This window comes from Afipia broomeae ATCC 49717 (assembly GCF_000314675.2).
Lineage (GTDB): Bacteria > Pseudomonadota > Alphaproteobacteria > Rhizobiales > Xanthobacteraceae > Afipia > Afipia broomeae.
The window spans coordinates 328,142-555,564 of record NZ_KB375283.1 but is presented as its reverse complement, the minus strand read 5'-3'; the positions used below and the strand labels follow the sequence as shown (position 1 = coordinate 555,564).

At 62.1% G+C, this 227,423-nt stretch carries 204 protein-coding genes, 1 tRNA gene, 1 other RNA gene and 1 pseudogene (1 of these 207 cut by a window edge); 135 read left to right on the top strand and 72 right to left on the bottom strand.

Going from position 1 to position 227,423, the window contains the following annotated elements; all coding sequences use genetic code 11:
• The first annotated feature begins 458 nt into the window (after positions 1-458).
• From rsmH to murG, 9 genes are all read left to right on the top strand, one after another.
• Positions 459-1,460, top strand: coding sequence for a 16S rRNA (cytosine(1402)-N(4))-methyltransferase RsmH (gene rsmH / locus HMPREF9695_RS15045; protein ID WP_208856402.1), 1,002 nt, complete (start codon positions 459-461; stop codon positions 1,458-1,460).
• Position 1,461: 1 nt separating this feature from the next.
• Positions 1,462-1,872 (top strand): cell division protein FtsL, encoded by a 411-nt coding sequence (gene ftsL / locus HMPREF9695_RS15040; protein ID WP_006021723.1) that lies wholly within the window; start codon positions 1,462-1,464, stop codon positions 1,870-1,872.
• The gene (locus tag HMPREF9695_RS15035) at positions 1,869-3,608 is read left to right on the top strand and encodes a peptidoglycan D,D-transpeptidase FtsI family protein (RefSeq protein WP_006021722.1); all 1,740 of its coding nucleotides are present in this window, start codon (positions 1,869-1,871) and stop codon (positions 3,606-3,608) included. Before ftsL ends, HMPREF9695_RS15035 begins: the two co-directional genes overlap by 4 nt.
• A 91-nt stretch (positions 3,609-3,699) precedes the next feature.
• Entirely contained in the window at positions 3,700-5,148 is a 1,449-nt protein-coding gene (locus tag HMPREF9695_RS15030) for a UDP-N-acetylmuramoyl-L-alanyl-D-glutamate--2,6-diaminopimelate ligase (RefSeq protein ID WP_006021721.1), read from the top strand.
• Entirely contained in the window at positions 5,145-6,581 is a 1,437-nt protein-coding gene (locus HMPREF9695_RS15025) for a UDP-N-acetylmuramoylalanyl-D-glutamyl-2,6-diaminopimelate--D-alanyl-D-alanine ligase (RefSeq protein ID WP_006021720.1), read from the top strand. The genes HMPREF9695_RS15030 and HMPREF9695_RS15025 overlap by 4 nt, the downstream gene beginning before the upstream one ends.
• A 10-nt stretch (positions 6,582-6,591) precedes the next feature.
• Complete coding sequence (gene mraY, locus HMPREF9695_RS15020; protein ID WP_006021719.1) at positions 6,592-7,677, top strand: phospho-N-acetylmuramoyl-pentapeptide-transferase; 1,086 nt, start codon at positions 6,592-6,594, stop codon at positions 7,675-7,677.
• Positions 7,678-7,681: 4 nt separating this feature from the next.
• On the top strand, positions 7,682-9,079 hold the full coding sequence (gene murD, locus HMPREF9695_RS15015; RefSeq protein ID WP_006021718.1) for a UDP-N-acetylmuramoyl-L-alanine--D-glutamate ligase: 1,398 nt from the start codon (positions 7,682-7,684) through the stop codon (positions 9,077-9,079).
• A gap of 297 nt (positions 9,080-9,376) precedes the next feature.
• Entirely contained in the window at positions 9,377-10,528 is a 1,152-nt protein-coding gene (ftsW, locus tag HMPREF9695_RS15010; protein ID WP_006021717.1) for a putative lipid II flippase FtsW, read from the top strand.
• A gap of 10 nt (positions 10,529-10,538) precedes the next feature.
• Positions 10,539-11,639 (top strand): undecaprenyldiphospho-muramoylpentapeptide beta-N-acetylglucosaminyltransferase, encoded by a 1,101-nt coding sequence (gene murG, locus HMPREF9695_RS15005; protein WP_006021716.1) that lies wholly within the window; start codon positions 10,539-10,541, stop codon positions 11,637-11,639.
• On the opposite strand, the gene HMPREF9695_RS15000 is transcribed toward murG, so the two are convergent.
• Positions 11,640-12,545 (bottom strand): LysR family transcriptional regulator, encoded by a 906-nt coding sequence (locus tag HMPREF9695_RS15000; protein WP_006021715.1) that lies wholly within the window; start codon positions 12,543-12,545, stop codon positions 11,640-11,642.
• Between the two features lie 113 nt (positions 12,546-12,658).
• Here HMPREF9695_RS15000 and HMPREF9695_RS14995 point away from each other — a divergent pair, with 113 nt between their 5' ends.
• The 3 genes from HMPREF9695_RS14995 (at position 12,659) to murB (ending at position 16,324) form a co-directional block, all read left to right on the top strand.
• Positions 12,659-13,849 carry an MFS transporter gene (locus HMPREF9695_RS14995; RefSeq protein WP_006021714.1) on the top strand — a complete coding sequence of 397 codons (1,191 nt, stop codon included), beginning with the start codon at positions 12,659-12,661 and terminating at the stop codon, positions 13,847-13,849.
• A 143-nt stretch (positions 13,850-13,992) separates the two neighbouring features.
• Positions 13,993-15,399 (top strand): UDP-N-acetylmuramate--L-alanine ligase, encoded by a 1,407-nt coding sequence (gene murC, locus HMPREF9695_RS14990; protein WP_041712518.1) that lies wholly within the window; start codon positions 13,993-13,995, stop codon positions 15,397-15,399.
• Position 15,400: 1 nt separating this feature from the next.
• Positions 15,401-16,324 carry a UDP-N-acetylmuramate dehydrogenase gene (gene murB, locus HMPREF9695_RS14985; RefSeq protein ID WP_006021712.1) on the top strand — a complete coding sequence of 308 codons (924 nt, stop codon included), beginning with the start codon at positions 15,401-15,403 and terminating at the stop codon, positions 16,322-16,324.
• Positions 16,325-16,334: 10 nt separating this feature from the next.
• Here murB and HMPREF9695_RS14980 read toward each other — a convergent pair whose 3' ends face one another.
• Positions 16,335-17,132, bottom strand: a complete 798-nt coding sequence (locus HMPREF9695_RS14980; protein ID WP_006021711.1) for a bestrophin-like domain — start codon at positions 17,130-17,132, stop codon at positions 16,335-16,337.
• Positions 17,133-17,256: 124 nt separating this feature from the next.
• Between HMPREF9695_RS14980 and HMPREF9695_RS14975 the strand changes: the two genes are divergently transcribed.
• The 8 genes from HMPREF9695_RS14975 to ligA all read left to right on the top strand — a co-directional run bounded on the left by HMPREF9695_RS14975 (position 17,257) and on the right by ligA (position 28,657).
• On the top strand, positions 17,257-18,183 hold the full coding sequence (locus HMPREF9695_RS14975) for a D-alanine--D-alanine ligase (protein WP_006021710.1): 927 nt from the start codon (positions 17,257-17,259) through the stop codon (positions 18,181-18,183).
• Between the two features lie 137 nt (positions 18,184-18,320).
• Positions 18,321-19,136 (top strand): cell division protein FtsQ/DivIB, encoded by an 816-nt coding sequence (locus HMPREF9695_RS14970; RefSeq protein ID WP_006021709.1) that lies wholly within the window; start codon positions 18,321-18,323, stop codon positions 19,134-19,136.
• Positions 19,133-20,455 carry a cell division protein FtsA gene (ftsA, locus tag HMPREF9695_RS14965; RefSeq protein WP_006021708.1) on the top strand — a complete coding sequence of 441 codons (1,323 nt, stop codon included), beginning with the start codon at positions 19,133-19,135 and terminating at the stop codon, positions 20,453-20,455. Before HMPREF9695_RS14970 ends, ftsA begins: the two co-directional genes overlap by 4 nt.
• Before the next feature lie 87 nt (positions 20,456-20,542).
• Positions 20,543-22,300, top strand: a complete 1,758-nt coding sequence (gene ftsZ, locus HMPREF9695_RS14960) for a cell division protein FtsZ (RefSeq protein ID WP_006021707.1) — start codon at positions 20,543-20,545, stop codon at positions 22,298-22,300.
• Positions 22,301-22,662: 362 nt separating this feature from the next.
• Entirely contained in the window at positions 22,663-23,622 is a 960-nt protein-coding gene (gene lpxC, locus HMPREF9695_RS14955) for a UDP-3-O-acyl-N-acetylglucosamine deacetylase (protein ID WP_006021706.1), read from the top strand.
• A 273-nt stretch (positions 23,623-23,895) separates the two neighbouring features.
• Complete coding sequence (locus HMPREF9695_RS14950; RefSeq protein WP_006021705.1) at positions 23,896-24,789, top strand: outer membrane protein assembly factor BamD; 894 nt, start codon at positions 23,896-23,898, stop codon at positions 24,787-24,789.
• Positions 24,790-24,815: 26 nt separating this feature from the next.
• Complete coding sequence (gene recN, locus HMPREF9695_RS14945; RefSeq protein ID WP_006021704.1) at positions 24,816-26,489, top strand: DNA repair protein RecN; 1,674 nt, start codon at positions 24,816-24,818, stop codon at positions 26,487-26,489.
• 8 nt (positions 26,490-26,497) lie between these two features.
• Positions 26,498-28,657 (top strand): NAD-dependent DNA ligase LigA, encoded by a 2,160-nt coding sequence (gene ligA, locus HMPREF9695_RS14940; RefSeq protein WP_006021703.1) that lies wholly within the window; start codon positions 26,498-26,500, stop codon positions 28,655-28,657.
• Between the two features lie 168 nt (positions 28,658-28,825).
• On the opposite strand, the gene HMPREF9695_RS14935 is transcribed toward ligA, so the two are convergent.
• Together HMPREF9695_RS14935 and HMPREF9695_RS14930 are read right to left on the bottom strand one after the other, a co-directional pair.
• On the bottom strand, positions 28,826-30,100 hold the full coding sequence (locus HMPREF9695_RS14935) for a multidrug effflux MFS transporter (protein WP_006021702.1): 1,275 nt from the start codon (positions 30,098-30,100) through the stop codon (positions 28,826-28,828).
• A 40-nt stretch (positions 30,101-30,140) separates the two neighbouring features.
• Positions 30,141-31,979, bottom strand: a complete 1,839-nt coding sequence (locus HMPREF9695_RS14930) for an aminopeptidase P family protein (protein WP_006021701.1) — start codon at positions 31,977-31,979, stop codon at positions 30,141-30,143.
• Positions 31,980-32,200: 221 nt separating this feature from the next.
• Here HMPREF9695_RS14930 and HMPREF9695_RS26980 point away from each other — a divergent pair, with 221 nt between their 5' ends.
• Positions 32,201-32,404 carry a hypothetical protein gene (locus HMPREF9695_RS26980; RefSeq protein WP_006021700.1) on the top strand — a complete coding sequence of 68 codons (204 nt, stop codon included), beginning with the start codon at positions 32,201-32,203 and terminating at the stop codon, positions 32,402-32,404.
• Positions 32,405-32,427: 23 nt separating this feature from the next.
• Here the strand turns inward: HMPREF9695_RS26980 and HMPREF9695_RS14920 are convergent, their stop codons facing one another.
• Positions 32,428-33,318 (bottom strand): 50S ribosomal protein L11 methyltransferase, encoded by an 891-nt coding sequence (locus HMPREF9695_RS14920; protein WP_006021699.1) that lies wholly within the window; start codon positions 33,316-33,318, stop codon positions 32,428-32,430.
• Positions 33,319-33,523: 205 nt separating this feature from the next.
• Positions 33,524-35,125 carry a phytoene desaturase family protein gene (locus tag HMPREF9695_RS14915; protein ID WP_006021698.1) on the bottom strand — a complete coding sequence of 534 codons (1,602 nt, stop codon included), beginning with the start codon at positions 35,123-35,125 and terminating at the stop codon, positions 33,524-33,526.
• A 133-nt stretch (positions 35,126-35,258) separates the two neighbouring features.
• Here HMPREF9695_RS14915 and HMPREF9695_RS14910 point away from each other — a divergent pair, with 133 nt between their 5' ends.
• Positions 35,259-37,535, top strand: a complete 2,277-nt coding sequence (locus HMPREF9695_RS14910; protein ID WP_006021697.1) for a fused MFS/spermidine synthase — start codon at positions 35,259-35,261, stop codon at positions 37,533-37,535.
• Between the two features lie 5 nt (positions 37,536-37,540).
• On the opposite strand, the gene HMPREF9695_RS14905 is transcribed toward HMPREF9695_RS14910, so the two are convergent.
• A complete protein-coding gene (locus tag HMPREF9695_RS14905) occupies positions 37,541-38,329 on the bottom strand; it encodes a L,D-transpeptidase (RefSeq protein WP_006021696.1) in 789 nt (262 codons plus the stop codon).
• A gap of 212 nt (positions 38,330-38,541) precedes the next feature.
• Here HMPREF9695_RS14905 and HMPREF9695_RS14900 point away from each other — a divergent pair, with 212 nt between their 5' ends.
• A complete protein-coding gene (locus HMPREF9695_RS14900) occupies positions 38,542-38,865 on the top strand; it encodes a hypothetical protein (RefSeq protein ID WP_006021695.1) in 324 nt (107 codons plus the stop codon).
• 215 nt (positions 38,866-39,080) lie between these two features.
• The gene (locus HMPREF9695_RS14895; RefSeq protein ID WP_006021694.1) at positions 39,081-39,398 is read left to right on the top strand and encodes a hypothetical protein; all 318 of its coding nucleotides are present in this window, start codon (positions 39,081-39,083) and stop codon (positions 39,396-39,398) included.
• Positions 39,399-39,456: 58 nt separating this feature from the next.
• Here the strand turns inward: HMPREF9695_RS14895 and HMPREF9695_RS14890 are convergent, their stop codons facing one another.
• The 3 genes from HMPREF9695_RS14890 to HMPREF9695_RS14880 form a co-directional block, all read right to left on the bottom strand.
• Positions 39,457-40,218, bottom strand: coding sequence for an ABC transporter permease (locus HMPREF9695_RS14890; protein ID WP_006021693.1), 762 nt, complete (start codon positions 40,216-40,218; stop codon positions 39,457-39,459).
• Positions 40,218-41,138 (bottom strand): ABC transporter ATP-binding protein, encoded by a 921-nt coding sequence (locus tag HMPREF9695_RS14885; protein WP_006021692.1) that lies wholly within the window; start codon positions 41,136-41,138, stop codon positions 40,218-40,220. The genes HMPREF9695_RS14890 and HMPREF9695_RS14885 overlap by 1 nt, the downstream gene beginning before the upstream one ends.
• Positions 41,139-41,280: 142 nt before the next feature.
• Positions 41,281-43,818: an ATP-dependent helicase gene (locus HMPREF9695_RS14880; RefSeq protein WP_006021691.1), complete on the bottom strand. Its 2,538-nt coding sequence runs from the start codon at positions 43,816-43,818 to the stop codon at positions 41,281-41,283.
• Between the two features lie 279 nt (positions 43,819-44,097).
• Between HMPREF9695_RS14880 and HMPREF9695_RS25850 the strand changes: the two genes are divergently transcribed.
• Positions 44,098-44,271, top strand: a complete 174-nt coding sequence (locus HMPREF9695_RS25850) for a DUF1328 domain-containing protein (RefSeq protein ID WP_006021690.1) — start codon at positions 44,098-44,100, stop codon at positions 44,269-44,271.
• 28 nt (positions 44,272-44,299) lie between these two features.
• On the opposite strand, the gene HMPREF9695_RS14870 is transcribed toward HMPREF9695_RS25850, so the two are convergent.
• Entirely contained in the window at positions 44,300-44,818 is a 519-nt protein-coding gene (locus HMPREF9695_RS14870) for a thioesterase family protein (RefSeq protein WP_006021689.1), read from the bottom strand.
• A gap of 98 nt (positions 44,819-44,916) precedes the next feature.
• On the opposite strand from HMPREF9695_RS14870, the gene HMPREF9695_RS14865 reads away from it, so the two are divergent.
• Together HMPREF9695_RS14865 and HMPREF9695_RS14860 are read left to right on the top strand one after the other, a co-directional pair.
• Positions 44,917-46,329, top strand: a complete 1,413-nt coding sequence (locus HMPREF9695_RS14865; RefSeq protein ID WP_006021688.1) for an FAD-binding oxidoreductase — start codon at positions 44,917-44,919, stop codon at positions 46,327-46,329.
• The gene (locus tag HMPREF9695_RS14860; RefSeq protein ID WP_006021687.1) at positions 46,326-47,150 is read left to right on the top strand and encodes a 2-keto-4-pentenoate hydratase; all 825 of its coding nucleotides are present in this window, start codon (positions 46,326-46,328) and stop codon (positions 47,148-47,150) included. Before HMPREF9695_RS14865 ends, HMPREF9695_RS14860 begins: the two co-directional genes overlap by 4 nt.
• Positions 47,151-47,159: 9 nt before the next feature.
• Here HMPREF9695_RS14860 and HMPREF9695_RS14855 read toward each other — a convergent pair whose 3' ends face one another.
• Positions 47,160-47,963, bottom strand: coding sequence for an SAM-dependent methyltransferase (locus HMPREF9695_RS14855; protein ID WP_006021686.1), 804 nt, complete (start codon positions 47,961-47,963; stop codon positions 47,160-47,162).
• 170 nt (positions 47,964-48,133) lie between these two features.
• Here HMPREF9695_RS14855 and HMPREF9695_RS14850 point away from each other — a divergent pair, with 170 nt between their 5' ends.
• Positions 48,134-51,790 (top strand): AsmA family protein, encoded by a 3,657-nt coding sequence (locus tag HMPREF9695_RS14850; protein WP_006021685.1) that lies wholly within the window; start codon positions 48,134-48,136, stop codon positions 51,788-51,790.
• 8 nt (positions 51,791-51,798) lie between these two features.
• Here the strand turns inward: HMPREF9695_RS14850 and HMPREF9695_RS14845 are convergent, their stop codons facing one another.
• The 6 genes from HMPREF9695_RS14845 to ssrA all read right to left on the bottom strand — a co-directional run bounded on the left by HMPREF9695_RS14845 (position 51,799) and on the right by ssrA (position 55,732).
• Positions 51,799-52,137 carry a ribbon-helix-helix domain-containing protein gene (locus HMPREF9695_RS14845; protein ID WP_006021684.1) on the bottom strand — a complete coding sequence of 113 codons (339 nt, stop codon included), beginning with the start codon at positions 52,135-52,137 and terminating at the stop codon, positions 51,799-51,801.
• Between the two features lie 275 nt (positions 52,138-52,412).
• Positions 52,413-52,685, bottom strand: a complete 273-nt coding sequence (locus HMPREF9695_RS14840) for a ribbon-helix-helix domain-containing protein (protein WP_006021683.1) — start codon at positions 52,683-52,685, stop codon at positions 52,413-52,415.
• Positions 52,682-52,870: a DUF4169 family protein gene (locus HMPREF9695_RS14835; RefSeq protein ID WP_006021682.1), complete on the bottom strand. Its 189-nt coding sequence runs from the start codon at positions 52,868-52,870 to the stop codon at positions 52,682-52,684. The genes HMPREF9695_RS14840 and HMPREF9695_RS14835 overlap by 4 nt, the downstream gene beginning before the upstream one ends.
• 258 nt (positions 52,871-53,128) lie before the next feature.
• Positions 53,129-54,532 carry a class II fumarate hydratase gene (gene fumC, locus HMPREF9695_RS14830; protein ID WP_006021681.1) on the bottom strand — a complete coding sequence of 468 codons (1,404 nt, stop codon included), beginning with the start codon at positions 54,530-54,532 and terminating at the stop codon, positions 53,129-53,131.
• A gap of 146 nt (positions 54,533-54,678) precedes the next feature.
• Positions 54,679-55,182: an SspB family protein gene (locus HMPREF9695_RS14825; protein ID WP_006021680.1), complete on the bottom strand. Its 504-nt coding sequence runs from the start codon at positions 55,180-55,182 to the stop codon at positions 54,679-54,681.
• 185 nt (positions 55,183-55,367) lie between these two features.
• Positions 55,368-55,732, bottom strand: a transfer-messenger RNA (tmRNA) gene (gene ssrA / locus HMPREF9695_RS25845).
• A gap of 143 nt (positions 55,733-55,875) precedes the next feature.
• On the opposite strand from ssrA, the gene HMPREF9695_RS14820 reads away from it, so the two are divergent.
• From HMPREF9695_RS14820 to HMPREF9695_RS14770, 11 genes are all read left to right on the top strand, one after another.
• Positions 55,876-56,478, top strand: a complete 603-nt coding sequence (locus tag HMPREF9695_RS14820) for a chromate transporter (RefSeq protein WP_006021679.1) — start codon at positions 55,876-55,878, stop codon at positions 56,476-56,478.
• Between the two features lie 26 nt (positions 56,479-56,504).
• Entirely contained in the window at positions 56,505-57,008 is a 504-nt protein-coding gene (locus HMPREF9695_RS14815) for a chromate transporter (protein WP_051055015.1), read from the top strand.
• An 86-nt stretch (positions 57,009-57,094) separates the two neighbouring features.
• Positions 57,095-57,589: a tripartite tricarboxylate transporter TctB family protein gene (locus HMPREF9695_RS14810; RefSeq protein WP_006021677.1), complete on the top strand. Its 495-nt coding sequence runs from the start codon at positions 57,095-57,097 to the stop codon at positions 57,587-57,589.
• Positions 57,590-57,596: 7 nt separating this feature from the next.
• Positions 57,597-59,111 carry a tripartite tricarboxylate transporter permease gene (locus HMPREF9695_RS14805; protein WP_006021676.1) on the top strand — a complete coding sequence of 505 codons (1,515 nt, stop codon included), beginning with the start codon at positions 57,597-57,599 and terminating at the stop codon, positions 59,109-59,111.
• Positions 59,112-59,257: 146 nt separating this feature from the next.
• Positions 59,258-60,226, top strand: a complete 969-nt coding sequence (locus tag HMPREF9695_RS14800) for a tripartite tricarboxylate transporter substrate binding protein BugD (protein ID WP_085947402.1) — start codon at positions 59,258-59,260, stop codon at positions 60,224-60,226.
• Positions 60,227-60,424: 198 nt separating this feature from the next.
• Entirely contained in the window at positions 60,425-61,219 is a 795-nt protein-coding gene (locus tag HMPREF9695_RS14795; protein WP_006021674.1) for a thymidylate synthase, read from the top strand.
• Entirely contained in the window at positions 61,216-61,752 is a 537-nt protein-coding gene (locus HMPREF9695_RS14790) for a dihydrofolate reductase (RefSeq protein WP_006021673.1), read from the top strand. Before HMPREF9695_RS14795 ends, HMPREF9695_RS14790 begins: the two co-directional genes overlap by 4 nt.
• A 181-nt stretch (positions 61,753-61,933) precedes the next feature.
• Positions 61,934-63,076 carry an FtsH protease activity modulator HflK gene (gene hflK, locus HMPREF9695_RS14785; RefSeq protein ID WP_006021672.1) on the top strand — a complete coding sequence of 381 codons (1,143 nt, stop codon included), beginning with the start codon at positions 61,934-61,936 and terminating at the stop codon, positions 63,074-63,076.
• Entirely contained in the window at positions 63,073-63,972 is a 900-nt protein-coding gene (gene hflC, locus HMPREF9695_RS14780; RefSeq protein WP_006021671.1) for a protease modulator HflC, read from the top strand. The genes hflK and hflC overlap by 4 nt, the downstream gene beginning before the upstream one ends.
• 42 nt (positions 63,973-64,014) lie before the next feature.
• Positions 64,015-64,215: a DUF2065 domain-containing protein gene (locus tag HMPREF9695_RS14775; RefSeq protein ID WP_006021670.1), complete on the top strand. Its 201-nt coding sequence runs from the start codon at positions 64,015-64,017 to the stop codon at positions 64,213-64,215.
• A 155-nt stretch (positions 64,216-64,370) separates the two neighbouring features.
• Positions 64,371-65,885 (top strand): DegQ family serine endoprotease, encoded by a 1,515-nt coding sequence (locus tag HMPREF9695_RS14770; protein ID WP_006021669.1) that lies wholly within the window; start codon positions 64,371-64,373, stop codon positions 65,883-65,885.
• A 79-nt stretch (positions 65,886-65,964) separates the two neighbouring features.
• Here the strand turns inward: HMPREF9695_RS14770 and serB are convergent, their stop codons facing one another.
• Positions 65,965-66,858 (bottom strand): phosphoserine phosphatase SerB, encoded by an 894-nt coding sequence (gene serB / locus HMPREF9695_RS14765; RefSeq protein WP_006021668.1) that lies wholly within the window; start codon positions 66,856-66,858, stop codon positions 65,965-65,967.
• Positions 66,859-66,867: 9 nt separating this feature from the next.
• On the opposite strand from serB, the gene miaA reads away from it, so the two are divergent.
• A complete protein-coding gene (miaA, locus tag HMPREF9695_RS14760) occupies positions 66,868-67,809 on the top strand; it encodes a tRNA (adenosine(37)-N6)-dimethylallyltransferase MiaA (protein WP_006021667.1) in 942 nt (313 codons plus the stop codon).
• A 1-nt stretch (position 67,810) separates the two neighbouring features.
• Here the strand turns inward: miaA and HMPREF9695_RS14755 are convergent, their stop codons facing one another.
• A complete protein-coding gene (locus HMPREF9695_RS14755) occupies positions 67,811-68,239 on the bottom strand; it encodes a styrene oxide isomerase (protein ID WP_006021666.1) in 429 nt (142 codons plus the stop codon).
• Between the two features lie 398 nt (positions 68,240-68,637).
• Between HMPREF9695_RS14755 and HMPREF9695_RS14750 the strand changes: the two genes are divergently transcribed.
• From HMPREF9695_RS14750 to HMPREF9695_RS14725, 6 genes are all read left to right on the top strand, one after another.
• A complete protein-coding gene (locus HMPREF9695_RS14750) occupies positions 68,638-70,416 on the top strand; it encodes an acetolactate synthase 3 large subunit (RefSeq protein ID WP_006021664.1) in 1,779 nt (592 codons plus the stop codon).
• Between the two features lie 31 nt (positions 70,417-70,447).
• Positions 70,448-70,990 carry an acetolactate synthase small subunit gene (ilvN, locus tag HMPREF9695_RS14745; protein ID WP_006021663.1) on the top strand — a complete coding sequence of 181 codons (543 nt, stop codon included), beginning with the start codon at positions 70,448-70,450 and terminating at the stop codon, positions 70,988-70,990.
• A gap of 15 nt (positions 70,991-71,005) precedes the next feature.
• The gene (locus HMPREF9695_RS14740) at positions 71,006-71,878 is read left to right on the top strand and encodes an EamA family transporter (RefSeq protein WP_006021662.1); all 873 of its coding nucleotides are present in this window, start codon (positions 71,006-71,008) and stop codon (positions 71,876-71,878) included.
• Between the two features lie 3 nt (positions 71,879-71,881).
• Positions 71,882-72,487 carry a LysE family translocator gene (locus HMPREF9695_RS14735; RefSeq protein ID WP_006021661.1) on the top strand — a complete coding sequence of 202 codons (606 nt, stop codon included), beginning with the start codon at positions 71,882-71,884 and terminating at the stop codon, positions 72,485-72,487.
• A 151-nt stretch (positions 72,488-72,638) separates the two neighbouring features.
• Entirely contained in the window at positions 72,639-73,658 is a 1,020-nt protein-coding gene (gene ilvC, locus HMPREF9695_RS14730) for a ketol-acid reductoisomerase (RefSeq protein ID WP_006021660.1), read from the top strand.
• 332 nt (positions 73,659-73,990) lie between these two features.
• Positions 73,991-75,730, top strand: a complete 1,740-nt coding sequence (locus HMPREF9695_RS14725; RefSeq protein ID WP_006021659.1) for an LTA synthase family protein — start codon at positions 73,991-73,993, stop codon at positions 75,728-75,730.
• Here HMPREF9695_RS14725 and HMPREF9695_RS14720 read toward each other — a convergent pair.
• Together HMPREF9695_RS14720 and HMPREF9695_RS14715 are read right to left on the bottom strand one after the other, a co-directional pair.
• Positions 75,727-77,289, bottom strand: coding sequence for an ABC transporter permease/substrate-binding protein (locus HMPREF9695_RS14720; protein WP_006021658.1), 1,563 nt, complete (start codon positions 77,287-77,289; stop codon positions 75,727-75,729). The two genes, HMPREF9695_RS14725 and HMPREF9695_RS14720, sit on opposite strands and share 4 nt — an antisense overlap.
• Complete coding sequence (locus HMPREF9695_RS14715; protein ID WP_006021657.1) at positions 77,286-78,071, bottom strand: ATP-binding cassette domain-containing protein; 786 nt, start codon at positions 78,069-78,071, stop codon at positions 77,286-77,288. Before HMPREF9695_RS14715 ends, HMPREF9695_RS14720 begins: the two co-directional genes overlap by 4 nt.
• Before the next feature lie 86 nt (positions 78,072-78,157).
• Between HMPREF9695_RS14715 and HMPREF9695_RS14710 the strand changes: the two genes are divergently transcribed.
• The 9 genes from HMPREF9695_RS14710 (at position 78,158) to HMPREF9695_RS14675 (ending at position 86,016) form a co-directional block, all read left to right on the top strand.
• Positions 78,158-79,129: a polyphosphate kinase 2 family protein gene (locus HMPREF9695_RS14710; protein WP_006021656.1), complete on the top strand. Its 972-nt coding sequence runs from the start codon at positions 78,158-78,160 to the stop codon at positions 79,127-79,129.
• Positions 79,130-79,237: 108 nt separating this feature from the next.
• Positions 79,238-79,885, top strand: a complete 648-nt coding sequence (locus HMPREF9695_RS14705) for a hypothetical protein (RefSeq protein WP_006021655.1) — start codon at positions 79,238-79,240, stop codon at positions 79,883-79,885.
• A 149-nt stretch (positions 79,886-80,034) separates the two neighbouring features.
• The gene (locus tag HMPREF9695_RS27105; protein ID WP_006021654.1) at positions 80,035-80,157 is read left to right on the top strand and encodes a hypothetical protein; all 123 of its coding nucleotides are present in this window, start codon (positions 80,035-80,037) and stop codon (positions 80,155-80,157) included.
• Positions 80,158-80,256: 99 nt separating this feature from the next.
• Complete coding sequence (locus tag HMPREF9695_RS14700; protein ID WP_006021653.1) at positions 80,257-81,822, top strand: 2-isopropylmalate synthase; 1,566 nt, start codon at positions 80,257-80,259, stop codon at positions 81,820-81,822.
• Between the two features lie 195 nt (positions 81,823-82,017).
• On the top strand, positions 82,018-83,019 hold the full coding sequence (locus HMPREF9695_RS14695) for a TRAP transporter substrate-binding protein (RefSeq protein WP_006021652.1): 1,002 nt from the start codon (positions 82,018-82,020) through the stop codon (positions 83,017-83,019).
• A 138-nt stretch (positions 83,020-83,157) separates the two neighbouring features.
• Entirely contained in the window at positions 83,158-83,757 is a 600-nt protein-coding gene (locus HMPREF9695_RS14690) for a TRAP transporter small permease (RefSeq protein ID WP_006021651.1), read from the top strand.
• Positions 83,754-85,082 carry a TRAP transporter large permease gene (locus HMPREF9695_RS14685; protein WP_006021650.1) on the top strand — a complete coding sequence of 443 codons (1,329 nt, stop codon included), beginning with the start codon at positions 83,754-83,756 and terminating at the stop codon, positions 85,080-85,082. The genes HMPREF9695_RS14690 and HMPREF9695_RS14685 overlap by 4 nt, the downstream gene beginning before the upstream one ends.
• An 87-nt stretch (positions 85,083-85,169) precedes the next feature.
• A complete protein-coding gene (locus tag HMPREF9695_RS14680; protein WP_006021649.1) occupies positions 85,170-85,760 on the top strand; it encodes a Spy/CpxP family protein refolding chaperone in 591 nt (196 codons plus the stop codon).
• Positions 85,761-85,940: 180 nt separating this feature from the next.
• A tRNA-Lys gene (locus tag HMPREF9695_RS14675) sits at positions 85,941-86,016 on the top strand.
• A gap of 440 nt (positions 86,017-86,456) precedes the next feature.
• Here the strand turns inward: HMPREF9695_RS14675 and HMPREF9695_RS14670 are convergent.
• Positions 86,457-87,269, bottom strand: a complete 813-nt coding sequence (locus HMPREF9695_RS14670; RefSeq protein ID WP_006021648.1) for an IclR family transcriptional regulator domain-containing protein — start codon at positions 87,267-87,269, stop codon at positions 86,457-86,459.
• A gap of 85 nt (positions 87,270-87,354) precedes the next feature.
• On the opposite strand from HMPREF9695_RS14670, the gene HMPREF9695_RS14665 reads away from it, so the two are divergent.
• The 6 genes from HMPREF9695_RS14665 to HMPREF9695_RS14640 all read left to right on the top strand — a co-directional run bounded on the left by HMPREF9695_RS14665 (position 87,355) and on the right by HMPREF9695_RS14640 (position 92,014).
• Positions 87,355-88,332 (top strand): Bug family tripartite tricarboxylate transporter substrate binding protein, encoded by a 978-nt coding sequence (locus HMPREF9695_RS14665; protein WP_006021647.1) that lies wholly within the window; start codon positions 87,355-87,357, stop codon positions 88,330-88,332.
• A gap of 34 nt (positions 88,333-88,366) precedes the next feature.
• Complete coding sequence (locus HMPREF9695_RS14660) at positions 88,367-89,419, top strand: amidohydrolase family protein (protein ID WP_006021646.1); 1,053 nt, start codon at positions 88,367-88,369, stop codon at positions 89,417-89,419.
• A 1-nt stretch (position 89,420) separates the two neighbouring features.
• Positions 89,421-90,524 (top strand): amidohydrolase family protein, encoded by a 1,104-nt coding sequence (locus HMPREF9695_RS14655; RefSeq protein WP_006021645.1) that lies wholly within the window; start codon positions 89,421-89,423, stop codon positions 90,522-90,524.
• A gap of 2 nt (positions 90,525-90,526) precedes the next feature.
• Positions 90,527-90,940, top strand: a complete 414-nt coding sequence (locus HMPREF9695_RS14650) for a Rieske (2Fe-2S) protein (protein WP_006021644.1) — start codon at positions 90,527-90,529, stop codon at positions 90,938-90,940.
• 45 nt (positions 90,941-90,985) lie between these two features.
• Positions 90,986-91,306, top strand: a complete 321-nt coding sequence (locus tag HMPREF9695_RS14645; RefSeq protein ID WP_006021643.1) for a non-heme iron oxygenase ferredoxin subunit — start codon at positions 90,986-90,988, stop codon at positions 91,304-91,306.
• A 69-nt stretch (positions 91,307-91,375) separates the two neighbouring features.
• Complete coding sequence (locus tag HMPREF9695_RS14640; protein ID WP_006021642.1) at positions 91,376-92,014, top strand: alpha/beta hydrolase family protein; 639 nt, start codon at positions 91,376-91,378, stop codon at positions 92,012-92,014.
• A 37-nt stretch (positions 92,015-92,051) separates the two neighbouring features.
• Here HMPREF9695_RS14640 and HMPREF9695_RS14635 read toward each other — a convergent pair whose 3' ends face one another.
• Positions 92,052-92,966, bottom strand: a complete 915-nt coding sequence (locus HMPREF9695_RS14635) for a hypothetical protein (protein ID WP_006021641.1) — start codon at positions 92,964-92,966, stop codon at positions 92,052-92,054.
• 234 nt (positions 92,967-93,200) lie between these two features.
• Here HMPREF9695_RS14635 and HMPREF9695_RS14630 point away from each other — a divergent pair, with 234 nt between their 5' ends.
• On the top strand, positions 93,201-93,569 hold the full coding sequence (locus tag HMPREF9695_RS14630; protein ID WP_006021640.1) for a 5-carboxymethyl-2-hydroxymuconate Delta-isomerase: 369 nt from the start codon (positions 93,201-93,203) through the stop codon (positions 93,567-93,569).
• Here the strand turns inward: HMPREF9695_RS14630 and HMPREF9695_RS14625 are convergent.
• The 3 genes from HMPREF9695_RS14625 to HMPREF9695_RS14615 all read right to left on the bottom strand — a co-directional run bounded on the left by HMPREF9695_RS14625 (position 93,566) and on the right by HMPREF9695_RS14615 (position 95,985).
• The gene (locus tag HMPREF9695_RS14625; protein WP_041712809.1) at positions 93,566-94,363 is read right to left on the bottom strand and encodes an IclR family transcriptional regulator domain-containing protein; all 798 of its coding nucleotides are present in this window, start codon (positions 94,361-94,363) and stop codon (positions 93,566-93,568) included. The two genes, HMPREF9695_RS14630 and HMPREF9695_RS14625, sit on opposite strands and share 4 nt — an antisense overlap.
• Positions 94,364-94,426: 63 nt before the next feature.
• Positions 94,427-95,665: an NAD(P)/FAD-dependent oxidoreductase gene (locus HMPREF9695_RS14620; protein ID WP_006021638.1), complete on the bottom strand. Its 1,239-nt coding sequence runs from the start codon at positions 95,663-95,665 to the stop codon at positions 94,427-94,429.
• Positions 95,662-95,985, bottom strand: a complete 324-nt coding sequence (locus tag HMPREF9695_RS14615; protein ID WP_006021637.1) for a 2Fe-2S iron-sulfur cluster-binding protein — start codon at positions 95,983-95,985, stop codon at positions 95,662-95,664. Before HMPREF9695_RS14615 ends, HMPREF9695_RS14620 begins: the two co-directional genes overlap by 4 nt.
• 444 nt (positions 95,986-96,429) lie before the next feature.
• Here HMPREF9695_RS14615 and HMPREF9695_RS14610 point away from each other — a divergent pair, with 444 nt between their 5' ends.
• The 10 genes from HMPREF9695_RS14610 to pcaG all read left to right on the top strand — a co-directional run bounded on the left by HMPREF9695_RS14610 (position 96,430) and on the right by pcaG (position 106,849).
• On the top strand, positions 96,430-97,788 hold the full coding sequence (locus HMPREF9695_RS14610) for an aromatic ring-hydroxylating dioxygenase subunit alpha (protein ID WP_006021636.1): 1,359 nt from the start codon (positions 96,430-96,432) through the stop codon (positions 97,786-97,788).
• A 15-nt stretch (positions 97,789-97,803) separates the two neighbouring features.
• Entirely contained in the window at positions 97,804-99,261 is a 1,458-nt protein-coding gene (locus tag HMPREF9695_RS14605) for a glutamine synthetase family protein (RefSeq protein ID WP_006021635.1), read from the top strand.
• Between the two features lie 54 nt (positions 99,262-99,315).
• Positions 99,316-100,491 carry an ABC transporter substrate-binding protein gene (locus HMPREF9695_RS14600; RefSeq protein ID WP_006021634.1) on the top strand — a complete coding sequence of 392 codons (1,176 nt, stop codon included), beginning with the start codon at positions 99,316-99,318 and terminating at the stop codon, positions 100,489-100,491.
• A 77-nt stretch (positions 100,492-100,568) separates the two neighbouring features.
• Positions 100,569-102,194: an amidohydrolase gene (locus HMPREF9695_RS14595; RefSeq protein WP_006021633.1), complete on the top strand. Its 1,626-nt coding sequence runs from the start codon at positions 100,569-100,571 to the stop codon at positions 102,192-102,194.
• Positions 102,194-103,060 carry a branched-chain amino acid ABC transporter permease gene (locus HMPREF9695_RS14590; RefSeq protein ID WP_006021632.1) on the top strand — a complete coding sequence of 289 codons (867 nt, stop codon included), beginning with the start codon at positions 102,194-102,196 and terminating at the stop codon, positions 103,058-103,060. The genes HMPREF9695_RS14595 and HMPREF9695_RS14590 overlap by 1 nt, the downstream gene beginning before the upstream one ends.
• A 1-nt stretch (position 103,061) precedes the next feature.
• On the top strand, positions 103,062-104,063 hold the full coding sequence (locus tag HMPREF9695_RS14585) for a branched-chain amino acid ABC transporter permease (protein ID WP_006021631.1): 1,002 nt from the start codon (positions 103,062-103,064) through the stop codon (positions 104,061-104,063).
• Positions 104,060-104,824: an ABC transporter ATP-binding protein gene (locus tag HMPREF9695_RS14580; RefSeq protein WP_006021630.1), complete on the top strand. Its 765-nt coding sequence runs from the start codon at positions 104,060-104,062 to the stop codon at positions 104,822-104,824. The genes HMPREF9695_RS14585 and HMPREF9695_RS14580 overlap by 4 nt, the downstream gene beginning before the upstream one ends.
• Positions 104,805-105,518, top strand: a complete 714-nt coding sequence (locus HMPREF9695_RS14575) for an ABC transporter ATP-binding protein (protein WP_006021629.1) — start codon at positions 104,805-104,807, stop codon at positions 105,516-105,518. The genes HMPREF9695_RS14580 and HMPREF9695_RS14575 overlap by 20 nt, the downstream gene beginning before the upstream one ends.
• 42 nt (positions 105,519-105,560) lie before the next feature.
• Complete coding sequence (gene pcaH / locus HMPREF9695_RS14570) at positions 105,561-106,262, top strand: protocatechuate 3,4-dioxygenase subunit beta (RefSeq protein WP_006021628.1); 702 nt, start codon at positions 105,561-105,563, stop codon at positions 106,260-106,262.
• Entirely contained in the window at positions 106,262-106,849 is a 588-nt protein-coding gene (pcaG, locus tag HMPREF9695_RS14565) for a protocatechuate 3,4-dioxygenase subunit alpha (protein ID WP_006021627.1), read from the top strand. Before pcaH ends, pcaG begins: the two co-directional genes overlap by 1 nt.
• A gap of 9 nt (positions 106,850-106,858) precedes the next feature.
• Here the strand turns inward: pcaG and HMPREF9695_RS14560 are convergent, their stop codons facing one another.
• Positions 106,859-107,320: an Lrp/AsnC family transcriptional regulator gene (locus HMPREF9695_RS14560; protein WP_006021626.1), complete on the bottom strand. Its 462-nt coding sequence runs from the start codon at positions 107,318-107,320 to the stop codon at positions 106,859-106,861.
• Between the two features lie 133 nt (positions 107,321-107,453).
• Here HMPREF9695_RS14560 and HMPREF9695_RS14555 point away from each other — a divergent pair, with 133 nt between their 5' ends.
• The 17 genes and pseudogenes from HMPREF9695_RS14555 (at position 107,454) to HMPREF9695_RS14475 (ending at position 127,118) form a co-directional block, all read left to right on the top strand.
• Positions 107,454-109,817, top strand: coding sequence for a hypothetical protein (locus tag HMPREF9695_RS14555; protein ID WP_006021625.1), 2,364 nt, complete (start codon positions 107,454-107,456; stop codon positions 109,815-109,817).
• 119 nt (positions 109,818-109,936) lie between these two features.
• Positions 109,937-110,725: a DeoR/GlpR family DNA-binding transcription regulator gene (locus HMPREF9695_RS14550; protein WP_006021624.1), complete on the top strand. Its 789-nt coding sequence runs from the start codon at positions 109,937-109,939 to the stop codon at positions 110,723-110,725.
• 236 nt (positions 110,726-110,961) lie between these two features.
• The gene (glpD, locus tag HMPREF9695_RS14545) at positions 110,962-112,506 is read left to right on the top strand and encodes a glycerol-3-phosphate dehydrogenase (protein ID WP_006021623.1); all 1,545 of its coding nucleotides are present in this window, start codon (positions 110,962-110,964) and stop codon (positions 112,504-112,506) included.
• Positions 112,503-113,582, top strand: a complete 1,080-nt coding sequence (locus HMPREF9695_RS14540) for an ABC transporter ATP-binding protein (RefSeq protein WP_006021622.1) — start codon at positions 112,503-112,505, stop codon at positions 113,580-113,582. Before glpD ends, HMPREF9695_RS14540 begins: the two co-directional genes overlap by 4 nt.
• A gap of 4 nt (positions 113,583-113,586) precedes the next feature.
• Positions 113,587-114,672: an ABC transporter ATP-binding protein gene (locus tag HMPREF9695_RS14535; protein WP_006021621.1), complete on the top strand. Its 1,086-nt coding sequence runs from the start codon at positions 113,587-113,589 to the stop codon at positions 114,670-114,672.
• Positions 114,672-115,574: a carbohydrate ABC transporter permease gene (locus HMPREF9695_RS14530; protein ID WP_006021620.1), complete on the top strand. Its 903-nt coding sequence runs from the start codon at positions 114,672-114,674 to the stop codon at positions 115,572-115,574. Before HMPREF9695_RS14535 ends, HMPREF9695_RS14530 begins: the two co-directional genes overlap by 1 nt.
• Entirely contained in the window at positions 115,574-116,380 is an 807-nt protein-coding gene (locus HMPREF9695_RS14525) for a carbohydrate ABC transporter permease (RefSeq protein WP_006021619.1), read from the top strand. The genes HMPREF9695_RS14530 and HMPREF9695_RS14525 overlap by 1 nt, the downstream gene beginning before the upstream one ends.
• A gap of 2 nt (positions 116,381-116,382) precedes the next feature.
• Positions 116,383-116,709: a DUF2160 domain-containing protein gene (locus HMPREF9695_RS14520; protein ID WP_006021618.1), complete on the top strand. Its 327-nt coding sequence runs from the start codon at positions 116,383-116,385 to the stop codon at positions 116,707-116,709.
• Between the two features lie 103 nt (positions 116,710-116,812).
• Positions 116,813-118,555, top strand: coding sequence for an ABC transporter substrate-binding protein (locus HMPREF9695_RS14515; RefSeq protein ID WP_024920837.1), 1,743 nt, complete (start codon positions 116,813-116,815; stop codon positions 118,553-118,555).
• A gap of 253 nt (positions 118,556-118,808) precedes the next feature.
• Complete coding sequence (locus HMPREF9695_RS14510; RefSeq protein ID WP_006021616.1) at positions 118,809-119,684, top strand: branched-chain amino acid ABC transporter permease; 876 nt, start codon at positions 118,809-118,811, stop codon at positions 119,682-119,684.
• 11 nt (positions 119,685-119,695) lie between these two features.
• Positions 119,696-120,845, top strand: a pseudogene (locus HMPREF9695_RS27150) (branched-chain amino acid ABC transporter permease).
• The gene (locus tag HMPREF9695_RS14500; protein WP_041712475.1) at positions 120,842-121,600 is read left to right on the top strand and encodes an ABC transporter ATP-binding protein; all 759 of its coding nucleotides are present in this window, start codon (positions 120,842-120,844) and stop codon (positions 121,598-121,600) included. The pseudogene HMPREF9695_RS27150 and the gene HMPREF9695_RS14500 overlap by 4 nt, the downstream one beginning before the upstream one ends.
• Before the next feature lie 10 nt (positions 121,601-121,610).
• Positions 121,611-122,390, top strand: coding sequence for an ABC transporter ATP-binding protein (locus tag HMPREF9695_RS14495; RefSeq protein ID WP_006021614.1), 780 nt, complete (start codon positions 121,611-121,613; stop codon positions 122,388-122,390).
• Positions 122,391-122,482: 92 nt separating this feature from the next.
• Complete coding sequence (locus HMPREF9695_RS14490; protein WP_006021613.1) at positions 122,483-124,321, top strand: AMP-dependent synthetase/ligase; 1,839 nt, start codon at positions 122,483-122,485, stop codon at positions 124,319-124,321.
• A 117-nt stretch (positions 124,322-124,438) separates the two neighbouring features.
• Positions 124,439-125,638 (top strand): ABC transporter substrate-binding protein, encoded by a 1,200-nt coding sequence (locus tag HMPREF9695_RS14485; protein WP_006021612.1) that lies wholly within the window; start codon positions 124,439-124,441, stop codon positions 125,636-125,638.
• Positions 125,639-125,740: 102 nt separating this feature from the next.
• Positions 125,741-126,736, top strand: coding sequence for a phosphotransferase family protein (locus HMPREF9695_RS14480; protein WP_006021611.1), 996 nt, complete (start codon positions 125,741-125,743; stop codon positions 126,734-126,736).
• 1 nt (position 126,737) lies between these two features.
• Positions 126,738-127,118, top strand: a complete 381-nt coding sequence (locus HMPREF9695_RS14475; protein WP_006021610.1) for a DUF6285 domain-containing protein — start codon at positions 126,738-126,740, stop codon at positions 127,116-127,118.
• Positions 127,119-127,222: 104 nt separating this feature from the next.
• Here HMPREF9695_RS14475 and HMPREF9695_RS14470 read toward each other — a convergent pair whose 3' ends face one another.
• The gene (locus tag HMPREF9695_RS14470) at positions 127,223-128,002 is read right to left on the bottom strand and encodes an enoyl-CoA hydratase-related protein (RefSeq protein WP_006021609.1); all 780 of its coding nucleotides are present in this window, start codon (positions 128,000-128,002) and stop codon (positions 127,223-127,225) included.
• 210 nt (positions 128,003-128,212) lie between these two features.
• Between HMPREF9695_RS14470 and HMPREF9695_RS14465 the strand changes: the two genes are divergently transcribed.
• Entirely contained in the window at positions 128,213-129,508 is a 1,296-nt protein-coding gene (locus HMPREF9695_RS14465; RefSeq protein WP_006021608.1) for an acyl-CoA dehydrogenase family protein, read from the top strand.
• Positions 129,509-129,562: 54 nt separating this feature from the next.
• Positions 129,563-130,378 (top strand): helix-turn-helix domain-containing protein, encoded by an 816-nt coding sequence (locus HMPREF9695_RS14460; RefSeq protein ID WP_006021607.1) that lies wholly within the window; start codon positions 129,563-129,565, stop codon positions 130,376-130,378.
• Here HMPREF9695_RS14460 and HMPREF9695_RS14455 read toward each other — a convergent pair.
• The 3 genes from HMPREF9695_RS14455 to HMPREF9695_RS14445 all read right to left on the bottom strand — a co-directional run bounded on the left by HMPREF9695_RS14455 (position 130,375) and on the right by HMPREF9695_RS14445 (position 133,654).
• Positions 130,375-131,037 carry a glutathione S-transferase family protein gene (locus HMPREF9695_RS14455; protein WP_006021606.1) on the bottom strand — a complete coding sequence of 221 codons (663 nt, stop codon included), beginning with the start codon at positions 131,035-131,037 and terminating at the stop codon, positions 130,375-130,377. The genes HMPREF9695_RS14460 and HMPREF9695_RS14455 overlap by 4 nt on opposite strands.
• A gap of 62 nt (positions 131,038-131,099) precedes the next feature.
• Positions 131,100-132,251: an acyl-CoA dehydrogenase family protein gene (locus HMPREF9695_RS14450; RefSeq protein ID WP_006021605.1), complete on the bottom strand. Its 1,152-nt coding sequence runs from the start codon at positions 132,249-132,251 to the stop codon at positions 131,100-131,102.
• Between the two features lie 236 nt (positions 132,252-132,487).
• Entirely contained in the window at positions 132,488-133,654 is a 1,167-nt protein-coding gene (locus HMPREF9695_RS14445; RefSeq protein WP_006021604.1) for an acyl-CoA dehydrogenase family protein, read from the bottom strand.
• A gap of 183 nt (positions 133,655-133,837) precedes the next feature.
• Between HMPREF9695_RS14445 and HMPREF9695_RS14440 the strand changes: the two genes are divergently transcribed.
• The 6 genes from HMPREF9695_RS14440 (at position 133,838) to HMPREF9695_RS14415 (ending at position 141,788) form a co-directional block, all read left to right on the top strand.
• A complete protein-coding gene (locus tag HMPREF9695_RS14440; protein WP_006021603.1) occupies positions 133,838-134,701 on the top strand; it encodes a beta-keto acid cleavage family enzyme in 864 nt (287 codons plus the stop codon).
• A 49-nt stretch (positions 134,702-134,750) separates the two neighbouring features.
• On the top strand, positions 134,751-136,355 hold the full coding sequence (locus tag HMPREF9695_RS14435) for an AMP-binding protein (RefSeq protein ID WP_006021602.1): 1,605 nt from the start codon (positions 134,751-134,753) through the stop codon (positions 136,353-136,355).
• A gap of 13 nt (positions 136,356-136,368) precedes the next feature.
• Complete coding sequence (locus HMPREF9695_RS14430; protein ID WP_006021601.1) at positions 136,369-137,988, top strand: acyl-CoA carboxylase subunit beta; 1,620 nt, start codon at positions 136,369-136,371, stop codon at positions 137,986-137,988.
• Entirely contained in the window at positions 137,985-139,979 is a 1,995-nt protein-coding gene (locus tag HMPREF9695_RS14425) for an acetyl/propionyl/methylcrotonyl-CoA carboxylase subunit alpha (RefSeq protein ID WP_006021600.1), read from the top strand. The genes HMPREF9695_RS14430 and HMPREF9695_RS14425 overlap by 4 nt, the downstream gene beginning before the upstream one ends.
• Before the next feature lie 149 nt (positions 139,980-140,128).
• Entirely contained in the window at positions 140,129-140,905 is a 777-nt protein-coding gene (locus HMPREF9695_RS14420) for an enoyl-CoA hydratase/isomerase family protein (protein ID WP_006021599.1), read from the top strand.
• A gap of 4 nt (positions 140,906-140,909) precedes the next feature.
• On the top strand, positions 140,910-141,788 hold the full coding sequence (locus tag HMPREF9695_RS14415) for a beta-keto acid cleavage family enzyme (protein ID WP_006021598.1): 879 nt from the start codon (positions 140,910-140,912) through the stop codon (positions 141,786-141,788).
• Between the two features lie 131 nt (positions 141,789-141,919).
• Here the strand turns inward: HMPREF9695_RS14415 and HMPREF9695_RS14410 are convergent, their stop codons facing one another.
• The 6 genes from HMPREF9695_RS14410 to HMPREF9695_RS14385 all read right to left on the bottom strand — a co-directional run bounded on the left by HMPREF9695_RS14410 (position 141,920) and on the right by HMPREF9695_RS14385 (position 149,254).
• Complete coding sequence (locus HMPREF9695_RS14410) at positions 141,920-142,711, bottom strand: enoyl-CoA hydratase (RefSeq protein ID WP_006021597.1); 792 nt, start codon at positions 142,709-142,711, stop codon at positions 141,920-141,922.
• Positions 142,712-142,728: 17 nt separating this feature from the next.
• The gene (locus HMPREF9695_RS14405; protein WP_006021596.1) at positions 142,729-143,913 is read right to left on the bottom strand and encodes a CaiB/BaiF CoA transferase family protein; all 1,185 of its coding nucleotides are present in this window, start codon (positions 143,911-143,913) and stop codon (positions 142,729-142,731) included.
• Between the two features lie 17 nt (positions 143,914-143,930).
• Positions 143,931-144,362, bottom strand: coding sequence for a GlcG/HbpS family heme-binding protein (locus HMPREF9695_RS14400; RefSeq protein WP_006021595.1), 432 nt, complete (start codon positions 144,360-144,362; stop codon positions 143,931-143,933).
• 98 nt (positions 144,363-144,460) lie between these two features.
• Positions 144,461-145,261 carry a transporter substrate-binding domain-containing protein gene (locus HMPREF9695_RS14395; protein WP_006021594.1) on the bottom strand — a complete coding sequence of 267 codons (801 nt, stop codon included), beginning with the start codon at positions 145,259-145,261 and terminating at the stop codon, positions 144,461-144,463.
• A gap of 38 nt (positions 145,262-145,299) precedes the next feature.
• Positions 145,300-148,299 carry an FAD-binding and (Fe-S)-binding domain-containing protein gene (locus tag HMPREF9695_RS14390; protein WP_006021593.1) on the bottom strand — a complete coding sequence of 1,000 codons (3,000 nt, stop codon included), beginning with the start codon at positions 148,297-148,299 and terminating at the stop codon, positions 145,300-145,302.
• Positions 148,300-148,513: 214 nt separating this feature from the next.
• The gene (locus HMPREF9695_RS14385) at positions 148,514-149,254 is read right to left on the bottom strand and encodes a GntR family transcriptional regulator (protein WP_006021592.1); all 741 of its coding nucleotides are present in this window, start codon (positions 149,252-149,254) and stop codon (positions 148,514-148,516) included.
• A 206-nt stretch (positions 149,255-149,460) separates the two neighbouring features.
• Here HMPREF9695_RS14385 and HMPREF9695_RS14380 point away from each other — a divergent pair, with 206 nt between their 5' ends.
• From HMPREF9695_RS14380 to HMPREF9695_RS14365, 4 genes are all read left to right on the top strand, one after another.
• A complete protein-coding gene (locus tag HMPREF9695_RS14380) occupies positions 149,461-150,672 on the top strand; it encodes a pyridoxal-phosphate-dependent aminotransferase family protein (protein ID WP_006021591.1) in 1,212 nt (403 codons plus the stop codon).
• Positions 150,673-150,780: 108 nt separating this feature from the next.
• Positions 150,781-151,761, top strand: coding sequence for a tripartite tricarboxylate transporter substrate binding protein (locus tag HMPREF9695_RS14375; protein WP_006021590.1), 981 nt, complete (start codon positions 150,781-150,783; stop codon positions 151,759-151,761).
• Positions 151,762-151,892: 131 nt separating this feature from the next.
• Positions 151,893-152,432, top strand: coding sequence for a tripartite tricarboxylate transporter TctB family protein (locus tag HMPREF9695_RS14370; protein ID WP_006021589.1), 540 nt, complete (start codon positions 151,893-151,895; stop codon positions 152,430-152,432).
• Between the two features lie 21 nt (positions 152,433-152,453).
• The gene (locus HMPREF9695_RS14365; RefSeq protein ID WP_006021588.1) at positions 152,454-153,968 is read left to right on the top strand and encodes a tripartite tricarboxylate transporter permease; all 1,515 of its coding nucleotides are present in this window, start codon (positions 152,454-152,456) and stop codon (positions 153,966-153,968) included.
• A gap of 128 nt (positions 153,969-154,096) precedes the next feature.
• Here the strand turns inward: HMPREF9695_RS14365 and HMPREF9695_RS14360 are convergent, their stop codons facing one another.
• Positions 154,097-154,459: a hypothetical protein gene (locus HMPREF9695_RS14360; protein WP_006021587.1), complete on the bottom strand. Its 363-nt coding sequence runs from the start codon at positions 154,457-154,459 to the stop codon at positions 154,097-154,099.
• A gap of 158 nt (positions 154,460-154,617) precedes the next feature.
• On the opposite strand from HMPREF9695_RS14360, the gene HMPREF9695_RS14355 reads away from it, so the two are divergent.
• Positions 154,618-156,021, top strand: coding sequence for an amidase family protein (locus HMPREF9695_RS14355; protein WP_006021586.1), 1,404 nt, complete (start codon positions 154,618-154,620; stop codon positions 156,019-156,021).
• Here HMPREF9695_RS14355 and HMPREF9695_RS14350 read toward each other — a convergent pair.
• Positions 155,934-156,215 (bottom strand): hypothetical protein, encoded by a 282-nt coding sequence (locus tag HMPREF9695_RS14350; protein ID WP_006021585.1) that lies wholly within the window; start codon positions 156,213-156,215, stop codon positions 155,934-155,936. The two genes, HMPREF9695_RS14355 and HMPREF9695_RS14350, sit on opposite strands and share 88 nt — an antisense overlap.
• Positions 156,216-156,673: 458 nt before the next feature.
• Between HMPREF9695_RS14350 and HMPREF9695_RS14345 the strand changes: the two genes are divergently transcribed.
• Positions 156,674-158,116, top strand: coding sequence for a hypothetical protein (locus HMPREF9695_RS14345; protein ID WP_006021584.1), 1,443 nt, complete (start codon positions 156,674-156,676; stop codon positions 158,114-158,116).
• Between the two features lie 137 nt (positions 158,117-158,253).
• On the opposite strand, the gene HMPREF9695_RS14340 is transcribed toward HMPREF9695_RS14345, so the two are convergent.
• The 8 genes from HMPREF9695_RS14340 to HMPREF9695_RS14300 form a co-directional block, all read right to left on the bottom strand.
• Positions 158,254-159,453 carry a CaiB/BaiF CoA transferase family protein gene (locus HMPREF9695_RS14340; protein WP_006021583.1) on the bottom strand — a complete coding sequence of 400 codons (1,200 nt, stop codon included), beginning with the start codon at positions 159,451-159,453 and terminating at the stop codon, positions 158,254-158,256.
• A gap of 54 nt (positions 159,454-159,507) precedes the next feature.
• The gene (locus HMPREF9695_RS14335; protein ID WP_006021582.1) at positions 159,508-160,740 is read right to left on the bottom strand and encodes a phenylacetate--CoA ligase family protein; all 1,233 of its coding nucleotides are present in this window, start codon (positions 160,738-160,740) and stop codon (positions 159,508-159,510) included.
• Positions 160,741-160,851: 111 nt separating this feature from the next.
• Positions 160,852-161,691, bottom strand: coding sequence for an ABC transporter ATP-binding protein (locus HMPREF9695_RS14330; protein ID WP_006021581.1), 840 nt, complete (start codon positions 161,689-161,691; stop codon positions 160,852-160,854).
• Positions 161,692-161,847: 156 nt separating this feature from the next.
• Complete coding sequence (locus tag HMPREF9695_RS14325) at positions 161,848-163,128, bottom strand: ABC transporter substrate-binding protein (protein WP_006021580.1); 1,281 nt, start codon at positions 163,126-163,128, stop codon at positions 161,848-161,850.
• Between the two features lie 57 nt (positions 163,129-163,185).
• Positions 163,186-164,259, bottom strand: a complete 1,074-nt coding sequence (locus HMPREF9695_RS14320; RefSeq protein WP_006021579.1) for a branched-chain amino acid ABC transporter permease — start codon at positions 164,257-164,259, stop codon at positions 163,186-163,188.
• Positions 164,260-164,455: 196 nt separating this feature from the next.
• Positions 164,456-165,349 carry a branched-chain amino acid ABC transporter permease gene (locus HMPREF9695_RS14310; RefSeq protein ID WP_024920803.1) on the bottom strand — a complete coding sequence of 298 codons (894 nt, stop codon included), beginning with the start codon at positions 165,347-165,349 and terminating at the stop codon, positions 164,456-164,458.
• A gap of 130 nt (positions 165,350-165,479) precedes the next feature.
• A complete protein-coding gene (locus HMPREF9695_RS14305) occupies positions 165,480-167,411 on the bottom strand; it encodes a long-chain fatty acid--CoA ligase (RefSeq protein WP_006021576.1) in 1,932 nt (643 codons plus the stop codon).
• Positions 167,408-168,229 (bottom strand): ABC transporter ATP-binding protein, encoded by an 822-nt coding sequence (locus HMPREF9695_RS14300; protein ID WP_006021575.1) that lies wholly within the window; start codon positions 168,227-168,229, stop codon positions 167,408-167,410. The genes HMPREF9695_RS14305 and HMPREF9695_RS14300 overlap by 4 nt, the downstream gene beginning before the upstream one ends.
• A gap of 445 nt (positions 168,230-168,674) precedes the next feature.
• On the opposite strand from HMPREF9695_RS14300, the gene HMPREF9695_RS14295 reads away from it, so the two are divergent.
• Positions 168,675-169,349: a Crp/Fnr family transcriptional regulator gene (locus HMPREF9695_RS14295; protein WP_006021574.1), complete on the top strand. Its 675-nt coding sequence runs from the start codon at positions 168,675-168,677 to the stop codon at positions 169,347-169,349.
• Between the two features lie 8 nt (positions 169,350-169,357).
• Here HMPREF9695_RS14295 and HMPREF9695_RS14290 read toward each other — a convergent pair whose 3' ends face one another.
• The 6 genes from HMPREF9695_RS14290 to HMPREF9695_RS14265 all read right to left on the bottom strand — a co-directional run bounded on the left by HMPREF9695_RS14290 (position 169,358) and on the right by HMPREF9695_RS14265 (position 175,379).
• Positions 169,358-170,281, bottom strand: coding sequence for a cation diffusion facilitator family transporter (locus HMPREF9695_RS14290; protein ID WP_006021573.1), 924 nt, complete (start codon positions 170,279-170,281; stop codon positions 169,358-169,360).
• Positions 170,282-170,337: 56 nt separating this feature from the next.
• Positions 170,338-171,033, bottom strand: a complete 696-nt coding sequence (locus HMPREF9695_RS14285) for an ABC transporter ATP-binding protein (RefSeq protein WP_006021572.1) — start codon at positions 171,031-171,033, stop codon at positions 170,338-170,340.
• On the bottom strand, positions 171,033-171,797 hold the full coding sequence (locus tag HMPREF9695_RS14280; RefSeq protein ID WP_006021571.1) for an ABC transporter ATP-binding protein: 765 nt from the start codon (positions 171,795-171,797) through the stop codon (positions 171,033-171,035). Before HMPREF9695_RS14280 ends, HMPREF9695_RS14285 begins: the two co-directional genes overlap by 1 nt.
• Positions 171,794-173,095, bottom strand: a complete 1,302-nt coding sequence (locus HMPREF9695_RS14275; protein ID WP_006021570.1) for a branched-chain amino acid ABC transporter permease — start codon at positions 173,093-173,095, stop codon at positions 171,794-171,796. Before HMPREF9695_RS14275 ends, HMPREF9695_RS14280 begins: the two co-directional genes overlap by 4 nt.
• A complete protein-coding gene (locus HMPREF9695_RS14270; RefSeq protein WP_006021569.1) occupies positions 173,092-174,039 on the bottom strand; it encodes a branched-chain amino acid ABC transporter permease in 948 nt (315 codons plus the stop codon). Before HMPREF9695_RS14270 ends, HMPREF9695_RS14275 begins: the two co-directional genes overlap by 4 nt.
• A 104-nt stretch (positions 174,040-174,143) precedes the next feature.
• Positions 174,144-175,379: a branched-chain amino acid ABC transporter substrate-binding protein gene (locus HMPREF9695_RS14265; protein WP_006021568.1), complete on the bottom strand. Its 1,236-nt coding sequence runs from the start codon at positions 175,377-175,379 to the stop codon at positions 174,144-174,146.
• Between the two features lie 366 nt (positions 175,380-175,745).
• On the opposite strand from HMPREF9695_RS14265, the gene fcl reads away from it, so the two are divergent.
• A complete protein-coding gene (fcl, locus tag HMPREF9695_RS14260) occupies positions 175,746-176,690 on the top strand; it encodes a GDP-L-fucose synthase (protein ID WP_006021567.1) in 945 nt (314 codons plus the stop codon).
• Positions 176,691-176,717: 27 nt separating this feature from the next.
• Here fcl and HMPREF9695_RS25835 read toward each other — a convergent pair whose 3' ends face one another.
• Entirely contained in the window at positions 176,718-176,960 is a 243-nt protein-coding gene (locus HMPREF9695_RS25835) for a DUF3551 domain-containing protein (RefSeq protein ID WP_245258790.1), read from the bottom strand.
• Here HMPREF9695_RS25835 and HMPREF9695_RS26970 point away from each other — a divergent pair.
• The 3 genes from HMPREF9695_RS26970 to HMPREF9695_RS14250 are packed head-to-tail and all read left to right on the top strand — an operon-like array spanning position 176,896 to position 177,988.
• A complete protein-coding gene (locus HMPREF9695_RS26970) occupies positions 176,896-177,033 on the top strand; it encodes a hypothetical protein (RefSeq protein WP_245258796.1) in 138 nt (45 codons plus the stop codon). The genes HMPREF9695_RS25835 and HMPREF9695_RS26970 overlap by 65 nt on opposite strands.
• A 60-nt stretch (positions 177,034-177,093) precedes the next feature.
• Positions 177,094-177,522, top strand: coding sequence for a DUF1810 domain-containing protein (locus tag HMPREF9695_RS14255; protein ID WP_006021565.1), 429 nt, complete (start codon positions 177,094-177,096; stop codon positions 177,520-177,522).
• 16 nt (positions 177,523-177,538) lie between these two features.
• The gene (locus HMPREF9695_RS14250; protein ID WP_041712804.1) at positions 177,539-177,988 is read left to right on the top strand and encodes a secondary thiamine-phosphate synthase enzyme YjbQ; all 450 of its coding nucleotides are present in this window, start codon (positions 177,539-177,541) and stop codon (positions 177,986-177,988) included.
• A 135-nt stretch (positions 177,989-178,123) separates the two neighbouring features.
• Here the strand turns inward: HMPREF9695_RS14250 and HMPREF9695_RS14245 are convergent, their stop codons facing one another.
• Complete coding sequence (locus HMPREF9695_RS14245) at positions 178,124-180,589, bottom strand: CaiB/BaiF CoA-transferase family protein (RefSeq protein WP_006021563.1); 2,466 nt, start codon at positions 180,587-180,589, stop codon at positions 178,124-178,126.
• A 180-nt stretch (positions 180,590-180,769) separates the two neighbouring features.
• Positions 180,770-181,618: a uroporphyrinogen-III synthase gene (locus tag HMPREF9695_RS14240; protein ID WP_006021562.1), complete on the bottom strand. Its 849-nt coding sequence runs from the start codon at positions 181,616-181,618 to the stop codon at positions 180,770-180,772.
• Positions 181,619-182,042: 424 nt separating this feature from the next.
• Between HMPREF9695_RS14240 and purU the strand changes: the two genes are divergently transcribed.
• Positions 182,043-182,906: a formyltetrahydrofolate deformylase gene (gene purU / locus HMPREF9695_RS14235; protein ID WP_006021561.1), complete on the top strand. Its 864-nt coding sequence runs from the start codon at positions 182,043-182,045 to the stop codon at positions 182,904-182,906.
• A gap of 3 nt (positions 182,907-182,909) precedes the next feature.
• Here the strand turns inward: purU and HMPREF9695_RS14230 are convergent, their stop codons facing one another.
• On the bottom strand, positions 182,910-183,368 hold the full coding sequence (locus HMPREF9695_RS14230; RefSeq protein WP_006021560.1) for a baeRF12 domain-containing protein: 459 nt from the start codon (positions 183,366-183,368) through the stop codon (positions 182,910-182,912).
• Positions 183,369-183,552: 184 nt separating this feature from the next.
• Here HMPREF9695_RS14230 and HMPREF9695_RS14225 point away from each other — a divergent pair, with 184 nt between their 5' ends.
• Both HMPREF9695_RS14225 and HMPREF9695_RS14220 read left to right on the top strand, forming a co-directional pair.
• Entirely contained in the window at positions 183,553-184,671 is a 1,119-nt protein-coding gene (locus HMPREF9695_RS14225; protein WP_006021559.1) for a cobalamin-independent methionine synthase II family protein, read from the top strand.
• A gap of 173 nt (positions 184,672-184,844) precedes the next feature.
• On the top strand, positions 184,845-186,797 hold the full coding sequence (locus tag HMPREF9695_RS14220; RefSeq protein WP_157223969.1) for an AI-2E family transporter: 1,953 nt from the start codon (positions 184,845-184,847) through the stop codon (positions 186,795-186,797).
• 27 nt (positions 186,798-186,824) lie between these two features.
• On the opposite strand, the gene HMPREF9695_RS14215 is transcribed toward HMPREF9695_RS14220, so the two are convergent.
• The 3 genes from HMPREF9695_RS14215 to HMPREF9695_RS14205 form a co-directional block, all read right to left on the bottom strand.
• A complete protein-coding gene (locus HMPREF9695_RS14215) occupies positions 186,825-188,057 on the bottom strand; it encodes an HlyD family secretion protein (RefSeq protein WP_006021557.1) in 1,233 nt (410 codons plus the stop codon).
• Entirely contained in the window at positions 188,050-188,511 is a 462-nt protein-coding gene (locus tag HMPREF9695_RS14210; protein WP_006021556.1) for a hypothetical protein, read from the bottom strand. The genes HMPREF9695_RS14215 and HMPREF9695_RS14210 overlap by 8 nt, the downstream gene beginning before the upstream one ends.
• A gap of 183 nt (positions 188,512-188,694) precedes the next feature.
• Positions 188,695-189,102: an META domain-containing protein gene (locus HMPREF9695_RS14205; RefSeq protein ID WP_006021555.1), complete on the bottom strand. Its 408-nt coding sequence runs from the start codon at positions 189,100-189,102 to the stop codon at positions 188,695-188,697.
• Positions 189,103-189,302: 200 nt separating this feature from the next.
• On the opposite strand from HMPREF9695_RS14205, the gene HMPREF9695_RS14200 reads away from it, so the two are divergent.
• The 9 genes from HMPREF9695_RS14200 to HMPREF9695_RS14160 all read left to right on the top strand — a co-directional run bounded on the left by HMPREF9695_RS14200 (position 189,303) and on the right by HMPREF9695_RS14160 (position 200,110).
• On the top strand, positions 189,303-190,646 hold the full coding sequence (locus HMPREF9695_RS14200) for a hypothetical protein (RefSeq protein ID WP_006021554.1): 1,344 nt from the start codon (positions 189,303-189,305) through the stop codon (positions 190,644-190,646).
• 145 nt (positions 190,647-190,791) lie between these two features.
• Positions 190,792-191,988 carry a methionine adenosyltransferase gene (gene metK, locus HMPREF9695_RS14195; RefSeq protein WP_006021553.1) on the top strand — a complete coding sequence of 399 codons (1,197 nt, stop codon included), beginning with the start codon at positions 190,792-190,794 and terminating at the stop codon, positions 191,986-191,988.
• 189 nt (positions 191,989-192,177) lie between these two features.
• Complete coding sequence (gene ahcY, locus HMPREF9695_RS14190; protein ID WP_006021552.1) at positions 192,178-193,611, top strand: adenosylhomocysteinase; 1,434 nt, start codon at positions 192,178-192,180, stop codon at positions 193,609-193,611.
• 57 nt (positions 193,612-193,668) lie between these two features.
• Positions 193,669-194,061, top strand: a complete 393-nt coding sequence (locus HMPREF9695_RS26410; RefSeq protein WP_157223968.1) for a hypothetical protein — start codon at positions 193,669-193,671, stop codon at positions 194,059-194,061.
• Positions 194,058-195,020: an arginase gene (gene rocF / locus HMPREF9695_RS14180; RefSeq protein WP_006021550.1), complete on the top strand. Its 963-nt coding sequence runs from the start codon at positions 194,058-194,060 to the stop codon at positions 195,018-195,020. Before HMPREF9695_RS26410 ends, rocF begins: the two co-directional genes overlap by 4 nt.
• A 148-nt stretch (positions 195,021-195,168) precedes the next feature.
• Complete coding sequence (locus HMPREF9695_RS14175) at positions 195,169-196,623, top strand: ATP-binding protein (RefSeq protein ID WP_006021549.1); 1,455 nt, start codon at positions 195,169-195,171, stop codon at positions 196,621-196,623.
• A gap of 936 nt (positions 196,624-197,559) precedes the next feature.
• A complete protein-coding gene (locus HMPREF9695_RS14170; RefSeq protein ID WP_006021548.1) occupies positions 197,560-197,769 on the top strand; it encodes a cold-shock protein in 210 nt (69 codons plus the stop codon).
• Positions 197,770-198,047: 278 nt separating this feature from the next.
• Positions 198,048-199,517: a flavin-containing monooxygenase gene (locus HMPREF9695_RS14165; RefSeq protein ID WP_006021547.1), complete on the top strand. Its 1,470-nt coding sequence runs from the start codon at positions 198,048-198,050 to the stop codon at positions 199,515-199,517.
• Between the two features lie 167 nt (positions 199,518-199,684).
• Positions 199,685-200,110 (top strand): cupin domain-containing protein, encoded by a 426-nt coding sequence (locus HMPREF9695_RS14160; RefSeq protein WP_006021546.1) that lies wholly within the window; start codon positions 199,685-199,687, stop codon positions 200,108-200,110.
• 6 nt (positions 200,111-200,116) lie between these two features.
• On the opposite strand, the gene HMPREF9695_RS14155 is transcribed toward HMPREF9695_RS14160, so the two are convergent.
• On the bottom strand, positions 200,117-200,998 hold the full coding sequence (locus tag HMPREF9695_RS14155; protein WP_006021545.1) for an alpha/beta hydrolase: 882 nt from the start codon (positions 200,996-200,998) through the stop codon (positions 200,117-200,119).
• Between the two features lie 27 nt (positions 200,999-201,025).
• Positions 201,026-202,756, bottom strand: coding sequence for an adenylate/guanylate cyclase domain-containing protein (locus HMPREF9695_RS14150; protein WP_006021544.1), 1,731 nt, complete (start codon positions 202,754-202,756; stop codon positions 201,026-201,028).
• A gap of 150 nt (positions 202,757-202,906) precedes the next feature.
• On the opposite strand from HMPREF9695_RS14150, the gene HMPREF9695_RS14145 reads away from it, so the two are divergent.
• From HMPREF9695_RS14145 to HMPREF9695_RS14125, 5 genes are all read left to right on the top strand, one after another.
• Positions 202,907-203,254: an ArsR/SmtB family transcription factor gene (locus tag HMPREF9695_RS14145; protein ID WP_006021543.1), complete on the top strand. Its 348-nt coding sequence runs from the start codon at positions 202,907-202,909 to the stop codon at positions 203,252-203,254.
• A gap of 16 nt (positions 203,255-203,270) precedes the next feature.
• Entirely contained in the window at positions 203,271-203,741 is a 471-nt protein-coding gene (locus HMPREF9695_RS14140) for an ArsI/CadI family heavy metal resistance metalloenzyme (RefSeq protein WP_006021542.1), read from the top strand.
• An 8-nt stretch (positions 203,742-203,749) separates the two neighbouring features.
• Positions 203,750-204,274, top strand: a complete 525-nt coding sequence (locus HMPREF9695_RS14135) for an arsenate reductase ArsC (RefSeq protein WP_006021541.1) — start codon at positions 203,750-203,752, stop codon at positions 204,272-204,274.
• The gene (locus HMPREF9695_RS14130; protein ID WP_006021540.1) at positions 204,274-204,945 is read left to right on the top strand and encodes an aquaporin; all 672 of its coding nucleotides are present in this window, start codon (positions 204,274-204,276) and stop codon (positions 204,943-204,945) included. The genes HMPREF9695_RS14135 and HMPREF9695_RS14130 overlap by 1 nt, the downstream gene beginning before the upstream one ends.
• 864 nt (positions 204,946-205,809) lie before the next feature.
• A complete protein-coding gene (locus HMPREF9695_RS14125) occupies positions 205,810-207,105 on the top strand; it encodes an amidase (RefSeq protein ID WP_006021539.1) in 1,296 nt (431 codons plus the stop codon).
• Positions 207,106-207,229: 124 nt separating this feature from the next.
• Here the strand turns inward: HMPREF9695_RS14125 and HMPREF9695_RS14120 are convergent, their stop codons facing one another.
• From HMPREF9695_RS14120 to galE, 3 genes are all read right to left on the bottom strand, one after another.
• Positions 207,230-207,919: a fumarylacetoacetate hydrolase family protein gene (locus HMPREF9695_RS14120; protein WP_006021538.1), complete on the bottom strand. Its 690-nt coding sequence runs from the start codon at positions 207,917-207,919 to the stop codon at positions 207,230-207,232.
• A 44-nt stretch (positions 207,920-207,963) separates the two neighbouring features.
• Positions 207,964-209,766, bottom strand: a complete 1,803-nt coding sequence (locus HMPREF9695_RS14115) for an ABC transporter ATP-binding protein (RefSeq protein ID WP_006021537.1) — start codon at positions 209,764-209,766, stop codon at positions 207,964-207,966.
• Positions 209,767-209,885: 119 nt separating this feature from the next.
• Complete coding sequence (gene galE, locus HMPREF9695_RS14110; protein WP_006021536.1) at positions 209,886-210,899, bottom strand: UDP-glucose 4-epimerase GalE; 1,014 nt, start codon at positions 210,897-210,899, stop codon at positions 209,886-209,888.
• Between the two features lie 209 nt (positions 210,900-211,108).
• Here galE and waaC point away from each other — a divergent pair, with 209 nt between their 5' ends.
• On the top strand, positions 211,109-212,059 hold the full coding sequence (waaC, locus tag HMPREF9695_RS14105; protein ID WP_006021535.1) for a lipopolysaccharide heptosyltransferase I: 951 nt from the start codon (positions 211,109-211,111) through the stop codon (positions 212,057-212,059).
• Here the strand turns inward: waaC and HMPREF9695_RS14100 are convergent.
• From HMPREF9695_RS14100 to waaF, 3 genes are all read right to left on the bottom strand, one after another.
• Entirely contained in the window at positions 212,049-212,582 is a 534-nt protein-coding gene (locus HMPREF9695_RS14100) for a D-glycero-alpha-D-manno-heptose-1,7-bisphosphate 7-phosphatase (RefSeq protein ID WP_041712449.1), read from the bottom strand. The two genes, waaC and HMPREF9695_RS14100, sit on opposite strands and share 11 nt — an antisense overlap.
• Positions 212,582-213,175: a D-sedoheptulose 7-phosphate isomerase gene (locus tag HMPREF9695_RS14095; protein ID WP_006021533.1), complete on the bottom strand. Its 594-nt coding sequence runs from the start codon at positions 213,173-213,175 to the stop codon at positions 212,582-212,584. Before HMPREF9695_RS14095 ends, HMPREF9695_RS14100 begins: the two co-directional genes overlap by 1 nt.
• 78 nt (positions 213,176-213,253) lie before the next feature.
• Positions 213,254-214,315 (bottom strand): lipopolysaccharide heptosyltransferase II, encoded by a 1,062-nt coding sequence (waaF, locus tag HMPREF9695_RS14090; RefSeq protein WP_006021532.1) that lies wholly within the window; start codon positions 214,313-214,315, stop codon positions 213,254-213,256.
• A 362-nt stretch (positions 214,316-214,677) separates the two neighbouring features.
• Between waaF and rfaD the strand changes: the two genes are divergently transcribed.
• Genes rfaD through HMPREF9695_RS14070 form a run of 4 tightly spaced genes read left to right on the top strand, consistent with a single transcriptional unit; the run spans position 214,678 to position 220,378 of the window.
• Positions 214,678-215,658: an ADP-glyceromanno-heptose 6-epimerase gene (rfaD, locus tag HMPREF9695_RS14085; RefSeq protein WP_006021531.1), complete on the top strand. Its 981-nt coding sequence runs from the start codon at positions 214,678-214,680 to the stop codon at positions 215,656-215,658.
• Positions 215,659-215,703: 45 nt separating this feature from the next.
• On the top strand, positions 215,704-217,176 hold the full coding sequence (rfaE1, locus tag HMPREF9695_RS14080) for a D-glycero-beta-D-manno-heptose-7-phosphate kinase (protein WP_006021530.1): 1,473 nt from the start codon (positions 215,704-215,706) through the stop codon (positions 217,174-217,176).
• Complete coding sequence (locus tag HMPREF9695_RS14075; RefSeq protein WP_006021528.1) at positions 217,173-218,450, top strand: O-antigen ligase family protein; 1,278 nt, start codon at positions 217,173-217,175, stop codon at positions 218,448-218,450. The genes rfaE1 and HMPREF9695_RS14075 overlap by 4 nt, the downstream gene beginning before the upstream one ends.
• Positions 218,451-218,452: 2 nt before the next feature.
• On the top strand, positions 218,453-220,378 hold the full coding sequence (locus tag HMPREF9695_RS14070; RefSeq protein WP_006021527.1) for a nucleoside-diphosphate sugar epimerase/dehydratase: 1,926 nt from the start codon (positions 218,453-218,455) through the stop codon (positions 220,376-220,378).
• A 1-nt stretch (position 220,379) separates the two neighbouring features.
• Here the strand turns inward: HMPREF9695_RS14070 and HMPREF9695_RS14065 are convergent, their stop codons facing one another.
• Together HMPREF9695_RS14065 and HMPREF9695_RS14060 are read right to left on the bottom strand one after the other, a co-directional pair.
• A complete protein-coding gene (locus HMPREF9695_RS14065) occupies positions 220,380-221,393 on the bottom strand; it encodes an MraY family glycosyltransferase (protein WP_006021526.1) in 1,014 nt (337 codons plus the stop codon).
• 18 nt (positions 221,394-221,411) lie between these two features.
• Positions 221,412-222,260 carry a class I SAM-dependent methyltransferase gene (locus HMPREF9695_RS14060; protein ID WP_006021524.1) on the bottom strand — a complete coding sequence of 283 codons (849 nt, stop codon included), beginning with the start codon at positions 222,258-222,260 and terminating at the stop codon, positions 221,412-221,414.
• Between the two features lie 238 nt (positions 222,261-222,498).
• On the opposite strand from HMPREF9695_RS14060, the gene HMPREF9695_RS14055 reads away from it, so the two are divergent.
• Positions 222,499-222,870, top strand: coding sequence for a hypothetical protein (locus HMPREF9695_RS14055; protein ID WP_245258779.1), 372 nt, complete (start codon positions 222,499-222,501; stop codon positions 222,868-222,870).
• A gap of 27 nt (positions 222,871-222,897) precedes the next feature.
• Here the strand turns inward: HMPREF9695_RS14055 and HMPREF9695_RS14050 are convergent, their stop codons facing one another.
• Entirely contained in the window at positions 222,898-224,043 is a 1,146-nt protein-coding gene (locus HMPREF9695_RS14050; RefSeq protein WP_006021522.1) for a glycosyltransferase family 4 protein, read from the bottom strand.
• Positions 224,044-224,179: 136 nt separating this feature from the next.
• Between HMPREF9695_RS14050 and HMPREF9695_RS14045 the strand changes: the two genes are divergently transcribed.
• The 4 genes from HMPREF9695_RS14045 to HMPREF9695_RS14030 all read left to right on the top strand — a co-directional run.
• Positions 224,180-225,232 carry an acyltransferase family protein gene (locus tag HMPREF9695_RS14045; RefSeq protein ID WP_006021521.1) on the top strand — a complete coding sequence of 351 codons (1,053 nt, stop codon included), beginning with the start codon at positions 224,180-224,182 and terminating at the stop codon, positions 225,230-225,232.
• A gap of 172 nt (positions 225,233-225,404) precedes the next feature.
• On the top strand, positions 225,405-226,064 hold the full coding sequence (locus tag HMPREF9695_RS14040) for a winged helix-turn-helix transcriptional regulator (protein WP_006021520.1): 660 nt from the start codon (positions 225,405-225,407) through the stop codon (positions 226,062-226,064).
• Entirely contained in the window at positions 226,061-226,579 is a 519-nt protein-coding gene (gene nusG / locus HMPREF9695_RS14035; protein ID WP_006021519.1) for a transcription termination/antitermination protein NusG, read from the top strand. Before HMPREF9695_RS14040 ends, nusG begins: the two co-directional genes overlap by 4 nt.
• A 56-nt stretch (positions 226,580-226,635) precedes the next feature.
• Positions 226,636-227,423, top strand: the start of a protein-coding gene (locus HMPREF9695_RS14030; RefSeq protein WP_006021518.1) for an ABC transporter ATP-binding protein. The gene runs 946 nt beyond the window's last position; the window shows 788 of its 1,734 coding nt (coding positions 1-788); the start codon lies at positions 226,636-226,638; its stop codon lies off the right edge, out of view.

The following is a 227,423-nucleotide window of genomic DNA, read 5'->3' as shown; positions in this document are numbered from 1 at the left end:
CCGCCCGCTGGGCCGCGAATGTCAAATCCACACCACCCGTCCTACGGCAATGCTTTTCCGGTGCAATCGGCGCGGGTTCCATGGCCGGTTCTTGCCCCCACAACATTGCGCATGGCCGGGTTGCTCGCCGGCGCCGCGGAAGACACCTTCTTTAAAGGCAATTCTCCCCGTCAACCATTCCTTAACGATAACTGCCGCCAATGAAGGGTGGAGAGTCGCGCCGGAACGGTGCGGCTGTGGTCCTTAAATGCGCAAAAAGCCCTGCGAAAAGCTCGATGGCTGGCCAGAAAATCCCATGCGGAACCTCGAATTTAAGGCGCGTCATCGCCAGCGCTTCCGCGTTCAGGTCGATCTGGATGCCGGAAAGGGCCAATCTGGGGCTGTTCGGCCGCGATCTTGCGGACCGGCCCGGATATTCCGGCCGGCATGCGGCCGTCTTTCACCGGCAGGCGTTTGAAATGTCGCCCGACGATGCACCCGTACGTCATGTTCCGGTTCTCGGCCGCGAAGCGGTCGAGGCGCTCGCGCCCCGCGACGGCGGCATTTACGTGGACGGAACGTTCGGAGCGGGCGGCTACAGCCGCGCAATCCTGAAAGTTCCCGGCACCCGCGTGATCGGCATCGATCGCGACCGCACCGCAATTGCCGGCGGCTTCGATCTCGTGGACTCCTCGGGCGGGCGGCTGACGCTGGTCGAGGATCGTTTTTCCAATCTGGCGGACGTCTGCGCGGCGCAGGGCATTACGGCCGTCGATGGCGTCGTCATGGATGTCGGCGTTTCGTCGATGCAACTCGATCAGTCCGAGCGCGGCTTCTCGTTCCGCCTCAACGGCCCGCTCGACATGCGGATGGGCCAGGACGGGCCGACCGCCGCCGATGTGGTCGCGAAGGCGTCCGAAACCGACCTCGCCAATATCATTTATATCTTCGGCGAAGAGCGGCATTCCCGCGCCGTTGCGCGCGCCATCGTCGCGGCGCGGAAGGAAGCGCCGATTACAACGACACGCGCGCTGGCTGACATTGTCTCGCGCGTGGTGCGCTCCAAGCCGAATGAAATTCATCCCGCGACGCGGACGTTCCAGGCGCTGCGCATCTTCGTCAACGAGGAACTGGATGAGCTTCACGCGGCGCTGGTGGCGGCGGAGCAGATGCTGAAGCCGGGCGGCAGGCTGGCCGTGGTGTCGTTCCATTCGCTCGAAGACCGCATCGTCAAGAATTTTCTTAACGAGCGCGGCAAGCGCGGCGGCGGTTCACGGCATCTGCCCGAAGTCGATCAGGCGTTGCCGAGCTTTGAAATCCTCACCAAGCGCCCGATCGTGGCGGACGATGAGGAAGTCGCGGACAATCCGCGCGCGCGCTCCGCGAAGCTGCGCGCTGCTGCGCGCACCGATGCGCCTGCGCAATCGGAGACCGCATCATTCGACTGGCCGCAGCTTGCCGACGTGATGAGGGGAGGCTGACATGCGGTTTGTCCACCTCTTTGTCATCTGCGCACTGATCTTCGGCGCGGCCTATGTCTACCGCATCAAGATGGAATCGACGGTGCGGACCGAAAGCGTTCTCCGGCTGCGAGCCGACATCCGCAAGGAGCGTGATTCCATCGCCGCCCTCAAGGCAGAGTGGGCCAAACTGGAATCGCCGAAACGTTTGCAGGAACTGGCCTCGCGTCACTTGTCGCTGCGTTCGATCGAAGCCACACAATATGACTCGCTGAAGAACCTGCCGCCGCGTCCGCCGAGCTTCGTGAGGCCGGGCGATCCCGATCCGATCGGGACCATGATCGAAAGCGTCGATCTGGAAGCGCTTGCCAAGGCCGCGTCGGAAGATGAAACGCTCACCGGCTCGATACCCAAACCGGAGGGCGCGCAGTGACCGAGCAAATCACACCGCCTCCGGAACCCTGGCGGCAACGGCTGATCCGCACGCTGCTTTACGGAAAGAACGTGGACCGCTCGGCCAAGGCGCGTGCGCGCGTCGGCCTTGCGATCGTCGCTTTCGCTGCGGTTTACGCGATCATTGCCGGCCGCCTCGTCATGTTCGCGATCGGCGGCGATGGTCACGGCACGCGGCGCACGGCCTCGCAGGACGCCGTCGCCACGGCGCGGCCCGATATCCTTGATCGCAACGGGATGATCCTCGCCACCGACGTCAAGACGCCGTCCCTGTTCGGCGAGCCCCGCCGCATTATCGATAAGGACGAGGCGATCGAGCTTCTCACCGGAACGCTGCCGGACCTCGACGCGGGCGAAGTGCGGGATCGTCTTTCGTCGAAGAAGGGGTTTGTCTGGCTGAAGCGCGAAATTACGCCAACGCAGCAGAAGGAAATCTATCGTCTGGGTCTGCCCGGCGTCGGGTTCCTGCGCGAGAACAAGCGGGTGTATCCAAGCGGCCCCGTGGTGTCGCATCTGATCGGCCATGTGAACATCGACAACCAGGGCATTGCCGGCATCGAGAAGTGGCTGGACAGCAACGGTCTGGCCGACCTGCATCGGGCCGGCTTCGCCACGGACCGGCAGCAGGAGCCCGTGCGGCTCGCAGTCGATCTGCGCGTCGAACATGCGCTGCGCGATGAACTGCTCAAGGCCAAGGACAAGTTCAAGGCGAAGGCGGCCGCCGGTCTGGTTTCGAACGTCAATACCGGTGAGATCATCGCAATGGTCTCAGTGCCGGATTACGATCCCAACAATCCGCGCGAAGCCAACGACCCGACCCGCATCAACCGCCTGACCACCGGCGTGTTCGAGATGGGCTCGACGTTCAAGTCGCTTACGCTTGCGATGGCGCTGGATTCCGGCCGCGCCACCGTCAACACGCTCTACGATGCGCGTGCGCCGCTGACCTACGGCAAGTTCAAGATTCATGACACCCACAATCTGGGGCGTGCTGTCCCCATGTGGGAGGTCTTCACCGAATCCTCCAACGTCGGCGCGGCGCGTGTCGCGCTGTCGATGGGCGTTGAGGCGCACAAGGCGTTCCTGCGCAAACTCGGACAGCTCTCGCGGCTTCGCACCGAACTGCCCGAAAGCGCAGAGCCGCTGGTGCCGAAACGCTGGGGCGAGTTGAACACCATCACCATCGCGTTCGGACACGGCATGGCCGTGGCGCCGTTGCAGGCCGTGATGGGCATCAACGCGCTGGTCAATGGCGGCTATCTGATCCCGCCGACATTCCTGAAGCGATCGCGCGAGGATGCGATGCAACTCGCCAAGCAGGTCGTGAAGCCGGAGACCAGCGCCAGCATGCGCTACATGATGCGGCTGAATGCGGAGCGGGGTACGGCGCGCAAGGCCGACGTCAAAGGCTATTATGTCGGCGGTAAGACGGGCACCTCGGAAAAGGTCGTCAACGGCCGCTATTCCAAGAAGCAGGTGCTGAATTCGTTCACGGCCATCATGCCGGCGGACAATCCGCAATATCAGCTCCTGATCATGCTGGACGAGCCGCAGCCGCTGCCCGAAACCCACGGCTTTATCACCTCGGGCTGGAACACGGTCCCGACCGGCGGCAAGGTCATCGAGCGAATCGCCCCGCTGCTCGGGATGGTGCCGCGGTTCGATTTACCGCCGTCCGACCGCCTTATTCTTGCGGCATCGAAGGAAAGCCGGTAACCGCTCACGGAGTTTTGTGGACGTGCGTATCCCGCAGCGCGGGCGCCGGTTCTGCGGTTAGAATACGCTATGATTCCAAATCCGGGGTGAGATGAAGTTACGCGATCTTTTCAGCGGGGATGCCGTGGTCGGCGCGCAGCATGCCGATGTTGCGGTCGCGGGGATTGCCGTGGACAGCCGCGTGGTGAAGCCGGGCGATGTTTTCTTCGCGTTGGCCGGGACCAGGACCGACGGTGCGCGCTTTATCGATCAGGCGATTGCGTCCGGCGCTGTCGCTGTCGTGAGCGATCGTATTCCGGAGAGCGACGGTCGCGTTGCATTTATTGCCGTGCCGAATCCGCGCCGCGCGCTGGCGCTCGCCGCGGCAAAATTCTATCCCCGTCAGCCCGCGACCATCGCCGCCGTCACCGGCACCAGCGGCAAGACTTCGGTCGCGGTGTTCACCCGGCAGATCTGGCAGCGTCTCGGTTATGCAGCCGCGAGCATCGGGACCATTGGTCTCGTGTCGCCGAAGCGCACTGTCTACGGCTCGCTGACCACGCCCGATCCGATCGCGCTGCATCGGTCACTCGACGAGATCGCGGGCGAGGGCGTGACCCATCTGGCGTTCGAGGCGTCGTCGCATGGTCTCGACCAGCACCGCCTCGACGGGGTGAGCGTCAGCGCGGGTGGATTCACCAATCTGTCGCGTGACCACATGGATTATCATCCGACTGTCGAGCACTATCTCGCAGCGAAGCTGCGACTGTTCACGGATCTGGTCGTCGATGGCGGCGCGGCGATCATCGCCGCCGATCACGAACATTCGCAGGCGGTGATCGATGCCGCGCGCATCCGCAAGCTGCGGATCATCACGGTCGGACGCAAAGGCGAGGGCATCAGGCTTGTCGATGCGGCTGTCGATGGCTTTGCGCAGAAGCTGACGCTGGAGCATGACGGCAAGCGCACTCAGGTGCGGCTGCCGCTGGTCGGAGAATTCCAGATCGAGAACGCGCTGGTTGCGGCTGGACTTGTGATTGCCACCGGCGGCGATGCGGAGCGTGTCTTCGCGGCGCTTGAGCATCTTCAAGGAGCGCCGGGGCGTCTTGAACTGGTCGGCGAGCGCAACGGCGCGCCGGTGTTTGTCGACTACGCGCACAAGCCCGATGCGCTGGCGAAAGCGCTCGAAGCGCTGCGCCCCTATACAAAGCGCAAGCTCGTGGTGGTGTTCGGCGCGGGCGGCGACCGCGACGCCGGCAAGCGTCCGCTGATGGGGGCGATCGCCGCTGAGAACGCAGATACTGTCATCATTACCGATGATAATCCCCGATCGGAGAATCCCGCCTCGATCCGGGCCGCCATCATGGCGGCTGCGAAAGGCGCGAAGGATATCGCCGACCGCAATGAGGCGATCCGCGCCGCCGTCGCAGGCCTGCAACAGGGCGATGCGCTGCTGATCGCGGGCAAGGGTCACGAGACCGGACAGATTGTTGGAGATAAAGTGTTGCCGTTCAGCGATCACGACGCCGCCGCGGCGGCATTGGCGGAGCATGCTGCATGAGTGCGCCTTTGTGGACCAGCACGGCGATGGCGAAGGCGATGCAGGCCTCGACGCGCGGCGCGTTGCCCGATGCGATCACCGGCATCTCGATCGACAGCCGCACATTGACGCCGGGCGAGGCTTACTTCGCGATCAAGGGCGACGTGCACGACGGGCACGACTTCGTTGAGGCGGCGCTGAAGAACGGCGCGGGGCTCGCCGTGGTCTCGAAGGCGCATGCGGACAAGTTCGCCCCGGATGCGCGGTTGCTCGTGGTGGACGATGTGCTAGCCGGGCTGGTGGACCTCGGCCGCGCGGCACGGGCCCGGCTCGGCGGAAAAGTCATCGCGGTGACCGGATCGGTCGGCAAGACCTCGACCAAGGAAGCGTTGCGTGCGGTGCTCGGCGCGCAGGGCGAGACCCATGCATCGGTTGCGTCCTTCAACAATCACTGGGGCGTACCGCTGACGCTGGCGCGTTGCCCGGCGTCGTCCCGGTTTGCGATCTTCGAGATCGGCATGAACCATGCGGGAGAAATCGAGCCGCTGGTGAAGATGGTGCGCCCGCATGTGGCGATCATCACCACCGTTGAGCCGGTGCATCTGGAATTCTTTTCCGGGATCGAGGCGATTGCCGACGCAAAAGCTGAAATCTTCTTGGGCGTCGAACCGGGCGGAGCGGTGGTGCTCAATCGCGACAATCCGCAATTTGCGCGCCTGACCAAGAGCGCCAAGGCAGCGAAGATCGAACGTATCGTCTCGTTCGGCAGTGACGAAAAAGCCGATGCGCGGCTGATCGACGTCTCGCTACATCCCGCATGCTCGGCGGTGCACGCCAGCATTCTTGGCCAGGACATCACTTACAAGATCGGCATGCCGGGACGGCATATGGCGATGAATTCGCTCGCGGTGCTGGCCGCGGCGTCCCTCGCAGGTGCGGACCTTGCGCTGTCGGCGCTGGCGCTGGCGCAGCTCAAGCCCGCCGCGGGGCGCGGCGTGCGCGAGGTGCTGACCCTCACGGAAGGTACCGCCACGCTGATCGATGAAAGCTACAACGCCAATCCGGCTTCGATGAAGGCAGCGATCACCGTGCTCGGCCAGGCCAGTGTCGGTCCGCGCGGGCGGCGCATCGCGGTGCTCGGCGACATGCTGGAACTCGGCGCGACGGGCCCCGATCTGCACCGCGGTCTCAGCGAAGCCATCAAGGCGAATAATATCGATGCCGTATTTTGCTGTGGTCCGCTGATGCTCAATCTCTGGGAGGCCCTTCCTTCCGCCAAGAAGGGCGGCTATGCCGATCATTCCGCTGCTCTCGAACAGCAGGTTGTCGCCGCTGTTGGCGCCGGCGACGCGATTATGGTCAAGGGTTCGCTTGGTTCTCGTATGAAATTGATTGTGACTGCGTTGCAGAAGCGTTTTCCCGAAAAGGCCGCGCTCGACGGCGCCACACACTAAGGCAATTGGAATGTTTTATTGGCTCACTGAATTGGCCGGCACTATCCCCGGCATCAATGTGTTCCGTTACATCACCTTCCGCACCGGCGGCGCGATGGTCACCGGTGCGCTGTTCGTGTTCATGTTCGGGCCCTGGATTATCGACCAGCTTCGTCTGGCGCAGGGCAAGGGTCAGCCGATCCGTGCAGACGGTCCGCCGACGCACCTGGTGACCAAGAAGGGCACGCCCACCATGGGCGGGCTGATGATCCTGTCGGGACTGATCGTCTCGACACTGCTGTGGGCCAACCTGCGCAATGCGTATGTCTGGATCGTGCTGCTGGTCACGCTCGGCTTCGGCTTTGTCGGCTTCTATGACGACTACCTGAAAGTCTCCAAGCAGACCGACAAGGGATTCTCCGGGCGCTCGCGTCTCGCGGTCGAAGGATTGATCGCGCTGATCGCGTGCACCTGCATCGTCTGGTTCGGCCGCGACGCGTCCGTCACGGCTGTGTCGATCCCTTTCATCAAGGAATTCCTCCTCAACATTGGCTGGTTCTACGTGATGTTCGGCATGTTCATCATCGTCGGAGCCGGTAACGCGGTGAACCTCACCGACGGTCTCGATGGTCTCGCGATCGTGCCGGTGATGATCGCGGCCGCGAGCTTCGGCATGATCGCCTATCTGGTCGGCAACGCGGTGTTCGCGGAGTATCTGCAAATCCGTTACGTCCCCGGCACCGGCGAGCTCGCTGTGCTCTGCGGCGCCGTGCTCGGCGCGGGCCTCGGATTCCTCTGGTTCAATGCGCCGCCGGCGTCGATCTTCATGGGCGATACAGGATCGCTCGCGCTCGGCGGCATGCTCGGCGCGATCGCGGTCGCCACGAAGCATGAAATCGTGCTGGCGGTGATCGGCGGCCTGTTCGTGGTCGAGGCGCTGTCCGTCATCGTGCAGGTGGCGTCGTTCAAGCTGACCGGCAAGCGTTTCTTCCGTATGGCGCCGATCCATCATCACTACGAGCAGAAGGGCTGGACCGAACCGCAGATCGTGATCCGTTTCTGGATCGTCTCGGTGATGCTGGCGCTGGCCGGTCTTTCCACGCTGAAGCTGCGGTGAACGCGTGACGCCTGTCACTTCCTTCAAGGGCAAGACGGTTGCCGTGTTTGGCCTCGGCGGATCGGGGCTTGCGAGTTGTCATGCGTTGAAGGCGGGCGGCGCGGAAGTGATCGCCAGCGACGATACGCCGGCGAAACTTGCGGAAGCGGCGAGGGCCGGTTTCATCACCGCGGATCTGCGGACGGTCTCCTGGGCGAATTTCGCGGCGCTGGTTCTGACGCCGGGCGTGCCGCTGACCCATCCTCAGCCGCACTGGACGGTACTTGCTGCAAAGCAGGCGGGCGTCGAGGTGATCGGCGACATCGAACTGTTTTGCCGCGAACGTAAACGTCATGCGCCCGACGCGCCGTTCGTCGCCATCACCGGAACCAACGGCAAGTCCACCACCACCGCGCTTGTCGCGCATCTGATGCGCGAAGCCGGTTACGATACCCAGATGGGCGGTAACATCGGCACCGCGATCCTGTCGCTGGAGCCGCCGGCCAAGGGCCGCGTCCATGTGATCGAGATGTCATCATACCAGATCGACCTCACGCCGTCGCTCGATCCCAGCGTTGGCATCCTGCTCAATGTCACCGAAGATCATATCGACCGTCACGGCAGCATCGAACATTACGCCGCAGTGAAGGAGCGGCTGGTGGCGGGCGTGCAGCGGAACGGGACCGCGATCGTCGGTGTCGACGATCACTGGTGCGCGGCGATCGCCGACCGCGTCGCGCAGGCAGGCAGGAATGTCGTCCGCGTGTCGGTGAAGCATCCGGTAGCCGACGGCATCTGCCTCGAAGGCGACACCATTGTTCGCGTTGATAGCGGAGCCCGGTCGCGGATCGCGAGCATCAATGAGATCGGTTCGCTGCGCGGACTGCATAACGCGCAGAACGCGGCGTGTGCGTCGGCCGCGGTGCTGGCGCTCGGCGTCAGTCACGAGATGTTGCAGCAGGGACTGCGCAGCTTTCCGGGCCTTGCGCACCGCATGGAGCAGATCGGGCGCCAGGGCAATGTGCTGTTCGTCAACGACTCCAAGGGCACAAATGCCGACGCCGCGGCGCGCGCATTGTCGTCGTTCAGGGACATTTTCTGGATTGCCGGCGGCAAGCCGAAGACCGGCGGCATCGAGAGCTTGCGAGAATTCTTTCCGCGGATCCGCAAGGCCTATCTGATCGGCGAGGCGGCGCAGGAGTTTGCGGCGACGCTTGGCGATGTGCCGCACGAAATCAGCAAGACCCTTGAGGAAGCGGTGCCGCATGCTGCACGCGATGCGCAAGCGTCTGGTGTCGGAGAGCCGGTTGTCCTGCTGTCCCCGGCCTGCGCCTCTTTCGACCAGTTTCCGAATTTCGAGAAGCGGGGCGACCGTTTCCGCGAAGTCGCCAACGCGCTGCCGGGCGGCCTGACGCCTCCCTGAAGCGAGCCTCTTCCGTTATCCCGTTGCACTTTGACGAGATTTTTTCTCGTATTTGCCTATCCTTAACCCTCCGGAAACCATGATGCGGGAGTAATACCCCGTTAACCGCTCGTGTGGCGGTTCGCAGGTCCGCATCGCTGTGCAGCTAGCTCAATTTGCGGACCGGCGAACCAAGGCCACACGAGAAGTCATATTTATTCAGTGTCCTTCCGAATCCGAAGTTCGCTACGGAACGTGCAGCAGGACTGGCGAACTTCGGATTCGAAAGGACACTGGTACCAGGATGGCGGACGGCCCATGATCTCCCGCGAACAACGCACACCCTTGAGCGAATGGTGGTGGACGGTGGACCGGCTGCTGGTGGCCGCTTTCATCACGCTCATGCTCGGCGGCGTGATCCTGTCGCTGGCCGCGAGTCCGCCGGTGGCGGCGCGCATCGGCCTCGATCCGTTTCACTTCTTCAACCGGCATGTGCTCTTCCTGGTGCCGTCGCTGATCGTGATGCTCGGCGTGTCGTTCCTGTCGCCGCGTCAGGTGCGCCGTACCGCGCTGGTTGTGTTTACGGTCAGCATCCTGCTGGTCGTGGCGACACTGCTGTTCGGGCCGGAGGTGAAGGGCGCCAAGCGCTGGATCACCATTCTCGGCATCAACATTCAGGCCTCGGAATCCCTGAAGCCCGCTTTCGTCGTTCTCGTGGCGTGGCTGTTCGCCGAATCCGCCAAGCGGCCCGAAATGCCGGCGACGTCGATGGCGCTCGGCTTGCTGCTGATGACAGTCACGCTGCTGGTGCTGGAGCCGGACTTCGGCCAGACCATGCTGATCCTGATGGTGTGGGGCACGCTGTTCTTTATCGCCGGCATGCGGATGATCTGGGTGTTCGGGCTGATGGGCGCGGGCGCGGTCGGATTGTTCGGCGCCTACATGATGGTGCCGCACGTGGCAGGCCGCATCAAACGCTTCATGGACCCTGCGTCGGGTGACACGTTCCAGGTCGACACGGCGATGGAAGCTTTCACCCATGGCGGCTGGTTCGGACAGGGGCCGGGCGAGGGGACAGTGAAGCGCATCTTGCCGGACAGCCATACCGACTTCGTGTTCGCCGTGGCGGCCGAGGAATTCGGAATCATTCTGTGCCTCGCGCTGCTGGCGCTGTTCGCCTTCATCGTGATCCGCGCGTTGTCGCGGGCTTATGCCAGTGAGGATATGTTCGCGCGCTTTGCCGCTGCGGGCCTCGCGATCATGTTCGGTATCCAGGCGTCGATCAACATGGCGGTGAACCTGCACCTGATGCCGGCCAAGGGCATGACGCTGCCGTTCATTTCCTATGGCGGCTCGTCGATGATCTCGCTGGCCTACGGCGTCGGCATGTTGCTCGCGCTGACGCGGCAGCGTCCGCGCGTCGAAATGGAATCGATCGGCGCTGCCAACGCCGCACACGGCTTCGCCTGACGAGGCGGTTATGCCGGATACACCTCTCATCATGCTGGCAGCGGGCGGAACCGGCGGGCACCTGTTTCCCGCCGAGGCGCTCGGCGTGGCGCTGATGAAGCGCGGCGCGCGCGTGCGGCTGATGACGGACTCGCGCGCGGTGCGCTACGGCGGAATGTTCACGTCCGACATGATGGATGTGGTGCCGAGCGAAACCGTCCGTGGGCGCACGCCGTGGGCGCTCGCGCGCACCGGCGCGATGCTCGCGGCCGGCGGCGCGATGTCGCTCGCGCTGCTGTTACGGCAGAAGCCGAAAGCCGTGATCGGGTTCGGCGGCTATCCGACACTGCCACCTTTGATTGCGGCGAAACTCCTCGGCATCCCGACGATCATTCACGATTCCAACGCCGTGCTCGGCCGCGCCAATCGCTTGCTGTCGACGCGGGTCAGCGCGATCGCGACATCGCTGCCTGGTGTCCTTGACCGCGATCCGGCGCTGGCTGGAAAAGCGACGGTCACCGGCACGCCGATGCGGCCTGCGATCCTCGCTGCCGCTGCGGTGCCTTACGCTTCGCCGGATACAACGGGGCCGTTGCGTCTGCTCGTTGTCGGCGGCAGTCAGGGCGCGCGCATCATGGCGGACATCGTGCCGCCGGCGATTGAGAAACTTGACCCGGCGCTGTGGCGCAGATTGAGCCTGGTACAGCAGGTGCGCGAGGAAGACATGAGCCGCGTACGCGCGGTCTATGATCGTCTCAAGATCGAAGCCGAACTGGCGCCGTTCTTCGCCGATCTGCCGGCGCGGCTCGCAGCAACGCATCTGGTGATCTCGCGTTCGGGCGCTGGCACTGTCGCCGAACTTGGAGCGATAGGTCGTCCGTCAATTCTGGTGCCGCTCCCCGGCGCAATCGATCAGGATCAATTCGCCAATGCCGGCGTGCTGGAGAAAGCAGGCGGCGCGATCCGGATTCCGCAAAACGAATTCACGCCGGATCGTCTGGCGTCGGAAATCTCCACGCTCGGGGCCGATCCGGCGCGGCTGACCACGATGGCGACCAGCGCGCGTTCGGTCGGACGCCTCGATGCCGCGGAACGTCTCGCCGATCTCGCGGTAAAGGTTGCGGGAATTTAGCTAAAGCTTCACGTGCTCAACCAGGTAATCCAGAAACGCCCGTACCCGCGCCGGCAGTTGTCCGCCATGGCCGACGAACACCGCATGGATCGGCTCGAGATCGCCGGGGTTGAAGTCTTCGAGTACCGGCACAAGGCGGCCCGCCTTGATATCCGCATCGACATGAAAGCGGGCGAGCCGGGAGAGACCTGCGCCTGCAACGGTCAGCCGTTGCATGGCCTCGCCGTCGGAGACCAATGCGGTGCCGACCGGTGGCACCGAGACGATGCGGCCGCTGCTGTCACGAAACGGCCAGCCGTCCATCTGCTTTGAAAAGCAGAAGCCGAGCATATTGTGCTTGGCAAGATCGGCGGGCGTGCGCGGCGTTCCGTGGTCCGCGAGATAGGCGGGCGCCGCGACCACGACCATCCGACTCTCGCCGAGCTTGCGCGCGAGCAGACGGGACTCGCGCAGCGGTCCCACGCGGATGGCGATGTCCGCGCGCTCTTCCATCAGGTCCACCACCGTATCGGTCAGCGCCACGTCGACATTGACGCCGGGATGCAACTTGAGAAATCCGGGCAATAGCGGCAGCAGCCAGTGCAGCCCGAACGGCACGCTGGTATTGACCCGCACCCGGCCGCGCGGGGTTGCGCCGATTGCGGCTTCGCGCTCCGCCGTATTGATGTCGTCGAGAATGCGGATGCTGCGGTCGTAATAGGCCGTACCTTCCGGGGTCAGTTGCAGCTTGCGGGTCGACCGGTTGATAAGGCGCACGCCGAGCCGGGTTTCCAGCCGCGCCACCAGTTTGCTGACCGCGGACGGCGTCATCCGGAAGGCGCGCGCCGCGGCCGAAAAGCCGCCCAGTTCCACCACGCGGGCGAACACTTCCATTTCGCCGGATCGGTTGACGTCCTGACGTGCCATTGTGACTTTGTTTCACAAATATTGTTACTTATGGAAGTCTAGTTCACGAATGGCTTTGCGTCCACTTCTCCGGAGTTGCCGGCGGTTGGCCGGATTCGCCTGAGGGATGCTCCATGCCACTCGCACTTTATGCGCTCACCGCCGGCGCTTTCGGAATCGGCGTCACTGAATTCGTCATAATGGGTCTGCTGATCCAGGTCGGCGCCGATCTCGGCGTCTCCATTCCGGCTGCGGGCCTGCTGATCTCCGGCTACGCCCTCGGTGTCGTGGTCGGTGCGCCGATCATGACCATCGCCACCGCCCGGTGGCCGCGGAAAACGGCGCTGCTGGTGCTGATGTCGGTCTTCACCATCGGCAATCTGGCCTGCGCGCTTGCCCCGAACTACTGGACCCTGATGGCCGCGCGTGTGCTCACGGCCTTCGCCCATGGCACATTCTTCGGCGTTGGCTCGGTGGTGGCAACCTCGCTCGTGGCGTCCGACAAGAAGGCATCGGCCATCGCGATCATGTTCACGGGACTCACCGTCGCGACCATTCTCGGTGTGCCGTTCGGGACCTGGCTCGGCCAGCATTTCGGCTGGCGTGCAACATTCTGGGCCGTGACGCTGGTTGGTGTGGTTGCTTTCGCCATCATTGCGCTGCTGGTGCCGGCCAGCAAGGAAGCGCCTGAAGCCTTCAATCTCAGGGAAGATCTTGCGGTTCTCAAGCGCGGCCCCGTGCTCGCTGGCTTGCTCACAACGGTGCTGGGATGGGTCGGCGTATTCGCTGTCTTCACCTATCTCGCGCCGCTGCTGACCAAGGTCACGGGCTTCTCCGATGCTGCCGTGTCGCCGATCCTGCTGGTGGTCGGCATCGGATTGCTGATCGGAAACCTGCTCGGTGGACGGTTCGCCGACAAGCGGCTCATGCCTACCGTATTTGGCAGTCTGTTCGCACTCTCGGTTGTGCTCGCACTGATGACATTCGCGGTTCACAACAAGATTGCAGTGGTTGCCTTTGCCGCTCTGTTTGGTGTTGCAGCGTTCGCGACGGCTCCGCCGCTTCAGATGTGGGTACTGGACAAGGCGCATGGTGCCGGCCAGTCGCTGGCCTCGAGTTTCAACATCGCAGCATTCAATCTCGGCAATGCGATCGGTGCGTGGCTCGGCGGTGTTGTGATCGATCGCGGACCGGGCCTTGAGTCGGTGCCATGGATCGCGGCGCTGGTGCCGCTGGCTGGTCTCGTGCTGGCGATGGCGAGTTATCGGCTTGAGGTACGCGCGAAGCCGGTTCCGGCCCCTGTTTGTCCCGCTGCCGCCGAATAGCGGACGAAGTCGGGCCTTTCCGGCCTATTTGAAAAGAATCGTGTATTTTTCCAAGCTGGCCGGGCTTGTCCCGGCCAGCTTCGTCTGTTTGAAGGACGCCATGGATGCCCGAGACGGCGTCCCCCCATGACTGGAAGATATTGATGAGACTGCCGCGCGAGATCGGACCCATTCACTTCGTCGGAATCGGCGGCATCGGCATGAGCGGCATTGCCGAGGTGCTGTGCAATCTCGGCTACACCGTGCAGGGCTCGGACGCTTCCGAGAATGCCAACGTCACCCGGCTGCGCGACAAGGGCATCAAGATCAGCATTGGCCACAAGGCCGAGAACGTGAACGGCGCGGACGTGATGGTGGTTTCCACCGCCATCAAGCGCGACAATCCTGAATTGATGGCGGCGCGCGGATTGCGCATTCCGGTGGTGCGCCGCGCCGAAATGCTGGCCGAACTGATGCGGCTGAAAAGCTGCATCGCCATTGCCGGCACCCACGGCAAGACCACCACGACCTCGATGGTCGCGACCCTGCTCGATGCGGGCAATATGGACCCCACCGTCATCAATGGCGGCATCATCAATGCCTATGGCACCAACGCACGTCTCGGCGCAGGTGACTGGATGGTGGTGGAAGCCGACGAGAGCGACGGCACATTTCTCAAGCTCCCCGCCGACGTGGCCATCGTCACCAATGTCGATCCCGAGCATCTCGATCACTTCAAGACGTTCGAGGCCGTACAGGATGCGTTCAGGGCTTTCGTTGAGGGCGTGCCTTTCTACGGCTTTGCGGTGATGTGCATCGATCATCCGGTGGTGCAGGCGCTGGTCGGCAAGATCGAAGACCGCCGCATCATTACCTATGGCGAGAACCCGCAATCCGACGCGCGGCTTGTCGACCTGGTGCCGTTCAGCGGCGGTTCGAAGTTCAAGGTTGCGTTCCGTCATCGCAAGACGGATGCGGCTCACGAGATTTCCGATCTGGTGCTGCCGATGCCGGGCCGTCACAACGCGCTGAACGCGACGGCGGCCATCGCCGTCGCGCATGAGATCGGCATCTCGGACGATGCGATCCGCAAGGCGCTGGCAGGCTTCGGCGGCGTGAAGCGGCGCTTCACGCGGACCGGCGAGTGGAACGGCGTGACCATCATCGACGACTACGGCCATCATCCGGTGGAGATCGCCGCCGTGCTCAAGGCTGCGCGTGATTCCACCAAGGGCAAGGTGATCGCCGTGGTGCAGCCGCACCGCTACACGCGCCTGCAGTCGCTGTTCGAGGAATTCTGCACCTGCTTCAACGATGCGGATACGGTCATCGTTGCAGATATTTATGCAGCAGGCGAAGATCCGATCCCGGGCGTGGATCGCGATGCGTTCGTGCTCGGTTTGCGCGCGCACGGCCATCGTGAAGTGATTCCGCTGCCCGGCGTGGACAAGCTTGCGTCGGTGGTGCGCGATGTCGCCAGGCCCGGCGACTTTGTGGTTTGTCTCGGCGCGGGTAACATCACGCAGTGGGCCTACGCGTTGCCGGACGAGTTGAAGGCGCTGGACAAATAGAGTGGCCTTTCCCGACATCAGCGCCGATCTGAAGTCTGCGATGCCCGATCTGCGCGGGCGTCTGCTGGCGAATGAATCGCTCGCGCCTCTCACATGGTTTCGCGTCGGCGGCCCGGCGCAGATTCTGTTCACGCCCGCAGACGAGGACGATCTCGCTTACTTTCTTATGAGGCTGCCGCAGGAGATTCCGGTTTATACGGTCGGCGTCGGTTCGAATCTGATCGTACGCGATGGCGGCGTGAGCGGTGTGGTCATTCGCCTGTCGCCACGCGGCTTTGGGGAAGTGAAAGCCGAAGGCGATATGGTTCGCGCCGGCACGGCCGCGCTGGATAAGCGCGTGGCGGAGACTGCTGCCGCTGCCAACATCGGCGGGCTCGAATTCTATTTCGGGATTCCCGGCTCGATCGGCGGCGCGCTGCGCATGAACGCGGGCGCCAATGGTGGCGAGACCAAGCACGTCCTGGTCGAGGCGCGGGGCATCACGCGCGCGGGCGAGAAGGTCACATTCTCGAACGCCGATATGAAATTCGTCTATCGCAATTCAGGTGTCGACACGTCGGTGATTTTCACTTCCGCGCTTTATCGCGGGCGCGTCACCGATCCCGAGACGATCCGCACCCGCATGGCCGAGGTGCAGAACCACCGTGAAACCGCGCAGCCGATCCGCGAGAAGACCGGCGGATCGACCTTCAAGAATCCGCCGGGTCACAGTGCGTGGAAACTGATCGATGCGGCGGGGATGCGCGGCTTCCGCGTCGGCGGAGCCCAGGTCTCCGAGATGCACTGCAATTTTCTGATCAACACCGGCGACGCGACCGGGCACGACATCGAGACGCTGGGCGAAACCGTGCGCGCGCGGGTCATGGAGAATTCAGGTATCGATCTGCATTGGGAGATCAAGCGGATCGGCGTCGCGCTGCCCTAGCTCAGCTTCCCTAGTTCAGAGGGCGCGGCGTGATCGCTTCGGGCAGCGACAGAAGCTGCGCCAGAGGCGCCGGCGAAACCCTGAATGCGCCGTTGAACGGATATTCCTGCAGCGCGATGATTCCCAGTGTGACGATCACCGCGCTTGAAAACACGGTCATCGAAGCAGCGAATGCGCGCGGGCGTTCGAGGTGAACGAGGGCGATCGCCACCTGCGTGAACAGCGCCAGCAGGATCACGACGAGCCATTTCAGGTCGTTCGTGTGGTCCGACGAGATGGCCACGCGCTCGTTTCGCGTTGTGCCGATGCGCAGTGCGGAGCCAAGCATTGCGGATTGGACGGCAGAGCCCGACGCTTTTCCGATCGATGGGACGCTTACTTCGTGCAGCAGGTCGTCGTATGCGGCCCCCGTGATCGGCGACGTCTGGCCCCTGTCGAGCGTCGGCCACTCGTCGGTGACGACCGATGTGACATACACTTTGATGGCCCTGCGAATGGACTGCATGTCTGAGACCGACGCCACGCTCAGCGTATGAAGGTTATGGATTTCACCGGCTTCCGTTTCTACGGCGCGATGGGCGCGGCGGTTGCGTTCGCTGACATCGTTGGCGAGGAAGCCGGTCAGGAGCGCGAACAGGATTGCAACAGAACCGAAGAATGGCGCGACCACGCCGGTCAGCGATTGCACGTGCCGGGCCAAAGGGCTGCGAAAAGAGATCAGCGCCAGAAACAGCGAGAAGCCGAAATAAAGCACGATAAGGACGGCGAAAATTCCGATGGCGGACAGGTCGAGCCAGGCTCGGATCATGAAAATAGCCTTCTTGTTGAGCCTCGCTGCCGGCTCCGATTGCTGTGTCGCGGCGACAATACCTGAATTGCGGCGGCTTGGTCATCGGCTCAAATCAGCGTAGGTAGGCGTATCGGGAGAGATCATGAATCAATTCAAACACGTCGCAGTGCTGATGGGCGGATGGTCGTCGGAGCGGGAAGTCTCGCTGCGCTCTGGCAAGGCTTGCGCCGATGCGCTGGAGCGCAAGGGCTACCAGGTCACGCGCATCGACGTGAAGCGCAACATCGCGACCGTTCTCGAACAGTTGAAGCCGGATGCGGCGCTGGTGATGTTGCACGGCAAGCCCGGCGAGGACGGCACCATTCAGGGCGTGCTCGAAACGCTCGGGATTCCCTATTCGCACTCCGGCGTGCTGTCGTCGTCGCTGGCGATGCAGAAGGATCTCGCCAAGACGGTAATGGCGACAGCGGGGGTGCCGGTGCCGGAAGGGCTGACGCTGACCCGCGCCGAAGTGGCCAAGGGGCACGCCATGGCGCCGCCCTATGTCATCAAACCGGTGGCAGACGGCTCCAGCGTCGGGGTTTTCATCGTCACCGAGGCCCACGCCCACCCTCCGCAGGAGCTGTTCCGCGAGGACTGGCCCCATGGCGACCAGCTTCTGGTCGAGAAATACATCGCGGGTAAGGAACTCACCTGTGCCGTCATCAATGGCGAGCCGACGGGGGTGATCGAGATCGTACCTTTAATCAAATTCTACGATTACGAGGCAAAGTACTCTCCGGGCGCATCAAAACACATCCTGCCTGCACCTATTTTACCTTTTGTTTACCAGGAAGTCCGAAGGTTAACGCTGGCGGCGCATGTGGCGCTTGGCTGCCGGGGCGTAAGCCGTGCGGATTTCCGTTACGACGATCGCATCGAGGGAACAGGGGGATTGACCTGCCTCGAGGTAAACACCCAACCCGGCATGACCGAGACGTCACTTGTTCCAGAGCTTGCGGCTCACGCAGGCGTAACATTTGACGAGTTGGTGCAATGGATGGTGGAGGACGCCTCTCTCGATCGGTGAGATCGCAGAGGCCCCAATCTAATCCTCAGACGAGGGGCGCTTCCGCAGCCCAGCGTCCGCGCGCCCGCGCGCAAGGTGCGGCTCGCCGTGCGAACACCGCACACGTCACCCGATACGAAGAGCCGCAATGGATCGCCATGCTGGAGCGCCGGCGTCCGCGCGGCTTCGGACTGTTCGCGACCGCCGTGGTGCTGATCGGCGCCGCCGTGCTGGGCGTGGTCAAGGGCGGTCACACCGACGAAGTGCTCGGGGCGCTGAGCGACGCCCGCAACGCTGCGGCCAATTCCGTCGGCTTCCGAATCACCAGCGTCGCGATCACCGGCCGCAAACAGCTTACGCAGGACGAGATTCTCGCCGTCGGCGGCGTAACCGGCCGCTCGTCGCTGCTGTTTCTTGACGCCGCGACCGCGCGCGACAAGCTGAAGGCCGACCCGTGGATTTCCGACGCCACCGTGCAGAAGCTTTATCCGGGCCGCTTGCAGATCGACATTACCGAGCGCTCGCCCTTCGCGCTGTGGCAGGAAAACGGCCGGGTATCGGTGATTTCGTCCGACGGAACGGTGCTTGAGCCCTATGTGGCGCGGCGTTTCGTGTCGCTGCCGCTGGTGGTGGGCAAGGGTGCCGAAACCCGCGCCAAGGATTTCCTCGGACTGCTGGAGCAATACCCGCAAGTGCGCTCGCAGGTGAAGGCGATCGTGTTCGTCGGCGAGCGGCGCTGGAATCTGCGTCTGGCCGACGGCGTCGACGTTCGCCTGCCGGAATTCGAGGTCGAGAAGGCGCTGGCGACCCTGTCCAAGATGGACAAGGAGACCGGCCTGTTCTCGCGCGACATCACCGCCATCGACATGCGGCTGCCGGATCGCCTGACCGTGCGCCTGTCGGAGGACGCGGCCAAGGCGCGCAATGATCTGCTCAAGGACAAGAAAACCCCGAAGAAGGCTGGAAGCGCATGACCAGTCTTGATGGCGTTCAAACCCCGAAGACCCGGCAGATGCCGCCGAACAAGACGGCGCTCGTCGCCGCGCTCGACATCGGCACCAGCAAGATCGCCTGCCTGATCGCGCGGCTGAAGCCGTGCCCGCCGAGCGATGCGCTGCGCGGCCGGACCCATGCCGTCGAACTGATCGGGCTGAGCCATATCCAGTCGCGCGGCGTCAAGGCCGGCGCGGTGGTCGATCTCAATGAATGCGAGCAGGCTGTGCGTCAGGCCGTGGCGCTGGCTGAGCGGATGGCCAAGGTCCGTGTTGAATCGGTGCTGCTGTCGGTCTCCGCCGGCCGCCTGCAAGGCGCTATGGTCGAGGCCTCCTCGGAATTGCGCGGCGGCGCGGTGACGCCCGCCGATATGAGCCGCGTCATCAGCGCCGGCATGCATCATGCGACCCCGCGGGGACGCACGGTGCTTCACGTTCTGCCCGCCACTTACTCGCTGGACGGCGTCAAGGGCGTCCGCGATCCGAGCGGAATGGTCGCACGCCACTTCGGCATCGACATGAACGTCATTACGGCCGACGCGACGGCGGCAAAAAACCTGATGCTGGTGGTCGAGCGTTGTCATCTCAACGTCGAGGCCATGGCTTGCGCGCCTTACGCGTCCGGGCTTGCGGTTCTGACCGACGATGAAGCCGATCTGGGCGCCGCCGTCGTCGAGATGGGCGCGGGTACCACGACGATCGCGACCTATTCCGCCGGTCAGTGTGTTCACGCCAGCGGATTTGCCGTCGGCGGACAACACGTGACGATGGATTTGGCGCGCGGTTTAGGTGCGTGCATTGCGGATGCCGAGCGAATCAAGACGTTATATGGCACCGTGCTGACCGGCGGTTCTGACGCGCGCGAAGTCATGAGTGTGCCGACGGTAGGTGGTCACGACGGTGACGCGCCGCAGATTGTATCCCGCGCCACGATTGCAAACATCGTGAAGCAGCGGGTCGAGGAGATTTTTGAGATGGTCAGGGACCGGCTCGCGGATTCCCCCTTTGCGGCAGAGCCGCGGGCGCGAGTGGTATTGACCGGCGGCGCATCGCAGCTCACCGGCATTCCGGATCTCGCCAGCCGCATTCTCGGCCGCGAGGTTCGTATCGGGCGTCCGCTCGGCTTCGGCCGGCTGCCCAACGAGGCCAAGAGTGCATCGTTCGCGGTGCCGACCGGCCTGCTGGTCTATCCGCAATTCGCACACCTTGAACACGTCGAACCGCGGCACACGCGGCAGCTCATGACAGGGACTAACGGCTACTTCGGAAAGGTCGGCAGATGGCTTCGAGAGGGCTTCTGATGATCTCAACACCGGATCGGACCAATTCATCAACCGCTTTGGCGTGCAGCCCAAGCCCCCACGCGCGCGCATAATCGAGAGGCAACCATGACCATCAATCTCACACCCCCGGATGTTCGCGAGCTGAGGCCACGCATCACCGTGTTCGGCGTCGGCGGCGCGGGCGGTAACGCTGTCAACAACATGATCTCCGCCGGTTTGCAGGGGGTCGATTTCGTCGTCGCCAACACCGACGCGCAGGCCCTCACCATGTCGAAGGCCGAGCGCATCGTGCAGATGGGCACTCAGGTCACCCAGGGTCTCGGCGCGGGTTCGCAGCCGGACGTTGGCGCCGCGGCCGCCCAGGAAGTCATCGATGAGATCAAGGATCACCTCTCGGGCGCGAACATGGTGTTCGTCACCGCGGGCATGGGCGGCGGCACCGGCACCGGCGCAGGCCCCGTGATCGCCGCGACCGCGCGCGAGATGGGGATCCTCACCGTCGGCGTCGTCACCAAGCCGTTCCACTTCGAAGGCCAGCGCCGCATGCGCACGGCGGAGGCCGGCATCGCCGAGCTTCAGAAGGTGGTCGATACGCTGCTGATCATCCCGAACCAGAACCTGTTCCGCGTCGCCAACGAGAAGACCACGTTCGCCGACGCCTTCGCGATGGCCGATCAGGTGCTCTATTCGGGCGTCGCCTGCATCACCGACCTGATGGTCAAGGAAGGACTCATCAACCTCGACTTCGCCGACGTCCGCGCCGTGATGCGCGAAATGGGCAAGGCCATGATGGGCACCGGCGAAGCCACCGGCGAGAAGCGTGCGCTGACCGCGGCGGAAGCTGCGATCGCCAACCCGCTGATCGACGATTCGTCGATGCGCGGGGCGCGGGGCCTGCTGATCTCGATCACCGGCGGCAAGGATCTGACGCTGTTCGAAGTCGACGAAGCCGCCACCCGCATCCGCGAGGAAGTCGACAACGACGCCAACATCATCGTCGGCGCGACGTTCGATGAAACCCTTGAAGGCGTTATCCGCGTGTCGGTGGTTGCCACCGGCATCGACACGGTCGCTGCCAGCCGCGCCGCTCCGGCGCCGCAGGTCACTTCAGGTGCACCTGAAAGCCGCCTTGCCGAACTCACGGCGCGTCTGCGCGCCGACAACCAGCGTATGGCCGAACGCGCGCAGCAGCAGAAGACCGCTGCCGCACCTGCGCCGGTACGTGCCACCGCCGACCAGATCGACCGCGCGGCGCTTGCTGCCATCGCGGAAGCTGTCTCTCCGACCGAGCGTCCGGCTCCGGCGCCGATGCAGCCCGCCGCCTATGGCGACGTCAGCGTGCGTCCGATTCCGCCGAAGCCCTCGCTCTTCCCGGATCACGACGAGCCGATGAACCTCCAGGAAGCTGCCCCGCCTGCGTCGTTCATTCCACAGCCTGCCGAGCGCATGCCGCTCCGCGCGCCGCGGATGCCGCAGTTCGAGGAATTGCCGGTTCCGGCCCAGAACCAGATCCGGCAGGCACGCGGCGAAACCGCCGAGGAGCATCCGCCTCAGAAGCGCGCTTCGCTGCTGCAGCGTCTGGCCAATGTCGGCCTCGGCCGCCGCGACGAGGAAACCGAGCCGCCGATCGCCGCCCGTGCGTCCGGCCCGGCCATGCCGTCGATGCCGCCGTTGCCCGAGCGCAAGCCGCAGCGTCCGGTTCCCGCCGAGTTCGGTGGCTCTGGCGCTCCGGTATCTGAATACGCTCGCCGCCCGGCACCTCAGGGGCTTGATTCGCACGGACGTCCGGCTCCGGCCGCACCGCAGGGCGGTGGGGAGGACCATCTGGATATCCCCGCCTTCTTGCGGCGCCAGGCCAACTGACAATTGTTACAATCGCTGAATGCGGCAATGCCCCGGTCACAGGCCGGGGCATTTGCATGAGGCGCCCGCGCAGTTGCCGGGATGTAAATTAAATATTTGTTTTTCCTGATAAAATCTTTGCGTTACAGGCTGCCCCGGATCGGGTGAAAGCCGTCCCCCGGGATCGGGAAAATGGCCAGACCGGCGGCGTGATTGCGGCGAGTTTGGGGTAACAATCTGTAAACAAGCGTGAGTGGCGCTCTTTGTTGCAGAGGTTAAGGTTCTCGCACTTGGGGACGATCCACGGTCGCACCGCCGGCTCAACAGGCGAAACCAGTTCGGTTACAGCGACTTGGGATGACTAAAACTTTGGGCAATCGGGAATGAAATCGAGTCGGCAGACAACGCTCCGGTCGCAGGTCACCGTGACGGGCATCGGCGTTCATTCTGGATCTCCGGTCAGTGTGACGATCGGACCAGCCGAAATCAATTCAGGTTTCATCTTCACCCGCGCTGATCGTGAAGTTGCCGCCATCGCGGCCTCCGTCATCGCCACTGATTTCGCGACCGTGCTGGGCGACGACCAGGGTCCGCTCGTTTCCACCGCCGAACATGTTCTGGCCGCGCTGCGCGGCATGGGCGTCGATAACGCCACCATCGAAGTCGACGGGCCTGAAGTGCCGATCATGGACGGCAGCGCCGCTCCCTTCGTGGATGCGATTGATCAGGCCGGCATCGTTCAGCAGAACGCAGCTCGCCGGTTCATCGAAGTTTTGAAGCCCGTACAGGTCGAGATGGGCGAATCGTTCGGCGAACTCCGCCCCCATGCAGGCGGGTTCCGCGCCGAACTCGAAATTGACTTTGCCAATTCTTCAATCGGCCGACAGGCTTACGCCTTCGACCTCGACGCCGGCAGCTTCCGCCGCGATATCTGCCGCGCCCGGACCTTCGGCTGCGTCGGCGACGTCAACAAGCTCTGGAGCGCGGGCTACGCCCTCGGCGCTTCGCTTGAGAACTCCGTCGTGTTCGACGACACGCGCGTGCTGAACACCGAAGGCCTGCGCTATGCCGACGAATGCGTCCGTCACAAGGTTCTCGACGTGGTGGGCGATCTGGCGCTGGCCGGCCTGCCGCTGATCGGCCTCTATCGCTCGGTGCGTGGCGGTCACAAGCTCAACCATGCCGTGCTCACCGCGCTGATGGCTGATCGCCATGCCTGGCGGATCGTGGAAGCTGTCGAGCCGGTGCTCGAACGTCCGGCGGTTGCACGCCGCGCCGCGCGAGGCCACGCCGATGTCGCGGGCGGCATGGTCGCCGTAGCCTACGGCCCGAACGTCTCCTGAGCGTTTGCCGTTTGCGCGCTGACGGGTTTCGAAACTCCCGGTTTAACGAGTTCGTCGGTTGACCGGGGTAGCGTTTAACCAAGCCATTGTTGAACTGCCGAAATCCGCCTTAATCCCGGCGAATTGTCCACCTATCCGGTTGGTTAAGGCCCGTTTTTCAGTTACATAGGCGCGCTGAACGAGCCTTTGGGGATTGTTTGTGCCGCGATGGCGGCAGCAGGCTGGTCAGCGACCCAAACCACGTCGGATTCATATTCAGGTCGGCCCAAACGTATGACGCTCGAACTGCGCAATAGTCCCGACCCGTCCCTGATGAGCCGTATCGGCCGTCAGGCGCGCCTTGCGTTCGGCCTGATGGTTCTGGCCGTGCCGCTCAGCGGCTGCGGTACCGGCGCCCTGTGGGACAAGTATTTCGCCAAGGAAGAAACCTTCGTCGATGAACCGGCGGACAAGCTCTACAACGAGGGCTTGTACCTGATGAACAAGAAGGGTGACCGCAAGTCGGCGATGAAGAAGTTCGAAGAGGTCGACCGCCAGCATCCGTATTCGGAATGGGCGCGTAAATCTCTTTTGATGTCGGCCTACGCGGCCTACGAGAACGGCGACTACGACGAGTGCATTTCCTCCGCCAACCGGTACGTCGCGTTGCATCCTGGCAGCCCGGACGCCGCCTATGCGCAGTATCTGATCGCCGCCTCGAACTTCGACCAGATTCCGGACGTTTCGCGCGATCAGGGCCGCACCGAGAAGTCCATCGCCGCGCTTGAGGAAGTGATCCGCAAGTATCCGACCTCGGAATACGCGACCAGCGCCAAGCGGAAGATCGAAGCCGCCCGCGACCAGCTCGCCGGCAAGGAAATGACCGTCGGCCGCTACTACATGGACAAGAAGGACTACACGGCGGCGATCAACCGCTTCAAGGTCGTGGTGACTCAGTACCAGACCACCCGGCATGTCGAGGAAGCGCTGGCGCGTCTGACCGAGGCCTATATGGCGATCGGCATTGTCGGCGAGGCGCAGACCGCCGCCGCCGTGCTTGGCCACAACTTTCCTGACAGCCGCTGGTACAAAGACGCCTACAATCTTGTAAAGTCCGGCGGTGTCGAACCGGCCGCCAACAAGGATTCGTGGATGACCCGCGCATTCAAGAAGGTTGGCCTCGGCTGATCTTCTCGTTGCAGGACTAACTCCGCATGCTGGCCCGCCTTTCGATCCGCGACATCGTCCTGATCGAGCGGCTCGATATCGATTTCCTCAAAGGTCTGGCTGTCCTCACCGGTGAAACCGGCGCGGGCAAATCCATCCTGCTGGATGCGTTCGCGCTGGCGCTTGGCGGGCGTGGCGATGCGAGTCTGGTCCGCAACGGGGCTGAGCAGGGCCAGGTCACGGCCGTGTTCGATGTTCCGAAGAAGCATCCCGCCAGCGCCATCCTCCGCGAGAACGGCCTCGACGATACCGGCGAGATGATCCTGCGGCGGGTGCAGCTTGCCGACGGGCGAACCCGGGCTTTCCTCAACGATCAGGCGATCAGCGTGCAAACCCTGAAGGCGGTCGGCACCACACTGGTGGAAATTCACGGCCAGCATGACGAGCGCGCGCTGGTGGATACCGCCACGCATCGGCGGCTGCTCGACGCTTTCGCGGCCCTCGAGAAAGACGTGACCGCCGTCGAAGCGCTCTGGGATGCGCGCCGCACCGCCCGCACGGCGCTGGACGAGCATCGCGCCGGGATGGAACGCGCCGCCCGCGAGGCGGACTATCTGCGCCACGCCTCGGACGAATTGAAGAAACTCAATCCGCTGGAAGGCGAGGAGACCTCGCTGGCGGAACGCCGCACCGTGATGATGCAGGGCGAGAAAATTGCCGAGGATTTGCGCGAGGCGCAGGCCGCGGTCGGCGGTCCGCAATCGCCGGTCTCGTCACTGGCAGCGGCGGTGCGCCGGCTGGAGCGCCGTGCGGGCACTGCGCCGGCGCTGATCGAGCCCGCGGTGAAGGCGATGGACGCCGCGATCAATGCGCTGGAAGAAGCCGACCAGCATCTCAATGCGGCGCTGATCGCCGCGGACTTCGATCCGCTCGAACTGGAACGGATCGAGGAGCGGCTGTTTGCATTGCGCGGAGCTGCGCGAAAATACTCGACACCGGTCGACGGGCTGGCGGCGCTGGCGCAGCGTTATGCTTCGGACGTCGCGCTGATCGACGCCGGCGCGGACCAGTTGAAGGCTCTGGAAAAGGCGGCCACCGCCGCCGACAAGGCTTACGACGCGGCTGCGCAGAAGCTTTCCGCCGCGCGCAACAAGGCCGCCGAGAAACTTAACAAGGCCGTCAATTCAGAACTCGCGCCGCTCAAGCTGGACCGCGCGAAATTCTCGACGCAAATTGAATCCGATCCTGCGTCGCCGGGACCGCAGGGTTTCGATCGCGTCGAATTCTGGGTGCAGACCAATCCGGGCACCAAACCGGGACCGCTGATGAAAGTCGCGTCCGGCGGCGAGCTGTCACGCTTCCTGCTGGCGCTGAAAGTTGTGCTTTCGGACCGTGGTTCGGCGCCGACGCTGGTGTTCGACGAAATCGATACCGGTGTGGGCGGCGCCGTGGCCGACGCCATCGGCGCGCGGCTGGCGCGGCTGGCCGAAAAGGTTCAGGTCATGGCCGTGACCCACGCACCGCAGGTGGCGGCGCGCGCGGATCAGCATCTCTTGATCTCCAAGGATGCGCTCGACAAGGGCAAGCGTGTCGCGACGCGGGTAGCGACACTGGCCAAGGATCATCGCCGCGAGGAAATCGCGCGCATGCTGGCGGGTGCGGAGATTACCGCCGAGGCGCGCGCGGCGGCAGACCGGCTGCTCAAAGCCGCGACCGCGTGAGGCGCGTCATGGCAGTGAAACCGAAGAAAGCTCCCATCGCCGTCGACAAGCTCACCGAGACGCAGGCCAAGGTCGAGCTCGTTCGGCTGGCACTCGAGATCGAACGTCACAACGAGGCATATTACAACGAAGACGCGCCGAAGATTTCGGACGCGGCCTATGACGAACTGCGCAAGCGCAGCGACGCTATCGAGGCGCGGTTTCCCGGTCTCGTTACACGGGATTCGCCATCGCAGAAAGTCGGCGCTGTACCCACAGGCCGCTTCGCCAAGGTGCCGCACAGCGTGCCGATGCTGTCGCTCGGCAATGCGTTCAGTGACGAGGATGTCACCGATTTCGTTGATCGGGTGCGGCGATTTCTGAAACTTGGTGAGGATGAGATTCCGGCCATCGTTGCGGAGCCGAAGATCGACGGGCTGTCGCTGTCACTGCGTTACGAGGATGGCGTTCTGGTACGCGGCGCGACACGCGGCGACGGCTCGGTCGGTGAAGACGTCACAGCCAACGTGCGGACCATCGCCGATATTCCGCACAAGCTGAAAGGCCGCAACATTCCGGCGGTCTGCGAAATCCGCGGCGAAGTCTACATGCTGAAGAAGGACTTCCTTGCGCTGAACAAGCGGCAGGCGGAAGCCGAGGATACGGTGTTCGCCAATCCGCGCAACTCGGCGGCCGGATCGCTGCGCCAGAAGGATGTTTCGGTCACCGCATCGCGGCCGCTGAAATTCTTCGCCTATGCATGGGGCGAGATGAGCGAGATGCCGGCCAAGACCCAGTTCAAGATGATTGAATGGATGGAGAAGGCCGGTTTTGTCACCAATCCGCTCACCACGCTGTGCGACAGTGTCGAAGGTGTCCTGAAATTCTACCGCAAGATCGAAGCCCAGCGCGCCAAGCTTGGCTATGACATCGATGGTGTGGTCTACAAGGTCGATCGCCTCGACTGGCAGGAGCGGCTCGGCTTCATCACGCGCACGCCGCGCTGGGCGATTGCACACAAGTTCGCCGCCGAACAGGCGACCACGGTTCTCAACGATATCGAAATTCAGGTCGGGCGTACCGGGGCGCTGACGCCGGTGGCGAAACTCGCACCGGTGACTGTTGGCGGCGTGGTGGTGCAGAACGCGACGCTGCATAACGAGGATTACATCAAGGGCATCGGCAATGACGGCCAGCCGATCCGTGAAGGCGTCGATATCCGCGTCGGGGACACGGTGATCGTGCAGCGCGCGGGCGACGTAATCCCACAGATCGTCAGTGTCGTGCTCGACAAGCGGCCCGCGTCCGCGAAGCCGTACAAGTTTCCGACGGTGTGTCCCGCTTGCGGCAGTCATGCGGTGCGTGAGGAAGATCCCAAGACCGGCAGGCCTGACTCGGTGCGCCGCTGCACCAATTCTCTCGCCTGTCCCGCGCAGGCGAAGGAGCGGCTGAAGCACTTCGTCGCCCGCAATGCGTTCGATATCGATGGGCTTGGCGAAAAGCAGATCGAGGAGTTCTTCACCGACGGTCTGGTGATGTCGCCGGTCGATATTTTTACGCTCGAAAAACGCGATGCGCGGTCGCAGAAAAAGCTGGCCGACCGCGAAGGCTTCGGCGCGACGTCGGTGCGCAATCTGTTTGCTGCCATCGACGCGCGCCGGACCATCGCGCTGCATCGCTTTATCTTTGCGCTCGGCATCCGCCATGTCGGCGAGGGCAACGCCAAGCTGCTGGCCCGGCACTACGGCACGGTCGAGGCATTCCGCGCGGCGATGATCGCGGCGGGTGAGGGGCCGCAGTCCGAGGCCTATCAGGATCTCAATGCGATCGAAGGTGTCGGCGCGGTTGTCGCAAACGCGCTGGTCGAGTTCTTCAGGGAGCCGCACAGCGTCAAGGCAGTGGACGATCTGCTCGGTGAGATCGAGGTCCAGCCTGCGGAGAAGGCGAAGACCGACTCCCCGATCGCGGGCAAGACAGTGGTCTTCACCGGCTCACTGGAGAAATTCACCCGCGAAGAAGCCAAGGCCACCGCAGAACGTCTCGGCGCCAAGGCGTCCGGCTCGGTGTCGAAGAAGACCGACTATGTGGTCGCGGGGCCGGGCGCGGGCTCCAAGCTGGCCGAGGCGAACAAGCTCGGCGTCCAGGTGCTGACCGAAGACGAATGGCTGGCGCTGGTGGGTGGTGCTTAACCCCACCTCTCCCGTGGGGAGAGGTCGACTTCGCGGCAGCGAAGTCGGGTGAGGGCGTAGAATCTCTCGATAGATCCAGAGCCCCTCACCCCAACCCTCTCCCCGCCGGGGAGAGGGAGTAGCAGCATTGAGGCGGCGAAGCCTCGATCTAAAGGGAAAGTGGTTGCCCTAGATCAGCCCCGTCTCTTCGGCTTCCGCCTCGACAATCTTTTCCGTTGTCACCGCGACATGCGTGCGCGGCACCAGCAGAACGATCACGACCGCGCACGACGCCGAAATAATCAGGATCGCGATATTGAGCGGCAGCGGCGTTGTGAACTGGCCGCCGAGGAATGCGCCGAGCTGAGAGCAGAGGGAGCCGAAGCCCATTTGCAGGAAACCCATCGTACCGGCGGCCGTGCCTGCCGCTTGCGGACGAATGCTGATTGCGCCAGCGGAGGCGTTGGCCATCGCGAAAGCATTCCCGAACATCACGATCATATGCGTGCCGAACAGCCACAGCGGCATCTGGTTGAGTCCGGTGACGCCCCAGATGACATTGATAATCGATCCGCCGATCTGAAGCGCGATTCCGAGCCAGATCATACGGTCGATGCCATAGCGCGGAGACAGGCGCACCGACACCAGATTGCCGAGCAGGTAAGCCAAGCCCGACGTCGCGAACCACAGTCCGTACTCCGCTGTAGAGCGGCCCATCTGGTTGACGACGATGTAAGGACCGCCGCCCGCGAAGGTGAAGATGATTGCCGAGGCCAGCATTTGGCACAGCACATAGCCGAAGAACACGCGGCTGGCCGACAGCGCGCGCACATCCTTAAAGAATCCGCCGTCCTCCGCCGGTCCGCGTACGGGGCGGGTTTCCGGCAGACCAGCCGCAATTCCAGCCGCGACGGCGACCGACGTCGCCGCCATGAAATAGAAGATCGCGCGCCAGCCGAAGCTGGTTTCCAGCAAACCGCCGATCAGCGGGCTGAGCAACTGCGCGATCATCATCACCGCGATCACAAGGCTGATCATGCCGCCGACGCGCTCGCGCGGGTAGAGATCGCGGATGATGGCGCGGCTCATCACCATGCCGGTGGCGCCGCCCAGGGCCTGCAGGAAACGCCCGGCAATCAGTTGCGGCAGGGTCTGCGCGAACATGCAGATGACGGTCGCAATCACCGCAAGGCCGAGCCCCGCCAGCAGCACCGGCCGCCGCCCGAAGCGATCCGACAATGACCCGGTCACGAGTTGCGAGATCGCCAGCCCGACCATGAACAGCGAGACATTGAGCTGCACGGCGGAGACGTCGCTGTTCAGTGTCTTCGCTAGGATCGGCAGCGCGGGTACCAGAATGTAGAGCGAGACCGGCGCAAGGCCGTTCATCGCCACCAGCATCAGCAGCAGTTTCCACATGGCGGGCGGTGCAGCCTTCACGGCTGCGATCTTTGGGTCGGTCACGTTGTCCGGACTCTTGTTCGTTGTATTCAGCGCGCGGCTTTCACTGTCTCTCGTGTGTCATGGGTTCGGTCGCTGCGTCGAGCCACACTTTCGTCGCCTCGTCGACCAGCGGGCGGATCTCCTGGCGGACCCGTGCGTGATAATCGTTGAGCCAGCGCAGCTCCTGTTTGCTGATGCGGTTGGCGTCGATCAGCCGCCGGTCGATCGGCGCGAGCGTCAGGGTCTCGAACGCGTTCATCTGCTTTTCCGCACCCTCGATCCTGGCCTCGACCACCAGTTCGAGATTTTCGATGCGGATGCCGAAAGCGTCGGTCTTGTAGTAACCGGGCTCGTTGGACAGGATCATGCCGCGCTTGAGTGGCGTGGTGCCGAGTTTGGAAATGCGGGCCGGGCCTTCATGCACCGACAGATAGCTGCCGACGCCGTGACCGGTGCCGTGATCGAAGTCGATGCCGGCATGCCATAGGAATTGCCGCGCGAAGGCGTCGATCTGCGCGCCGGTGACCCCGTCGGGAAACACCGCGCGCGAAATGGCGATATGCCCACGCAGCACGCGGGTGAACCGGTCGCGCATCTCGTCTGTCGGCTCGCCGATGGCGATGGTGCGGGTGACGTCGGTGGTGCCGTCCTCATACTGCGCGCCGGAATCGATCAGCAGCAGGTCGCCCGGCGCGATGCGGCGATTGGACTTGCGGGTGACGCGGTAATGCACGATGGCGCCGTTCGGGCCGGTGCCGGAAATCGTCGGGAAAGACACGTCTTTCAGCACCCCGGTTTCGCGGCGGAAGGTTTCCAGGGCTTCGACGGCGTCGATCTCGGTGAGTTTACCGCGCGGTGCTTCCTTGTCGATCCACGCCAGAAACCGTACCAGCGCCGCGCCGTCGCGTTTATGCGCTGCGCGAGTGCCCGTCATCTCGGCGGCGTTCTTCACGGCCTTCAGCATGGCGACCGGATCGGTCACCCGCACCGGCTTGCCGCCTTCCGCCGCGATCATGCGGCTCAGCGCGTCGGCGGCGGTCGCTGAGTCGAGACCGATGGCGGCCTTGGTGCGCGCCAGTTCGGCGAGCTTCGGCATCAAGGCATCGGGCTCTTCGACGGTGGCGTTCTTCTCCAGATGATCGCGCGCGCTGTTCGACAGTTTGCGGTGATCGATGAAGATGGTCGGCCTGCCGTCTTTCGGGACCAGTGCGTAGGATAACGGCAGCGGAGTGTGCGCAACATCCGCGCCGCGGATGTTGAAGGTCCAAGCCACGGCGTGAGAATCCGACAGCACCAGTGCATCGATGTTGAGCTTCGCGATCTCCTTGCGGATACGCGCGAGCTTGTCGCTTTCGCTCTCACCGGCGAATTGTGCGGGATGAACTTTCACTGCCCCGAGCGGCGGGGCAGGCCGATCATTCCAGATCGAATCGACCGGATTGCTGTTCACCGCCACCAGTTCCGCACCGGCCTTTTCGCAGGCCTTGGCGAGGCGCTCCGCTGCTGCCGAAGTGTGCAGCCATGGGTCAAATCCGAGGCGGTCCCCCGCCGAAAGGTTCGCGGTCAGCCAGGTTTCCAGCGGGGGTTCGATCAGGGATTCGATGGTCCACGCGGTCGTATCGACCTGCTTGGCCGCCTGGATGGTGTAGCGCCCGTCGACGAAAACCGCGGCTTTTCCGGTCAGGACGGCGGCCAGTCCCGCCGAGCCGGTAAAGCCTGTCAGCCAAGCCAGCCGCTCGTCGGAGGGCGGCACATATTCGTTTTGCTGGCTGTCGGCGCGGGGAATTACGAATCCCGTCAGTTGCCGGCGCAGCAATTCCTCGCGAAATGCGGACAGCCGCGCGGTCAGCGCAACGCCGCCTTCGGGCTCTTCAAATGTCTGGAACTGGGCTTCGAACATCGCTCGACCTTAGGATTCCGGGGCGGGGGCGGCAATCGGCTGCCGACGTCCGCAAGGGTGGCATGACTTGTGCTTATACATACTCAACCCCGCTTCCAACGACGGCTGTGGGGATTAACAGGTGACGGGGAACGGTTTGGCGATTGCAATTGTTGAGGTTACTGCGCCGCCAGGAAATGCGGAGGGGTGTGTTTTCCAACTCAATGAAGAGGGGATAGGGCATGCCAGCTTTTATGTTTGAGAAGATTTCGGCTCCGGCTCGCGCAAGCACTCCGGCGGTGACAATCAAGGAGCCACGCGGGGTTATCGTTCAGATGCTCGACCGGCTGACGGAAAGCCGGTTGCAGCGTGAAGCCCGCAGGGCGCGATTTGAGGCTGGCTATACCGAGGCGGACATCACGCCCCACCGGATGAGACGGGAATAATCCAGACAATTGAGCGCAAGGTTTCAGCGCCGTTGCATCAAGAGGCTGCTCCAGCCTTCGATCTGAATTCGCTTGAGCAGCTTCAATCCTGCGCCGCGATAGGCGGCGACCACGCTGCTCGCCTGGTGCGGCAGCAATCCCGATAAGATCACGAATGCCTGCGGAGCCAGATGCGCCGCCAGCGACGGCGCAAGCTGCCGCAGCGGGTTGGCGAGAATGTTCGCCAGCACCAGTCCGAACGGACCGTTGGCCGCAAAATGCGGCGACTGAAATCCGGTGGCATGGATCGCCTCGACCCAATTACCGGCGCCGTTAAGCTGTGCATTTTCCCGCGCCACGGCCACCGAGCGGGGATCGATATCGCTGGCCAGCACGCGCCGCCGAAGCGCCTTGGCAGCCGCAATGGCCAGGACGCCGGTGCCGGAGCCGAGATCGAGCACGCGCTTCGGGGTGCGCCGGTTCAGGACCTGATCGAGCAGCAGCAGGCAGCCGCGGGTGGTGCCGTGATGGCCGGTGCCGAATGCGAGCGCGGCTTCGATCTCGATCCCGATCTTGTTGGGCGGGACGCGCTCGCGGTCGTGGCTGCCGTGGACGACGAACCGTCCGGCATTCACCGGCACCAGATCCGCGAGGCTGGCCTTGACCCAGTCCTTGGTCTCGACCGTGCTGAAGATGATCGACTGGGCCGCCGCGTCGCCGGCGGTCTCCGTCACCAGCGCCCGGATGAAGTCCTCATCCGGGGCTTCGGCGAAATGCATGGTGATGTCCCAGCGGCCGCCCGGCACCTCGAAGGCGGCAATGGCGAGGTCGTGGCTGGGGTAACGTTCAGTGATGGCATCCACAATGCGGCTGGCCGTGCGCTCATCGCCAATGGCGAAGGTGGCCTGCGTCGCGGGTGAGGAAGGAGATGACATCAGGGATGGGTCCAAATGGCTGAAATCACAGACTGCTTGGCCTATTTCCCCACAGTCTGTCCACAGGTTAGGGGCGTGCAGAGAGCAGGTTCTTCACAGGTTCTTAACCAGAGTTTTCCACACGTTAGTGAAGCTTTAACCATACGGAATTCCACAGGTTATCCACAGGCTTACCCACAGCTTTTCAACAGTCGGGCGGGCTACTTCAAGTGAATAATCCTTGATGATCTTTCAGAATCACCTGGGCGGCGTTGTGCCCCGGTGCACCGGTCACGCCGCCACCGGGATGGGCGCCCGAGCCGCAATGATAAAGCCCCTTGAGAGGTCCCCGATAGTCCGCATGGCCGAGCATCGGGCGGGCCGAGAACAACTGGTTGAGCGACAGCGCGCCATGGAAAATGTCGCCGCCGAGCAACCCGAATTCCCGTTCGAGATCGAGCGGCGACAGCACCTGCCGCTCGATGACGCTGCGGGCAAATCCCGGAGCGTAGCGATCCACGGTGGCGATCATCAGGTCGGCAACCTCGTCGCGATGATCGTCCCAGGACCGGCCGCCCGGAAGCTGAGGCGCGACATGCTGACAGAACAGACTGGCGACATGCTTGCCGGACGGGGCCAGCGAGTTATCGAGCGTGGAGGGGATCAGAACCTCGACCACCGGCTCGCGGCTCCAGCCATGCTGGCGGGCATCGAGCCAGGCGCGGTCCATGTAGCCGAGGCTCGGCGCGAGGATGATGCCGGCGGTGAGATGGTCGCCAGGGCCGGGCAGCGCCTTGAACGAGGGGAGCGCCGACAGCGCCACGTTCATCCGGAAGGTACCCGAGCCGTTCCGCCAGTTCGTGATGCGGTCGAGGAACGGCTTCGGCAATGCGTCCGCCGGGATCAGCCCGGTGTACAGCAGCTTCGGATTGACGCCGGACACGATATAGCTCGCGCGGACCGTTTCGCCGTTGTCCAGGATCACCCCAATGGCGCGGTCGTTCTCGACGACCACCTCGCGGACCCCGGCATCGGTCTCGATCTGCGCCCCATGGGCGCGCGCGGCCGCAGCCATCGCCTGCGTGATCGCCCCCATGCCGCCGATGGCGTGGCCCCACAGCCCCTTCCGGCCGTTCACCTCTCCGAACGCGTGATGCAGCATGACGTAGGCCGAACCCGCCGCGTAGGGGCTGGCATAGTTGCCGACGATGGCGTCGAAGCCGAACAGCGCCTTGACCAGATCGCTCTCGAAGCGGTCATCGAGCATGTCCCCCGCAGAGCGGGTGAACAGGTCGAGCAGGATGCGCTGGCTCTCCAGCGTCAACCTGCGCAGGATGTTGGCGGTGCCGGCCGCGTTGATAGCTTCGCGGATCGCGTGGAGGCCGAAACCTTCGACGATATTCGGGGGCGCGCGGAGCACAAACGCGCGCAGCACGTCGGCAATGGTTTCCAGTTCGCGATTGAATTCGTCGATTTGCAACGCATCCCGTTCGCTGAATTTTGCGATCGATTGATGCGTGCGGCCGTCTCCGGTCAGCAGATAGCGTCCGTCCGGCGCGGGCAGAAAGTTCTGCGCGCGGCGCTCAACGATCCGCAGGCCGTGCCGATGCAATTGCAGGTCGGCGATGACCTTCGGATTGAGCAGGCTGACCGTGTAGGCCGCCACCGAATTGCGGAAACCGGGATGGAATTCCTCGGTCACGGCTGCGCCGCCGACCACCTTGCGGCGATCCACCACCTTCACGCGCAGGCCATTCATCGCGAGATAGGCCGCGCAGGTCAGGCCGTTATGGCCCGCACCGATGATGAGTGCATCGTAATCCGACATGGCTCAGTCATAATCGCGGGGCGCGTCACGTGCGAGTGATTTCTGTCACGCGCATGTTATTGCCCGCTTGTGAAGGCTATGCTCCACTCCGCGCCGCGTCCGGTGATTTGCCGGAAACTGTCCCGGAGCTTCCATGATTTCAGTGTCGTCCGATACCGCGAGCCAGTCCACCGGCGCGAGGAATACGCTTGTCCTGGTGGTCTATACCGCCGCGATCTTCACCAGTGCCCTGCTGCTGTTTTCGGTGCAGCCGCTGTTCACGAAGATGGTGCTGCCCCGGCTCGGCGGATCGCCCGCGGTCTGGTCGGTGGCGATGGTGTTCTTCCAGTCGCTGCTGCTCGGCGGCTACGCCTACGCGCATTACCTGATGACGTTGAAAAGCCGCACCGCGCCGGTGGTTATTCACCTTGTGCTGCTGGCGGTCGCGCTGCTCACATTGCCGCTGTCGATCGCGGGCGGGTGGGGTGAGCCGCCGGCCAGCGGCTACGCGTTCTGGCTGCTGGGCTTGTTCGCGGTTTCGATCGGCCTGCCGTTTTTCGCGCTCGCCGCCAACAATCCGATGTTGCAGGCCTGGTTCGTCCGCACCGGGCATCCTGACGGTCCCGATCCGTACTTTCTCTACGCATCGTCGAACATCGGAAGCTTCCTCGCGCTGCTGTCCTATCCCGTGCTGCTGGAACCGATGTTCTCGCTGCGGACCCAGAACCTGATCTGGACCGGCGGCTATGCGCTGCTGATCGTGCTGATCGCGGCATGCGGTGTGCTGCTGCTTCGCTCCCCGCCGATGACGGTAGCCGCGGTCAGCGCCAGCGAAGGCGACGCGCCGGCCCCGACGTGGCCGATGCGGCTGCGCTGGATATTCCTTGCAGCGGTTCCGTCGGGTCTGCTGATCGCGGTCACGGCGCATATCTCCACTGACGTGGCCGCAGCCCCGCTATTGTGGGTGCTGCCGCTGTCGCTGTATCTGCTGACCTGGGTGCTGGTGTTCCAGTCGCGTCCGCTGCTGCCGCATGATCTGATGCTGTCGTTGCAGCCGTTCGCGATTGCCGGCGTCATGGTTCTGCTGGTGGTCGGCGGCGAGCAGAACCTGCTGGCGACACTCGGCGGCCATCTGCTTTGCTTCTTCATCATCGCCATGGCCTGCCATGGCGAACTGGCGCGCACGCGTCCGGCGGCTCAGTATCTCACCGGCTTCTACGTTGCATTGTCGTTCGGCGGCATGGTCGGTGGTTTGTTCGCCGGCCTGATCGCGCCCTACACGTTCTCGTGGATCGCGGAGTATCCGATCCTGCTGGCGCTGGCCGCGCTGGGCCGCCCCGCGGAGACGTCCACGGCCCGCGGCGGCTTCGCGCTGTGGGGTCTCGCGGCTGTTGCCGCGCTCGCCCTGATCGGACTGTCGTTCAGGGAAGGGGGCACGTCCGGGCTGTTCGAGACCAACAGGATCTGGCTGGTCGCCGGCGTGGCTTTCGTCATGGTGGTGCTTGCGGTGCTGTGGAAGATCAACCGCTGGCAAATCACCGCACTGGTGGTGCTGGGGCTGATCCTGATCCGGGTCTATCCCGCCGATGACGGACGCGTCGAGACGGTGCGCAGCTTCTTCGGCGTCCACAAGATCGTGGTGACCTCGAACGGCCAGTACCACGTGCTGATGCACGGCACGACGATTCACGGCGCTGAGAAATTCCTGGAAGACGACGGCTCGCCGGTGAAGGGCCGGCCGGAGCCGATCAGCTACTATCACAAGGACGGCGGCATGGGCCGCGCCATCGCCGCGATCCGCGAGCGTAAGGGCGGTCCGATCCGCGTCGCGGTGATCGGTCTCGGCGCGGGCACGCTCGCCTGCCACTCGCAGCCCGGCGAGGACTGGAAGTATTTCGAGATCGACCAGACCATGGTCGATACCGCGCGCGATCCGAAATATTTCAACTACGTGAACGCGTGCGATCCCAACATGAAACCGGTGATCGGCGACGCGCGGCTGACCTTCGCCAAGGAGAAGGACGGGACCTACGACCTCATCATCGTCGATGCCTATTCATCGGACGCGATTCCGATTCATCTGGCCACTGAAGAAGCAATGGCGATCTACAAGGCCAAGCTCGCGCCGCAGGGTGCGGTGGTGATGCATGTTTCCAACCGGCATCTCGAACTCGCGAGCGTTGTCGTCGGCATTGCCGAGGAAAATGATCTCAAGAGCTGGGTCTTCAATGAGGATTCCGGACGTGACGGCGAATACATCTTCACGACCAATGTCGTGATCTCGGCGCATGAAGAGGCGGACGTCGGCAAGATCGCGTCGGACGAGAAGTGGGTGCTGACGGAAGCCACCGAAGGCCAGCGGGTCTGGACCGACGACTATTCCAACGTACTTGGCGCGGTGTGGCGCAGGCTCAGGAATCCCGACGAGTAGCTCATTCAGTCCGCGTAGTAGTAATATCCGCCACGCGGATTGGGAGATCGCGGCTGCTGGTAACGTGCGTCCTGTTCGTAATAGCCCTGTTGTGCGTAACCCTGCGGATAGCCGCGCTGCTGGTAGATGCGGCGCTGCATCGGTCCCGCATCACTGGGGCCGTAGTAAGCCTGATCTTGCGGATAGGACGGATCGCGATAGGCGCGGTCGGGCGTGATCTGGCGTGCGCGTGTGTTGGCGTTGAGGTCTTCGCTGTAAGCCTCCTGCTGACCGGGCGCGATCTGCAACGGGCGGCCATACGCATCGACGTCGCCGCGCGTGGTCGCGACATTGGTGCGCGGCCTTGGATTGCGTGCGAGCGCGACCCGCGACGATCCCGTCAGAGTGACTGTGGTGGTGAGCAGCCCTTCGGCCTTGACCAGGTCCCAGAGCTTCAGCGCATTGGCGCGCGACAGCCGCACACAACCGTGTGACGCCGGGGTGCCGAGACGGCTCACCGCGTCGGTGCCGTGGATGGCGTGGCCCTGCTTGGTGAAGAAGATCGCATTCGGCATCGGCGCTTCGTCGAATTCCTTCGAATAATGATCTTCCTCCATGCGGAAGGTCTTGAAGCTGCCGTTGGGTGTTTCGTGCGAGGGATTTCCGCTGGAGACGGGCCAGGTGTACTTCGTCACGCCGTTGACCGAGACGGTCATCTGCTGCGCGTCTTTGTCGACGAGAATGGACACGGCAGCCTGCGCCGCGCTGCCGGAAAGCAGCATCAAACCAGTAAGTGAAATCAATACCGCACGCATGACTGTTGCCTCGTCTCTACCCCTCCCTCTCAATAAAGCATGGAAAGCGGCTTTTTTAACAGTGTCTTCGTCTTAAGGTTGATGGAAGCGGACATACAGTTTCGTGAACGGCGCACGTTTGTGGCGTCTTTTCGTCAAACTTGACGCAACTTTCCGGCGGTTAAGACGTTGCACGACTGGTCAGAATTCGGCCGCTCATGGAGACTTTCACGATGAAGACTGAGGCTTTGTTCATGTTTACCGCGGCGCATCGCCGCTTCACATTTATCGCAGCGGCTTTGGCGATCCTTGCATTGCCGATGGCGGCGCATGCGCAAGGCGTTTTCAGAGGCATGGAAGGCGGCGCAAATGAAGGTGTTTACCGGGGTAATCGCGCGGCAGGGCCTGTCGGCGGTGTTGTCGGCGGCGCGGTCGGGGCGGGCGTCGGCGGTGTCGTTGGAGGCGTGAACGGCGTGCTCGGCATCGACAACCGCCGCAGTTATCGCGGCCGTCACTATCGCAGCCGCCACTATCGCCATCACAGGCGATATCGCTAACCTGATGTAAGATCATTTCAAATGGCGCATTCAGAAATGGATGCGCCATTTTTATGTGCCGATGGCCTCGGGCCTTGGGGCCGAATCTGAGATGAGAAATGCTCCAGAGACACCACAGTCGCGCATTGTGTTTCTTCCAAACCTGACGCAACCTCAGCGCTGCTGATTTGCTTCAGGGCGGGCCGGGAGTCGGCCGGGCAGGGAGGATTCCTCACATGAGAATTGCAGCTTCGTTCATATCCATTTCGGTGCTGACGCTTCTGGCAGTGCCTGCTGCCGCTCAGCAGCAGGATCCCATCAATGGCGCCATCAGCGGCGCGGCGCAGGGCACGTATCAGGGAAAGACCGCGGCCGGACCGGTCGGCGGTCTCGTCGGCGGCGCGCTCGGTGCAGGTGTCGGCGCGGTGGCCGGCACGCTCAACGTGGTCGGCACCGGTGTGAGCAATGCCGTGCAGCCGGCGACGGTGCCTCCGCCTCCGGGCACAGGCCCGAGCGGCTATTACGACAGCAACGGAAACTGGCGCCCGAACTGAGCGGGCCGCACGACCGATTTCCAATACGCCCCGCTTGCGGGGCGTATTTCGTTTGGGATCAGGTCTTGAGCCGATAACCGGTGCGGAAAATCCACCACACCACGATCATGCACAGCGCGAGAAAGCCCAGGGTCATCCCGAGGCTGACAGCCACGCTGACGTCGGCTATCTCGAAGAAGCTCCAGCGGAAACCGCTGACCAGATAGACCACCGGGTTGAACAGCGTCACGGTCTGCCAGAACGGCGGGAGCATGTGGATCGAATAGAAACTGCCGCCGAGAAAGGTCAGCGGCGTGATCACCAGCAACGGGATCACCTGCAGTTTCTCGAAGCCGTCGGCCCAGATGCCGATGATGAACCCGAACAGGCTGAACGTCACCGACGTCAGCACCAGGAAGGTCAGCATCATGAATGGGTGCGCGATCTTCAGCGGCACGAACAGGCTTGCAGTCGCGAGAATGATGAGCCCGAGGATGATCGACTTGGTCGCCGCGGCGCCGACATAGCCGACCACGGCCTCGAACGATGAGACCGGCGCGGAGAGCAATTCGTAGACCGTACCGGTGAATTTCGGAAAGTAGATCGCGAACGACGCATTGGCGATGCTCTGGGTCAGCAGCGACAGCATGATGAGGCCCGGCACAATGAAAGTGCCGTAGCTGACTCCGTCGATCTCCGTGATGCGCGAACCGATCGCCGAGCCGAATACCACGAAGTACAGCGACGTCGAGATCACCGGCGAGACGACGCTCTGCAGCAGCGTGCGGAAGGTGCGCGCCATTTCGAATTTGTAGATCGCGCGAATGGCATACAGGTTCATTATTGGTGCACCAGACTAACGAAGATTTCTTCGAGCGAGCTTTGGGTGGTGTTGAGATCGTTGAAACGGACACCGGACGCATTGAGGTCGTTCAACAGCGCCGTGATGCCGGTGCGCTCGCCCTTGGTGTCGTAGGTGTAAATCAGTTCATCGCCGTCCGGTGACAGTTCGAGATGATGCGCGGCGAGGGCGGCAGGGATTGCGGCGAGCTTCTCCTGCAGATGCAGCTTGAGTTGCTTTCTGCCGAGCTTCTGCATCAGCTTGGCCTTCTCCTCGACCAGCACGATCTCACCCTTGTTGATGACGCCGACGCGGTCGGCCATCTCCTCGGCTTCCTCAATGTAGTGCGTGGTGAGAATGATGGTGACTCCGGCGTCGCGCAGTCCGCGCACGACCTCCCACATCGCCTTGCGCAGTTCGACATCGACGCCAGCCGTCGGCTCGTCGAGAAACAGAATCTGCGGCTCATGTGCCAGCGCCTTGGCAATCATCACGCGGCGTTTCATGCCGCCGGAGAGCGTGATGATCTGGCTCTTGCGCTTGTCCCAGAGCGAGAGCTCCTTGAGCACCTTCTCGATATGCGCGGGGTTGCTTGGCTTGCCGAACAGGCCGCGGCTGAACGAGGCGGTCGACCACGGCGATTCCCATGCGTCGGTATGCAGTTCCTGCGGGACCAGTCCGATCAGCGAGCGGGCAGCGCGGTAATCCTTGACGATGTCGTGCCCATCGACCGTCACCGTGCCTTCGGTCTGGACCGCGAGACCGCAGATCACGCTGATCAGCGTGGTCTTGCCGGCGCCGTTCGGGCCGAGCAGCGCGAAGATCTCGCCGCGGCGAATATCGAGATTGATATTCTTCAGCGCGGTGAATCCGGACGCATAGGTCTTCGAGACGTTGGCAACGGAGATGATGGGAGACATGGGGGCAATCTGTCGAGGCGGGAGCATGACATAGGCGCGCGGACGCGCCTGCGCAATGCACTATAACTATCGGGGGGCAGTTACGCGTATCAAAATTCTATTGCGACGAATTCAAATTTGTCATGCGCCTTGGGCGCAACGGCTATGCCTTTGTCACGAAACTGTCGACGACCTTCTTCTCACCGGCCTTTTCAAAGGCGATGGTGAGCTTATTGCCGTCCACCCTAGCGACGTTGCCGTAGCCGAACTTCTGGTGGAACACGCGGTCGCCGAGCGAGAATTCGGAATTGGTGCCGGTGGACTTGGCGATCAGTTCGCCTTCGATCACGGTCGCCTTGCGGCTGAAGCTGCCGCGCGAACCGGAGTCGTAGCGTGCTCCGGTCTCATCAAATCCCTTGCCGCCGCTGCGGGCGCGATTGGCCTGTGCGCGTTGCCAGCCAGGCGTTGTGTAAGTCGAGCCGAACGATTCCACGTTGTCGAAGCGCGATGCGCCGTAACCGCCAGAGCCGCCCCATCCGGAGCCGCCCTTGCTTTCGGTGATCTCGACATTGGCCGTCGGGAGTTCATCGAGGAAGCGCGATGGAATGGTGGTGGTCCATGAGCCATGGATGCGCCGGTTGGTAGCAAAGTAGAGCATGGCGCGCTTGCGTGCGCGCGTAATGCCGACATGGGCGAGGCGGCGTTCTTCTTCCAGCCCCGCGCGGCCCTGTTCATCGAGGGTGCGCTGGCTCGGAAACAGGCCCTCTTCCCAGCCCGGGAGGAACACGTTGTCGAACTCCAGTCCCTTGGCCGAGTGCAGTGTCATCAGGGACACGGCGTCGTCGTCGGCGCCGCCTTCGCGGTCCATTACCAGCGAGATGTGTTCGAGGAAACCTTGCAGGTTCTCGAACTCTTCCATCGAGCGCACGAGTTCTTTCAGGTTGTCGAGGCGGCCCGCGGCGTCGGCGGACCGGTCCTTCTGCCACATCTCGGTGTAGCCGCTCTCGTCGAGTACAATCTCGGCAAGCTGCGTGTGCGGGACGATGTCGCGTTGCGCGCGCCAGCGGTCGAAATTGGTCATGACGTCGCGCAGGCTGCCGCGCGCCTTCGGCTTCAACTCGTCGGTCTCGATCACCGCGCGGGCAGCTTCGGTCAGCGGGATACGGCGCTTGCGGGCGACATCGTGCAGCATCTGCACGGTGGCGTCGCCGAGGCCGCGTTTCGGCACGTTGACGATGCGCTCGAAGGCGAGATCGTCGGCGGGCGAATTGATCACGCGCAGATAGGCCAGCGCATCGCGGATTTCGGCGCGCTCGTAGAAGCGCGGGCCGCCGATCACGCGATAGGGCAGGCCAAGCGTGACGAAACGGTCTTCAAACTCGCGCATCTGAAACGAGGCGCGCACCAGAATCGCAATTTCATTCAGCTTCTGGCCGGCGCGCTGAAGCTGCTCGATCTCCTCGCCGATGCCGCGGGCTTCTTCTTCCGAATCCCATGCGCCGGTAACAGTGACCTTCTCGCCGTCCTCATCCTCGGTGCGGAGCGTTTTCCCGAGGCGGCCTTCGTTGTACGCGATCAGGTGCGAAGCGGCCGCGAGGATGTGACCGGTCGAGCGGTAGTTGCGCTCGAGGCGAATGACCTTCGCGCCAGGGAAATCGTGTTCGAAGCGCAGGATGTTGTCGACCTCCGCGCCGCGCCAGCCATAGATCGACTGATCGTCGTCGCCGACACAGCAGATGTTCTTCGGTGCGGCGAGGGGGGTAACTTTACCCGAGTTGTCATCACCGGGCCGACGCGAAGCGTCGAGACCCGGTGATCCATCTTGTGAAGATTCGATGGATTGCCGGGTCAAGCCCGGCAATGACGAAGCAGAGGACGGCGCCTGCGCCAGCAGCCGCAGCCACAGATACTGCGCGACGTTGGTGTCCTGATATTCGTCGACCAGGATATATTTGAAGCGCTGCTGATACTGCCGCAGCACGTCGGGGTGCTCGCGGAACAGGCGGATGTTCTCCAGCAGCAGATCGCCGAAGTCCGCGGCATTGAGAATCTTCAGCCGCTCCTGATAGCTCGCGTAAAGCTTGCCGCCCTTGCCGTTGCCGAACACGGCGGCTTCACCGGCTGGCACCTGCGATGGCGTCAGCCCGCGGTTTTTCCAGCCGTCGATCAGTCCGGCCAGCATGCGTGCGGGCCAGCGCTTGTCGTCGATGTTCTCGGCTTGCAGCAATTGCTTCAGCAGACGGATCTGGTCGTCGACATCGAGCACGGTGAAATTGGATTTCAACTGCACCAATTCGGCGTGATAGCGCAGGATGCGTCCGCCGATGGAATGGAACGTGCCGAGCCACGGCATGCCCTCCACCGCCTGGCCGAGCATCTGGCCGAGGCGGTGCTTCATCTCGCGCGCCGCCTTGTTGGTGAAGGTGACGGAGAGGATTTCGTGCGGCCGTGCGCGGCCGGTCGAGAGAATATGCGCAATACGCGACGTCAGGACCCGCGTTTTGCCGGTGCCCGCACCGGCCAGAACGAGGACTGGCCCGTCGAGCGTTTCCACGGCCTCCCGCTGCTCGGGATTGAGCGCGCTCAGATATTGCGGTGCAGCCGACGCGCGCGCCCGCGCAGCGATTCCGCCAGCGGCAGGCTGGTGGCTCGGCACGTCGCGGGACAGGTCTGACGGCGGCAGCTTGTTCGGTTCGGTCATGCGATTCGTCTTTGCCGTCACGATGGCATCGCGACGCCCGAAAGGGGAGGCTTCATATCAGGGTACGGGGACATATAGGCATGATTGGGCTCGCCTGACACCGTTGATTTCCCCGCAAACGGGCCGGCGCGGAGGCTGTCCCGCCCATTTTTGTTCCATTTCGGCTGGATTTTTTGACCTTCCAAGCAATGGCACCGGGCTGGAACCCGGGCGCGTCTGGCGGATTGGTTTTGCAGCAGGAGCGCTCGCCGCTCCCCGAACGAAACGCAGGAGCGTGTCATGATGAGTTGGGTGGTTACATTTCTGATTATCGCGCTGGTCGCGGCTCTTTTGGGCTTTGGCGGCATCGCGGGCGCGTCGATCGAGCTTGCCAAGATTGTTTTCTTCGTTGCCCTGATCCTGTTCGTGATCTCGGCGGTGGTGGGCCTTGCCCGCCGCAGCAGCGGTCCGTGATGTGACGACAGACAGCGGCGCGGTGGCGTCATTTGGCCGGCATGGTGATGCGCCGGCCAATGCCATCGGGCCGTGCGACAGTGCCATGCGCCGTGACGACGTCGCGGATGCGCGCAGCGATGTCAGCGGGAAATGGCGCGGTTTTGCGTGCGTTGATGTCCACATGAAGCGTCATGTTTTCGGACGTTGCCGAGAGCCAGCCTTCAGTCGCATGGCGTAGCTCCTCGAAGGTGTGGATACGCTTGTCGTCCGCTTCGATCAGATAAACCGACACCTGCACCGGATCGCCCAGATGCACCTCGCGCAGGTATCGTACATGCGCTTCGGCGGTGAAAGTCGATCCGTGACGTGTCTTCATGTAGTCGGGGCCGATACCGAGTTCGAGCCACATCTGATCGATGCCGCGGTCGAACAGCACATTGTAGTAAGCCATGTTGAGATGGCCGTTGTAATCGATCCATTGCGGCTCGACCTGCATCACCGTGGTCAGGAACGGCGCAGCGATATGTTGCGGCGCATTGTTTTTCTGAGGCATGCTTGAAGTCATCTCAATTCCCGGTTGGCGTCGGCCCTCTCTCTTGACCCGCTATATATCCTTTGCCACGGTCCGCGCCATAACCGGATCAAAAGAAGAAACGAGCGACCGTGGCCTTTTCCAACGCAGCCCTGACACGTCCCGCAGCATCCGCGCTCTCCGGCGCCATCGAAGCGCTTGCCGCGCGGTTCGGCAATAATCTGATCACGTCGCAGGCGGTGCGCGAGCAGCATGCCCATACCACCACCTGGTTGCCGATGCAGCCGCCGGATGCGGTGGTGATGGCGCGGACCACGGAAGACATCCAGGATGTGGTGCGGATCTGCGCGAAGCACCGCGTTCCGGTGATCCCGTTCGGCACCGGCACCTCGCTGGAAGGGCAGGTCAACGCGCCAGCCGGCGGCGTCTGCATCGATCTGCGGGAGATGAATCGCATTCTTGCGGTGCATGCTGACGATCTCGATTGCGTGATCGAGCCGGGTGTGACGCGCAAGGCGCTCAACGAACATCTGCGCGATCAGGGTCTGTTTTTCCCGATCGATCCCGGTGCCGACGCATCGATCGGCGGTATGGCATCGACCCGCGCGTCGGGCACCAACGCCGTGCGCTACGGCACCATGAAGGACAATATTCTGGCACTGAAGATCGTGCGTGCCGACGGCGAGATCATCACCACCGGCACGCGCGCCAAGAAATCTTCGGCGGGCTACGATCTCACTCACCTGTTTATCGGTGCGGAGGGCACGCTCGGCATCATTTCCGAGATTACACTCAAGCTGCGCGGCATTCCCCAAAGTATCGCCGCCGGTGCCTGCTCGTTCGAGACGGTCAAGGGCGCGTGCGACGCCACCATTCTCGCTATCCAGACCGGAATTCCTGTGGCGCGGATCGAACTGTTGAACGCCGCGCAGGTGAAGGCCTGCAACGCGTATTCAAAGCTAACCTTGCCTGAGACGCCGCTGCTGCTGCTGGAATTCCACGGCACCGAAGCCGACGTGGCCGAGCAGTCAGCAATGTTCGGTGAGATCGCGAAGGAATGCGGTGGCGGTGGATTCGAATGGGCGACACGCCCGGAGGACCGCACCCGGCTGTGGCAGGCGCGGCATGACGCCTACTGGGCCGTGCGCGGGCTTCGCCCCGGTGCGCAGGCGGTGGCGACGGATGTTTGCGTGCCGATCTCCCGGCTGGCCGAATGCGTGGTCGAAACAGAGAAGGATCTCGAAACGGTCGGCTTGATCTCGCCGATCGTCGGTCATGTCGGTGACGGCAATTTTCATTGCTCGATGCTGGTCGATGTCAGCGACCCCGACGAAATGCAGCGCGCGGATGGATTTCTGCATCGTCTGGTCGAGCGGGCTCTGGCCATGGGCGGCACCTGCACCGGCGAACATGGCATCGGGCAGGGCAAGCAGCAGTATCTGGAAACAGAACTCGGGCCCGAAGCCGTGCAGGCGATGCGCGCGCTCAAAGCCGCGCTCGATCCGCACAACATTCTGAACCCCGGCAAGATTCTGCCGTCATGACCGGGACCATAGCCCTGGATGCGAAGAGCGTCGCTGCCGAGGCGTTGTCGGTACTCGGTCAGGGTCGGCAGATTTCGCCGTTCTCGTCGCGCGATCCGGCCTTCAGTCTGGACGAGGCCTACAAGGTCACGCCGATCGTCCGGCAGATGCGCGAGGCGCGAGGCGAAAAGGTACTGGGCCGTAAGATCGGTTTCACCAACAGCACGATCTGGGCGCAGTACAATGTGAGCCGCCCGATCTGGGGCTACATGTACGACCGCACCATTCGCAACCTGAGCGACACCGGCGGGTTAGCCTCTCTTGCGGAACTGACCGACCCGCGGATCGAACCTGAAATCGTCTTCGGTTTGTCGGCTGTGCCTGATGCTGCGATGGACGAGCGCGGCCTGCTGTCCTGTATCGGCTGGGTGGCGCTCGGTTACGAGATCGTGCAATCGATCTATCCCGACTGGAAGTTTGCCGCGTCCGATACGGTAGCCGCCTTCGGCCTGCACGGCGCAATGCTCATCGGCGAGCGGCATCCGGTGTCCGGCAACGCCGAGGCATGGATGAAGCAGCTTTCGGATTTCGACGTCGAACTCGCCTGTAATGGCAATGTCGTGGATCGTGGCCATGCGCGTAATGTGCTTGGCGGCCCACTGTCGGCCTTGCGCCATTTCGTCGATGTGCTGTCAAAGGATGACGTGAACCCGGGCCTCGCGGCGGGAGAAATCGTCACAACGGGAACGCTGACGCGTGCGCTGCCCATCAAGCCGGGTGAGACGTGGACCACGACAGTCTCGGGTATTCCGCTCGGCAGTATCAGCGTCGCCTTCGGATGAAGCCGGCGATCAGTACTTCTTCCGGAAACTGTAACGCATCAGGCTGACCATCCCGGCCCGGAAGCCGCCGGCCGACATGCGCAGGTAGCGGCGGAATTCGTCGGTATGCGACTTGCCGACAAGCTCGACCGCTTTATCGTAGTTGGCGAGCAGGTTCTGTTCCCACAGTACCAGCGTCCGGTAATAGTGATCGGCGTCGTTGCGCGCGGCGATCAGACTGAACGTGCCTTCGGCGGCCGCGATCGGCTCCCATTCCAGCGGCAGATCGCTTTCCGGGAAGGTCTTGTCTAGCAGCGGCTGAACCTTGGTCCGTTCGGAATAGGCGATGGTTTGCAGCGACACTTTTCCGTTGATCGCCAGCACGCTGTCGCAGTACGCGAAAAATTCGCGATAGGATTTGAGCTTGGCTGCGGGGTCGAGTCCTTTCTGGACGAAATGCTCGAACGCACCGACCGAAATGATGGCGTCGTATCGGCGTTCAGGCTTGTGGTCGCGCCAGTCCTGCTCCAGCACTTCGATTTTTGGATTCTTGCCGTCGCGGATCCAGGCGGCCTGGGACGGGCTGAGCGTCAGCCCGACCGCATGGGCGACACCGGCATGGTCGACCAGCCGACGGAGCATCGCGCCCCATCCGCAGCCGATGTCGAGAACCCGCGCGGCGTTCGCTGCACCGGCGGCTTCGATATGGTGATCGAGTTTGCGGCGCTGTGCCGTGACTAGATCGTCGCCGTCCTCGAACAGCGCGCACGAGTAAATCATCTCCGGATCAAGCACGAGCCGGAAAAAGTCATTGCCCATGTCGTAATGCGACATGATCGCCTCGGGCGAAGCGCCTGTTCTTTCCGCGGGCCGCGCAATTTTTTCGGACATTTTCCCCACTGGGTTACAGGGTTGTGAACGGAGCCTGTTAAACTTAGTATTCTAACCCACACACAGGTTCAATATTCGTGCCATCCGGTGTCCGATCCCACTGAGGAAAGACCTTGCAGACCACGCTGCTCGGACTGGCCATCGCTTTCATCCTTGCGCTGATTGTGGCGCTGGTCGGCCCGTATTTCGTCGACTGGAACCAGTTCCGCTCGCAATTCGAGACGGAAGCATCCCGTATTGTGGGTGCGCCGGTGCGCGTCGGCGGCAAACTGGACGCCCTGCTGCTGCCGACGCCGACGCTGCGGCTGCGATCGGTCGCCATCGGCGGCGACAGCGATCCTGCCAGGGTCCGGGCCGGCAAGCTCGACGTCGAGTTCAGTTTGGGCGCACTGATGCGGGGCGAATGGCGGGCCAGCGAACTGTCGCTGGAGGATTTCGCGCTGGATCTCGGCCTCGATCGTCAAGGCCGCTTCGAATGGCCCGCCACCGCGGGCCGCTTCAATCTCGGCTCGCTCGCCATCGACCGGATGAACGTCGCCGGGCGGATCGCGCTGCACGATGCGTCCAGCGGCAAGACGCTGCGGATCGACGATCTCAAATTCAGCGGCGATGTGCGCGCACTGGCCAGCAGCCTGCGCGGAGATGGATCGTTCACGCTGCTCGGTGCGCGGACGCCGTTCCGCATCTCGTCGGGTCAGAGCAGTGACGGCAAGGGTACGCGTGTGCGCTTTGTCGCCGAGCCGGGTGAGCGGCCGCTACTGGCCGATCTCGATGGCGTGCTGACGTTCGACAATGCCGTGCCGAATTTCGAAGGTGGCCTGACACTGGCGCGGCCGTCCGATGCCAAATCCGCGGTGCCCGGACAGCCGTGGCGGATGACATCGCGGGTGAAAGCCAGTCCGTCGTCGGCAACGTTCGAGCGGGTCGAAGCGGCTTATGGCCAGGAAGACAATGCACTGCGGCTGACAGGCGGCGGGGAAATTCGCTTCGGGGCGTCGCCGTTGCTGCGTCTCGCGCTGTCGGCGCGGCAACTCGATGCAGACCGTCTGTTGATCCGAGGTGCAGCGAGCGCCGAGCCGCTGCGATTGCTTCCTGCGCTGCGGACGCTGGTCACGTCGCTGCCGGTGATGCCGCTTCCCGCGCAAATCGAAGCCAGTGCCGATCAGATCGCGCTCGGCGGGCGGCCACTCCAGAATATTGCCATCGAACTGCGTGGCGATGAGCAGGCGTGGACCGTCGGAAAGTTCGAGCTGCGCGCGCCGGGCGCGACCCGTGTCTCGGCAAACGGCACAGTTGCGCAGCCGGGAGCGTCGGCCCGGTTCACGGGGCCGATCAATATTGAATCGTCCGATCCCGATGTGCTGGCTGCGTGGTTACAGGGCCGCAGCGACACCACGTATCGCAATCAGAAGCCGCTGCGCCTGCGCGGCGATGCGACGCTTGCGGCGGATCGGGTCGCGCTGGACGGTATCAAGGCCGACGTCAATGGCGGCACGATGGAGGGCCGCGTCGCGCTGTTGAATGTCGCCAACGGCAAGACGCGGATCGAGGCTGCGCTGAATACGGCGAGCCTCGATCTCGACGCGATGTCGTCGCTTGCAGGTGCACTGGCCGGTCCGCAATCCGGATGGCCGGACGAAGGGCAAGTCGCGCTCAATGCCGAGAGCGCCGTGCTCGCGGGAGAGACGGTTCGCCCGGTCGCTGTCAGTCTGAGTTACAGTCCCACAAAATTCACGCTTGATCGTGTGGAGATCGGCAACACGAGCAGTGATTTCGCCGTCAGCGGGACTGGATCGTTCGATCGCACCGAGGGCGGCGGCAAGCTTGGCCTGTACGCATCGGCGTCATCGCTGGAGCGTGTCGGAAGCCTTCTCTCCCCGTTTGCCCCCGCGCTTGCGGAGCGACTGGCAGCGGTTCCGAAAGAGCCCGGATCCGCGGTGATGCTGGTGGCCGCCACACTTGGCAAGGCGAAGGACCGCTCCGGCCGCACCGATGCGGAAGCTGTGTTCAATCTGGAAGCGCCGCAGCTCAAGGGGACGATCACGCTAAAGGGATCTCCGAATATCGATCTCGCGCGCGGGCTTGATCTTGCGGCTTTGCGAGGCAACCCATTCAATCTGGAAACCAGCCTGACGGCGAACCAGACTTCAACCATCGTGGCATCGCTCGGCCTGGACCGGATCATTTCGCCGGGTGATGGCCCCGCGCAATTTGAATCGTCGGTCGCCGGCGTCTGGGGTTCGCCGCTGCAATTGAAAGCCAAGCTGACCGGGGCGGGCGTCGATGGCGACATTCAAGGCACCGGCAATCCATGGGCGGACCAATCGACGGCCGCGTTGACCGTCGCGGTGCGCCGCGCCGATCTCGCCGCGCTATTCGATCTGCAACGTGGGAGCATGCCAGCGCCAGGCGTTTCGCTGTCGTCGCGTCTTGGTGTCGCGGGTAACGTCTTCACCTTCGACGATCTCGACACCACCGTGGGCGGGTCGCGGATCCGCGGACGGCTCGTGTTGACGCGCGGTGACGAGATCGGCGTCGATGGTGAGCTTGGTCTCGACACGCTCGATCTTGCGGCGGTCACCGGCGTCGCATTCGGAGCTATGGGACGTGATGCCTCGGCGCCGCTCGGCCGGGGATGGTTGCGCGGCTGGCGCGGACGTCTCGCGTTTCAGGCCTTGAGCGGGGTGTTGCCCGGAGGCGGAGAGTTGCGTCCTGTCAGCGGCGCGATCAAGGGCGACGGACAATCCCTCGTGCTGGAGAATGTCAAAGCGAGCATCGGCGGCGGTGAAGCAGTGATCGATCTCGATGCGCGTCAGGCCGCGCAGGGAACCGGTCAGGGAACATCGTTCAATGCGCGGGTGCAGTTGACCGGCGTCGATGGCGCGGCGCTTCGCTACCGCGGCCTTGCGGTGCCGGACGGGAAGGTTGCGCTGCAAATGACACTGGCCGGGGCAGGGCGCAGCGCCGCCGGATTGACCGGTGCGCTCTCGGGCGCTGGCACTCTGACGCTGACCGATGCGCGAATCGCCGGACTCGATCCACGTGCGTTCGAGGTGGCCGTTCGCGCCAGCGACGGCGGGCAGGCCACCGACGATCTCAAGCTAAAGGAGATCGTCGAGCCTGTGTTGGCGGCGGGTGCGTTGAAGGTTCCGTCGGCGCAGATTCCCTTCACCATCAAGGATGGCCGCTTGCGGATCGAAGCGGCGACGCTGGGCGCTGCGCGCGCCCGCGTCGCAATTGCCGGTGGATACGACCTGCTGGCGGATCAGGCCGACATCCGCGCGGTGATGTCGCCAGTCACCACGCGCCCGATACAGGGCCGTCCCGAAATTCGCGTTGACCTGAATGGTTCGCCGGACCGGCTGGTGCGTGCCGTCGACGTTGCTGCGCTATCCTCCTGGCTCGGCATGCGTGCGATCGATCGCGAAACGCGGCGACTCGATCAACTCGAGCGTGGCGTCGGGCCGGGGCTTGAACCCGACGAACTGTGGGAGGAGGAGTTGCCGAAGGCGGAGCCGCTTCCACCGTCGGAAGTGAAGATTCCGACTCGCGATCCGCGGCGAAAGAATTCCGGCACAAAGGCCGCGTCTCCGCGGCCGCCTGCTGCGCCGCCTGTGGCTGTCCAGCCGGTCCCGCAACCTGCTCCCGCGCCGAGCGGAGGGCCGCTGGTGCAGCCATTGCCGCCGCCGATCGACATCAAACCTGCGCCGGGTGCCATGCGGCTGCCGAAGCAGCGGCCGGCGACTCAGGCGCCCGCCGGGACGTTCTGATTCGATTTCTAGCTTGTCGGCGCGATGCTCGGCGATGGTTGCCGTTCGCCGATGAAGACTGATGTGACGGCACGCGCGCGGAAGTGATCCAGCACGAACAATCGAATCGCGGACGACAGGTTGCTGGTCTTGCGGGTGCGATCGATGGCGTCGATCTGGGTCGATAGCGGCAGGCCGCGCCGTGTCGCAATGTCCTTCAGGCTGGTCCAGAATGCGTCTTCAAGGCTGACACTGGTCTTGTGGCCGCCAACCACGACGGATCGCTTGACCACCGCGAATTCTTTCACGCCCCGGGTCCGGATGTTGTCCGCAGCATCCGCATCCGGCATCGTCGTGTCGTCCTGCATCGAAGTTTCCTCCGCTTCGGCCAAGCGTCCGCACGCGGCGAGGCGCTGTCTCGCCGCAGAGGAACTCTGGCACATTGGGTCCGATGTTCGCTCGGGACTGCGCGGGGTCAGAATACAGATCGCTGCCGCGAAAACTGTAATGGCCGCCCCCGCAGCCGGTCTCGAAACGGTATGTGGTTCGAGACACGGGTACATAGTAACTGAAACCAGTTACCTGCGGTATTCGTGCGAAAACCTATGACGGAGTCAGGATCGTAGCTGGGCCGTGCGCAAAACTACGGATGCGAATCTTCCGCCTGCATCCGGCTGCTGCCGTTCCCCGCTGAAGGCATTGCCCGCGAGCGGAAGTAATCCAGCACGAACAGACGGATTGCGGAGGACAGGTTCCCCTGCTGCCGGCCGCCGTCGATCTCACCGACGAGTTCCGACAGCGTCAGGTTCCGCACCGATGCAATTTCCTTCATGCCATTCCAGAAGGCTTCTTCGAGGCTGACGCTGGTCTTGTGGCCGGCGACGACGATCGATCTTTTGACGACGGGGGATTTCATGCCGGCGTCCCATCATCGATGCGGTGGTGATCGAGGATGTCGCTGGCGCGCTGCGCCTGCTGTTCGTCGCGGCTGCGCTCGCCCTTGGTGCGGCCGAAGCGAATGCGATTGGTCTCCGCCTGCTTGTCTGCTTGTTCGCGCGCAATGCGCTTTTTGATTTGTTTCAGGTTGACCAGGTCGCCCATGACGCCTCCTTTATTTCAGGACAGGTTCAACAAAGGCGCGGCATGCAACGGCGCGGTTTGTTCTGTCCTGCGACTCATCCGAGCAGGCTGCTCACACGAGTCCGTTTAAAAGTTGTTCGTTTTGGTGCACGTGCAGTGCGGCAGCCCCCAAAAGTTAGCATGCGATAAGTAGGAGATGGTAGCCAATCGGCGTAGGACTTTAGAAGGTGCGACGAGATGTCCGAACGTTACAGCGAGTTAATGTAAGTGAAACGTGCTCTAACCGGGGTGCGTCATCTTGTCGGGCTTTACGAGCCGATCGAATTCTGCCTCCGAAACGAAGCCGAGACGCACTGCTTCTTCCTTTAGCGTCGTGCCGCGCGCGTGAGCAGTTTTCGCGACCTTTGCAGCATTGTCGTAGCCGATCTTCGGCGCCAGCGCCGTCACCAGCATCAGCGAGCGCCGCATCAACTCATCGATGCGCTTTTCGTCGGCGCGGATGCCGACGACGCAATGTTCGGTGAACGAACGCGTCACATCGGCCATCAACTGGATCGATTGCAGCATGCAATGCGCCAGCACGGGCTTGTAAACGTTGAGTTCGAAGTGGCCCTGGCTGCCGGCGACGGTGATCGCCGTTTGATTGCCGAAGATCTGGCAACACACCATGGTCATTGCCTCGCACTGAGTCGGGTTGACCTTGCCGGGCATGATCGATGATCCCGGTTCGTTTTCGGGCAGAATCAGTTCGCCGAGCCCGGAGCGCGGCCCAGAGCCGAGCAGCCGGATGTCGTTGGCGATCTTGAAGAGGCCGGTCGCCATGGAATTGATCGCGCCGTGCACGAATACATAAGCGTCGTTCGACGCCAGAGCCTCGAACTTGTTCTGCGCGCTGGTGAACGGCAGCTTGGTGAGCGAGGCGACCTGTTTGGCGAACAGTTTGGCAAACCGCGGCTTGGAGTTAAGGCCGGTCCCCACCGCCGTTCCGCCCTGCGCCAGCGGGTAGAGATCCTTCGCGGCGGCGCGGATGCGTGCGATGCCGCTCTCGACCTGCGCGGCGTAACCGGAGAATTCCTGGCCAAGCGTCAGTGGCGTCGCGTCCTGTGTATGGGTGCGGCCGATCTTGACGATCTTGGCGAAGGCTTTCTCTTTCTGGCGCAGCGCTTTCAGCAGGATAGTCAGTGCGGGGATGAGGTCGTGGGTTATGCGCTCGGCGGCGGCGATATGCATCGCGGTCGGAAACGAGTCGTTCGACGACTGGCTCATGTTGACGTGATCGTTCGGATGCACCGGCTTCTTGGTGCCGGGCTCGCCGCCGAGCAATTCGCTGGCGCGATTGGCGATCACCTCGTTGAGGTTCATGTTGGTCTGCGTGCCCGAGCCGGTTTGCCAGACCACCAGCGGGAAGTTGTCATCGAGCTTGCCGTCGATGACTTCCCGAGCCGCGCGGACGATGGCGCGTGCGCGGCGCTGGTCGAGCAGGCCAAGCTCAAGATTGGTCTGTGCCGATGCCAGTTTCACCATCGCCAGTGCGCGGACGATCGGCATCGGCATCCGCTCATTGCCGATCTTAAAGTTGTGCTTCGAGCGTTCGGTCTGTGCGCCCCAATAGTGGTCCGCCGGCACTTCGATCGGTCCGAACGTGTCGGTTTCGGTGCGCGTTGTCTTCTTCTGGGCGGCCATGATGCTTTTCCGGTGCGTTTTTGGGGATGCCGAAGTGTAGGACTTCGCAACCGATCGACGCAACCGCCGCGCGCCTCCGCATGTGCGGAAACGCGTGTCCGAATTTAGAAAAGCTTCAAGATGGCGTGAGGTGAGGGCGCGCCGGATTACTTCTTGCGGAAGCGATCGAGCCGCACGACCTCGGCGCCTTCGCCCTGCTTGACAGGCTCGCCGTCCGTTTCAGCAGGGGCTTCGGGTGCAGCCGCGACCGGCAGCGTCTCCACGGTGGGCGCGTCGGCCGCCGCGTCGGCCGCCTCAACGGGCTCGAACTGCAAGCCGAACTGCACCGACGGATCGAAGAAGCTCTTGATCGCGCTGAACGGAATGACCAGGCGCTCGGGAATTCCGTTGAACGACAGTCCAACCTCGAAGCGGTCATCGGTGACGACCAGATCCCAGAACTGGTGCTGAAGTATGACGGTCATTTCCTGCGGATACTGCGACAGCAGGCGCGGGGAAATCTTCACGCCTTCGGCCTTGGACAGGAACGTGATGTAGAAATGATGTTCGCCAGGCAGTCCATGCTCGGCAGCGTCCGCGAGCACATGCTTCAGCACGCCGCGCAAGGCGTCGCGCGCGAGAACGTCGTAACGAATATGATCGGTCGCCATCAATGTAGTCCTGTCGAAAGGTAGCTGGTCGAACTTCAGGTCGTCAGACGTGAACGTTCCGACTCGCAAATTCGATCCATGCTATCCGGTCATGGCCCGCAGGTCAGCACCTGCGCTTGGCAGATCGCAGATATTCTCATGCGCCGCAACGCATCCGCCTGACAAATTCAATGCAACAAGATGAAAGTGGAGGCTTCTGTTGCCAGGTGCCTCCGAACCCCGCCTAGAGGGGCTTAATCCCCTAGGACTTTAGACTTGGTTTTTCAAACTGCGTTACGCAGCCTGAGCAACCGGAGCATAGTTGTCGTTTGCAACTATTGCATAGCCCGATAACGGCGGAACCATACCGGGAAAAAGCGAGCCCTTTACGCCCTCGTCGATCCTGTTTCGCCCCCGCCGAAACCCGCCCTTTGGTCGGGAAATCCGGGCTTTGGTGGAGGCGCCGGGTGCTGCCCCCGGGTCCGAATGGTTTATTACGACGGCCATTTATTTCCATAGCCGGCGAACCGGCTCCCTCAATATAGGGGGCAAACCCTAACGACAAAAGGCCTTGTTTCCACTTTCGGGATGGCGCGCGCGGACGGTTTCAGGACGGAAGGCAAGGTTGCGCACTTCGCCTGATCCGCGTCCAGCGCATGCGCCCCGCACCGGAATATCGTTTGGCCGCCGCCTGCGGCCATTCTAAATCGGGCCATGTCTCAAGAGACCGCTCCCGCGATTCCCCAGACCCCTGATGCTTTCGCGCCGGAGCGGCCGGGACTGCTCGAACTGTTCGTGGCGTTCGCCAAGATGTCGCTTGCGGGCTTCGGCGGGGTACTGGTGTGGGCGCGCCGCGCCATCGTCGAGCAGCATCGCTGGATGACGCCTGAAGAATTCAACGAAGCGTTCGCGCTCTGTCATTTCCTGCCGGGTCCTAACATCGTCAATCTGTCCGTGGTGTTCGGCGCTCGCTTTCGCGGAATCCCGGGAAGCATTGCCGCTTTCTTTGGGCTGGTCGGACCGCCGGTGGTGATTGTGACGGTGCTGGCCGCAATCTACGCGCGCTATGGAGAGATTCCGGCGTTGCAGCGCACACTGGCGGGCGTGTCCTGCGCTGCGGTCGGACTCTTCCTTGCGGTTATCCTGCGCATGATGTTGCCGTTGCTGAAAAAGCGCGATCCCATCGCGCTTGCGCTGCTCGTCGCCGTTTTCATAGCGATCGGGGTATTGCGGTTGCCGCTGGTGGCGGTTCTGCTGACAGCGATCCCGCTCAGCGTTGTCGTGACGTTCCTGATGCGAAGGAGGGCGTCATCGTGAGTTCGCCTAGCGGTACGCTTCTGACGATGGCGTGGACGTTCGGTCTGATGTCGCTGCTCGCGATCGGCGGCGCCAATTCCACGATTCCGGAAATGCATCGGGTCGCTGTCGACGTGCAGCACTGGATGTCGAATGCGCAGTTCGCGGACATGTTTGCGATCTCGCAATTATCGCCGGGGCCGAATGTCCTGATCGTGACGTTGATTGGATACCATGTGGCCGGCATCGCGGGCGCACTGGTCGCCACATTCGCCATGTGCGGTCCGTCCGCGGTCTTTGCCTATTTCGTCAGCAACATGCTGACGCGGTCGAGCCAATCGATCTGGCCTGCGATCCTGCAGGCTGCGCTGGTTCCAATCTCGATCGGGCTGATGTGCGCCAGCGGCTTCATTCTCGCATTAACCACCGGCAGCACATGGGTCGGGGCCGCCCTTATTATCGGCGCCGGGGTGCTTGCATTGGCAACCCGGCTCAACCCACTGTGGATGCTGATTGTGGGTGGCATTCTCGGTTTTGCTGGCGTCGTCTGACGAAAATCGATAAGCAAAGTGCGCAGGGGACAGCCTGCCCGACAAGAATAGACCGGGCTCAAGCCCGTGACTTAAGGGGGATGACGATGAGTGAAGCGCCAGATAGCGCTGCGGGAAAACCCGCGCCGGGGCTTATCAAAGGACCACAGGACTTCTACGGCGGCCTGGCGCTGATGGCGATCGCGCTGTTCGCCCTGTGGGCATCGAGCGATCTGGCGGGGATGCGGGGATTTTCATTCGGTCCCGGCACCGCGCCGCGCATGTTCGCTTATCTCCTTCTGGCGCTCGGTGCTGGTGTTGCCCTTACCGGCTTTTTAGTCGAGGGCCCGCAGTTGCAACGCTACGGCATTCGCGGCCCTGTCTTCGTGACGTTATCGATCCTGGCTTTCGCTGTCGCAATTCGTCCGCTCGGTCTGATTGTTTCTGCATTCGTGAGCTTCCTGATCGCTGCGATGGGAAGCGACGAGACGCGGTGGAAGGAAGCCGTCATAGTCGGAATATGCCTGACGATCGGCTGTGCTCTGCTGTTCCCGTATGCACTCGGGCTTCCGCTCGATCTCTTCCCACGCATTCTGCGCTGAGGCCGTCATGGATGTTTTTGCAAATCTCGCGCTCGGCTTCGGCGTTGCGTTCTCACCCATCAATCTTGGTCTCTGTCTGATCGGCGCGCTGGTCGGTACGCTGGTCGGCGTGCTGCCCGGAATCGGCACCATTGCTACTGTGGCGATGCTGCTGCCGATCACGTTCGGATTGCCGCCGGTCGGCGCGCTCATCATGCTCGCCGGCATTTATTACGGTGCGCAGTACGGCGGTTCGACCACGTCGATCCTGGTCAACATTCCCGGCGAAGCCGGCTCGGTTGTGACGGCGCTCGACGGCTTCCAGATGGCCAAGCAAGGCCGCGCCGGCCCGGCGCTGGCGATCGCCGCGATCGGCTCGTTCTTCGCGGGCTGCATTGCAACCTTTCTGATCGCATTGCTGGGCGCGCCGCTGACCAAGCTCGCACTGGCATTCGGTCCTGCCGAGTATTTCTCGCTGATGGTGCTCGGCCTGATCTTCGCCGTCGTGCTGGCGAAGGGCTCAGTGCTCAAGGCCATCGCGATGATTGCCTTCGGCGTGCTGCTGTCGATGGTCGGCTCCGACATCGAGACCGGCGCGTCGCGCATGTCGTTCAACATTCCGGAACTTGCCGACGGTCTTGGTTTCGCGACCGTGGCGATGGGTCTGTTCGGTTTCGCCGAGATCATCCGCAATCTCGATCACGGCGCGTCGATGGACCGTGAACTGGTGCAGCAGAAGATCTCGGGTCTGATGCCGACCAAGAAGGATTTGAAGGATTCGGCGCCGGCCATCGTGCGCGGAACGATCCTCGGATCGATCCTCGGCATTCTGCCCGGCGGCGGCGCGGTGATCGCGTCGTTTGCGGCCTACACGTTCGAGAAGAAGATTTCGAAGCATCCTCAGCGCTTCGGCCGCGGTGCGATCGAAGGCGTCGCGGCGCCGGAAAGCGCAAATAATGCCGCGGCGCAGACCTCGTTCATTCCGCTGCTCACCCTCGGCATTCCGCCCAACGCGGTGATGGCGCTGATGGTCGGCGCGATGACCATTCATGGCATCGTTCCCGGTCCTCAGGTGATGCAGAAGCAGCCCGAACTGGTCTGGGGCATGATTGCCTCGATGTGGATCGGCAACCTGATGCTGCTGGTCATCAACCTGCCGCTGGTCGGCATCTGGGTGCGATTGCTGCGGGTGCCTTACCGGCTGCTGTTCCCGTGCATCGTCATCTTCTGCGCGATCGGCATCTACTCGGTGAACAACGCGCCGATGGACGTGGTTCTGACAGCCGCTTTCGGTCTCGTCGGCTACTGGCTGGTGAAGCATGACTTTGAACCCGCGCCGCTGCTGCTCGGCATGGTGCTTGGCCCGTTGATGGAAGAGAATCTTCGCCGTGCGCTGCTGATCTCGCGCGGTGACTGGTCGGTCTTCCTGACCCGGCCGCTGTCTGCGACCCTGATGGCGATCGCAGCGTTCCTGCTGATCCTCTCGCTGCTGCCCGCACTTCGCAAGAAGCGCGACGAGGTCTTCGTCGAGTCCGAGAACTAAGGGTAACGAGGTGCGGCGTTGCGCCGCGCCTCTTCCCTTTGTCTTGGCTGCAAGTTGAATAGACATATCCGGCCCGGTGGTGCTCAGACTGCCGGGCCGAATTTCATCAAAATACTCGGGAGAGCCCAATGAATTTGCTTAAGCGTATGCTCGCGACGTGCGGGTTTTCCGCGCTGGCCGCGGTCGGCGTTGCCGTCGGCGCAGCTCAGGCGCAGGATTATCCGACCCGCAACATCACGATGATCGTGCCGTTCGCGGCGGGCGGTCCGACCGATGTCATCGCGCGCATCGTGACCGGTCATATGCAGCAGACGCTCGGCCAGTCGATCATCATCGAAAACGTGGTCGGTGCCGGTGGCACCACGGCGTCCGCGCGCGCCGCCAAGGCCGCGCCGGATGGCTACACCCTCATCACCGGCCATATGGGCACGCACGCCGCTTCTGTGCCGCTCTATCCGAAGCTGGCCTATCATCCTTCGAAGGACTTCGAGCCCGTCGGACTGATCGCCGGCACGCCGATCCTGATCCTCGCGCGCAAGGATTTCCCGGCAAAGGACCTCAAGGAATTCGTGGCCTATCTGAAGGCCAACACCGACAAGCTCAATGAGGCTCATGCGGGTGTCGGTTCGGTGTCCTACTCCTCGTGCCAGCTTCTGGACGCGGTGCTGAAGATTTCCCCGACGGGCGTTCCGTTCAACGGCACCGGTCCGGCCATGAATGCGCTGGTTGGTGGCCAGGTCGATTACATGTGCGACCAGATCGTCAACGCCGTTCCGCAGGTCAAGGGCGGCACGATCAAGGCCTATGCCGTGGCGACCCCTGAGCGCAATCCCTCGCTGCCTGACGTTCCGACCACCGCGGAAGCTGGGCTGCCCGAATATCAGGCGCAGGCCTGGAACGCGATCTTCGCGCCGAAAGGCACGCCGGCGCCGATCGTTGCCAAGCTCAACGCCGCACTGGTCAAGGCACTGGATGACGAAGGCGTAAAGAAGCGTCTGCTCGACCTCGGCAGCGTCATTCCGAAGCCGGCAGAGCGCACCCCGGAATCGCTGAAGACCCTCGTCGACAGCGAAATCACCAAATGGTCGGGCGTGCTGAAGCCACTTTCGAACTGATATTGTTGAAAACGAACGGGTTTGGCAGGGGCGGGACGTGAGTTCCGCCCCTTGTCTTTTGTCATTTGGGGCATGATCTTCCGGAAAACCGGTTCCCGCTTTTCCAGATCATGCGCGTTCGCCGCGGGCGGCTACTTTTCAGGGTATAATTGCCCGGCCGAAATCGAATCGCGGCACGCGTCAGGCTAAATAGGTCCCATGAACCAGTATCACGACCTGCTCGAACGCATCCTCAGCGACGGCGCGGAAAAGACCGACCGCACCGGCACCGGGACGCTGTCGATCTTCGGCCATCAGATGCGGTTCAATCTGGCATCGGGTTTCCCGCTGCTGACAACCAAGAAGCTTCATCTGAAGTCGATCGTCCACGAACTGCTGTGGTTTCTTGCGGGTGACACCAACATCAAATACCTGAACGACAACGGCGTTCGCATTTGGGACGAGTGGGCTGACGAGAACGGCAATCTCGGCCCGGTTTATGGCTCGCAGTGGCGCTCATGGCCCGCGCCGGATGGCGGCACGATCGACCAGATTTCCAATGTGATCGAGATGATCCGGAAAAATCCGGACTCGCGCAGGCTGATCGTCAGCGCGTGGAATCCGGCCGAAGTCGACAAGATGGCGTTGCCGCCATGCCACTGCCTGTTCCAGTTCTATGTCGCGAACGGCAAGCTCTCGTGCCAGCTCTACCAGCGCTCAGCCGATGTGTTCCTCGGCGTGCCGTTCAATATCGCGTCCTACGCCCTGCTCACGATGATGGTGGCACAGGTGACCGGACTGAAGCCCGGAGACTTCGTGCATTCGTTCGGCGATACGCATCTATACCTCAATCATCTCGATCAGGCACGGCTGCAACTGACACGCCCGACGCGTCCGCTGCCGACCATGACAATCAATCCCGATGTGAAGGACATCTTCTCGTTCCGCTACGAGGACTTCAAACTCGAGAACTACGATCCGCATCCGCATATCAAGGCCGAGGTCGCGGTGTGACAGCGCCGCCGTCCGGGACGTCATCTCCGCAGATCGTCTTTGTCGTTGCCGTGGCGGAGAACGGCGTCATCGGCCTCGATAATGCAATGCCGTGGCATCTCAGGTCCGATCTTAAACGCCTGAAGGCGATCACGATGGGGCGGCCTGTCATCATGGGCCGCAAGACGTTCGCGTCGATCGGCCGGCCACTGCCGGGGCGGACCAACATTGTCGTGACCCGTGACAAGGACTTTCAGGCGCCGGGTGTTGTCGTTGCGACGTCTCTTGAGGCCGCGCATGACATCGCGCTCGGCGATGCGCTGCGGCGTTTGGTCACTGAGATCATGGTGATCGGCGGCGCCGACATCTTTGCGCAATGGCTGAGCAGGGCGGATCGTCTCGAAATCACCGAAGTTCATGACAAGCCTGAGGGCGACACCTTCCTTCCGCCGGTCGATCCGGCGAAATGGGAAGAAACCGCACGCGCACGTCATTCCAAAGCGGACGGCGATACGGTCGATTTCTCCTATGTCAGCTATCGGCGGCGCGGCTGAACACCGCATTTCACGCAACCGCTATCCTTGGCATTAACTGCAAACAGCATGTTTGCATTGACAAATTCGCCCTGCGCCATAGCTGTCGTGGGCGGGTGTCCTGCGTTGTAAGGACCGGGCGCGTCCCCTATAAGGCCCCAAGAGTTTGCGGAGCGTGAGCTTCGCGCGGAGGAGATCGACGATGCCGTGGAAGAATCAAGGCGGAGGCCCCTGGGGCTCCGGTCCGAAAGGTCCCTGGGGCTCCGGACCGCAATCACCCGGACCGAAGCCGCCCGATCTCGAGGATCTTCTGCGCCGCGGCCAGGACAAATTGCAGACGATGCTGCCCGGAGGAAACTTCAGCAGCATGGGCATCGCGCTGATCCTCGTCGCCGCACTGGCGATCTGGGGATTGTCCGGCTTCTTCCGCGTGCAGTCCGAAGAACTCGGCGTGGTGCTGCGCTTTGGCAAGCACGTGCGCACGGTTCAGCCCGGTCTGAACTATCATCTTCCTTATCCGATCGAGACCGTGCTGCTGCCGAAGGCGCTGCGTGTTTCGACCCTCAGCATCGGCATGCGCGTTGTCGATGACTCGCGCCGCGGCGGTGGCACCACCATCCGCGACGTTCCCGAGGAAAGCCTGATGCTGACCGGCGACGAAAACATCGTCGACGTGGATTTCACCGTGCTCTGGCGCATCAAGCCCGACGGCGTCGGCGACTTCCTGTTCAACATCCAGAATCCGGAAGGCACCGTGAAGGCTGTTGCCGAGAGTGCGATGCGCGATGTCATCGGCCGCTCGCAGATCCAGCCGATCCTGACCGGCGCGCGCACCCAGACCGAAGCTGCGGTGCTTGAGCTGATGCAGAAGACGCTGGACACCTACGGTTCCGGTATCCTGATTCAGCAGGTGCAGATGCAGAAGGTCGATCCGCCGTCGCAGGTGATCGACGCGTTCCGCGACGTTCAGGCGGCCCGCGCCGACTTCGAGCGTCTGCAGAACGAAGCCCAGACCTACGCCAACCGTGTTATTCCAGATGCGCGCGGCCGTGCTGCGCAGATCCTGCAAGTCGCGGAAGGCTACAAGGAGCAGGCGGTGGCCGAGGCCAAGGGCCAGAGCGCGCGCTTCCTGAAGGTCTATGAGGAATACAAGAAGGCGCCGGACGTCACGCGCCAGCGCCTCTATCTTGAAACCATGGAGCGCGTTCTGGGCAACTCCGACAAGCTCGTGCTCGATCAGGGCGCGAACGGATCGGCTCCGGGAGTTGTGCCTTATCTGCCATTGAACGAGATCGGACGCCGCACGACGCCGGCTGCGCCGCAACAGGGCGGGAGCAACCGATGAAAAACGGCATCGCAGGTATCGTTTCTCTTTTCATTCTGCTCGTCGCGGTCGTCGTCGGCTACAGCTCGCTGTTCACTGTGAGCGAGACGCAGCAGGTTCTGCTTGTGCGCCTCGGCGAGCCGGTGCGCGTGGTGACGACGCCGGGCCTGAACTTCAAGGTGCCGTTCATCGACACCGTGATCAGCATCGACAAGCGTATTCTCGATCTGGAGAATCCGGCGCAGGAAGTGATCGCCTCGGACCAGAAGCGTCTCGTGGTGGATGCCTTTGCGCGTTACCGTATCAAGGACGCGCTGCGCTTCTATCAGACCCTCGGCTCGATTCAGGCTGCCAACATCCAGCTCACCACATTGCTGAACGCGGCGATGCGCCGTGTGCTGGGCGAAGTGACCTTCATCACCGTTGTCCGGGATGATCGCGATGCGCTGATGAGCAAGATTCGCACCCAGCTCGACCGCGAAACCGCGAGCTACGGCATTTCAGTGGTGGACGTCCGTATTCGCCGCGCCGATCTGCCCGAGCAGAACAGCCAGGCGGTCTATCAGCGCATGCAGACCGAACGTCAGCGCGAAGCGGCCGAGTTCCGCGCGCAGGGTGGTCAGAAGGCCCAGGAAATTCGCTCCAGGGCTGACCGCGAGGCGACGGTCATCATCGCCGACGCCAACTCGCAGGCCGAGCAGGTCCGCGGTGAGGGCGACGGCGAGCGCAACCGGCTGTTCGCCGAAGCCTACGGCAAGGATGTTGACTTCTTCGCGTTCTATCGCTCGATGACGGCTTACGAGAACAGCATGAAGAGCAACGACACGCGCTTCCTGTTGCGGCCGGATTCGGAGTTCTTCCGCTACTTCGCCAACCCGGCGGGCAAGCCTCCCGCCGCTGCCGGTTCCGCGCGTTAGTATGCGGCGCGGGGTGCGGGATCAGGCAGGAGCCGTGTTCGGATGAAATCGATCGGATACGGCGACCTCCTTGTCGGGGTCGGAGTTATGCTGGTTCTGGAGGGCTTGCTGTTTACAGCGCTCCCCAACTGGATGCGTTCGGCGATGAAAAGCGCGCTCTCCTCGCCGGACAACATCCTGCGCGCCGTAGGACTGGTTTCCGCGGTGGTCGGCCTGCTCCTGATCTGGCTGGTGCGGCACTAGCACACATGAGCCAGACCCGGCCCAAAGCCGGGTTTTCGCCGTAATCGGCAGGTTGATCGCTTGAATTACGCTAAATGGTGGTGCTTGCGCACCCGTCGTGTTCAGGCGCAATCTAGATGCAAATGATCCGCCCCTTTTCAGGAGATTTTTCGACCATGTCCGATGCGTTTCAAGCATTGAGCCGCCGCCTGTTGCCGCTGGCCGCGGCTGTCGGCTTCGCCATCGTAGCGACGCCGGCGCTGGCCCGCGGACCGGAAGGCATCGCCGACGTCGCGGAGAAAGTGATTGACGCAGTCGTCAACATTTCCACTTCGCAGACCGTCGAAGCCAAGAACTCCGACAATGACAAGGGCAGCGACGAGCGCGGCAACAGGCGCGGCGCCAATCCGCAACTGCCGCCGGATTCGCCGTTCAGCGAGTTCTTCGACGAGTTCTTCAAGAACCGCCGCGGCGGTCCGGGTGGCGGCAACAATTCGCCGCGCAAGGTGAACTCGCTCGGCTCCGGCTTCATCATCGACACCGACGGCACCGTGGTGACCAACAATCACGTCATCGCCGATGCCGACGAGATCAACGTCATTCTCAACGACGGCACCAAGATCAAGGCCGAACTGATCGGCCGGGACAAGAAGAGCGACCTCGCGGTCCTGAAGTTCACGCCCGAGAAGAAAATTACCGCGGTGAAGTTCGGCAATTCCGACAGCCTGCGTCTCGGCGAGTGGGTGATAGCCATCGGCAACCCGTTCAGCCTCGGCGGCACGGTCACCGCTGGCATTGTCTCGGCGCGCAACCGCGACATCAACTCGGGGCCGTATGACAACTACATCCAGACCGACGCGGCGATCAATCGCGGCAACTCCGGCGGTCCGCTGTTCAATCTCGACGGCGAAGTCATCGGGGTGAACACCGCGATCATCTCGCCGTCGGGCGGTTCGATCGGCATCGGCTTCGCCGTGCCGTCGAAGACCGTGATGGCGGTGGTCGATCAGCTCCGCCAGTTCAAGGAAGTCCGCCGCGGCTGGCTCGGCGTCCGCATCCAGCAGGTCACCGACGAAATCGCGGAGAGCCTCAGCATCAAGCCTGCGCGCGGTGCGCTGATTGCCGGCGTTGACGACAAGGGGCCGGCGAAGCCCGCCGGCATTGAACCGGGTGACGTCGTCGTCAAGTTCGACGGCAAGGACATCAAGGAGATGAAGGATCTTCCGCGCGCTGTGGCCGACTCGCCGGTCGGCAAGGCCGTGGATGTCGTCATCATCCGGAAGGGCAAGGAAGAGACCAGGAAGGTGACCCTCGGCCGTCTCGACGATGGCGAGAAGCCGGTCGAGGCCTCGGCCAAGACCACCAGCCCGGTCGAAGCCGAAAAGCCGGTGACGCAGAAGGCGCTGGGCCTCGACCTCGCCGGTCTCAGCAAGGATCTGCGGACGCGCTACAAGATCAAGGACAGCGTCAAGGGCGTGATTGTCACCGGCGTTGACGATGGCTCCGATGCCGCCGAAAAGCGGCTCAGCGCCGGCGACGTGATCGTCGAGGTCGCGCAGGAGGCGGTGACGAATGCCGCCGACGTCAAGAAGCGAGTCGACCAGTTGAAGAAGGACGGCAAGAAGTCCGTGCTGCTTCTGGTGTCTAACGGCGCCGGCGAACTTCGCTTCGTGGCGCTGGCGGTGAAGTAACGCGCCAGATCAACAGAATAAAAAATGCCCGGCCAATGTGCCGGGCATTTTCGTTTCGGACAGCGATAGATATGCGGTTTCAGCCCGCAACGAACTCGCTGCGCTTGTAACCCTGCATGTAAAGCAGCGCGGTGAGATCGCCGTGATCGATCCGCGCGCCGGCGGCGGCCGCAACAGCGGGCTTGGCGTGATAGGCGACGCCCGCGCCGGCCTGTTCGATCATGGCAAGATCGTTGGCGCCGTCGCCGACCACCATGGTGTCCAGATTGTCGAGATCGAAGGACTCGCGCAGGTCCACCAGCGTCGCGAGCTTCGCTTCGCGTCCCAGAATTGGCTCGGCCACCTTGCCGGTCAGCTTGCCGTCCTCGACCAGCAGCACGTTGGCGCGGTTTTCCTGAAACCCGATCATTTCAGCAACAGCTTTCGTGAATAGCGTGAAGCCGCCCGAGACGAGGCAGGTATAGGCGCCGTGTGCGCGCATGGTGCGGACGAGGGCGACCGCGCCCGGTGTCAGCGTAATGCGGCTCTTGAGAACTTCATCGACCACGGTGACCGGCAGGCCTTTCAGCAGCGCAACGCGTTCGCGCAGCGCCGGCTCGAACTCGATCTCGCCGCGCATGGCGCGCTCGGTGATCGCGGCGACGTGCGTCTTGAGGCCCGCGAAGTCGGCGAGTTCGTCGATGCATTCCTGGCCGATCATGGTTGAATCCATGTCCGCCAGCAGCAGTTTCTTGCGCCGGTCGGCCAGCGGCTGCACCACCACATCGACGGGAAGCTCGCTCAGGGCCGCGCGCAGGCGATCCGAAATTGTGCGAATGTCCTCGGTGCTGCTAAAGCGAATGTCGGCGGCCACTTCGTTGAAAAGCCATTCCGCCTGAGACGGAGAGGGAAGCGCGGCGCTGGCCGCGTCAATCACGGTGGTGTCGAGTTGGGGATCGACGGGATTGCTGATCAGCGTGGCGACGAGAGACATGACGGCTCGATGTTGAAAGATGGCATAGACGGAAAGGGTGACACCAAGGCCGTGCTTATCGCAGGGCCGACGGCCAGCGGCAAGTCGGCGCTGGCGCTCGCTCTTGCGGAAGCGACCGGCGGCGTCGTCATCAATACCGATTCCATGCAGGTTTATCGGGACTTGCGGATCATCACGGCGCGGCCTTCACCGGAAGAAGAAGCGCGTGTTCCGCACCGGCTGTATGGATACTGCGATGCTGCGGTGAACTGCTCGGCCGGCACGTGGGTGGTGGATGCGGCGGCGGTGCTGGCGGAGGCAAGGGCAGCCAATCGCCTGCCGATCTTCATCGGCGGCACCGGGCTTTATTTCAAGGCACTGACGCGGGGACTGTCGGCGGTGCCGCCGATCCCTCAAGAAGTGCGTGACGATGTGCGGGCGCGGATGGAGCGCGAGGGCGTCGAAGTCCTGCATGCTGAGTTGGTGCGGCGCGATCCGATGTCCGGCGAAAAACTCAAGCCCCGCGACAGTGCACGCATCGCGCGTGCGCTCGAGGTGATCGAGGCGACAGGGCGCGCATTGCCGGACTGGCATAGCGAAGGTCTGCCGCCGCTGCTCGAACCGGGCGGCGTCAAAGCCATATTCCTCGCGCCGGACCGCAAGGAGCTTTATGCGCGGATCAATGCGCGCTTCGAAGGCATGCTTGAGAGGGGAGCGCTGGACGAGGTCGCGGCGCTGGCCGCGCGCAAGCTCGATCCGATCTTGCCGGCGATGAAGGCGCACGGGGTGCCGGCCCTGATCCGGCATCTTGCGGGTGAGATTACGCTGGAACAGGCGATCTATACCGGCCAGATCGACACCCGTCATTACGCCAAGCGGCAATACACCTGGTTCAGGCACCAGCTGCCGGAATTCGAATGGATCGTGCCCGGCGAAGCGGCCAGCCGCTTTCGGGAGTGGGGCTTGCACTAGGTCATTGCGTGGGAATGCGCCGCAGGCCCCAGAGTGCGAGGATCGCAGTTGCCAGCATCGCGACGCCCACTGACACAAATCCGGCGGTCACAACAGCTTCTTGCAACCACGAAGCGCCAAATCCCGCGCCCGCGAGCGGTGTCATGCTATTTGTGCCCGCCGCTGCGGCGAAGCAGGTCATTGCCCAATTGACGTAGGCGCCATACAGCGCGCTCCAGTACAGCCCTGCCGATAATCCCGTTGGAAGTCTGATGCAGTGCCAGATGGCACCGACGGCTATGAGGAAGGTCCCGTTCATCAGGCCTTCCATATGGGCGGCCAGTCCCATGCGCGGATTCGTGAACTGCATCTGCGCAAGGCCCGTCAGCAGGCCGAGCAGAAACAGAAACATCCCATGCCAGATGATGCTGCGCGCTGTATCTGCGGTCATCGAGCCTCCCGTCTTTCCGTTGGCGATTGGACGTAGCAGCGAGGCTCGCATGGTCGTCGGGCCTGATGCCAGTCCCCATGTCACTTTGGCTCTCGCCAAATGCGAGGAAACCGGTAAGCTCCGAAACCTGAGCGCGGGCTTGACTTTCCCCGACCGGGTCGTATAACCCCGCGCAACCTTTGGAAAATGACGGCGTAAGATGCGCAATAAAGTTACCGACCTTCTTATTATCGTCGTAGCCCGGCACACCGCTGGGGGTGGCTGACGGCTACCCACGACAAAGCGGTGTGCACAGGGTCCTTTCGGGGCCCTTTTTTGTTGGCGCGCATGACCCGGACCATCAGGGCAATGCGCAGAAGACGGATGCAGACAGCGCCTCGAGCGCCCCGGAGCGAACCATGAGCGACAGTAAGACACACGATCCCAACCAGATGACCGGTGCGGCGATGATCGTCCGCGCGCTCAAGGACCATGGGGTCAAGCACATCTTCGGTTATCCGGGCGGCGCGGTGCTTCCGATCTACGACGAGATTTTCCAGCAGAGCGATGTCGAGCACATCCTGGTGCGGCACGAGCAGGGCGCGGGCCATGCGGCGGAGGGCTACGCGCGCTCCACCGGTCTGCCGGGCGTTGCGCTGGTGACGTCCGGGCCGGGCGCCACCAACATGGTGACGCCGCTGACCGACGCACTGATGGACTCGATCCCGCTGGTCTGCATCACCGGACAGGTTCCGACGCATCTGATTGGTAATGATGCGTTCCAGGAATGCGACACCGTCGGCATCACCCGGCCCTGCACCAAGCACAACTGGCTGGTGCGGCGGATCGAGGATCTGCCGAAGGTGCTGCATGAGGCGTTCTATGTCGCAACCACGGGCCGTCCCGGCCCGGTGGTGGTGGACGTGCCGAAGGACGTGCAGTTCGCGACCGGCACCTATCATCCGCCGCGCAAATCCGACGTGCATGTTTCCTACGCTCCGCGCGTGAAGGGCGATGCCGCGCAGATCCGCAAGGCAGTGGCGCTGCTCGCGTCGGCCAAGCGGCCGGTGATCTATTCCGGCGGCGGCGTCATCAATTCCGGCCGGGAAGCCTCGAAGCTGTTGCGCGAACTGGTCGAGGTCACGGGCTTTCCGATCACCTCGACGCTGATGGGCCTCGGCGCCTATCCGGCGTCTGGCAAAAACTGGCTCGGCATGCTCGGCATGCACGGCACCTACGAAGCCAACATGGCGATGCACGACTGCGACGTCATGCTGTGCATCGGCGCACGCTTCGACGATCGCATCACCGGCCGCACCGACGCGTTCTCGCCGAACTCGAAGAAGATTCACATCGATATCGATCCGTCGTCGATCAACAAGAACATTCGCGTCGATGTGCCGATCATCGGCGATGTCGCCAATGTGCTCGGCGACATTCTGACGGTGTTCAAGGCCGAGGCGAAGAAACCGAAGATCGATCCGTGGTGGTTCGAGATCGGGCGCTGGCGCGCGCGCAATTCGCTGGCCTACAAGAAGAATGACGACATCATCCTGCCGCAGTACGCGATACAGCGGCTGTTCGAACTGACCAAGAAGCACGACACCTACATCACGACGGAAGTCGGCCAGCATCAGATGTGGGCGGCGCAGTTCTTCGGCTTCGAGGAGCCGCATCGCTGGATGACCTCCGGCGGTCTCGGCACCATGGGTTATGGATTGCCGGCCGCGCTCGGCGTGCAGGTCGCGCATCCGGACAGCCTCGTGATCGATATCGCGGGCGACGCCTCGGTGCAGATGACCATGCAGGAAATGTCGTCGGCGGTTCAGTATGAATTGCCGATCAAGATCTTCATCCTGAACAACCAGTACATGGGCATGGTGCGCCAATGGCAGCAACTGCTGCACGGCAACCGGCTGTCGCATTCGTATTCCGAGGCGCTGCCGGATTTCGTCAAGCTGGCCGATGCATTCGGCTGCGTCGGGCTCCAGGTGATGAAGCCCGGCGACCTCGACGGCGCGATCAACGAGATGATCAAGGTCAAACGGCCGGTGCTGTTCGATTGCCGCGTCGCCGCGCTGGAAAACTGCTTCCCGATGATTCCGTCGGGCAAGGCGCACAACGAAATGCTGCTTCCGGCGGAAGCAAATGAAGAAGCAACGACCGCGGCGTTCGCCGGCGGCAAGGCTCTGGTTTAAAGGCGCTGGTGTGACAATGAAAGCAGAGACAATGGAACAGCCCGCATCCGCGTACTTCATGGAGGAGCGTCACGATCCGAACGAGACGCACACCTTGTCCGTGCTCGTGCAGAACGAGCCGGGTGTGCTCGCGCGCGTCATCGGCCTGTTTTCCGGCCGCGGCTACAACATCGACAGTCTCACGGTGTCGGAGACCGAGCATGCCAAGCACATGTCGCTGATCACCATCGTCACCACCGGTACGCCGATGGTGATCCAGCAGATCAAGCATCAGCTCGACCGCATGATCCCGGTCTATCGCGTCGTCGACATGACGCTGACCGGCCGCGCCATCGAGCGCGAACTGGCGATGGTGAAGGTCAAGGGCACGGGCGATCTGCGGATGGAAGCGCTGCGGCTGTCGGAAGCGTTCCGCGCGCGCGTGATCGATGCCACCACCGAAAGCTTCGTGTTCGAGATCACCGGCGGCACCGCCAAGATCGATCAGTTCATCAACCTGATGGTTCCGCTCGGTCTTGTCGAAGTGTCGCGCACCGGCGTTGCAGCGATCTCCCGCGGCCCGGAAAAGATGTAATCTCGCGCGCATCCCATGAAACCGATCGACATCGTGCTGGCGGTGGTCGTCGCCGTCATCTGGGGCGTTGGCTTTGTCGCGACCCGGTTTGCGGTTGACGAGATGTCGGCGACACTGCTGACCACGCTGCGGTTTGCCATCACCGCGCTGCCGTGCCTGTTTTTGCCGCGCCCGAAATTGTCATGGGGACTGATCATTGCGATCAGCTGGCTGCTGGTCGCGCAGTTTCTGGCGCAGACCTATGGTCTGGCCCATGGCGTGCCGGCCGGTCTGACTGCGGTGATCGTGCAGAGCCAGGCGCTGTTCACGGTCGCCTTCGCGGCAATTTTCCTGCGGGAATTGCCGACGCGGATTCAGGTGCTTGGTATTGCGATCGCGATGTGCGGGTTGCTGCTGATCTGCTTCACGGTCGGCTACGACTTCAGCGTCTGGGCGTTTTCGGTGTCGATGACCGCGCCGGTCAGCTTTGCGGTTTCCAACCTGATGCTCCGCCGCGCTCAGGACGTGTCGATGCTCGACCTGTTCGCATGGATTGGCCTTCTGGCAATGGTGCCCTTGCTGATGGTGCTGTGGTTTGTCGATGGTCCCGCTGTGACATGGCAGGCATTGACTCATATGTCGCTGCTGGCGGCGCTGTGTGTGTTGGCGCTGGCGGTGCTCGGAACGACGCTGGGCTACTGGATCTGGGGCCGGCTGCTGCGGAGGTATTCCGCCGCGCAGGTGGTGCCGTTCGCGCTGCTGGTGCCGTTCTTCGGCGCGGGGGCGTCGAGCCTCGTTTTCGGAGAGACGTTCGGGACGCTGCGCCTGACCGGCATGATCGTCGTTGTGTTCGGGATTGCGGTGATGCTGCTGTCGCGCCGCCCGCCGCCTTTGGTGGAAGTGGCCTGAACCATGATCTCTCAGCAACTCGCCATCGCCTTCATCGCCTTCGCCGCTGCGGCGCTGTTCACGCCGGGGCCGAACAACATCATGCTGATGGCCTCTGGGCTGAACTACGGATTTCGGCGAACATTGCCGCATGTCGCCGGTGTCACCATCGGGTTCTCGTTTCTGGTCGCGGTGATCGGGCTCGGGCTTGGTGCGGTGTTCGCGGCCTATCCGGTGCTGCACACGATCCTGAAGTATGCGGGCGCGGCTTATCTCATTTACCTCGCCATCATGATCGCGCTGTCCGGGCCTGCGGATACCGGCGGAGCAGGCGAGGGCAAGCCGATGACCTTCCTCGGGGCCGCAATGTTCCAGTGGGTGAACGTCAAAGGCTGGGTGATCGCGGTGGGCGCCATTACCGCCTATGCCGCCATCGCAGCCTATCCGCTGAACATCGCGGCGCTCTCGATCCTGCTGTTCCTGATCGGGCTGGGCTCCTCGCTGACCTGGGTGCTGCTCGGCACCTCGCTGCAAGCGCTGGTAAAATCCCCGCGCGCCGTCAGGGTCTTCAATATCGTCATGGCCCTCCTTTTGCTGGCCTCGCTTTACCCCGTTCTGAAGGAGCCGTGAGCTTACTGCACCGCAGAAATCGGGGTTGCGGGCTTGTCTCGCACCACCAGCCGCCCTACACAACGGCGGCAATTCATCCGGGCCCTGGCCCGATCCACCCGAAAACGTTCGATAATTGGCCAATCGGGGCCGCCTGAGAAGGAAAATGAAAATGCGTGTTTATTACGATCGCGATGCCGACCTGAACCTGATCAAGGGCAAGAAGGTGGTCATCGTCGGTTACGGCAGCCAGGGCCACGCCCACGCGCTGAACCTGAAGGACTCCGGCGTGAAGGATGTCGCCATTGCGCTCCGCAAAGGCTCCGCCACCGTCAAGAAAGCCGAGAATGCCGGCTTCAAGGTGATGGAAGTTGCCGACGCCGCGAAGTGGGCCGACGTCGTGATGATGCTCACGCCTGACGAACTGCAGGGCGACATCTATCGTGAGCACCTGCACGACAACATGAAGCAGGGCGCTGCGCTGCTGTTCGCACACGGCCTCAACGTGCACTTCAACCTGATCGAGCCGCGTGCCGACCTCGACGTGCTGATGGTCGCGCCGAAGGGTCCGGGCCATACCGTCCGCTCCGAGTATCAGCGTGGCGGCGGCGTGCCAACCCTGATCGCGATCCACAAGGATTCGTCGGGCAACGCCCATGACCTCGGCCTGTCCTATGCTTCCGCCATCGGCGGCGGCCGCGCGGGCGTCATCGAAACCACCTTCAAGGAAGAGTGCGAAACCGACCTGTTCGGCGAGCAGGCCGTGCTCTGCGGCGGCACCGTCGAATTGATCCGCGCCGGCTTCGAGACGCTGGTGGAAGCGGGCTACGCGCCGGAGATGGCCTACTTCGAGTGCCTGCACGAGCTGAAGCTGATCGTGGACCTGATCTACGAAGGCGGCATCGCCAACATGAACTACTCGATCTCCAACACCGCTGAGTACGGCGAGTATGTCACCGGCCCGCGCATCATCACCCCGGAAACCAAGGCCGAGATGAAGCGCGTGCTCACCGACATCCAGTCGGGCAAGTTCACCCGCGACTGGATGCTCGAGAACAAGGTCAACCAGGCCTCGTTCAAGGCGACCCGCGGCCGCAACAACGCCCACCAGATCGAGGCCGTTGGCGAGAAGCTCCGCGCCATGATGCCTTGGATCAAGGAAAAGGCTCTGGTCGACAAGACCAAGAACTGATTTCTGCCCCTTCCTTCTTGAGAAAGGCCGGTTGCCTCAGGCAGCCGGCCTTTGCTTTTGGGGTAACTGAACGCCCGCTGAAAGCCAGCCTTAACCGAACGAAATATGTCGCAGGGCCAGTCCCTTGCGGCTACATGACGGTTACATTACGCTTTTGTGACACGCTGCGGTTTCCGGCCGCGCGGTTGGCTTCCTGGCCTTCGCCAGCCAAGGCCTCAGACAGTGCCGGGGTTAGTTCGCGTCGAGGCAATGTTGCCGCTGCCGACACCAGGTTCTCCAGCGATGAACCCGATGGCTGCCCGCCGTCGCTTTCCGTCGTAGCGGAGCGCGCAGTGTCCGTTATCACCACATCAGCTCCCGCCAGCAGCAAGGTTCAGCTTTGGCTGAAATGGCTCGGCGATACCGGATGGCTCTGGCGGCTACGCGTCGCGCTGATCGCCGCGATGCATCTCACGGCTGTCTACGTTCTCGCCTCGGTCGAGTACGGACCGTTCGCGATGACGCTGGCGTTGTTGACATGGGGGCTGCTGAACTTCCTCTGGCTGATCGCGTTTCGCCGTCCCGGCGTATCCGCGGCGTTGTCGCTGGCGCTGGTCGCTGCCCTGATCGTGCTGTCGCAGTTCAAGTACGGAATCATGCAGCTCACGCTGACGTTCCTGGATTTCCTGATCATCGACCGCGACACGGTTTCGTTCCTGCATTCGATCTTCCCGCAGCTCAAGACGCAGTCCATCGTGCTGGTGGCCATCGCCGTGCCTGTGATGTGGCTGGTCTGGCGAGCGGACCCGTTCCGGGTCCGCCGCGCGACCGCCGCTGCCGGTGCAGGTGTCTGCATGCTCGGCATCGTCGGGCTGTCGGTAGCTAATCCAGAACAGCCGTGGGAGCCATTCCAGGGCGTCAATCACATCTCCAATCTGGCGCGATCCGGCGTTGTCTCTGTGTCGCACCTGACGTCGACGACGGGCTGGATCGAGGCCGACTCGAAGAGTCTCGTCGGGTCCGCGCAGGCCACGCCGCTCACCACATGCACGCCGCGCGGCAAGCGTCCGAACATCATCATGGTGCTCGACGAATCCAGCTTCGACATCACGGCTGCCCCCGGCATCAAGGTGCCTGAGGATTATCGGAGCTATTTCAAATCCTCCGACGGGCAGAGGCGTTCGTTTGTCACCGAATCCAGCGGCGGGCCGACCTGGTACACCGAGTTCAACGTGCTGACCGGTCTGTCGGCGCGGTCATTCGGCAAGATGAAGTTCTATGTCACGCGGATCACGGCGGGAAAGATTTCGCGCGGGTTGCCGCAGGCATTGCAGCGGTGCGGGTACCGGACGTTCTCGCTGTATCCGACTTACGGAAATTTCCTCAGTGCGCGCAACTTCCAGACCTCGGCAGGGGTCGGCAAGTTCATCGACATGGCCGACATGGGCGTCAGCGAGGACATGCAGCCCGACAAGTTCTATTTCGATCAGGCGTTGCAACTGATCGCGCGTGAGCGCAAGGCCGAGCAGCCGATGTTCGTTTTCGTCTACCTCACTGCCAATCACTTTCCCTGGACGTCGACGTATCGTTCCGATCTGACGCCCGCCGGCTGGAAAGCGCCGGGCAACACCGGGGAAGTCGACGAATACATTCGCCGCCAAGCGATGACGGCGTCGGACTATGCGAGCTTCGTGGCACGGCTGAAGAGCGAACATCCCGATGAGCCGTTCCTGCTGGTGCGGTTCGGTGACCATCAGCCCGCGATCTCGCAGAAGCTGCTGGAGCCGAAGCTGCCCCAACCGCTGCTGGCCGATCGCATCATGACCCACGATCCGCGCTACTACAAAACCTACTATGCGATCGATGCGCTCAACTACAAGCCGGATATGTCGTCGGCTCTGGAGACGCTGGACGCGGCTTATCTGCCGCTCGCGATTCAGGATGCGGCGGGCATCCCGCTCGATCCGTCGTTCGTCGAGCAGAAGAAGATCATGCTCCGCTGCCGGGGGCTGTTCTATGCATGCAAGGATGGCGCGGAAGCGAAACGCTTCAACCGCCTTCTGATGGACGCGGGGTTCGTGAAGAACCTCTAGCGCTTTCCGATTTTCTCCCATAGCCACCGCGCCACCGCGTCCGGTGAACTGGCCCCATCGCCGCCGCTGGCGCGCAGGTTGGCCTCGCGCATCGCGGCGATGTCGATCCTGCCGAGCAGCGGCTGTAATGCCTCGCGCAGCTTCGTGTCACTGGTGCGTTTCGGTGCGATCAGCATTACGGCGTCGTAGGGCGGGATCGCTGCTTTCGGATCGCCCAGCACGACCAGATCGTATTTCGCGATCAGGCCGTCGCTGGTGTAGCCCGCAATCACATCCACCTCGCCGGATGCAACCGCCGCGTACATGAAATCGGGCTGCATCTGCCGCTGCTGGCGAAAGGCGAGATTGTAACTCCGGCGCAGCGCCGCCCATTCCGGACGAGAGAAGAACTCATAATCGCCCGCGATCGAGAGCGAGGATGCGCGCGGCGCAAGATCGGCAATGGTACGGATGCCGAGTTCTTCGGCGCGCTTGCGCGGCATCACCAGCGCATAGGCATTCTCAAATCCAAGTTCGCCGAGCAGTGAAATCCCGTATTTGTCCTTGAGCGTTGTTGCCAGGTCGCTCAGCAATTCCTTGCGTGGCCTGATGTCGGTGCGCTTGAGCTGGTTAGCCCACAGCGTGCCGGAATAATCGACATAGACGTCGATATCACCGGAGGCGAGTGCCTCGAAGATCACATTGGAGCCGAGGCCTTCGCGCGGCGAGGCCGACAGCCCCGCGGCCAGCAGGCGCTGCGCGATCAGCGATGAGAGGATGTACTGCTCGGTGAATGTCTTGGCGCCGACGATATAGTTCGTTCTGGCGCGGGCCATTGCAGGCATCAGTGTGGCGGCGATCAATGCGATCAGACCAAGGCACCCCGCGACGATGCGCGTGCGGCTGTTCAGTTTCACGCCGCCTTCGATCAGCGCCAGCAACTGATCGACTGCGAGGGCCAGCAAGGCCGCGGCGGCGCAGCCGAACAGCACGAATACCCAGTTCTGCGTCTGCAATCCGGCGAAGATGTAGTTGCCCAGGCTTGTCTGGCCGATCGGCGTCGACAGCGTCGCCGTGCCGATCACCCAGACGGCAGCAGTGCGGATACCGGCCATGATCACCGGCAGCGCCAGCGGAAGCTCAACCATCGTGAGCGATTGCCGCTGTGTCATGCCGACACCTTCCGCGGCTTCCATGATCGCAGGATCGATCCCCTGTAATCCGGTGATGGTGTTCCGCAGCACCGGCAGCATGCTGTAGAGCGCCAGCGCCAGAACCGATGGCAGGAACCCGAAGGCCGAAAAGCCATGGCCGAACCATTGCAGCGACAGTCCGGCCAGCGCCAGTAACAACGGATAGAACAGCGCGAGCAAGGCAAGGCCTGGGACGGTCTGCACGACGCTGGCGACACCGAGCGCGATGTCGCGGGGCAATGGCCGCCGCCGCACGATCAGCGCCAGCGGAAAGCTGATCACAAGGCCGAGCGCCAGCGCCGTCAGACTGACACGGACATGACTGCCGAGATAATCGGGCAGGCGCGTCAGGGCGTCGTTCCATCGCGGATCGGACAAGAAATTCATGCCCGATCCTTTGGCAATAATTCCTGCAATCGCTCGGCCTGACGGCGCGGCGTGTTCAGCAGTTCGCCGACATAGGCGTCGCTGCTGCTCGATAACTCCTGCGCCGCGCCTTGCGCGACCAGACGCCCGGCGCGCATCACAGCGACCCGATCTGCGAGCAGCAGGGCCTCCGCCATGTCATGAGTGATCATGATGGTCGTCAGCCCGAGGCTGCGATGGAGCGCACGATAGTCTTCGCCAAGCGCATCGCGGGTGAGGGGATCGAGCGCGCCGAACGGCTCGTCCATCAGCACGATCTTCGGATTTGCCGCCAGTGCGCGCGCGACGCCGACGCGCTGGCGCTGGCCGCCGGAGAGTTCGTGCGGAAACCGGTCTTTGTGCGCCCGCTCCAGTCGGACCAGATCGATCAATTCATCGACGCGCGCGGAGATCTTTTGAGCCGGGGTGCCCAGCAGCCGCGGTGTGATGCCGATATTTTCTGCGACGGTCATGTGCGGGAACAGTCCGCCGCTCTGGAATACGTATCCGATGCTTCGGCGAAGCGCGATGGGATCGAGGCCGCGCACATCGTCACCGTGAACGCGCACAGTGCCGCTGTCGGGGGCGATCAGGCGGTTGGCCAGCCGCAGCAGCGTGGTTTTGCCGGAGCCGGAGCCGCCGACGACGGCCAGAAATTCTCCGGCCGTCACATTAAGCGAGACGCCGTCGACGGCCTTGATACGGCCCCGCTCGAAGCTCTTGCCGACATTTTCGTAGGCGATGGACGGCGCGGCACTGGTCATGCCGCATGATGGACCATCGGTGCTAGGCTGTCGACGGGCCGTGCGCTGCCGTGTAGCGTGCCGCGATCAATCGGAGAGTTTTCGCTATGGCCAGGAACGGCAAGTCCGCGCAACCGAGCGCGAAACAGTTGAAGTCCTATGTGGACCCGTTCCGGGTCGATGGTTCGCAGGAATTTCACCTCAAATCACACAAGCCCGACGAGAAGGGCGGTCTCGACAAGGACGCGGCGCGCGCGCTCGTCGACGCCAATCGCGGAAGAATGCGCGAACTGCAGGAGAAGCTTTATGCGCAGGATCGCTGGTCGGTTCTGCTGATTTTTCAGGGCATGGACGCCGCCGGCAAGGACAGCGCAATTGAAAACGTGATGTCGGGCATTAATCCGCAGGGCTGTCAGGTCTATTCGTTCAAGCAGCCGTCCACGAAAGAACTCGATCACGATTTCATGTGGCGGACCTCCAAGTGCGCGCCCGAGCGCGGGCGGATCGGCATCTTCAATCGTTCCTATTACGAAGAGGTGCTGGTGGTTCGTGTGCACCCGGAGATTTTGGCGCAGCAGCGGATTCCGCCCGAACTGGTGACGAAGAATATCTGGCGCGAACGCTTCGAGGATATTGCGTCGTACGAGAGATATCTTGCGCGCAACGGCACGCTGATCCTGAAATTCTTTCTCAACATTTCCAAAGAGGAGCAGCGCCAGCGTTTTCTCGATCGGCTCGATCAGCCGGCGAAGAACTGGAAGTTCTCGCTCGGCGATGTGGCTGAGCGCAAATTATGGGACAAGTATCAGGCGGCCTATCAGGATCTGATCCATCATACGTCGGCAAAGCACGCGCCGTGGATTGTCGTGCCGGCGGACCACAAATGGTTCGCCCGCCTCGTGATCAGCTCAGCCATTGTGACCGCGATGGAAAAACTCAACCTGAAATTTCCTGAGGTGGACAAAAGCGACGCCGGTGAATTGAAAAAAGTGAAGGTCGCCCTCGAACGAGAGGGACGGAGCGCGGCCGTTCGTGCGCCGAAAGCAAAGTTTGCGCCCTCGAAAAAGGGAACTGATTGATAGGATTACGACCCGTATCGGTCTGCCCCCGCAATTCACAGTTCCCACATTGCGGGTTGCCGAGAGCGCCTGCCGAAAATATTATGCAGACGGGTGAGGATTCTTTCTGTGGCTAGTCTGCGAACGCTTGGTTTGTTGGTTGTCTTGATCGGCCTCGGCGCCGCATCGAGCCCGATGGCCTATGCCGAGTGGTGGAAGCTCTATGCGCCGAAAGATTTCGAGGAATGTTCCCAAGGCGCGGAACAGCCGGGTCTGTCGAAGGATGCCCAGGCAAAGATCATCTCGGAGTGCGATTCAAAATTCGCAGGCCGCCGCAAAGCTGGCGGCGGCTACACTTATTTCGATTTCATGCAAAATCGGCACTTCGACATCGCGGGCCCTAATCCCACGCCGCAAGAACTAAAGCGGATGGATCAGGACTATCTGGCCTATCTGGAAACAAACCCGGAAACTCCGACCGAGGTCATTGATACCGGTCAGGCACTCGCCGCGATCAGCAACCAGATGAAGCCGGTTATTGATCAGAAACCGGCGGTTCGGACCAAAGCCACGGCCGTGGCCGTGGAGACGCCGCCTGCTGCCTCACCGGCACGGGTTCGCAAGAAAGACGTCTGCAAAGACGACGCTCTGTCATGCGGGCTGGCGAAAATCACGGACACCGTGAAAAGCCTGAAGCACGCCGTGCTGGGCGCGGACGCCGGCGTGAAGCGGCCACCTGGCGACCTCTCGAGGTCGCGGCCCGCGGGCGGAGCCTGACGGCTCGTCCGCGTATAGGGCAGCCTTGCTGACCAATCTTTGGCGTTGCGGCACCGCGCTTTTCTCGTCTAGAACAGCCTGAGGGAACGCGTCGGCAACCATCCATCAACGGTTTTGGGCCGATTATGCGTTTTTCGGGGACTGAATCGATGATTCGCGGCGGCATTCAGGAACAGCAGGGAACGGTGGCATTCGCCGCCTGCCTCGACGCGATTCCTGCTGCGCCGATGTCGTCCCTTCTTGGCGGGCTTCTGCTTCTTATCTGCCCCTGAGGGCCGTCTGGGCATTTGCGCCTGGGCACTCAGGGGTTCGACGACAGCACCGAAACCCGAGCGCCCTGATGTGGCGCATCTGACCAAAGGATTTTCCCAATGACCACCGCGAACAAGTCCGACAAGGACCGCGTCGTTATCTTCGATACCACTCTGCGCGATGGCGAGCAGTGCCCGGGCGCCACCATGACGTTCGAGGAAAAGCTCGAAGTCGCGGATCTGCTCGACTCCATGGGTGTCGACATTATCGAGGCCGGTTTTCCGATCGCCTCGGACGGCGATTTTGAAGCCGTCCGCGAGATCGCCAAGCGCACCAAGAATGCAGTGGTGTGCGGTCTCTCCCGCGCGGCCCACAAGGACATCGACCGCTGCGCCGAAGCCATCCGCCCGGCGCGGCGCGGCCGCATCCACACGTTCCTGTCCACCTCGCCGGTGCACATGAAGTACAAGCTCCAGATGGAGCCGAAGGACGTGCATGAAATGGTGATCTCGCAGGTCACCCGTGCGCGCAACCACACCGACGACGTCGAGTGGTCGTCGGAAGACGGCACGCGCACCGAATTCGACTTCCTGTGCCGCTGCGTGGAATCGGCGATCAAGGCCGGTGCCACCACCATCAACATCCCGGACACCGTCGGCTACAGCGTGCCGGAGGAATATTACGACCTGTTCAAGCGCGTGCGCGAGACGGTGCCGAATTCCGACAAGGCGGTGTTCTCGGTTCATTGCCACAACGACCTCGGCATGGCGGTGGCGAATTCGCTGGCCGGTGTGCGCGCAGGTGCGCGGCAGATCGAGTGCACCATCAACGGCATCGGCGAACGTGCGGGCAATGCCGCGCTCGAGGAAGTCGTGATGGCGATGCGCGTGCGTAACGACAAGTTGCCGTACTGGAACAACATCGACACCACGATGCTGACGCGCGCGTCGAAGTCGGTGGCGGCGGCGACGTCGTTCCCTGTGCAGTACAACAAGGCCATCGTCGGGCGTAACGCCTTCGCGCACGAGAGTGGCATCCATCAGGACGGCATGCTCAAGAACGCGCAGACCTACGAGATCATGCTGCCGGAGACGGTCGGCGTGAAGCAGACCTCGCTGGTGATGGGCAAGCATTCGGGCCGCCATGCCTTCATCCACAAGCTGGAGGAGATGGGTTACAAGCTCGCCAGCAACCAGCTGGAAGACGCCTTCGTGCGCTTCAAGGCTTTGGCCGACCGCAAGAAGGACATCTACGACGAAGACATCGAGGCGCTGGTCGATCAGGAGATCGCGGAATCGCACGACCGGATTCATCTCGTGTCGCTGACCGTTATCGCGGGCACGCATGGTCCGCAACGCGCGACCATGAAGCTCGATATCGAAGGCCAGATCAAAATCGAGGAAGCCGAGGGCAACGGTCCGGTGGATGCAACGTTCAACTGCATCAAGTCACTGGTGCCGAACGAAGCGAAGCTGGAACTCTATCAGGTCCACGCCGTGACCGCTGGCACCGATGCGCAGGCTGAGGTCTCGGTACGGCTGTCGCAGGACGGACGTTCCGTCACGGCACGCGCTGCGGACCCTGACACTTTGGTGGCTTCGGCCAAGGCGTATCTCAGCGCCCTGAACAAAATCGTCATGAAGAAGCAGCGTGACATGCCTGCGGTGGCTGCCGCGGGACACTGATCGCCCTTTCATCTATGAACCAATGAAACGCGGTGCATCCTTGATGCACCGCGTTTTGCGTTGCAGCAATCGCGCGTTACGACCCCTGCTAACGGGCAATGGTCTTGACCACGCCGGTCTGCGATGATCCGGTCTGGTTCAGAAAAACTGGAGCTGCGGAACTGCCGTGGCCCAACCAAGCCTCCGGGAGGAAACATGAAAAAACTCATTCTGGCTGCGGCCTCAGTCGCAGTGCTCGCGCTCGTAGGCCCCGCCACGGCGCAATCGCCGATCGTCATCAAGTTCAGCCATGTCGTCGCGCCGAATACGCCGAAGGGGCAGGGTGCCGAGAGGTTCAAGCAACTCGCCGAGAAGTACACCAACGGCAAGGTGAAGGTTGAGGTCTACCCGAACTCGCAGCTCTACAAGGACAAGGAAGAGGTCGAGGCGCTTCAGCTCGGTGCAGTCCAAATGCTTGCGCCGTCGCTTGCCAAGTTCGGCCCGCTTGGCGTGAAGGAATTCGAGGTGTTCGATCTGCCCTACATCCTTCCGGACAAGGCGGCTCTCGGACGCATCACCAAGGGCCCGATCGGCAAAAGCCTTCTGGCGAAGCTCGAGCCGAAAGGCATCACTGGTCTCGCTTACTGGGACAACGGCTTCAAGATCATGACGGCCAACAAGCCGATGCATAAGGTCGCCGACTTCCAGGGCCTGAAGATGCGCATCCAGTCGTCGAAGGTTCTCGAAGCCGAAATGCGCGCGCTTGGCGCCATTCCGCAGGTGCTGGCGTTCTCGGAAGTCTATCAGGCGATGCAGACCGGCGTCGTTGACGGTAACGAGAACACACCGTCGAACGTCTACACCCAGAAGATGCACGAAGTGCAGAAGCACGCCACGCTCTCCAACCACGGCTACATCGGCTACGCGGTGATCGTGAACAAGAAGTTCTGGGATGGCCTTCCTGCCGACGTAAAGCCGCAGGTCGAGAAGGCGATGGCGGAGGCGACCGAATTCGCGAACGACATCTCGCAGAAGGAAAACGACGACGCCATCGCAGCGATGAAGAAGGCCGGAACCACGACCTTTTATGAACTGACACCCGCGGAGCGCGCCGAGTGGATGAAGGCCCTCGAGCCGGTGACTCAGGACATGGCTTCACGCGTCGGCAAGGATCTGATCGCGGCGTTCCAGAAGGAAGCCAACGCCAAGACCAACTAAGGCGGCTTTCACGACAGGATAAGTGGTCCGGGATTCGACCCGGGCCGCTTCCGTCTGATAGGGTGACGCGGGGCATCGGCTATATCGGAACGCGCGAAGACGCGGCCGCTGCGGGTGGGGACGAACTTGAAATCATTCATGCGCATCCTCGATCGTCTCGAGGAAACCCTGATTGCAACGCTGATCGCGGCCGCGACGGTGGTGATTTTTGTTGCCGTCGCCCATCGCTACACCACGGATTTCGTGGTCAACCATCGCAGCTGGCCCGGCGCGGTGCCCGCCTACGTGTTCCTCAGCAAGATTCATCTGTCCTGGGCGCAGGAGCTTTGCATCTACATGTTCGTGTGGATGGCGAAGTTCGGCGCGGCCTACGGCGTGCGCACTGGCATTCACGTCGGTGTCGACGTTCTGGTGCTGGCGCTCAGTCCGAAATGGCGTAAGTGGACGATCCTGTTTGGTCTGCTCTGTGGCGCGCTGTTCACCGGCATCATCGGCACCATGGGCGCCAGTTTCGTTTACGGCCTGTCGCACACCGACCAGACCTCGCCGGATCTCGAACTGCCGAGCTGGATCGTCTATCTCTGCATTCCGCTGGGTTCTTACCTGATGTGCTTCCGCTTCCTGCAGGTCGCCTACGCCTATTGGAAGACCGGAGATCTGCCGCATCACGATCATACGCACGTCGAAGGCATCGAGGTCGACACCGCGATTGGTCCGACGCCGGAGGGCGTCCGATGACCACGCTGTTTATCTTCGCACTTCTCATTGCCCTGATGCTGACCGGCATGCCGATCTCGATCGCACTCGGCCTGACGGTTCTGACGTTCCTGTTCTTCCTGACCAGCGTGCCGATCGAAGCGGTGGCGTTGAAACTGTTCACCGGCATCGAGAACTTCGAGATCATGGCGATCCCGTTCTTCATTCTCGCCGGTAACTTCCTGACCCACGGCGGCGTCGCCAAACGCATGATCAATTTTGCGACCTCCATGGTCGGGCATTGGTATGGCGGCCTTGGCCTCGCGGGCGTTATGGCTTGCGCACTGTTCGCTGCCATTTCAGGCTCGTCGCCTGCGACCGTGATCGCAATCGGTTCGATCCTGATGCCGGCAATGGTCGCGCAGGGCTTTCCCAAGCGCTTCGGTGCGGGTGTCATCACGACATCGGGCGCGCTCGGCATTCTGATTCCGCCGTCCATCGTGATGGTGATCTATGCGGTGGCGACTGGCGGCAGCGTTGCCTTTGGTCCCGGCGGCGAACGCGTGACATCGGCCTCGGTCGGGCAGTTGTTCATGGCGGGCGTGATCCCCGGACTGATGCTGGCCTCGCTGCTCGGCCTGACAACGGTCTACCGCGCATGGAAGTTCGATTATCCGCGGCTGCCCCGCGCGACGTGGGTCGAACGGTTCAAGGCATTCCGTGAATGCATCTGGGGTCTGCTGCTGATCGTGATCGTGCTCGGCGGCATTTACGCCGGCCTGTTCACGCCGACGGAAGCCGCGGCCATGAGCGCGGTTTATGCGTTCATCATCGCCGTGTTCGTCTACAAGGACCTAACGATCAGGGATGTGCCCCGCGTTCTGCTCGGTTCGGCCAGTATGAGTGCGATGATCCTCTACATCATTACCAACGCTGTGCTGTTCTCGTTCCTGATGACCAGCGAACAGATTCCGCAGCAGCTCACCGCGTGGATGCTGGAGAAGGGCGTCAACTGGGTCACCTTCCTGATCTTCGTCAACGTCCTGCTGCTGGTCGCAGGCAATGTAATGGAAGCCAGTTCCATCGTGCTGATCACCGCGCCGATCCTGTTCCCGATCGCGGTGAAACTCGGCATTCATCCGGTGCATCTCGGCATCCTGATGGTGGTCAACATGGAGGTCGGCATGTGCCACCCCCCGGTGGGCCTCAATCTCTATGTCGCCTCCGGCATCGCCAAAATGGGCATCACCGAGCTCACGATCGCGGTATGGCCGTGGCTGCTGACAATGTTGATGTTCCTGGTGGTCGTGACCTTCGTGCCGGAAATCTCGCTGTGGCTGCCGCGAACGTTGGGGATGCTGAATTAATGCGCGTTCACCTAGCTGTCTAAAGCTTAAGTTGAAAGCGCGGCACCGGCTGTCATCTTCGGGGGAGTTTCACCCGGAGATGCCCCCATGAAAAAAGCTATCCTCGCCGGCGTCGCGGCGGTTGCTATTATCGGATCGACCGCCGTCTACGCACAGCATCGCCATCATCATCAGCGCATGAGCACGGAAGACCGGGCGGCCTTCGTCGATGCGAAGATCGCGGCGGTGAAGGCCGGTCTTCAGCTCACGCCGGATCAGGAAAAGATGTGGCCGCCGGTCGAGGCGGCGGTACGCGATTTCGCCAAGCAGCGGATTGCGCTGGCCAATGCGCGCGCCAGCGAGCGTGATGCGCGCCGTGCGGAACGGGATCAGAAGGGGCCCGAAGACAGCAAGCCGTCAACCGCCGATCAGACCCGCGATCCGGTGGCCCGTTTACGCGACCGGGCCGACAGGATGGCCAAGACCGCTGCCGGCCTGAAGAAGATCGCTGATGCGGCTGACCCGCTCTACAAGAGCCTCAACGACGGCCAGAAGCGCCGGCTGGCGGTGCTGACCCGCATGGGCGGTCATCATGGCTGGCGCGGACGGGGCTTCGAGCGCGGGCTGGACGATGACCGATTCGACCGGGATCGCGGTCCTGACCGTGATCGCGGCACCGGCGGCTCCGAGCGCCTCTGAAGGATCGGCTGAAAGCCTGTCGCGCCAACAAAAACCGCCGGATTTCCGGCGGTTTTTCGCATCCGGAACTATCTGGTTTTCCATTGCCCCCGGGGCCGGGAAAACACTGCAACCTTGCTGGACATGGCCGTTTCGCTTTGCTAAACGACGCCGTCCTCAACGGACATCCGGATTGGATCCGGGCGCATAGCTCAGTTGGTAGAGCAGCTGACTCTTAATCAGCGGGTCCCAGGTTCGAGCCCTGGTGCGCCCACCAAACAAATCAGACATCTGGTTGTTTTGGATTGGTGGAAACGAGCCGTAATTTTCGGCTCGTCTTGCGATCTTGTCCTTGCTTCGAGTCGGGATGGCCGCTTCGCAATTCTATTACTTGGGGTAGGCCGCTCCGCTCTTTGCCCAGGCCTCGACGAAGGCTCCGGCTTCTGATGGGTGCCTGGAGCCGCAGAACGGCCAAAACCGGGCGGCCAGGCCCGACCCACCAACGTATCTTTTCCGATGTGGTCGATCAGGTCTTCGATCTTCCTGCCGCCGTTGCGCGCGGGATCTTCTATCTGCTCGCAGATCTCCGCAGCGCTCTTGCCTTCCCACGCCATCTCGCGCGGCGCGAGGTGCCATTCCCGATCTCCCGGCACGCGCCCGCAACGGGGACAGTTCGTCGATCGCACCAAGATGCGGGCATGAATCTTCCGGGCATGGCTACTGCTTATATGCGATCAGATGTTGCGAGATGTCGTCAGCCGCGGCTTTCAGATCCGGCATGAACTTCTTGAACAGCGCCTTCGGAGAATGGCGCGCGAGATTTGTGGACAGGTTGATGGCCGCGATGGTGCTGCCGTTAGCCCCGTAGATCGGAACGGCCATACCGAACGCGCCGAGTTCGAGCTCTTCGGTAACCACGCTCCAGCCCTGAACGCGCACCTTTTCGATTTCCTGCTCAAGCTTGTGGACATCGGTCACCGTCGTTCGGGTCCATTGACGCCGGTCCGAATTGGCGAGCACCGCGGAGCACTCGTCTCTTGGCAGTCCTGCGAGAAGCACGCGCCCCATCGATGTGCAGAACGCCGGAATGCGGCTCCCGGTGATCAGTCCTCGGCGCAGCACGCTCGTGACTTCGGCACGTGCGATATAGAGAACGTCTACGCCGTCCAGCACCGAGATGGCGACGACCTCGTCAACCTTGCGGGAGAGGGTCTCGATCACCGGCTGCGCCACCTCGCGCAGCGACAGCGACGACAGATATGCAAAACCCAACTGGAGAATGCGCGGCGTCAGCATGAAGTCGTCACCCTCCTGACGCGCCATCCCGAGTGTGACCAGCGTGTACAGCAGCCGGCGCGCGCCGGCCCGCGGCAAGTTCGTGTGCCGGGCGACATCGGTGAGGGTCAGCTTGCGGTGATCACCGAACGCCGAAATGACGGCGAGGCCTTTTGCGAAGGCTTCGACGAAGGTGTCGCTGCCGCCCGGCCATTTCGAGATGTCTGTCCATGGATCGCTGACGCGCATGGTCATTGTTGCCAAACCCCTCGGCTTGTGGCTAACGTTGTTCGATAGTCGACAATAAGTTCGACAGTCGAACAATGAAAGAGGGGAAATGATGCGACGATCATTTAATTTGCTGAAGGTTCTGGCTCTGGGCGCGTCCTGTCTGGCGGCTCCAACCGCGCAGGCCCAGGATTTTCCGAACCGGCCGATCAAGATCGTCGTCCCGGCCGCGGCGGGCGGTCCCACGCACATCACCGCGCAAATGCTTGCGGAGAAGATGCAGGCATCGCTCGGCCAGCCGGTGATCGTCGAGCCGAAGCCCGGGGCCGGGAACAATCTCGGCGCGGAGTTTGTCGCGAAGAGTGCGCCGGATGGTTACACGCTCCTGTTCGCGACAACGGGCACGCACGCGATCAACCAGACCTTGTTCAAGAAGCTGCCGTTCGATCCGATCAAGGATTTCGATCCGGTTTCGCTGGTGGTGCAATATCCCCTGATGCTGGTTGTTTCATCGGACCTGCCGGTTAAATCGGTCAAGGAACTGATCGAGTACGCCAGAAAGAATCCCGGCAAGCTCAATCGTGCATCCGGCGGAATGGGTACGTCGATGCATCTGTCGGGCGAATTGTTCGTCAAGCAGGCCAATATCGAGGCGCCTCACATTCCGTACAAGGGCAGTGCGCCTGCGCTCAACGACCTCATGGGCGGGCACGTCCAGTTGATGTTCGACTCCATGATTACGACGATGCCGCTCGTGGAGAGCGGTCAATTGCGTGCGCTGGCCGTCACAGGCAAGAAGCGCTCTCCGCTGCTTCCTAACGTGCCAACCATCGCCGAAAGCGGGCTGCCGGACTACGAAGCCACCGGCTGGACCGGCATCGTGGTGCCGGCGGGGACGCCGCGGGACGTCATCATGAAACTTAACGGCGCGATCGTCGAAGCGATCAAGTCGCCCCCGGTGCAGGAGGCGTTCAGGAAGCAGGCCGCGGAGCCGGTCGGCTCGTCGCCGGAAGAGTTTGCCGCGTTTATCCGCAAGGAAACCGACAAGTGGGGCGCGACCATCCGCGCTGCGGGCATCAGCGCTGACTGACCGCTACCTGTCATTTTGAACCGGAAGAACGCTCATGCTTCAGTCCCTGGTCTCCGAGAAGAAAATCGATTGTGACGTTCACGTCACTTTGCCGACAACGGCGAAACTGGCGCCGTACCTTGACGACTACTGGCGCGAGCAGGTGACGACGCGTGGAATCGATCGGCTGGAACTGACCAGCGATATCTCGAACATCAGTCCGGCCTTGCGGCCGGACTGGAAGACAGGCAGCGATGTGCAGACAATCCGCACATTGGCGCTGGAGCCGTTCGGCACTGACATAGCCATCTGCAACTGCCTTTATGGCGCGCAGGCGGTCTACAATGCCGACCTCGCCGTGGCGCTGTGCCGTGCGATGAATGATTGGCTGGCCGAGGAATTCCTGAGCAAGGACCAACGGCTGCGTGGATCGATCGTCTTGCCTTGGCAGAGTCCGGAGAAGGCCGCGCTGGAAATTGAGCGGCTCGCATCCGACCGGCGGTTTGTCCAGGTATCGATGATGGCCATGGGCGACATGCCGCTCGGCCGGCGCGCGATGTGGCCGATTTATGCCGCGGCGGAAGCCCACGGTTTCGCGGTCGGGATTCATGCGGGCACGGCTTACCGGTTCGCGCCCTGGACCAACGGATGGCCGTCCTACCACATCGAGGATCAGGTCGCGCAGAGTGTCGGTGTGCAGACGCAATTGCTCAGCCTGATTACCGAGGGTGTGTTTGAGGAATACCCGAAGCTGAAGGTTGTGCTGATTGATTCTGGCGTGACATGGCTTCCGCCGTTCCTGTGGCGCATCGACAAGCTCTGGCGCGGCCTGCGGATGGAAGTTCCGTGGCTGAAGAGGTCTCCGACAGAGATTGTATCCGAGCATGTGCGCCTGACGCTGCAGCCGTTCGACGGTCCCAAGGACGCGCAAGTGATTCAAGAACTGGCCGAACAGATCGGCGAGCACATGCTGCTGTTCTCGACCGATTATCCTCGCTGGAATTTCGACGGCACCGATGCCGTGCCGCTGCGAGGGCAGCCGGATCTGATGCGAAAGCTCCGCACGGAGAACCCATTTGAAACCTACGCACGGCTCCGGGAGGTCTGACATGACGGTGATGGAGAGTCCTCAAGCGGGAATCGCCAGGAAGGCGGATGCCGGCATCATCGACTGCGATATTCACCCGCTTCCGAAGAGCGCCAAGAGCCTCCACCCGTTTCTGCCCAAGAGATGGCAGGAGCACTCCGAACAGTTCGGCGGGCATCTGCGGCAACCCTTCATCAACACGACGCAGTATCCGCGTTCGGCGCCGCTGATTTGCCGCCGCGATGCGTGGCCGCCGTCCGGCGGTCCGCCTGGCTCCGATCTCGACTTCATGCGCGAGCAGCATCTCGATCCGTTCAACATCATCAACGGCATTCTCATCCCGTTGTTCGGGAACGTCGGAAGCGAGCGTAACCTCGGTTACGCAGCAGCCCTCGCCACGGCTCATAACGACTGGCAAGTGGCCGAATGGCTCGACAAGGAACCACGCCTGCGCGGCACACTTGTCGTTTCGCAGGACGATCCCGTTGCTGCGGTGAAAGAAATCGAACGCTGCGCGCGGGACCGGCGCTTTGTGCAGATCATGCTGGCGCCGCGCAGCAGCGAGCCCCTGGGGCGGCAGCGTTACTGGCCGATCTATGAAGCCGCCGAAGCGCACGACCTGCCGCTCGGCATCCACTCCTATGGCGTCGGCGGTCATGCCTCGACAGGCGGCGGCTGGCCGTCATTCTATATGGAGGAGCACTACGCGACCACCATGGGCGGACCGGCGACCATGAGCAGCCTCATTCTTGAGGGCGTGTTCGAGCGTTTTCCCAAGCTCAGGGTTGTGCTTGTGGAAATCGGCTTTGCGTGGGTGCCCAGCTTCATCTGGCGCATGGATCGCTTGTGGGAGCGGATGCGCGGCGAAGTCCCTCATCTGAACCATCCGCCGTCGTATTATGCGAAGCGCAATTTCTGGTACACAACCCAGCCGATGGAGGAGCCGGGCAGGCCGGACGACTTGCGCCGCACCTTCGATTGGGTGGGCTGGGACCGGTTGCTGTTCTCCACCGACTACCCGCATTGGGATCAGGACGATCCCGCTTACGCCTTCAACATCAAGCTGACGCCCGCGGAGCGGCGGCAAATCTGCCACGACAACGCCGAACAATTCTACCGGTTCTGAGCATGCCGAAACATCGTATTGCCTTCGTCAAGGAAATCCCGCCGGGGAGCAACAAGGTCGTGAACATCCGCGGCCGTGAAATCTGTGTCTTCAACGTCGGTGGCGACTTCTTTGCACTGCTGAATCGTTGCCCGCATGAAGGCGCGAAGCTCAGCCGTGGCGTTGTCGTCGGTTTGCCGGAATCTGAAACGCCCGGCTGTTATAAACTCTCGCGGCCCGGTGAAATCCTCCGTTGTCCCTGGCACGGATGGGAGTTCGATCTGAAGACAGGAAAATCGCATTGCGATCCGGAACGCATGTTCACGAAGCAATACAAGACGTGCGTCGAGAACGAGACGGCGGTTGCCGAGCGCGAGCTTCAGGCGGAGACATTTCCTGTCGTGGTGGAAGAAGCAACGGTCTTCGTCGAAATGTAACCCGCTGCCGCAGCATTCCCTTCAGAATAAGAAAATGAGCAGACGATGAGCGAAAACGGTTGGCATGCGATTTGTCAGAATACCGATATCGATGAAGGGGGGATGCTTCCCTTCGAGGTCGGCAATTTTCAGGTCGCGCTCTATAAGGTGAACGGCGAGATTTTCGCCACCGACAACGTGTGTACGCACGGCATGGCGCTGCTGACGGACGGTTTCCTGGATGACGATGTCGTTGAATGTCCGCTGCACGGCGGCATGTTCAACGTCAAGACGGGGAAGGCGCTGTGTGAGCCAGTCGACTGTGATGTGAAGGTGTACAAGACGCGTCAGGTCGACGACCGGATCGAGGTCCTGCTCAGCGAGTAGCCGGCGGCGTCTTGCGGGGCTCGATCGCGAAAGATACGTTCGAGTTTTCCAGTTCAGGGGTATGTTCGGATGACGGCGTTCCTGTTTGACGGGCCCGAAGCCGCTGACATCACCATTCTTCTCGCGCACGGCGCCGGCGCGGCGATGGATTCCGCTGCGATGACAGCGATCGCCAAAGCGCTCGCGCAATCCGGCTTTCGCGTCGTGCGCTTCGAGTTTGGCTATATGGCCGCTCGGCGGACGTCGAACACACGGAAGCCGCCGCCCCGCGCGGACCTGTTGAAAACGGAGTATCTCGCGGCTGTCGATGCCCTCGGCGCAACGGACAAACTTATTATCGGCGGAAAATCGATGGGTGGCCGCGTTGCCAGCATGGTCGGCGATGAGCTCTACGCGTCCGGAAAAATCGCCGGGCTACTGTGTCTCGGTTACCCATTTCATCCGCCAGAGAAACCCGAGCAGTTGCGCAACGCGCATCTTGCCGATCTCAAGGTGCCAACACTCATCGTGCAGGGCACGCGAGACCCGTTCGGAACAAGGGACGAGGTTTCCTCGTACTCTCTGTCAAAGAGGATCGAGATTCTCTGGCTTGAGGACGGCGACCACGATCTGAAGCCGCGAAAAAGCGTGTCAGGCCATTCCGCGGCGGATCATTTGAAGACTCTTGGCGAGGCAGCCGTATCCTGGGCTCGAAAAATCACGTCCTGAGCACGGTCAGTGCTCTGAGCCACGCGCATCTATCATTTTATCGCAGCGGCATCGGTGGCCGGGGAACGCTGGTATCGCCGGGTGGCGGCGGAAGTTGCTGCACGGGCGCAGGAGCGGGTGGCGGGATGTACGCTTCGCGTTGCGCGGCGGTTTGCGGATAGGCCGGGCTTGGCGAATAAGAATGTGATGGTGATGGTGCATAGGTCCGCGACACCGCAGGCGAGGGTGGTTGCCGCGGGGCTGGGGCCGGCTTCGCTGCCTGTGCGACAGGCTTGCGTTGCGCCGTTTGCTCTGTGGCTTTCGCGACATCGCGGCTCAGTTGCCGCTGGCCAGCCTGCAACTGCTCGACGGTTTCCTTGAGTGAAGCGATTTCGCGCGCCATGGTTTCAACCGACTTCGCGAGTTCGAGCGAAAGTTCAGCCTGCGCCGGCGAAGCTTCCGCCGCCCGTGTTGATGGCGGTGTCGCGGATTCGGCTGGCGCGGCCGGTGGCGCAGCGACAGTCTCCGGCGCTGATGCGGGTGCGGCAGCTTGCTGGGATTCCGGGATCGGGGAGGCAGCATCCTGCTGTTGGGCGGATTTGGTGTCTTGCGCGGGAGCCGGCGTGCTCACCAAGAGCTGCGGCACGAGGTCTGAGATTTTCTGCTTTGCGGCGTCGCCATAGGAATACCAGACCGCAGCCATCCCGCAGCCGGTGCATGCGATCAGCGCCAGGCGCCTCATACCGCGGCCGAAACCGGTGCGTGATACCGGATCGCGAATGTCGACGATGTTATCGTTCAGGGGAGTGTCGATAGCCGATGGCTCGCTGGCTGACTCCGTTACCTCGGTCGGTGTCGCATGAACCTCGGACTGATTGGGCGTCAGCCGCGGCGCAAGATCGCGAAGCTGGGCAGCGATGACATCATGCGGATCGTCGGTCTGCGAGTCAGCGTGTTGCAACTTGAATTGCATTGGCGCTCCGTGATTTTGAAAGGTGCGATGCGCGGGAGATTTCCGGCCGATCTGCAGGCGCAAGGGGGACATCGCGCTTTGACCGCAGCAAGGCAGCATCATGAAAACTGTGAGGCAGCGGAACCGTCGCGAATCTCGCACGATGCGGCAGGCGGCCGGCCGGGAAACCTGCATGGGCCAATTGACGACCGTGCAGACAGGTGCAAATTCAGGCAGCCAGCTGGAGGGAAATCCATGCCTCACATCGTCTGCCATTATTCCGCGTCGCCCGATATGCCGCCGATTCTCGATGTGATGCTGGGGCTTCATCATGCCGCGGCGTCGACTGGCGTCGTTCAGGCCGACGATCTGAAGATCCGGGCGCTGCCATTTTCGGATTATCTTGTCGCCGGAGAGGAGCGCTCGTTCTTTCACATCTCGCTATATCTGCTGGCTGGCAGAACTCCGGAGCAGAAGGAGCGGCTGAGCATCGCGCTGCGTCAGGAGCTTGCAGAGCTTCTGCCCGGCATCACCAGCATCAGCATCGACGTCCGCGATATGGACCCGCAGGCTTACAAGAAGCGGCTGCTCGATAGTCCGCCTCGTTCCGCGCGGCAGGCCTAAACCAGCAGCGGCTTGGCCGTGACGGCCATGTCCTTGAGCAGCGGGAGGAAGCGGTCGATCATTTCGCCGGTCGTGATGCGGTCGACATGTGCGCCGATATTCGCCGCCGCCACGACCGCGCCATCGTAGCGATGAATCGGCACCGAGATCGAGCGGAAGCCAGGCTCCGCTTCGCGGTCGACCAGCGAATAACCTTTGCTGCGGTCGCTGATGATGGTGGCGATGACGGTGGATTTGTCGGTGACGGTTTCCGGTGTCTGGGCCGTCAGCGTCATGGCCTCAACCGCGGATTTTAGCTCTTCGTTGGACAGGCGGCCGAGCAGCACGCGGCCCACCGACGTGCAATAGGCCGGCAGCCGGTAGCCGATATCGATGCCGGCGGAAAAAACCCGCGCCGGACTGGCCCTTGCGACGAAGACGGCTTCCTGCCCGTCCAGAACCGCGAGCGAGCAGACTTCCCTGGCCTTCGTGGAAATGTCGTCCATCAGCGGCTGCATGACGGCAACGATCTGATTTGACGACAGATAGGCCGAGGCCAGCGCCAGCACACGCGGCGTGAGCGAGAACAGCCGCTCGTCGCCGGCGACGAAGCCGGACTTCTGGAGGGTCAGCAGAATTCTGCGGGCGGTGGCGCGCGGCAGATTGGATGCCTTGGCGATGTCGCTCAGGGTCATCGGGCGATGCTCGGTGCCGAACGATTGCAGCACCCGAAGGCCGCGGTCGAGGCTCTCGATAAACTCGCCGCCGCCGCGTCTGGCTTCTTCTTCCTCTGCGGTGCGCTTCACGCGGGGCATGCTCGGTCGGCCGTTCTTTCCGGTCATGAGTCGATCCGCCAGACGAGACCATAATTCGCGGGATTATGCACCCACCGCTTTGATCGTTGTCAAAAGCGATTTGAAGTCGAACGAGAGGTCGGCGGCTTGCTCCGGCGTCGGTGAAACTCCGCCGCTGATCAGCCGTCGGGCCGCCATCTGATCGCCGGCGCGGTTGACGCTGTCGACGGCGCACAGTTTGTCCCGGCGATAGTAGAAAACCGAGAACTGCCCGTCTTTCAGCGATCCGCGTACCGCCTGCCGGTCGAAATTGCGCGATATCCCCACGGTCTGCAGTTTGGCGTCATACTGATCTGACCAGAAGCGCGGTACGCTGTCGTAAGGCCCGGTTTTTCCGGCGATAGCGAGTCCGGCGGCCTTGGCCTGATCCTGTGCATTCTGGACCGATTCCAGGCGAAGCCAGCCCTGCGCATGGGCGTTGTAGTGATTGGCGCAGTCGCCGGCCGCGTAAATAGCGGGATCGCTGGTCAGGCCGTGGTCGTCGACAACGATTCCGTCGGTGCAGTTCAACTGCGCGTCGCGCGCCAGTTCATCGTTGGGCACGCCCCCGATTCCCACAAGGACGAGATCGGCGCGCAACCGCGCACCGCTTCGCGTTCTCACTACGCCGGCGCGGCCGTTGTGGTCCTCGATTTCTGCAACACCTTCGTTGAGCCGGACGTCAACGCCGTGCCTTGTATGCAGATCGAGCAGGAACTGCGAGACGACCGGCGAGACTGCACGTTCGAGCAGCCGGGACGCGCTCTCGATGACGGTGACTTTCTTGCCGAGCTTGCTGGCGGATGCTGCGACCTCGAGGCCGATAAAGCCGCCGCCGACGATCACGATCTCGGCCGCAGTCCGCTGACGCTCCTTCAGGTCGATTGCGTCACGGATCGAGCGCAGATAGCACACGCCGTCGAGGTTCGAGCCGGGAATGGTCAGCCGCCGCGCGTGGGAGCCTGTGCCGATGAACAGCTTGTCGAAATCCAGTGTCATGCTGCCGTTGATCGAAAGCTGCCGCGCGCGCCGGTCGATCGCATGGACGCGCGTTTCGAGAATCAGATCGATCTGCTTGAGCTTGAAGAATGCGTCGTCGCGAAGAACCAGCCCATCCTGCTTGACCTTGTCGAGCAGGAAGTCCTTGGACAGCGGAGGGCGCTGATACGGCAGCACATGATCGTCGGCGACAACCGTGATGCGCTCCGCGTAACCGCTGTCGCGTGCCGACAATGCGGCCTGGATGCCGGCATACGATGCGCCCACGACGACAAGGCCGCTCATGATTGCGCTCCGGGAATATGGACGGTCAGGGCTGTGATCGAAGGCGGGAGTTTCAACTGGCAACTCAACCGGCTGGTGGGTTTGCGGATAGCGGCGACGGAGCTGAGCAGCTCGAGCTCTTCCGGCTGCGGTGGTGCCAGAACGCCTGAATGGCTTTCGTCTATGTAGACATGGCAGGTGGCGCAGTCGAGACAGCCGCCGCACTCTGCATCGATTCCAGAAATGCCATTACGGACAGCGGCGAGCATGACGCTCGTCCCGCTATCGATGTTCGCGACATTCTCTGAACCGTCGGGCTGAACGAATGTGATCCGGGCCATGACTGTGTCCACTGCTGATCGCCATATGCGAAGTTCATTTAACGAACATATGGGCGTTCAACGAACATATCAAGCCGGAGGGAGCCGCACAGGTCCGCTCGAAGCATTCATTTTCGCATTTGCAGCATAAATAGGCGCTCGCAGCCCTCAAATTGCACTTGCGTGTTTTCCAATTTGGAGACAGTCTAACAAATATCGCACATATGTTCGTTGATCGAACAAATATGAAGCGCGGAGCAGGAAACCTGAGAAGCAAAGCGGGGCTTCAAAGGTGGTGTCGAATGAGGAGTTGCCGCTTGCGGCAATTTTGTATCTGCGGGGCCTCGCGTGTTGCGGTGGAAAGGTTTTCAATCGTTGAAGCATCGCGGCTTCAACCTGGCCCAAGCGCGGGCCATCGACGTCTTCGGCAGGAAATCGTCTCGGGACCGGAAGGAAGAAACAGCCATGATGAGCCAAGAGCAGAATGATCTGATCACGCGCACCGGCCCGGCCGATCCCGCCGGCAAGCTGCTGCGAATGTACTGGCAGCCGGCGGCGCTGGTCGACGAACTTGAGGGCCCGCGGCCGATCAGGGCGGTCAAGTTGCTCGGCGAGAACTTCGTTCTGTTTCGCGACGAGCACGGCCGTTACGGACTGATGGATCGCGATTGTCCGCATCGCGGCGCGGACCTGGCCTTTGGCCGGCTTGAGAATGGCGGCCTGCGCTGTGCCTTCCATGGCTGGCTGTTCGACGTTCAGGGCAACTGCCTTGAGACACCGGCCGAACCTGTGGGTTCGGTGCTCTGCAAGAACATCAAGCAGCGCGCCTATCCCGTCGTGGAGAAGGGCGGCATCCTGTGGGCCTATCTCGGTGAGGGCGAGCCGCCCGCGTTTCCGGAGATCGACTGCTTCGTCGCGCCGGATGCCTATACGTTTGCGTTCAAAGGCCTGATCGAATGCAACTGGCTGCAGGCGCTGGAAGTCGGCATCGACCCGGCGCACGCCTCGTTCCTGCATCGCTTCTTCGAGGATGAGGACTTGGAGAAATCCTACGGCAAGCAATTTCGCGGCGCCTCCGCGGGCAGCGATCTGCCGATGACCAAGATCCTTCGTGAGTACGATCGCCCGATCATCAATGTCGAGAAGACTGAGTACGGCCTTCGTCTGGTGGCGCTGCGCCAGATCGATGACGAGCGCACCCATGTGCGCGTCACCAATCAGTTGTTCCCGCACGGCTTCGTTATTCCGATGAGCCAGGAAATGACGATCACGCAGTGGCATGTCCCGGTCGATGACACGCACTGTTACTGGTATGCGATCTTCACCAGCTACACGAAGCCGGTCGACAAGAAAAAGATGCGCGAGCAGCGTCTCGAGCTTTACGAGCTGCCTGACTACAAATCGCGCCGCAACAAGACGAATGATTACGGCTTCGATCCTCACGAGCAGGCGACCGAGACCTATACCGGCATGGGCCTCGACATTAACGTCCACGACCAGTGGGCGGTGGAGTCGATGGGTACGATCCAGAATCGGACCCGCGAACATCTCGGGCAGTCCGACAAGGCGATCATCCAGTATCGCCGCCTGCTGCGTCAGGAAATCGAGAAGGCCGTTGCCGGCGGCAAGCCGCTGATGTTCCTCGATGAAGCGCATGCGCGCAGCATCCAGGGGCCGGCCACAATGGACGGCATCGGGCCGACGCGCGGCTGGGAAATCTACTGGATGGAAGTCGACGTGAAGCGGCGGCGCGGTGCACCGTGGGCTGCACCGATCCCGACAGAGATCGCCGAGAAGGTGCCGCATCTCACCGCGGCCGAATAAGGATCTGCTGAGCCAATGTCAGGGAAAGCAACGTCATTGAGCTTTGTCGCGCGACATCGTCTTTGGTCTGAGGAGCAGAACGAAGCGGCGGTCCGCCTTCGCCGGATCGTCGAGGAGAAGGGACTCGACACCATCCGGCTGTCGTTCCCCGATCAGCACGGGATTCTGCGCGGCAAGACCCTGGTCGCGAGCGAAGCGCTGCGCATCCTTGAAAACGGCTGCACGATCACGACCACGATGCTGGCGAAGGATACGTCGCATCGCACGGTGTTTCCGGTGTTCACCGCAGGCGGCGGCTTTGGGATGAGCGAAATGCAGGGCGCCGCCGACGTTCTGATGATTCCCGACCCAACGACCTTCCGGGTGCTGCCCTGGGCGCCGACCACCGGCTGGATTCTGTGCGATGTTCATTTCGCCGACGGTCGCGCGGTGCCATTCGCAACGCGCGGTCTCTACAAGTCGGTGCTGAACAAGCTGTCCGCGCGCGGTTATGATTTCATGGCCGGGCTCGAAGTCGAGTTTCATGTCTTCAAGGTCAACGACCCGAAGATGCAGCCCGGGCATGCCGGGCAGCCCGGCGAACCGCCGGATGTCAGCCTGCTGTCGCACGGCTATCAATACCTGACCGAGCAGCGCTACGACCAGATGGAGCCGGTGCTCGAACTGATCCGGCGCGATGTGGTGGCGCTGGACCTGCCGCTGCGCTCGATCGAAGTCGAGTTCGGTCCCAGCCAGTGCGAGTTCACCTTCGCGCCGACCGTCGGGCTCGATCCGGCCGATACGATGGTGCTGTTCCGCAGTGCGGTGAAGCAGATCTGTCATCGCCACGGCTATCACGCGACCTTCATGTGCCGTCCGCGCATTCCCAATGTCGTGTCCTCGGGATGGCATCTGCATCAGTCGCTGGTATCCCGTGCCGATGGCCGCAATGCCTTCATGTCAGACGCCGACGGTGAGTTCCTGTCGGACTTCGGCAAGGGCTATCTCGGCGGGTTGCTCGAACACGCCCGCGCCGCGACCGTGTTCACGACGCCGACGATCAATGGCTACAAGCGCTACCGGTCGTATTCGCTGGCGCCGGATCGTGCGATCTGGGGACGTGACAACCGCGGCGTCATGATACGCGTCCTGGGCGGTCCAAAAGACCCCGCCACACGGTTCGAGAACCGGGTGGGCGAGCCGGCGGCAAACCCGTATCTTTATATGGCGTCGCAAATCCTGTCGGGACTGGATGGCGTGGACCGCGCCATTGACCCGGGCCCGTCAGCCGATACACCTTACGAGACCAAGGCCAGCCTGCTGCCGAAGTCGCTGCGCGAAGCGGTTTTCGCGTTGAACGACGATCCATTTTTCAGGAACGCAATGGGCGCGGAACTGGTAGATTACTACGTGCACATCAAGAACGCCGAAATCGAGCGCTTCCAGGCCGAAGTCACCGAATGGGAGCAGCGCGAATATTTCGAGATGTTTTGACGCGCGCGCCGAACGGGTTTGACGTAACAAAAACAAACAGGAGCAGGGGACCACATGAACAAGGCAGTTAATTACGCGTGCGCTCTGGCCGTCGCCGGGCTGATGTCTGGGGCGGCTCACGCCGACACCATCAAGGTCGGCGTCATCGGGACCATGTCAGGGCCGTATGCGTTGTTCGGCCAGAACTTCAAGGCGGGCATTGAGGCCTGGGTTGCCGAGAACGGCAACAAGGTTGCCGGTCACGACGTCGAGTTCATTTATCGCGACGAGGAATCGCCGAACCCCGCGAAGTCCAAGGCGCTCGCGCAGGAACTGATCGTCAAGGACAAGGTGCACTACATCGCCGGTCTCTATTTCACGCCTGACGCCATGGCGGTCGCGCCGCTGCTCGAAGAAGCCAAGACGCCGATGATCGTCTTTAATGCTGCGACGTCGGCGATCGTCGAGAAGAGCCCGTACATTGTCCGCACCTCGTTCACGATGTGGCAGAACACCGTTCCCGCTGCCAAGGTTGCGAAGGCAAAGGGCGCGAAGAAGGTCGCGATCGCCGTCACCGATTACGGTCCCGGCATTGACGCGGAAGCTGCGTTCAAGAAGACCTTCGAGGCCGACGGCGGCACGATCGTCGAAGCCATTCGCATGCCGATCGCCACCACCGATTTCAGCCCGATCATGCAGCGTATCAAGAGCTCGGGCGCTGACACCATCTTCACCTTCCTGCCGGCCGGCCCTCCGACGCTGGGCTTCGTGAAGGGTTACATCGACAACGGTTTGAAGGCGGCCGGCGTCAAGCTGATCTCGACCGGTGACGTGGTGACGGAGCCGGATCTGCCGAATATCGGCGACAACGGTCTCGGTATTCTGTCGACCTATCACTATGCGGTGTCGCACGCGTCGCCGGAGAACAAGGCGTTCCTTGAGCGGCTCGCCAAGGTGGGAACATCGGCCGACAACGTCACCATGACATCGGTCGCGGCCTATGACGGTGCGCGCGTGATCTACAAGATGATCGAGGCCACCCAGGGCCAGCGCGATCCGGAAAAGGCTGTAGCTGCGGTCAAGGGCATGAAGTGGGTCAGCCCGCGCGGCCCGGTGTCGATCGATCCGGCGACGCGCCACATCACGCAGAATGTCTATCTGCGCGAAGTCGCGAAAGAAAATGGCAAACTGATCAACAAGGAGCTTCAGACATTCGAAGCTCAGCCCGACTGGGCGCTGGTCAAGAACTAAACCACACACTCGCCACGCATGGATTGGCGCGAGTTCGCTCGCGCCAATCTTTTAGCTAACGGACAATTGGCCGAGCAATGCCGCACAGCCCGGACACCCTGCGATTCATCAATGCGCGGATCTATCGATCCGCCGATGACACGCGACCGGCCAGCGCGCTTGTCACCCGCAAAGGCGCCGTCCATTGGGTCGGCGAGAGGCAGGACGCGCCGGAGGCTGGCCGCACCATCGACATGCAGGGTGCGACGATCATCCCGGGCCTGACAGATGCGCATGTCCATCTGTTCGCCATCGCCAACGAGCGCCAACAGGTTCAATTGAATGGATCGGGCGTCCGCACGATCGCGGATGTTCTGCGCCACGTGTCCGCATCGGCAAAGACGACTCCACCGATGCAATGGATCAGGGCGGTGGGCTTCGACGAGAACAATCTCGCCGAGCATCGCTACCCCATGCGGGATGAAATCGACGCCGTTGCGCCCCATCATCCGGTTATCATTCGCCGCTTTTGCGGGCACACCGCGATCCTCAACAGCGCTGCGCTGAAGCTGCTTCAGATCGGCGAGGGCGTGTCCGATCCGCCGAGCGGATCGTTCGGGCGCAGTGCCGCCGGGCGTCTGGACGGCAGCGCCAAGGAAAGTGCCGCGGAAGCGGTGTTCCGCGCGATCCCGGCGGTCGATCCGGCCGCGATGGCTGCTTCGTTGCGCGAAACCATTGAAGACAGCATGCGGATGGGCCTGACTGCTGCTGTCGAAGCCGCCGTCGGTTTCAACTGCGGGTTCGACGATGAATTCGCGGTATGGAAGTTGCTTCGTCAGGAATCCTCGTTCTCACCGATCCGCCTTGGGTTCATGTATCAGCTCGATCCCAAAGACGCCGCTATGCGCGGTTTGACGCCGCGCCCCGATCCTGACTGGCAGGCGATGACGCTGAAGTTTTTCGCTGACGGCATTGTCGGCGCGCGCACGGCGGCGGTCAGCAAGCCGTTCGCAGATACGGGCTCAACAGGTTTCTTCATGCGCGATGAAGATGATCTTGAACGGGTGATTGTGGAGGCGCATCTCGATGGCTGGCAGACGGCGACTCATTGTGTGGGCGACCGCGCATCCGCACGCGTCATCGCGGCCTTCGAGGAAGCGGAGAGGGCGCTGCCTGGACAACGGCCGCGCCATCGGATCGAGCACTATTTCGTTCCGCCGGACGGTGGTCTTGCACGCATGAAGGCGCTCGGCGCCTTGATCGTGACGCAGCCGAGCTTCCTGACGCGGATGCGGCGCTCGATCCTGGAAGCATTCGGCCCGGATGCCCATAGCAAATATCCTGCACGATCGGTGATCGATGCCGGTGTCACCTATGTCGGAAGCTCCGACGCGCCGACCGGGCACGTCTCGCCATGGATTGGCATGGCGAATGCCGTGGACCGCGGAGCGTCGCTCGGGTCTCCGATTGGAGCGGATGAGGCTCTGACACGCCGGCAGGCCGTCGGCAGTTACATCCATGGGGGCGCCTTCGCCATGAAGCAGGAAGACTGGCGCGGGACGCTTGTGCTGGGCATGGCGGCTGATTTCGTCGCGCTTGATCGTGATCCTTTCGACGCTTCTACCGATCTCGCTGCGACTAAGGTGCTGATGACGGTGCTTCGCGGAGCGGTGCGTCATGACACGCTGTCGGCTGCTGCCGAGATGCAGGCGGGGGTGCACTGATGCTGACCGCGCTGAGCATCCTGCTGGACGCGATATCCTACGGAATGGTGCTGTTCACCATCTCCATCGGCCTGTCGATCATGATGGGCCTGATGCGCGTGGTAAACCTCGCCCATGGCGCGTTCGCGATGATTGGCGGCTATCTTGCGTCCTATGCGTTGAAGACGCTCGGTATCAGTTATCCGATCGCCATTGTCATTGCAGTGATCGGCACAATCCTGATCTCGATTCCCTTCGAAGTCCTGCTGTATCGCCGTATCTACCGTCATTCCGATGCGCTGACCCAGCTCCTGCTCACCATCGGCATCACCTTCGTCATCATCGGGTTGGCGAACTTCACCCTCGGGCCGACCTCGAAGCCCATCCCGCTTCCGGCGGCGCTCAGCGGTCCGTTCGATCTCGGCTTCCGCATGATCTCGACGCATCGCCTGCTGGTGATCGCGTGCGGGCTGACAACGGCGCTGGCGCTGTGGCTGTTGATCGACAAGACGGAGTTCGGCGTGCGGATGCGCGCCGCCGTCGACAACGGCGATATGGCCGAATCGCTCGGTATCCGCACGCAGTGGATCTATTCGGCGACATTTGCGCTCGCGGTGGGGCTTGCGGCATTCGGCGGCGTGCTGGGTGCTGAGATGCTGCCGATCGAGCCGTTCTACGCGCTGCGCTACATGGTCACGTTCCTTGTGGTCGTGTCGGTGGGCGGCGCGGGATCGATCCTTGGCGCGCTCGCGGCGTCGCTGTTTCTGGGACTCGCTGACACCACGGGAAAGTATCTGGCACCGGAGTTCGGCGAGTTCTTCTTCTATCTCGCGGTGATCCTGACGGTGTTCCTGTTCCCGCGCGGCCTTCTCGGACGGGCGCACTGACATGACCGAGCAGACCATCAAGTTCGATGTGCCGCGGCCGGGATTTCCGCTCCAGCAGGAAATCTTTGGTCTGCTGACGGTCGCGGTCGTGGGCGCGATCGGCTATTTCGCGTTTCCCGATGATCTCGCATTCCTGACGCGGGTGATCAGCATCACGTTTCTGGTGCTCTCGCTCGATCTCGTCACCGGCTATTGCGGTGTGGCAACGCTGGGGCAGGCGGCGTTGTTCGGCGTCAGCGCCTATGCGGTCGGCAATGCCTGTATCGCAGGGATTACCAATCCGCTAATCCTGCTCGCCATCGGGGCCTTCACCGGCGCGGTGATGGGATTGATCTCCGGCGCGCTGATCACGCGCTTTCACGGTCTGCCGCAACTCGTGCTGTCCATCGCGATCGGTCAGCTCGTCAGTTCGCTGGCGAACAAGCTGTCATCATGGACCGGCGGCAGCGACGGTCTGTCAGGCATTTCGCCGGGGAAAATTTTTGGCGTGTTCGCGTTCGATATGTACAGCCGGACATCGTACATCTTTTCGCTGGTCACGCTCGCGGTCGTCATGGTGCTGCTGCTGCGGTTCGTCCGTTCTCCGTTCGGCCTGCTGTGCCGCGGCATCAAGGATGACTCCCTGCGCGCGCTGATGATCGGAGCATCGGCCTATCCGCGGCTCGTGATGATGTATGGCGTCTCGGGAATCGTTGCGGGGCTTGGCGGCGCGCTGATGGCGATCAACACCGGCGTGGTCGGGCTCGACAGCGTGAGCTTCGAGCGGTCCGCCGAAGTGCTGGTGATGCTGGTGCTGGGAGGGGCCGGAAACCTGTGGGGCGCGCTGGCAGGCGCGGTGATCTTCCAGATCTTCGAGCACATTGTCTCGGCGGCCAATCCGTTCCACTGGATGACCCTGGTCGGGCTGTTGCTCATTATCATCGTTATCTTTGCGCCGCGCGGTCTCGGGCACAGCATCGCCTCGCTCTGGGCTTCGTTCTCGCAGCGGAGGCCGCGCCGATGAGTCCGCTACTGGAACTGCGAAACGTTTCGAAGTCGTTCGGCGGTCTGCATGTCAACCGCGACATTTCCTTCAGTCTCGGCAAGGGCGATCGCGTCGCGCTGATCGGCCCGAACGGGGCGGGAAAGACCACATTGGTCAACGTGATTTCCGGTGATCTCTCGCCGTCCGACGGCAACATTTTCTTCGAGGGCAATGACCTGACGTCGGTCCCGATTCCGGGTCGCGTCCGGCAGGGGCTGGCGCGGACATTCCAGATCACCCGGCTGTTCACCAGTCTCTCGGTCGCCGAAAACGTCGCGCTGGCCGTCATGCAGCGCAAGGGTCTCACGCGCCGGTTCTTCTCGGTGGAGACGTTCGCGCCGCAGGTACGCGACGAATGGATGCATATCCTGGGTATGCTTGGCATTGCACATCTGGCGCAGCTTCCCGTCGCGAAACTGGCCTATGGTCAGCAGCGTCTGCTCGATCTCGCCATCGGTCTCGCGTTGACGCCGAAGGTGCTGATGCTGGACGAGCCGGCGGCGGGCGTTCCGCACGACGAAGCGCCGAAGATTCTCGAAGCGATCAACCGCCTGCCGTCCGATATTGCCGTGCTCATGATCGAGCATGATATGGACCTCGTGTTCCGGTTTGCGAAGCGGGTGCTTGTGCTCGCCAACGGTTGCATGATTTTCGAAGGCAGTCCGCAGGACGTCACGAAGGATGATGAAGTCCGCCGCGCCTATCTGGGGAGCTACGCCGATGCCAGCCGCACGGCTTGAGGTCGAACGCCTGAGCGCGGGCTACGGCCCGACGCAGATCGTGTCGGAGATGTCGTTCGAGGTTCCGGCCGGCGGCCGCCTTGCGATCCTCGGGCGCAATGGCGTCGGCAAGACGACGCTGCTCGCGACTCTGATGGGGCTGTCGACGCGGCATCACGGCCGCATTCTTGCGGACGGACAGGACATCAGCGCGATGAAGACTTCGGCGCGGGCGCTGCGCGGCATGGGCTACGTGCCGCAGACCCGCGATATTTTCGGTTCGCTGACGGTGGAAGAGAACCTGTCGACCGGCTTCAAGACGCGCGAGCGGGACGGGCTCGCCGGAATTTACGAGATGTTTCCACGCCTCGCAGAGCGCCGACGGCATCTCGGGCTGCAATTGTCCGGCGGCGAGCAGCAGATGCTGTCGATGGCGCGGACGTTGCTCGGAAAACCGTCGATCCTGCTGCTGGATGAGCCACTGGAAGGGCTGGCGCCGGTGATCTGCGATCAGTTGATGGAAACCATCTCTCGCCTTGCCACCAGCGGCGATATGACGATCATCCTGGTCGAGCAGCAGATCGAGCGCGCGCTCAATTTCGCGGATCGCGTGATGGTGGTCGAGCGTGGCCGCGCGGTCTGGGAAGGCGTGTCGGACGAACTTAAGTCCGATCGATCTCTGGTGAACCGGCTGCTTGGTGTAGGCATTCACTGACCGGCTTGCTAAGCTGGCCGGAACAACGAAAAGAAGACGCCCATGACGTTGATCTATCCGCGAGACAGCAACGCCGCACATGCGCCGCGGTTGTCGCCGGCCTACAAGAGCACGGTGCTGCGCTCGCCGACCAAGCCGCTGGTGATGATTCCGCATACGCTGTCGGAATTGACCGGGCCGGTGTACGGACACGAGACGGTGCGCGAGAACGACAACGATCTCACCATCCAGCACAAGGGCGAACCGCTCGGCGAGCGGATTATCGTTCACGGCCATGTCCGCGACGAAGACGGCCGCGGCGTGCCGAACACCTTGCTTGAAGTCTGGCAGGCCAACGCCTGCGGCCGCTACATCCACGTCGTCGATCAGCATCCAGCGCCACTCGATCCGAACTTCACAGGCGCGGGCCGCGCACAAACGGACGCACAGGGTTACTACCGCTTCATCACCATCAAGCCGGGTGCGTATCCGTGGGGCAATCATCCCAATGCGTGGCGGCCCGCCCATATCCATTTCTCGGTGTTCGGGCACTCCTTCATCTCGCGCATCGTGACCCAGATGTATTTCCCCGGCGATCCGCTGTTCGCTTACGACCCGATCTTCAATTCGGTGACGGACCAGAAGGCGCGGATGCGGATGGTGTCGAGCTTCGACCTGGAAAACACCAAGCCCGACTGGGCGCTCTGCTACCGTTTCGACATTGTATTGCGCGGGCGCAACGCCACGCCGCTGGATAACGACTGATGAGCAACATCACGCCGTCGCAGACCGTCGGTCCTTACTTCAAATACGGCCTCACACCGGGCAATGACTACGCGTGGAACGACGCGTTCAGCCACGATCTGGTGACGCCTGACGTGTCGGGCGACCGCATACGCATCGTCGGGCAGGTGTTCGACGGCGAGGGCAAGGTCATTCCAGATTCCATGCTCGAAATCTGGCAGGCCGATGCGCAGGGACGCTTCGCCGATCCGCAGGACACGCGCGCCGCTCCGAACGCCGTGTTCAAGGGCTTTGGCCGCTGCGGCACCGACGCAAAGGGCGGGTTTGAATTCCGCACCATCAAGCCCGGTCCGGTGCCCGGTCCGGGCGGCAAGCCGCAGGCGCCTCATATTCTTCTCGCGGTGTTCGCACGAGGCATGACCCAGCAGGCGATCACGCGGATTTATTTCGAAGACGAGGCCGCCAACGCCGCCGATCCGATCCTTGCGCTTGTGCCGGCGGATCGCCGTGCGACGCTTTTTGCAAAGCGCGAGCAGGGTGATGCGGCAACCTACCGGTTCAACGTTCACCTGCAGGGCGACAGCGAAACCGTGTTCTTCGATCTTTAGCCGGACGGGCTAAACCGGCAGGGCGATCGAATACTTCACCTGACTGAGCGCGAAGCTGGACTCGATCGAGGCAATGCCGTCGAGCCGCGTCAGCTTGGTTTTCAGGAAAGCTTCATAGGACGGAAGGTCGGCGGTCACCACGCGCAGCAGATAGTCACGGTTGCCGGTCATCAGATAGCATTCCAGCACTTCGTCCCACTTCGAGATCGCCCTGGCGAAGCGGTTGAGGTCTTCTTCCTTCTGCCGCTCCAGCTTGATCGAGATGAACACACTGACCGGTAGTCCCACCGATTTCTGGTCTACCATTGCGATGTAGCGCGAGATCACGCCGCGCTCTTCGAGCAGTTTCACCCGGCGGTGGCACGGCGACACCGAAAGACCGACGCGATCGGCAAGGTCCTGCATGGTGACGCGGCTGTCGGACTGAAGAATCGCCAGGATTTTGCGGTCGATCGCATCAAGTTCTGTCATTGGAATGAAATCTCACAAATATCCTGCGTATTGGTATAGTATACTAATATTCTGGCGCCGATCGAGATGATTTGAGATTTTTCAGCGCCCGGCGAGGACTAGCATTGGCTCGGACCCTTATCCCGGTGAACGCATGCCCATCGAACCTTCTCGTCTGGAAATTCTGTCCGCGCTGACCCGCAAGGTGCTGTGGCTGTCGTCGTGGACCATCCACCATGCCAATCACATCCGGCCGGACTCCGATGGCCTCAAGGTCGGCGGCCATCAGGCCTCATCAGCGTCACTCGCGACGATCATGTCGGCGCTGTATTTCGGCGTGCTCAAGCCCGAGGATCGCGTGGCGGTGAAGCCGCATGCGAGCCCGGTGTTTCACGCGATCCAGTATCTGCTCGGGCAGCAGACGCGCGAGAAGCTGGAGAATTTCCGCGGTTTCAAGGGCGCGCAGTCCTATCCCTCGCGTACCAAGGACATCGACGACGTGGATTTCTCCACCGGTTCGGTCGGGCTTGGCGTGGCGCAGACGCTGTTTTCGTCACTGGTGCAGGACTACGTGAAGTCTCACGGCTGGATGAAGGATCGGCCCGAGGGGCGCATGATCGCGCTGGTCGGCGACGCCGAACTCGATGAAGGCAATATCTTCGAGGCGCTGCTGGAGGGCTGGAAGCAGGGCCTGCGCAACACCTGGTGGGTGATCGATTACAATCGCCAGAGTCTCGACGCGGTGATCCATGAAGGCCTGTGGGAAAAGCTCGAGACCATGTTCCGCAATTTCGGCTGGGACGTGGTGATCGTGAAGTACGGCAAGCTGATGCAGGCCGCCTTCGCGGAGCCTGGCGGCGAGGCCCTGCGGAAGTGGATCGATAACTGCCCGAACCAGATGTACGCGGCGCTGTGCTTCCAGGGCGGCGCGGCGTTTCGCAAGCATCTGCTCGACGACATCGGCGATCAGGGCGCGGTGACGAAACTGATCGAGAAGCGCAGTGATGACGAACTGCTGGCGCTGATGTCCAATCTCGGCGGCCACGACATGGCCAGCATGCTGGAAGCTTTCGAGGCGATCGATCACGATCGGCCGGTCTGCTTCATCGCCTACACCATCAAGGGCGTCGGCCTGCCGTTCCAGGGCCACAAGGACAATCATGCCGGGCTGATGACGGTTTCGCAGATGGAAACCTTCCGCAAGGCGCAGAACATCCGCCCCGGCCATGAATGGGATCGGCTGGAAGGGCTGCCGCTCGACCACACGCGCATCGAAAAATTCCTGAAGAATGTGACCTTCGCGCGCGATGGCGCGCGGCGATTCGATGCACCGAAGATCGAAGTGCCTGCGCAACTCAATGTGACGCTAACGCCGCGCATGGCGACGCAGCAGGGCTTTGGCCTGATCCTCAATGAACTGGCGCGGGGCGATACAAAACTCGCGGAGCGCATTGTCACCACGTCGCCAGACGTCACGGTCTCGACCAATCTCGGCCCGTGGGTGAACCGCCGCGGCCTGTTCGCGATGGCCGAGAACACCGACCTGTTCCGCAAGGAGAAGATTCCGTCGACTTTCGCATGGGATTACTCGCCAAAGGGCCAGCACATGGAACTTGGCATCGCGGAGATGAATCTCTTCATCATGCTGTCCGCGCTCGGCCTATCGCATTCTATCAATGGCGAACGGCTCCTGCCGGTCGGCACGCTGTACGATCCGTTCATTGAGCGCGGTCTCGATGCGCTGAACTATGCCTGTTATCAGGATGCGCGTTTCATGGTGGCGGCGACGCCGTCGGGAATTACGCTGGCGCCGGAAGGCGGGGCGCACCAGTCGATTGCGACGCCCTTGATCGGCATGGCGCAGGATGGGCTCTCGTCATTTGAGCCCGCTTTTGTGGACGAACTTGCAGTCATCATGCGCTGGGGCTTCGAGCACATGCAGCGCGATGAGGACGGAGGCTCGGTTTATCTTCGGCTGTCGACGCGCACGCTGGATCAGCCGCAGCGAACGATGACGCCGGAACTTGCGAGCGACATTGCCGCGGGTGCTTACTGGCTGCGCAAGCCGGGGCCGAATGCCGAACTGGTGATCGCTTACACCGGCGCCGTTGCGCCGGAAGCCATCGAGGCGACGGGATTGCTTGGCGAGTCACGCCGGGACATCGGCCTGCTCGCAATTACGTCTGCGGACCGGTTGCACTCCGGCTGGAGTGCGTCACGCAAGCTTCGCCGCAGCGGCGGGCCGCGCGAACCGAGTCATATCGAGCGGCTGCTTGCGCCGTTGCCGCGTGACTGCGGACTCATCACCGTGATTGACGGTCATCCGGCGACACTGGCCTGGCTCGGCAGCGTTCATGGTCACCGCGTCGAAGCGCTCGGCGTGGAAAAGTTCGGCCAGACCGGCACCATCGGCGATCTCTATGCCCACTACGGTCTCGATGCCAACACCATCATCGATGCGGCGGCAGGCCTGACATTCGGCGGCTCGCCGATCCGGCATCGCAAGATGGCGGTGTGAAAGGGCGCCCGGGCGCGGTTTTAACCACGCGGGGCATCCGCAGCCGGATCGATGAATTGCCGAGTTGACCGGACGCGGCAACCGCAGCACCATTGCCCCCATATGGGTTAAGGTGCTGAATGACCGAGCTTTCCAATCGCCAGTCCGACATCCTGAACATTGCGCGCGCCTCCGGGCGGGTGACGGTGGAGGATCTGGCGCGGCGCTTTGAAGTTTCGGCGCAGACCATCCGCAAGGACCTGAACGATCTGTGCGACCGCCGTTCGATGACGCGGGTTCATGGCGGCGCGATCATCGCCTCGGGCGTCGAAAACCTGGCCTACGAGGCGAGACGGTTCGTCGCGGCGGAGGAAAAGAAAGCCATCGGTGCGGCGGCGGCGGCGCAGATTCCCAATGGCTGCTCGCTGTTCATCAATATCGGCACCACGACGGAAGAGGTCGCAAGCGCGCTCACGGCGCATGAGGACCTGCTGGTCATCACCAACAATCTCAACGTGGCGATGCTGCTCTATCGCCTCCCGCGAATCGAGGTCATCGTCGCCGGCGGCACGGTGCGCCGCGCGGACGGCGCCGTGATCGGATCGACGGCGAACAACCTCATCACCCAGTTCAAGGTCGATTACGCCATCATCGGCGCATCGGCGATCGACGAGGAGGGCGCGTTGCTCGACTTCGACTATCGCGAGGTGCAGGCGGCGCAGGCCATCATCGCCAATGCGCGTAGCGTGATGCTGGTGGCCGACAGCACCAAGCTCAGCCGCAATGCGCCTGTTCGCATCGCGCATCTCAGCCAGATCCATACCTTCGTCACCGACCTGCCGTTGCCCGCCGGGCTTCAGGCGATTTGTAATAGCCGGGGCATCGAGGTCATCGCGGCGATGCCCGACAAGCCCGCTGACGTGGCCTGACGGCCTTCAGCCGATTCCGCCGCTTGCTGGTTCGGCTTGTGGACAGTTTGCACTCGCTTCTTGCTTGTCTGTCGACGCCGGAGCTGTAACTCCCTCATATATCTTCACTTTTCCCGAGTGATGACGCGTCTGCCTGCACATTCATCACGCCGCTTGCTTTCGTTTTAAGTTGTGATTTAATCCAATACGAAAGCGAAATCGCTATAAGTGAAAATAGCGAGCGCCGGGGAGAGACGTTGGACAAGGTTTTCGACCTCGCAATCATCGGCGGAGGCATTAACGGCTGCGGCATCGCCCGCGACGCCGCGGGCCGGGGCAATTCCGTGTTCCTGTGCGAGATGAACGATCTCGCCAGCGGCACGTCGTCGTGGTCGAGCAAGCTCATCCACGGCGGCCTTCGCTATCTCGAGTATTACGAATTCCGCCTGGTCCGCGAGGCGCTGCTCGAGCGCGAGGTGCTTTGGCAGATTGCCCCGCACATCATTCGCCCGCTGCGTTTCGTGTTGCCCCATCACGCGGGACTGCGTCCGGCGTGGCTGCTGCGGCTCGGCCTCTTCATGTACGACTATCTCGGCGGTCGGCGTCTGCTGCCGGCGACGCGCACCGTCAATCTGGCGCGCGATCCGGTCGGTCAGCCTCTCGCCCCCGGCCGCTTCACCAAGGGCTTCGAATATTCCGACTGCTTCGTCGATGACGCGCGCCTCGTGGTTCTGAACGCGCGCGACGCGGCCGATCGCGGCGCGGTCATCCGCACGCGAACCCGCGCGATCGAGGCGCAGCGGCTGGATGATTGCTGGCAGGTCGTGCTGGAAGACACGATCAGCGGTGCGCAGAGCAGCATCAAGGCGCGTGCGCTGGTCAATGCCGGCGGTCCATGGGTCGAGGATGTGCTGAGCCGCCGTGCGGGGATCAACGCCAAGGCCAAGGTGCGCCTGGTGCAGGGCTCGCACATTGTCGTGCCGCGCCTCTATGATCACGATCACGCCTACACGTTCCAGAACAGCGATGGCCGCGTGGTCTTCGTCATCCCGTTCCAGAACGACTTCACCCTGATCGGTACCACCGATCGCGATTACGACGGCGATCCGTCCAAGGTGAAGGCCTCGGCGGAAGAAATCGCCTATCTGTGCCAGTCGGTGAACGACTATCTCGCCAAGCAGGTGACCCCCGCGGATGTGGTGTGGGCTTATGCCGGCGTGCGTCCCCTCTATGACGACGGCGCCAGTGAGGCCAAGGCTGCCACGCGGGATTACGTCTTCGAATTCGATGCGCCGGGCGGGTTGCCATTACTGTCGATCTTCGGCGGCAAGATCACCACCTATCGCCGCCTGTCCGAAGAGGCTTTAGAGCGGCTGGAGCAGTATCTGCCGGGCAAGGCAAAGCCGGCGGGCTGGACCGGTACGGCGCCGCTGCCCGGCGGCGATCTTGATGTGTCCGCGATCCCGGCGCTGGCGGATGAACTGATCCGCGACAATTCGTTCCTGTCGCGCTCGCTCGCACTTCGTCTGGCGCACGCCTATGGTACGCGGGCCAGCAAGGTTCTCGATAAGGCGTCGTCGGCGGCGGATCTCGGACAGTTGTTCGGCGACACGCTGACCGAGCGTGAAGTCCGCTATCTTATCGCGCACGAGTTCGCGCGCACCGCCGAGGACATCGTCTGGCGACGGTCCAAGCTGGGTCTGCGTCTGTCAGCCGATGAAGTGAAGGCGCTCGACGACTGGATCGCCGCGCATCGCAGCGGCATCGACCGGCCGCTGAAGGAAGCGGGAGGCCGTGCATGAGCGTCACCCTCGACAAGGTTTCGCGCGAGGTCAACGGCGTTCCCTGGATTCGGGATGTCTCGCTGACACTTGAGCGCGGAACATTGAGCGTGCTGCTCGGCCCGACGCTGGCGGGCAAGACCTCGATCATGCGGCTGCTCGCCGGGCTCGACAAGCCGACCTCCGGCCGCGTGCTTGTCGACGGCAAGGACGTCACCGGTTTCGATGTGCGCAAACGCTCGGTGGCGATGGTCTACCAGCAGTTCATCAACTATCCGACGCTGACGGTTTACGAGAACATCGCGTCGCCGCTGCGCGTGCAGGGCGTCGCGCGCGACGAGATCGAGACCCGCGTCAGGAATGCCGCGAAGCTGCTGAAGCTCGAACCCTATCTCAACCGGACGCCGTTGCAGCTCTCGGGTGGCCAGCAGCAGCGCACCGCCATCGCCCGCGCGCTGGTGAAGGGCGCAGACCTCGTGCTGCTCGATGAGCCGCTCGCCAATCTCGACTACAAGCTGCGAGAGGAACTGCGCACCGAACTGCCCCGCATCTTCGAGGAGTCCGGCGCGATCTTCGTCTATGCGACGACTGAACCCTCGGAAGCCCTGTTGCTGGGCGGCCGGACCATCTGCATGGGGGAAGGGCGGGTGCTGCAGGCCGGTGCGACGCCGCAGGTTTACCGGCGTCCTGACACGGTAGAAGTGGCGGAGGTGTTTTCCGATCCGCCGCTCAACACCGTCGGCATCGAGAAGAAAAACGGCTCGATCTTCTATTCCGGCGGCGAACGCGCGTCGGTGGCCGGTCTTTACGAAGGTTTGAGCGACGGCGCCTACAAGGTCGGCTTCCGCGCGCATCAGCTTGAAGTGGCGGCCCCCTCCAACGGTCGCCATGGATTCGTCACCACCGTCAGCGTGACCGAGATCACCGGCTCCGAAAGCTTCGTGCATCTCAAACGCGAAGGTTACAACTGGGTCGCGGTGCTGTCCGGCATCCACGAGTTTTTGCCTGGGCAGGAGCTTGAAGCGGTGCTCGATCCGAATGACTTGTTCATCTTCGATCAATCCGGCCGGCTCGTCGCCGCGCCGGCGGCACGGTGAGATCATGGCTCGCATCGATCTTGTCGATCTTGCGCATTCCTACGGCGGCAACGCTGCGGACCGGGCGTCCTATGCGCTGAAGCCGATGACCATGACATGGCGGCAGGGCGGCGCTTACGCGCTGCTGGGACCGTCCGGCTGCGGCAAGACCACGCTCCTGAACATCATCTCGGGCATCGTCACGCCGTCGCACGGCAAGGTGCTGTTCGACGGCACCGATATCACGCACTCCACGACGCGCGAGCGCAACATCGCGCAGGTGTTTCAGTTTCCGGTGATCTACGACACCATGACGGTGGGCGAGAACCTCGCGTTTCCGCTCAAGAACCGGGGCCTGCCGCGAAAGGAGATCGACGCCCGGGTGACGGAAATCGCCAAGCTGCTCGATTTGACGCCCTACGTGAATCGCAAGGCGGTCCGGCTCAGCGCCGACGCCAAGCAGAAGATTTCACTTGGCCGCGGTCTCGTGCGGTCCGACGTTGCGGCGGTGTTGTTCGACGAGCCGCTGACGGTGATCGATCCGCACCTGAAATGGGAACTGCGCTCGAAGCTCAAGGCGCTGCACCAGGCGCTCGATCTGACGATGATCTACGTCACCCACGATCAGACCGAAGCGCTGACCTTTGCCGATACGGTGGTGGTGATGCACGACGGCAGTGTGGTGCAGAGCGGGACGCCGGAAGAACTGTTCGCGAAGCCGGCGCACACCTTCGTCGGATATTTCATCGGATCACCTGGCATGAATATCGTGCCCGCCGAGGTGAAGGGCAATGAGGCGAAAATCGACGGCCACACCATCAGGCTGAACCGGACCTATGACAGCCTTCCGCTGGGCGCGAAAATCGAAATCGGCGTGCGGCCTGAGTTCGTTCATGTTGCCGCGCCCGCACCGGGATTGCTGTGTGCGCAGATCGAGCGGATCGACGACCTCGGCCGCGTCCGCTTTGCGCGCGTACGGATCGGCGATGTGAAGTTCGCTGCCCGCGTGCCGAATGGGTTCTCTGTTCCGGACAACACCGCCGGGCTGGTGTTCGATCCGGCCCATGTTCACGTCTATGCCGACAGTCTTCTGGTTGAAGGGCGCGCGTAATGGACAAGACGATCAACAACAAGGCCTGGTTGCTGGTGCTGCCGGTGTTCCTGATCGTGGCGTTCTCGGCGGTGCTGCCGCTGATGACGGTGGTCAACTATTCGGTGCAGGACACGTTTGGAAACAATCAGTTCTTCTGGAACGGGGTCGGCTGGTTCAAGGAATTGCTCGATCCGTCGACGGACCTCGGCGACCGCTTCCTGGCGTCGCTTGGACGCAATCTGCTGTTCTCCGCCATCATCCTCGCTATCGAAGTGCCGCTCGGCATTCTGGTCGCGCTGTCGATGCCGCGCGAAGGCTGGCGCGTCGCGGCCTGTCTCGTCATTCTGGCGCTGCCACTGCTCATTCCATGGAATGTGGTCGGCACCATCTGGCAGATATTCGGACGTCCCGACATCGGCCTGATGGGCTACACGCTGAACAAGATGGGATTCGACTATAATTACGTGTCGAACAGCTTCGACGCATGGTGCACCATCATTGTCATGGACGTCTGGCACTGGACCAGTCTCGTCGCGTTGCTGTGCTACGCCGGTCTGAAATCCATTCCCGATGCGTACTATCAGGCCGCGCAGATCGACGGCGCGTCGCGCTGGGCGGTGTTCACCGCGATCCAGTTGCCGAAGATGAAGCGCGTGCTGCTGATCGCGGTGCTGTTGCGGTTCATGGACAGTTTCATGATCTATACCGAGCCGTTCGTCGTGACCGGCGGCGGCCCCGGCAACTCCACGACCTTCGTGTCGATCGAACTGGTCAAGATCGCGCTCGGACAGTTCGACCTTGGCAAGGCGGCGGCGCTGTCCATCGTCTACAATATCATCATATTGATCGTGTGCTGGGTGTTCTACACGGTGATGACGAACGCCGATAACGAACGCGCGCAACCGGCGGGAGGCGCATGATGCATACCATTCCCGGACGGCGCATCATTCTCGGACTGTTCCTGATCTTCCTGCTGTTGCCGATCTATTGGCTCGTCAACATGAGCTTCAAGACCAACACGGAAATCGTCACGACCATGACGTTGTGGCCGAACAATCCGACGCTGGTTCACTACAAGCGCATCTTCACGGATTCGAGCTGGTACTCCGGCTACATCAATTCGCTGAAGTACGTCCTCATCAACACGATTCTGTCGATCTCCTTCGCGCTGCCCGCGGCCTATGCCTTCTCGCGTTACCGCTTCCTCGGCGACAAGCATCTGTTCTTCTGGCTGCTGTCGAATCGCATGGCGCCGCCGGCGGTGTTCGCGCTGCCGTTCTTCAATCTGTACTCGGCGATCAATCTGTTCGATACGCCCTGGGCGGTCGCGCTGGCGCACTGCCTGTTCAATGTGCCGCTGGCGGTGTGGATTCTCGAAGGTTTCGTGTCGGGCGTTCCGAAAGAGATCGACGAAACCGCGTTCCTCGACGGCTATTCGTTTCCGCGCTTTTTCGTGAAGATCCTGATGCCGCTGATCGCGAGCGGCATCGGCGTCGCGGCGTTCTTCTGCTTCATGTTCTCGTGGGTCGAACTGCTGCTGGCGCGCACGCTCACATCGGTGAACGCCAAGCCGATCGCCGCGACCATGACGCGCACGATTTCAGCATCCGGCATGGACTGGGGGTTGCTGGCCGCCGCCGGCGTCCTGACCATCATCCCGGGTGCTCTGGTGATCTGGTTTGTCCGCAACTATATCGCGCGCGGCTTCGCGCTGGGACGGGTGTAACCATGGAACATATCGCATGGATGGCCTGGACGGCACCAACGGCGATCTTCTTCTGTCTGCTGGCGGGAACGCTTGGAGTCATGACCTGGCTCGCGGTGCGCTACCCCGAGGCCGAGCGCGTCGGAATCCTGCATATTCCGACCACGCGCGGCGACAGGCTGTTCATATCGCTGATCGCTACGGCGGTCATTCATCTTTTGTGGATTGCATTTGCGGGCACGAACCCGATTGCGACGCTCCCGATCGGCGAGGGCGTCGAGGTCTCGAGTTTGTGGATCGCTACCGTAATTTCCATCGTGTCGGCCGTTGTCATATTTCGCAACGTCTAGCGGGTGGAGAAAAGGCAGATCCGTGGATCAACCCGGACCTGAAGTTGTGTTTTCAACGGAGGAAACCATGCGACACGTTACAAAAAGGAATCGTCTTTTGACGATGACAAGCGCGGTGGCATTGATTGCGGCGTCAGCCGCGATCGGCGCGCCGGCTTTCGCAGACGAAGCTGCGGCGAAGAAGTGGATCGACACGGAATTCCAGCCTTCGACATTGTCGAAGGAAGACCAGATGAAGGAGATGCAGTGGTTCATCAAGGCCGCTGAGCCTTTCAAGGGCATGGACATCAATGTCGTGTCTGAAACGATCACGACGCATGAATACGAGTCGGGGACGCTGGCCAAGGCGTTCACCGAAATCACCGGCATCAAGGTCAAGCACGACCTGATCCAGGAAGGCGACGTTGTCGAAAAGCTGCAGACGCAGATGCAGTCGGGCAAGAACGTCTATGACGGCTGGATCAACGACTCCGATCTGATCGGCACCCACTTCCGCTACAACCAGACCGTGGTTCTGTCGGATTACATGACGGGCGAGGGCAAGGACGTCACCGATCCGATGCTCGACGTTGATGATTTCATCGGCAAGTCGTTCACCACCGGACCGGACGGCAAGCTGTATCAGTTGCCGGACCAGCAGTTCGCGAACCTGTACTGGTTCCGGTACGACTGGTTCACCAATCCGGACTACAAGGCGAAGTTCAAGGCCAAGTATGGCTACGAGCTTGGCGTGCCGGTGAACTGGTCGGCCTATGAAGACATTGCCGAGTTCTTCACCAACGACATCAAGGAAATCAACGGCGTCAAGGTCTATGGCCACATGGACTACGGCAAGAAGGACCCGTCGCTCGGCTGGCGGTTCACCGACGCCTGGCTGTCGATGGCGGGCAACGGCGACAAGGGTATCCCGAACGGCAAGCCTGTCGACGAATGGGGCATCCGCATGGAAGGCTGCCGTCCGGTCGGTTCATCCGTGGAACGCGGCGGCGACACCAACGGACCCGCGGCGGTCTACTCGATCGTCAAGTATCTCGACTGGCTGAAGAAGTATGCCCCGCCGCAGGCGCAGGGCATGACCTTCTCCGAAGCCGGCCCGGTTCCTGCGCAGGGCAATATCGCCCAGCAGATCTTCTGGTACACCGCCTTCACCGCGGACATGGTGAAGCCCGGTCTGCCGGTGGTGAATGCCGACGGCACGCCGAAGTGGCGCATGGCTCCGTCGCCGCATGGATCGTACTGGAAGGAAGGCATGAAGCTCGGCTATCAGGACGCCGGCTCCGCGACCTTGCTCAAGTCGACCCCGCCGGACCGCCGCAAGGCGGCCTGGCTCTACCTCCAGTTCATCAACTCCAAGACGGTGAGCCTGAAGAAGAGCCATGTCGGTCTCACGTTCACCCGCGAGTCTGACATCTGGGACAAGTCGTTCACCGAGCGTGCGCCGAAGCTCGGCGGTCTGGTCGAATTCTACCGCTCGCCCGCGCGCGTGCAGTGGACCCCGACCGGCAACAACGTGCCTGACTATCCGAAGCTGGCTCAGCTCTGGTGGCAGAACATCGGCGATGCGTCGTCCGGTGCGAAGACCGCGCAGGCTGCGATGGACTCGCTGGCTGCGGCCCAGGACTCGGTGCTTGAGCGCCTCGAGAAGTCGGGCGTGCAGGGCGCCTGCGGACCGAAGCTCAACAAGAAGGAAACCGCGGAGTTCTGGTTCGCCAAGTCGGAGAAGGACGGCAACATTGCTCCGCAGCGCAAGCTGGCGAACGAGAAGCCGAAGGGCGAAACCGTCGACTACGACACGCTGATCAAGTCGTGGCCGGCCTCGCCTCCGAAGCGCGCCGAAGCGAAATAAAGCAACCTCCCTGTGCGCTCAAGTGATGCGCACAACTTCAAGGCCGGGAGCAATCCCGGCCTTTTTCGTTTGATGCATCGCACTCTTTCGGGTGTTGTTGACACCTCGTTGCGGTTTGGGTCTGATTACGAAAAGGCTCGTGCAAAAACGCATAGCTAATCGACACAAGAACCAAGCAAGGCGATCGATAGGATCGCGGCGTGACCAAATGCGATCGCTAGAATCGCGGCACGTTGGGGAGGGGTAACCGAAGATGCTGGACTTCGTTCAGCAGTTGGTGAGCGGCATTGCGCTCGGCTGTGTCTATGGCCTGATCGCACTTGGCTTTGTCCTTGTTTACAAGGCCACCGAGGTCGTCAACTTCGCGCAGGGCGACCTGATGATGCTGGGCGGGTTCTTCGCCTTCACCTTCATCAGCCTGCTGGGTTTCAATTACTGGCTTGGATTCATTGCCGCGGTCGCGGCGATGGCCATGTTCGGCATGCTGGCGGAGCGTCTCGTGGTGCGGCCGATCCTCGGCTATCCGCAATTCTCCATCATCATGGCCACCATCGGGCTCGGGTTCTTCCTGCGGTCGGTCGCGGGCATGATCTGGGGCACCGACGATCTCAAGATCGAAACGCCGTTCAGCCATGGCGTGCTACGGCTCGGCAGCCTGGTTCTTGCCTATGACAAGCTGTCGGTGATCGCTGCGACAATCGTTCTTTGCGGCGTGCTGTATCTCTTCTTCAACAAGACCACCCTTGGCACCGCAATGCGGGCCAGTTCCGAGAACATGCTCGCGGCCTATTACATGGGCATTCCCGTCAAGCGCGTGGTGTCGATCGTCTGGGCAATCAGCGCCGCGGTTGCAACCTGCGCCGGCGTGCTGCTGGCGCCGATCACCTTCGTCCATTCCAATGTCGGACTGGTGCTGGGTCTGAAGGCATTTCCCGCGGCGGTGCTCGGCGGATTCGGATCGATTCCCGGCGCCGTGGTCGGCGGCGTTCTGATCGGCGTGATCGAAAGCATGGCGGGCTTCTATCTGCCGCAGGGCTGGAAAGACGTCGCGCCTTACCTCGTGCTTCTCGCAGTGCTGCTGCTGAAACCCGAAGGCATCTTCGGGATTCACACGCGGAAGAAAGTCTGAGGGGGCGTCGCATGCGGTTTCTCTTCAAGACCGACTACAACGACGACATCCGGCTCATCCCGCACAGCGGCTACCTCTGGTCGTACGGTGCGCTGCTGATCCTGCTGGTGATCGCGCCGTTCACGCTTTCAAGCTATCTTATGAGCCAGCTCGTGTTCGTCTGCATCTACGCCACCGTAGGCGTCGGACTGATGATCCTCACCGGCTTCACCGGACAGGCCTCGCTGGGGCACGCCGCATTCCTTGCCATTGGCGCTTATACGGCGGCTTATCTGCAGCAGCTTGGCGTCCCGTTTGTTGTGTATTTCCTTGCCGCCGGCATTCTCACCGGCATCATCGGCGCGATGGTCGGATTTCCGGCGCTGCGGCTGCAGGGCATCTATCTTGTGATCGCGACGATTTCCTTCGCGCTGATTGTCGAGGAGGTGCTGGCGCGCTGGGAAAGCGTCACCCATGGCAACGACGGCATGCGGGTCAAGACCATCCAGTTGCTTGGCAACAGCGTGCCGCGCGATAGCCCTGCGTTCTATTACCTGTGCCTCGGCCTGCTCATTCTCGTGATCGTCGGTACGCTGAACCTGATGCGTTCGCCGACCGGGCGCGCCTTTGTCGCGATCCGCGACAGCGAAACCGCGGCCAAGAGCATGGGCATCAACGTCGCGCGTTACAAAGTGAAGTCGTTCGCCTTGAGTGCTGCGATCACCGGCTTCGCGGGCTGTCTGTTCGCGCACAAGATGTCCTTCATCAGCCCGGAGATGTTTACGCTCCAGCTCTCCATCGAATTCATCATGGTGATCATCATCGGCGGCGTGCTCAGCCTGCACGGCGCGGTGCTGGGCGCGATCTTCATCGTGATGGTCGATCCGTTCCTGACCTTCCTGAAGGACGACATTCCCGGTGTGATCGCCGGACTTGCCGCGACATTCGGTGCGGGCGCCGAGCAGGCGGCACATATCAAGGCGAACGTTGCGGCGATCGCCTCGGCCAACGGCCTGAAAGGCGCGATCTACGGCCTGATCATCATGCTGTTTATCCTGTTCGAGCCCTATGGGATCTACGGCCGCTGGCTGAAGATCAAGCTCTTCTTCCAGCTCTTTCCGCTCTACAAGCGCGACCTTCAAACGGCAGAAGATCTACGTCAAATCGGAGCGGAACCGATGAGCTGTTTCCGCGCGGAAAATCTCTCGCTTCACTTCGGTGGCCTCAAGGCGGTGGATTCCGTCAGCTTCGCGGTGGAGAAGGGCGAAATTCTCTCGATCATCGGCCCCAACGGGGCGGGCAAAAGCTCGATCTTCAACCTGATTTCGCGGCTCTATGAGCCGACCTCGGGAAAACTCTATTTCGAGGATCAGGACATTACCGCCGCGCAGCCGTACGACATCGCAAAATTGGGCATTGCCCGGACCTTCCAGAACATCGAACTGTTCGAGAACGCGACCGTTCTGAGCAACCTTCTGGTCGGGCGGCACCGGCACTCCACCACGACCCTTTGGCAGGAGCTTCTATTCCTGCCGAACGTGCGCCGCGACGAAAAAGCGCATCGCCGCCGCGTCGAGCAGGTCATCGATTTCCTTGACCTTGCCGCCCATCGGGACAAGCTGATCTCCGGGCTGCCCTATGGCGTGCGCAAGGTGATCGAACTGGCCCGCGCGCTGTGCACCGAGCCGAAGCTGATCCTGCTGGATGAGCCGTCGTCCGGGCTGAATGTGGAGGAGACCGACGACATGTCGTTCTGGATCCGCGACATGAAGACCGAGCTTGGCATCACCGTGCTGATGGTCGAGCACGACATGACGCTGGTCAACCGCGTCTCCGACCGGGTGATCGCGCTGAACTACGGCAAGGTGCTGGCCATGGGCGCGCCCGCCGAGGTTCAGGCGCATCCCGATGTCGTCGCCGCCTATCTCGGCACATGAGGACGATGTCATGAGCAGCCCCGACATCATTCTCAAGCTGAGCAACATCGAGAGCTATTACGGGCCGATCATGGCCATCCGCGGCATCAGCCTTGAAGTGCCGCGCGGCAAGATCGTCACGCTGCTCGGCGCCAACGGTGCAGGCAAGACCACGGTGCTCAAGACCATTTCCGGTATTCTCGATCCGCAGAAGGGCTCCATTGAATTCAAGGGCCAGCCGATCCAGCGCATGGAAGCCGACCGGATCGTGCGCCTCGGCCTCAGCCATGTGCCCGAAGGGCGCGAGGTGTTCCCGTTTCTCAGCGTGCGCGAAAACCTGATGATGGGCGCCTATCCGCGCAAGGATCGCGACGGCGTTGCTTCTGATATCGAGCGTGTCTACTGCTACTTCCCGCGTCTGCGCGAGCGCATCAATCAGCCGGCGGGGCAGCTCTCTGGCGGCGAGCAGCAGATGCTGGCCATCGGCCGCGCGCTGATGAATCGCCCGGCCTTGCTGCTGCTGGATGAGCCGTCACTTGGTCTGTCGCCGCTGCTGGTGAAGGAGATTTTCACCATCATCAAGCGCGTCAACAAGGAGCAGGGCATGTCGATCCTGCTGGTGGAGCAAAACGCCAAGGTCGCGCTGGAGACGGCGGACTACGGATATGTCCTCGAAATCGGCCGTGTGGTGATGAACGATACCTGTGAGCGGCTGATGCAATCGCAGGACATTCAGGAATTCTACCTCGGCGCCAAGGAAGACGGCGCGCGGGGCGAACGGCGCTGGAAGAAAAAGAAGACCTGGCGATAACGATCAGGTTCGAAGTCCGGCAACAAGACCGGGCGGCAAGAATGGGAGAGAACGAACGCCGCGTGATCCGCGGCGAGGATAGGGAGCGAGCTATGGCGAAACCCGCAGTGATCACCGTCGCGGATACAATCGCGAAGAGTTTTCTGCTGGCGGTTGAAACGCGCGGCGACAAGACAGCGATCCGGGAAAAGCATCTCGGCGTCTGGCAGTCGACGAGCTGGCGGCAATGGCTGCAGACGGCCAAGGAGATCGCCTACGCGCTCCATGCATCCGGCTTCAAGCCGGGCGATGTTGCCTCCATCGTCTCGAATGCCACCCCTCAATGGGTGTTCGCCGACATGGGCGTGCTCTGCGCGGGCGGCGTCTCGTCCGGCATCTATCCGACTGACTCGGCCTCGCAGGTCGAATACCTGATCAATGACTCGCGCACGAAAGTGATCTTCGCTGAGGACGACGAACAACTCGACAAGGTTCTGGCCTGCCGCGCGCGCTGCCCGACGCTTGAGAAGATCGTCGTGTTCGACATGGAGGGCCTCAGCGGTTTCAGCGATCCGATGGTGATGTCGCTGGATGAGTTCACGGCGCTTGGCCGCAATCACATGCAGGGCCGCGAGGCGCTGTGGAGCGAGATGATCGACAGCCGCGGCCCGAACGATCTCGCCATTCTGGTCTATACCTCGGGCACGACGGGCCCGCCGAAAGGCGCGATGCACTCCAACCGCAGCGTCACCCATCAGATGCGCTACGCGGACTATCTGCTGGTGCCGACCGATCACGAGGAGCGGCTGGTATTCCTGCCGCTGTGCCATGTCGCCGAGCGGATCGGCGGCTACTATCTGTCGATCGCCGTCGGCTCGATCATGAACTTTGCCGAAAGTCCGGAAACAGTGCCGGACAATCTGCGCGAGGTGCAGCCGACCGCGTTTCTCGCGGTGCCGCGCATCTGGGAGAAGTTCTATTCGGCCATCACCATTGCCCTGAAGGACGCCACGCCGCTCCAGCAGTGGATGTACCGCCACGCGCTCGCCATCGGCCAGCGCCTGACCGACTACAGGCTCGAAGGGGAGACGCCGCCGCTGCATTTGCGGCTGGCGGGGAAGGCGGCTTACTGGCTGGTGTTCCGCAATATCCGGCGGATGCTGGGGCTTGATCGGGTCCGCATCGCATTCACGGGCGCCGCGCCGATCTCGCCCGATCTGATCCGCTGGTATCTCGCCATCGGCCTCGACATGCGCGAGGTCTATGGCCAGACCGAGAATTGCGGCGTCGCGACCCTGATGCCGAACGACCGCATCAAGCTCGGCTCGGTCGGCAAGGCAGCGCCGTGGGGCGAGGTGATGATCTGCCCGAAGGGGGAGATTCTCATCAAGGGCGATTTCCTGTTCATGGGCTATTTGAATCAGCCCGAGAAAACCGCTGAAACCATTGATGAAAAGGGCTGGCTGCATACTGGAGATGTCGGCACTATCGACAACGAGGGCTTCGTCAAGATCACAGACCGGATGAAGGACATCATCATCACGTCCGGCGGCAAGAACATCACGCCGTCCGAGATCGAGAACCAGTTGAAGTTCTCGCCCTATATCTCGGACGCCGTTGTCATCGGCGACAAGCGGCCGTACCTCACATGTCTGGTGATGATCGACCACGAGAACGTCGAGAAGTTCGCGCAGGACTACAATATCCCGTTCACGAACTACGCGAGCCTGTGCCGCGCGCCGGAGGTCCAGGACCTCATCAGACGCGAGATCGAAGCGGTCAATGCGAACTTTGCCCGCGTCGAAACCATCAAGAAATTCCATCTGATCGAGCGGCAGCTCACGCCCGAAGATGAAGAACTGACGCCGACCATGAAGTTAAAGCGGAGCTTCGTGAACAAGTCCTACGCAGCCGAAATCGATGCAATGTACCGGGCGAGCGCTATGGCGTAAGCTCTTGAATACACTGTGCCAATAGAAGCGCATTCCGCGGCCTGAAAAGGCCGCTCAGCGGCGAAGGTAGCAAGGCCCGGCCTTCGCTGAATATGGGCCAACAGGAAGGAGACCGTTATGTCGAAATCGTTCAAGGCGCTGGGCCTTGCGGTGGGGGCGCTCGCGCTGACCCAGTCGCCGGCCTTCGCACAGACCAAGGTGACCAACGAAGGCATCTCGCCGACCGAAATTGTCGTCGGATCGCATCAGGATCTGTCCGGCCCGATCAAGGGCTGGGGCGTGCCGGTGGCCAACGGCCTGAAAATGGCAGCCGACGAGATCAATGCCGCCGGCGGCATCAACGGCCGCAAGATCAAGCTGATCGTGGAAGACAGTGGCTACGATCCGAAGCGCGCGGTGCTCGCCTCGCAGAAGCTGATCGAGAAGGACAAGATCTTCGCCATGGTCGGACCGATGGGTTCCCCCACCGTGCTCGCGGCGCAGGACATTCTGTTCGACGCGGGCGTGCTGCAGCTTTTCCCGCTCACCGCAGCGGAGTTCACCTTCAAGTTCGATCCTGCGAAGCCGCAGGAACGGCTGAAGTTCAACAACATTCTTCCTTATGTTGAAAGTACGCGTGCTGCGCTCAAGCACATGATCGAATGGAAGAAATTCGCCAAGCCCTGCATCATGCATCAGGATGACGAATACGGAAAAAGTGTGCTCGACGGCTTTAACCAGCAGACGGCAGCGATGAAGCTGACACCGGCGTCGATCACCAGCTACAAGCGGGGCGCATCCGACTTCAGCGCGCAGGTCGCGAAGATGAAGTCCGATGGCTGCGATCTCGTGGTGCTCGGCACTGTGATCCGCGAAACCATCGGCGCGATGGGTGAAGCCAAGAAGCTCGGCTGGGATGTGACGTTCCTCGGCGCAACACCGACCAACGTGCTTGAAGTGCCTGCCCTCGGCAAGGAAGCCGTTGAAGGTCTTTATGCGGCGGCCGCCTTCGAAATTCCTTATCCGGACACGGCGAAGGGGAAGGCCAAGGACTGGCTAGACAACTACAAGAAGGCGTTTGGCGCTGACGCCAACACGCAGGCGATCATCGGCTATAATGCGATGATGACCTTCGCCCATTACGTCAACAAGGCGGGCAAGGATTTGACCGGTCAGAAAGTGCTCGATGCGATGGAATCCGGCGACGTGTTCCAGGACATTTTCAACTCTCCGCCGACCAAGTTCTCCAAGACCAACCATCTTGCGAGCACCGTGACGCAGGTTCAGCAGGTCAAGGGTGGCCGCTGGGTTCTGGTGAAAGAAGGCTTGATGTTCTGAGCAGGACGCTCTGAAACGACATCGCGTGCGCGGTTGCCCGCGCACGCGATTTTATTTACGGTCCGGCTCCAACAAGAGAGCCAACAAGCCCCAAGAATCCAAATGACAATTGAGAGTACGCTCAAGACCGGCATCGCGCGCTGGTTTCCGGGAGCCACAGGCATCGATCGCCTGGCTCAGCTCTCCGGCGGGGCAAGCCAGGAAACCTGGTCGTTCAACCTCCTGCATCCTTCCGGTGACATGGCCGTCATTCTGCGCCGCGCGCCATCGGGTTACGGCGCGGCTCCGGGCCGTGCGGCCGGTCTCGAAGCCGAAGCAGTCCTGATGCAGCAGGCCTATGAGGCGGGAGTTCCGTCGCCGCGCGTGCGTTATGTGTTGCGGGCGGACGACGGCCTTGGCAGCGGCTTCATCATGGACCGCGTCGAGGGCGAAACCATTCCGCGCAAGATCCTCCGCGATGCGGAGTTCGCCAATGCGCGCAAGGTGCTGGCGAGCCAGCTTGGCAGGGTGGTTGCGGACATTCACGCGCTGGATAAGGCGCGTTTGCCGAAGCTGCGGCTGATGACGGTGGCGGGCGAGCTCGACGATCTTGCCGCCGAATACAAATCCTTCGATTGGCCGCGCCCGGTGTTCGATCTGGCGCTGCGCTGGCTGCGCGACAATGCGCCGACGACGTCCGACACGGTGACGCTGGTTCATGGCGATTTCCGTCATGGCAATCTCATCATAGGCCCGGAAGGCGTTCGCGCGGTGCTGGATTGGGAGCTGGCGCACTTTGGCGATCCGATGGAAGACCTCGGCTGGATTTGCGTGAACTCGTGGCGCTTTGGCGAGATCGACAAGCCGGTCGGGGGGCTCGGTTCGCGTGAGGATTTGTTTGCGGCGTATGAAGCCGCATCCGGCCGTCCGGTCGATGTGGCTCGGGTGATGTTCTGGGAGACACTTGGCACCTTGCGGTGGGGCATCATGTGCTGCGGCATGATGCAGCGCTTTCGTGCTGGCCCGGATCATTCGATGGAGCGCGCCATGATCGGCCGCCGCGCCTCGGAAACCGAAATCGATCTGTTGCGGCTGCTCGCGCCGCGTCGGGGGAAATAGTATGCAGGATCAGCCCACACCGGTCGAACTGATCAACGCAGTCGCGGAATTTCTTCGCGCCGATGTCGCGCCGCAATTGTCCGGACACGCTGCGTTCAAGTTGCGTGTCGGGCTGAACGCGCTCGATCTGGTCGCGCGTCAGCTCACCCTTGAGGCATCCGGTGATGCCGCCGAGCTTGAACGGCTGTCAAAGCTGCTCGGCACCTCCGGCTCGCTGGAAGAGCTCAACCGGCTGCTGTCGGCGCGGATCGCAAGCGGCGAGTTCAGCTTTGACACGCCGGGACTGACCGAACATGTCTGGCAGACCACCATGGACAAGCTCGCCATCGACCAGCCGAACTATGCCTCCTATCGCCGCGAGCGGGACAGCGAGCAAGGCTAGTTTCGTTATTGCGAGGAGCGAAGCGACGAAGCAATCCATGTCTTCAAGGAAGATGGATTGCTTCGCTTCGCTCGCAATGACGCTGAAATGTCGTCGATGAACGATTACCGCCCCTTCCACTGCGGCGGGCGCTTTTCCGCGAAAGCCTTGGGGCCTTCGATGTAATCCTCTGATGCGGCGAGCGCCTTGACTGCCGGATAGTCGAACTGTTCGGCCAGCGCCTGTTCCAGCGACACGCCGAGGCCGCGATGCATGGTCTGCTTCGAGGCGCGGATCGACATCGGGCCGTTCTGCAGAATGAGATTGGCCCAGCGCTCGGCGCCGGCCAGTGCTTCGCCTTTCGGAACCACCTCGTTGACGAAGCCAAGCTCCATGCCCTCCTTCGCAGAGACATGACGCCCGGTCAGGATCATGCCCATGGCGCGCTTGAGTCCGATCAGGCGTGGCAGGCGATGCAACCCGCCGGCAAGTGCAGCGAGGCCGACACGCGGCTCGGGCAGGGCGAAGGTCGCGTTTTCCGATGCGATGATCAGGTCGCAGGCCAGCGCGATTTCAAAGCCGCCGCCCATTGCCACGCCGTTGACCGCGGCGATGATCGGCTTGTCGCAATCGAAACGGTGGGTCAGTCCCGCAAAGCCGCTGGTGTCCCAGCCGCGCTGGCCGCCCTGGGCCTGCCACTTCAGATCGTTGCCCGCAGAAAACGCCCGGTCACCTGCGCCCGTCACGATCGCGATCCACTGATCGGGGTCCTTGTTGAACTCGTCAAAAACGCGATGCATTTCAAAGTGCATCGGCGAATGCACGGCGTTCATCACCTCGGGACGATTGAGTGTGACGATGGTGAGCGGACCCTTGCGCTCCACCTTGGCGAATTCATAGGCCATGAATGATTCCTTGACGGTTTCTTGCGTTGCAACATTCGAGCGATGTTGCCGTGCGCGGAATAGATCAGCAAAGAAGCCGCTTCACAAATTAATTAAGCGCTTGACTAACGCCTCGGCGCTTATCTTAATTCGCCATCCGTCGCGGGCACTCTCAAGCAGCGCGGCGCAAAGAAAAAACCAGGTCCGGGATGGACGTTCGGGAGTTGCGCGTTGGATTTCTCGCTGCCTGAAGATCTGACTGCGTACCTGTCCGAGCTCGATCGCTTCATCGATCAGACCATCAAGCCGCTTGAGCAGCGCGACGACAACATCCGTTTCTTTGATCACCGCCGCGAATGGGCGCGCACGGATTTCGACAAGGGCGGCCTGCCGCGCCATGAATGGGAAGACCTGCTGCGTCAGGCCAAAAATCTGGCCGATGAAGCCGGGCATCTGCGCTTTGCGATTCCCAAGCAATACGGCGGCAAGGATGGTTCGAATCTCTGGATGGCGGTGATCCGCGAGCATTTTGCCGCCAAGGGTCTCGGCCTGCACAACGATCTGCAGAACGAGCATTCGATCGTCGGAAACTTTCCGCTAGTCACCATGCTGGATCGCTACGGCCGCGACGATCAGAAGGCGATGATCGAAGGCGCGCTCACCGGCAAGTACCGCATCACCTTTGGCCTGACCGAGCCCGATCACGGATCGGACGCGACCCACATGGAAACGACCGCCGTGCGGGCGACGCGGGACGGCGTCAGCGGCTGGGTCATCAACGGCGAAAAGATGTGGACCACGGGCATGCATGTCGCGACGCACTGCGCGACCTTTGCGCGCACGTCGGGCAACGACGGCGATGCGCGCGGCATCACCTGTTTTCTCGTTCCGGCGAATACGAAGGGCGTAAAGGTCGAGGAATATCTCTGGACCTTCAACATGCCGACCGATCATCCACGCGTCAGTTTCACCGATGTCTTCGTGCCGGATGACGCACTGTTCGGCGAGGTCGGGCGCGGCCTGTCGCTGGCGCAGTGTTTTGTGCATGAGAACCGGATTCGTCAGGCTGCGAGTTCGCTCGGCGCGGCTGTGTATTGCATCAACGAGAGCGTGCGCTATGCGCGCGAACGCAAGCCGTTTGGTCATGCGCTGTCGGAAAACCAGGCGATCCAGTTTCCGCTGGTAGAACTGGCGACGCAGGCCGAAATGCTGCGCCTGCTGATCCGCAAGACGGCGTGGGAAATGGACCGCATGACCCAGGCCGATGTCGAGCATCGGCTCTCCGACAAGGTGTCGATGTGTAACTTCTGGGCGAACCGGCTGTGCTGCGAGGCGGCGGACCGGGCCATGCAGGTGCACGGCGGCATGGGTTATTCGCGGCACAAGCCGTTCGAGCACATCTATCGCCATCACCGGCGCTACCGCATCACCGAAGGCAGCGAGGAAATCCAGAAGCGCAAGGTCGCCGGATTTCTGTTCGGCTATATGGGTGCGGGAAAATTCGAGACCACGGAGAAGAGCCGCTAATTCGAGTTTCACAAGAGGCGAACAATCGCCCGTGAAGGATATCTGGAGGAAACGATGCGCAGGTGTACGTCCGGCCGGTCCGACCGGTTCATGCTGATCAGTTCGGAGCGTGTGTTCTACGCCGGGCTGCATGGCAAGCCCTCGGTGCGCACGCTCGGCGCGCTCGCGGTCTGTGTGCCGCTGCATGGCACCGCGTGCCTTGAAGTGGCCGGGCAGCCGCCGCGTGTTGGCGAGATCCTCGCCGTTCCGGCCTATCTGCCGCACAAGATCACATCGGAGTCCCGTGAAATTCTCGGGCTGCTGATCGAGCCGGAATCGGTCAGCGATGACGATCTCGCGCAGATCATCCGCCAGTGCGACGATCCGGTTGCGGCCAGCCGGCTCGCCGCGCGGTTTCGCGAAATCTATGCGACCATGGCGCTCAGCGGCACCAGCGGTTTTACGTCCGCCGATTTCGACCAGATCTTCCTCCAGCGCCGCCTGAAGCCGCGGGACCTGGATACGCGCATATCGACCGTCGTGTCGCGCTTTCAGGCGAAGCCGTCGAGCAGCATCTCGGGTGACGATTGCGCCAGCGGCGTCAAGCTGTCGCTGTCGCGGTTCCTGCATCTGTTCAAGGACGAGACCAGCATGAACTTCAAGACATTCCGCGCCTGGAAGCGCGCGCGGAATATCCTGTATCATGTCAATGTCGAGCGAAACCTTGCGCATTTCGCGCTCGATGCCGGCTATCCGGACTCGACGCATTTCAGTCACTCGCTGCGCCGCATTTACGGGCTTCAGCCGAGTGCGCTGTTTTCCGGCTCGCGGCGCTTGCAGATTATCAACGGCCGGGATGTTGCGAGCAACGCCGCGAGTATGCTGGCCTAGGTGGCTGCCGGAACTCTCGGCGCGACCCCTTGCTCGGCGCTGGCGCGGTCCTGTGCGGCAATCGCCTTGCGGAATCCCTCACGCTGCTTCAGCCGCTCCCAGTAGGCGGCGACGGCCGGCGTGAACTGCGCCGAAAGGCCATTGGACTGCGCGAACATCAGCGCATAGCCGACGGAAATATCGGCCGCGGTGAAACGTCCGGCGCAGACCCAATCTGATTGCGAAACAGTTGTTTCCAGCGCCCGCAGCCGGGCGAGAAACCAGCGTGCGTAATCGGCCGCGGCCTGCGGGTTCTTTTTCTCGTCAGGCTCAAGCTGCGAATAGCGGAAATAGATCGTCTGAGGAAACGTCAGCGTCGCTTCGCCGAAGAACAGCCAGTTCAGATACGCGCCATATGCAGGCTCATCGACCGCAACGTTCAGCGGTGTGGGGCCGTACTTCGTTACGAGATAGAGGCAGATCGCGGACGACTCGGTCATCCGCGCATCGCCATCGACGAGAAACGGAATGGTGCCCAAGGGATTTAGCTCGAGATACTCGCGCTTCAGGAAACGCGGCGGGAACGGCAGCATCGTCAGGTCGTAGGGAATGCCAAGCTCTTCCAGGGTCCAAAGCGGACGGAAGGAGCGTGCACTCGAGCAGTGATACAGCGTCAGCATATCGATCGATCCCTGAAGATGTCCGGCGTTATACAACGCGTAAGGTGCCTGAATGCAAGCGCTTACTGTTCCGGCAGCGTTCCCATGTACTTGCAGAGAATGCTGAGCATCACTTCATCCGCGCCGCCGCCGATGGAGGTCAGGCGGCGGTCGCGATAGGCGCGGCTGACGCGGGTTTCGTTCATAAAGCCCATGCCGCCCCAGTATTGCAGGCAGGCGTCGGGAATTTCGCGGCCCAGGCGTCCGGCCTTCAGCTTGCCCATCGTCGCCAGCGGCGTTACGTCATTGCCCGCGATGTATTCCTCGCAGGCGCGATAGAGCAGGGAGCGCAGCAACTCCACTTCAGTCTTCAGTTCGGCAAGCCGGAAGTGGATCACCTGATTGTCGAGCAGCGGCTTGCCGAACGCCTTGCGCTGACGCGTGTAGTCGATGGTCTCGTCGATGGTCTTTTCGTGAGACTTCAGGCACGCGGCAACCGCCCACATCCGTTCCTCCTGGAACTGCATCATCTGATAGGTGAAGCCCTTGCCTTCCTCGCCGATCCGGTTGCGCTTGGGAATGCGCACGTCGGTGAATTTGATTTCGGCGGTGTCCGAGCAGTGCATGCCCATCTTGTCCAGCTTGCGCAGCACCTCAACGCCCTTGGTCTTCATCGGCAGGCAGATCAGCGATTTGTTGCGATGAACCGGGCCATCGCCGGTGTTGGCGAGCAGGCACATCCAGTCGGCCTGCGTGCCGTTGGTGATCCACATCTTGCCGCCGTTGATGATGTAATCATCGTCGTCGGACCGGGCCGTTGTCTTGATCGAAGCCACGTCGGAGCCCGCGCCGGGTTCGGACACGCCGATGCAGGCCACCATGTCGCCTGCAATGGACGGCGCAAGAAACTCGCGCTTCATCTCATCCGAGCCGAACCGCGCCAGCGCCGGTGTCGCCATGTCGGTCTGCACGCCGATCGACATGCCGACGCCTCCGGCGTTGATGGCGCCGAGTTCTTCCGCCATCACCATGCCGTAGCTGTAATCCAGAGCCGCGCCGCCATATTCGACGGGCTTGCACAGGCCGAGCAGGCCGAGATCACCCATTTTCTTGAACACCTGATGCGCCGGATAGATTCCGTCGCGCTCCCATTCATCGACGAACGGATTGATCTCGTTCTTGATGAACTGCTGCATGGTGCGGCGGATGGCGTCGTGTTCCTGCGTGAACTGCATTGCGTTTCCTGATGCCTTTAATTTTTGGCGTACATTTTCTGGACGGATTTGCTTGCGCGGGTTTGTGCGTCAAGCGAGATCGGCTCCCTCTCCCGTGGGGAGAGGGTTGGGGTGAGGGCGTAGAATCTATCGAGAGACCGCACGCCCTCACCCGATGCACTTCGTGCATCGACCTCTCCCCACGGGAGAGGTGAAGAAAGGTCTATGCTCTTGCATTCTATCCTCATGGCCGCGCTCTAAAGCCCCATCTGGCGGCTTGCCAGATCCTTCATGATTTCCTCGGTGCCGCCGCCGATGGCGTTGACTTTCACCTCGCGATAGATGCGCTCGACCTTGGGGCCGCGCATGAAGCCCGCGCCGCCGAATATCTGCACCGCTTCGGAGGCGCAGTAAGCCATGGTCTGTGTCGCCTGATTCTTGCACATGCAGACCTCGGCCACGGGATTGTCGCCTTGCTCCAGCCGCCAGATCAGCATTTCCAGCATCGCCTGCGTCGCCGCCACGCGCTGCGCCATGTCCACGATCTTGTGGCGGATCACCTGATGATCGGCGAGACGCTTGCCGAAGGTCTTGCGCTCGCGGGCATAGGCGATGGCTTCCTCGACGCAGACGCGCGCGAATCCTGTACAACCGGCGGCGAGACCCAGCCGCTCGCTGTTGAAGTTCTTCATGATCAGCTTGAACCCGGCATTCTCGGTGCCGATCAGGTTGGCGACGGGCACGCGGCAATCATCAAAATAGAGTGTCGCGGTGTCGGACGCCCACCAGCCCATCTTTTTCAGCGGGGTGCGCGAAAAACCGGGTGTATCGCGCTCGATGAGTAACAGGCTGACGCCGCCCGCGCCTTCGCCGCCGGTGCGCACCGCGACGGTGTAATAGTCCGCGCGCATCCCGGATGTGATGAAAGTCTTCTCGCCCTTGACCACGTAATGGTCGCCTTCGCAACGCGCGGTGGTGCGCAGGTTGGCCACATCCGAGCCGCCGCCGGGTTCTGTAATGGCCAGCGCCGAAATCTTTCGACCTGCCAGGATGTCCGGCAGCACGCGCGCCTTGAGTTCATCGGAGCCGCCATGGACGATGGGCGGCGCGCCGATGGTGTGGCTTTTCAGGCTGGCGCTGACGCCGCCGGCTCCGGCCCGGGCCAGCTCCTGCGCAGCGATCATGGACATGAAGCGGTCGCAAGGGATGCCGCCATATTCTTCAGGGAAGCCAAGCTGAAGCAGGCCGATGGAGGCGGCTTTCAGATAAAGCTCGCGGGGGAATTCCCCGGCCTCGTCCCATTGCGCTGCAAAAGGCTCGATTTCGGTGGCCACAAAGCGCCGCAGCATATCGCGGAACGCCAGATGTTCCGGGGTCAGAAAGGGGCTGGCCGAAGTCTCGGCAAACCGCTCGGGGGCATCCATTCTCATCCTCCATGTCGGAGATTTATGGCCCGTTCCCGCGGCGCAGACTTGCGTTAAGCCGCCATGTCTTCTGAAATTATGCGCCCGAAAATTGTGGCAAGCCCAGCTAGTTTTCACAAGACGCTGGCAGCCCCCGCCTTTTACCGTTTGGAGCAACGTCGCGATCGAACCTGAGGACCCGGAATGGATAAAGCTGTCGTTACCTGTGCGCTCAACGGCGTGCTGACCAATCCCAAGCAGCACCATGTCCCGGTCACCCCGGAGGAGATGGCGCGGGAGGCGAAGGCGGCGTTCAATGCCGGCGCATCGGTGATGCACATGCATCTGCGTCAGCAGGACCCCGACAAGGGCCACATGCCCTCGTGGGATGTGAACCTGTCAAAGGAAGTGCAGCAGGCGATCCGCGAGGCGTGCCCCGGCGTCATCATCAATCACACCACGGGCGTCAGCGGCCCGAACTATCAGGGTGCGCTCGATTGCGTGCGCGAGACCGCGCCGGAGATGGCCGCCTGCAACGCCGGCTCGCTGAACTATCTGAAAGTGAAGGCGGATGGCTCCTGGGCTTGGCCGCCACATGTGTTCGATAATCCGCCGGACAAGGTCCAGAAGTATCTCGACGTGATGAAGATCACCAAGACGCTGCCGGAATTCGAATGCTTCGATGTCGGCATCGTGCGCAGCGTGGCGATGTACAAGCAGAACGGCATGTATTCCGGCCCGCTCGAATACAATTTCGTTATGGGGGTCGCTTCCGGCATGCCCGCCGATCCCGAATTGTTGCCGATCCTGCTCAAGCTGAAACTGCCGGACTCCAACTGGAGCGTCACCGCCATCGGCCGCGAGGAAATCTGGCCGCTGCACCAGCGCTGCGCCGAACTCGGCGGCCATCTGCGCACCGGCCTTGAAGACACGTTCTATCTTGGCGACGGCACCAAGGTGACGTCGAACGGGCAGTTGATCGAAGGTATCGTGAAATGCGCGCGCAACGCTGGCCGCGAGATCGCGTCGCCGGCGGAGGCGCGGAAAATTCTCAAGCTGATGCATTGAGCCGAAGCGGACAAGAAAGCGCCGCAGGCTGACACGGGGAGATAACGTCATGAGCGATCTGACCGCAACGGGCGGCGTGCCCGGTCCCGGACGCATCGGGCGGGTGGCTGTCGGTGACATTTTGCGGCGCGCCGCCAAACGATTTCCCGATCGCATCGCGCTGACCGACGGGGCGCGTCAGGTCACCTTCACCGAGGTCGATCACGACGCCAACCGTTTCGCCAACTATCTTCTCGCGCGCGGCCTGAAACCCGGCGCCAAGATCTCGACCATCTGCAACAATTCGGTCGAATTCGTCAAAGCGCTGTTCGGGATTCACCGCGCGGGGCTGGTCTGGGTCCCGATCAACACCATGCTCGGGTCGGGCGACATGGATTACATCCTTGGCCACGCCGAGGTTCGCTTCGCGCTGATCGACGACAACCTGCATGCGCAGCCGGAGCGGCGCGCGGCGCTGGAGAAGCGCGGTATTGATCTGATCGCAGTCGATCTGGCCGGCAAGGCAAAGGAGCAGGGGCTCTCAAGTTTCAACGAACTGATCAAGGGACAGTCCGACATCGAGCCGGAGATCGCCTTCGACGACCGCGATCTGGCGATGATCATTTATACATCAGGCACGACCTCGCGGCCGAAGGGCGCGATGCACTGTCATCTCGCGGTGGTGATGGCGGCGATGAGCAATGCCATCGAGATGCATCTGGACCGCAATGACGGCATCTCGGGACAATTCCCGCTGTTTCATTGTGCAGCCCATGTCCTGTTGCTGACCTATTTGTCGGTTGGCGGGAAGATGGCCATCATGCGCGGGTTCGATCCCGTCGCCTGCATGGAAGCGATCCAGCGCGACAGGCTGACCGTCTTCATCGGATTGCCTGCAATGTATCAGGCGATCCTCGATCATCCGCGCCGCAAGGAATTTGATCTCTCGACCCTGCGCACCTGCGTTTACACCATGGCGCCGATGCCGCGCCCGCTGCTGGAACGGTGCATTGCCGAGCTCTGCCCGACCTTCGTCCAGCCCAGCGGGCAGACCGAAATGTATCCGGCGACCACCATGTCGCAGCCGGACCGTCAACTCGCACGCTTCGGTAACTACTGGGGCGAGTCGATGATCGTCAACGAAACCGCGATCATGGATGACGAGGGCAACCTCCTGCCGCCCGGACAGATCGGCGAGATCGTCCATCGCGGACCCAACGTGATGATGGGCTATTATAAAGACCCTGAAGCCACGGCGGCCGCGCGAAAATTCGGCTGGCATCACACCGGCGATCTGGCGCTGATCGACGAGCATGGCGAGGTGCTGTTCATCGACCGCAAGAAGGACATGATCAAGTCCGGCGGCGAGAATGTCGCCTCGGTGAAGATCGAGGAAACGCTGCTGGCGCATCCCGAAGTGCTGAGCGCGGCGGTGGTCGGCCTGCCGCATCCGCAGTGGGGCGAGGCCGTCTCGGCCTTCGTCAAACTCAAGCCCAATGCGCAGGCGCGTGAGACGGACATCATCGAGCATTGCCGCAAGACGCTTGGCGGTTTCCAGATTCCAAAACTGGTGCGAATTCTGGACGAGATGCCGATGACCGCCACCGGAAAACTGCGCAAGGTCGAACTGCGCCAGCAGTTTGTTGACCATTTCAACACGACATCGGCGGCCTGAAAGTCAATTGTCCATGGCGGTGATCGAGAATTCCATTTCGCCCACAAGTGAAAGCTATCAGGCCAATCGCGCGGGGATGCTGGCGCAGATCGCGCGGGTTGATGCCGTGGTGGGGCGGACGGTTGCGGCCTCCGAACTGTCCAAGAAGCGATTTCACGAGCGCGGGCAGTTACTGCCGCGCGAGCGCATCGCGCTGCTGCTCGATGCGGGTGCGCCGTTTCTCGAACTCTCCGCGCTCGCGGGATATTGCCTCGATACGCCGGACCCGGACAAGAGCATTCCCGGCGGCGGCACCATCGCGGGCATCGGCTTCGTGTCCGGCGTGCGCTGCATGGTAACGGCGAGCGATTCCGGCATCGAGGCGGGATCGCTGCAGCCGATGGGTCTCGACAAGCGGCTGCGCTCGCAGGAGATCGCGCTGGAAAACAAGCTGCCGTCGGTTCAGCTTGTGGAAAGCGCGGGCGCAAACCTGATGCGCTACCGTGTCGAGGATTTCATTCGCGGCGGCACGACATTCCGCAATCTCGCCTTGCTCTCGGCGGCTGGGCTGCCGGTGATTACCGTCACGCATGGCTCATCCACCGCAGGCGGTGCGTACCAGACGGGTCTGTCCGATTACATCGTGATGGTGCGCGGGCGGACGCGCGCGTTTCTGGCTGGGCCGCCGCTGCTGAAAGCCGCGACAGGCGAAATCGCGACGGAGGAGGAACTCGGCGGCGCGGAGATGCACACCAGCATTTCCGGTCTTGGCGATTATCTGGCGGAAGATGACCGCGAGGCGCTCGGCATCGCGCGCCAGATCATGGCCGATCTCAACTGGGACCGTGCGCAGCCAGAGAGCGGCGAGCCGCCGCGTGCACCGTTGTACGACACTGAAGAATTACTCGGCATCATGCCGATGGACCACAAGCGGCCTGTCGACATGAAGCAGATCATCGCGCGCATTCTCGACGGATCTGATTTTCTCGAGATTGGCGCGAACTATGGCCCCGCAACTGTTTGCGGACATGGCCGCATCAACGGCCACGCCATCGGGATCATCACCAACAACGGCCCGCTGGACCCGAACGGCGCCAACAAGGCCACTCACTTCATTCAGGCGTGCTGCCAGTCGCGCACGCCAATCCTTTATCTCAACAACACCACGGGCTACATGGTCGGCAAGGCCTATGAGGAAGCCGGCATGATCAAGCACGGCTCCAAGATGATCCAGGCCGTGACCAACGCCACGGTGCCGCAGATCACCATCTATTGCGGGGCGTCGTTCGGCGCGGGCAACTATGGCATGTGCGGGCGCGGTTTTCATCCGCGGTTCTGCTTCTCCTGGCCCAACGCCAAGACGGCGGTGATGGGCGGCGAGCAGGCCGCCGGCACCATGGCGATCGTCGCGGAAGCCGCCGCCGCGCGGCGCGGCAAACCGATGGAGCCGGAGAAACTGGAGGCGATGAAGGCACAGATCATTGATGTGTTCGAAAAGCAGATGGATGTGTTTGCGACCAGCGGGCGGCTGCTCGATGATGGTGTGATCGATCCGCGCGACACCCGCGCGGTGCTGACAAATGTGCTGGCGATCTGCCGCGAAGCGGAACAGCGCAATCCGCAACAGGTCCAGTTCTCGGTGGCGCGGCCATGAACACTGTGACGGGTGAAGTCAAACTAACGCCGTTCCGGAAAATCCTGATCGCCAATCGCGGCGAGATTGCCCTGCGCGTGATCCGCACCGCAAAGCGTCTCGGCTTTGAGACTGTCGCGGTGTATTCCACGGCGGACGCCGACGCGCGCCATGTGCGCGAGGCCGATCAGGCGGTATGGATCGGCGGGTCGCAGCCGTCGCAATCCTATCTGCGGATCGACGCCATAGTGGCGGCCGCGAAGGCGAGCGGCGCGGACGCTGTGCATCCCGGCTACGGCTTCCTTGCGGAGAATGCGGAGTTCGCAAAAGCCTGCCGCGATGCGGGTCTTGTGTTCATCGGCCCATCGCCCGAGGCGATTCACGCCATGGGCCACAAGGCGGGCGCCAAGGACATTATGCAGAAGGCGGGCGTGCCTTGCGTTCCCGGTTATCAGGGCGAGGACCAGAGCGACGACGCGATGCTCACCGCCGCGAAACGCATCGGTTTCCCGGTGATGATCAAGGCCGTGGCCGGTGGCGGCGGACGCGGCATGCGCCTTGTGGGGGATGACACAGCATTTCCGGACGCGCTGCGCGCGGCGCGCTCGGAAGCACAGAATGCGTTCGGCGATCCGACGGTTATTCTTGAGCGCGCGATTGTCCAGCCACGCCACATTGAAATTCAGGTGTTCGGTGACCGTCACGGCAACGCGATCCATCTCGGCGAGCGCGATTGCTCGGTGCAGCGCCGGCACCAGAAGCTGATCGAGGAAGCGCCATCGCCAGCGGTGTCGCCGGAATTGCGCGCGCGGATGGGCGCGACCGCAGTCGCCGCCGTCAAAGCGATCAACTACGAGGGCGCCGGCACGCTGGAGTTTCTGCTGGATAGCGCAGGCAATTACTACTTCATGGAAATGAACACGCGGCTGCAGGTGGAGCATCCGGTGACGGAGGCGATCACAGGGCTCGATCTGGTCGAACTGCAGTTGCGTGTCGCGGGCGGTGAGCCGTTGCCCCTCCAGCAGGAGGACGTCTCGTTCTCCGGCCATGCCATCGAAGTGCGGCTCTGCGCCGAGGATGCCGCGCACAATTTCATGCCGCAGTCCGGCAAGATGCTGCGCTGGCATGCACCCTTGGATTTACGCGTGGAGGACGCGCTGGAATCCGGCGGTGAAATTCCACCGTTTTACGATTCGATGATCGCCAAGGTCATCGGTCACGGCACAACACGCGACGAGGCGCGGCGGAAGCTGATCGCCGGCCTCGATCGCATGACGGCGCTGGGCGTCACCACCAACCAGTCGTTTCTCGCCCGCTGTCTGGACCATCCGGCCTTCGCGGTAGGGCAGGCGACGACGGCGTTCATCGCAGAACACTCGGCCGATCTGTCGCCGCCGAAATCCGAAGACGGACGTCATGCGGCCGTCGCCGCACTGCTGGTGCATGTTTCAGCGATTGGTGCTGTTCACGCGCAACAGGGCCTCGGGCTGGCGCACGTCTATGCTATTCCGCTGCGCTTTGAGCTCGACGGCCACGTTGTCGAGCCGACGGTGCGGCGCGAACGCGGCGACGTCTTCAAGATCGGCGTCGCCGAGTCCGAACACGCGCTGACGCTTGGGCCGCGCGACGGCGATGTGGTGCTTTTTACCAGCGACGGCGTTCAGGGATCAGCGAGGTTCGTTCGCGTCGGGGCTGATCTCTATTTCAGTTTCGCTGGCGTCACGTCGCATGTGCGCGATCTGTCGCACATGGCCGTGATGAAGGCGGGTGCCGCCGGATCGGACGGCAAGCTGCGCGCGTCCATGAACGGGCGGGTGGTGTCGGTGCTGGCGAAGGCCGGGGATATTGTCGCCGCCGGTGCGCCGGTGATTGTGCTCGAAGCGATGAAGATGCAGCATGTCCATGCCGCGCCGGTCTCGGGCAAGCTCATGGCGCTGAATGCTGCGGAGGGCGATCAGGTGACGACCGGGTTTGTGGTCGCTGAGATCGAGGCCGTGCAGGATGCGGCTTGAGTCCGCTCCAGTCATTGCGAGGAGCCATTAGCGTTTACGCGCGTCTTCGACGTGCTACGGGCGACTTAGCGATCCAGCTTTGCTTGACTCAGAAAGTGTGGATTGCTTCGCTTCGCTCGCAATGACGAAAAAACTTCGGGGGATTTTTCATGTCTGACGCACCGGTTTTGCATGACAGGCGCGGCCACGCGTTCTGGATCACGATCAACCGGCCCGACAAGCGCAACGCGCTGAACGCTTCGGTGATCGCCGGGATCGTTGACGGCTTCCGCCGCGCGCATGAGGATAACGATGTGCGCGTCATCGTGCTGACCGGTGCCGGCGACAAGGCGTTTTGCGCGGGCGCCGATTTGCAGCCGGGCGCCGGTTTCGCATTCGATCTGTCGCAGCCCAATCTAGCCTATGCCGACATGCTGCGCACCGCGCAGAACGCCACCAAGCCGACCATCGCGCGCGTCAACGGCGTCTGCATGGCCGGTGGCATCGGGCTTCTGTGCATGACCGACATGGCGGTGGCGGCGGACAATGCCGTGTTCGGTCTGCCGGAAGTGAAGGTCGGGGTGTTTCCGATGCAGGTGCTGAGCCTGTTGCAGGCGGTCGCGCCGCCGCGTCTGGTGCGCGAGTGGTGTTTTACCGGCGAGCCGTTCACCGCCATCGACGCGAAGGACGCGGGCCTGCTCAACTATGTGGTGCCTGGCGCGGAACTCGACGCCAAGGTTGAGTGGCTGATCGGGCGTCTCACCGACAAGTCGCCGACCGCGATCCGCCGCGGCAAGTATGCCATGCGCGCGATGGCCTCGATGTCGTTCGATCAGGGCATCGCCTACACGGAATCCCAGATCGCGCTGCTGGCCATGACGCAGGACGCGAAGGAAGGGCTCGCGGCCTTCGCCGAGAAGCGCAAGCCGGTGTGGACCGGGAAGTAATGCCATGAACAAGGTCTGGATCGAAGCTGCGCTGAACGGACCATGGACCCGCGCCAGGCAACCGGGCATTCCCGTTGCCGTCGAGGACATTGTCGCGGACGGCATCGCCTGCGCTGAGGCGGGTGCCGCGATCATCCATGCTCATGCCTATGACGTGACGACCGGCCGCCAGAAGGACGACTGGGAGATTTATGCGCGGATCATCGAGGGTATCCGCGCCAAGGTTGATGTCATTGTCTATCCGACCATTCCGAGTCCGGGGCTCGGACAGGACCAGAACACCAATCGCTTCGGCCATACGCTGGAACTGGCAAAGCGCGGCCTGATCGAATGGGCGGTGATCGATCCGGGCTCCGTGCATATTTCGCGGTTTGACGATCTGGCCCACGGCGGCGTCTACGCAAATCCGCATGAAGACATTATGGAGGGCATGCGGATCGCGCGCGCCCACAATGTCCATCCAAGCTACGCGATCTATGAGCCGGGTTTCACGCGGCTGGGCGCGGCATTGGCGGCGATTGCGCCGCCATCCCCGACGCCGATCTATCGCTTCATGTTCTCGGATGAATTCGCCTGGGGATTTCCGCCGCGCGAAAAATATCTCGACATTCATCTCGATCTGTTGGCAGAGACCGCGCCCGGCGCACCGTGGATGATCGCGGGCCTCGGCGTCGATATCACGCCGCTGATCCCGCACACGGTCGCACGTGGCGGGCATATCCGCGTCGGGCTTGAGGATGCGCTCTGGGGCAATCCGCAAACCAATGAAGCACTGGTGAAGGATGCCGTAACGCGTGTCCGTGCCGCGGGAGGCGAGCCGGCGACGACGGCGGAGGTGAGGGATGCGTTGCGCGCGATAGATAAAACGCGGGGACGGGCCTGACGAGTTTTCCGTCATTGCGAGGAGCGAAGCGACGAAGCAATCCAGCTTCCTGCAAGAATGGATTGCTTCGCTTCGCTCGCAATGACGGCTTTACCGACCGACTGCAAATGAGAAGCGAACAGTTTTCGCGCTCAACGCCCCTTGAACACCGGCTTGCGCTTTTCCATGAAAGCGGCGCGGCCTTCCTTGTAATCTTCGCTCTTGAAGCACGCTTCGACAAGGTCCTCGCAGCGCTTCATGTCGCGCTTGAGTTCGTCCTTGCAGGCCTCGCCGACAATGAACTTGATCGAGTCCACCGTCAGCGGCGCATTCGCGGCGATCGTGGCGGCGTAGTTCTTGACGTAGAATTCGAGTTCGTCATTTTCGACGATGCGGTTCACGAGGCCCATCTCGACCGCTTCCATGGCCTCGAACAGCCGCGCCGTGAAGAAGATTTCCTTGGTGAAGGAGGGGCCAACGACGTCCATCAGCCGCTTCACGCCGGGATAGCCGTAGCCGAGGCCGAGCTTGGCGGCGGGAACGGCAAAGCGCGCATCTTCGGAGCAGATGCGCAGGTCGCAGCAGCTTGCGATGCCCATGCCGCCGCCGACGCAGAAGCCGCGGATCATCGCGATGGTGGGCTTCGGGAATTCGTGGACGCTGGCATAAGCAGCTTCCACCGCGTCGTTGTATTTCCTGACGCCTTCCTCGGTCGAGCGCTCATCGCCGAATTTGGAAATGTCCGCGCCCGCGACGAACGCCTTGTCGCCCGCGCCCGCGAGCACGACGACGCGGATGCTGTCGTCTTTTGCGTATTCGCTCATCAGCCGTGTGGTGGCTTCCCACATCTCCAGCGACATGGCATTGCGCCGTTCGGGATTGTTGAAGATCACGTAACCGACGTTGCCGTCCTTGCGCGAGATCACCTTGTCGGTCGAAGCCATGAGCGTATCCTTAAAATTCAGACGACCTTGCTCTTTTGGAGCGAGGCGATCTCCTGTTCACTGAAACCGAATTCCGTCAGCACGTCATGTGTCTGCTCGCCAACGAGTGGCGGGCGCGCAGCCATGCGGCTCGGCGTGCGCGACAGCGTGAAGGGCTGGCCTACGAGCTGCTTGCCGCCATCGGGCAAGGCTTGCGCGATGCCGAGATGCTTGACCTGCGTGTCATCGAAGACCTGATCGATGGAGTAGATCGGGCCGCACGGCACGCCGGCATCGTTGAGTATCTTGACCCATTCGCCGGTCGTACGCTTCGCCGTGTACGTTCCGATCGCGGCGTTCAGCGCATCGCGGTTCTTTGAACGCAGCGCGATGGTCGCGTAGTCGGGGTGCGTCAGCAGATCCGGCGCGTCGATGGCCTGCGCAAAGCGCTCCCAGATTCGCCCGCCGGTGGTGGCGATATTGATGAAACTGTCGCTGGTCTTGAACACGCCGGTCGGAATGCTGGTCGGATGATTGTTGCCGGCCTGCTGCGGCACATCGCCGTCCACCAGCCAGCGTGCGGCCTGGAAATCGAGCATGAATATCTGCGCCTGCAGCAGCGATGTCTGCACCCACTGGCCTTCGCCGGAGACATCGCGCTCCAGCAGCGCGGTCATGATGCCGAGCGCGCAGAAGAGTCCTGCTGTGAGGTCGGCGACAGGAATCCCGGCGCGAACCGGGCCTTGTCCCGGCAGTCCGGTGATCGACATCAGCCCGCCCATGCCCTGGGCGATCTGGTCGAAGCCGGGGCGTTTGGCATAAGGGCCGTCCTGCCCGAAGCCGGAGATGCTGGCATAGACGAGGCGCGGATTGATCGCGCGCATGCTGGCGTAATCGATGCCGAGCTTGTCCTTCACGTCGGGACGGAAGTTCTCGACGATGACGTCGGCCTTGGCGGCGAGACGCTTGAAGACCTCAAGACCTTTCGGGTCTTTCAGGTTGAGCGTCATCGCGCGCTTGTTGCGATGCAGGTTCTGGAAGTCCGGGCCGTTGCGCGGCCCGCCCGGCTGCTCGCTGTCGGCGAGGTCGGTCGGCGCCTCGATCTTGATGACGTTCGCGCCCCAGTCCGACAATTGGCGCACGGCGGTCGGCCCGGAACGAATCCGGGTGAGATCCAGAACCGTGAAGCGCGAAAGGGCGGACGAGGCGCGCGGAAACGTCATCGATTTCTCCGAAGAGATTACCCGGCGTTGCCGACCAGGCCTGCGGCGGCGATGCCGGCGAGGGCCGCGGTTTCGTCGTTGTCGGAGGTGTCGCCGCTGATGCCGATGGCGCCGAGCAGGTTGCCGTCCTTGTCATTGATGAGAACGCCGCCGGGCACCGGAACCAGCGCGCCGCGCGCCATGGTGTTGATGGCGTCGACGAAATAGGGCTGCTCGTTGGCGCGCTTGAAGATCGCGCGCGAACCCATGCCCAGCGCCAGCGCGCCGTACGCCTTGCCATGGGCGACTTCGCCGCGCAGCAGGCTGGTATTGTCTTCCGCCACGAACGTCTTGAGCGCGCCGCGCGCATCGAGGATCGCGATGGCCATCGGCTTCAGTTTCAGTTCCCGGCACTTGGCGAGGGCGGCATCGGAAATCTTGCGGGCAACGTCGAGCGTCAAAGTCGTCATGATTGGTCCTTCAAACGAAATAATCTCGGGTCTTTGAGCACGAGGCTGGATAGCGATCAAGCCTCGTGCCGGTGATGTGTCATGCGTGCGGCGACGGGTTAAGGCGCTATGGCGAGTGACTGCAGGCCCGCACTGTCGAACGCCTTGCGGACGGTGCCGTCCTTTTTTGCCTCGTCGACGAATTCTTTCACATAAGCGAGGGCGGCGGGCTTGTTCTTCTGGATGCCGATGGCGACCCCTACGGTCTGAAATGCGCCGTCCAGAATGACGGAGCCTGGAAGCTGTTTCTGCAGCTTTGGCAGAGAGTCGTGGGTCAGGGCGAAGCCCTGCACATCGCCGGCCTTCATCATGGCCATGGCATCGTCCACCGACTTTGCCGGTGTGATGGTGGCTTGCTTCAGAGTTCGGGCCGCCGCCCGCATGGTGGTCGAGCCATCGATGCCGACGAGCTTGATGCCAGGCCTGTCGATCTCGCTCATCGTTTTGATGCCGGAAGCGGCGGTGGTTATGAATGTGCTTTCGATCACGAAGTAGGGCGGGCTGAAATCGAGCTTCTGCCTGCGCGCCTCGTCGGCGGGCATAAATCCGATGTCGATGGTGCCTGCGCTGCCTGCTTCTGTGAGTTCGCCGGTGGTCGCAGTGACATGAAGCTCGACCGGAACGCCGAGCTTTTTGGCCAGAGCATTGCCGATGTCGAACGCGGGGCCGCTGACGTCGGCTCCTTCCCTGGCAACGAAGATCGGCGTGGGCGACGGGGCATAGGCAAGGCCGACGCGCAGCTTGCCGGTGGGGGCGAGTTCCTTCAGCACTTGTTCCTCAGCGGCCTTGGTGTGAGTGGAAAAGATTTGGGTTGAAACAGAGGTTGCGGCAATCAATCCGAGAAGCGTGCTTATTTTCATTGGTTTCCCTCTCTTTGTTTTCGCGTGAGTTGTTTAGATCAGCGGTGTCCCCCGCCTTCGGCCGTGACGCCGGTCTTGACGTTGCTGTTCAGGCTCATCGCCAGCACCCGCGCGACATGCAGCGCGCCGCGGCCTGAACCGTCCTTGATCTGGTGGCGGCAGGAGGTGCCGTCGGCCACGATCAGTGCATCATCGGCAGCCTTGCGCACAGCGGGGAGCAGGGAGGCTTCTGCCATCTCGATCGACACATCATAAGTGTCCGCGCCATAGCCGAAGGCACCGGCCATGCCGCAACAGCTCGACTCGATCTTCTCCACCTTCAGGCCGGGCACCAGCCGGAGAATCTTCTCCACCGGCGCGAACGCCCCGAACGATTTCTGGTGGCAATGGCCGTGCACATGCGCGCTCTTGTCGATAGCGCCAAGCGGCAGCCTGAGCTGGCCGGTCTCCGCCTCGCGGACCAGGAATTCCTCGAACAGCAGTGCATGGGCGCTGACCTTTTTCGCAGCTTCGTCAGAGCGCAGCGACAGCATTTCATCGCGCAGCGTCAGAAGGCAGCTCGGCTCGAGGCCGACGATGGGCACGCCGCGCGTGGCGAACGGAATCAGCGTTTCCACCACGCGCTTGAGTTCGGCTTTTGCATTATCGACCAGTCCCGCCGACAGGAAGGTGCGGCCACAGCACAACGGCCGTCCGCCATCGATCGCGCGGGGCAGGTGAACGCGATAGCCACCGTCGACAAGAACGCGCAGCGCGGCATCGAGATTCTCGCGCTCATAGGCGCGGTTGAAGGTGTCGGCAAACAGCACCACCTCGGGGCCATTGTCCGGGCCGAATGCAGTTCCGCCGGGCGCGAACACATCGCTGCGGAATTCCGGCAGATCGCGTTTCGCACTGATGCCGGCGATTCTCTCGAACAGGGTGCGGAGAATGCCGCTGCGGTTACGCAGGTTGGCGAGCCACGGGAAACGCGAGGCGAGTCCGGCATAGTGCGGGAGATAGCCGACCAGCCGGTCGCGCAGGGTCAGACCGTGTGTCGCCGCGCGCGCCGCCAGCACCTCGATTTTCATTTTCGCCATGTCAACGCCGGTCGGGCATTCGTGGCGGCAGGCCTTGCAGGACACGCAAAGCTTCATCGTGTCCATCATCGCATCAGACGACAGCGCGTCGGGGCCGAGCTGTCCGGAGATCGCAAGGCGCAGCGTATTCGCGCGCCCTCGCGTGACATCCTTCTCGTTACGCGTCGCGCGATAGGACGGGCACATCACGCCGCCCTCCAGCTTGCGGCACGCGCCGTTGTTGTTGCACATCTCGACCGCGCCCTGGAAACCGCCCGCCGCGCCTGGATACGCCGACCAGTCCATCACCGTCTTGATGTTCTCGACCTTGTAGCCGGGTGCATAACGGAACAGCGAACGGTCATCCATCTTCGGCGGATGCACGATCTTGCCGGGATTGAGCGTGTTGTCGGGGTCGAAGCGCTCTTTCACCTCCTCGAAGGCGTGAATGATCCGCTCGCCGAACATCTGCGCGTGGAATTCGGAGCGCACAATGCCGTCGCCGTGTTCACCGGAATGCGAGCCTTTATACTCGCGCACCATCGCAAAGGCTTCCTCGGCGATGGCGCGCATCGCCTTGACGTCCTTGTCGAGCTTGAGATTAAGCACGGGGCGGACATGCAGGCAGCCTTCGGAGGCGTGGGCATACATGGTGCCGCGCGTGCCGTGCTTCTCGAAGACCTTGTTGAGCCGCTCGGTGTAATCGGCGAGATGCGGCAGCGGCACAGCGCAGTCCTCGACGAAGGAAACCGGCTTGCCCTCCTGCTTCATCGACATCATGACGTTGAGGCCGGAGGTGCGGAAATCGGTGATCGCCGCCTGCATCGCAGGTTCGATTACTTCGACCACGCCGCCCCACTTGCGTTTCGGCTGGTCCCAGCCGAAGCCGAGGTCACCCATCAGGTCGCCGAGCTGCTTGAGCTTGGCGAGGTTCGCTCCCTGATCCGCTTCTGCGAATTCCACCACCAGCAGTGCTTCCGGCTCTCCCTTCACCACGGCTTCGATGGTGGGGCGGAACATCGCGATATCGCGGCCGAGCGCGACCATGGTGCTGTCCACCAGTTCAACCGCGATCGGTTTCAGTTTCACCAGATGCTGGGTGGCGTCCATCGCTTCATAGAAACTGCCGAAGTGGCAGACGCCGAACACCTTCGCGCCGATCAGCGGCCAGAGCTTGAGTTCGACACGGGTGGTGAAGGCGAGCGTTCCTTCGGACCCCACAAGCAGGTGCGCCATGTTGTTGACCGGCTGCGGCGTCAAAGCATCGAGGTTGTAGCCGCCGACCCGTCGCTGCACATGCGGGAAGCGTGCCGCGATTTCAGCGGCCTCACGCTCACCGAGCGCCAGCATGTCACGAAACAGGTCGCGGCCGGGCATTTCGGTGTTCTGCCACGCCATGTCGCGCGGTACTTCGCCGAAATGCAGCAGGGTGCCATCGGCCAGCGCCGCGTCCATCGAGATGGTGTTGTCGCGCATGGTGCCGTAGCGCAGGGAGCGTCCGCCGCAGGAATTGTTGCCCGCCATGCCGCCGATGGTGGCACGCGAGGCGGTCGAGACATCGACAGGAAACCACAGGCCATGCTTTTTCAGTTGCCGGTTGAGATCGTCGAGCACGATGCCGGGCTCGACCACGCAGGTGCGCTTCTCGACATCGAGCGAGATGATTCTGTTTAGATACTTCGAGACATCGACCACAATGCCGCTGTTGACGGTCTGGCCGCATTGCGAGGTGCCGCCGCCGCGCGGCGTGACGATGTATCCGTCGTCACGCGCAATCGCCATCGCACGTAACGCGTCGTCCATGGTACGGGGCACAACCACACCGAGCGGCTTGATCTGGTAGAACGACGCGTCGGTGGCGTAGCGGCCGAGATCGAACGGATTGAACAGAATGTCACCGCTGACCTCGCGCCTGAGACGCAAGGCGAGGGCGCTGTCCTGCGCGGTGGCGTTTCCCGTTGCGGCTTTCTGTTGAGCCATGTGTCTCAAGTGCTCTCGATGTTAATTGTCATTGCGAGCGAAGAGCTTGCTTTTCTTCACCTCTCCCCGAGGGGGGAGGTCGGCGCGAAGCGCCGGGTGAAGGGGGATCGATTTTCAATTTGGACATTTAGAGCCCTCACCCCAGCCCTCTCCCCGACGGGGAGAGGGAGTTTGTCTACCTTCGTCGCTTCGCCCGCAATGACGAGCAGGAACGTCAATTTTCCTCGCCGCGCAGCGCAGAGACATCGGCCCCGCGCCCGCTCGGCTGCTGCTCGCGCATGTATTCGCATACGGCGTCGCATTTGCCGCGCATGTGGTCGAACATCAGCTTGCTGAGTTCATCGCCGTTGCGGCGGCGCAGGGCATCGACCATGGCCTCGTGCTCGCGCATGGCGTCGCTGAGCCGGTCGCGCCGCAGAAGATTGGCCGAATAACGCAGGCGTCGGACCATGGCGTTCGCGGTGGCGTAGTTCGAACTCAGGAACGGATTCGCCGCGGCATCGACGATGGCCTGATGGATCTTCTGGTTCAGGCGGAAATAGTCGGTCAGCTCCTGGCGGATATAGTGGGTGTACATTTCCAGATGCATGCGCTCGATGGCGGCGATGTCGTCGTCGGAAATCCGCTCGCAGGCCGCGCGGCCGGCGAGGGCATCGAGACCGGCGATCAGTTCGAACAGATGCCGGATGTCCTGTTCGGAGAACTGGCGGACCCGCGCACCGCGATTGGGCAGCAGTTCGATCAGGCCTTCCGACGCCAGCACCTTCAGCGCTTCGCGCAGCGGCGTGCGCGAGACATCGAACTTCTCGCACAATTCGCGCTCGGGAATGCGGCTGCCCGGCTCCAGATGCCCCTCGACAATAAAGTCGCGGATCTGGCTCAGCAGGTCATCGTGCAGCGAGGCCGGCGCGGTCTCGACGATTTCCAGCGACTTGGTTCGCAAAAGATTATTCAAAATCTACAGCCTCCGAGAAGGTGACGTGCTGGATTTTATTCGAAATAAGCCAGCTACGCACGCTTTGCATCGATAAATGGATTAGTACTCGATTTATCTGTTGTCAGGAAGGAAATTTTGAATACAATCCATTTCAAGAAAATCTTGCGATGCACAATTTATTGCATGCAAAAATGTCAACAAGGTCTTTAGGGAGCGGCGATCCGATGTCCAACGCCTCAGTCCACACCGGGCGGCACTTTCTCCAGATTCCGGGGCCGACCAATGTTCCCGATCGCGTGCTGCGCGCGATGGACATGCCGACCATCGATCATCGCGGTCCTGAATTCGCCCAGCTCGGCCTTGAGGTCATCGAAGGCTCGAAGAAGGTCTTCAAAACGAAGAATCCCGTCATCATCTATCCGTCGTCCGGCACCGGGGCGTGGGAAGCCGCCATCGTCAATACGCTGTCGCCCGGCGACAAGGTGCTGATGGTGGAGACCGGTCATTTCGCGACGCTGTGGCGCGCGATGGCCGACAAGCTGAAGCTCGATGTCGAGTTCGTGCCGGGTGACTGGCGCCACGGCGCGAGCCCTGAGGACATCGAGGCGCGGCTGTCGAAGGACAAGGCCCACAGCTTCAAGGCCGTGATGGTGGTCCACAACGAGACCTCCACCGGCGTCACCAGCCGCATTCACGAGATCCGCAAGGCCATCGACGCCGCGAAACATCCGGCGCTGCTGATGGTCGACACCATTTCGTCGCTTGGCTCGATCGATTACGAGCACGACAAGTGGGGTGTGGACGTCACCGTGTCCTGCTCGCAGAAGGGTCTGATGTTGCCGCCGGGTCTCGGCTTCAACGCCGTGTCCGACAAGGCGCTGGAAGCCTCGAAGAAGAACGCTTCGCTGCGGTCCTATTGGGACTGGCACGAGATCATCGCGGCCAACAAGGGCGGTTCGTGGTCCTACACGCCCGCGACCAACATGCTCTATGGCCTCAAGGAAGCCATCGCGATGCTGATGGAGGAAGGCCTGGACAACGTGTTCGCCCGTCACAAGCGCTATTCGGCGGCGACACGGGCGGCGGTGGAGACCTGGGGTCTGGAAAATCTCTGTCTCGATCCGCGCGAATATTCGCCGATCCTGACCGCGGTGGTGATGCCGGAGGGGCATGACGCGGACCAGTTCCGCAAGGTCACGCTGGACAACTTCGACATGTCGCTCGGCGCGGGGCTCAGCAAGATCAAGGGCAAGGTGTTCCGCATCGGCCATCTCGGACACTTCAACGACCTGATGCTGATGGGCACGCTGGCCGGCGTCGAGATGGCGCTCGATCTTGCGAAGGTGCCGCATCGCGCAGGCGGCGTGATGTCCGCGATGAGCGTTTTGACCGGACGCGATGCGAAGGCCTCGCAGGCGAAGACGGCAGTGGCGTAACGCCGCGTTGGCGGCACCGGTGATTTGAATTCAAAATCCGCAGGATAGCGGAAACCAAACAAGGTCCGGCGCACGCCGGGCTTCACAAAAGCGATAGGGAGAGACCGCATGAAGAATCTCATCAAGGCGACAAGTGTGCTTGCGCTTCTGGCGGCGACGCCGGCTCTGGCATGGGAGCCGGCCAAGCCGGTCGAGATCGTGGTCGCGGCAGGCGCCGGCGGCGCATCCGACCAGATGGCGCGCATGATGCAGGCTGCGATCCAGAAGAACAACCTGATGAAGCAGCCGGTCATCGTGTCGCTGAAGGGCGGCGCGTCGGGCGCCGAAGCCCTGATGTATATGAAGGGCAGCGACGGCGATCCCAACAAGGTGCTGATCGCCTATTCGCTGATCTACATGCTGCCGCTGTCGGCGAAGATTCCGTTCAACTGGCGCGAGCTGACGCCGGTCTCGGTGATCGCGATGGACCAGTTCGTGCTGTGGGACAACACATCCGGCCCGAAGACCGTGAAGGAATTCATTGAGGCTGCGAAGGCCTCAAGCTCGCCGTTCAAGATGGGCGGCACCGGCTCGAAGCGTGAAGACCACGTGCTCACCGTCTTCATGGAAAAGAAGACCGGCGCGAAGTTCTCCTATCTGCCTTACAAGTCGGGGGGCGAGGCTGCGACCCAGCTCGTCGGCAACCACACCGAAGCCAACGTCAACAATCCGTCGGAAAATCTCGAAGTCTGGCGCGCCGGTCAGGTGCGCGCGCTTTGCGTGTTCGACAGCGAGCGCATTTCCTACAAGACCAAGGTCACCGAGACGCAGTCGTGGAATGACATCCCGACCTGCAAGGAAGAAGGCCTCGACATGCAGTACCTGATGCTGCGCGCGATGTTCCTTCCCGGCAAGGTGACGCCCGAGCAGGTCGCCTTCTACGACGATCTGTTCAAGAAGGTGACGCAGACTACCGAATACAAGGAATACATGGAGAAGCAGGCGCTGAAGCCCGTCTATCTCAACGGCAAGGACATGCTCAAATTCCTTGAAGAGGACGATGCCCTGAACAAGTCGCTCATGACTGAAGCAGGCTTCGTCGCGAAGTAAAACAAGCGCCTCTCATCCCACGGGATGGGAGGCTGTTTATCGTTTGCTCCAGATTTGTCCTTCACCCGAGCCGCATGTGCGGCTCGGCCTCTCCCCGCACGCGGGGAGGGGTTCAAGACAGCGAATGCATCATGGCCCAGGACATCGAAATCGTCGTTGAAGATCCGAACGCGCCGGACGAGAACTCGCCCGCGATCACCAACAATCGCACGGTCGAGATGGCGGTGATGGCGCTGCTGCTCGGGCTCGCCGTGTTGCTTGGATGGGACAACTGGCGCACCGGCGCGTCGTGGGACGACACGGGTCCGCAGGCCGGTTATTTCCCGTTCTATCTCTCGGTCATCCTCGGCGGCGCGGCGCTCTACGGATTTGTCAGCGTTGCGATCAAGCGCACCGAGGGACTGGAAACTTTCGTCACCCGCGCGCAGTTCCGCCGCGTGCTGCAGGTCTTCGTGCCGACGCTGCTGTTCTGCCTCGCGATGCAGTGGCTCGGCCTGTATGTCGCGAGCTTCCTGCTGATCGCCGGCTTCATGGCGATCATCGGCAAAATCGCGTGGTGGAAGTCGCTGCTCACCGCCTTCATCTTCGTCGCGATCATGTTCGCGACGTTCGATATCGCGTTCGACGTCATCATGCCGAAGGGGCCGCTCGAAGCGGCCTTCGGACGCTAAGCCAGGACCGGGGACAGGATCATGGAAGCACTCGGCCTCTTGTTTCACGGTTTCGCGGTTCTTTTCACCTGGAAGATTCTCGCCTTGATGATGGTCGGGCTCGTGCTCGGCATCTTTGTCGGCGTGCTTCCCGGCCTCGGCGGCCCCAACGGCGTCGCGATCCTCCTGCCGCTCACCTTCTCGATGGACCCGACATCCGCCATCGTGATGCTATCTTGTATTTACTGGGGCGCGCTGTTCGGCGGCGCGATCACCTCGATCCTGTTCAATATTCCCGGTGAGGCCTGGTCGGTCGCGACCACCTTCGACGGCTATCCGATGGCCCAGCAGGGCAATGCCGCCGAAGCGCTGACGGCAGCGTTCACGTCATCCTTCATCGGCTCGCTGGTCGCGGTGATGCTGATCACGTTTCTCGCGCCGAGCATTGCGGGTTTTGCACTCAAATTCGGCCCGCCGGAATTCTTCGCGGTTTATCTTCTGACCTTCTGCTCGTTCGTCGGCCTCGGCCGCGAAGCCAAGCACAAGACCGTCATCTCCATGGCGCTCGGGCTGCTGCTTGCCGGCGTCGGCCTCGACACGGTGTCGGGGCAGTTGCGCATGACCTTCGGTTCCAACGATCTCTTGCGCGGTGTGAACTTCCTTGTCGCGGTGATCGGTCTGTTCGGCATCAGCGAAATCCTGCTCACCATGGAAGAGCGGCTCGCACTGCGCGGCCATGCGGCGCGCATCAGCCTGCGGACAGTCTGGAACGTCTGGAAAGATCTGCCGAAGTACTGGGCAACGCTGGTTCGTTCGTCCGTGATCGGCTGCTGGCTCGGCATCACGCCGGGCGGGGCGATTGCCGCATCTTTCATGGGCTACAATCTCGCCAAGCGCTTTTCCAAGGACAAGGAATCCTTCGGCAAGGGCCGCATCGAGGGCGTGTTCGCGCCCGAGACCGCGGCGCATGCGTCGGGCACTGCCGCGCTGCTGCCGATGCTCGCGCTCGGCATTCCGGGGTCAGGCACGGCGGCGATCCTGCTCGGCGGCCTGATGGTGTGGGGGCTTAATCCGGGTCCGCTGCTGTTCGTGGAGCACAAGGATTTCGTCTGGGGTCTCATCGCGTCGATGTATCTCGGCAACGTCGTCGGTCTGGTGCTGGTGCTGACCACCGTTCCCATTTTCGCCTCGATCCTGCGGGTGCCGTTCGCGGCGATTGCGCCGATGATCGTGGTGTCCTGCGCGATCGGCGCCTACGCGATCCAGAACGCGATGTTCGATATCTGGCTGATGCTGCTGTTCGGCGTCGTCGGCTATGTGTTCAAGAAGATCGGCATTCCGCTGGCGCCGTTCACGCTGGCGCTGGTGCTCGGCAGCCGCGCGGAAGATGCGTTCCGTCTTGCGATGATCGGCTCGGGCGGCAGCGTGAAGGTGTTCTGGTCGAACGGCCTTGTCGGCACGATCACGACGCTGGCGATCACATTGCTGTTCTGGCCGGTGATCGACGGGATCTTCGCAAGCTTCAGCGGCAAGAAGGAAAGCCCGGCGCGGGCGTAGCCTCGTCATTGCGAGGAGCCATTAGCGCGTCTACGCGCGTCTTTGACGCGCTATGGCGACGAAGCAATCCATGTCTTCACTCTAGCCAAAGATGGATTGCTTCGCTTCGCTCGCAATGACGTCAGAAACTATCCCTGTACCGCGCCGGTGACCTTGCAAGATCCTTCGGCGGTTTCCTGATCGATGAACGGGAATTTGGTCTTCTTGAACAGCTTGGTGGTCTTCGCCTTGACCGTCAAAGCCAGCCTCTGTTCGGTTTCGATCTTTCGGCCGCCGGTCTTGGACATGTAATCGCATTTCACGCGAATGTCCTTCACGGCGAAATCATTGTCGTTGGTGATGGTGATATCGGCCGTACCGGCGTTGTTGGACCCGGGCTTGCGCCATTTCTCAATCGAAACCTTGACCTTGTCGCCGGGGTCGGCGGCGTTGGCGATGCCGGTTGTGCCCAGAAAAATCCCTGCGATGGCGGTAATAATGATCGTCTTCATGATCGAAATCCTGGTTGCATTCAATGCGGCCACGACGCCCGAGCGGCGGCCTGGCCTCAAATCCGGAAAAGAACGAGTGGCCATTGAGCGGGGGCGTTTCGCCGCTACTATAACGGCCACGATATTCAAGCAGCAACGGCGGTTGGACAGGAATTGCAATGAACGACATCTGGCGTCTCTCGGCTACTGAACTTGCGTCGCAGATCAGGTCCAAAAAGCTTTCGGCACGGGAGGCCGCCTCAGCCGCCATCGCGCGCCTGAATGCCGTCAATCCGGCCATCAACGCCGTGATCGATCATCGCCCGGACGAGACGCTGGCGCAGGCCGATGCCGTCGATGCCGCAATTGCGAAAGGGGCGGATGCCGGGCCGCTGGCCGGTGTACCCATCACCATCAAGGTCAACGTCGATCAGGCCGGATTCGCTACCACGAACGGTTTGACCCTGCAGCGTGACCTTGTGGCGCGGACCAACAGCCCGGTGGTCGATAACCTGCGCAAGGCGGGGGCGGTGATTGTCGGGCGCACCAACACGCCGGCCTTTTCGGCCAGGTGGTTCACCACAAATTTGTTGCACGGCGAAACGCGAAACCCGCGCGATCCCTCGATCACGCCCGGCGGCTCCTCCGGCGGCGCGGCGGCGGCGGTGACGGCCGGCATCGGGCACATCGCCCATGGCACCGACATCGCCGGATCGATCCGCTATCCGGCCTATGCCTGCGGGGTCCATGGCCTGCGGCCGACCATCGGGCGTATCCCGGCCTTCAACGCGTCGTCGCCCGAGCGGCCGATCGGCCCGCAGATCACTGCGGTTTCGGGGCCTCTGGCCCGGACCGTCGGCGATGTGCGGCTGGCGTTTCATGCCATGTCGAAACGCGATCCGCGCGATCCCTGGTGGGTGCCCGCGCCGCTGGAAGGCCCAAGCCGCGAGAAGCGTGCGGCGATCTGCCTGCGTCCGGATGGTCTGGAGACTGTGAAAGAGGTCAGCGATGCCGTTGCCGACGCCGGCAAGCGGCTGGCGCGCGCAGGCTGGACCGTCGAGGAGATCACCGAAATTCCGCCGTTTGAAGAAGCTGCGGATCTGCAGATGAAGCTGTGGCTGTCGGACGGCTATGACGCGCTGCGGGACATGGCCGAGCGCGAGGGCGATCCCGGCGCGCTGGCCGTTCTGCGTGACCAGGAATCGGTCGCGCGCGCACTCGATCTCGCGGCGTTCTCAAAACTGCTGACTCGGCGCGCGACACTGGTGCGTGCGTGGGAGATGTTCTTCGAGACCTATGCCGTGATCGTGATGCCGCCCTGCGGCGAACTGCCCTTTGAATGGCAGCTCGATCTCAAGGGCGACGCCTCGCTGCACCGCGTGCTTCGGGCGCAGATGCCGCAGATTGCGCTGCCGTTCATCGGCATGCCGGGCCTGACGGTCTCGACCGGTCTGGTCGGCCGCGTGCCAGTCGGCGTCCAGATCGTGGCGGGACGTTACAGGGAGGATCTTTGCCTGCTGGCGGGGGAGGCCATCGAGGCCGGCGGCGTGCCGGCAAGCCCGGTCGATCCGGTATCGGCCTGAAGGCGGCGCTTGGCGTTGAATACGCTTTCAGTGTCGGCGAGAAGCTGCTGTGTGCGCCTGACCACGCTGCGCCCGGCCTTGAGATCGCGATTGGCAACGTAAAGCAGGCGATGCCCTTCGACGACGAGTTCACGGGCATGCTTGATTTGCTCGTCGAACGAGACAGCCTCTGGCGCTGCTTTGGCCGTCGTCATGGTGCGGCTCCCGACTCTGCCTTCGTATTGTCTGCATCTGCCCGACGATCACCAACGCCGATGTTAGCGAATCGTTCAGGGTGAGTCCCGCGAACGGCCAAACTTTCCACCAAAACGTGATTCGGGCGGCAACGCCTTGGCCGCCTTGGGGGAATTTTGCCTTGAACCCAACCGGAGGCGAAGCCGTCCAACAAAAAGCGCGGCGGGGATGACGGCTTGCCGGCATGGACGCGGTGACCGGCGCGGTTGCAGCCGCCATGCGGTGGCGCGGGTGCGTAAATGGCGGCAAAATCCCGCCGATGCGCCGGTCTGGTGCGGTGGTTCGCAAGTCCGCATCATTTCTTCTGCACGCTTTCGTGGACTTTTATTCCCGCAGGCTCGCGCTTTTTATCGAGGGCCGTTCGCCAACCTTTGACTTGGCAAAGACCAAACGGCGTCGCAGAACAAGGCCCATGCGAATGCGCCTGGTTCTTCAGATGCTCTGTCTCTTGTGGCTGCCGCCGGTGGGGGCGAGCGCGGCTGCGCCGATGGAGCGCGGCGTTGCCATCACCGATCCCGGCCTGCTGCAGCGGCTTGACGAGTCGGGCTTGAGTCTTGGCAAGCTGCTCGGCGCGGAAGCGGGTGCTGCAACCGCTGATCTGTTCGCGTTGCCGTCGATGACGCAGGTTCAGGAAACGACGGATCGCGATTTCAACAGATATGTCCTCGACCATCACGACGATCTCGACACGCTCTTTCTGTTCGACCGCGATGCGCTGAACGCGCCCGGCACGCGGTTCGACATGGTGGGGATCATCAACCGGATGGATCGCGCGTTTGTTTCTCCCGACGCGTGCGGCGAAATCCGCCTGATCTATCGGCCGATCGCCAATCATGACTCCAGAAACAAGGATAATCCCCCGGTACGGCTGCCGATGACGCTCAATCTCGTCATGAAGGCGAAGCCTGCGGGGGCGGATACCACATGCGCTGAACTCGCCCGGCGCTGGCTTGCGCTGGCCGACCGCCCGCCCGCATCCGAACAGTCAGAGATGCTCACTGAAAAAAGCGGTGCGCTGGAATGGGTCACGCGTGATGCCATCGACAGGATCGAAATCAATGTGCAGATCGCACGCGCCTCGGCGGACGCGAATGACTTCGAGGGCCGGGCGGATTACCTGATGAAGGTGTTCCACTTCGATGGATTGAATTTCGTGGAATCTCCCATGGAGAACCAGATCGACGCGGCGCGCATTCGCGCGGATGAAAAGCTGCTGGCCGATTTCAAGGGATGGCTGCTTGATCCGGTTCAAATTGCGAACCTCGATCGCGGGGCCATCGTGCTGCCCGATCGCTTTCTGGCATCGGGTTCAATCAACGTGACGCCGGTGCAGGAAAATCCCGAAGACCGGGCACGCGCGCTGTTCACCGAAGAGGAAGTCGTGGCGGCTCTCGCCAAGGCATCGGCCAATGCGCCGCTGCAAAACCTGCTGTCGCCTGCGGGTTTTGCGCGCCGTCTCGACGACATGACCTGCAGCGGATGCCACCAGACCCGCGCCATCGGCGGGTTTCATTTTCCGGGCAGGGAGCGTCCCGAATGGGCGGCGGGCGCGGTGGTGGCGGCAGCATCGCCGCATTTCTTCGGCGATCAGGAGCGCCGCCGCGATGTTCTCGGCGCATTCCGCGATGGCCGCGCCCTCGATTTCTCGCGCGGCTTCTCTGCGCGTCCGCAGGCAAGCCGGTCCAGTGAACTCGCCGGAACGACCTATCTGAATGGCTGGGGCGCTGTGTGTGCCGCGCCGGACGCGAATGCCGCGCCTGACAAGAGCTTTACGTCATGGACCTGTGCCGAGGAGCTGACGTGTCAGGCCGCCGGCGCGAAGGACGCGCGGATCGGATTCTGTTTTCCGAAGGAGAAGTGATCCACGCCGTCATTGCGAGGAGCACTTGCGACGAAGCAATCCATTCTTCTTAAAGGTGGATTGCTTCGCTTCGCTCGCAATGACGATGGATGGATGATTGCGTTTCCTTGCCTCTCCCCGCATGCGGGGAAAGGGGGTTAAGCCACGATTCCCGCCGCTCGCATCTTGGCGATTTCGGCGGCATTGAAGCCTGCCGCAGCCAGCACCTCGTCGCTGTGCTGGCCGACATTCGGCGCCATGCGCGGCTGCACCTTCTTCGCGCCCTCGATGAAGATCGGCGTGTTGATGGTGCGCAGGTCGCTGTCGGCGAACGGCACGACAGCCTCGGTCACGCGCATCTGCTCGTCGTCCGGAATGTCCTGCGGAATGCCGACCACGCCGAAGATCAGACCGTTGCCATCGAGCGCCTTGCGCCAGTGCGCCAGCGGCTTGGTCGCGAACACCTTGTCGAGGATCGCGATCAGTTCCGGCGCATGCTTGTGGCGTGCGGGTTTGGTTTCGAAGCGCGGATCGGCCAGCAGGTCCTCGCGCTCGATCACCTTGGCGAACACGGGGAACTGCTTTTCTTCATTGAGCAGCGAGAGAATGATCCAGCGGTCGTCGGCGCACTTGTAGTGGCAGGTGACGGCGTTCAGCGCGCGGTCGCGCGGCGGACGCTTCTGGAAGGTCGCGCCGCACAGCGCGGCCTGCGCGTAGATGCCGTTGGACCAGATCCCGTTGACCATGAGATTTGACATCACCTGCGTGCCCTTGCCGGTCTTTTCGCGCTGATAGAGCGCGGTGACGATCCCGGCGAACAGCGACATGGCGCAGGGATGATCGCCCATGCCGGGCATCGAACGGGCAGGCGTGGTCTCGTCGGTTTCGCGCACGAGGTCCATCAGGCCGGAGCGCGCCCACCACGCATTGCTGTCGAAGCCCGGCTTGTCGGCTTCCGCGCCGGTCTCGCCGTAGCCGGTGAAGGACGCGTAGATCAGCCGGTCATTGAGCGGCGCGAGATCCTTGTAGGTGACGCCGAGCTTCTTGCGCACCGGCGGCGGGAAATTGGTGATGAACACGTCGCATTCGGCGGCGAGCTTGCGCAGCACGGCCTGCCCCTCGGGCTTGGACAGATCGAGCGCGAGGCTCTTCTTGTTACGGCCTTCCAGCATCCACGCATAGTTGTGGGGGCTGATCGGGTATCCCGGCAGGTGGGGCAGGTTGCGGACCGGATCGCCGGCGCCCGGCGGCTCGATCTTGATGACGTCGGCCCCGAAGTCGGACAGCGCGGTGGCGGAGGATGGTGCCGCGATGAAACTCGCGCAGTCGATGACCTTCAGACCCTCGAAAATTCCCATTTCGGCATGTTCCCTGTGTTTCTTGTCGGGGCCGCCGGTGGGGTCGGTGGCCCGCTAATCGTTCTTGCGTTCGTCCGCGATCGCCTTGCCGTCGTTGGGCAATGACCCCGGGCTGACGAAAGTGACATTGCCGGACAGCTTTGTCACGGCACGCAGGGTCGACGCAACTGCATCCCGCAATGCGTCAGCAGGGGTTGCGGTTTCCGCCGAAAGAGTCATCGCGTCGGTCTCCCTGTCGCGGGTCACCACAAGGCGCAGGCGGCCGAGTTCAGGGTGCCGCTTGCCGATTTCGGCGATCTGCTCGGGGCGAACGAACATGCCCTTGACCTTGGTGGTCTGGTCGGCGCGGCCCATCCAGCCCTTGATGCGCATATTGGTCCGCCCGCAGGGGCTTTGCCCGGCCAGCACGGCGCTGAGATCGCCGAGCGCCAGGCGAACCCACGGATGATGCGGATCGAGCGTGGTCACGACGATTTCGCCAACGTCGCCGTCGGTGACCGGCTCGCCGGTGCCGGGCTTGACGATCTCGACGATGATATTCTCGTTCACCACCAGCCCTTCGCGCGCCGGGGTTTCATAGGCGACGATGCCGAGGTCGGCGGTTCCGAAGTTCTGATAGGCGTCGACGCCGCGCGCCTTCATTTCGTCCTGCAGCGATTTCGGGAATGCGGCGCCGGACACCAGCGCGCGCTTGATCGACGACGCATCGCGCCTGGTTTTATCCGCCGCATCGAGCAGGATCTTCAGGAAGTCCGGCGTGCCGGAATAGCCGGCGGGCCGATAGGTCTCGATCAGCTCGAACTGCTGTTCGGTATTGCCGGGGCCGCCGGGAATGACGGCGCAGCCGAGAGCGCGGGCGGAGCTGTCGAAAATGAATCCGCCCGGCGTCAGGTGATAGCTGAAGGTGTTGAGAATGATGTCGCCGGGGCGGAAACCGGCGGCGAACACCGCGCGCGCGCCGCGCCACGGATCGTCCACGGCGGATTCCGGCTCGAAGATCGGGCCGGGCGATGTGAACAGCCGCCCGAACGATCCTGTGGGCGACGACACGAAGCCGCCGAACGGCGGCGCGGCCTTGTGCAGGGCCGGCAGTTCGGATTTGCGCAGCACCGGCAGCGCTGCGAGCGCGGCGCGGCTGGTGATGGCCGCGGGATCGATGCCCTTGAGCCGCTCCGCATAGGCCGGCGCTTTTGCCGCTGCGCGCAGCACATCCGGCAGTCGCTTGAACAGATCGGCCTCGCGCTCGGACGGCGAGCGTGTTTCGAGAGCGTCGTAGTGGTTGGTCATCGGTAGTCCATTTGTTCGTCATTGCGAGGAGCGAAGCGACGAAGCAATCCAGCCTTTGCCTGGCGCTGCTGCCTATGGATTGCTTCGCTCCGCTCGCAATGACGGATGTGGTTACAGCCAGCGCTTGCGGCGCTTGAAGCTCTTCAGGTTCTTGAAACTCTTGCGCTGGTCGCCCGCGCCGCCGAGGTAGAATTCCTTGACGTCTTCGTTGTTGCGCAGCTCATCGGCGGTGCCGTCGAGCACCACCTTGCCTTGCTCCATGATGTAGCCGTGGCTCGCGACCGAGAGGGCGGCGCGCGCGTTCTGCTCGACAAGGAGAATGGTGACGCCGAGGTCGCGGTTGATCTGCTTGATGATGCCGAACACTTCCTTGACCAGCAGCGGCGACAGGCCCATCGACGGCTCGTCCATCAGGATCATCTTCGGGCGCGCCATCATCGCGCGGCCGATCGCCAGCATCTGCTGCTCGCCGCCGGAGAGATAACCGGCGAGGCCGGTACGCTCCTTGAGGCGCGGGAAATACTTGTAGACCATGTCGATATCGTCATCGACGTTCTTGTCGCTGCGGGTGAACGCGCCGAGCCGCAGGTTTTCCAGCGAGGTCATATCGGCGATGATGCGGCGGCCTTCCATCACCTGGAAAATTCCCCGGCGCACGATCTTGTCGGGATCGATGCCATCGACCCGCTCGCCGTCGAACACGATCTCGCCGCGGGTGACTTCACCGTCCTCGGTCTTGAGCAGGCCCGAGATCGCCTTCAGCGTGGTGGATTTGCCGGCGCCGTTGGCGCCGAGCAGCGCGACGATCGCGCCCTTCGGTACGTCGAGGCTCAGCCCGCGCAGCACGAGGATGACGTTGTCGTAAACGACTTCGATGTTGCGCACGGCCAGCAGCGGCGCGGCTGCGGCAGCGACGGCAGGCTTTGCGGTTGTCACGGTTTCGGTTTGCACGTCGGTCGTCCTGGGTTTTCTGAACCTCTCCCCGTTTACGGGGAGAGGTCGAAGCCTGAGCGTAGCGAAGGGTTCGGGTGAGGGGCGATGTTCCGAATCGAAGTCTTGCCCCTCACCCCAACCCTCTCCCCGCAAAGCGGGGAGAGGGAGCAGTGCTTACCAGCCGAGCCATTCCGGCTTGCGCGGCAGGTCGACGGTCTTCACCTTCTCGAGCTTGATGGTGCCGGCCTTGACGAGATCGGCAACCGAAGCGTCGGTCGCGCCGGACACCTTCATGCGATAGATGTCGACCTTCAGCGTCGGGCGATGGTCCTTCTCGGTCCAGGTCGAGGGATTGCAGACGCCTTCCATTCCGGCCGGCACCCAATCCTTCTTCTGGTAGAAGCCCTTCTTGACGTTCTCGCCGACCGCGCCGCCGTTCTTGGCAGCCCACTCGACGGCTTCCTTCATGTAGAGCGCGGTGCAGACGCCCGCGACGTAGTGCACGGGACGATAGGCCGTGCCCGCAGCGTCCGACATCTTGGAGATGTCCTGCACCAGCTTCATGCCGGGAGCATTGCCGCCCCAGGCGACAGCGGTGCGCAGCGGGAACACCACGCCGTCGGCGGCAGCGCCTGCGGCCTTCGCGGCGTTCTCGTCCATGCCCCAGACGTTGCCCATGAACTGCACGTCGGTGCCGGCTGCCTTGCAGGCATTGAGCACGGAGATGTTGGAGCCTGCGGTGTTGCCGAGATAGGCGTAGTTGGCGCCCGAGCTCTTCAACGTCAGACACTGCGCGCTGTAGTCGCCCGGCGTGAGCGCGAACACGATCGCCGGCAGCACGTCGAAGCCGAGTTCGGCGGCAAGCGCTTCACCCGCAGCCTTCGGCGCGTTCGGATACGGATGGTTCGCGCCCATGTGGACATACTTCGGCTTGCCGGGCTTGCCCTTGGACTTCCAGTCTTCGGCGGCCCAGGTCAGCATGCCGCGCAGCGCGTCGGAATAGCTTGGACCGTAGAAGAAATTGTAGGGAGCGGCCTTGCCCTTGCCGCCTGCGCCGGTCGGATCGGAGAGCGCCGCCGAGTACGAACCCGAGATATCGGGGATCTTGTCTTCGGACAGGAAGCCGGTGAGAGCTTCGGTATCAGCCGTGCCCCATCCGAGAATGGCCGCAACCTTTTCGCCGCCCGACCACTTTTTGTACTGCGCAATCGCGCGCGGCACCTGATAGCCGTAGTCGACGGTGTCGACATTCACCGGCTTGCCGTTGATGCCGCCGTTCTTGTTCACATAGGCGAATGCATCGGCGACGCCCTGTCCGAATGGCGTGCCGACGTCGGATGTCGCGCCGGAATAATCGGCAAGGTGGCCCAGCGAGATCGGTGCCTGCGCCAGAGCAGATGAGCCGCCAAGCATCACCGCCAGAGCAGCAGTGCTCAGAAAGGTTTTCGTCATCATAAGCGTAATCCTCCGGTTTCCTCTCGAGGTCTTCTTATTGTCTGTCCCGTTCCGACCTCAATGCGAGAACGGGTAGAGTTTCCAGTAAGCCTTTATTTGCCGCCACCGGTGAGCAAGCCCATCCGGCTCGAAGATCAAAAAGACGATGATGATGACGCCGATGGCCATCTCGCGCAAGAAAGCGATGTTGTTCTTCAGTCCCAGCGCGTGATCGATCGCGCTGCCGCTGAGCGCGGCGCTGATCCACTCCATCGATTCCGGCAGCAGCACCATGAAGGCGGTGCCGAGCAGCGTGCCCATGATCGAGCCGATGCCGCCGATGATGATCATGGCGAGGAAGATGATCGAGCGGTCGATGCCGAAACCTTCGTTGGAGACGACTTGATTATAATGCGCGTAAAGCGCGCCGCCGACGCCGGCGAAAAATGCAGCCAGTCCGAATGACAGTGTTCGGTATTTGGTGAGGTTGATGCCCATGATTTCGGCGGACAGGTAATGATCGCGCACCGCGACCAGCGCCCGCCCGTCACGCGTCCGCATCAGGTTTGTGACGAGCAGATAGCACACGATCACGTAGGCGAGCACCACATAGAAATACTGACGGTCGCCGCGCAGGGTCTTGCCGAAGATCGAGAACGCATCCGCATGGGCCGGAACGCTGCCGCCGGTGAACCACTCGGCGCGTGAGAAGAAATCGAGCAGGATGAACTGCGCCGCCAGCGTTGCGATTGCCAGATAGAGGCCTTTGAGCCGCGCGGCGGGGAGGCCGAAGATCAGGCCGACCAGCGCCGTGACCACGCCCGATAGCGGAATGGCGAAGAACACCGGCACGTGAAGCTTGCTCGACACATAGGCCGAAGTGAATGCGCCGAAGCCGAAGAACGCGGCGTGGCCGATGGAAATCTGTCCCGTGAAGCCGACCACGATGTTGAGGCCGAGCGCGGCGATGCCGAAGATGCCGATCTGGATCAGCAGGCTGAGCGAATACTCATTCAGCACATAAGGCGCAAAGCAGATCAGCACGATGCCGAGGATCATCATGTTTCGGCTGGTCGTGGTCGGAAACACGGTTGTGTCGGCCGCGTACGTGGTGCGGTAGTCGCCTGCGGGGAGAAGGGTCTGGCCTGCCATGATCAGATACGCTCGAACTTGTTTTCACCTCTCCCCACGGGGGAGAGGTCGACGCGCGAAGCGCGGCGGGTGAGGGGGGACGGGGCGCGCGTTGCGGAGGCATGTAACCCCCTCACCCCAACCCTCTCCCCCACGGGGAGAGGGGGTAAATCGAGCCGGTGGCAGACCTTAAATGTTACGTGTGCCATCCTCATGATCAGATCCGCTCGATGTCTTTGGTGCCGAACAGGCCATAAGGCTTGATCATGAGGATGATGATGAGGGCATAGAACGGCGCGATCTCGAACAGATTGCCCCAGTGCAGGTATTCGCTGTCGACGAAGTGCGCGAGGTTCTCGAGCAGCCCGATGATGATGCCGCCGATCACAGCGCCGCCGACACTGTCGAGGCCGCCGAGGATCGCCGCCGGGAACACCTTGATGCCGTAGGCGGCAAGGCCGGCCGACACGCCGTTGACGACGGCGACGACGACGCCGGCCACTGCGGACACCGTGGCGGAAATTGCCCAGGCCATCGCGAACACGCTTTTCACCGAGATGCCGAGCGACTGCGCGACCTGCTGGTTGAAGGCTGTCGCGCGCATGGCGAGGCCATACTTCGAGACCTTGAAGAACCAGGCCATGCCGCCCATCATCGCCACCGACACCGCAAGGCTGAGGAGGTAGACGGTCTGCACCTGCAGCCCGAAGATGTTGATGAGCTTGGTATGGAAGACCGGCGGGAACGGCTGCAGGTTGACGCCGAACATCCATTTCATCAGCGCGGAAAACACCGTGGACAGCGCGATGGTCACCATGATCACCGAAATGATCGGCTCGCCGATCATCGGGCGCAGGATCACGAGCTGGATCGCGATGCCGAACAGGAACATGAACACCAGCGTGATCGGCATGCCGAGATAGAACGGCACCTGATATTTGGTCAGCAGCCACCAGCACACCCATGCGCCGATCAGCAGCAGCTCGCCTTGCGCGAAGTTCACCACCTGCGTGGCCTTGTAGATCAGCACGAACGACATTGCGACGACGCCGTAAAGCGTGCCAACCACCAGGCCGTTGATGAGAAGCTGGATGAGGAGCTGGGTGTTCATGAGGTCGAGGCCCGGATTGCTGTCATCACCGGGCTTGTCCCGGTGATCCCGATAACTGAAATGCGGTGCCAACGATGTCGGGATGGCTGGAACAAGTCCGGCCATGACATTGGAGTGTAATGTCGCTGCTTCACTCGGCCGCCTCCGCCGTCTTGTTTCGTGTTCCGAGGTCGATCACCGGCAGGGTGCAGCGGATGCGCTGCGTGGTGCCGTCCTGGAAGCGGATCACGGTGTCGATGTCGATGTCGGGTCTGTCGCCGTAGATGGCGTTGATGATGTCGCCATACTTTTCGTTGATGACGGTGCGGCGCACTTTTCTGGTGCGGGTCAGTTCGCCGTCGTCGGCATCGAGTTCCTTGTAGAGCAGCAGGAACTTGGAAATGCGCTGCGCCGGCGGCAGCGTGGCGTTGACCGCTTCGACCTCCTTGCGCAGCAGCTCATAGGTCTCGGGCCGCGAGGAGAGGTCGGTGTAGGTGGTGAAGGACAACCGGTTCTTTTCCGCCCACTTCGAGACGATGGAGAAGCGGATGCAGAGCATCGCCGCGAGATAGTCGCGCCCGTCGCCCAGCACCACGGCTTCGGCGACATAGGGCGAGAACTTCAGCTTGTTCTCGATGTATTGCGGCGAAAAGCGGTCGCCGCGCGAGGTCTGCGCCAGATCCTTGATGCGGTCGATGACCACAAGCTGCTTCGCCTTGTTGAAGTAGCCGGCGTCGCCGGAATGCATCCAGCCGTCGCGCATATCGACGGCGGTCGCGGCTTCGTTCTTGTAATAGCCGGAGAACATGTTCGGATGGCGCACCACGATCTCGCCGACGCCGTTGATGTCGGGATCGCGGATTTCGATCTCGATGCTGTCAGCCATCGACACACCGGTGGTGTCGGGATCGACCTCGTCGGGCTTGTGCAGCGTGAAAGCGCCCAGCGTTTCGGTCTGACCGTAGAGCGTGCGCAGCGGCACGCCCATGGCGCGGAAGAACTTGAAGGTGTCCGGGCCGAGCGCCGCGCCGCCGGTCGCCGCCGAGCGCAGCCGCGAAAAGCCGAGACGGTCGCGCAGCGCGCGGAACAGCAGGGTGTCTGCCAGAGCGGAATGCTTGCCGTCGGCCAGCGCGGCAAGGCCCGCTTTCATGCCGACATCGTAAAGCCGCTGCTTGAGCGGCGACGCGTCCATCACGCGGGCGCGGACATCGGCGGCAATGGCTTCCCAGATGCGCGGCGCGAACAGCACGAAGGTCGGCGCGATCTCGCGGAAGTCGTTCATCATCGTGTCCGGCTCTTCGACGAAGTTGACCTTCATCCGCGAGAGCAGACCTTTGCCGAGCGCGTAGACCTGCTCCATGATCCATGGCAGCGGCAGCACCGAGACGTATTCGTCGTCCGGGCCTTTGGGATCGAAGGCGAGATAGTTCGCGCAGTGGCTGAGCACGCGGCCCGCCGCCAGCATGGCGAGCTTGGGGTTCGACGTGGTGCCCGATGTCGTGCAGAGAATGGCGACGTCATCGCCTTTGGTCGCGTCCACCAGTTGATCGTAAAGCTGCGGCTCGCGCGCGGCGCGGTCGCGGCCCATCTTCGCCAGCTTGTCAGCGTCGAGCAGGCGTGGATCGCTGTATTTGCGCATTCCGCGCGGATCGGAATAGACGATGTGCTTGAGGTGCGGCGCGCGGTCGCCAAGTTCGAGCAGCTTGTCGACCTGCTCTTCGTCCTCGGCGAAGACGATCTTGGTTTCGCCGTAAGTCAGCAGATACAGCACTTCCTCGGGCAGCGACTCGCGGTACATGCCGAGCGACATGCCGCCGACGGCGTGGGCGGCGATTTCGGCTGCGACCCAGTCCGGCCGGTTGTCACCGATAATGCCGATCACGTCGCCGCGCTTGATGCCGAGCTCGACCATGCCCAGCGTGAAATCACGCACGCGGTTCTGATAGTCGTTCCAGGTGAAGACGCGCCAGAGACCGAAGTCCTTTTCACGCAACGCGATCTCGTTGCCGTGCTCCGACGCATTCAGCCGCAGCATCTTGGGGTAGGTGTCGGCCTGTGCGACGCGGCCTGCATAATCCATCATGCCGTGGCCTCCGCGACAGGATTGGTGTCGTCGAGGACGTCGAGGACTTCGTCTTCCTCGCCGAGATAGGCCTTGCGCACATGCGGATCGTCCAGCACGTCGGCAGGCAGGCCTTCGGCGATCTTGCGCCCGAAATCCAGCACGGTGACGCGATGGGAAATATCCATCACCACGCCCATGTCATGCTCGATCATCATCACCGTCATCCCGTACTCTTCATTGAGATCGACGATGTAGCGGGCCATGTCCTCCTTCTCCTCGAAGTTCATGCCGGCCATCGGCTCGTCGAGAAGAATGAGTTTGGGCTCCAGTGCCATGGCGCGCGCGAGTTCGACGCGCTTGCGCAGGCCATAGGAGAGGGTTCCCGCAGTCGCCTTGCGCACCGACTGCAGATCGAGGAAGTCGATGATCTCTTCCACCTTGCGGCGGTGTTCGAGTTCCTCGCGCCGTGCGCCGGTCAGCCAGTAGAGCGAGCCTGTGATGAAATTGTTTTTCAGGAGGTGATGCCGCCCGACCATGATGTTGTCGAGCACGGTCATGTGGTGGAACAGGGCGAGATTCTGGAACGTGCGTCCGATGCCGAGCGCGGCGCGCGCATTCGGCTTCAGCCCCGTAATGTCGCGGCCCTGATAGAAAAGCTGTCCTTCCGTCGGGGTGTAGCGGCCGGAGACGCAGTTGACGATCGAGGTCTTGCCGGCGCCGTTGGGGCCGATGATCGAAAACAGTTCGCCTTCGTTGACGCCGAAGCTCACATCGGTCAGGGCGCGCACGCCGCCGAACCGCAGTGAGACCCCCCGCACCTCCAATGCGTAAGCCACTCAATTCCTCCCAGATACGGCGCTTGGCGCGCTCTTTATCTATGGTTCGACACCATGGGCCCGATCCTATACCGGGGGGCCCAGGCAAGCCATTCTACTCTAGTGGTCCGGTTCTAACATTCGCATCCCGTTTCGGCAGGCATTTCTGCGAATGTTAGAACCAAAGGACCACTAGCAAATCTAAGTTTCCAGTGGAGTTTTGGATTTGACATTCGCTTGAGAGCGCGCTGCTGGCGGTCCGCGAATGTCAAATCCACTCCACTGGGATGTTTTGCGCCGCCAGAACTGGATGACGAGGCGCATTTGCCGTAGCCGTCCTTACGGCAATCCGTGACATCGAAATGTCTTGTGCCTGACAATTCATTGGGCAATTTCGCTGCGTGCGCGGTATACCAAAAGACGGATTACTGCGTCGCAGCATGACGCGAGGGGCGATCGGGACAGCATGGTTTCTGCGGAATACCTCAAGCGCATTGCGGTCTGGTCGCGCGGCCTGAATGAGCGGGAAATCGAAGTCGCGCGCGCCGGCGTGATCGAGAAGACGTTCGGCGCGAACGAATTCATCTGCATGCGCGGCGATCATTTTGAATACTGGATGGGTGTGGTCACCGGGCTGGTGCGGATCGGAACCGGGTCGCGTGACGGCAAGGCCGTCAGTTTCACCGGCATGACCAACGGCGCGTGGTTCGGCGAGGGGACCGTCCTGAAGAACGAGGCGAGGCGTTATGACGCGGTGGCCCTGCGCGATACCCGCCTCGCACTGATGGATCGCGCGACCTTCTTCTGGCTGTTCGAGAACAGCGTGGCCTTCAATCGCTTCCTGGTCGGGTTATTGAATGAGCGCCTCGGCCAGTTCATGGGTCTGGTCGAATACGGCCGGATGCTGGATGCGAAAGCCCGTCTCGCGCGCTCCATCGCTTCGCTGTTCAATCCGATCCTGTATCCGGACCACTCGCGCCATCTCGACATCACGCAGGAAGAGCTCGGCGCGATTTCCGGCATCTCGCGGCAGAACGCCAATCAATGCCTCAAGACGCTGGAGAAAGAAGGGCTGCTGCGGCTCGAATACGGCGGAGTCACGGTGGTCGATCTGGAAAAACTGCGCGGGTACGGAGAGTAGGCGAGGACCTACTCAGCCCATCCCAGATCAGTTGTGAACACGATGGACAGCCAGCGGTCCGGCGTGTCGTTGCCGATGGCCTCGCCAATCTCGTCGCGGATCTTGTCCCATTCCTCGAGCCGCTTTGGCGGCAAGCCGACGGGAACGATGAAGTAGAGCTCGATCTGGCGGCCGCGGCCGACCCGCGCAACATAGGCGCGGTATGACAGGAATTGATAACGCAGCACGATTTGCTTGGCGATGGCCTCGACGTGCTGCATGAGATCGGGCGGCGTGACCAGCAGGGCGTCGGCCAGCGCCTGACGCACCGTGCCGATCGGAATCGGAATCACGATCAGGCAGACGATCGCCAGCGCAGCAGGGTCGATATAGGGCGACAGCCATTTCAGGCTGGTGCCCTGAATCATGTAGCCGAAGATGAAGGCAACGAGCAGCGCGGCGGTCAGCGCCGCCGACATCATCCAGGCCTTGGCGTCCAGCGCCACGAAATTGGATTTGATGGTCCGGTTGGCCCGCGCATCGAAGACCGCCATGCCGACCGCGGCGAGGGTGATTACCACCGCGTAGATGATCGCCTGATCGAAGGCGAGTTCGCGCCCGCCGGTCAGCAGGCTGCCGATGGCGTTGATCAGCGCGTAGATCGCCGCGCCCATCAGCAGAATGCCGTTCAGACCGAGGACCATCGGCTCCAGATGCCAGAAGCCCATGGTGAACTGTTCGATGAGCCGGGATTTGGAGCCGCCTTCCCGTGTCGATGCCGCGATCAGGTTGGCGACCAGCAGGGCGAGGATGGTCATGACAGCGTCGATCAGCGCATAGACGCCGTCGAAAACAATGGCGTAGGAGCCTGACAGAAGGCCGAACAGAATTCCCATCCCTGCGAGAGCCAGGGTCACGGCGATCGACAGGCGCAGAACACTTTGTTCGGTCATGCGAACGCATCCGGCACTACCGCGACGTCAAGGTCTCCATCGCGGAGCGGAGGGTATCACACTTCCAGCCATTCCTTGCGGACGGCCTGGTTGGCCTTGAGCTCGGCCGGGGTGCCCTCGAACACGATCCGTCCATGGCCCATCACATAGAGCCGGTGAGAGATCCGCATGGCGATGGACAGCTTCTGCTCGACGAGAAGGATCGCCACGCCGCGCTTGGCGATTTCCGCGATCAGGTCGCCGACCTGCTGCACGATCAGCGGCGCCAGCCCTTCGGTCGGCTCGTCGATCATGATGAGTTCGGGATCGCCCATCAGCGTCCGGCAGATGGTCAGCATCTGCTTTTCGCCGCCGGACAGCACGCCTGCGGCCGTATCGGCGCGCGCCTTGAGGTTCGGGAACATCTCGAGCATGTCCTCGAGCTTCCACTTGCCCGGACGCTTGGTGTCCTTGATCCCGAGCAGCAGGTTCTGCCGCACGGTGAGGCCGGGGAAGATGTCGCGATGCTCCGGCACGTAGCCGAGCCCGAGATGCGCGATCTTGTAGTTCGGCAGACCGGCGATGTCCTGGCCCTTGAACTTGATGGTGCCGTGCGGGGGCACTTCGCCCATGATCGCCTTGACCGTGGTCGAGCGCCCGACGCCGTTGCGCCCGAGCAGGCTGACGACCTCGCCGGCACCGATATGCATATCGACGCCCTGAAGGATGTGGCTTTTGCCGTAATAGGCGTGCAGATCCTGGACTTCCAACATCACGCAGCTTCCTCGCCCAGATAGGCTTCCTTGACCTTCGGACTGTTACGGATTTCCTCAGGCGTTCCGGATGCGATGATATGGCCGTAGACCAGCACCGAGATGCGGTCGGCGAGGCCGAACACCACGCTCATGTCGTGCTCGACGATCAGCAGAGTCTTGCCGACGGTGAGGCGGCGGATCAGATCCACCGCACGCTCGGTCTCGGCATGGCTCATGCCCGCGGTCGGCTCGTCCAGCAGGATGACATCGGCGCCGCCCGCGATCGTGATGCCGATTTCCAGCGCGCGCTGTTCCGCATAGGTCAGAAGACCGGCCGGGATGTCGCGCCGCGATGTGAGGCTGATGTCTTCCAGAATCTGCGCGGTGCGCTCGCGCACTTCCGGCAGTTTGTCGACGCTTTTCCAGAACGCGTATTTATGTCCCGTGGCCCACAGCACGGCGCAGCGCAGGTTTTCCCACACCGTCATGTTGGCGAAGACGTTGGTGACCTGGAAGCTGCGCGACAGGCCGCGGCGGTTGATCTGGTAGGGCGGCAGGCCCGAGATGGTTTCGCCGCGCATCAGGACTTCGCCGCTGGTCGGGGCCATGTAGCCGCTGATGAGATTGAACGTGGTCGATTTGCCGGCGCCGTTCGGGCCGATCAGGGCATGGCGTTCGCCCTGGGCCACTTTCAGGTTGAGGTCGCGGATCACCTTGGTGATGCCGAAGCTCTTCTGAACGTCGCGGATTTCGATGGCGTTGGGCTTCACGTCCGAGGTCATGCTGCCAACTCCTTCGCACGTGCTACGGTCAGCGCCTCGTCCCAGGCCACCGCGACCCGCTTCCATGTCATCCGCGAGATGAAGAAGCCGCCGACGATCAGGATCACCGACGTGGCCCATGTCAGCGGGCTTGCGGCATTGAACGGAATGCCGAACGCCTTGATGTTCGGATCATCCATCGGATTCATCGTGTAGTGCACGATACATTCGATCCCGAGCATCAGTCCGATCATCAGCGCAAGCGTGGGGACCAGCGCCACGGCATAGGACGGCAGCACGCTGCCGAGCGTGCCGCCCCTGATGAGCGGGCGATGCATCATCAAAAGGCCGGTGATGCCGCCGGGCGCGTACATCACCACCGCGATGAAGAACAGGCCGAAGTAGAGCTGCCACACCGTCGTCAGGTCGCTCAGGCCGAGCGAGAGAATCGTGACGAAGATCGCGCCGACGATCGGGCCGATGAAGAACCCGATGCCGCCGATATAGGCCGCGAACAGCACCGTGCCGGACTGTACCGCGCCGAGATAGGCGGAGTTCGCGATCTCGAAGTTGATGGCGGCGAGCGACCCTGCGATGCCGGCAAAGAAGCCTGAGAAGCAGAACGCGATATAGCGGACCACATGCGGATCGTAGCCGACGAACTGCACGCGTTCCGGGTTGTCGCGAACCGCGTTGCACATCCGTCCCAGCGGCGTGCGGGTCAGCGCATACATCGCGATCATGCAGATCAGCGTCCAGGCCGCCACCAGATAGTAGATCTGGATTTGCGGGCCGAAGTTCCAGCCGAAGAAGCTCAGCAGCTTGGTGCGGTTGGCCGAGATGCCGGCTTCGCCTCCGAAGAACGTCCGCAGGATCAGCGCGGAAGAGGCGACCAGTTCGGCGACCCCGAGCGAGATCATGGCGAATGCAGTGCCTGAGCGTTGTGTCGACACCCAGCCGAGCAGGATCGCGAACACAAGGCCCGTGAGTCCGCCGATCAGGGGCACCAGCGGCAGCGGGATCGCCCACTTGTTGGCGCCGATGATGTTGATGGCGTGAATGACCAGGAAGCCGCCGAGGCCGTAATAGACCGCGTGGCCGAACGACAGCATGCCGGTCTGGCCGAGCAGGATATTGTAGGACAGCGCGAAGATGATCGAGATGCCGATCAGGCTGAATGTCGTCAGGGCGCCGCCGGAGCCGAAGACCTTGGGCAGCACGAGCAGGAAGATCGCGACAGCGGCCCACAGCCCGTAGAACTTGAGATTGTCGGCAGCGGTCGGTGGCGGCGGCGCGGCGCGTGAGGTGATGTTGCTCATGTTTCACGCGTCCCCAAAAGACCCATCGGACGGAGCGCGAGGATCAGCACCAGCAGCACATAGGGCATGATCGGCGCGATCTGCGCCACAGTGACGTTCCAGATGTCAGCCAGCCATGTTGATGCATAGGCAGGGCTTAGCGGACCGAACACTTCCGAGAGCGATCCGTTCATCGAGACCGCGAAGGTCTGCACGAAGCCGATCAGAAGGGAGGCGATGAATGCGCCCGGCAGCGAGCCGAGCCCGCCGACCACCACGACCACGAACAGGATGGGTCCGAGAAGACCGGCCATGTTCGACTGGGTGACCAGCGCGGGGCCTGCGATGACGCCGGCGACTGCGGCGAGCGCGGTGCCGACGCCGAACACCATCATGAAGATGCGTCCGACATTGTGGCCGAGATGGCCGACCATGTGCGGATGGGTGAGGGCGGCCTGAACGATCATGCCGACCCGCGTCCGCTTCAGTACGACCAGCAGCGCGATAAAGATGGCGATCGACACCAGCAGCATGAACATCTTGTAGGCGGGGTAGTTGGTCGAGAAGATCGTGAAGGCCGGGAAATCGAGCAGCGGAGGCACGCGGAAATCGACCGGGCTCTTGCCCCAGATGATTTGCACCACTTCCTCGATCGCGAATGCGAGGCCGAAGGTGAACAGCAGTTCGGCGACATGGCCGTTGCGGTGAACCTGGCGCAAGCCGTAGCGCTCGACGCCCGCGCCGATGATGCCCGCGAGGATCGGTGCGATCAGCAGGGCAGGCCAGAACCCGAACCACCGGCTGATCTGAAATCCGAAGAATGCGCCGAGCATATAGAAGCTTGCGTGCGCGAAGTTCAGCACGCCGAGCATGCTGAAGATGACCGTCAGGCCGCTGGCCATCAGGAACAGCAGCATCCCGAACAGGACGCTGTTCAACGTGGATATGACGATAAGCTCGAGCACGACCCCAGCACTCCCCCCGGATACATGAAGGTCCCGTGTTCACCCCGGCAGGCGCCGGGGCGAACACAACTAGTTGGCGAAAGAAGCCAGCTTGCAGTGACCTCTTATGGGCGGGTCATCTTGCAGGTGGTCGGCAGGATGGTCTTGTCGGTATCAATCTTGGCGACACCCTTCCAGCCCCAGCCGGTCTTCTCTTCGTCGAACGGCTCCTTGTTCTTCAACTCGCCGAACTGGGCGACGTACATCGGCTGGAAGAACTGGTGATCGTCCTTGCGCATGACGCCCTTGCCGCCGGTGAAGACCTCGAATTCCAGGCCTTCGAGGGCCGCAGCGACCTTCACGGGCTCAAGCGATTTGGCCTTCTCGGCCGCCGCCGCGAACATCCGCATTTCGTTCGCTGCGCGCGGATACCAGAAGGTCTGGCCAGCGTACTTGGCGCGGAACGCCTTCTCGAACTCGATCGATTCCTTGTGGTCGATGTTGGCGTAGCCTTCGACGATCGTGAACACCTGATCGTTGAGGTTGCCCTGCTTGATCGCGGTCGGGCCACCGGCGCCGCCTGCGTAGTAGGTGTACCAGCCAACCTTGAGGCCCGCGTCAGCCGCGGCCTTCAGCAGCAGTGCGAAGTCCTGGCCCCAGTTGCCGGTGATCACGGTGTCGGCGCCTGACGCCTTGATCTTCGCAATGTAAGGCGCGAAGTCGGTGATCTTCAGCAGCGGGTGCTTTTCGTCGCCGACGATCTCGATGTCAGGACGCTTTTCTTTCAGCATCGCACGCGCCGTGGTGCGCACGGATTCGCCGAACGAATAATCCTGATTGATGAGATACAGCTTCTTGATGGAGGGAACGCCCTTCATGTAGTTGGTGAGGGCTTCCATCTTGATGTCGGAATTCGCGTCCCAGCGGAAGTGCGCAAAGCTGCACTTGTCGTTGGTGAGAATGGGGTCCACCGCGGCGTAGTTGAAGTAGAGCACTTCCTTGCCGGGGTTGCGTTCGTTGTACTTGGTGACGAAGTCACTCAGCGCGCCGGCCACGGAAGAGCCGTTGCCCTGGGTGAGGTAACGCACGCCGGAGTCGATGGCCTTCTGGGCCTGGATCAAGCTTTCCTGCGGGTTGGTCTTGTTGTCGAGCGGAACGATTTCGACCTTCTTGCCGAGAATGCCGCCCTTGGCGTTCAGTTCATCGGCCAGATACTGAAAGGTCTTGAGGCCGACTTCGCCGACGCTGGCGCCGCCGCCCGAGAGCGGGTCGATATAGCCGATTTTTACAGTCTCCTGCGCCATCGCCGCTCCGCCCAGCATGGGAAGCGCGACTGCCGCAGCCATCATCATTTTACGCATTTTCATCTCCCTGAATTCTCTTTGAGAACGGCCTGTTTGATGGACGGCCAAGATCTTGATCGCAGGATCTTGATCTGGTGCCGTCCGCGGCCATTTCGTGGAACGGATTGTGGTCCAAGGGCCCGCAGGCCGCAAGCCCCGGTCTTGGGCAGGATGGGGAATGCTTAATTTGCCGGTCCCGGCGCGCGTGTGATAAAGCCCCCGAAACCATCCGTCCGGCGTCCGCGACCAACATGTGCACGATCGCGCTCGGTGACAGTTGTATTTTCCGCCGAACTGCTTTTTGGTAATTCGCGCAGCCGGGATTTTGTATGCCAGCATTGATGAAAGAGTTGCGGCCGGCCGGGTCGCGTTTTGGGGTTGCCGATGGCCGCGTTGCCGTTTGATCTGAAGGGCAAGCGCGTCTTTGTGGCAGGCCATCGGGGGATGGTCGGTGGCGCCCTGGTGCGCCGGCTTGCGCGCGAGAACGTCGAAATCCTCACCGCTTCGCGCAGTGAACTCGATCTGCTCGATCAGGCCGCCGTCAACAGGTGGTTCGCGGCGATGCGCCCGCAGGTTGTATTGCACGCCGCCGCGAAGGTCGGCGGCATCGTCGCCAACAACACCCTGCGCGCCGAGTTCATCTATGAGAACCTCCTGATCGCGACCAACGTCATCCATGCGGCGCATGTGCAGGGCGTCGAGAAGCTGCTGTTTCTCGGCTCTTCCTGCATCTATCCGAAACTGGCGCCGCAGCCGCTGCGCGAGGATTCGCTGCTGACCGATACGCTGGAGCCGACCAACGAGCCGTATGCGATCGCCAAGATCGCCGGCGTCAAGATGGCGGAGGCCTATCGCAGCCAGTACGGCAGCGACTTCATCAGCATCATGCCGACCAATCTTTACGGTCCCGGCGACAACTATCATCCTGAATACAGCCACGTTGTCGCAGCGCTGATCCGCCGCTTTCACGAAGCGAAGGAAACCGGCGCGGCGGAGGTCGTGGTGTGGGGCACCGGTACCCCGCGGCGCGAGTTTCTCTATGTCGACGACATGGCCGACGCGTCGATCCATCTGATGAAAAATTATTCCGAGAGCGGTCTCATCAATGTCGGCTCGGGAGAAGATATTTCCATCGCCGATTTCGCGCACGTCGTCGCCCGGACCGTCGGTTATACCGGCAAGATCGTGTTCGATACGTCGAAGCCGGACGGCACCCCGCGCAAGCTGCTCGACGTGAGCAAGCTCGCCAATTTCGGCTGGCGCGCCACGACCTCGCTCGACGAGGGCATGAAGCGCGCCTATGCCGCGTTCCTCAAGGAACAGCGGTAACGCTGTGACGGCGAAAGCATTCCGGACCTACCGCGATGACGGTGCGGGGTCTTTGCGCATCTGTCTGGCGTTTGCCGAGCGCGGGTTTCGATAACATTCGGCAAAGACCGCAGCGCCCGATTGCTTGCACTCACTATAGGACGCAAACAGGCACTCGCCCGGACGGCTAACGTCCCCCTTTGTCCGGATGCAGAAGGCCTTATCATTGGCTGACGCAGTTGATGGCGACGTCGCGCCGACAAGTGGCGAGGCGAGGCAGGCTGCGGGGATCGCGACACCGCCGATGGCGACCAGGACCGCGGAGATGAGCTTCATGGGAACCTCCCGTGCTGTTCAGGAATAACCCCTCCGGCCAGGTCTAGGTTCCGCAATATCCTTGGCGCATCCGGCACGGGAACAGCCGATGAACGATGATTTCGATCTTGAGCGGTTCATGGCGGCGCAGGCGCCGGTATATCCGCGCGTGGTATCGGAGCTGCGTGCTGGCCGGAAACAAAGCCACTGGATGTGGTTCATCTTCCCGCAGATCGAAGGTCTTGGGCATAGCGCGATGGCGCAAAGGTATGCCATCGGTTCGCGCGCAGAAGCGGTGGCGTATCTGGAGCATCCGGTGCTCGGTCCGCGGCTGCGCGAATGCACGCGGCTGGTGAACACCGTTGTGGGAAAAGATATCCACGCGATTTTGGGTTCGCCCGACGACATGAAGTTCAAATCGTCGATGACGCTGTTCGCCAACGTGACGCCCGACAACACAGATTTCGTCACGGCCCTGCAAAAATACTACGATGGCGAATTCGATGAGGCGACACTCGCGCGGCTTGAGCATCCATGAAGCAAAGAAAACAGGCATGAAGCAAACACCCGTTCTCTCAACCGGCGTCGAGACCATCGCCAGCGCGGTGCTGACCGTGCCGACGAAGGGCGAGGGCTTCATCGACATCACGGCGCAGGTCGCCCAGTTCCTGCAGCAGACCGGCGGCACGACGGGAGCCATCAGCCTGTTCATCCGGCATACGTCTGCATCTCTGACCGTTCAGGAGAATGCCGATCCCGATGTGCTGGCGGATCTGATGACATCGCTGCGGCGGCTCGCGCCCGCCGATGGCGGCTGGCGTCACACCGTCGAGGGGCCGGACGACATGCCCGCGCATATCAAGACCATGCTGACCTCGGTCAGCCTGCAAATCCCGGTACTCGACGGCGCACTGGCGCTCGGCACCTGGCAGGCGATCTATCTGATCGAACACCGCACGCGGCCGCACAGCCGCGAGGTGGTGATGCAGTTTATGGGAAGCTAGAGAGTATCATCACCGTCATTCCGGGGCGCTCGCACTTGCGAGCGAGCCCGGGATCCCGAAGTTGCTTCCGATGAACTCTTCTGGATTCCGGATCAGTCCGCTGCGCGTCCTGTCCGGAATGACGTGCTTGAGGAATTAACTCGCCGCACTTGCGGTCTTGCCGTCGCTCTTTTTTGTCTTCGGTTTCGGCAAGGTCGCCTCGGTGCCGATGATGTCGCTGCGCTCCAGCTCGGCGATCTCGGCATCGCTCAGTCCCAGCACCTCGCGCAGCACCTCGTGATTGTGCTGGCCGAGCGTCGGCGCCACGTTCACGATGGCGTAGGGCAACTCGCTGTCGCCCTCGCGATAGGCGACCGACGGCAACAGGTGCGGACCCATGAAGGGCCGGTCGCTCGGCTGCCAGTGTCCGGTCTTGAGCAGATGCGGATCGCTGGCGAGATCCTGCGGCAGCTTGGCGATGCCTGCGGGAATGCCGGCCTTCTGCAATGTCACCATCGCGATATCGGGGCGCACGTCGGCGAGCCAGTGCCGGATCGCGACCTCGATGGAATCTTCGTGTTCGCGCCGACCTTCGGCGGTGGCGAGTTCGGCGTTGGCTGCCAGATCCGCGCGCCGCATCACGCCGCAGAGCGCTTTCCACTCGTCATCGCTGCGCACCGCGATCGTGATCCACTGATCGATGCCGAGGGTGGGAAAGCATCCGTTCGGCACATATTGCGGATGGCGGTTGCCGATACGCGGGCTCGTCGCGCCGGTGGCTGACTGCTCAAGAATCGACGGAGCGACCATCGGTAGCATGCACTCGACCTGGCTGAGATCGATGTGCTGGCCTTCGCCGGTTTTCCGCTGCTGCATGAAGCCCAGCAGCAAAGCGGCGGCAGCATTCAGGCCGCCGATGGGATCGCCGATCGCCGCATGCAGCATCACCGGCGGATCGTCCGGGCCGCCGGTGACCGATGGCAAACCCGATGCCTGTTCGAGTGTCGAGCCATAGGCGCGCACGCCGCTCCACTTTCCCGTCATGCCGAAGGCGGGCATGGTCACGACCACAAGACGCGGATTGATCTTGAGAATGTCTTCGACACCGAGGCCGAGGCGCGGCATCACATCGGCGGCGTAATTGTCGATCACTGCATCGGCGTCCTTCATCAGGCGCTTGAGCAACGAGAGACCGGCTTCTGTGGTCAGGTCCAGCGTGATGCCGCGCTTGTTGCGGTTGTTCATCTGGAACCAGTAGGTCTTCTCGTAGGTCCGCTCCTCATGATAGGGCGGGCGCGTGTCGGTGCCGCGGAACCAGTCCGGATACTGGCAGGACTCCACTTTAATAATGTCCGCGCCGAGATCGCCCATCTGGCGCGTCGCGGTCGGCCCGGCCCAGCCCATGGTGAGATCGATGATGCGCAGGCCCTTCAGCGGCAGCGCATCCTGTGGTGTCGCGGCGCGCGTCGCCTTGCGCCGATGCGCGGGCAGGGCGGCCTTGTCGTCCGCCCCGGCCAGCGGCGCGCGGCCATTGGGTTTCGGCCGCGAGCGTGTCAGATATTGCGGCAGCACCGGGCCCTCGAACGACGCCGTGCCGATCTCGACCGCTCCGAATGCGCCGCGCACGCGATACACATCCTGTTCGAGGAGTTCCTTCATGTCGGGCACCACGGCGAGCGGAAGCCGAAGCTCGATGCCCATCTCGAACCATTCGAGCGCGGTCTTCTTCAGCAGCGCCGGTGTGATGATCGCCTTGAGTTCGTCCGCATGCATGAAGCGGCCGATGGTCGCGGAATATTTCGGATCGGCGCCAAGCTCGGGCATGTCGAGCATGGTGCAGAATCCAACCCACTGCGCGGGCGTGACGACCGTGACGCCGAGCCAGCCATGCTTGGTGACGAAGTTGCCAGACGGATAGCCGCGGCCGAACCGGTTGATGCCGGCGCGCGGACGCGTGAAGCCTGACTCAAGCGCAAGTCCGGTGTCGAACTCGCTAATATGCAGCATCGCCTCCAGATTATTGACGGCGAAGCGGCGCGCGCCATGTCCGTAGCCGTAAAGTCCGGCGAGGGTTGGAATGAACGCGGTCAGTCCGCCGACCACGCCGATCTGTCCGTCACGCGGCAGCACGGGCGGGCCCTCGACCGGGCCGACCAGCTTCACCAGCCCAGCGAGGCTGCGGCACACGGAATCGGTGGCGAGATAATTGCGATAGGGGCCGTGTTCGCCGAACCATGAGATCGCGGTGATCGCGAGTCCGGGATCGCCCTTGCGCAGGCGGTCGTGCGAGATCAGCGATGCCTTGATCTCGTCGGGATGCCGCGCATCCAGCAGCAGATCGGCGCCGGCGAGCAGGTCGAGAATCCGGCTCGCACCGTCGGCCGTTTCCGGATCGGCGATGATACTTTTCTTGTTGGTGTTCAGCCACGCGAAGGTGAGGCTCTCGCGCTTGCCTTCGCCCACGTCGGCCAGCGGCGGAATGCGGCGGCCCGGATCGCCGCCCTGCGGCTCGATCTTGATGACCTCCGCGCCGAAATCCGCAAACAGCTTGCCGCAATAGCCGAGCGTATCGCCCGATCCGAGTTCAACGATGCGGAGGGAGGAGAGGGGGAGAGAGGACATTTGATCCCTGTCTTTTATTGGCTTTGTTTTTTTGCAGGGTGCCTGATCTTGGTGAAAAGCTCAATCGGAGGTTTTGTTGTCATTGCGAGCGAAGCGAAGCAATCCATTCTTGAGCAACAAGCTGAATTGCTTCGTCGCTCACGCTTCTCGCAATGACGCGCCTGCAACAGAGTTTTCGGATTATCCGTTGTTCTTCGCCGCCCGCGGCGGCGTCTTGTTGAGTTCAAGCGCCATCGCGCTGATCAGCGGCTTCATGAAGAACGACTCATTGGCGGGATAGATGTCGGTGTGCAAGCCGTAGGCTTTCAGCTCATCCGACACCACGGGGCCGACAGACGCCACCGGTGTCTGCGCAAGTCCTGCGCGCAGCTTGTCTTCGCAGTTGTGCGCGCGCGCCACGTCGATCAGGCGGCGCACCTGACCGGAACTCGTGAGCGCGATGGCATCGACGCGGCGCTCCGCCATCTCGCCAATGGCTTCCACGATGTTGGTGTCGGCGGCCTGTGCGTCATAGATGTAGGGCAGCACGGTTTCGACGGTCGCGCCGTATGAGGTGATAGCGCCGATCAGCTTGCTGTGATCCTTGTCCGGATAAAGCTGAAGCCCGACGCGGTGACCTTTCAGGTCCTGCTGCGCCAGCATGGCGGCGACGCCTTCCGACGTCGGCGTCTCGGTCTGCAGATTTGCTTCAAGGCCGATCTCGCGCAGCGCGCGCACCGGCTTCGGGCCGCGCGCATATCGTTTCGATTTCGCAATGGCCGCGATGAAATCCTGATCGACGCCGATGCGCCGCGCGACCTTCATCATGCGGCGGAGCCCTTCGCCGGTCATCAGCACCAGATCGTCGAATGGCCTGTCGATGAACAGCCGTATCCATGCCTCGACCGGGGCAGGGTCCGGCGCGTCATGAATGGTGAACATCGGGCATTGCAGCACGTCGGCGCCCTGTTCCTGAAGCAGGCGCGAAAACTGCGCTTCCTCGCGCGTTTCCAGAATCAGGATGCGGTAACCTTCAAGCCTGCCGAGCATATGGACCTTTCGTCGACAAAAGTCGCGCGTAGGACTTCAATTTAGGACGATGGCAGATCGGGTGAAAGCTGTTTGGGGCGATAAAATAGCTGTCGTCCCCGCGAAAGCGGGGACCCATGACCGTGATATCGCGTCATCCTGAGGTGCAAGCCGCATCTTTTGCGGCGAGCCTCGAAGGATGCGTGGAACAAATACGGATCGCGCCATCATCCTTCGAGGCTCGTAAGCGCTCGCACCTCAGGATGACGGCGCTTTGTTCTCGCACTCGGCCGTATGGGTCCCCGCTTTCGCGGGGACGACATCGAATGTGTGGCGCGATTCCTGTTCTGCCGCGATCACCACCATTGGCCAAAGTTCGGCGCGGGTGCTAGAGGAGGGGCCACATTCCGCCCCTCCAGATCGTGTTTCCCAAGATTTGTCCCCCATGTCCGCACAGCAATTCGTCCTGACCCTGTCCTGCCCGGACCGTCCCGGCATCGTGTCGGCGGTCTCCACCTTCCTGTTCGCCAACGGGCAGAACATTCTCGACGCGCAGCAATACAGCGACATCGAGACCGGCAGGTTCTTCATGCGGGTGAGCTTCGATTCGCCCGCCGCGAAGGCCGATCTGCCGACGCTTCAGGCCGGGTTCGGCGTAATGGCGAAGCCATTCGACATGGTCTGGCAGTTGCGCGACCGCGCCGTGCAGCAGCGTGTGATGCTGATGGTGTCGAAGTTCGATCACTGCCTTGCCGATATTCTCTATCGCTGGCGGCGCGGCGAACTGCCGATGACCCCGACCGCGATCGTCTCGAACCATCCGCTGGAAACCTATGCCGGGCTCGATTTCGCAGGCATCCCGTTTCATCATTTGCCGGTGACGCGCGCGACCAAGGACGAGCAGGAAGGCGCGGTCTGGAAAATCATCCAGGACACCAAGACCGATCTCGTGGTGCTTGCGCGCTACATGCAGGTGCTGTCGGAGGATTTCGCGGGCAAGCTGTCGGGCCGCTGCATCAACATTCACCACTCGTTCCTGCCGGGATTCAAGGGCGCCAAGCCCTACCATCAGGCGCATGAGCGCGGGGTCAAATTGATCGGCGCAACCGCGCATTACGTCACCAGCGATCTCGACGAAGGCCCGATCATCGAACAGGACATCGAGCGCATCAGCCACCGCGACTCGCCGGAAGACCTTGTCCGCAAGGGCGCGGACATCGAGCGCCGCGTGCTCGCCCGCGCGATCCGCTATCACCTTGAAGACCGCGTGATCCTCAACGGGCGCAAGACCGTGGTGTTCACGGACTGATTGCTATGCCGCCGTCAGGTGCCGCTCGATGTCTGCGAGCGGATGGCTGGTCAGATCCTTGTCGATTTCGGCGATGATGCGGGCTCTCACATGGGCGTCGAGTGCGCGGCGCAAATCCGCAAGTGCGCGCGGCGGGGCAACGATGACGAAGCCCGGGATGTCGCGATCACGCGCCAGAGCCTCCAGCGCGTCCGCAATGGTTCGGGCAAATCGCTGCTCCCCGATCTCATGCCAGTCGGTCTGTTCGACCGAGCTGCGGCTGCTGCCGACGCTCTGGAAACTGCGCCCCGGCGGGCCGGATCCCTGGTCGCGCGTCGGCGGATTGTCGTTCTGAAAAACCTGCTCGGTTTTCAGACGGGGCACGGCTCCGTTGCCTTCGTTGCGCAGGAAAAGGGCTTTGCGGCCATCGCCCACAATGACGTACGCGTTGTGAGGAATGCGAAGGAAGTCGGATTTGGTCATGTGGAAGTCTCCCATGCCTCGGAAACCAACCATTCCGTCCGGGTTTCGTTCCTGCGGGCGGCCCCGCGGTATCATCGGAATGGAGGGGGCTGGCCGCAATGCGGAAAAGTTGCTCGGTCTTGATAACCCGATTGTGGTAGTGAGCGCTGCAAAAAGAGGCGCATGAGTCGACGCGGAGAACATGATGCAAAGGCCGAAGCCGCCGTTTCGCGCTGACCATGTCGGCAGCCTGCTGCGGCCGCAACGGGTCAAGGATGCGCGCGCACGGTTCGCCCGCGGCGAGATCACGGCCGCCGAATTGCAGCGCGTCGAGTCGCTCGAAATCGGCAAGATCGTTCAGAAGCAGAAGCAGAGCGGTCTGCGGCTCGCGACCGACGGCGAGCTTCGCCGCTCGTGGTGGCATTTCGATTTTCTGAAGCACCTTGCCGGCTGCGAGCTTCACAAGACCGACGGCATCCAGTTCAACGGGATGACGACGCGCGGCGAAAGCATCCGCGTCACCGGCAAGCTGGATTTCCCGGCCAGCCATCCGATGATCGGGCATTTCAAGCTGCTCACGGACAAGTGCGATCTCGCCGGCATTCTGCCGAAGATGACGATTCCATCGCCGTCGCTGCTGCATTATCGCGGCGGCCGGAGCGCAATTTCGCAGGAGGCCTATCCGCAGATCGATGACTTCTTCATCGATCTGGCGAAGACCTATCGCAAGGCCGTGCAGGCGTTCTACGATGCGGGCTGCCGCTATCTGCAATTCGACGACACGGTGTGGGGCTATCTCTGCTCCGAGGACCAGCGGGCAAAGCTGCGCGGGCGCGGCGAGGACCCCGATGCGCTCCCGGCGGTCTATGCGCGCGTCATCAACTACGCGATTGCCGAGCGCCCCGCCGACATGACCATCACCACGCATGTCTGCCGCGGCAATTTCCGTTCGACCTGGATTTCATCCGGCGGTTACGAGCCGGTGGCCGAAACGCTGCTGTCGCGCGTCAATTACGACGGCTATTTCCTCGAATACGATACCGACCGCGCGGGTGGCTTCGAGCCGCTGCGCTTCCTGCCCAAGGGCAACAAGATCGTCGTGCTCGGTCTTGTCACGTCGAAGACCGGCGCGCTGGAGCCCAGGAGCGACATCCGGCAGCGCGTGATGGAGGCGGCGAAGCTGGTCCCGCTCGAGCAGCTTGCGCTTTCGCCGCAATGCGGCTTCGCCTCGACGGAAGAGGGCAACATCCTCACCGAGGACGAGCAATGGGCGAAACTGCGCCTGGTCGCCGATGTCGCGACCGAGGTGTGGGGCACATCCTGACGGGCGGGGCCCTTGAGGCCATTAACGCCGATATAATGACTGTCCGCACGCCCCTCGCCGGAAGACGGCGCACTCTGAGCCGCCCACGCCACACGTCCAGCCCGCTCTCCCGGAACGTTTTCGGCCGCGCGCCGTTGACCTGCGGGCAGATGCGCCGCTTGCGGCAAGGGAACATGATATTGAACATCGCTGACAGGATTGTGCGGCCGGACGTGACTCCAGCGCCGCGTGGGCCGGGCGTCTCCTCCGCTATCATTGCCGCGCTCATCATCACCGGTCTCTACGTGGGCCGCGAAATCTTCGTTCCCATTGCGCTTGCCATTCTTCTTAGCTTTGTTTTGACGCCGCTGGTGGAGCGCCTCGAGAGCTGGCGCGTGCCGCGCAGTGCAGCGGTGCCCATCGTCGTGGTCGCAGCCTTTCTCGCGATCTTCGCTCTGGGGAGCGTGATCGCTTCGCAGCTCACGCAACTGGCCGAAGGCTTGCCGGGCTATCAGCAGACCATGCAGCGTAAGATTTCATCGCTGCGCAGCGTCACATCGGTGGGTCCGCTGGAGCGCGCAGCGGGCGTCTTGCAGGATCTCGGCAAGGAATTGAACAGGCCCGAGGCCGATAGCGTCGAAACTCCACGCCCGGTCCCGCAGCCGGATCAAACGAAGCCCATTCCGGTCGAGGTGCGGACGCCGCCGCCAACCGCGCTTGAAAACATTGCATCGCTGATCTCGCCATTGCTGCACCCGTTGGCGACGGTTGGCGTGGTCGTGATCTTCGTCGTGTTCATTCTTTTTCAGCGTGAGGATCTGCGAAATCGCTTGATCAAACTTGCCGGGGCGAATGATCTGCAGGCCGCAACGTCCGCCATTAGCGATGCCACAGGCCGCCTTAGCCGCCTGTTTTTGTCGCAACTCGGATTGAACACGGTCTTCGGCATCGTAATCGGGCTAGGTCTTTCCATTATCGGCGTGCCGAGCGCAATTCTCTGGGGCATTCTTGCCGGCATCATGCGCTTTGTGCCGTATATCGGCGCATTCGTGGCCGCCTTCTTTCCCCTCACGCTCGCGATTGCCGTCGATCCCGGCTGGTCGATGCTGGTATGGACTGTCGGGCTGATCATCATCACCGACGTGCTGGTGGGCCATGTGATCGAGCCGATGCTGTTCGGCCGCAGCAGCGGCCTCTCGCCCTTTGCGGTGGTGGTATCGGCAACATTCTGGACCGCGCTGTGGGGGCCGATTGGTCTCGTGCTGGCGACGCCGATGACGGTATGCCTCGTGGTGCTGGGTCACCATGTGGAAAGCCTGAAGTTTTTCGACATCTTGCTGGGAGATCGGCCGGCGCTCTCGCCTCCCGAGATTTTCTACCAGCGCATGCTCGCCAACGATCCCGGCGAAGCCGTCGAGAAGGCCGAGGAATATCTGAAGGAACGCACGCTCTCGGAATACTACGAGGAGGTCGCGCTGAAGGGTCTGAAACTCGCTCAGAAGGATCTGAAGCGGGATCGACTGCCGGTCGCCCGCCTTACTGAAATTCGCGACAGCGTCATCGAATTGATCGACGATCTGGCCGACGAGCGCGATGACGCGCGCGAGGGCAATACGGTTGATGCGGAAGCCGAAGCCGCGATCGAGGCATCGGTGCCCATGCCCGAATTGCCCTTTGTGATCCGCGAAGGTCTCCCCGCCGCATGGCAGGCGGAGCATCCTGTGCTGTGCGTCGCGGAGCGCACGGACCTCGACGAAGCTGCCGCGCGGATACTCACGCAAATCCTGTCGAAACACGGGCTTGGCGCGCGCGTGGCAAAAAAGGAAGACATCTCAAGCAGCGGAATTTTCCGCCTCGATGGCGAAGGCGTCGCGCTTGTCTGTATCTCTGCGCTGGATGATGGAAGTCCGTCCTATACGCGCCATGTCGTGCGCAAGCTGCGGCGCAAGATGCCCGAAGCCAAGATCCTCGTCTGCTACTGGATGGCCGAGAACTCCGCCATAACGAAAGATACCGTTCAGGCCGATGCGATCGCCACGAGTCTCAGCACGGCCGCGAAGTATTGCCTTGACCTCGCGCAGCCGCGGAGCAAAACGGACGAAGAGGGTGCTGCGCCTCGCGATGTCGGTCTTCGCGTTGCCGGCTGAGAGCAACGCAGGCTTCGTGTTGAAGGTTCAGTGTCCGCTCAGCACCAGCGTCTTGACCGGCAGCAGCAGCGCCTGAATCCGCAGCAGCATCGCATGCACGATGCCGACCGCATCGACCGCGTGGAGCCAGATGCGCAGGCCCGAACTGGTGGTCTTGGCGTCGATCAGGTCGTGGTTGCTGGTGTAGGCGTTGGCGATGCAACTGCTGCCCGGCGTCACGCCATCAAGGCCGCCTTTGTAGATCGGCTCCATCAGGACCAGAATTGAACCCGGACGCAGCGTCTGCTGGGCTTCGAGCAGGAGTTCGCCACCACGGAACTGGCCGGCGGCGATGTAATCCTGCACGCTCGTAATCACCATCGGGATGATGGCCCATGGTTTTGAAATGCAGGTCGCTTCCGCCACCATGCCGACTTTCATCACCTGGGCTTCGATCTGTCCAAATCCAGCAGCAAGAGCTTGCCGTCCTGCGCCCTCGGGAATGAGGATACCGGCCGAGCGGATCATCGGATTGACGAGGTCACCCGGCCGCAACAGGAACTGCTCGACACGCCCGTCCACGCCGGCCCGTATGCTGGTCTTGTCGAGGTCGACCTGTGCCTGGGCGAGAGCGGCTTCCGCGCTGTCCCGCTCCGCCGGCAACAATGTTGTGGTGCGGATCACGGCGGATTGCTTTGCTGCCGTCACGGCGTCGAGCGTGCCCTGTCGCCCCGTCGCCACCACTTCAAGCTTCTCGATATCCCGCTGCGGGACGATGCCGGGATTGCGCCGTTGCAGTTCGCGCTTGACCTCGAGTTCATCGGTGGCCTGCTGCAGCGAACTTTTCGCTTCCTGAATCTGGGCGTCGGCTTTCACCACCTCCGATTGCGCGGCGACCATCTGCGCATCGACCTCGGCGATCTTGCGCTGTGCGGTTTTCACCGCGGCTTCCTGCTTTGAACTGTCCAGTCTGAAGATGACGTCGCCCTTCTTGACCGGCGCGCTGAAATCGACGTTGACCTCCGCGACGCGCCCGATTGTCTCGGGAACGAGCGGGACCGTCCTGTAGTACAGGGTGGCGCTGGTGGTGGACGGATGGAAATAGAAAATGACGGTGATGAGCGAGACCGTCAGCATCACGCATGCGGTGATGCCCCATCGCAGTTCGTACCAGACGGAGAACAGCGTGATCTCCTTGCCGATCCGCTTGCCCTGCGCATAGCGCCGATAAAGATAATCGGGAAGGATCGTCAGAATGGAGCAGAGGATCAGCTCAAGCATGATGCGACTCCACACGCTTGGCTGCTGCGTCCCTGGCTTTGCCGGGTGCGTCCGGGGCAGCCCCGTGAGCTGTCACTTCGTCCAGCGGTTCGGATGGATCGGGGTCCGGCGGAATACCAGCCATTTTCTGGACGGAGCCGGCGATGCTGCGCAGCGGCGTGCTGAAATCGGGCAGGTCGACCAGCGCAAGAAGCAGGGCGATCACCCAGAACAGGTGATTGTGGGTGAACAGCGCAAGCAGGCAGAGCACGGCCACGATCTCGAACTGCAGCTTCTGCGATTTGTGCGCCATCCGCTCCGGGAGCGAATGTATTTTCAGGTAGATGTTGCCGACGAACAGCACCGAGGCGAGCAAAATGATTCCGACCACGACCATAAGAATGTCGGTGTCACCGGGAGCGGTGATGAAGCCGGGGAGGTGATGGGGCGCCGCAGGGTGAAGTGACTCGCTCAAGGCAGTCTCCTCTCGCGACCATTGTGGTCAACACATGCAGACATGGATCGTAACTATCGGCATGCCGAAGTTCCATCCTTGCACAGGGATGGAACTTGGCAAGGCCAAAGTGACTGATGTTGATCTGAGTCATGGTCGAGGGAAGAGGCTTTTGGTTGAGGCGGCGCAACGCAGGCCGTTGCGCTAGTCCATCCTGGTGAGGCGCATCAGGTCGAAGCCCTGGCCATCGAGCAGCAGAAGTTTCCGCTGCGCCTGATCGATGCGCCAGGTTCTGACTTTCTCAAGCGTGCTGTGGAATTTCGCTTCCTGTCTCATCACCGCGGCCGAGCACGCCATGCGCGTCGAGGCCATCGGCAGAAACTTGATCGTGTTGCCGCTGACCGTCACTGAGCCCGCATAGCGGTTGCAGCCACCCATGCCGGTGACGATGCCGTCGTCGCGAATCTCCAGCGTCGTTTGCAGCCGGTCGATCACGCCGCCGCCATCGATGTCTTCCGCCAGCCACTTGCCTGTCGGTGTTGCAGGGTCGGCGGCCGCACCACAGGCGAGCACACAGACAAGAAGCGCGGACGCAGCGAGTTTCTGCCACATGGATAGGGGCCTTGGAATGATGGGATTTATGTTCCGCGAGGACAGGTATCCCCGTTCGGGTGGGCGCGGATAGGGCTGATTTAAAGGCGGTGATTTTCCGGAATGGCGGTTTCAATCGTGGGCAGATGATGGTAGGAGACTCGGCACGAATTCGTTCTGCCCACAAATTTTGGCCCACCCGAACGCTGCCCACCGGTCTGATGAAAAACGACCAGCTCCTGGCTCAGATCTCCGAATACTGCCGTCAGGCAGGTATGGCGGAATCGACTTTCGGCCGCCGCGCGGTGAACGACGGCAAGCTGGTGCACCGGCTGCGCGAGGGCAAGCGCATCACCGTCGACACGCTGGAGCGGATTAGAGCTTTTCTTGGGGACGGCGTGCCGGTCGTGAGCGTGCCGGAACCGCCGATCGAGAAGCGGGATCCCACAGGCAATTTCCGGTTTTTCGAGAACCGGCAGAAGTATCTGCTGTTCGTTCACACCTGCTCGGAAAAGCGGGTGATCGCTGATCGCGTGGCGCTGGAGTTGGGGAGCATCCATCCCAGGCCGCCCGCATTGCGTGTTTTCGACGCAGGGGTGGGCGACGGGACAGTGCTGGCGCGGGTGATGCGCGCGATGCACAGCCGGTTTCCGAACATGCCGTTCTATATCGCCGGCAAGGAAATCAGCCTCGAGGACGTGCGGCTGACCCTGAACAAGGTGCCGGACCGCCTGTTCGAGCATCCGGCGACGGTGTTCGTTCTGACCAACATGAATTATGCGGAGGCGCCGTGGCTGGCGCCGAAATCGCCGACCGCTGCGGCGGCGATGATCTGGCGCGAGGTCGCGCTGCGCGGCTCCTCGTCCGGCGAATTCGAGACGCAGATCGCGGATTTGCAGCCGTTTCTGGAAGAAAACTGGCGCGCCAGCGTCAGCGCCCGTTCGGGCATGCCGGTCTATGAGCGGCCGATCGCGCTTGTGATCTACCGCGAGGATCACCGGTTCCTGCTGGATGCGATGATTCCGCGGGCGGGGCGGGTCGAGGCCAATTTCGATCTGGTGATCGCCTCGCAGCCTTACCGGGCGAGATCGTCGCTGAATTTCCGCGCCAAGAAGATTGTTGCGCCACTGGCCCGCGCGCTGCGCGCCGGCGGACGGCTGATCGGGATTCACTCCTACGGTCACGATCCCGGCATGGAAATTGTGCAGTCGGTGTGGCCTGGAGAAAACCCTTTCGCGGTCAGCCGCCATGAGTTACTGCGCGCCGTGAAATACGAGCTGGGATCTGCCGGCCGCGATCTCAACTTTAACGCTTACGCGGATAACCGCTCTATTTTCCGGTACGATATGGAAGCGCTGCCCAACGAGGTAACAGGGCCCATCGGGACCTCGACGGCCTTTGCAGCATGGAATGCGGCGGTGTATGTCGCTCAGGTCGAAGACGACCGCCTGGACGAAGTCACGCAGAGCGGCCGTTATCTCGACGCCACCAGGGACGTGCTGCGCAAGCATAACGGTCTCTGGTTCTACGACGAATCCTACGTCATCTCCCGGCGTCGCGATTGAAAGAGTTCATGGTGTTTTCAAAAACGGAGCGGTGATCGTTCGCGTCATGAAAGCACGTCAAGTGAAGATGGAGCCCTGGTTCTGAAACCGGGGTTCTGAAAATTCAAAACGGGCCGACCGCGGCCCATCTGGAAGGGATTGGTTGATGCGCGCGTCTTATCTGTTCACGAGTGAATCGGTTTCTGAGGGTCATCCGGACAAGGTTTGCGACCGGATTTCGGACGAGATCGTCGATCTGTTTTTCCGTGAAGGCCCCAAGGCCGGCATCGATCCGTGGGCGATCCGCGCCGCGTGCGAAACGCTCGCCACCACCAACAAGGTCGTGATCGCGGGCGAGACGCGCGGACCGGCCACCGTCACCAACGAGCAGATCGAAGCGACCGTGCGCGCCGCGATCAAGGACATCGGCTACGAGCAGGAAGGCTTCCACTGGAAGACCTGCGATATCGAAATCCTGCTGCATCCGCAGTCGGCCGACATCGCGCAGGGCGTCGACGCACTTCAGCCCGGCACCAACAAGGAAGAGGGCGCGGGCGACCAGGGCATCATGTTCGGTTACGCCACCAACGAGACGCCTGAACTGATGCCGGCGCCGATCCATTACGCGCACAAGATCCTGCGCCTGATCTCGGAAGCCCGCCACTCGGGCGTCGAGAAGGTGCTCGGCCCGGACTCCAAGAGCCAGGTCACCGTGCAGTACGAAAACGGCAAGCCGGTCGGCGTGCGCGAGATCGTCGTGTCGCATCAGCATCTCGTCGAGGACATGACCTCGAACCAGGTGCGCGAGCGCGTCGAGCCTTACGTCCGCAAGGCGCTGCCGGAAGGCTGGATCAACGGCAAGACCATCTGGCACATCAACCCGACCGGCAAGTTCTTCATCGGCGGTCCCGATGGCGACGCAGGCCTCACCGGCCGCAAGATCATCGTCGACACCTACGGCGGTGCGGCTCCGCACGGCGGCGGCGCGTTCTCCGGCAAGGACTCCACCAAGGTGGACCGCTCGGCTGCCTACGCGGCGCGCTATGTCGCCAAGAACGTCGTCGCGGCTGGCCTCGCGGATCGCTGCACGCTGCAGCTCGCTTACGCCATCGGCGTCGCGCGTCCGCTGTCGATCTACATCGACACCCACGGCACCGGCAAAGTCTCGGACGACAAGATCGAGAAGGCCGTCGCGGAATCGATGGATCTGACCCCGCGCGGCATCCGCAAGCACCTCGACCTCAACAAGCCGATCTTCGCGCGCACGTCGGCTTACGGCCACTTCGGCCGCACGCCGGACGCCGACGGCGGCTTCTCATGGGAGAAGACCGACCTCGCCGACACGCTGAAGAAGGCGGTCTGATTCTTTCTTCCCCTCTCCCCTTGTGGGAGAGGGTGCCCGAGCACAGCGAGGGCGGGTGAGGGGTGTTTGCTTGTCGCAGACATAGGCCCCTCACCCAATTGAGTTTTATCGCTGCCATTCGCGCAGCCCTCTCCCACAAGGGGAGAGGGCACAGCAACGGCGCCCCGCACAGGAACCAGGACAGTTAAAATGAGCACCACCACCAAGCCCCCAGCAGGGTTCACCGACTACATCGTCGCCGACATCGGTCTTGCCGATTTCGGCCGCAAGGAGCTCTCGCTCGCCGAGACCGAAATGCCCGGCCTGATGGCCACGCGTGAAGAGTACGGCCCGAAGCAGCCTTTGAAGGGCGCGCGCATCGCCGGCTCGCTGCACATGACCATTCAGACCGGCGTGCTGATCGAGACCCTCAAGGCACTGGGCGCCGACATTCGCTGGGTGTCGTGCAACATCTATTCGACGCAGGATCACGCCGCGGCCGCGATTGCTGCCGCCGGCATTCCGGTGTTCGCCGTCAAGGGCGAGACGCTGAAGGATTACTGGGACTACACCGCCAAGCTGTTCGACTGGCACGGCGGCGGTCATCCGAACATGATCCTCGATGACGGCGGCGACGCCACCATGTACGTCCACCTCGGCCTGCGCGCCGAGAACGGCGACACCGCGTTCCTCGACAAGCCGGGCTCCGAGGAAGAGGAAGTGTTCTTCGCGCTGCTCAAGAAGCAGCTCAAGGAAAAGCCGAAGGGCTACTTCAAGGCGATCGCCGACAGCATCAAGGGCGTCTCGGAAGAAACCACCACGGGCGTGCACCGTCTTTATGAAATGCAGAAGGCCGGCACGCTGCTGTGGCCTGCGATCAACGTCAACGACTCGGTCACCAAGTCGAAGTTCGATAACCTCTATGGCTGCCGTGAATCGCTGGTGGACGGCATCCGCCGCGGCACCGACGTCATGATGTCGGGCAAGGTCGCGTTCGTCGCGGGCTTCGGCGACGTCGGCAAGGGCTCTGCCGCGTCGCTGCGCCAGGCCGGCTGCCGCGTGCTGGTGTCGGAAATCGATCCGATCTGCGCGCTGCAGGCGGCGATGGAAGGCTATGAAGTCGTCACCATCGAGGACGCACTTCCGCGCGCCGACATCTATGTCACCGCGACCGGCAACAAGGACATCATCACGCTGGACCACATGCGCGGCATGAAGGACCGGGCTATCGTCTGCAACATCGGCCATTTCGACAACGAAATTCAGGTCGCGCAGCTCAAGAACTTCAAGTGGACCAACATCAAGCCGCAGGTTGACGAGATCGAGTTCTCCTCCGGCAAGCGCATCATCCTCTTGTCCGAAGGCCGCCTCGTGAACCTCGGCAACGCGATGGGCCATCCGTCCTTCGTGATGTCGGCCTCGTTCACCAACCAGACGCTGGCGCAGATCGAACTCTTCGCCAACAACAAGGACGGCAAGTACAAGAAGGAAGTCTACGTGCTGCCGAAGTCGCTCGACGAGAAGGTCGCGCGTCTCCACCTTGCCAAGATCGGCGTCAAGCTGACCGAGCTGCGCAAGGATCAGGCCGACTATATCGGCGTGAAGCCGGAAGGCCCGTACAAGACGGATCACTACCGCTACTGAGAACCACCCTTCATTCCGGACGGTTTGCGAAGCAGGCCGATCCGGAATCTCGATGGGTTGGAAAAGGACGTCTGGATTCCGGGTTCGCTCGCGCCCCGGAATGACGGAAACACAAAAGCCCCGGATTGTTCCGGGGCTTTTTTGCTATTTGCTGCCGGGCGCTGCGGGCGCCGTAATGGTCACGCTGGGCCCGGAGCTTTTGCCCTTCATTCCGCCCTGCAGGAAAAAGAAACCGATGCCGACAACGATTATGGCACCCACGATCACGCCCAATATTCCAATTCCACCACTTCCGCCTTCAGCCATCTTGTCCTCCTCATAAAGAACGGCAACGGTCACGAAGCTGTTATGTTCCCGCCCGCACAATCCGGCATGCGCGTATCGCACGGGGCGAATCCCGATAAGATGCGCAGGTTTCCGGTTCATTCGCTGATGCGAGGTTGCTCGTGACCATATCAAGCGCCTATCCGACGACGGTTTCGCTGCTCGGTGTGCCCATCGAAGTGGGGGCCTCTCAGAAGGGCGCGCTGATGGGCCCGGCGGCGCTGCGCACGGCGGGCATCGCACAGCTTTTGGAGAGCCTCGACTTCAAGGTGGAGGATCACGGCGACATCGCGCCGCGCGAGCTGAGCTTCAGCGATGAAGCGCCACCGGCGAACGCGAAGCACTACCGCGAGATCAAGGCCTGGATCTGCGAGACCTCAAGGCGTGCCTACGCCATGGCGAGGTCCGGCGCGATTCCGATATTTCTCGGCGGCGATCATTCGCTGTCGATGGGTTCGGTGAACGGCGTCGCGCGGCACTGGCACGAGCAGGAGCGCGAGCTGTTCGTGCTCTGGCTCGATGCCCATGCCGACTACAACACGCCCGCGACCACGATCACCGGCAACATGCATGGCATGTCCGGCGCATTCCTCTGCGGCGAGCCGGGACTGGACGATCTGCTGCCGCAGAGTGAGCGATCCTCCATCGTGACGCGCCAGCTCGGCCTGTTCGGCCTGCGCTCGGTGGACAAGAAAGAGAAGGAGCTGCTCGCGCAGCGCGATGTCTGGATCGCGGACATGCGCCGGATCGATGAATTCGGCGTCAGCGTCCTGATGCGCGAATTCATCGAGCGGGTGAGGGCGCGCAGCGGCGTCCTCCATGTCAGCCTGGACGTGGATTTCCTCGATCCGGTGTCGGCCCCCGGTGTGGGCACCACGGTGTCGGGCGGGGCGACCTATCGCGAGGCGCATCTGGTGATGGAAATGCTGCAGGATTCAGGGCTGGTGCGCTCGCTCGATCTGGTCGAACTCAATCCGTTTCTGGACAACCGCGGCCTCACCGCGCGCACGGTGGTCGAGCTTGTCGGCTCGCTGTTCGGCCAGCAGATTCATGACCGCCCGACGCCGAGCAATGCGGTGGTGTAGGGAGTTGAAGAAACCCCTAAAGTAATTCAGACTTCAGTTGTCTGAAGGACTATGAGCTTGGTGCATCGCGAATTGCATAGATGTACTTTTCATATAAGAAACATCATATCATCGTTACGTTTTTACTGAGTGCTTGTTCAGGAACGTCATGAATAGTCTAGAGAGGCATATAGCTCTAATTGATGACTTCGTAAAACTCGACGGCGAGCTGCCTTGCGTTGAATTCAAGGTCAACAATGCTGATCCTGATAGAATGGGTACCTTGATTTCTGCAATCTCAAATGCCGCTGCAATTGCGGGCGAGCATTGCGGTTATGTCACTTGGGGTATCGAAGACGGGACTCATAAAGTTGTTGGCACGACATTTCGGCCAGCTTCCACAAAGGCTCATGGTCAACCGTTGGAGCTCTGGCTCAGCCAGAATATCAATCCGCCATTGCATTTTAGATTCCACGAAGTTGCTCATACCGCTGGGCGTGTCGTCCTACTAGAGATTCCCGCTGCGAGCCAAGTACCAACAAAATTTAAGAATATTCCGTACATTCGTGTTGGCTCAGCGACCCCAAAGTTAGCGGATCATGCTGCTCACGAAGCCAGCCTTCTCGCAAAGCTAAGGCCATTTGTGTGGGAGCAGGGAGTAGCCAAAGCATTCGTAACAACTAGCGAAGTTATACAGTTGTTGGATGTAGCTGCTTACTTTGAGTTGACCGAGCAAGCGGTTCCGGGAAACGACGAAGCCATTGCGCTTATTTTAGCCCACGACAAGTTACTAATGAAGGATGTCGGCGGTCGTTGGAATATTCTGAATTTGGGTGCAGTACTTTTTGCGCGTGATATAACCGCGTTTGAAAGCATTTCTCGAAAGGCTGTTCGGGTCATACGATATGATGGGACTTCAAGAACAGGTAGTGCTCAGGATCAGAGCGGGGTTCGAGGGTACGCTATAGGATTTGATCCCATGGTGGCTTACATCAACAAGCGGTTGCCGCATCAAGATGTAATAACTCGCTCGTTACGGATTTCTAGGCCTGAGTACCCTGAACTCGCTGTGCGCGAATTAGTTGCGAATGCCTTGGTTCATCAAGACATGACAATTTCGGGAACGGCGCCAGTTGTTGAAATTTTTTCTGATCGAATCGAGATCACGAATCCTGGAATTCCGCTTGTTGCTACAGATCGCTTCATTGACTTTCCCCCGAGATCAAGAAACGAGGCGCTCGCAGCTCTAATGAGGCGAATTGGCGTATGTGAGGAACAAGGCAGCGGTATTGATAAAGTCATCAATGAAATCGAGAACGCTAGATTGCCTCCTGCAGACTTTAGAGTGGATGGTAACAATACCAAGGCGATCATCTTTGGAAAAAAGACGTTTGCTGAAATGACTACTGAGGAACGTATTCGAGGATGCTTTCAGCATGCGGTCCTTAAGTTCGTAAGCAACGATGGGCTTACCAACGGTAGCTTGCGAATACGCTTTGGGGTGGCAGAGAGAAATGCCTCTCAAATCTCGCGTGTAATTAAGCAAACTCAGGAACTTGGGCTCATCAAACAATCTGATAACTGGAGCGCTAGATCTGGTCATTACCTCCCGTATTGGGCTTAGAGTTTCCTTGATTCGTTCTTTACCTTCTATTTACCCTTGAAAATTGTCTCGCGATTTCATTATGTTACGTAGATTTTTCGAATTTTCTTTCTTGACACCATTTGATTCGCGCAAAATCCCGACGTGTTCCTACTACCAGTAGAACTACAAAAGTTTTTAGTGCTTAGGATTGAGGGATACGAACTACTTCCCCACGCCCTGCATATACGCGCGGTCTTCCGTCGGCAGTCCCTCCAGCCGTATCTGCTCGTCGCCGGGCGGGCAGTACGTGGCCGTATTCCGCCATCGAACACACGTCAGCGTCGTCCTCAGGTGCGAGCACTTGCGAGCCTCGAAGGACGACGGTAACAGGCAGCCGCGCATCCTTCGAGGCTCGCGCGCTACGCGCGGCTCACACCTCAGGATGACGCGACATCGCTACGTCAGCGATCAATGGGTCCCCGCTTTCGCGGGGACGACGTGGAGAGATCGCGTCACCGCGTTGTGGATGTGCGATGTCCTTTGCAATGGCGGCCCTCATCGTGAGGATGGCTTTCGTCGCGGCGTCGCGCAGGCCTGCGGGCGCGGGTGCAGTGAGACGTCGGCATGGATGCCTCGCTGGTTGCTTGAAGTGAATCTTCCGGGAGAGCTTTAAGGCTCATTCCGCACGTTAAGCTGGAAATGCCGCAGCACCTGCGGGTTATTTTCAGCGCCCAAGCCTCTGGCATTGCTCGCTTAAACGCCTGCGCCGCCGCGCGAACACAATTGAGTTGTTGCTTTAAGGCCGGCAACTGCTACAAGCCTCGCATTCGACCTGCGGCACAGCTTTTGTTAAAGCGCCCTTTGGACCTTTTCGGTCCCCTTCGGCTCCTTACCCTAAGACATCGCTAGATTGGATTTGCTCCGCGCGACGTCGTGCGGGACTGCGCATGTACGCGCCTCTAAGGATTGTTTGTTATGACGACTGGTACTGTGAAGTGGTTCAACGGCCAAAAGGGCTTTGGTTTCATTCAGCCGAACGATGGCGGCACCGATGTGTTCGTTCACATCAGCGCTGTCGAGCGTGCTGGCCTGACCGGCCTCGCCGAAGGACAGAAGGTTTCGTACGAAGCCAAGGTTGACAAGATGCGCGGCAAGACCAGCGCAGAAAACCTGCAGATTCTGTAAGGCCGATCGCGGCAGCCGGACACCGGTTGTCGCGCAAGCCTGAACAAGAAAAAGAGCCAGGCGCTGCATCCACGGATGTACTGGTTGCAGCAGCCAGCTTTTCGCTCGTTTCACGGATGTAATGAAACGGACGTCACCAAGCCCCGTCAGAAATGATGGGGCTTTTTGCTGTCGGGTCCGGACATCGTTTCAAACAAGGCGTTGCGCGCACCGACGCCGCAAAATCGGGTTGCCATGCCGCCCCGCTTGCCGGTTAAATCCGGGGCAGGGAGACGGAAATGCTCGACAAGACCAAAACGAATAACGACCACTTCGATGTGCTGATTGTCGGCTCGGGCCTGTCCGGCATCGGCGCGGGCTATCACCTGCAGAAGAACTGCCCCGGCAAGAACTACGCGATCCTCGAAGGCCGCGAGAGCATCGGCGGCACCTGGGATCTGTTTCGCTATCCCGGCATCCGCTCCGACAGCGACATGTACACGCTGGGCTATTCGTTCAAGCCGTGGACCCAGCCGAAGGCCATCGCCGATGGCCCGCATATTCTGGATTATGTCCGCGAGACCGCGCGCGAGAACGGCATCGAGCAGAAAATCCGATTCAACCATCAGGTCAAAAGCGCGTCGTGGTCGTCGAAGGACTCGCGCTGGACGGTGGAAGCGGAGCGGGGGCCGGACAAGGAACGCGTGCGGTTCACCTGCGGCTTCCTGTTCATGTGCAGCGGCTACTACTCTTACGAGGGCGGCTATGCGCCGGAGTTTCCCGGCGCAGATACATTCAAGGGCCGCATCGTGCACCCGCAGAAGTGGACCAGCGACATCGATTACACCGGCAAGCGCGTGGTGGTGATCGGCTCCGGCGCAACGGCGGTGACCTTGGTGCCGGAAATGGCCAAGACCGCGGCCCATGTCACCATGCTGCAACGCTCGCCGACGTATGTGGTGGCGCGGCCCGCGGAAGATGCGCTCGCCAACAAGCTGCGCGAGAAGCTGCCGGCCAAGCTCGCCTATCACGCGATCCGCTGGCGCAATGTACTGTTCGGGATGTATTTCTTCCAGCTCTGCCGCCGCAAACCGGAGCGCGCCAAGCAGTTGATCCTTGGCGGCGTGCGCCATGCGCTCGGGCCGGATTACGACGTCGGCACCCATTTCACGCCGCGCTACAATCCATGGCAGCAGCGGCTGTGCCTCGTGCCGGACGGCGACCTGTTCAAGTCGATCAAGGACGGCCGTTCCTCGGTGGTGACCAGCACCATCGACACCTTCACGCCGAGGGGCATCCGCCTCGCTGACGGAAGCGAACTGGAGGCCGATCTGATCGTCACTGCGACGGGGCTTAACCTGCAAGTGCTCGGGGGCATGCAGGTCAGCGTCGACGGACGCGCGGTCGATTTCGCGCAGACCCTGAACTACAAGGGCATGATGTATTCCGACGTGCCGAACCTGGCCTCATCGTTCGGGTACACCAATGCCTCGTGGACGCTGAAATGCGATCTCACCTGCGAGTATGTCTGCCGCCTGATCAACTACATGGACAGGCATGGCTACAGGCAGTGCACGCCGCGCAACACCGATCCCGAGGTGCAGCGCGAGAACTGGCTCGATTTCACCTCGGGCTATGTGCAGCGCGCGGTGGCGAAGATGCCGAAGCAGGGCTCGAAGCGGCCGTGGAAGCTCTATCAGAACTACGCGCTCGACATCGTCTCGCTGCGTCTCGGCAAGGTCGATGACGGCGTGATGGTGTATGAGTGAGCTCGCTTTCTGCCGTCATTCCGGCATGTGGCTTGTTGATCTCTCCACACGTCATTCCGGGATGCGCCCGCTTGGCGCAGACCCGGAATCCATTTCCTCTATAACATCACTGGATTCCGGGCTCGCGCGAAGACGCGCGCCCCGGAATGACGATGGAGTTTGATGCGATGAAGTCTCTTCCGTTCGCGCTCGGCCTGATGCTGGCCGTATCGCCGCTCTATGCCGACACGCAGCCTGCAACCAGCAAGGTCGTGGTCAAGCCGGTGATGTCCGCCACCACGACGTCGAGCGGGCAGCCGATCGTGCTGCCGCAAAAGGATGCGCAGGTTATCGTCTCGACCTACGAGATTCCGCCGGGCGCGGTGCTGCCCAAACACAAGCATCCGTTTCCGCGCTATGCCTATGTGCAGGCGGGGACCATCGCGGTCACCAATCTCGACACCGGCAAGACGCAAACCTTCAAGACCGGCGACTTCATTCTCGAGGCGGTCGATCAGTGGCACTTCGGCGCCAACAAGGGCAAGGTGCCGGTGAAGCTGCTGGTGATCGACATGGTCGAGAAGGGCCAGCCCAACACGGTGCTGCAGAAGTAACGCCGCTCACATGTGACGGCGGATGAACGCGCCCGCGTGTTCCAGCGCGCGGCGGCCAGGTTCGAGATGCGCGTTCCACAGCGGCCAGGCGTGGATCATCTCCGGCCACACCTCCAGCGTGACATCGACATCGGCGGCACCGAGCGCCGCGGCGAAACGTGTGGCGTCATCGAGCAGCGTCTCGTGCGAGCCGACCTGAACCAGCGTCGGCGGAAAGCCGTGGAGATCGGCGAACAGCGGCGAGATGCGCGGATCGTTACGCGCAATCCCCGCAGGTACGAAGGCGTCGGCGAGTTCGCCGAGATAGCCCTTGTGGATGATCGGATCGACCGCGTCCTTTGTCGCCAGCGAGTTGCCCGACATGGTGAGGTCGGTCCAGGGCGAGGCCAGCCACGCGCAGGACGGATGCTCGCGCTGTTTGCGCAATTCGTTGATCAGCACGGCGGTGAGATTGCCGCCCGCGCTGTCGCCGCCGATGGCGATCTGCGACGGCAGATAGGCCTGCTTGCGCAAGTAGCGCCACGCGGTCATGGCGTCGTCCAGCGCTGCGGGAAACGGATGCTCCGGCGCAAGACGATAGCCGACCGCCAGCGTGCGGATTTTCGCCGCGCGTCCGGCTTCGGTGACCATGCGGCGATGGCTTGTGAGCGAGCCGGAGCAATAGCCGCCGCCGTGGAAGAACATCAGCACGCGCGAGGCATCGCTGCCGGGCGCCAGCGACCATTCGCCCGGCACGCCGCCGAGATCGACGCTTGTCAGAACGATGTCGTCGGCCACCGGCCAGACCGAGCCGATCTCGTCCAGCCGGTTGCGGCGCTGCGCCCAGCCGACCGGCCGGGCCTTCGCCGTCAGCAGCGCGCGGATGGCGTCGATCTCGGAGGAGGGCATGGTGCTGCTCCTGTTGCGGTGAAGACCTTACTTCTGTTCGAGCCGCCACACACCGTCCCAGTCATCGCCGGGCGGGTTTGACGCAAAGCCGTCGAGACGCTTGATGAATGTCAGCGACGGCCCGTCATCGGGGACAGCTTTGAGCGCCGCGGCAAAGGCGCCGCGCGCATCGTCCCAGCGCCGGGCGCGATAGGCGGCGAGGCCGTCGGAATAGTGATCGCGAAGCGCGGTCTGCGATGCCGTCAGCGTGCCCTTGCGGCCCATGATCTCGAACACCGTTTCCGGCTGGGTCTGGCCCAGCGTCACGATCCGGTCGATCTCGCGCGTCTCGATCTCGCCGGCGGCGCTGGCGACCGTCGGCTCCGAAACAAGGATGCGGCTGCCATAGGCCTTGTTGGCGCCCTCGAGGCGAGAGGCGAGGTTCACCGTGTCGCCCATCACGGTGTAGCTCATCATCAGTTCGGAGCCGATGCTGCCGACCAGCACCTCGCCGGTGGCGATGCCGATGCGGATGTCGAACGGCGCGGGGAGATTTCGCACCCCGAGCAGTTCGGGAAGCTCATTGCGCAGTTGCGGGACAAGCTCCAGCATGTCGAGGGCGGCGATGCTGGCGAGCCGCGCCTGATCGGCATCGGCGGTGAAGGGAGGGCCCCAGTAGGCCATGATGGCGTCGCCGATATACTTGTCGATGATGCCTTCATGCGCGCGCACCGGTGCGGACATCGCCGAGAGATAGCGGTTCATTACCTTGACCAGCCCCTGCGGCGTCGTCCCCCGGCTGGTGCTGCTGAATCCCTTCACATCGCAGAACAGCACGGTCATGACGCGGCGCTGCCCTTCGGACGCCAGCGCGGGCCGGTCGATCAGTCCCTCGACCACGCGCGGGTCGATATACTTGCCGAAGGTTTCGCGGATACGCTCCTTCAGACGGAGCTGTTCGACCATGCTGTTGAACGCGGTGGTGAGCTGGCCGATTTCGTCCTGCGTGGTGACGACGATCTTTTCCTCAAGATGTCCGGCTTCGACCGCGCGTGCGCCTTCCAGCAGTTTCCGGACCGGCCGCGTCATGCCGGCGCTGACCAGCATGGAGAACACCAGCCCCATGGTGGCCGCGAGCGCGGTCAGCACCGCGGCGATGATGGTGACCTGCGACTGCTTCTGCCGGGTCCGGTCGGCTTCCGTCCGCAATACCGCGAACATGTCCGCACGGATCGAATCGAGGCTCTCGTTGAGTTCATTGCGCAGGGCATCGACTCGCGCCAGTCCGTCATCGATGGCCTTGGTGTCTCCGGTCTGAAGCAGCGGCAGCATGCGCTCGATCTCGCTGTTGAGATGGCGGCGGGAGACGTCGAGTGCAGTCTCTAAGCGGGTGTCGAGCCGGGCCAACGCTGTCGGGTCGGAGAATGTGACGCCTTTCTGGATCAGGCCGTTGATCAGCGCGCGTGCGGCCTGCACTTCCTGCTCGACTTCAGCGCCTTTGGTCTCAAAGACGCTGCGGATCGCGGTCAGGCGGTCGCTGCCGAATGGCGAGCGAATCCGTTCGATCACCATGCGGCGCAATTCCAGCGCCCGCTCGACGGAGCGGATGTTGGCGCGCGCCAGATTGCCGTAGGCCGGAATGTAGCTGGTCGTCAGTTCTTCGAGGCGGGCGGAAACCTGCATCACCGACACCATGGACAGGATCGCCGTGACCGCCATCAGGACGATGAGCGTCACGGCAATGCCCATGATTTTTCGCCGGATCGACAAACGGATCATCGCAATTCCCCAAGGTGCGGGGAACTTTATCGCGAAATGTGCGACCGCGATATGCGGCGGCATCTTGGGGGCAAACCCCACGCCGAGATATTTCAACAATTATTGAAATATTTCTTGCGCCAGCGAAAATATTTCAATAATCATTGAAATATGAACAAGCCGGATATCCTCGCGGCGCTGGCCGCCCTTTCGCAGGAAAACAGGCTGGATGCCTATCGCCTGCTGGTGCGGGCGGGTCCCGATGGAATGCCCGCGGGTGAGATTGCCGCGGATCTCGGCCTCTCTCCGAATGCGCTCACGTTCCACCTCGACCGGCTGCGCGAGGCGGGCCTTGTCAGCGCTCGGCGCGACGGCCGTTCGATGATTTACGCGGCCCAGTTCGACACCATGAACGGCCTGATCGGATACCTCACCGAAAACTGCTGCGGCGGGGCGGTCGATTGTGCGCCCGCGGTGGTGTGCAAGCCTGTGCGCAAGCGCACCAAGGTTTCTGCGTAAACGAAGGAGAGATTCCATGAAGCGTTTGCACGTTCACGTCGCCGTCAACGATCTCAACCAATCGATCGGCTTCTATTCCGCATTGTTCGCTGCGCAGCCTTCGATCGTGAAATCCGACTATGCGAAATGGATGCTGGACGATCCGCGCGTCAACTTCGCGATTTCATCGCGAGGCAGGGAGGCCGGCCTGGACCATCTCGGCATTCAGGTGGAAAACGCGCAGGAGCTGCAGGAGGTTTACGCACGGCTTCGCGTTGCCGGTGGCGAGGTCGTCGAGCAGGGCGACACCGCCTGCTGTTATGCAAAGTCGGAAAAGTCTTGGATCGGAGATCCGGCCGGAATCTCGTGGGAGACTTTCCTCACCAAGGGGGAGAGCACCAATTACGGCGACGGAACCGGCGAAAACGAAGCGCGTATCGCACATGAGAAGAAATCGGCGTGTTGTGCGCCGGAGATGAAGCCCGCTGCGGCCTCGGCCTGCTGCTAGAGGTCATGATGTCTGGCGAGATTTACAACGTCCTCTTCCTTTGCACCGGAAATTCCGCGCGCTCGGTGATCGGCGAGGCGATTCTCAACAAGATCGGCGCGGGCAAGTTCCGCGCCTACAGCGCCGGAAGCCAGCCCAAGGGTCAGATTCATCCGGAGACCATCAAGCTGCTGGAAAGTCTCGGTTACGATACGTCTGGCTTTCGGTCGAAGTCATGGGCTGAGTTTGCCCGTCCCAGCGCGCCCTTGTTCGATTTCGTATTCACCGTCTGCGATAGCGCGGCGGCGGAATCGTGCCCTGTCTGGCCGGGGCAGCCGATGACGGCGCATTGGGGCATTCCCGATCCGGCGGAAGCGACGGGCACGCCCGCCGAGATCGCGATGGCCTTCAAGGAGGCCTACCGGCTGCTCAATCAGCGCATTGCAATTTTCGTCGCTCTTCCAATTCGCTCTCTCGACGAACTGGCTCTCCGCAACAAACTGAAGGACATCGGCGAGATGGAAGGCGCAACGAAAGCGCCCGAACGGACCTGATGCCTTCGCTTGCTCAACGCGGTTTCGCCGAATGGCTCGGCACGGCATTCCTGCTGGCGGCGGTCGTCGGTTCTGGAATCATGGCGGAGAAGCTCGCGGGCGGAAACGGCGCCGTCGCGCTCCTGTGCAACACCTTGCCCACCGGCGCGATCCTTGTCGTCCTGATCCTGATCTTCGGTCCGATTTCGGGCGCGCATTTCAATCCGGCGGTTTCGGCTGCCTTCGCGATGCGCGGTGAATTGCCATGGCCCATCGCCGCGCTTTACATCGCGATGCAGGTGACCGGCGGGATCGCGGGCGTGTGGGCAGCGCACCTGATGTTTGAACTGCCGCTCTGGCAGTTCTCGGCCACGGTACGTTCAGGCGGCGGGCAATTGTTCGCCGAGGGCATCGCCACCTTTGGATTGCTGCTGACGATTCTGGGGTGTGTGGCGCGCGCGCCCTCGGCGGTGCCTTACGCGGTCGGGCTCTACATCACCTCGGCTTACTGGTTTACGGCGTCCACATCCTTCGCCAATCCGGCGGTGACGGTCGCGCGTTCGCTGTCGGATACATTCGCTGGAATCGCACCCGCAGGCGTGCTGGCCTTCATCGCCGCTCAGCTTGTCGGCATGCTTGCCGCCGTCGTAGTGAGCGGCTGGCTGTGGAGGCGAACCACAAAGCCAGCGTAGCCCGGATGAAGCATGGCAATTTTCCATCGTCATTCCGGGATGCGCACCTTGGCGCAGGCCCGGAATCCATGATTGCGAAAATCACCTGAGTGGCCGTCATTCCGGGCTCGCAGGAAGACGCGCGCCCCGGAATGACGGCGGACTCTCGAAACATTTCGTGATGGGGATACAAATCCCCGCACTCGGAACCTCACTTATGTTCGCCATGTCCCGCCCCGTCATGAGGGGCGTTTCGCGATCGTCACGATACGCGGGGCGGGATGCGGTGGCGCGGCAGCGTCAGGCCGGAGCGAGGGTCGCGGGGCGCAAGCCCGGATCGCGCGCACGCACCCGCAAGGGCGTGCGCAACATCCGGAGGCGCGTGAGCGATGCAAGCGACGGCAGACGAACCACGCTGTGCGCGCCGGCCCAAGTCGTGTGGTCCCGACGCCCGAAGCTGGCGTCAGTCCGGCAGAGAGCCGCTTCCAACCGGAGGCGGAAACCCTCAGCAGGGATGCGGTGACGTAGCATCGTCCACCGGGGAGAGCACGAAGCAGGCCGGAGCCCCACCGCGTGCGGAACGCCGGATGCAAACGGCGTGACCGTGGTGACTACGCTCGTGTGCTTTCTCACTTTTGCACACGGGGCTGCGGATGCGCTCGCGCATCCGGCGTTCCGCGCGCCCTCAACTTGAGGGAGGAACGAAAGAGAGCTTCGGGCGCCCCCGCGCCGTCACAACAACAGGGGCGATGGCGCGTGGCTACGCGAGGGATCGCGCGACGTGCCGGGTGAATGCTAAATTTTAGAAGCATTGCCTTCTGCCTGCGGAAAATACATTCTCCCGGCTCCGTACCTGCAAATCAAAAAGAGCCAAGACAGCCTCAAATGACAGCCTCATCCCGTGACCGCCTCGAACAAGCCCTCGTGAAAATCGCCGATCCCGCCGGGGAAGGCGCGCGCTCCTGCCTCACCGTCTATGCCGACGAGGCCCGCAAGGCGGCCGATGCTGCCGACGCACGCATCAAGTCCGGCGGTTCGCGCGGCCCGCTCGACGGCGCGGTCATCACCATCAAGGATCTGTTCGACATCAAGGGCGAGGTCACCCGCGCCGGATCGAAGGTGCTGCCGGCGCGCAGCAAGCCGGCCACGGCGGATGCCGCCATCGTCACGCGGCTGCGCGAGGCGGGGGCCGTGATCGCCGCCAAAACCAACATGACCGAGTTCGCCTATTCGGGCCTCGGCGCCAATCCGCATTACGGCACGCCGGGCAATCCTGCGGACCGCAAGCGGGTGCCGGGTGGTTCGTCCTCCGGCGCCGCGGTCGCGGTGGGCGACGGCGTCGGCGAGATCGCCATCGGCACCGACACCGGCGGCTCGACCCGTATCCCGGCGGCGTTCTGCGGCGTCACCGGCTTCAAGCCCACGGTGAAGCGCGTGCCGCGCACCGGCGCATTTCCGCTGTCGTTCACGCTGGATTCGATCGGGCCGATCGCGCGCAGCGTTGCCGATTGCGCCAATGCCGACGCCATTCTGGCCGGCGAGACGCCATCGCCGCTGTCGCCGCCTGCGCTCGGCGATGTGCGCGTCGGTCTGGTGCAGAGTTATCCCATCGAGGGCCTCGATGACGTCGTCGGCAAGGCCTATCCGCTGGCGCTGGCCAGGCTCGGCTCGCACTGGAAGGGCAGCGACATCACCCTCGATGCACTCTCCATCATGCACACCGCCAACGAACGCGGCGGTGTCGCCCCGCCGGAGGCGTATGCCATTCACCGCACACTGCTGGCGGAGGCGGGCGAGGGCGTCGATCCGAATGTGCGGGCGCGCCTGCTGCGCTCGGAGAAGATCAGCGCGGCGGATTACATCCTCGCCTTGCGCGACCGCGAGCGCGGCATCGCGCAGATGGACGCCTTGTTCGACAAGGTCGATGTGCTGGTGATGCCCACGGTGCAGATCGTCGCGCCGACCATGGACGAGGTGTCGACGCCGGAAAGCTTCAACAAGCGCAACGTTCAGGCGCTGATGAACACCGCGATCTGGAATTTCTTCGATACCTGCGCGATCTCGCTGCCGATCCGGCTCGGCAACGCGCTGCCGGTCGGCCTGATGCTGGTCGGCCGTCACGGCGGCGACCGCAAGCTGCTCGCCATCGCGGCTGCGGTGGAGAAACAGTTGGAGGCGTAACGGGGACGTTGCCACATCCTCGATCGTCATCACCGGGCTTGACCCGATGATCCATCTTCCTAGATGCAATGAAAAACGTGGATGGCCGGGTCAAGCCCGGCCATGACAGTTTCAGAAGTTTGCGTTAGCCGATCGCGACCTTCAGCGTGCCGATGCCGTCGATGCCGCATTCGATCTTGTCGCCGGGTGACAGCGCGGCGACGCCGGCGGGGGTGCCGGTCAGGATGATATCGCCCGCGCCGAGCGAGACCTGAAGCGACAGCTTGCCGATGATCTCGGCGACGTTCCAGATCATCTCGGAGAGATCGCCCTTCTGCTTCTCGGTGCCGTTGACCGAGAGCCAGATCCTGCCCTTCACGGGATGGCCGATCTCGGCGGCGGGACGCAGCGCGCCGCACGGCGCGGAGAAATCGAACGACTTGCCGATCTCCCAGGGCTGCTCCTTCTTGCGCGACGCCATCTGCAGATCACGGCGGGTCAGGTCGATGCCGACGCCGTAACCGTAGACGTGATCGAGCGCCTTGGCCGGATCGATGTTGGCGCCGCCGCTCTTCAGCGCGACGACCAGCTCGACCTCGTGCTGGAAATCCTTGGTCAGCGACGGATAGGGGATCGTCGCGCCGTCGCCGGTGATCATGTCGGCGTGCTTGGCGAAAAAGAATGGCGGCTGGCGCTCGTCATTGCCCATCTCGCGGATGTGCTCGAGATAATTGCGGCCAACGCACCAGATGCGGCGCACCGGGAAGGATTTCGATTCACCGGCGACGGGAATAGACGGCTGCGTGAGTGCGGGAATGACGAAGCTGGCGCTCATGGGAATTCCGGTTCTGGGAGGGCAACGAGGCGGGAGAGGCGATCTTACGCGCTGGCGGCGACGGGAGCCAGCGGGTTGGCTTCACGATGCTGCAAGCGGAAGAACGAGGCATAGCGCCCGCCGCGCCGCAGCAAGTCATCGTGACGCCCGGTTTCGACGATGGTGCCGTTCTCGACCACCAGGATCTGGTCGGCGTGCATGATGGTGTGCAGACGATGCGCGATCACAATGGTGGTGCGGTTCTGGCACAGATGCTCGATGGCTTCCTGCACCTGCTTCTCGGACTCGGAGTCAAGCGCGGCGGTGGCTTCATCGAGCAGGATGATCGGCGCGTTCTTCACCAGCGCGCGGGCGATGGCGATGCGCTGGCGCTGGCCGCCGGAAAGCTGCGTGCCGTGTTCGCCGACCGGCGTGTCGTAGCCGCGCGGGAAGCTCATGATGAAATCGTGGGCGCAGGCGGCCTTCGCGGCAGCGACGATCTCTTCCTCCGATGCCCCGGCTTTGCCGAACGCAATGTTCTCGCGAATGCTGTCGCGGAACAGGTAGACATCCTGTCCGACATAGGCGGTCTGCTGGCGCAGCGAGCGGCGCGAGACGTCGGAGATGATCTGCCCGTCGATGACGATGGCGCCGAACTTCGCCTCGTACAGCCGTAGCAGCAGCGCCAGCACGGTGGACTTTCCGCCGCCGGACGGGCCGACCAGCGCGGTCATCTTGCCGGGCTCGGCGACAAAGCTCATGCGGTTGAGCACGGTCTCGTTGCCGCGATAGGCAAAGGTGACATCGCGGAATTCGACCTTGGCTTCGGTCAACTGCAATGCGGGCTTGTCGCTGTCGTCCGGCTCGCTCGCCGGGCTGTCAACGATTTCGAGCAGCTTGCGCGCGCCGATCAGATAGCTGTTGAGTTCGATGTTGAGGCGGGCGAGCCGCTTGGCCGGTTCATAGGCCAGCAGGAACGCGGTGATGAACGAGAAGAACTGTCCCGGGGTCGCGCCGGTCGCGATGATGCGATAGCCGCCATACATCAGGACGCCGGCGATGGCGAAGCCGCCGAGGGTTTCCATCAGCGGGCTGGACCGGCTCTGGACCCGCGCCATCTTGTTGGCGTTGGCTTCAACCATCCCGATATTCCGGTCGATCCGCGCCTGCATGGTGTCTTCAAGCGTGAAAGCCTTGACCGTGCGGATGCCTTGCAGGGATTCCTGCATGGTTTCGAGAATGTCCGCCGTGCCGGTGAACTGGTTGTGTGCGAGGCCTTTGATCCTCTTCACCAGCTTGCGGATGACGAACAACGCAGGGGGTGCAATCAGCAGCCCGGACAGCGACATCCACGGGTCCTGAATCACCATCACGGCGGCCAGCCCGACCAGCGACAGGAAATCGCGGCCGACGGCGTTGATCAGGAGACTGAGAACCTGGGTCACGGATTGCGCGCCCGCGGTCAGCCGCGCGAGGAACTCGGAGGAATGGCGTTCGGAATAGAACCCGACATTCTCGCGCATCAGTTTCGCGAACAGCCGGCGCTGATTGCTGGCAAGGATGGCGTTGCTGATCTTCGACAGGATGACCGTATGACCGTAGGTCGCTGCGCCCTTGAGCGTGAACAGAACGATGATCGCCAGCGACAGCATCACGATGCCGTTGATGCTGCGATTGACGTAGGTCTGGTTGATCACTTCGCCAAGCAGCCAGGCGGACGCGGCTGTCGCGCCGGCGGATAACGCCATCAGGACGAAAGCGACCGTATAGCGCCGCCAGTGCTGGAGGCCCTGTTCGGTAATCAGGCGGCGAATAAGGGCAGCCGCCCCATAAGGGTCGTCGGTGATTTTTCGTGGAAGCTCGGTCATCCGCGTTCCATTGACGGCCGACACAACCGGCGCCCCGTCAGGGTTTCTGCGATGTCCGTCTCTTGCCCGCTATGGACCGGATTTTCAAGCGGAATCAGGGCCTTTGGGTCAATTCTACACTACGCTGAAACCGCCTGCCGGCCGTCCCGGAGCCGGTCTGCCAGCAGTTTTTCCTCCCATGCCAGCGCATGGCGGGCGATGGTGTCGAGATCGTCGTAGCGCGGCGTCCAGTCCAGCGTGGCGCGAATGCGTGATATATCCGCGATCATGGTCATGATGTCGCCGGGGCGACGATCGGCATACTGAACGGCGAAATTACGGCCCGACGCACGCCGCACTGCCTCGACGGTTTCGAGCACCGAATAACCACGGCCGTAGCCGCAATTCAGCGTCGCCGAAGGACCGCCGTTCTCGAGATAGGCAAGCGCCGCGCGATGCGCGTCGGCCAGATCGGTCACGTGGATGAAGTCGCGGATACAGCTTCCGTCAACCGTCGGATAATCCGTGCCGAAGACGTCGATCTTGGCGCGCTGGCCGGTCGCGGCTTCGACGGCGATCTTCAACAGGTGCGTCGCGCCGACGGTTGCGAGACCGATCCGGGCTTCCGGGTCGGCGCCGGCGACATTGAAATAGCGCAGCACGACGTAATGCATGCCGTGCGCGGAGGCGACGTCGTGCAGCATGATCTCGGTCATCAGCTTCGACGAGCCATAGGGCGACAGCGGACGTGTCGGCGCTTCTTCGGCAACGGGCATCTGGTCAGGATTGCCGTAAACCGCGGCCGTCGATGAAAAGATGAAGCGGCTGATGTTGCACCTGACCGCCGCGTTCAGAAGATTACGCGTCGTCATCGTGTTGTTGCGGTAGTAGCCAAGCGGATCGCGCAGCGAGTCAGGCACCACGACCGAGCCTGCGAAATGAATGATCGAGCTGACATTGTGCGCGGCGATCACGCCTTCGACCAGGTTCTCGTCCGCGACATCGCCGATGAACAGGGGCACGCCCTCGGGCAGGAACTGCGAAAAGCCGGTCGAAAGATTATCGACGACGACGACGCTTTCGCCCGCATCGACCAGCGCACGAACTGTGTGGCTGCCGATGTAACCTGCGCCTCCGGTGACCAAGACTGTCATGGCTTTCCAATCCGCATTGCGTCCGCGCTCCGTTGGGCGCCTGTTGCGCGGAATGTGGAGCGAAGATGTTGCCGGAAGCTTGCAGAGAAACGATGGAAATGGGGTATAAAGCCGGGCTCTCGCGCCAAAAGGCTTCGCTTTTCCCGGCCGAAACCGCTTTATGGTTTCCAAAACGTAACGCCTAACAAGAGTTCCAGCCCCTCGCTCCGATGCCCGGTATCATTTTCATCAAGACCTCATCGCTCGGCGACGTGGTGCATCACATGCCGGCCGTCACTGATGCGCACCGTCACGCGCCTGATGCACGGCTGACGTGGGTGGTCGAGGAAGCTTTCGCGCCGCTGGCGCGGCTTCATCCGGCGGTCCGCGAGGTGATCCCGGTTTCGACGCGGCGGTGGCGATCTCAATTGATGCGCTCAGAGACCTGGAGCGAGGTCTCCGCGTTCAAGGCGAGATTGAAATCGGTCAAGGCCGAGAAGGTGATCGATACGCAGGGGCTGATCCGTTCTGCGCTTATCTCGCGAGCAGCATCCGGGGAGCGGCATGGCTACGACGCATCGAGCATCAAGGAGCCGGTGGCATCGTGGTTTTATGACGTCAGGCACGCGGTCGCGCGCGATCAGCATGCGGTGATGCGCAACCGGACGCTCACCGGATTGAGTCTCGGTTATCGGCCCGATCAGGCCATCGACTACGGGCTGATTAAGCCGCCGCGCAGTGGCGATGCGCGTTATGCGGTGCTGTTTCACGGCACATCGCGCGCATCGAAGGAATGGCGTGAGGTCGACTGGATCGGTGCAGGCAAGTGGCTGCACGCGCAGGGCCTTGAGGTTGTGCTGCCGTGGGGCAATGAGCGCGAGCGGTTGCGCTCTGAGCGGCTTGCTCAAGCGATTCCGGGAAGCCGCATTCTTGATCGCCTGCCGCTCGATGAGACGGCGAAAGTGATTGCCAATGCTTCGCTGGTGGTCGGCGTCGATACGGGTTTGCTGCATCTGGCCGCGGCCTATGAAGTGCCGCTGATCGCGGTGTTCCTTGCCACCGATCCCGGCCTGACCGGTCCAGTCGGCAACGGATCGATCACGGTGGTCGGTGGGAAGGATGTTTATCCGTCTTTCGAACGGGTCATCGAAGCGGCGGAGAAGCTGCCGCTCAAGCGTTGACGCGCTTGCTCAAGATATTCTCGACAAATCCCGAAATATCCGTTCCCGAAAACAGATAGCCCTTGATGCCCGCCGCCGTGCCCGCATCGAGATCGCGCTGCTTGTCGCCGATGACGAAGCTGCGGTCCCTTTCGATCGGCCAGTGCTTCATCAGATCGAAGATCATGCCGGGCTGCGGCTTGCGCCAGCCGCACTCGTGATCGTATCCGGTGACTGTTCCGTCAGGATGATGCGGGCAATAGCGGAAGTCATCGATGCGCGCGCCGTCGCGCGCCAGTTCATCGCGCATCCAGTTGTGCAGCGCGCGCACATCGTCCTCTGAGAAAAAGCCACGTGCGACGCCGGACTGGTTGGTGAAGACGAAGACGTAATAGCCGGCCTCGTTCAGCTTCCTGATCGCATCCGCCACTCCCGGCATCCACCGGAGTCTGTCGCGGGTGCCGACATAGGCGTCGTCGAGATTGATGACGCCGTCGCGGTCGAGGAACGCCGCGGGTTTGGATGTCGCGCCGCTGTCCGCCATCATTTTGGTTTTGTTGCGCCGATCAGCACTTGCTCGACCTCGTCGCAGATTGCGTGCATCGCCATCATATGGACCTGCTGGATCACGGGCGTGTCGTCGGTCGGCGAAACGAACAGATGATCGCAGGAGGCGCGCATGCTTTCGCCCTTGGCGCCTGTGAAGCCGACGGTCGTCACGCCCAGATCGCGCGCCAACTTGATCGCGGCGAGGATGTTCGGCGAACGGCCCGATGTGGAGAGCGCAAACAGCACGTCGCCACGCTTCGCAAGTCCCTGCACCTGCCGCGCGAACACCTGCTCGAAACCGTAGTCGTTGGCGATAGCCGTCAGCGCGGATGTATCGGTTGTCAAAGCGATCGCAGCCCAGCCGGCGCGCTCCTGCTTGTAGCGGCCGACGATCTCGGCGGCGATATGCTGGGCGTCGGCGGCGCTGCCGCCATTGCCGACCAGCAGGAGCTTGTTGCCGGACTTCAGAGCATCCGCGACAACGCGCGCGATGGTATGCGTCGTCGCGAGAAGCTCGTTGCTCCGCACGGCTTTGGTCAGCCCGTCGAGCGAACTTTGAAAATGTGCCGCGATCCGGTCCTGGCTCACATGTCACCGTGTGGGTTCGAATTCGCCTCAGTGGTAGTCACAGCAGGATAGAGGCGCAAGTGCGAGCGTCTTTCGAGATTAACGGGCGCTGGCCATCACGCGCTGCGCAGTCTCCACGACCTCCGATGCCGTGATGTCGCGCATGCAGTGATGATCGTTCTGGGTGCAGACCGGTTTATGACACGGCTGACAGGGCAGGTCGGTGGCGCGCTTGATCGTCGCCGCGAGGCCGTTCAGCGGCGCCCAGTGATAGGGGCTGGTCGGGCCGAAAATACCGATCGCCGGGGTGCCGATAGCAGCAGCGATGTGCATCAGGCCGGAATCGTTGGAGATCACCGTTTTCGCCGCCGCCATCGCCATGATGCCGTTGCGCAGGTCGGTCCCGGTGAGATCGCGCACCCGTGGTCCTGCGAAATTCACAATATCGGTCGCGATGGCTTTTTCGCCCGGTCCGCCGACCACCCAGACCTCAAAGCCCTGTTCGGCGAACATCCGCGCCGCCTCGGCATAGTAGGTCCACCGCTTCGAGGCGCCGACCGATCCGGGCGCCAGCGCCACCGCAGCGCCGAGGCCGAGGTTGTTGGCCTGCCGCCAGGTTGCGACTTCTGCGGGCGGCACCACGAGTTGCGGCACCGGCCATTGCTTCGGCAGCGGGGCGTTGGCGGGCAGGGCGAGGGCTGCGTTCTTGTCGATAAAGCGGGGCATCTTCCGCTCGCCCCAGCGCCAGTCGTTGATCAGCCCAAACCGGACCTCGCCGACCCATCCGGTACGCTGGGGAATGCCCGCCAGCGTCGGCGCGATGGCGGATTTCCAGGTCCGCGGCATCACAAGGGCGGTGCCGTAGCCGGCGGCGCGGAACTGCTGGGCAAGCGCCCATTGCTTCTTCAGGGCGAGCTGCCCCCGCGGGAGGTCCCAGACGATGCCTTTGCGGACGCCGGGCATGTAATCCACCAGCGGCGCGCACAGGCTGGTGACCAGGAGGTCGACCGGCCGGTTCGGCCACCGCTCTTTGAGGACCCGAACCACGGTATGGCCACGGACGAAATCCCCGATCCACATGTACGGGACGACCAGAACCGGGCTCGTTTCCGTGGGGTCGGGCGTCACGCCAATATCGCCTAGAAATGAATTTATATTCATTTATTGAAGGGTTTCGGGTCGATCGTTACGGGTGCGGGAGAATTGTGGACGATCAGCCGGTTACCGCGTCCCCCGCACCGCGTCCAGATGCGTTTTTGCGGCTCCGGGCAGGCTGGCGTCCTTCACCACAGCGCGGGACGTGAGTTGCCTGCCGGGCGGGAGTGAGGCAAAGGTGACTAGTGTGGTGGTTCGCAAGTCCGCCGTTTCTGCGGCTCGTGCATTTGCGGACTTGTGAACCAAAACCACACCAGAATCATGGGTTTCTGGTGTCCTTTTGAATCTGAAGTTCGCTTGAGAATGCGCCGCACAAGCAGGCGAACTTCGGATTCTGGACACTAGCGTCAACTGGGCGGGATTCCTCAATGCTGTTGGTGACCGGAGGAGCCGGTTTTATCGGGTCGAACGTCGTCGCCGCCCTCAACGATGCGGGCCGCGCGGATGTGGCCGTATGCGATTTTCTCGGGAATGACGGCAAATGGCGCAATCTCGCCAAGCGGCAACTCGCCGACGTGGTTCCCCCGGCTGAACTGATGCAATGGCTGAACGGCCGCAAGCTCGACGCCATCATCCATCTCGGCGCGATTTCGGAGACCACCGCCACGGACGGGGATCTCGTGATCGAGACCAATTTCCGCCTGTCGATGCGGCTGCTCGACTGGTGCACGGCGAATTCCGTTCCGTTCATCTACGCCTCGTCCGCATCGACCTATGGCGACGGCGAGCAGGGATTTCGCGACGACGCTTCGCTCGACGCCCTGAAGAAGCTGCGGCCGATGAATCTCTACGGCTGGAGCAAGCATCTGTTCGACATGGCCGTGATCGAGCGCGCCGCGAAGGGCGGGAGGATGCCGCCGCAGTGGGCCGGCCTCAAGTTCTTCAATGTGTTCGGCCCGAATGAATATCACAAGGGCACGATGATGAGCGTGCTGGCGCGCCGCTTCGACGACGTCAAATCCGGCCGTGTGGTGCAGCTCTTCAAATCCCACCGCGATGGCATTGCCGACGGCGATCAGCGCCGCGATTTTATTCATGTGGATGATGTGGTGCGCGTCATCATGTGGCTGCTGGCCACGCGTTCGGTGAACGGCATCTTCAATGTCGGTACCGGAAGGGCGCGCAGCTTCCGCGACCTGATCCTTGCCGCCTATGGCGCGCTCGGCGTCAAGCCGAATATCGAATATATCGACATGCCCGAACAAATTCGCGGCAGCTACCAGTACTTTACCGAAGCAGAGGTCGATCATCTGCGCGGCGCAGGCTACAATGGCGGCTTCACGGCGCTCGAAGATGCCGTCGGCAGCTATGTCAGAGATTTTCTCGACCGGCCCGATCGCTACCGCTGATCGTGCAAGAGACATACAGGCGTTTTCAGGGATACAGGCGTTCTCATGTTCGATTTTGACGCGCTGTCGCAAGCGATTGTCCGCCAGACGGTGCTCTGCGTCGGCGACCTCATGCTGGACGAATTCGTCTATGGCGAGGTTTCGCGCATTTCACCGGAAGCGCCTGCGCCGGTGATCGCGGCCCGGCGCAGCGAGATCAACGTTGGTGGCGCGGGCAACGTTGCCCGCAACATCGCCTCCCTTGGTGCGAAGTGTATTTTCGTCGGGTTGGTCGGGAATGACATTGCCGGCGAGACCCTGAGAGCAGAACTCGCCAGGGAAAAGCTGATCGAGCCGATTCTGGTGACCGATCCGGCGCGGCCAACCACGCGCAAGGTGCGTTTTGTCTCCGAGCATTTTTCGACTCACATGCTGCGGGCGGACTGGGAACTGTCGGCGCCTGCCTCGGAAGTCACCGAACGCAAGCTGATCGACGCTGTGGTGGCCGCGCTGCCCCGCGCCGATATCGTTTTGCTGTCCGATTATGCCAAGGGCGTGCTGACTGCGCGCGTGATCCGCAACATCATCGACGCCGCGCGCAAGCTCGGCAAGCGGGTGATCGTCGATCCGAAGAGCGCCAATCTGGCGATCTATCGCGGCGCGACCCTGCTGACACCGAACCGCAAGGAATTTGCTGAGGCGACACGGCGCCGGATCCAGTCGGATGCCGATATCGCGGACGCGTCGATCGAGGCGCTGCGCACCGCCGACGCCGAGGCCGTGCTGGTGACCCAGAGCGAAGACGGAATGACGCTGGCCCATCGCGACGGCACCCTGATCCATGTTCCGGCGCAGCCGGCGAAGGTTCGCGACGTATCCGGAGCAGGCGACACGGTGGCTGCGGTCCTGGCTGTGACGCTCGCTTCTGGAATGGACTGGGAAACGGCCTTGCGCTGTGCGGCGGCGGGCGCTTCCGTGGCCGTCAGCAAGCCGGGTACGGCAACGGTGTCTCTCGCCGAACTGCGGCGCAAGATCCTGCCGCATGCCTCGCTCGCGGCCGAAGAGAAAATCGCGTCAAGCGCTGCGGACCTTGATGCGCATCTTGCCGAGTGGCGCAGGCAGGGATTGCGCGTCGGCTTCACCAATGGCTGCTTCGACATTCTGCATCCCGGCCATGTGCGCGTGGTGACACAGGCGCGCGCCGCCTGCGACCGCCTGATCGTCGGTCTCAACAGCGATGCGTCGGTGCGGCGTTTGAAGGGTGCCGAGCGGCCGGTGCAGGATGAGCGCGCCCGGGCCGAAGTTCTGGCCGCGCTCGAGGCGGTCGACCTGGTCGTGATCTTCGAACAGGACACGCCGCTGGAACTGATCACGCAGATCAAGCCGAGCGTTCTTGTGAAGGGCGGGGACTACACCCGCGAGCAGGTTGTCGGCCATGAGATCGTCACCGCCAACGGCGGCGAGATTGTGCTTGTCGACATTCTGCCGGGCCACAGCACGACGTCGCTGGTCAAACGCGCGCGAGAAGGCAAGGCATGACCGCGAACGCGTCCAATCTTGCGACCGGCGTCTCGCCATCGATCTGGCGCAACACAGCCGCCTGGACAAAGGCGGCCGATGTCGCAGTCGTCCTCATGGCCGCTTCGCTGCCATGGTCGACGTCGCTGGTTGCGATCTTTGCGGTGGCATGGCTGCTGTTGCTCATTCCCACAGCCGAGCTACGGGATTTTTCTGAAACGCTGAAACGGCCAGCCTGTTTTCTCCCGGTCACACTTTTTGCGCTGGCCCTTGCCGGCACGCTGTGGTCGACGGACATTGCGTGGGCTGCGCGCCTGCATGCGGTCAACCCGGTTGGCAAGCTGATTGCGATCCCGATTCTCATCCGTCATTTCGAGAAGTCGGGCAGAGGCCTGTGGGTTGCGCTGGCCTTCATTGCGTCCTGTGCCGCGGTGATGCTGGCGTCGTGGGCGATGGTCGTTGATCCGAGGCTGGCTTTCGATGCCTCACGAACACCCGGTGTCCCGGTCAAGAACACGATTGCGCAGGGGCAGGAATTCACACTGTGCGCTTTCGGTGCTCTTGGCGGGGCGATGTATGCGCTGTCGCGGCAGCAAAGGAAGATCGCACTGTTGCTTGCGCTGCTGAGCGCAGGTTTCATCGCGAACATGGTTTTCGTCGCCAATTCAAGGACTGCGCTGGCTTGCATCCCGATCTTGTTTGTTCTTTTCCTCGCGATGTATTTCAGCAAACGCACGGCGGTCATATTGGTGATAGGCGGCATCATTGCGGCGACCCTCGCCTGGAATACGTCGTCATACCTGCGTTCTCGCGTGGAGCAAGCGATTACCGAATATCAAGCCTATCGCACGTCGCATGCCGCAACATCGGCCGGGCAGCGGCTGGAATTCTGGCGCAAGTCAGTGAAGTTCTTCGAGGCTGCGCCGATTCTGGGACACGGCACCGGTTCAACTAAACTCTTGTTCGAGCGGGATGCTGTCGGCCAGACAGGCGCTTCAGCCGAAGTGATCGCCAATCCGCACAATCAGACATTGAACGTGGCGGTGCAGTGGGGGATCGCCGGAATCATAGTTCTCTATCTGATGTGGATTTCGCACCTGAAACTCTTCATTGGCAAGGAAGGGTTGTTCGCGTGGATCGGCCTTGCGGCTGTGGTCCAGAACTTCATCAGTTCGCTGCTCAACTCCCACCTGTTTGATTTTACCGAAGGCTGGATGTACGTGCTGGCGGTGGGGGTTGCTGGCGGCATGATCGCTCGCGCCCAGAACGCCGATGCGCTTGCGGGGCAGGGATAGTTATGGCTGGCTTGTCCCGGATCAGATTCCCGCGCCTCACATGGCGAAATCTGCTGATCGTGATCCATGACGTGCTGGCGACGATCTTCGCGGTGGTTGCGAGTTTCTATCTCCGGTTCGAAGGCAGCGGCCTGACGGAGCGCTTGCCGCTGCTGCTCCACATCCTGCCTTACTTCGTCATTTTCAGCATTCTCGTCTGCTACACCTTCAGACTGACGACGACAAAGTGGCGGTTCATTTCGCTGCCGGACTTCTTCAACATCGTCAAGGCATCGACGGTGCTTGCGCTGATGCTGCTGGTGCTGGACTACATTTTCATCGCGCCGAACGTCTACGGGACATTCTTTTTCGGCAAGACGACGATCATCATCTACTGGTTCCTTCAGAACTTCTCGCTTGGCGCGCTGCGAATTGCCTATCGCTATTTCCGCTACACCCGAACGCTGAACCAGGCGCGTGGCCTCGATGCGGCTCCGACGCTGCTGGTGGGACGTGCCGCGGACGCGGAAGTGTTGCTGCGCGGCATTGAGAGCGGTGCGGTGAAGCGGATGTGGCCGGTCGGTGTACTGTCTCCTTCGGTATCCGATCGCGGACAGTCGATCCGTGGCATTCCCGTGCTTGGTGCCATCGATGACCTCGCCGATATCGTCGATGATTTCTCGCGCCGTGAAAGACCTCTTGAACGCCTGGTCATGATGCCGTCCGCTTTCGAGGCCGATGCGTCACCGGAGTCGGTGCTGACGCGAGCCCGCAAACTCGGACTGACTGTCAGCCGTCTGCCGTCGCTTGAGGGGAGTGGCGAGGCGCCACGTCTCGCACCGGTCGCGGTTGAGGATTTGCTGCTGCGGCCGAGCGTGAAGATCGATTATCAGCGTCTCGAAAGCTTCGTGAAGGGCAAGTCCGTCGTCGTCACCGGCGGTGGCGGCTCGATCGGATCGGAGATCTGCGACCGCGTCGTTACGTTCGGCGCGTCACGGCTGCTGATCGTCGAGAATGCCGAGCCGGCGCTTCACGCGGTGATGGAAGACCTGACGGTCAAGTTTCCAACGGCGATTATCGAAGGCCGCATCGCGGACATTCGCGACCGCGCACGCATTTCGCATCTCATGGCTGAATTCAAGCCAAGCATTGTCTTTCATGCAGCTGCGCTGAAGCACGTCCCGATCCTCGAGCGGGACTGGGGCGAGGGCGTCAAGACCAATATCTTCGGCACCGTCAATGTGGCGGATGCTGCGGTGAGCGCCGGCGCTGAGGCGATGGTGATGATTTCCACCGACAAGGCGATCGAGCCGGTGTCGATGCTGGGACTGACCAAGCGCTTTGCCGAGATGTACTGCCAGGCGCTCGACCGGGAGTTGATGCACAAGGCAAACGGCAAGGCGCCGATGCGGCTCATCTCGGTCCGCTTCGGCAACGTGCTGGCGTCCAACGGGTCGGTGGTGCCGAAATTCAAGGCGCAGATCGAGGCCGGCGGTCCGGTGACCGTGACGCACCCGGACATGGTCCGCTACTTCATGACCATTCGCGAGGCGTGCGACCTCGTGGTGACTGCGGCGACCCACGCGCTCGATCCCGTGCGGCCCGATGTGTCGGTTTATGTGCTGAACATGGGGCAGCCGGTGAAGATCGTCGATCTTGCCGAACGCATCATCAGGCTGTCCGGGCTTCAGCCGGGTTACGATATCGAGATCGTCTTCACAGGCGTCAGGCCGGGCGAGCGTCTGAACGAAATCCTGTTTGCCCATGAAGAGCCGACCGCCGACATCGGCATCGCCGGCATTGTCGCGGCGCGTCCCAACGAGCCGCCGCTCGACACGCTGCAACGGTGGCTGTCCACGCTGGAAAAGGCTGTGGCCAGTGAACAGCGCAGCGTCATTGTGGGTGTCTTGAAGGACGCGATCCCGGAGTTCAAAAGCGGGGCCGCGTAATCTAGCCGAGCGGTTCCCGTTGCCGGGAGAACCGGCTGAGCACCAGCGCCACGGCGCTTAAGCCCAATGCCAGCGTCATCCCTTGGACGTAGGGCGATTTCAGCCAGATCGTCACCGCGGCAAATGCCGCGAGAACGACATTCAGGATGAAAACTTCGCTGACGACCTGCGTCACGCTGAAACCGTTGTTGGTCGCCTGCTGGTAGAAATGCGACCGGTGGGCAAGCCAGACGGCTTCACCCTTCAGCAGGCGCCGAACGAGCGTGAGCGTTGCGTCGGCGAGGTAGTAGAGCGGCAGCAAAAGCGCAGCCAGCAGATGGCCGTGTCCCGCAAGCTCAATGAGGCACCATCCCATCAGCAAACCGATCGGCAGGCTGCCCACATCACCGAGGAAGAGCTTTGCGACGGGTTTGTTGAACGGCGCGAAACCGATCATCGCACCGCAGAGTGCGAGTGCAACGATTGTCGGGCCAGAAGACAGCTCGCCGTAGAGCCCAAACAGCGCCAGCGCGGCCGTCACGGGAACGACCTCCGCGACGGTGATCCAGTCAAGGCCATCCATGAAGTTGACGAGATTGACGAACCACAGTCCGCCGATCAGCATAAGCGACCGCTCCACCCAGACCGGCAGAACGGGCACGAGACGAAGATCAGCCGGAAGCGTGGCGAGGACGATGCCGACGGCGACCGCCTGCATCAGAAGACGAGGCATGACAGGCATCGTCCGCAGGTCATCGTAGGCGCCGACCAGGGCGAGCAACACGGTTGCAGCGAAGATCGCGAACAGGGAAGAATTTACCGGTGCGCCAGAAAAAGAAGCCGATATCGCGACCGACGCGATGACTGCCGCGATCACTGCTGCACCGCCGCCCTGTGGTGTCGGTATGCTATGCGACGAACGTGCGTTCGGCCGCGCCAGCGCATAGCGCGCAAGCAACGGGTGCAGCACGACAATCAGCCCCGCGCACATGATGCAGGCTGCTAGCGGGGTTGCGATGGTCAGCAATGAATTCATGAAATGAGGATCACCCGGTCAGCGCTTGATGCCGACGGCGCACCAGTAAGGTACGCGCTCCGAGAAACGAATGTCCTGAAATCCGGCGGCCGTCAGCATGTCGCCAATCTGCACGCGTGTGAAGCGTTGTTCGAGGCGGGTGCAGAACCGGTCATATGCGTCGGTTCTCATCACGTAGAACGCGCGGTGCTTGTAGGATTCCAGCGGCAGCGCCGCGGCGGAAAATCCGAGCCGTTCGACGAGCGCGGCAAGACGGGCCAGCGGCCAGTAAACGAACACAGCAATGATCTGACTGATCCAGAGGCGCGGCTTTTCCGGGAGGCTTGAAATCACGACGCGGAAGATATTGCTGAATTTCCAGAGCGCGCGATACCAGGCCGGCCGGTTGTCGAGCGCGTAGTAAAGGTAGATCAGGAAAGGCGCGCCGGGTTTGAGTTTTGTCGAGATCTCGGAAATCGCGGCCTGGGTGTCGGGAACATGATGCAGCACACCCAGCGAGAACGCGAAGTCAAGCGAACCGTCGGGCAGGGGAAGTTCTCCAACGCTGGCGTGATGAAAACTCACGTTCTTCGCCGCGGCCAGATTTGCCCGCGCGACATTCAGCGCGTCGGCGCTTGCGTCGAGAAGGTGGAGGTGTCCGACGCGCGGCGCCACCATGACAGACCATCGGCCGCTGCCGCATCCGACATCCATGCCGACGGCGCTGGCCGGCAGGCGGTTCCAGGGAAAGATGTGAAAATAGGATTCAAAAATGGCAGCCCTGTCGTCCGCGGAAAATGCGTCCTCCCCCTGCCGGAAGGTCGACCATTCATGGCCGAATCCGGCGGCAACTGCGGGGTCGACATTGCTGGGCGGACGATCGGTCATGAACTCTCACGTGGCTGCCGACGCGAGGATGCATCGGGCCCGCCTTGGGCTTGCGGAGTGTTTAATCAAACTCGGAAGGGGTGACAACGTCCTCCGGACATACCGCTGGTCCGGAAAATCATCGAACGGGGCGGGTGCCTGTCCGCCGCGGCATTTTTTCAAGTCCCGGATGCCGCTTTTCACCGGCGCGCCGAAGCGATAGTAATGCGCCCCGGACAGTCTGGGAGTGGGTAGCTTGGTGGCTATTCGGTTGCTTCAAATGCTGCTCGCGGCTGTGCTGCTCAGCGGGTGTACCTTCTTCTTCGATGTGCAGGATTCCGTTCAGGCGGACCCCCAGCCGGATTCCCGGCAACTGCGGGTCATCATCAATGAGATCCAGCGCATTACGCAATCGATGAAGCAGGTCGGTGCTTCGGAAGTTTCCAATGTCGGGCCGAATGAGGCGCAGTCGGGTCCGGAAAGATGGACCGTTTGCTCGCGCGCGAACTTCGGCAATGAGATTCGTTACTTCACGTTTTTCCTGAAGGGCGAAGCGGTTGCTAACTGGCGACCTGCCGTCATCAATGACAAATGCGAAGCGCGTAACTTCGCGCCGCTGGAACAACGGTAGCGCGCACAGCGTCGGCAAGGATTGAAGCTAGCGAATGCGCTGCAACTGCTCTTCATAGAGGGCGACCGTTGCAGCTCCGATCGCCTGAGCGGACATCTCATCAACGACGAGTTGCCGGGCCGACGCGCCATAGCGGGTCCTCAACTCTTGGGATGCGGCCAGTTCACCTATGGCTTTGGCCAGTGCCTGCGGATCCTCGATCGGCACCAGCAAGCCGGTTTTTTCGTGTATCACGATCTCCCGGCAACCGGGGGCGTCGGTGGCGACCATCGGCCGGCCGCAGGCGGCAGCTTCCAGCAGACTTTTCGGCAGGCCCTCGCGGTGGGACGGAAGGGCCGCGATATGAGAGTCTCGCCACAGTGAAGCAATGTCGCTGACCTGGCCCAGCCATTTTATGCCCGGCTCACTGTTCCATTGCTGCGCCTCTTCGAGCGTCACCGAATCGGGATTGGCGGGATCGGGAGTTCCCGCGATCAGGAGCCGAATATCCATGCCCTGAGTCCGCAGAATCCTGTGTGCGGCAACCAGCGCGCGAATGCCCTTGCTGGTCAGGAGGCGCCCCGCAAATCCCACGGTGATCGGGCCGTCGGGTTCCGGCAGCGGCGTCAGCTTGTCGGTATCGACGCCGGAGCCAGGAATGCGCGCGAGGCGATGATGATCGATCCCGATTGTTTCCAGCGCTGTGCGGTCGTCGGGATTTTGAACGAGAAAGACCGCGTGATCCCTGTTGAGCAGAAATCGCAACGCGACTGCGATGACGATACGAAGCAGAAGCGCTTGAGCCGTTGTTGAGGTAAACGCGTAGCCAAGACCGGTCATCGCATTGATCTGCGGCGTCGTCATTCCAAGCGACGAAATGCCGCCGAGCACGCAGATCTGCATGCCGACATGGTGCACAATCGCGGGGGCGAGTTCGCGCTTGATCTTGCGAAGCGCCTGAATGGTCGAGATGGCTCCCAAAGGAGACAATCCGCCTCGCCGCAGCGGCATGGGATGGATGGTGAAACCTTCGGCGCGTATGGCCCCCGCGGCAGGTCCGACCGACGTTGCCACGTGAACGTCAAAACCTGCCTCACGTGCCGCACGGGCCATGGGAAGCCGATGGGACAGGAAGGCTTTGTCCTCGGTCACGACGTAGAGCAATTTCAGAGATGATAAAGACGAGGCCGTCATTGGCGGGGGCACGGGGTGCTGGACATCCTGAAGCTATATCGTTCTCACGGGTTGTGAAATATGGCTTTCCTGCTGGATAACATCTAAAGCCGTTACGTGCTTGTTTTCAGTCAGTTTGTTCCTTAGGCGACGCTTCATGCCACCAGAAATACATACGGCACCAATATCCGGTTCGGCGCAAACGCCTGCGCTAAAGCCGGATGCCGGCCGAATTCCGTCGCTCGACGCGTTGCGGGGCATTGCGATATTGATGGTCATCTTTGGCCACTTCATTCCCACCCGGATAGCATTGGGTGATGCATCCTACCACGTAAGCTCGCTTGGGCGGGGTGGCGTCATGCTGTTCTTTCTCCTCAGCGGCTATCTCGTTTTCTGCAACATCCAGAAGCAAGATACGGTTACCTTCATTTTGCGGAGGTTATTCAAGATTTTTCCAGCCTATTGGGTGAACGTCGTACTGATAGCATTTTTCAGTTTTCTCCTGGGCAAAGAAGTTTTCCCGCCCGATGTTCTGCTCGGTAATTTTTTCATGGTGCAGGATATCTTTCGCAAGGAATCCTTGAGCGGCGTGTACTGGACGCTGCTAATCGAAGTGAAGTTCTACCTGTTCTTAGCGCTGCAGCATTTTCTTCTGCGGGATCGCAGCATCCTTGTCGTTCTGGCTGCACTGATTTGCGTGAATATCGTAGTGTGGTTTGCGCGCGGACACGCAAGCCTCTTGTTAACGTTTTTTCCGGCCTTCTACGTTGGTATTCTGGTTAGGCAAGCTGAAGCAGCAGGTTGGAGCCGTTCCGCTATGCTGCCGGTTGCCGGTGTGACCCTGGTCAATGCGGCAAGCCTTCTTGTTTTCGATGAGTATTATGGAGAATGGTCGGCGGCTTATGTCATTAGCGAAGCAATCATGCTGATTGCGTTCCTGCGTATGGGGGTGTCGAACTCGATCCTCGGCTTCTTCGGCCGTATCTCGTACAGCCATTATCTTTATCACACCGCGGCAGGTTACCTTTTTCTGGCTTTGTTTCCCCCATCGGACGTCTTGGCTTTCAATCTGCTGGTCGTCGCGCTGGTGATAGCTCTGACAACTGCCATTGCTTTCATTTCATATCGTTTGGTTGAGGTCCCAATGGTCGCCTTCGGTAAGAAGCACGAGTACCTGTGGATACGCGGCCGTGAACGCACGGCGCCTTGATCCAATCCTTTGAACCTGCGGTCAATTTGGGCGCCTATGGTGGTCTTGCACGGCCGCGTTCGGGCGTCTCTTAATTACTAGAATATTATCAATATCTTAGATCGAGGTGGGGTTGTTAAACTTGACGTTCATCGGGTGAACACTGTAAGGAGACCATTGCGGGAGTGAAGCGATGGAGCGAGCGGTTTCCGAAAGTGAGCGCGAAGAAGACAGCGATCGTATCATTCTCGGTCTCTTGAATTCCGTGGAGCAGGACGGCGCGCGCTCGCAACGGCATTTTGCGGCCGAACTCGGAATCGCGCTTGGTCTCGTGAACGCGTATCTCAATCGCTGCATCAAGAAGGGACTGGTCAAGGCCAGTCAGGCGCCCGCGCGCCGGTATGCGTACTATCTCACACCGCAAGGTTTCGCTGAAAAGTCCCGGCTCACGGTTGAGTATCTGTCGTCGTCATTTGGGTTTTTCCGAAAGGCGAAGGCGGATTGCACCAAGGTTTTCGAAACTGCCAAAGAACGCAATCTCAAACATCTCGTTTTGCTGGGCGTTTCGGATCTTGCTGAAATCGCTGCGATCTGTGCGATTGAAAGCGATGTTTCTTTGGTCTGTGCGATTGATCCTTCAAATCAATCCACGCGTTTTGTCGGATTGCCGGTTGTCCGCGAGTTTGATGCTGTGGGAACGCAGGTGGACGGCATTATCGTCACCGCGTTGGTGCCGTCTGCTGCGGTTGACGCTATTATTGAAGAAGCGCGCATGAGGCTGGGGGCCGATGCGGTTTTGATCCCCGATCTCGTCGCCTTGCGCGCCCCTAGGAAGGAGCAATCCTTGTCATGACCGCATCCCCGAATTCTGCGTGGTATGTGGCCCAAACGCAAATCCAGTCGGAAGCTAAAGCGGCTGCCAATCTGGTTCAGCAGGGTTTTGAGATTTACCTGCCGCGATATCTGAAAACAGCGCGCCATGCGCGGCGCGTGAATGTCGTTAGAGCGCCTTTATTCCCAAACTACATCTTCGTCAGAATCGATATGGAAACGCAGCGATGGCGTGCGGTTAATTCTACGATTGGTGTCAAACGGCTGGTCGGAAGCGAAGGTGTTCCTGCACGCGTTGCGACCGACATTATCCAAGGCCTCCAGGAACATGAGCAGGCGGACAGTTTTCTGTCGATCGTTTCGCCGGCCATTCGCCTTAAGACGGGCGATGCTGTTCGCATACTGCGCGATGCCTTCGATTCCTGTCGCGGGATATTTCAGGGCAGGACCGAGAACGAGCGTGTTGAAATCCTTCTCGATATGCTAGGTCGCAAGGTTCGAGTTGTTACAGACGCAGAACTTATTGCTCCGATATAACGTAACTATCTCGATTAGCGTTCGGGTATAATTCAACTGCAAGGTGTGTTCTTGAAATGATGTCGCGTGCGCTTTTTAAAGATGTATGGATCACAGTCGGCTGGAAGCTTCCGGGGTTAATTGCGCTCACGCTCGCCAGTGCCTTTTTCGAAGGGGCGACTGTCGCCTCGCTGCTCCCTCTGCTCTCCAGTTTTAGCGGAACGCATTCTGCTTCGGCTGATCGCGTCACGTCAGCATTTGGAAGCTGGTTTGAAGCGTTCGGCATTGCCGTGACGCCGCAACTCATGGCCGGAGTCGTGGTCGTTCTGATTATTTGTAGCGGTGTGGTGTTTTTGTTCCAGGCGTATTTGGCGTCCCGGCTGCAGGCAATGTATGTCGCTTCATGGCAGCGCAGGATGTTCTCTGCATTTCTGGCCGCGGATTACGATTTTTTTGTTTCGCATAAAGCTGGTGATCTTGTGTCGGCGGTTACGAATGAGCCGAACCGCATCGGTCTGGTTTTCTCGCAGCTTAATCTGATTATCGCTGCGATATTTTTTATCTCTGTGCAGATTGCAGTATCTGTGTTTGTGGCTCCCATTGTTGTTGGTCTTTTTGTGGTCGCTGGAGCGCTTCTCTTCATCTTGACGCGATGGTGGGCGCTACGTGCTATGGAATTTGGTTCCAGCCTGACCAAGGTCAACGCTGAACTTTTGGCGGATACGAGCGAGATCGTCGGAGGCGTGAAATTTGTTAAGGCAACGGCAACGGAGGGGCGGGCCGTATCGCGGCTGGCCGCGACTGCGAGCCGTATGGAAGCGCTGTCGTTCGGAAATGCATTTGACGCGCAGTTGGTGCGCGCAAT

Excerpts from the sequence above, each read along its gene's own strand:
- rsmH (WP_208856402.1), top strand. The coding sequence starts at position 459 with ATGTCGCCCGACGATGCACCCGTACGTCATGTTCCGGTTCTCGGCCGC.
- ftsL (WP_006021723.1), top strand. The coding sequence starts at position 1,462 with ATGCGGTTTGTCCACCTCTTTGTCATCTGCGCACTGATCTTCGGCGCG.
- HMPREF9695_RS15030 (WP_006021721.1), top strand. The coding sequence starts at position 3,700 with ATGAAGTTACGCGATCTTTTCAGCGGGGATGCCGTGGTCGGCGCGCAG.
- HMPREF9695_RS15025 (WP_006021720.1), top strand. The coding sequence starts at position 5,145 with ATGAGTGCGCCTTTGTGGACCAGCACGGCGATGGCGAAGGCGATGCAG.
- mraY (WP_006021719.1), top strand. The coding sequence starts at position 6,592 with ATGTTTTATTGGCTCACTGAATTGGCCGGCACTATCCCCGGCATCAAT.
- ftsW (WP_006021717.1), top strand. The coding sequence starts at position 9,377 with ATGATCTCCCGCGAACAACGCACACCCTTGAGCGAATGGTGGTGGACG.
- murG (WP_006021716.1), top strand. The coding sequence starts at position 10,539 with ATGCCGGATACACCTCTCATCATGCTGGCAGCGGGCGGAACCGGCGGG.
- HMPREF9695_RS15000 (WP_006021715.1), bottom strand. The coding sequence starts at position 12,545 with ATGGCACGTCAGGACGTCAACCGATCCGGCGAAATGGAAGTGTTCGCC.
- HMPREF9695_RS14995 (WP_006021714.1), top strand. The coding sequence starts at position 12,659 with ATGCCACTCGCACTTTATGCGCTCACCGCCGGCGCTTTCGGAATCGGC.
- murC (WP_041712518.1), top strand. The coding sequence starts at position 13,993 with ATGAGACTGCCGCGCGAGATCGGACCCATTCACTTCGTCGGAATCGGC.
- HMPREF9695_RS14980 (WP_006021711.1), bottom strand. The coding sequence starts at position 17,132 with ATGATCCGAGCCTGGCTCGACCTGTCCGCCATCGGAATTTTCGCCGTC.
- HMPREF9695_RS14975 (WP_006021710.1), top strand. The coding sequence starts at position 17,257 with ATGAATCAATTCAAACACGTCGCAGTGCTGATGGGCGGATGGTCGTCG.
- HMPREF9695_RS14970 (WP_006021709.1), top strand. The coding sequence starts at position 18,321 with ATGCTGGAGCGCCGGCGTCCGCGCGGCTTCGGACTGTTCGCGACCGCC.
- ftsA (WP_006021708.1), top strand. The coding sequence starts at position 19,133 with ATGACCAGTCTTGATGGCGTTCAAACCCCGAAGACCCGGCAGATGCCG.
- ftsZ (WP_006021707.1), top strand. The coding sequence starts at position 20,543 with ATGACCATCAATCTCACACCCCCGGATGTTCGCGAGCTGAGGCCACGC.
- lpxC (WP_006021706.1), top strand. The coding sequence starts at position 22,663 with ATGAAATCGAGTCGGCAGACAACGCTCCGGTCGCAGGTCACCGTGACG.
- HMPREF9695_RS14950 (WP_006021705.1), top strand. The coding sequence starts at position 23,896 with ATGACGCTCGAACTGCGCAATAGTCCCGACCCGTCCCTGATGAGCCGT.
- recN (WP_006021704.1), top strand. The coding sequence starts at position 24,816 with ATGCTGGCCCGCCTTTCGATCCGCGACATCGTCCTGATCGAGCGGCTC.
- ligA (WP_006021703.1), top strand. The coding sequence starts at position 26,498 with ATGGCAGTGAAACCGAAGAAAGCTCCCATCGCCGTCGACAAGCTCACC.
- HMPREF9695_RS14930 (WP_006021701.1), bottom strand. The coding sequence starts at position 31,979 with ATGTTCGAAGCCCAGTTCCAGACATTTGAAGAGCCCGAAGGCGGCGTT.
- HMPREF9695_RS26980 (WP_006021700.1), top strand. The coding sequence starts at position 32,201 with ATGCCAGCTTTTATGTTTGAGAAGATTTCGGCTCCGGCTCGCGCAAGC.
- HMPREF9695_RS14920 (WP_006021699.1), bottom strand. The coding sequence starts at position 33,318 with ATGTCATCTCCTTCCTCACCCGCGACGCAGGCCACCTTCGCCATTGGC.
- HMPREF9695_RS14915 (WP_006021698.1), bottom strand. The coding sequence starts at position 35,125 with ATGTCGGATTACGATGCACTCATCATCGGTGCGGGCCATAACGGCCTG.
- HMPREF9695_RS14910 (WP_006021697.1), top strand. The coding sequence starts at position 35,259 with ATGATTTCAGTGTCGTCCGATACCGCGAGCCAGTCCACCGGCGCGAGG.
- HMPREF9695_RS14905 (WP_006021696.1), bottom strand. The coding sequence starts at position 38,329 with ATGCGTGCGGTATTGATTTCACTTACTGGTTTGATGCTGCTTTCCGGC.
- HMPREF9695_RS14900 (WP_006021695.1), top strand. The coding sequence starts at position 38,542 with ATGAAGACTGAGGCTTTGTTCATGTTTACCGCGGCGCATCGCCGCTTC.
- HMPREF9695_RS14895 (WP_006021694.1), top strand. The coding sequence starts at position 39,081 with ATGAGAATTGCAGCTTCGTTCATATCCATTTCGGTGCTGACGCTTCTG.
- HMPREF9695_RS14890 (WP_006021693.1), bottom strand. The coding sequence starts at position 40,218 with ATGAACCTGTATGCCATTCGCGCGATCTACAAATTCGAAATGGCGCGC.
- HMPREF9695_RS14885 (WP_006021692.1), bottom strand. The coding sequence starts at position 41,138 with ATGTCTCCCATCATCTCCGTTGCCAACGTCTCGAAGACCTATGCGTCC.
- HMPREF9695_RS14880 (WP_006021691.1), bottom strand. The coding sequence starts at position 43,818 with ATGACCGAACCGAACAAGCTGCCGCCGTCAGACCTGTCCCGCGACGTG.
- HMPREF9695_RS25850 (WP_006021690.1), top strand. The coding sequence starts at position 44,098 with ATGATGAGTTGGGTGGTTACATTTCTGATTATCGCGCTGGTCGCGGCT.
- HMPREF9695_RS14870 (WP_006021689.1), bottom strand. The coding sequence starts at position 44,818 with ATGACTTCAAGCATGCCTCAGAAAAACAATGCGCCGCAACATATCGCT.
- HMPREF9695_RS14860 (WP_006021687.1), top strand. The coding sequence starts at position 46,326 with ATGACCGGGACCATAGCCCTGGATGCGAAGAGCGTCGCTGCCGAGGCG.
- HMPREF9695_RS14855 (WP_006021686.1), bottom strand. The coding sequence starts at position 47,963 with ATGTCGCATTACGACATGGGCAATGACTTTTTCCGGCTCGTGCTTGAT.
- HMPREF9695_RS14845 (WP_006021684.1), bottom strand. The coding sequence starts at position 52,137 with ATGCAGGACGACACGACGATGCCGGATGCGGATGCTGCGGACAACATC.
- HMPREF9695_RS14840 (WP_006021683.1), bottom strand. The coding sequence starts at position 52,685 with ATGAAATCCCCCGTCGTCAAAAGATCGATCGTCGTCGCCGGCCACAAG.
- HMPREF9695_RS14835 (WP_006021682.1), bottom strand. The coding sequence starts at position 52,870 with ATGGGCGACCTGGTCAACCTGAAACAAATCAAAAAGCGCATTGCGCGC.
- fumC (WP_006021681.1), bottom strand. The coding sequence starts at position 54,532 with ATGGCCGCCCAGAAGAAGACAACGCGCACCGAAACCGACACGTTCGGA.
- HMPREF9695_RS14825 (WP_006021680.1), bottom strand. The coding sequence starts at position 55,182 with ATGGCGACCGATCATATTCGTTACGACGTTCTCGCGCGCGACGCCTTG.
- HMPREF9695_RS14820 (WP_006021679.1), top strand. The coding sequence starts at position 55,876 with ATGTCTCAAGAGACCGCTCCCGCGATTCCCCAGACCCCTGATGCTTTC.
- HMPREF9695_RS14815 (WP_051055015.1), top strand. The coding sequence starts at position 56,505 with ATGGCGTGGACGTTCGGTCTGATGTCGCTGCTCGCGATCGGCGGCGCC.
- HMPREF9695_RS14810 (WP_006021677.1), top strand. The coding sequence starts at position 57,095 with ATGAGTGAAGCGCCAGATAGCGCTGCGGGAAAACCCGCGCCGGGGCTT.
- HMPREF9695_RS14805 (WP_006021676.1), top strand. The coding sequence starts at position 57,597 with ATGGATGTTTTTGCAAATCTCGCGCTCGGCTTCGGCGTTGCGTTCTCA.
- HMPREF9695_RS14800 (WP_085947402.1), top strand. The coding sequence starts at position 59,258 with ATGCTCGCGACGTGCGGGTTTTCCGCGCTGGCCGCGGTCGGCGTTGCC.
- HMPREF9695_RS14795 (WP_006021674.1), top strand. The coding sequence starts at position 60,425 with ATGAACCAGTATCACGACCTGCTCGAACGCATCCTCAGCGACGGCGCG.
- hflK (WP_006021672.1), top strand. The coding sequence starts at position 61,934 with ATGCCGTGGAAGAATCAAGGCGGAGGCCCCTGGGGCTCCGGTCCGAAA.
- hflC (WP_006021671.1), top strand. The coding sequence starts at position 63,073 with ATGAAAAACGGCATCGCAGGTATCGTTTCTCTTTTCATTCTGCTCGTC.
- HMPREF9695_RS14775 (WP_006021670.1), top strand. The coding sequence starts at position 64,015 with ATGAAATCGATCGGATACGGCGACCTCCTTGTCGGGGTCGGAGTTATG.
- HMPREF9695_RS14770 (WP_006021669.1), top strand. The coding sequence starts at position 64,371 with ATGTCCGATGCGTTTCAAGCATTGAGCCGCCGCCTGTTGCCGCTGGCC.
- serB (WP_006021668.1), bottom strand. The coding sequence starts at position 66,858 with ATGTCTCTCGTCGCCACGCTGATCAGCAATCCCGTCGATCCCCAACTC.
- miaA (WP_006021667.1), top strand. The coding sequence starts at position 66,868 with ATGTTGAAAGATGGCATAGACGGAAAGGGTGACACCAAGGCCGTGCTT.
- HMPREF9695_RS14755 (WP_006021666.1), bottom strand. The coding sequence starts at position 68,239 with ATGACCGCAGATACAGCGCGCAGCATCATCTGGCATGGGATGTTTCTG.
- HMPREF9695_RS14750 (WP_006021664.1), top strand. The coding sequence starts at position 68,638 with ATGAGCGACAGTAAGACACACGATCCCAACCAGATGACCGGTGCGGCG.
- ilvN (WP_006021663.1), top strand. The coding sequence starts at position 70,448 with ATGGAACAGCCCGCATCCGCGTACTTCATGGAGGAGCGTCACGATCCG.
- HMPREF9695_RS14740 (WP_006021662.1), top strand. The coding sequence starts at position 71,006 with ATGAAACCGATCGACATCGTGCTGGCGGTGGTCGTCGCCGTCATCTGG.
- HMPREF9695_RS14735 (WP_006021661.1), top strand. The coding sequence starts at position 71,882 with ATGATCTCTCAGCAACTCGCCATCGCCTTCATCGCCTTCGCCGCTGCG.
- ilvC (WP_006021660.1), top strand. The coding sequence starts at position 72,639 with ATGCGTGTTTATTACGATCGCGATGCCGACCTGAACCTGATCAAGGGC.
- HMPREF9695_RS14720 (WP_006021658.1), bottom strand. The coding sequence starts at position 77,289 with ATGAATTTCTTGTCCGATCCGCGATGGAACGACGCCCTGACGCGCCTG.
- HMPREF9695_RS14715 (WP_006021657.1), bottom strand. The coding sequence starts at position 78,071 with ATGACCAGTGCCGCGCCGTCCATCGCCTACGAAAATGTCGGCAAGAGC.
- HMPREF9695_RS14710 (WP_006021656.1), top strand. The coding sequence starts at position 78,158 with ATGGCCAGGAACGGCAAGTCCGCGCAACCGAGCGCGAAACAGTTGAAG.
- HMPREF9695_RS27105 (WP_006021654.1), top strand. The coding sequence starts at position 80,035 with ATGATTCGCGGCGGCATTCAGGAACAGCAGGGAACGGTGGCATTCGCC.
- HMPREF9695_RS14700 (WP_006021653.1), top strand. The coding sequence starts at position 80,257 with ATGACCACCGCGAACAAGTCCGACAAGGACCGCGTCGTTATCTTCGAT.
- HMPREF9695_RS14695 (WP_006021652.1), top strand. The coding sequence starts at position 82,018 with ATGAAAAAACTCATTCTGGCTGCGGCCTCAGTCGCAGTGCTCGCGCTC.
- HMPREF9695_RS14690 (WP_006021651.1), top strand. The coding sequence starts at position 83,158 with ATGCGCATCCTCGATCGTCTCGAGGAAACCCTGATTGCAACGCTGATC.
- HMPREF9695_RS14685 (WP_006021650.1), top strand. The coding sequence starts at position 83,754 with ATGACCACGCTGTTTATCTTCGCACTTCTCATTGCCCTGATGCTGACC.
- HMPREF9695_RS14680 (WP_006021649.1), top strand. The coding sequence starts at position 85,170 with ATGAAAAAAGCTATCCTCGCCGGCGTCGCGGCGGTTGCTATTATCGGA.
- HMPREF9695_RS14670 (WP_006021648.1), bottom strand. The coding sequence starts at position 87,269 with ATGACCATGCGCGTCAGCGATCCATGGACAGACATCTCGAAATGGCCG.
- HMPREF9695_RS14665 (WP_006021647.1), top strand. The coding sequence starts at position 87,355 with ATGCGACGATCATTTAATTTGCTGAAGGTTCTGGCTCTGGGCGCGTCC.
- HMPREF9695_RS14660 (WP_006021646.1), top strand. The coding sequence starts at position 88,367 with ATGCTTCAGTCCCTGGTCTCCGAGAAGAAAATCGATTGTGACGTTCAC.
- HMPREF9695_RS14655 (WP_006021645.1), top strand. The coding sequence starts at position 89,421 with ATGACGGTGATGGAGAGTCCTCAAGCGGGAATCGCCAGGAAGGCGGAT.
- HMPREF9695_RS14650 (WP_006021644.1), top strand. The coding sequence starts at position 90,527 with ATGCCGAAACATCGTATTGCCTTCGTCAAGGAAATCCCGCCGGGGAGC.
- HMPREF9695_RS14645 (WP_006021643.1), top strand. The coding sequence starts at position 90,986 with ATGAGCGAAAACGGTTGGCATGCGATTTGTCAGAATACCGATATCGAT.
- HMPREF9695_RS14640 (WP_006021642.1), top strand. The coding sequence starts at position 91,376 with ATGACGGCGTTCCTGTTTGACGGGCCCGAAGCCGCTGACATCACCATT.
- HMPREF9695_RS14635 (WP_006021641.1), bottom strand. The coding sequence starts at position 92,966 with ATGCAATTCAAGTTGCAACACGCTGACTCGCAGACCGACGATCCGCAT.
- HMPREF9695_RS14630 (WP_006021640.1), top strand. The coding sequence starts at position 93,201 with ATGCCTCACATCGTCTGCCATTATTCCGCGTCGCCCGATATGCCGCCG.
- HMPREF9695_RS14625 (WP_041712809.1), bottom strand. The coding sequence starts at position 94,363 with ATGCCCCGCGTGAAGCGCACCGCAGAGGAAGAAGAAGCCAGACGCGGC.
- HMPREF9695_RS14620 (WP_006021638.1), bottom strand. The coding sequence starts at position 95,665 with ATGAGCGGCCTTGTCGTCGTGGGCGCATCGTATGCCGGCATCCAGGCC.
- HMPREF9695_RS14615 (WP_006021637.1), bottom strand. The coding sequence starts at position 95,985 with ATGGCCCGGATCACATTCGTTCAGCCCGACGGTTCAGAGAATGTCGCG.
- HMPREF9695_RS14610 (WP_006021636.1), top strand. The coding sequence starts at position 96,430 with ATGATGAGCCAAGAGCAGAATGATCTGATCACGCGCACCGGCCCGGCC.
- HMPREF9695_RS14605 (WP_006021635.1), top strand. The coding sequence starts at position 97,804 with ATGTCAGGGAAAGCAACGTCATTGAGCTTTGTCGCGCGACATCGTCTT.
- HMPREF9695_RS14600 (WP_006021634.1), top strand. The coding sequence starts at position 99,316 with ATGAACAAGGCAGTTAATTACGCGTGCGCTCTGGCCGTCGCCGGGCTG.
- HMPREF9695_RS14595 (WP_006021633.1), top strand. The coding sequence starts at position 100,569 with ATGCCGCACAGCCCGGACACCCTGCGATTCATCAATGCGCGGATCTAT.
- HMPREF9695_RS14590 (WP_006021632.1), top strand. The coding sequence starts at position 102,194 with ATGCTGACCGCGCTGAGCATCCTGCTGGACGCGATATCCTACGGAATG.
- HMPREF9695_RS14585 (WP_006021631.1), top strand. The coding sequence starts at position 103,062 with ATGACCGAGCAGACCATCAAGTTCGATGTGCCGCGGCCGGGATTTCCG.
- HMPREF9695_RS14580 (WP_006021630.1), top strand. The coding sequence starts at position 104,060 with ATGAGTCCGCTACTGGAACTGCGAAACGTTTCGAAGTCGTTCGGCGGT.
- HMPREF9695_RS14575 (WP_006021629.1), top strand. The coding sequence starts at position 104,805 with ATGCCAGCCGCACGGCTTGAGGTCGAACGCCTGAGCGCGGGCTACGGC.
- pcaH (WP_006021628.1), top strand. The coding sequence starts at position 105,561 with ATGACGTTGATCTATCCGCGAGACAGCAACGCCGCACATGCGCCGCGG.
- pcaG (WP_006021627.1), top strand. The coding sequence starts at position 106,262 with ATGAGCAACATCACGCCGTCGCAGACCGTCGGTCCTTACTTCAAATAC.
- HMPREF9695_RS14560 (WP_006021626.1), bottom strand. The coding sequence starts at position 107,320 with ATGACAGAACTTGATGCGATCGACCGCAAAATCCTGGCGATTCTTCAG.
- HMPREF9695_RS14555 (WP_006021625.1), top strand. The coding sequence starts at position 107,454 with ATGCCCATCGAACCTTCTCGTCTGGAAATTCTGTCCGCGCTGACCCGC.
- HMPREF9695_RS14550 (WP_006021624.1), top strand. The coding sequence starts at position 109,937 with ATGACCGAGCTTTCCAATCGCCAGTCCGACATCCTGAACATTGCGCGC.
- HMPREF9695_RS14540 (WP_006021622.1), top strand. The coding sequence starts at position 112,503 with ATGAGCGTCACCCTCGACAAGGTTTCGCGCGAGGTCAACGGCGTTCCC.
- HMPREF9695_RS14535 (WP_006021621.1), top strand. The coding sequence starts at position 113,587 with ATGGCTCGCATCGATCTTGTCGATCTTGCGCATTCCTACGGCGGCAAC.
- HMPREF9695_RS14530 (WP_006021620.1), top strand. The coding sequence starts at position 114,672 with ATGGACAAGACGATCAACAACAAGGCCTGGTTGCTGGTGCTGCCGGTG.
- HMPREF9695_RS14525 (WP_006021619.1), top strand. The coding sequence starts at position 115,574 with ATGCATACCATTCCCGGACGGCGCATCATTCTCGGACTGTTCCTGATC.
- HMPREF9695_RS14520 (WP_006021618.1), top strand. The coding sequence starts at position 116,383 with ATGGAACATATCGCATGGATGGCCTGGACGGCACCAACGGCGATCTTC.
- HMPREF9695_RS14515 (WP_024920837.1), top strand. The coding sequence starts at position 116,813 with ATGACAAGCGCGGTGGCATTGATTGCGGCGTCAGCCGCGATCGGCGCG.
- HMPREF9695_RS14510 (WP_006021616.1), top strand. The coding sequence starts at position 118,809 with ATGCTGGACTTCGTTCAGCAGTTGGTGAGCGGCATTGCGCTCGGCTGT.
- HMPREF9695_RS14500 (WP_041712475.1), top strand. The coding sequence starts at position 120,842 with ATGAGCTGTTTCCGCGCGGAAAATCTCTCGCTTCACTTCGGTGGCCTC.
- HMPREF9695_RS14495 (WP_006021614.1), top strand. The coding sequence starts at position 121,611 with ATGAGCAGCCCCGACATCATTCTCAAGCTGAGCAACATCGAGAGCTAT.
- HMPREF9695_RS14490 (WP_006021613.1), top strand. The coding sequence starts at position 122,483 with ATGGCGAAACCCGCAGTGATCACCGTCGCGGATACAATCGCGAAGAGT.
- HMPREF9695_RS14485 (WP_006021612.1), top strand. The coding sequence starts at position 124,439 with ATGTCGAAATCGTTCAAGGCGCTGGGCCTTGCGGTGGGGGCGCTCGCG.
- HMPREF9695_RS14480 (WP_006021611.1), top strand. The coding sequence starts at position 125,741 with ATGACAATTGAGAGTACGCTCAAGACCGGCATCGCGCGCTGGTTTCCG.
- HMPREF9695_RS14475 (WP_006021610.1), top strand. The coding sequence starts at position 126,738 with ATGCAGGATCAGCCCACACCGGTCGAACTGATCAACGCAGTCGCGGAA.
- HMPREF9695_RS14470 (WP_006021609.1), bottom strand. The coding sequence starts at position 128,002 with ATGGCCTATGAATTCGCCAAGGTGGAGCGCAAGGGTCCGCTCACCATC.
- HMPREF9695_RS14460 (WP_006021607.1), top strand. The coding sequence starts at position 129,563 with ATGCGCAGGTGTACGTCCGGCCGGTCCGACCGGTTCATGCTGATCAGT.
- HMPREF9695_RS14455 (WP_006021606.1), bottom strand. The coding sequence starts at position 131,037 with ATGCTGACGCTGTATCACTGCTCGAGTGCACGCTCCTTCCGTCCGCTT.
- HMPREF9695_RS14450 (WP_006021605.1), bottom strand. The coding sequence starts at position 132,251 with ATGCAGTTCACGCAGGAACACGACGCCATCCGCCGCACCATGCAGCAG.
- HMPREF9695_RS14445 (WP_006021604.1), bottom strand. The coding sequence starts at position 133,654 with ATGGATGCCCCCGAGCGGTTTGCCGAGACTTCGGCCAGCCCCTTTCTG.
- HMPREF9695_RS14440 (WP_006021603.1), top strand. The coding sequence starts at position 133,838 with ATGGATAAAGCTGTCGTTACCTGTGCGCTCAACGGCGTGCTGACCAAT.
- HMPREF9695_RS14435 (WP_006021602.1), top strand. The coding sequence starts at position 134,751 with ATGAGCGATCTGACCGCAACGGGCGGCGTGCCCGGTCCCGGACGCATC.
- HMPREF9695_RS14430 (WP_006021601.1), top strand. The coding sequence starts at position 136,369 with ATGGCGGTGATCGAGAATTCCATTTCGCCCACAAGTGAAAGCTATCAG.
- HMPREF9695_RS14425 (WP_006021600.1), top strand. The coding sequence starts at position 137,985 with ATGAACACTGTGACGGGTGAAGTCAAACTAACGCCGTTCCGGAAAATC.
- HMPREF9695_RS14420 (WP_006021599.1), top strand. The coding sequence starts at position 140,129 with ATGTCTGACGCACCGGTTTTGCATGACAGGCGCGGCCACGCGTTCTGG.
- HMPREF9695_RS14415 (WP_006021598.1), top strand. The coding sequence starts at position 140,910 with ATGAACAAGGTCTGGATCGAAGCTGCGCTGAACGGACCATGGACCCGC.
- HMPREF9695_RS14410 (WP_006021597.1), bottom strand. The coding sequence starts at position 142,711 with ATGGCTTCGACCGACAAGGTGATCTCGCGCAAGGACGGCAACGTCGGT.
- HMPREF9695_RS14405 (WP_006021596.1), bottom strand. The coding sequence starts at position 143,913 with ATGACGTTTCCGCGCGCCTCGTCCGCCCTTTCGCGCTTCACGGTTCTG.
- HMPREF9695_RS14400 (WP_006021595.1), bottom strand. The coding sequence starts at position 144,362 with ATGACGACTTTGACGCTCGACGTTGCCCGCAAGATTTCCGATGCCGCC.
- HMPREF9695_RS14395 (WP_006021594.1), bottom strand. The coding sequence starts at position 145,261 with ATGAAAATAAGCACGCTTCTCGGATTGATTGCCGCAACCTCTGTTTCA.
- HMPREF9695_RS14390 (WP_006021593.1), bottom strand. The coding sequence starts at position 148,299 with ATGGCTCAACAGAAAGCCGCAACGGGAAACGCCACCGCGCAGGACAGC.
- HMPREF9695_RS14380 (WP_006021591.1), top strand. The coding sequence starts at position 149,461 with ATGTCCAACGCCTCAGTCCACACCGGGCGGCACTTTCTCCAGATTCCG.
- HMPREF9695_RS14375 (WP_006021590.1), top strand. The coding sequence starts at position 150,781 with ATGAAGAATCTCATCAAGGCGACAAGTGTGCTTGCGCTTCTGGCGGCG.
- HMPREF9695_RS14370 (WP_006021589.1), top strand. The coding sequence starts at position 151,893 with ATGGCCCAGGACATCGAAATCGTCGTTGAAGATCCGAACGCGCCGGAC.
- HMPREF9695_RS14365 (WP_006021588.1), top strand. The coding sequence starts at position 152,454 with ATGGAAGCACTCGGCCTCTTGTTTCACGGTTTCGCGGTTCTTTTCACC.
- HMPREF9695_RS14360 (WP_006021587.1), bottom strand. The coding sequence starts at position 154,459 with ATGAAGACGATCATTATTACCGCCATCGCAGGGATTTTTCTGGGCACA.
- HMPREF9695_RS14355 (WP_006021586.1), top strand. The coding sequence starts at position 154,618 with ATGAACGACATCTGGCGTCTCTCGGCTACTGAACTTGCGTCGCAGATC.
- HMPREF9695_RS14350 (WP_006021585.1), bottom strand. The coding sequence starts at position 156,215 with ATGACGACGGCCAAAGCAGCGCCAGAGGCTGTCTCGTTCGACGAGCAA.
- HMPREF9695_RS14345 (WP_006021584.1), top strand. The coding sequence starts at position 156,674 with ATGCGCCTGGTTCTTCAGATGCTCTGTCTCTTGTGGCTGCCGCCGGTG.
- HMPREF9695_RS14340 (WP_006021583.1), bottom strand. The coding sequence starts at position 159,453 with ATGGGAATTTTCGAGGGTCTGAAGGTCATCGACTGCGCGAGTTTCATC.
- HMPREF9695_RS14335 (WP_006021582.1), bottom strand. The coding sequence starts at position 160,740 with ATGACCAACCACTACGACGCTCTCGAAACACGCTCGCCGTCCGAGCGC.
- HMPREF9695_RS14325 (WP_006021580.1), bottom strand. The coding sequence starts at position 163,128 with ATGATGACGAAAACCTTTCTGAGCACTGCTGCTCTGGCGGTGATGCTT.
- HMPREF9695_RS14320 (WP_006021579.1), bottom strand. The coding sequence starts at position 164,259 with ATGGCAGGCCAGACCCTTCTCCCCGCAGGCGACTACCGCACCACGTAC.
- HMPREF9695_RS14310 (WP_024920803.1), bottom strand. The coding sequence starts at position 165,349 with ATGAACACCCAGCTCCTCATCCAGCTTCTCATCAACGGCCTGGTGGTT.
- HMPREF9695_RS14305 (WP_006021576.1), bottom strand. The coding sequence starts at position 167,411 with ATGATGGATTATGCAGGCCGCGTCGCACAGGCCGACACCTACCCCAAG.
- HMPREF9695_RS14295 (WP_006021574.1), top strand. The coding sequence starts at position 168,675 with ATGGTTTCTGCGGAATACCTCAAGCGCATTGCGGTCTGGTCGCGCGGC.
- HMPREF9695_RS14290 (WP_006021573.1), bottom strand. The coding sequence starts at position 170,281 with ATGACCGAACAAAGTGTTCTGCGCCTGTCGATCGCCGTGACCCTGGCT.
- HMPREF9695_RS14285 (WP_006021572.1), bottom strand. The coding sequence starts at position 171,033 with ATGTTGGAAGTCCAGGATCTGCACGCCTATTACGGCAAAAGCCACATC.
- HMPREF9695_RS14280 (WP_006021571.1), bottom strand. The coding sequence starts at position 171,797 with ATGACCTCGGACGTGAAGCCCAACGCCATCGAAATCCGCGACGTTCAG.
- HMPREF9695_RS14275 (WP_006021570.1), bottom strand. The coding sequence starts at position 173,095 with ATGAGCAACATCACCTCACGCGCCGCGCCGCCGCCACCGACCGCTGCC.
- HMPREF9695_RS14265 (WP_006021568.1), bottom strand. The coding sequence starts at position 175,379 with ATGCGTAAAATGATGATGGCTGCGGCAGTCGCGCTTCCCATGCTGGGC.
- fcl (WP_006021567.1), top strand. The coding sequence starts at position 175,746 with ATGGCCGCGTTGCCGTTTGATCTGAAGGGCAAGCGCGTCTTTGTGGCA.
- HMPREF9695_RS14255 (WP_006021565.1), top strand. The coding sequence starts at position 177,094 with ATGAACGATGATTTCGATCTTGAGCGGTTCATGGCGGCGCAGGCGCCG.
- HMPREF9695_RS14250 (WP_041712804.1), top strand. The coding sequence starts at position 177,539 with ATGAAGCAAACACCCGTTCTCTCAACCGGCGTCGAGACCATCGCCAGC.
- HMPREF9695_RS14245 (WP_006021563.1), bottom strand. The coding sequence starts at position 180,589 with ATGTCCTCTCTCCCCCTCTCCTCCCTCCGCATCGTTGAACTCGGATCG.
- HMPREF9695_RS14240 (WP_006021562.1), bottom strand. The coding sequence starts at position 181,618 with ATGCTCGGCAGGCTTGAAGGTTACCGCATCCTGATTCTGGAAACGCGC.
- purU (WP_006021561.1), top strand. The coding sequence starts at position 182,043 with ATGTCCGCACAGCAATTCGTCCTGACCCTGTCCTGCCCGGACCGTCCC.
- HMPREF9695_RS14230 (WP_006021560.1), bottom strand. The coding sequence starts at position 183,368 with ATGACCAAATCCGACTTCCTTCGCATTCCTCACAACGCGTACGTCATT.
- HMPREF9695_RS14225 (WP_006021559.1), top strand. The coding sequence starts at position 183,553 with ATGCAAAGGCCGAAGCCGCCGTTTCGCGCTGACCATGTCGGCAGCCTG.
- HMPREF9695_RS14220 (WP_157223969.1), top strand. The coding sequence starts at position 184,845 with ATGATATTGAACATCGCTGACAGGATTGTGCGGCCGGACGTGACTCCA.
- HMPREF9695_RS14215 (WP_006021557.1), bottom strand. The coding sequence starts at position 188,057 with ATGCTTGAGCTGATCCTCTGCTCCATTCTGACGATCCTTCCCGATTAT.
- HMPREF9695_RS14205 (WP_006021555.1), bottom strand. The coding sequence starts at position 189,102 with ATGTGGCAGAAACTCGCTGCGTCCGCGCTTCTTGTCTGTGTGCTCGCC.
- HMPREF9695_RS14200 (WP_006021554.1), top strand. The coding sequence starts at position 189,303 with ATGAAAAACGACCAGCTCCTGGCTCAGATCTCCGAATACTGCCGTCAG.
- metK (WP_006021553.1), top strand. The coding sequence starts at position 190,792 with ATGCGCGCGTCTTATCTGTTCACGAGTGAATCGGTTTCTGAGGGTCAT.
- ahcY (WP_006021552.1), top strand. The coding sequence starts at position 192,178 with ATGAGCACCACCACCAAGCCCCCAGCAGGGTTCACCGACTACATCGTC.
- HMPREF9695_RS14175 (WP_006021549.1), top strand. The coding sequence starts at position 195,169 with ATGAATAGTCTAGAGAGGCATATAGCTCTAATTGATGACTTCGTAAAA.
- HMPREF9695_RS14170 (WP_006021548.1), top strand. The coding sequence starts at position 197,560 with ATGACGACTGGTACTGTGAAGTGGTTCAACGGCCAAAAGGGCTTTGGT.
- HMPREF9695_RS14165 (WP_006021547.1), top strand. The coding sequence starts at position 198,048 with ATGCTCGACAAGACCAAAACGAATAACGACCACTTCGATGTGCTGATT.
- HMPREF9695_RS14160 (WP_006021546.1), top strand. The coding sequence starts at position 199,685 with ATGAAGTCTCTTCCGTTCGCGCTCGGCCTGATGCTGGCCGTATCGCCG.
- HMPREF9695_RS14155 (WP_006021545.1), bottom strand. The coding sequence starts at position 200,998 with ATGCCCTCCTCCGAGATCGACGCCATCCGCGCGCTGCTGACGGCGAAG.
- HMPREF9695_RS14150 (WP_006021544.1), bottom strand. The coding sequence starts at position 202,756 with ATGATCCGTTTGTCGATCCGGCGAAAAATCATGGGCATTGCCGTGACG.
- HMPREF9695_RS14145 (WP_006021543.1), top strand. The coding sequence starts at position 202,907 with ATGAACAAGCCGGATATCCTCGCGGCGCTGGCCGCCCTTTCGCAGGAA.
- HMPREF9695_RS14140 (WP_006021542.1), top strand. The coding sequence starts at position 203,271 with ATGAAGCGTTTGCACGTTCACGTCGCCGTCAACGATCTCAACCAATCG.
- HMPREF9695_RS14135 (WP_006021541.1), top strand. The coding sequence starts at position 203,750 with ATGTCTGGCGAGATTTACAACGTCCTCTTCCTTTGCACCGGAAATTCC.
- HMPREF9695_RS14130 (WP_006021540.1), top strand. The coding sequence starts at position 204,274 with ATGCCTTCGCTTGCTCAACGCGGTTTCGCCGAATGGCTCGGCACGGCA.
- HMPREF9695_RS14125 (WP_006021539.1), top strand. The coding sequence starts at position 205,810 with ATGACAGCCTCATCCCGTGACCGCCTCGAACAAGCCCTCGTGAAAATC.
- HMPREF9695_RS14120 (WP_006021538.1), bottom strand. The coding sequence starts at position 207,919 with ATGAGCGCCAGCTTCGTCATTCCCGCACTCACGCAGCCGTCTATTCCC.
- HMPREF9695_RS14115 (WP_006021537.1), bottom strand. The coding sequence starts at position 209,766 with ATGACCGAGCTTCCACGAAAAATCACCGACGACCCTTATGGGGCGGCT.
- galE (WP_006021536.1), bottom strand. The coding sequence starts at position 210,899 with ATGACAGTCTTGGTCACCGGAGGCGCAGGTTACATCGGCAGCCACACA.
- waaC (WP_006021535.1), top strand. The coding sequence starts at position 211,109 with ATGCCCGGTATCATTTTCATCAAGACCTCATCGCTCGGCGACGTGGTG.
- HMPREF9695_RS14100 (WP_041712449.1), bottom strand. The coding sequence starts at position 212,582 with ATGGCGGACAGCGGCGCGACATCCAAACCCGCGGCGTTCCTCGACCGC.
- waaF (WP_006021532.1), bottom strand. The coding sequence starts at position 214,315 with ATGAATATAAATTCATTTCTAGGCGATATTGGCGTGACGCCCGACCCC.
- rfaD (WP_006021531.1), top strand. The coding sequence starts at position 214,678 with ATGCTGTTGGTGACCGGAGGAGCCGGTTTTATCGGGTCGAACGTCGTC.
- rfaE1 (WP_006021530.1), top strand. The coding sequence starts at position 215,704 with ATGTTCGATTTTGACGCGCTGTCGCAAGCGATTGTCCGCCAGACGGTG.
- HMPREF9695_RS14075 (WP_006021528.1), top strand. The coding sequence starts at position 217,173 with ATGACCGCGAACGCGTCCAATCTTGCGACCGGCGTCTCGCCATCGATC.
- HMPREF9695_RS14070 (WP_006021527.1), top strand. The coding sequence starts at position 218,453 with ATGGCTGGCTTGTCCCGGATCAGATTCCCGCGCCTCACATGGCGAAAT.
- HMPREF9695_RS14065 (WP_006021526.1), bottom strand. The coding sequence starts at position 221,393 with ATGAATTCATTGCTGACCATCGCAACCCCGCTAGCAGCCTGCATCATG.
- HMPREF9695_RS14060 (WP_006021524.1), bottom strand. The coding sequence starts at position 222,260 with ATGACCGATCGTCCGCCCAGCAATGTCGACCCCGCAGTTGCCGCCGGA.
- HMPREF9695_RS14050 (WP_006021522.1), bottom strand. The coding sequence starts at position 224,043 with ATGACGGCCTCGTCTTTATCATCTCTGAAATTGCTCTACGTCGTGACC.
- HMPREF9695_RS14045 (WP_006021521.1), top strand. The coding sequence starts at position 224,180 with ATGCCACCAGAAATACATACGGCACCAATATCCGGTTCGGCGCAAACG.
- HMPREF9695_RS14040 (WP_006021520.1), top strand. The coding sequence starts at position 225,405 with ATGGAGCGAGCGGTTTCCGAAAGTGAGCGCGAAGAAGACAGCGATCGT.
- nusG (WP_006021519.1), top strand. The coding sequence starts at position 226,061 with ATGACCGCATCCCCGAATTCTGCGTGGTATGTGGCCCAAACGCAAATC.